At 72.1% G+C, this 187,701-nt stretch carries 170 protein-coding genes, 3 pseudogenes and 1 riboswitch; of the genes and pseudogenes, 79 read left to right on the top strand and 94 right to left on the bottom strand.

Translation table 11 applies throughout. The features are described 5' to 3' along the window. Nucleotides 1–283 precede the first annotated feature (283 nt). The 3 genes from ACWEEU_RS21550 to ACWEEU_RS21560 all read left to right on the top strand — a co-directional run bounded on the left by ACWEEU_RS21550 (nucleotide 284) and on the right by ACWEEU_RS21560 (nucleotide 3,632). The gene (locus tag ACWEEU_RS21550) at nucleotides 284–475 is read left to right on the top strand and encodes an antitoxin (RefSeq protein ID WP_385740969.1); all 192 of its coding nucleotides are present in this window, start codon (nucleotides 284–286) and stop codon (nucleotides 473–475) included. 139 nt (nucleotides 476–614) lie between these two features. Continuing rightward, nucleotides 615–3,260 (top strand): excinuclease ABC subunit UvrA, encoded by a 2,646-nt coding sequence (locus tag ACWEEU_RS21555; RefSeq protein WP_385746947.1) that lies wholly within the window; start codon nucleotides 615–617, stop codon nucleotides 3,258–3,260. Nucleotides 3,261–3,386: 126 nt separating this feature from the next. After that, nucleotides 3,387–3,632 (top strand): hypothetical protein, encoded by a 246-nt coding sequence (locus ACWEEU_RS21560; RefSeq protein WP_385746949.1) that lies wholly within the window; start codon nucleotides 3,387–3,389, stop codon nucleotides 3,630–3,632. A 93-nt stretch (nucleotides 3,633–3,725) separates the two neighbouring features. On the opposite strand, the gene ACWEEU_RS21565 is transcribed toward ACWEEU_RS21560, so the two are convergent. The 4 genes from ACWEEU_RS21565 to ACWEEU_RS21580 all read right to left on the bottom strand — a co-directional run bounded on the left by ACWEEU_RS21565 (nucleotide 3,726) and on the right by ACWEEU_RS21580 (nucleotide 8,239). Further along, nucleotides 3,726–4,745, bottom strand: coding sequence for a hypothetical protein (locus ACWEEU_RS21565; protein WP_385746951.1), 1,020 nt, complete (start codon nucleotides 4,743–4,745; stop codon nucleotides 3,726–3,728). Between the two features lie 130 nt (nucleotides 4,746–4,875). Beyond that, nucleotides 4,876–5,622 (bottom strand): succinate dehydrogenase/fumarate reductase iron-sulfur subunit, encoded by a 747-nt coding sequence (locus ACWEEU_RS21570; RefSeq protein ID WP_385746953.1) that lies wholly within the window; start codon nucleotides 5,620–5,622, stop codon nucleotides 4,876–4,878. Further along, nucleotides 5,619–7,565 (bottom strand): fumarate reductase/succinate dehydrogenase flavoprotein subunit, encoded by a 1,947-nt coding sequence (locus tag ACWEEU_RS21575; protein WP_451734305.1) that lies wholly within the window; start codon nucleotides 7,563–7,565, stop codon nucleotides 5,619–5,621. The genes ACWEEU_RS21570 and ACWEEU_RS21575 overlap by 4 nt, the downstream gene beginning before the upstream one ends. 2 nt (nucleotides 7,566–7,567) lie before the next feature. Beyond that, a complete protein-coding gene (locus tag ACWEEU_RS21580; RefSeq protein WP_385747005.1) occupies nucleotides 7,568–8,239 on the bottom strand; it encodes a succinate dehydrogenase in 672 nt (223 codons plus the stop codon). A 119-nt stretch (nucleotides 8,240–8,358) separates the two neighbouring features. Between ACWEEU_RS21580 and ACWEEU_RS21585 the strand changes: the two genes are divergently transcribed. Together ACWEEU_RS21585 and ACWEEU_RS21590 are read left to right on the top strand one after the other, a co-directional pair. Then, nucleotides 8,359–9,243 carry a LysR family transcriptional regulator gene (locus ACWEEU_RS21585; protein WP_385746957.1) on the top strand — a complete coding sequence of 295 codons (885 nt, stop codon included), beginning with the start codon at nucleotides 8,359–8,361 and terminating at the stop codon, nucleotides 9,241–9,243. 22 nt (nucleotides 9,244–9,265) lie between these two features. After that, complete coding sequence (locus ACWEEU_RS21590; RefSeq protein WP_451734307.1) at nucleotides 9,266–10,564, top strand: hypothetical protein; 1,299 nt, start codon at nucleotides 9,266–9,268, stop codon at nucleotides 10,562–10,564. Nucleotides 10,565–10,645: 81 nt separating this feature from the next. On the opposite strand, the gene ACWEEU_RS21595 is transcribed toward ACWEEU_RS21590, so the two are convergent. The 4 genes from ACWEEU_RS21595 to ACWEEU_RS21610 form a co-directional block, all read right to left on the bottom strand. Further along, on the bottom strand, nucleotides 10,646–12,784 hold the full coding sequence (locus ACWEEU_RS21595; RefSeq protein ID WP_385746961.1) for a putative bifunctional diguanylate cyclase/phosphodiesterase: 2,139 nt from the start codon (nucleotides 12,782–12,784) through the stop codon (nucleotides 10,646–10,648). Further along, a complete protein-coding gene (locus tag ACWEEU_RS21600) occupies nucleotides 12,781–13,593 on the bottom strand; it encodes an SAM-dependent methyltransferase (protein WP_385746963.1) in 813 nt (270 codons plus the stop codon). Before ACWEEU_RS21600 ends, ACWEEU_RS21595 begins: the two co-directional genes overlap by 4 nt. Nucleotides 13,594–13,850: 257 nt before the next feature. Then, nucleotides 13,851–14,807 (bottom strand): SCO0930 family lipoprotein, encoded by a 957-nt coding sequence (locus ACWEEU_RS21605; protein WP_385746965.1) that lies wholly within the window; start codon nucleotides 14,805–14,807, stop codon nucleotides 13,851–13,853. A 626-nt stretch (nucleotides 14,808–15,433) separates the two neighbouring features. Next, nucleotides 15,434–15,580, bottom strand: a complete 147-nt coding sequence (locus ACWEEU_RS21610; protein WP_451734310.1) for a hypothetical protein — start codon at nucleotides 15,578–15,580, stop codon at nucleotides 15,434–15,436. A 229-nt stretch (nucleotides 15,581–15,809) separates the two neighbouring features. On the opposite strand from ACWEEU_RS21610, the gene ACWEEU_RS21615 reads away from it, so the two are divergent. The 3 genes from ACWEEU_RS21615 to ACWEEU_RS21625 all read left to right on the top strand — a co-directional run bounded on the left by ACWEEU_RS21615 (nucleotide 15,810) and on the right by ACWEEU_RS21625 (nucleotide 17,717). After that, a complete protein-coding gene (locus ACWEEU_RS21615) occupies nucleotides 15,810–15,938 on the top strand; it encodes a hypothetical protein (protein ID WP_385746969.1) in 129 nt (42 codons plus the stop codon). 31 nt (nucleotides 15,939–15,969) lie between these two features. After that, nucleotides 15,970–16,734 (top strand): bestrophin-like domain, encoded by a 765-nt coding sequence (locus tag ACWEEU_RS21620; protein ID WP_385746971.1) that lies wholly within the window; start codon nucleotides 15,970–15,972, stop codon nucleotides 16,732–16,734. A 296-nt stretch (nucleotides 16,735–17,030) separates the two neighbouring features. After that, nucleotides 17,031–17,717: a class F sortase gene (locus ACWEEU_RS21625; protein ID WP_451734313.1), complete on the top strand. Its 687-nt coding sequence runs from the start codon at nucleotides 17,031–17,033 to the stop codon at nucleotides 17,715–17,717. A 31-nt stretch (nucleotides 17,718–17,748) separates the two neighbouring features. Here the strand turns inward: ACWEEU_RS21625 and ACWEEU_RS21630 are convergent, their stop codons facing one another. Beyond that, a complete protein-coding gene (locus tag ACWEEU_RS21630) occupies nucleotides 17,749–18,582 on the bottom strand; it encodes a polysaccharide deacetylase family protein (protein ID WP_451734315.1) in 834 nt (277 codons plus the stop codon). Nucleotides 18,583–18,755: 173 nt separating this feature from the next. On the opposite strand from ACWEEU_RS21630, the gene ACWEEU_RS21635 reads away from it, so the two are divergent. Next, a complete protein-coding gene (locus ACWEEU_RS21635) occupies nucleotides 18,756–19,226 on the top strand; it encodes a universal stress protein (RefSeq protein ID WP_385746977.1) in 471 nt (156 codons plus the stop codon). A 139-nt stretch (nucleotides 19,227–19,365) separates the two neighbouring features. Further along, the gene (locus tag ACWEEU_RS21640; protein WP_385746979.1) at nucleotides 19,366–20,799 is read left to right on the top strand and encodes an amino acid permease; all 1,434 of its coding nucleotides are present in this window, start codon (nucleotides 19,366–19,368) and stop codon (nucleotides 20,797–20,799) included. Between the two features lie 7 nt (nucleotides 20,800–20,806). Here ACWEEU_RS21640 and ACWEEU_RS21645 read toward each other — a convergent pair whose 3' ends face one another. Beyond that, nucleotides 20,807–21,994, bottom strand: a complete 1,188-nt coding sequence (locus ACWEEU_RS21645; RefSeq protein WP_451734318.1) for a CapA family protein — start codon at nucleotides 21,992–21,994, stop codon at nucleotides 20,807–20,809. Nucleotides 21,995–22,257: 263 nt separating this feature from the next. Here ACWEEU_RS21645 and ACWEEU_RS21650 point away from each other — a divergent pair, with 263 nt between their 5' ends. The 5 genes from ACWEEU_RS21650 to ACWEEU_RS21670 all read left to right on the top strand — a co-directional run bounded on the left by ACWEEU_RS21650 (nucleotide 22,258) and on the right by ACWEEU_RS21670 (nucleotide 25,376). After that, nucleotides 22,258–22,806, top strand: a complete 549-nt coding sequence (locus ACWEEU_RS21650) for a sigma-70 family RNA polymerase sigma factor (RefSeq protein WP_385746983.1) — start codon at nucleotides 22,258–22,260, stop codon at nucleotides 22,804–22,806. Between the two features lie 138 nt (nucleotides 22,807–22,944). Then, on the top strand, nucleotides 22,945–23,451 hold the full coding sequence (locus ACWEEU_RS21655; RefSeq protein ID WP_385746985.1) for a hypothetical protein: 507 nt from the start codon (nucleotides 22,945–22,947) through the stop codon (nucleotides 23,449–23,451). A gap of 72 nt (nucleotides 23,452–23,523) precedes the next feature. Continuing rightward, a complete protein-coding gene (locus ACWEEU_RS21660; protein ID WP_451734321.1) occupies nucleotides 23,524–23,838 on the top strand; it encodes a GNAT family N-acetyltransferase in 315 nt (104 codons plus the stop codon). Nucleotides 23,839–23,934: 96 nt separating this feature from the next. Beyond that, nucleotides 23,935–24,294, top strand: coding sequence for an antibiotic biosynthesis monooxygenase family protein (locus ACWEEU_RS21665; RefSeq protein ID WP_385746987.1), 360 nt, complete (start codon nucleotides 23,935–23,937; stop codon nucleotides 24,292–24,294). A gap of 425 nt (nucleotides 24,295–24,719) precedes the next feature. Next, nucleotides 24,720–25,376, top strand: coding sequence for an anti-sigma factor family protein (locus ACWEEU_RS21670; RefSeq protein WP_451734323.1), 657 nt, complete (start codon nucleotides 24,720–24,722; stop codon nucleotides 25,374–25,376). A gap of 42 nt (nucleotides 25,377–25,418) precedes the next feature. On the opposite strand, the gene ACWEEU_RS21675 is transcribed toward ACWEEU_RS21670, so the two are convergent. Both ACWEEU_RS21675 and ACWEEU_RS21680 read right to left on the bottom strand, forming a co-directional pair. Continuing rightward, a complete protein-coding gene (locus ACWEEU_RS21675; RefSeq protein WP_451734325.1) occupies nucleotides 25,419–26,282 on the bottom strand; it encodes an Fpg/Nei family DNA glycosylase in 864 nt (287 codons plus the stop codon). Between the two features lie 74 nt (nucleotides 26,283–26,356). Then, entirely contained in the window at nucleotides 26,357–28,447 is a 2,091-nt protein-coding gene (locus ACWEEU_RS21680; protein WP_451734327.1) for a SpoIIE family protein phosphatase, read from the bottom strand. A gap of 139 nt (nucleotides 28,448–28,586) precedes the next feature. On the opposite strand from ACWEEU_RS21680, the gene ACWEEU_RS21685 reads away from it, so the two are divergent. Both ACWEEU_RS21685 and ACWEEU_RS21690 read left to right on the top strand, forming a co-directional pair. Next, nucleotides 28,587–29,999 carry a lipase maturation factor family protein gene (locus ACWEEU_RS21685; RefSeq protein WP_451734329.1) on the top strand — a complete coding sequence of 471 codons (1,413 nt, stop codon included), beginning with the start codon at nucleotides 28,587–28,589 and terminating at the stop codon, nucleotides 29,997–29,999. A 107-nt stretch (nucleotides 30,000–30,106) separates the two neighbouring features. Further along, complete coding sequence (locus ACWEEU_RS21690; RefSeq protein ID WP_451734331.1) at nucleotides 30,107–31,456, top strand: amidase; 1,350 nt, start codon at nucleotides 30,107–30,109, stop codon at nucleotides 31,454–31,456. Nucleotides 31,457–31,464: 8 nt separating this feature from the next. Here the strand turns inward: ACWEEU_RS21690 and ACWEEU_RS21695 are convergent, their stop codons facing one another. From ACWEEU_RS21695 to ACWEEU_RS21730, 8 genes are all read right to left on the bottom strand, one after another. Further along, on the bottom strand, nucleotides 31,465–31,884 hold the full coding sequence (locus ACWEEU_RS21695) for an N-acetyltransferase family protein (protein ID WP_451734514.1): 420 nt from the start codon (nucleotides 31,882–31,884) through the stop codon (nucleotides 31,465–31,467). Between the two features lie 47 nt (nucleotides 31,885–31,931). Further along, complete coding sequence (locus ACWEEU_RS21700; RefSeq protein WP_356094114.1) at nucleotides 31,932–32,105, bottom strand: hypothetical protein; 174 nt, start codon at nucleotides 32,103–32,105, stop codon at nucleotides 31,932–31,934. A gap of 218 nt (nucleotides 32,106–32,323) precedes the next feature. Continuing rightward, nucleotides 32,324–33,841 (bottom strand): SDR family NAD(P)-dependent oxidoreductase, encoded by a 1,518-nt coding sequence (locus tag ACWEEU_RS21705; RefSeq protein WP_385746999.1) that lies wholly within the window; start codon nucleotides 33,839–33,841, stop codon nucleotides 32,324–32,326. Between the two features lie 134 nt (nucleotides 33,842–33,975). Further along, nucleotides 33,976–35,310, bottom strand: a complete 1,335-nt coding sequence (locus tag ACWEEU_RS21710; protein WP_385747001.1) for a wax ester/triacylglycerol synthase family O-acyltransferase — start codon at nucleotides 35,308–35,310, stop codon at nucleotides 33,976–33,978. 145 nt (nucleotides 35,311–35,455) lie between these two features. Next, nucleotides 35,456–37,801, bottom strand: a complete 2,346-nt coding sequence (locus ACWEEU_RS21715) for a GH92 family glycosyl hydrolase (RefSeq protein WP_451734334.1) — start codon at nucleotides 37,799–37,801, stop codon at nucleotides 35,456–35,458. Between the two features lie 132 nt (nucleotides 37,802–37,933). Beyond that, nucleotides 37,934–39,154, bottom strand: coding sequence for a glucose-1-phosphate adenylyltransferase (gene glgC / locus ACWEEU_RS21720; protein ID WP_385751038.1), 1,221 nt, complete (start codon nucleotides 39,152–39,154; stop codon nucleotides 37,934–37,936). 52 nt (nucleotides 39,155–39,206) lie between these two features. Further along, nucleotides 39,207–40,358 (bottom strand): glycogen synthase, encoded by a 1,152-nt coding sequence (gene glgA, locus ACWEEU_RS21725; RefSeq protein WP_451734336.1) that lies wholly within the window; start codon nucleotides 40,356–40,358, stop codon nucleotides 39,207–39,209. Nucleotides 40,359–40,397: 39 nt separating this feature from the next. Then, nucleotides 40,398–41,132 carry a (2Fe-2S)-binding protein gene (locus tag ACWEEU_RS21730; RefSeq protein WP_451734338.1) on the bottom strand — a complete coding sequence of 245 codons (735 nt, stop codon included), beginning with the start codon at nucleotides 41,130–41,132 and terminating at the stop codon, nucleotides 40,398–40,400. 237 nt (nucleotides 41,133–41,369) lie between these two features. On the opposite strand from ACWEEU_RS21730, the gene ACWEEU_RS21735 reads away from it, so the two are divergent. Further along, a complete protein-coding gene (locus ACWEEU_RS21735; RefSeq protein ID WP_451734340.1) occupies nucleotides 41,370–42,368 on the top strand; it encodes a DMT family transporter in 999 nt (332 codons plus the stop codon). 56 nt (nucleotides 42,369–42,424) lie between these two features. Here the strand turns inward: ACWEEU_RS21735 and ACWEEU_RS21740 are convergent, their stop codons facing one another. Continuing rightward, nucleotides 42,425–43,669: a transglycosylase family protein gene (locus tag ACWEEU_RS21740; protein WP_451734342.1), complete on the bottom strand. Its 1,245-nt coding sequence runs from the start codon at nucleotides 43,667–43,669 to the stop codon at nucleotides 42,425–42,427. Nucleotides 43,670–44,002: 333 nt separating this feature from the next. Between ACWEEU_RS21740 and gndA the strand changes: the two genes are divergently transcribed. Beyond that, a complete protein-coding gene (gene gndA, locus ACWEEU_RS21745; protein WP_451734344.1) occupies nucleotides 44,003–45,442 on the top strand; it encodes an NADP-dependent phosphogluconate dehydrogenase in 1,440 nt (479 codons plus the stop codon). A 209-nt stretch (nucleotides 45,443–45,651) separates the two neighbouring features. Here gndA and ACWEEU_RS21750 read toward each other — a convergent pair whose 3' ends face one another. Continuing rightward, the gene (locus ACWEEU_RS21750; protein ID WP_385740948.1) at nucleotides 45,652–46,101 is read right to left on the bottom strand and encodes a DUF1931 family protein; all 450 of its coding nucleotides are present in this window, start codon (nucleotides 46,099–46,101) and stop codon (nucleotides 45,652–45,654) included. Between the two features lie 350 nt (nucleotides 46,102–46,451). Here ACWEEU_RS21750 and ACWEEU_RS21755 point away from each other — a divergent pair, with 350 nt between their 5' ends. Together ACWEEU_RS21755 and ACWEEU_RS21760 are read left to right on the top strand one after the other, a co-directional pair. Then, nucleotides 46,452–46,829: a DUF2267 domain-containing protein gene (locus tag ACWEEU_RS21755; RefSeq protein WP_385740946.1), complete on the top strand. Its 378-nt coding sequence runs from the start codon at nucleotides 46,452–46,454 to the stop codon at nucleotides 46,827–46,829. A gap of 263 nt (nucleotides 46,830–47,092) precedes the next feature. Beyond that, the gene (locus ACWEEU_RS21760) at nucleotides 47,093–48,112 is read left to right on the top strand and encodes an LLM class oxidoreductase (protein WP_385740943.1); all 1,020 of its coding nucleotides are present in this window, start codon (nucleotides 47,093–47,095) and stop codon (nucleotides 48,110–48,112) included. A gap of 44 nt (nucleotides 48,113–48,156) precedes the next feature. On the opposite strand, the gene ACWEEU_RS21765 is transcribed toward ACWEEU_RS21760, so the two are convergent. The 3 genes from ACWEEU_RS21765 to ACWEEU_RS21775 form a co-directional block, all read right to left on the bottom strand. Beyond that, entirely contained in the window at nucleotides 48,157–48,768 is a 612-nt protein-coding gene (locus ACWEEU_RS21765) for an NADPH-dependent FMN reductase (protein ID WP_385740940.1), read from the bottom strand. Nucleotides 48,769–48,782: 14 nt separating this feature from the next. Further along, nucleotides 48,783–49,628: an aldo/keto reductase gene (locus ACWEEU_RS21770; RefSeq protein ID WP_451734347.1), complete on the bottom strand. Its 846-nt coding sequence runs from the start codon at nucleotides 49,626–49,628 to the stop codon at nucleotides 48,783–48,785. 100 nt (nucleotides 49,629–49,728) lie between these two features. Next, nucleotides 49,729–50,916, bottom strand: a complete 1,188-nt coding sequence (locus ACWEEU_RS21775; RefSeq protein ID WP_451734349.1) for an MFS transporter — start codon at nucleotides 50,914–50,916, stop codon at nucleotides 49,729–49,731. 266 nt (nucleotides 50,917–51,182) lie between these two features. On the opposite strand from ACWEEU_RS21775, the gene ACWEEU_RS21780 reads away from it, so the two are divergent. Both ACWEEU_RS21780 and ACWEEU_RS21785 read left to right on the top strand, forming a co-directional pair. After that, the gene (locus ACWEEU_RS21780; protein ID WP_451734351.1) at nucleotides 51,183–52,073 is read left to right on the top strand and encodes a LysR family transcriptional regulator; all 891 of its coding nucleotides are present in this window, start codon (nucleotides 51,183–51,185) and stop codon (nucleotides 52,071–52,073) included. 108 nt (nucleotides 52,074–52,181) lie between these two features. Further along, nucleotides 52,182–53,606, top strand: a complete 1,425-nt coding sequence (locus ACWEEU_RS21785) for an NAD-dependent succinate-semialdehyde dehydrogenase (protein ID WP_451734353.1) — start codon at nucleotides 52,182–52,184, stop codon at nucleotides 53,604–53,606. A gap of 20 nt (nucleotides 53,607–53,626) precedes the next feature. Here the strand turns inward: ACWEEU_RS21785 and ACWEEU_RS21790 are convergent, their stop codons facing one another. Then, nucleotides 53,627–55,420, bottom strand: coding sequence for a PucR family transcriptional regulator (locus ACWEEU_RS21790; RefSeq protein WP_451734355.1), 1,794 nt, complete (start codon nucleotides 55,418–55,420; stop codon nucleotides 53,627–53,629). Nucleotides 55,421–55,703: 283 nt separating this feature from the next. Between ACWEEU_RS21790 and dnaK the strand changes: the two genes are divergently transcribed. From dnaK to ACWEEU_RS21830, 8 genes are read left to right on the top strand one after another with little or no spacing between them, the layout of a single operon-like run. Beyond that, entirely contained in the window at nucleotides 55,704–57,605 is a 1,902-nt protein-coding gene (dnaK, locus tag ACWEEU_RS21795) for a molecular chaperone DnaK (protein ID WP_385740922.1), read from the top strand. A 10-nt stretch (nucleotides 57,606–57,615) separates the two neighbouring features. Continuing rightward, nucleotides 57,616–58,197 carry a nucleotide exchange factor GrpE gene (locus ACWEEU_RS21800; protein WP_451734357.1) on the top strand — a complete coding sequence of 194 codons (582 nt, stop codon included), beginning with the start codon at nucleotides 57,616–57,618 and terminating at the stop codon, nucleotides 58,195–58,197. 6 nt (nucleotides 58,198–58,203) lie between these two features. Beyond that, nucleotides 58,204–59,139, top strand: a complete 936-nt coding sequence (locus tag ACWEEU_RS21805; protein ID WP_385740916.1) for a DnaJ C-terminal domain-containing protein — start codon at nucleotides 58,204–58,206, stop codon at nucleotides 59,137–59,139. Continuing rightward, nucleotides 59,136–59,510, top strand: coding sequence for a chaperone modulator CbpM (locus ACWEEU_RS21810; protein ID WP_385740913.1), 375 nt, complete (start codon nucleotides 59,136–59,138; stop codon nucleotides 59,508–59,510). The genes ACWEEU_RS21805 and ACWEEU_RS21810 overlap by 4 nt, the downstream gene beginning before the upstream one ends. Then, nucleotides 59,501–62,140 carry an ATP-dependent chaperone ClpB gene (clpB, locus tag ACWEEU_RS21815; protein WP_451734360.1) on the top strand — a complete coding sequence of 880 codons (2,640 nt, stop codon included), beginning with the start codon at nucleotides 59,501–59,503 and terminating at the stop codon, nucleotides 62,138–62,140. Before ACWEEU_RS21810 ends, clpB begins: the two co-directional genes overlap by 10 nt. Next, nucleotides 62,137–62,583 (top strand): thioredoxin, encoded by a 447-nt coding sequence (trxA, locus tag ACWEEU_RS21820; RefSeq protein ID WP_451734362.1) that lies wholly within the window; start codon nucleotides 62,137–62,139, stop codon nucleotides 62,581–62,583. Before clpB ends, trxA begins: the two co-directional genes overlap by 4 nt. A 5-nt stretch (nucleotides 62,584–62,588) precedes the next feature. Then, on the top strand, nucleotides 62,589–62,852 hold the full coding sequence (locus ACWEEU_RS21825; protein WP_385740905.1) for a UBP-type zinc finger domain-containing protein: 264 nt from the start codon (nucleotides 62,589–62,591) through the stop codon (nucleotides 62,850–62,852). Next, the gene (locus ACWEEU_RS21830) at nucleotides 62,849–64,666 is read left to right on the top strand and encodes an FAD-dependent oxidoreductase (RefSeq protein ID WP_451734364.1); all 1,818 of its coding nucleotides are present in this window, start codon (nucleotides 62,849–62,851) and stop codon (nucleotides 64,664–64,666) included. The genes ACWEEU_RS21825 and ACWEEU_RS21830 overlap by 4 nt, the downstream gene beginning before the upstream one ends. A gap of 693 nt (nucleotides 64,667–65,359) precedes the next feature. Here ACWEEU_RS21830 and panD read toward each other — a convergent pair. After that, entirely contained in the window at nucleotides 65,360–65,779 is a 420-nt protein-coding gene (panD, locus tag ACWEEU_RS21835) for an aspartate 1-decarboxylase (RefSeq protein ID WP_385740899.1), read from the bottom strand. Nucleotides 65,780–66,118: 339 nt separating this feature from the next. Then, on the bottom strand, nucleotides 66,119–67,105 hold the full coding sequence (locus ACWEEU_RS21840; protein WP_451734367.1) for an alpha/beta fold hydrolase: 987 nt from the start codon (nucleotides 67,103–67,105) through the stop codon (nucleotides 66,119–66,121). A 145-nt stretch (nucleotides 67,106–67,250) separates the two neighbouring features. Here ACWEEU_RS21840 and ACWEEU_RS21845 point away from each other — a divergent pair, with 145 nt between their 5' ends. Next, entirely contained in the window at nucleotides 67,251–67,880 is a 630-nt protein-coding gene (locus ACWEEU_RS21845) for a helix-turn-helix domain-containing protein (protein WP_451734369.1), read from the top strand. 555 nt (nucleotides 67,881–68,435) lie between these two features. Further along, nucleotides 68,436–69,287: an SCO6745 family protein gene (locus tag ACWEEU_RS21850; RefSeq protein ID WP_451734371.1), complete on the top strand. Its 852-nt coding sequence runs from the start codon at nucleotides 68,436–68,438 to the stop codon at nucleotides 69,285–69,287. 248 nt (nucleotides 69,288–69,535) lie between these two features. Here ACWEEU_RS21850 and ACWEEU_RS21855 read toward each other — a convergent pair whose 3' ends face one another. Together ACWEEU_RS21855 and ACWEEU_RS21860 are read right to left on the bottom strand one after the other, a co-directional pair. After that, nucleotides 69,536–70,090, bottom strand: coding sequence for a hypothetical protein (locus ACWEEU_RS21855; protein ID WP_451734373.1), 555 nt, complete (start codon nucleotides 70,088–70,090; stop codon nucleotides 69,536–69,538). Between the two features lie 310 nt (nucleotides 70,091–70,400). Next, nucleotides 70,401–71,126, bottom strand: a complete 726-nt coding sequence (locus tag ACWEEU_RS21860) for a dienelactone hydrolase family protein (RefSeq protein WP_451734375.1) — start codon at nucleotides 71,124–71,126, stop codon at nucleotides 70,401–70,403. A 444-nt stretch (nucleotides 71,127–71,570) separates the two neighbouring features. On the opposite strand from ACWEEU_RS21860, the gene ACWEEU_RS21865 reads away from it, so the two are divergent. The 6 genes from ACWEEU_RS21865 to ACWEEU_RS21890 all read left to right on the top strand — a co-directional run bounded on the left by ACWEEU_RS21865 (nucleotide 71,571) and on the right by ACWEEU_RS21890 (nucleotide 77,247). Further along, nucleotides 71,571–71,873 carry a UBP-type zinc finger domain-containing protein gene (locus ACWEEU_RS21865; protein ID WP_385740879.1) on the top strand — a complete coding sequence of 101 codons (303 nt, stop codon included), beginning with the start codon at nucleotides 71,571–71,573 and terminating at the stop codon, nucleotides 71,871–71,873. Nucleotides 71,874–72,128: 255 nt separating this feature from the next. Further along, entirely contained in the window at nucleotides 72,129–73,247 is a 1,119-nt protein-coding gene (locus ACWEEU_RS21870; RefSeq protein ID WP_451734377.1) for a hypothetical protein, read from the top strand. Between the two features lie 309 nt (nucleotides 73,248–73,556). Beyond that, entirely contained in the window at nucleotides 73,557–74,720 is a 1,164-nt protein-coding gene (locus ACWEEU_RS21875; RefSeq protein ID WP_385740873.1) for a glutathione-independent formaldehyde dehydrogenase, read from the top strand. A gap of 183 nt (nucleotides 74,721–74,903) precedes the next feature. After that, the gene (locus tag ACWEEU_RS21880) at nucleotides 74,904–75,470 is read left to right on the top strand and encodes a type 1 glutamine amidotransferase domain-containing protein (protein ID WP_451734380.1); all 567 of its coding nucleotides are present in this window, start codon (nucleotides 74,904–74,906) and stop codon (nucleotides 75,468–75,470) included. A gap of 252 nt (nucleotides 75,471–75,722) precedes the next feature. Then, on the top strand, nucleotides 75,723–76,043 hold the full coding sequence (locus ACWEEU_RS21885; RefSeq protein ID WP_451734382.1) for a hypothetical protein: 321 nt from the start codon (nucleotides 75,723–75,725) through the stop codon (nucleotides 76,041–76,043). Between the two features lie 28 nt (nucleotides 76,044–76,071). Then, complete coding sequence (locus ACWEEU_RS21890) at nucleotides 76,072–77,247, top strand: zinc-dependent alcohol dehydrogenase (RefSeq protein ID WP_385740864.1); 1,176 nt, start codon at nucleotides 76,072–76,074, stop codon at nucleotides 77,245–77,247. A gap of 137 nt (nucleotides 77,248–77,384) precedes the next feature. Here the strand turns inward: ACWEEU_RS21890 and ACWEEU_RS21895 are convergent, their stop codons facing one another. From ACWEEU_RS21895 to ACWEEU_RS21925, 7 genes are all read right to left on the bottom strand, one after another. Next, the gene (locus tag ACWEEU_RS21895; protein WP_451734384.1) at nucleotides 77,385–78,485 is read right to left on the bottom strand and encodes an NAD(P)/FAD-dependent oxidoreductase; all 1,101 of its coding nucleotides are present in this window, start codon (nucleotides 78,483–78,485) and stop codon (nucleotides 77,385–77,387) included. Between the two features lie 249 nt (nucleotides 78,486–78,734). Continuing rightward, nucleotides 78,735–79,943, bottom strand: coding sequence for a phospholipase D-like domain-containing protein (locus tag ACWEEU_RS21900; protein WP_385740858.1), 1,209 nt, complete (start codon nucleotides 79,941–79,943; stop codon nucleotides 78,735–78,737). A 165-nt stretch (nucleotides 79,944–80,108) separates the two neighbouring features. Further along, a complete protein-coding gene (locus tag ACWEEU_RS21905; protein WP_451734386.1) occupies nucleotides 80,109–80,540 on the bottom strand; it encodes a hypothetical protein in 432 nt (143 codons plus the stop codon). Continuing rightward, complete coding sequence (locus tag ACWEEU_RS21910; protein WP_451734388.1) at nucleotides 80,537–80,926, bottom strand: protease inhibitor I42 family protein; 390 nt, start codon at nucleotides 80,924–80,926, stop codon at nucleotides 80,537–80,539. Before ACWEEU_RS21910 ends, ACWEEU_RS21905 begins: the two co-directional genes overlap by 4 nt. A 130-nt stretch (nucleotides 80,927–81,056) precedes the next feature. Next, nucleotides 81,057–82,640, bottom strand: a complete 1,584-nt coding sequence (locus tag ACWEEU_RS21915; protein WP_385740850.1) for a peptidoglycan-binding protein — start codon at nucleotides 82,638–82,640, stop codon at nucleotides 81,057–81,059. 11 nt (nucleotides 82,641–82,651) lie between these two features. Next, nucleotides 82,652–83,014 carry a hypothetical protein gene (locus ACWEEU_RS21920; protein WP_385740963.1) on the bottom strand — a complete coding sequence of 121 codons (363 nt, stop codon included), beginning with the start codon at nucleotides 83,012–83,014 and terminating at the stop codon, nucleotides 82,652–82,654. 119 nt (nucleotides 83,015–83,133) lie between these two features. Beyond that, complete coding sequence (locus ACWEEU_RS21925; protein ID WP_451734390.1) at nucleotides 83,134–84,804, bottom strand: tannase/feruloyl esterase family alpha/beta hydrolase; 1,671 nt, start codon at nucleotides 84,802–84,804, stop codon at nucleotides 83,134–83,136. Nucleotides 84,805–85,085: 281 nt separating this feature from the next. On the opposite strand from ACWEEU_RS21925, the gene ACWEEU_RS21930 reads away from it, so the two are divergent. Beyond that, nucleotides 85,086–86,885 (top strand): helix-turn-helix domain-containing protein, encoded by a 1,800-nt coding sequence (locus ACWEEU_RS21930; protein ID WP_451734392.1) that lies wholly within the window; start codon nucleotides 85,086–85,088, stop codon nucleotides 86,883–86,885. Between the two features lie 30 nt (nucleotides 86,886–86,915). On the opposite strand, the gene ACWEEU_RS21935 is transcribed toward ACWEEU_RS21930, so the two are convergent. Beyond that, on the bottom strand, nucleotides 86,916–88,529 hold the full coding sequence (locus tag ACWEEU_RS21935; protein ID WP_451734394.1) for a long-chain fatty acid--CoA ligase: 1,614 nt from the start codon (nucleotides 88,527–88,529) through the stop codon (nucleotides 86,916–86,918). 300 nt (nucleotides 88,530–88,829) lie between these two features. Here ACWEEU_RS21935 and ACWEEU_RS21940 point away from each other — a divergent pair, with 300 nt between their 5' ends. From ACWEEU_RS21940 to fdh, 5 genes are all read left to right on the top strand, one after another. Next, on the top strand, nucleotides 88,830–90,386 hold the full coding sequence (locus ACWEEU_RS21940; protein WP_451734396.1) for an FAD-dependent monooxygenase: 1,557 nt from the start codon (nucleotides 88,830–88,832) through the stop codon (nucleotides 90,384–90,386). Between the two features lie 49 nt (nucleotides 90,387–90,435). Next, nucleotides 90,436–90,822, top strand: a complete 387-nt coding sequence (locus ACWEEU_RS21945; RefSeq protein ID WP_451734398.1) for a nuclear transport factor 2 family protein — start codon at nucleotides 90,436–90,438, stop codon at nucleotides 90,820–90,822. Between the two features lie 66 nt (nucleotides 90,823–90,888). Next, complete coding sequence (locus tag ACWEEU_RS21950) at nucleotides 90,889–91,644, top strand: hypothetical protein (protein WP_451734400.1); 756 nt, start codon at nucleotides 90,889–90,891, stop codon at nucleotides 91,642–91,644. A 203-nt stretch (nucleotides 91,645–91,847) separates the two neighbouring features. Then, on the top strand, nucleotides 91,848–91,976 hold the full coding sequence (locus ACWEEU_RS21955) for a hypothetical protein (RefSeq protein WP_385740834.1): 129 nt from the start codon (nucleotides 91,848–91,850) through the stop codon (nucleotides 91,974–91,976). 67 nt (nucleotides 91,977–92,043) lie between these two features. Then, nucleotides 92,044–95,352: a formate dehydrogenase gene (fdh, locus tag ACWEEU_RS21960; RefSeq protein WP_451734402.1), complete on the top strand. Its 3,309-nt coding sequence runs from the start codon at nucleotides 92,044–92,046 to the stop codon at nucleotides 95,350–95,352. A gap of 4 nt (nucleotides 95,353–95,356) precedes the next feature. Here the strand turns inward: fdh and ACWEEU_RS21965 are convergent, their stop codons facing one another. Further along, the gene (locus ACWEEU_RS21965) at nucleotides 95,357–95,935 is read right to left on the bottom strand and encodes a rhodanese-like domain-containing protein (RefSeq protein WP_451734404.1); all 579 of its coding nucleotides are present in this window, start codon (nucleotides 95,933–95,935) and stop codon (nucleotides 95,357–95,359) included. A 90-nt stretch (nucleotides 95,936–96,025) separates the two neighbouring features. Here ACWEEU_RS21965 and ACWEEU_RS21970 point away from each other — a divergent pair, with 90 nt between their 5' ends. Further along, nucleotides 96,026–96,313, top strand: coding sequence for a metal-sensitive transcriptional regulator (locus tag ACWEEU_RS21970; RefSeq protein ID WP_018549369.1), 288 nt, complete (start codon nucleotides 96,026–96,028; stop codon nucleotides 96,311–96,313). Between the two features lie 74 nt (nucleotides 96,314–96,387). Here ACWEEU_RS21970 and ACWEEU_RS21975 read toward each other — a convergent pair whose 3' ends face one another. The 3 genes and pseudogenes from ACWEEU_RS21975 to ACWEEU_RS21985 form a co-directional block, all read right to left on the bottom strand. Next, entirely contained in the window at nucleotides 96,388–97,143 is a 756-nt protein-coding gene (locus ACWEEU_RS21975; protein ID WP_385740824.1) for a sulfite exporter TauE/SafE family protein, read from the bottom strand. Continuing rightward, nucleotides 97,140–98,585, bottom strand: a complete 1,446-nt coding sequence (locus tag ACWEEU_RS21980; RefSeq protein ID WP_451734406.1) for a rhodanese-like domain-containing protein — start codon at nucleotides 98,583–98,585, stop codon at nucleotides 97,140–97,142. Before ACWEEU_RS21980 ends, ACWEEU_RS21975 begins: the two co-directional genes overlap by 4 nt. A 315-nt stretch (nucleotides 98,586–98,900) precedes the next feature. Beyond that, nucleotides 98,901–99,478 (bottom strand): annotated as a pseudogene (locus ACWEEU_RS21985) (replication initiator); the annotation flags it as partial. Between ACWEEU_RS21985 and ACWEEU_RS21990 the strand changes: the two are divergent. From ACWEEU_RS21990 to ACWEEU_RS22005, 4 genes and pseudogenes are all read left to right on the top strand, one after another. Beyond that, nucleotides 99,452–99,763 carry a hypothetical protein gene (locus ACWEEU_RS21990; protein ID WP_451734408.1) on the top strand — a complete coding sequence of 104 codons (312 nt, stop codon included), beginning with the start codon at nucleotides 99,452–99,454 and terminating at the stop codon, nucleotides 99,761–99,763. The pseudogene ACWEEU_RS21985 and the gene ACWEEU_RS21990 sit on opposite strands and share 27 nt — an antisense overlap. Before the next feature lie 216 nt (nucleotides 99,764–99,979). Beyond that, the gene (locus tag ACWEEU_RS21995; protein ID WP_155057999.1) at nucleotides 99,980–100,177 is read left to right on the top strand and encodes a hypothetical protein; all 198 of its coding nucleotides are present in this window, start codon (nucleotides 99,980–99,982) and stop codon (nucleotides 100,175–100,177) included. Nucleotides 100,178–100,186: 9 nt separating this feature from the next. Then, the gene (locus ACWEEU_RS22000) at nucleotides 100,187–100,591 is read left to right on the top strand and encodes a type II toxin-antitoxin system VapC family toxin (protein WP_385740816.1); all 405 of its coding nucleotides are present in this window, start codon (nucleotides 100,187–100,189) and stop codon (nucleotides 100,589–100,591) included. Between the two features lie 494 nt (nucleotides 100,592–101,085). Then, nucleotides 101,086–101,337 (top strand): annotated as a pseudogene (locus tag ACWEEU_RS22005) (SCO4402 family protein); the annotation flags it as partial. A 19-nt stretch (nucleotides 101,338–101,356) separates the two neighbouring features. On the opposite strand, the gene ACWEEU_RS22010 reads toward ACWEEU_RS22005, so the two are convergent. After that, nucleotides 101,357–102,148 (bottom strand): TetR/AcrR family transcriptional regulator, encoded by a 792-nt coding sequence (locus tag ACWEEU_RS22010; RefSeq protein WP_385740811.1) that lies wholly within the window; start codon nucleotides 102,146–102,148, stop codon nucleotides 101,357–101,359. 282 nt (nucleotides 102,149–102,430) lie between these two features. On the opposite strand from ACWEEU_RS22010, the gene ACWEEU_RS22015 reads away from it, so the two are divergent. Further along, a complete protein-coding gene (locus ACWEEU_RS22015; RefSeq protein ID WP_451734411.1) occupies nucleotides 102,431–104,143 on the top strand; it encodes an MFS transporter in 1,713 nt (570 codons plus the stop codon). Nucleotides 104,144–104,334: 191 nt separating this feature from the next. Then, nucleotides 104,335–105,450 (top strand): aminotransferase class V-fold PLP-dependent enzyme, encoded by a 1,116-nt coding sequence (locus ACWEEU_RS22020; protein WP_451734413.1) that lies wholly within the window; start codon nucleotides 104,335–104,337, stop codon nucleotides 105,448–105,450. A gap of 247 nt (nucleotides 105,451–105,697) precedes the next feature. On the opposite strand, the gene asnB is transcribed toward ACWEEU_RS22020, so the two are convergent. Continuing rightward, nucleotides 105,698–107,539: an asparagine synthase (glutamine-hydrolyzing) gene (asnB, locus tag ACWEEU_RS22025; RefSeq protein ID WP_451734415.1), complete on the bottom strand. Its 1,842-nt coding sequence runs from the start codon at nucleotides 107,537–107,539 to the stop codon at nucleotides 105,698–105,700. Nucleotides 107,540–107,918: 379 nt separating this feature from the next. Beyond that, nucleotides 107,919–109,409, bottom strand: coding sequence for a MocR-like transcription factor YczR (gene yczR, locus ACWEEU_RS22030; protein ID WP_451734417.1), 1,491 nt, complete (start codon nucleotides 109,407–109,409; stop codon nucleotides 107,919–107,921). A 180-nt stretch (nucleotides 109,410–109,589) separates the two neighbouring features. Between yczR and yczE the strand changes: the two genes are divergently transcribed. Together yczE and ACWEEU_RS22040 are read left to right on the top strand one after the other, a co-directional pair. Further along, nucleotides 109,590–110,276, top strand: coding sequence for a membrane protein YczE (gene yczE / locus ACWEEU_RS22035; protein ID WP_451734419.1), 687 nt, complete (start codon nucleotides 109,590–109,592; stop codon nucleotides 110,274–110,276). Between the two features lie 242 nt (nucleotides 110,277–110,518). Then, entirely contained in the window at nucleotides 110,519–111,580 is a 1,062-nt protein-coding gene (locus ACWEEU_RS22040) for a PucR family transcriptional regulator (protein ID WP_385740794.1), read from the top strand. Between the two features lie 290 nt (nucleotides 111,581–111,870). Here the strand turns inward: ACWEEU_RS22040 and ACWEEU_RS22045 are convergent, their stop codons facing one another. The 13 genes and pseudogenes from ACWEEU_RS22045 to ACWEEU_RS22105 all read right to left on the bottom strand — a co-directional run bounded on the left by ACWEEU_RS22045 (nucleotide 111,871) and on the right by ACWEEU_RS22105 (nucleotide 130,830). Beyond that, nucleotides 111,871–112,431, bottom strand: a complete 561-nt coding sequence (locus tag ACWEEU_RS22045) for a type 1 glutamine amidotransferase domain-containing protein (protein WP_451734421.1) — start codon at nucleotides 112,429–112,431, stop codon at nucleotides 111,871–111,873. 138 nt (nucleotides 112,432–112,569) lie between these two features. Next, nucleotides 112,570–113,079: a hypothetical protein gene (locus ACWEEU_RS22050; RefSeq protein WP_451734423.1), complete on the bottom strand. Its 510-nt coding sequence runs from the start codon at nucleotides 113,077–113,079 to the stop codon at nucleotides 112,570–112,572. 312 nt (nucleotides 113,080–113,391) lie between these two features. Continuing rightward, a complete protein-coding gene (gene fxsT, locus ACWEEU_RS22055) occupies nucleotides 113,392–116,364 on the bottom strand; it encodes an FxSxx-COOH system tetratricopeptide repeat protein (protein WP_451734425.1) in 2,973 nt (990 codons plus the stop codon). A gap of 121 nt (nucleotides 116,365–116,485) precedes the next feature. Next, nucleotides 116,486–119,467 (bottom strand): FxSxx-COOH system tetratricopeptide repeat protein, encoded by a 2,982-nt coding sequence (gene fxsT, locus ACWEEU_RS22060; RefSeq protein ID WP_451734427.1) that lies wholly within the window; start codon nucleotides 119,465–119,467, stop codon nucleotides 116,486–116,488. 39 nt (nucleotides 119,468–119,506) lie between these two features. Next, nucleotides 119,507–123,418 carry an FxSxx-COOH system tetratricopeptide repeat protein gene (gene fxsT / locus ACWEEU_RS22065; RefSeq protein ID WP_451734429.1) on the bottom strand — a complete coding sequence of 1,304 codons (3,912 nt, stop codon included), beginning with the start codon at nucleotides 123,416–123,418 and terminating at the stop codon, nucleotides 119,507–119,509. Continuing rightward, nucleotides 123,415–124,392 (bottom strand): hypothetical protein, encoded by a 978-nt coding sequence (locus ACWEEU_RS22070; RefSeq protein WP_451734431.1) that lies wholly within the window; start codon nucleotides 124,390–124,392, stop codon nucleotides 123,415–123,417. Before ACWEEU_RS22070 ends, fxsT (ACWEEU_RS22065) begins: the two co-directional genes overlap by 4 nt. Then, complete coding sequence (locus ACWEEU_RS22075; protein ID WP_385740773.1) at nucleotides 124,389–125,432, bottom strand: AAA family ATPase; 1,044 nt, start codon at nucleotides 125,430–125,432, stop codon at nucleotides 124,389–124,391. The genes ACWEEU_RS22070 and ACWEEU_RS22075 overlap by 4 nt, the downstream gene beginning before the upstream one ends. A 962-nt stretch (nucleotides 125,433–126,394) precedes the next feature. Beyond that, nucleotides 126,395–126,685, bottom strand: a pseudogene (locus ACWEEU_RS22080) (toll/interleukin-1 receptor domain-containing protein); the annotation flags it as partial. A gap of 13 nt (nucleotides 126,686–126,698) precedes the next feature. Then, nucleotides 126,699–127,589: a DUF4231 domain-containing protein gene (locus ACWEEU_RS22085; protein WP_451734433.1), complete on the bottom strand. Its 891-nt coding sequence runs from the start codon at nucleotides 127,587–127,589 to the stop codon at nucleotides 126,699–126,701. 46 nt (nucleotides 127,590–127,635) lie between these two features. After that, complete coding sequence (locus ACWEEU_RS22090; protein WP_451734435.1) at nucleotides 127,636–128,892, bottom strand: FxsB family cyclophane-forming radical SAM/SPASM peptide maturase; 1,257 nt, start codon at nucleotides 128,890–128,892, stop codon at nucleotides 127,636–127,638. Nucleotide 128,893: 1 nt separating this feature from the next. After that, a complete protein-coding gene (locus ACWEEU_RS22095; RefSeq protein WP_451734437.1) occupies nucleotides 128,894–129,097 on the bottom strand; it encodes a hypothetical protein in 204 nt (67 codons plus the stop codon). 236 nt (nucleotides 129,098–129,333) lie between these two features. Next, nucleotides 129,334–129,756 carry an SRPBCC family protein gene (locus ACWEEU_RS22100; protein WP_385740758.1) on the bottom strand — a complete coding sequence of 141 codons (423 nt, stop codon included), beginning with the start codon at nucleotides 129,754–129,756 and terminating at the stop codon, nucleotides 129,334–129,336. Between the two features lie 63 nt (nucleotides 129,757–129,819). Then, a complete protein-coding gene (locus ACWEEU_RS22105; RefSeq protein ID WP_385740755.1) occupies nucleotides 129,820–130,830 on the bottom strand; it encodes an aldo/keto reductase in 1,011 nt (336 codons plus the stop codon). Nucleotides 130,831–130,993: 163 nt separating this feature from the next. On the opposite strand from ACWEEU_RS22105, the gene ACWEEU_RS22110 reads away from it, so the two are divergent. Beyond that, nucleotides 130,994–131,941, top strand: coding sequence for a LysR family transcriptional regulator (locus ACWEEU_RS22110; protein ID WP_451734439.1), 948 nt, complete (start codon nucleotides 130,994–130,996; stop codon nucleotides 131,939–131,941). A gap of 54 nt (nucleotides 131,942–131,995) precedes the next feature. On the opposite strand, the gene ACWEEU_RS22115 is transcribed toward ACWEEU_RS22110, so the two are convergent. Beyond that, nucleotides 131,996–133,177: a baeRF3 domain-containing protein gene (locus ACWEEU_RS22115; protein ID WP_451734441.1), complete on the bottom strand. Its 1,182-nt coding sequence runs from the start codon at nucleotides 133,175–133,177 to the stop codon at nucleotides 131,996–131,998. A 154-nt stretch (nucleotides 133,178–133,331) separates the two neighbouring features. Between ACWEEU_RS22115 and ACWEEU_RS22120 the strand changes: the two genes are divergently transcribed. Beyond that, nucleotides 133,332–133,508, top strand: coding sequence for a hypothetical protein (locus tag ACWEEU_RS22120; RefSeq protein ID WP_385740746.1), 177 nt, complete (start codon nucleotides 133,332–133,334; stop codon nucleotides 133,506–133,508). Nucleotides 133,509–133,527: 19 nt separating this feature from the next. On the opposite strand, the gene ACWEEU_RS22125 is transcribed toward ACWEEU_RS22120, so the two are convergent. From ACWEEU_RS22125 to ACWEEU_RS22145, 5 genes are all read right to left on the bottom strand, one after another. Further along, nucleotides 133,528–134,724: a GAF domain-containing sensor histidine kinase gene (locus ACWEEU_RS22125; protein WP_451734443.1), complete on the bottom strand. Its 1,197-nt coding sequence runs from the start codon at nucleotides 134,722–134,724 to the stop codon at nucleotides 133,528–133,530. A gap of 37 nt (nucleotides 134,725–134,761) precedes the next feature. Further along, nucleotides 134,762–136,483 carry a sodium/solute symporter gene (locus tag ACWEEU_RS22130; RefSeq protein WP_451734445.1) on the bottom strand — a complete coding sequence of 574 codons (1,722 nt, stop codon included), beginning with the start codon at nucleotides 136,481–136,483 and terminating at the stop codon, nucleotides 134,762–134,764. Further along, a complete protein-coding gene (locus ACWEEU_RS22135) occupies nucleotides 136,480–136,818 on the bottom strand; it encodes a hypothetical protein (RefSeq protein WP_451734447.1) in 339 nt (112 codons plus the stop codon). Before ACWEEU_RS22135 ends, ACWEEU_RS22130 begins: the two co-directional genes overlap by 4 nt. Before the next feature lie 116 nt (nucleotides 136,819–136,934). Then, entirely contained in the window at nucleotides 136,935–137,792 is an 858-nt protein-coding gene (locus ACWEEU_RS22140) for a LytR/AlgR family response regulator transcription factor (RefSeq protein ID WP_451734449.1), read from the bottom strand. A gap of 137 nt (nucleotides 137,793–137,929) precedes the next feature. Next, the gene (locus ACWEEU_RS22145) at nucleotides 137,930–139,810 is read right to left on the bottom strand and encodes an ABC transporter ATP-binding protein (protein WP_451734517.1); all 1,881 of its coding nucleotides are present in this window, start codon (nucleotides 139,808–139,810) and stop codon (nucleotides 137,930–137,932) included. A gap of 212 nt (nucleotides 139,811–140,022) precedes the next feature. Between ACWEEU_RS22145 and ACWEEU_RS22150 the strand changes: the two genes are divergently transcribed. Both ACWEEU_RS22150 and ACWEEU_RS22155 read left to right on the top strand, forming a co-directional pair. Beyond that, nucleotides 140,023–141,024: a lysylphosphatidylglycerol synthase domain-containing protein gene (locus ACWEEU_RS22150; RefSeq protein ID WP_451734519.1), complete on the top strand. Its 1,002-nt coding sequence runs from the start codon at nucleotides 140,023–140,025 to the stop codon at nucleotides 141,022–141,024. 68 nt (nucleotides 141,025–141,092) lie between these two features. After that, the gene (locus ACWEEU_RS22155; RefSeq protein WP_451734451.1) at nucleotides 141,093–141,857 is read left to right on the top strand and encodes a crotonase/enoyl-CoA hydratase family protein; all 765 of its coding nucleotides are present in this window, start codon (nucleotides 141,093–141,095) and stop codon (nucleotides 141,855–141,857) included. 40 nt (nucleotides 141,858–141,897) lie between these two features. On the opposite strand, the gene ACWEEU_RS22160 is transcribed toward ACWEEU_RS22155, so the two are convergent. Further along, nucleotides 141,898–142,239: a hypothetical protein gene (locus ACWEEU_RS22160; protein WP_451734453.1), complete on the bottom strand. Its 342-nt coding sequence runs from the start codon at nucleotides 142,237–142,239 to the stop codon at nucleotides 141,898–141,900. Nucleotides 142,240–142,252: 13 nt separating this feature from the next. Then, the gene (locus tag ACWEEU_RS22165; RefSeq protein ID WP_385740725.1) at nucleotides 142,253–142,576 is read right to left on the bottom strand and encodes a hypothetical protein; all 324 of its coding nucleotides are present in this window, start codon (nucleotides 142,574–142,576) and stop codon (nucleotides 142,253–142,255) included. Between the two features lie 270 nt (nucleotides 142,577–142,846). Here ACWEEU_RS22165 and ACWEEU_RS22170 point away from each other — a divergent pair, with 270 nt between their 5' ends. The 6 genes from ACWEEU_RS22170 to ACWEEU_RS22195 all read left to right on the top strand — a co-directional run bounded on the left by ACWEEU_RS22170 (nucleotide 142,847) and on the right by ACWEEU_RS22195 (nucleotide 150,364). Beyond that, the gene (locus ACWEEU_RS22170; RefSeq protein WP_385740722.1) at nucleotides 142,847–143,932 is read left to right on the top strand and encodes a mechanosensitive ion channel family protein; all 1,086 of its coding nucleotides are present in this window, start codon (nucleotides 142,847–142,849) and stop codon (nucleotides 143,930–143,932) included. A gap of 81 nt (nucleotides 143,933–144,013) precedes the next feature. Then, nucleotides 144,014–144,460, top strand: a complete 447-nt coding sequence (locus ACWEEU_RS22175; RefSeq protein WP_385740719.1) for a DUF4186 domain-containing protein — start codon at nucleotides 144,014–144,016, stop codon at nucleotides 144,458–144,460. Nucleotides 144,461–144,549: 89 nt separating this feature from the next. Then, a complete protein-coding gene (locus tag ACWEEU_RS22180) occupies nucleotides 144,550–146,769 on the top strand; it encodes an NADP-dependent isocitrate dehydrogenase (RefSeq protein WP_451734455.1) in 2,220 nt (739 codons plus the stop codon). Nucleotides 146,770–146,999: 230 nt separating this feature from the next. Then, nucleotides 147,000–148,367: a bifunctional o-acetylhomoserine/o-acetylserine sulfhydrylase gene (locus tag ACWEEU_RS22185; protein WP_385740713.1), complete on the top strand. Its 1,368-nt coding sequence runs from the start codon at nucleotides 147,000–147,002 to the stop codon at nucleotides 148,365–148,367. After that, entirely contained in the window at nucleotides 148,364–149,563 is a 1,200-nt protein-coding gene (metX, locus tag ACWEEU_RS22190) for a homoserine O-acetyltransferase MetX (RefSeq protein WP_451734521.1), read from the top strand. Before ACWEEU_RS22185 ends, metX begins: the two co-directional genes overlap by 4 nt. A 3-nt stretch (nucleotides 149,564–149,566) precedes the next feature. Next, nucleotides 149,567–150,364 (top strand): N-formylglutamate amidohydrolase, encoded by a 798-nt coding sequence (locus ACWEEU_RS22195; protein ID WP_451734458.1) that lies wholly within the window; start codon nucleotides 149,567–149,569, stop codon nucleotides 150,362–150,364. Between the two features lie 43 nt (nucleotides 150,365–150,407). On the opposite strand, the gene ACWEEU_RS22200 is transcribed toward ACWEEU_RS22195, so the two are convergent. From ACWEEU_RS22200 to ACWEEU_RS22240, 9 genes are all read right to left on the bottom strand, one after another. Continuing rightward, a complete protein-coding gene (locus ACWEEU_RS22200) occupies nucleotides 150,408–151,784 on the bottom strand; it encodes an NtaA/DmoA family FMN-dependent monooxygenase (protein WP_451734459.1) in 1,377 nt (458 codons plus the stop codon). A gap of 25 nt (nucleotides 151,785–151,809) precedes the next feature. Then, nucleotides 151,810–153,018 (bottom strand): LLM class flavin-dependent oxidoreductase, encoded by a 1,209-nt coding sequence (locus ACWEEU_RS22205; protein WP_451734461.1) that lies wholly within the window; start codon nucleotides 153,016–153,018, stop codon nucleotides 151,810–151,812. A 116-nt stretch (nucleotides 153,019–153,134) separates the two neighbouring features. After that, nucleotides 153,135–153,347 (bottom strand): putative leader peptide, encoded by a 213-nt coding sequence (locus ACWEEU_RS22210; RefSeq protein WP_451734463.1) that lies wholly within the window; start codon nucleotides 153,345–153,347, stop codon nucleotides 153,135–153,137. Nucleotides 153,348–153,383: 36 nt separating this feature from the next. Next, on the bottom strand, nucleotides 153,384–154,406 hold the full coding sequence (locus ACWEEU_RS22215) for an ABC transporter substrate-binding protein (protein WP_451734465.1): 1,023 nt from the start codon (nucleotides 154,404–154,406) through the stop codon (nucleotides 153,384–153,386). A 109-nt stretch (nucleotides 154,407–154,515) separates the two neighbouring features. Beyond that, a complete protein-coding gene (locus ACWEEU_RS22220; RefSeq protein ID WP_385740699.1) occupies nucleotides 154,516–155,304 on the bottom strand; it encodes an amino acid ABC transporter ATP-binding protein in 789 nt (262 codons plus the stop codon). Further along, nucleotides 155,301–156,275, bottom strand: a complete 975-nt coding sequence (locus ACWEEU_RS22225) for an amino acid ABC transporter permease (RefSeq protein WP_451734467.1) — start codon at nucleotides 156,273–156,275, stop codon at nucleotides 155,301–155,303. Before ACWEEU_RS22225 ends, ACWEEU_RS22220 begins: the two co-directional genes overlap by 4 nt. A 144-nt stretch (nucleotides 156,276–156,419) precedes the next feature. Then, nucleotides 156,420–156,566: a hypothetical protein gene (locus ACWEEU_RS22230; protein ID WP_385740695.1), complete on the bottom strand. Its 147-nt coding sequence runs from the start codon at nucleotides 156,564–156,566 to the stop codon at nucleotides 156,420–156,422. A 35-nt stretch (nucleotides 156,567–156,601) separates the two neighbouring features. After that, nucleotides 156,602–156,711, bottom strand: a riboswitch (SAM riboswitch). A 77-nt stretch (nucleotides 156,712–156,788) separates the two neighbouring features. Further along, on the bottom strand, nucleotides 156,789–157,691 hold the full coding sequence (locus ACWEEU_RS22235) for a glutathione S-transferase C-terminal domain-containing protein (protein WP_451734470.1): 903 nt from the start codon (nucleotides 157,689–157,691) through the stop codon (nucleotides 156,789–156,791). 113 nt (nucleotides 157,692–157,804) lie between these two features. After that, nucleotides 157,805–157,894 carry a putative leader peptide gene (locus ACWEEU_RS22240; protein WP_385740689.1) on the bottom strand — a complete coding sequence of 30 codons (90 nt, stop codon included), beginning with the start codon at nucleotides 157,892–157,894 and terminating at the stop codon, nucleotides 157,805–157,807. Between the two features lie 303 nt (nucleotides 157,895–158,197). On the opposite strand from ACWEEU_RS22240, the gene ACWEEU_RS22245 reads away from it, so the two are divergent. Together ACWEEU_RS22245 and ACWEEU_RS22250 are read left to right on the top strand one after the other, a co-directional pair. Beyond that, nucleotides 158,198–158,743: a nucleotidyltransferase family protein gene (locus ACWEEU_RS22245; RefSeq protein WP_451734523.1), complete on the top strand. Its 546-nt coding sequence runs from the start codon at nucleotides 158,198–158,200 to the stop codon at nucleotides 158,741–158,743. A gap of 9 nt (nucleotides 158,744–158,752) precedes the next feature. Further along, the gene (locus ACWEEU_RS22250; protein WP_451734472.1) at nucleotides 158,753–159,607 is read left to right on the top strand and encodes an alpha/beta fold hydrolase; all 855 of its coding nucleotides are present in this window, start codon (nucleotides 158,753–158,755) and stop codon (nucleotides 159,605–159,607) included. Between the two features lie 4 nt (nucleotides 159,608–159,611). Here ACWEEU_RS22250 and ACWEEU_RS22255 read toward each other — a convergent pair whose 3' ends face one another. The 9 genes from ACWEEU_RS22255 to ACWEEU_RS22295 all read right to left on the bottom strand — a co-directional run bounded on the left by ACWEEU_RS22255 (nucleotide 159,612) and on the right by ACWEEU_RS22295 (nucleotide 164,733). Further along, nucleotides 159,612–160,625, bottom strand: coding sequence for an SDR family NAD(P)-dependent oxidoreductase (locus ACWEEU_RS22255; protein ID WP_451734474.1), 1,014 nt, complete (start codon nucleotides 160,623–160,625; stop codon nucleotides 159,612–159,614). 90 nt (nucleotides 160,626–160,715) lie between these two features. Further along, the gene (locus ACWEEU_RS22260; protein WP_451734476.1) at nucleotides 160,716–161,159 is read right to left on the bottom strand and encodes a gas vesicle protein K; all 444 of its coding nucleotides are present in this window, start codon (nucleotides 161,157–161,159) and stop codon (nucleotides 160,716–160,718) included. After that, nucleotides 161,149–161,388 (bottom strand): gas vesicle protein, encoded by a 240-nt coding sequence (locus tag ACWEEU_RS22265; RefSeq protein ID WP_385740677.1) that lies wholly within the window; start codon nucleotides 161,386–161,388, stop codon nucleotides 161,149–161,151. The genes ACWEEU_RS22260 and ACWEEU_RS22265 overlap by 11 nt, the downstream gene beginning before the upstream one ends. Further along, entirely contained in the window at nucleotides 161,385–162,200 is an 816-nt protein-coding gene (locus tag ACWEEU_RS22270; protein ID WP_451734478.1) for a GvpL/GvpF family gas vesicle protein, read from the bottom strand. The genes ACWEEU_RS22265 and ACWEEU_RS22270 overlap by 4 nt, the downstream gene beginning before the upstream one ends. Then, nucleotides 162,193–162,882 (bottom strand): gas vesicle protein, encoded by a 690-nt coding sequence (locus ACWEEU_RS22275; protein WP_451734480.1) that lies wholly within the window; start codon nucleotides 162,880–162,882, stop codon nucleotides 162,193–162,195. The genes ACWEEU_RS22270 and ACWEEU_RS22275 overlap by 8 nt, the downstream gene beginning before the upstream one ends. Before the next feature lie 48 nt (nucleotides 162,883–162,930). After that, nucleotides 162,931–163,182 carry a gas vesicle protein GvpG gene (locus ACWEEU_RS22280; RefSeq protein WP_385740671.1) on the bottom strand — a complete coding sequence of 84 codons (252 nt, stop codon included), beginning with the start codon at nucleotides 163,180–163,182 and terminating at the stop codon, nucleotides 162,931–162,933. A gap of 10 nt (nucleotides 163,183–163,192) precedes the next feature. Continuing rightward, complete coding sequence (locus tag ACWEEU_RS22285) at nucleotides 163,193–163,906, bottom strand: GvpL/GvpF family gas vesicle protein (RefSeq protein ID WP_385740668.1); 714 nt, start codon at nucleotides 163,904–163,906, stop codon at nucleotides 163,193–163,195. A gap of 3 nt (nucleotides 163,907–163,909) precedes the next feature. Further along, nucleotides 163,910–164,377 (bottom strand): gas vesicle structural protein GvpA, encoded by a 468-nt coding sequence (locus ACWEEU_RS22290; protein WP_451734482.1) that lies wholly within the window; start codon nucleotides 164,375–164,377, stop codon nucleotides 163,910–163,912. Between the two features lie 38 nt (nucleotides 164,378–164,415). Further along, nucleotides 164,416–164,733, bottom strand: a complete 318-nt coding sequence (locus ACWEEU_RS22295; protein WP_451734483.1) for a gas vesicle protein GvpO — start codon at nucleotides 164,731–164,733, stop codon at nucleotides 164,416–164,418. A gap of 286 nt (nucleotides 164,734–165,019) precedes the next feature. Between ACWEEU_RS22295 and ACWEEU_RS22300 the strand changes: the two genes are divergently transcribed. Then, nucleotides 165,020–165,892 carry a histone protein gene (locus ACWEEU_RS22300; RefSeq protein ID WP_451734485.1) on the top strand — a complete coding sequence of 291 codons (873 nt, stop codon included), beginning with the start codon at nucleotides 165,020–165,022 and terminating at the stop codon, nucleotides 165,890–165,892. 3 nt (nucleotides 165,893–165,895) lie between these two features. Next, nucleotides 165,896–166,885 (top strand): SRPBCC family protein, encoded by a 990-nt coding sequence (locus tag ACWEEU_RS22305; protein WP_385740656.1) that lies wholly within the window; start codon nucleotides 165,896–165,898, stop codon nucleotides 166,883–166,885. A 164-nt stretch (nucleotides 166,886–167,049) separates the two neighbouring features. On the opposite strand, the gene ACWEEU_RS22310 is transcribed toward ACWEEU_RS22305, so the two are convergent. Both ACWEEU_RS22310 and ACWEEU_RS22315 read right to left on the bottom strand, forming a co-directional pair. Continuing rightward, the gene (locus ACWEEU_RS22310; RefSeq protein ID WP_451734487.1) at nucleotides 167,050–167,967 is read right to left on the bottom strand and encodes an aminoglycoside phosphotransferase family protein; all 918 of its coding nucleotides are present in this window, start codon (nucleotides 167,965–167,967) and stop codon (nucleotides 167,050–167,052) included. Nucleotides 167,968–168,002: 35 nt separating this feature from the next. Then, nucleotides 168,003–168,596, bottom strand: a complete 594-nt coding sequence (locus tag ACWEEU_RS22315; protein ID WP_385740650.1) for a TetR/AcrR family transcriptional regulator — start codon at nucleotides 168,594–168,596, stop codon at nucleotides 168,003–168,005. A 41-nt stretch (nucleotides 168,597–168,637) separates the two neighbouring features. Here ACWEEU_RS22315 and ACWEEU_RS22320 point away from each other — a divergent pair, with 41 nt between their 5' ends. Both ACWEEU_RS22320 and ACWEEU_RS22325 read left to right on the top strand, forming a co-directional pair. After that, complete coding sequence (locus ACWEEU_RS22320) at nucleotides 168,638–169,231, top strand: GNAT family N-acetyltransferase (protein WP_385740647.1); 594 nt, start codon at nucleotides 168,638–168,640, stop codon at nucleotides 169,229–169,231. Further along, on the top strand, nucleotides 169,224–169,715 hold the full coding sequence (locus ACWEEU_RS22325; protein ID WP_451734490.1) for a YbaK/EbsC family protein: 492 nt from the start codon (nucleotides 169,224–169,226) through the stop codon (nucleotides 169,713–169,715). Before ACWEEU_RS22320 ends, ACWEEU_RS22325 begins: the two co-directional genes overlap by 8 nt. 4 nt (nucleotides 169,716–169,719) lie before the next feature. Here ACWEEU_RS22325 and ACWEEU_RS22330 read toward each other — a convergent pair whose 3' ends face one another. Beyond that, nucleotides 169,720–170,952 carry an MFS transporter gene (locus ACWEEU_RS22330; RefSeq protein WP_451734492.1) on the bottom strand — a complete coding sequence of 411 codons (1,233 nt, stop codon included), beginning with the start codon at nucleotides 170,950–170,952 and terminating at the stop codon, nucleotides 169,720–169,722. A gap of 110 nt (nucleotides 170,953–171,062) precedes the next feature. On the opposite strand from ACWEEU_RS22330, the gene ACWEEU_RS22335 reads away from it, so the two are divergent. After that, complete coding sequence (locus ACWEEU_RS22335) at nucleotides 171,063–171,476, top strand: cytidine deaminase family protein (RefSeq protein ID WP_451734494.1); 414 nt, start codon at nucleotides 171,063–171,065, stop codon at nucleotides 171,474–171,476. Between the two features lie 104 nt (nucleotides 171,477–171,580). Here ACWEEU_RS22335 and ACWEEU_RS22340 read toward each other — a convergent pair whose 3' ends face one another. Beyond that, entirely contained in the window at nucleotides 171,581–172,078 is a 498-nt protein-coding gene (locus ACWEEU_RS22340) for an inorganic diphosphatase (protein WP_451734496.1), read from the bottom strand. 436 nt (nucleotides 172,079–172,514) lie between these two features. On the opposite strand from ACWEEU_RS22340, the gene ACWEEU_RS22345 reads away from it, so the two are divergent. From ACWEEU_RS22345 to ACWEEU_RS22355, 3 genes are all read left to right on the top strand, one after another. Continuing rightward, entirely contained in the window at nucleotides 172,515–173,006 is a 492-nt protein-coding gene (locus ACWEEU_RS22345; protein ID WP_385740632.1) for an inorganic diphosphatase, read from the top strand. 506 nt (nucleotides 173,007–173,512) lie between these two features. Next, nucleotides 173,513–174,829, top strand: a complete 1,317-nt coding sequence (locus ACWEEU_RS22350) for a PP2C family protein-serine/threonine phosphatase (protein WP_451734498.1) — start codon at nucleotides 173,513–173,515, stop codon at nucleotides 174,827–174,829. A gap of 348 nt (nucleotides 174,830–175,177) precedes the next feature. Continuing rightward, on the top strand, nucleotides 175,178–176,101 hold the full coding sequence (locus tag ACWEEU_RS22355; protein WP_385740626.1) for an LLM class F420-dependent oxidoreductase: 924 nt from the start codon (nucleotides 175,178–175,180) through the stop codon (nucleotides 176,099–176,101). Nucleotides 176,102–176,181: 80 nt separating this feature from the next. Here the strand turns inward: ACWEEU_RS22355 and ACWEEU_RS22360 are convergent, their stop codons facing one another. After that, entirely contained in the window at nucleotides 176,182–176,511 is a 330-nt protein-coding gene (locus tag ACWEEU_RS22360) for a hypothetical protein (protein WP_385740623.1), read from the bottom strand. Between the two features lie 128 nt (nucleotides 176,512–176,639). On the opposite strand from ACWEEU_RS22360, the gene ACWEEU_RS22365 reads away from it, so the two are divergent. Both ACWEEU_RS22365 and ACWEEU_RS22370 read left to right on the top strand, forming a co-directional pair. Beyond that, complete coding sequence (locus ACWEEU_RS22365) at nucleotides 176,640–177,464, top strand: DUF1684 domain-containing protein (protein ID WP_451734500.1); 825 nt, start codon at nucleotides 176,640–176,642, stop codon at nucleotides 177,462–177,464. A 125-nt stretch (nucleotides 177,465–177,589) separates the two neighbouring features. Beyond that, nucleotides 177,590–178,045, top strand: a complete 456-nt coding sequence (locus tag ACWEEU_RS22370; protein ID WP_451734502.1) for a hypothetical protein — start codon at nucleotides 177,590–177,592, stop codon at nucleotides 178,043–178,045. Between the two features lie 54 nt (nucleotides 178,046–178,099). Here ACWEEU_RS22370 and ACWEEU_RS22375 read toward each other — a convergent pair whose 3' ends face one another. The 4 genes from ACWEEU_RS22375 to ACWEEU_RS22390 form a co-directional block, all read right to left on the bottom strand. After that, a complete protein-coding gene (locus ACWEEU_RS22375) occupies nucleotides 178,100–179,716 on the bottom strand; it encodes a sodium/solute symporter (protein WP_385740614.1) in 1,617 nt (538 codons plus the stop codon). Then, on the bottom strand, nucleotides 179,713–179,955 hold the full coding sequence (locus ACWEEU_RS22380; RefSeq protein WP_385740611.1) for a DUF485 domain-containing protein: 243 nt from the start codon (nucleotides 179,953–179,955) through the stop codon (nucleotides 179,713–179,715). Before ACWEEU_RS22380 ends, ACWEEU_RS22375 begins: the two co-directional genes overlap by 4 nt. Before the next feature lie 420 nt (nucleotides 179,956–180,375). Then, nucleotides 180,376–182,103 (bottom strand): thiamine pyrophosphate-dependent enzyme, encoded by a 1,728-nt coding sequence (locus tag ACWEEU_RS22385; protein WP_451734505.1) that lies wholly within the window; start codon nucleotides 182,101–182,103, stop codon nucleotides 180,376–180,378. Nucleotides 182,104–182,195: 92 nt separating this feature from the next. Beyond that, entirely contained in the window at nucleotides 182,196–183,782 is a 1,587-nt protein-coding gene (locus ACWEEU_RS22390; protein ID WP_451734507.1) for an FMN-binding glutamate synthase family protein, read from the bottom strand. 153 nt (nucleotides 183,783–183,935) lie between these two features. Here ACWEEU_RS22390 and ACWEEU_RS22395 point away from each other — a divergent pair, with 153 nt between their 5' ends. Next, on the top strand, nucleotides 183,936–184,703 hold the full coding sequence (locus tag ACWEEU_RS22395; RefSeq protein WP_451734525.1) for an ArsR/SmtB family transcription factor: 768 nt from the start codon (nucleotides 183,936–183,938) through the stop codon (nucleotides 184,701–184,703). An 85-nt stretch (nucleotides 184,704–184,788) separates the two neighbouring features. Here the strand turns inward: ACWEEU_RS22395 and ACWEEU_RS22400 are convergent, their stop codons facing one another. Beyond that, the gene (locus ACWEEU_RS22400; RefSeq protein ID WP_451734509.1) at nucleotides 184,789–185,325 is read right to left on the bottom strand and encodes a hypothetical protein; all 537 of its coding nucleotides are present in this window, start codon (nucleotides 185,323–185,325) and stop codon (nucleotides 184,789–184,791) included. 556 nt (nucleotides 185,326–185,881) lie between these two features. Here ACWEEU_RS22400 and ACWEEU_RS22405 point away from each other — a divergent pair. Both ACWEEU_RS22405 and ACWEEU_RS22410 read left to right on the top strand, forming a co-directional pair. Next, nucleotides 185,882–186,631: a methyltransferase domain-containing protein gene (locus tag ACWEEU_RS22405; RefSeq protein ID WP_451734510.1), complete on the top strand. Its 750-nt coding sequence runs from the start codon at nucleotides 185,882–185,884 to the stop codon at nucleotides 186,629–186,631. 241 nt (nucleotides 186,632–186,872) lie between these two features. Continuing rightward, entirely contained in the window at nucleotides 186,873–187,412 is a 540-nt protein-coding gene (locus ACWEEU_RS22410; RefSeq protein WP_451734512.1) for a hypothetical protein, read from the top strand. The last annotated feature ends 289 nt before the right edge of the window (nucleotides 187,413–187,701 follow it).

Here is a 187,701-nt window from a genome sequence, read left to right on the forward strand (position 1 = left end):
CTTGGGCCTGTCTGACGATTCTCGTCTGCCGCGCGACGCCATGCACGCACTCTCGCCGCGCCGGCCCCAGACCCCGGTACGTCCAGTACGGGGGTCTGGGGCCGACACGCCGAGAGCACGCACCTGACGCCGCGCGGCCGCCCTCCGGGCGACGACGGGAATTGTCAGACAGGCCCTGGCCGCGGCACGTGCCGGGGAGCGTTCGGCCTGGGTCTCGAGATGCGAGGGCGGCCGGGGCCGGTGACCCTGGGAGTGGAAGCCTCAAACGACGAGGAGGGCTGCCATGTCCTTCATGGACAAGATCAAGGGAATGCTCAAAGGCCATGAGGACATGGCCGACAAGGGCATCGACAAGGGCGGGGACTACATCGACCAGCGGACCGGCAACAAGCACCAGTCCCAGGTCGACACCGGGCAGGACAAGCTGAGGGACCAGTTCGGCACCCAGCACCGCGACAACCCGCCGCATTCCTGACCACGCGGCCCGCCACACACAGCGTTCCGGAGGCCCCGCCGCCCGCAGACGGGCGGCGGGTCCTCCCTGTGCCCGCATCACCCGATCGCCCCCCCCCCGCCCGCGACCCCGTCCACCAGGGCGGGCTAGGTTGGTGACCATGGCACCACGGACCCGACCGACGTCCGCACCGTCGCACGAGGGGGCGTCGCACAGCGGGCCGCCGGACGCCGGTCACGACGGACTCATCAGGGTCCGGGGCGCCACCGAGCACAATCTGCGCCACGTCGACGTGGACGTCCCCCGCGATCAGGTGGTGGCCTTCACCGGGGTGTCGGGGTCCGGCAAGTCCTCGCTGGCGTTCGCGACCATCTACGCCGAGGCCCAGCAGCGCTACCTCGAGTCCGTCGCGCCGTACGCCCGCAGGCTGATCGACCAGGGCTCGGCGCCGAGGGTCGGCGCGATCACCGGACTGCCGCCCGCCGTCGCGCTCCGCCAGCAGCACAGCGGCGGCAGCACCCGCTCGACGGTGGGCACGGTGAGCCGGGTCTCGAACGTCCTGCGCATGTTGTACTCCCGCGCCGGTACCTACCCGGCCGGGCAGACCCCCGAGGACCTGGCCGGGACCTTCCCCCGGGACGCCGCGCCACTGGACTCGGACAGCTTCTCCCCGAACACCGCGGTGGGCGCGTGCCGCACCTGTTCCGGGCTGGGACGGCTGCACACCGTGGACGAGAGCACACTGGTCGGCGACGACTCCCTGAGCATCCGGGAGGGCGCCATCGCCGCGTGGCCCGGCGCCTGGCAGGGCAAGAACTACCGCGACATCCTCGCGGAGCTGGGCATCGACATCGACGTACCGTTCCGTACGCTGCCCGCCGCGCGCCGCGAATGGCTGCTGACCACCGACGAGCAGCCGACGGTCACGGTGCACCCGGTCCGCGACGCCCACCGCGTCGCCCGCTCCTACCAGGGCACCTACATGAGCCCCCGCCGGTGGGTGCTGCACACCTTCGCCACCTCCAAGGCCGCGCATCTGCGGGCGAAGGCCGCCTCGTTCATGACCGAGGAGGTCTGCCCGACCTGCCACGGGAAGCGGCTCAACCCGGAGGCGCTGGCGGTGACCGTCGCCGGACAGGACATCTCGGTCGCCACCTCCATGCCCCTGACCCAGCTCTCGGCCTTCCTGGAGAGCGCCCGCGAGCACCCCGACACCCTGGCCCTGCCCGCCGAGCGCCGACAGGCCGCGCAGGCCCTGATCTCGGGCCTCCAGGACCAGCTCGCCACCCTGATCGACCTCGGCCTCGGCTACCTCGCGACGGCGCGCGCGACCTCCACCCTCTCCAGCGGCGAACTCCAGCGGCTGCACATGGCCACCCAGCTCCGCAGCGGCCTGTTCGGCGTGCTGTACGTCCTGGACGAGCCCTCGGCGGGGCTGCATGCCGCCGACACGGAGCTGCTGCTGACCGCCCTGCGACGGCTCAAGGGCGCCGGGAACAGCGTCTTCGTGGTGGAACACAACGCCCAGGTGCTCGCCTCGGCCGACTGGATCGTGGACATGGGCCCCGGCGCGGGCCGTCACGGCGGGCGGATCCTCTACGACGGTCCGGCCGGGCGGCTCGGCCAGGCGGAAGGGTCGGTGACCGCCCGCTATCTCACCGCGAGCGCGCCCACCGTGCCCGGCCCCGAGCAGCCCCGCCATCCGGAGGGCTGGCTCCGCCTGTCCGGCGTCACCGGCCACAACCTCCGCGATCTGGACGCGAGTTTCCCGCTCGGCACCCTCACGGCGGTCACCGGCGTATCCGGCTCCGGGAAGTCGACCCTCGTACGACGCGCCCTCGCGGACACCGTGCGCGACCATCTGCACGCCGACGAGTCCGCGGCGGACCTCGCCCGCGGCCCCGCCTCGGTGGAGACCGCCGACGAGGAGGAGGACGGGGTGCCGCCGTGGGCCCTCACGGAGGACCGTGTGACGGTGCGCTCCGCCGAGGGGCTCGGGAACATCGACCGGCTGGTGGTCGTGGACCAGAAGCCCATCGGGCGCACCCCGCGCTCCAACCTCGCCACCTACACGGGCCTGTTCGACAGCGTCCGCAAGCTGTTCGCGTCCCAGCCCGCCGCCCGCGAACTCGGGTACACCGCGAGCCGCTTCTCCTTCAACGTTCCCCAGGGGCGCTGCCCGCACTGCCTGGGCGACGGCGTCGTCAGCATCGAGCTGCTCTTCCTGCCCACGGAGACCTCACCGTGCCCGGTCTGCGCGGGCGCGCGCTACAACCCCGGGACGCTCATGGTGCGTTACCGCGACAAAACCATCGCGGACGTGCTGGCCATGAGCGTGGAGGAGGCTCTGGAGTTCCTCCGCGACGTGCAACCCGCCGCCCGTATCCTCCAGTTGCTCTCCGACATCGGCCTCGGCTATCTCTCGCTCGGCCAGAGCGCCACGACACTGTCCGGCGGGGAGGCGCAGCGCATCAAGCTGGTGAGCGAACTGCACCGTGCTCCGCGCGGCCACAGCCTCTACCTCCTGGACGAGCCCACCAGCGGACTGCATCCCGCCGACATCGACCTGCTCGTCGGGCAGTTGCAGCGCCTGGTGGACGCCGGGAACACGGTCGTCGTGGTGGAGCACGACCTGCGCACGATCGCCGCCGCGGACTGGGTTGTCGACCTCGGTCCGGGCGCGGGCGACGACGGCGGCCGGATCGTCGCCCAGGGCCGCCCCGAGGAGGTCGCACGGGAGGGCGGCACCCCCACCGCCGAGCACCTGGGCCGCCATCTCTCGCTGCGCGAGACCCAAGACGCCTGATTTGTCGGCATATCTGATGAATGTCGGTAGCATGGAACTGGCCGTGCGCTGGCCCCCGCGGAGTGTGCGCGGCCGCTGACCGAGGGGTGCGGGCAGGACGCTCCCCGACACGGAAGGTGAGCGATCATGACGGGCAAGATGGACGCCTCAGAGGCCGCACGCATCATGGCCGACCCGAACGCCACGCCGGAAGAGCGCTCCGTGGCCGCCAGCGCCCTGTCCGACGCCGAACGTGGCCACCACACGAGCAAGCGGGTCGCCTCCGAGGCCGGCCAGTTGCTGGACGACATGAACATCACGGAGGACGACCGCTCCGTGGCCGGGAGCGACCTGTCGCAGGACCGCAAGCGCGGCCGCAAGGGCGACTCCTGAGAAACCGGACACCCGCCGGGTGGACGCCGCGCCGGCGCGGTGTCCACCCGGTCCGCCGTTCCCGGCCCCGAGCCGGTCAGGGCTCCTTCACGGTCAGGGCTCCTTCGTCACGCAGGAGGCGAGCAGCCGCCGGGCCTCCTCCGCGCCGAGCACCCGGTCCAGGACCAGGTCGCCGGTCATGTGCGGGAAGAAGCGGCCCGCAGGCCAGCTCCGCCGGTACGGCGCCGGATCCAGCACGAGCAGACGCACGCCGTCCACGACGGGGATGTCGGACGGCGTCCCCTCGTTCCACACCCACTCCCCACCGGGGGTGACGAGGTTGAAGGCGCCGGTGGTGGGCACCTGGCCCGGCTGGTCGCGGCAGACGGCGGCCTCCTGGGCCGAGGGGGCCTCGCCGGGGACGTGACCGCCACCGATCAGGACGTCGGCGAGGAGGGTGTGCAGCTGGAAGTTGTCGCCGATGCCGCTCATCCGCAGCGCGTAGCCGGTCCCGGTGGGGCGGTGGAGCACCACCAGGGGCTCGTCGAGGACCAGGAGAGCGTAGGTGAGGCACTTGAAGTCGTGCCCGGACGCCTCCTCGACCGAGCGCAGTGCGGTGAGGAGGGCGTCGCGCCGCTCGGCGGTCAACGCGGTACGCACGCCGGGGTGGTTGAGCATCGCCACGGACGCCATCTCCCACTGGGGCAGCGCGATCCAGGACAGCGTCTCCTCCGCGCCCACCCGGTCGAGCACGTCGGCGCCGGTCTCCTCGGGGTCGGGGAAGTCCCCGCCGCCGGTGGTCTGCCAGCGCTCGCAGAACCGCTGGACCCCGGCGAGATTCTCGGCCAGGCCCTCGAACACGTGCGGCGCGCACCCGGTGGCGTCGGCCCCGCGCTCGACACAGGCGCCGACGACCACGGCGACCCTCCCCCGGGCGCCGGTCGGCACCTCGGGCAGGAGGCCGGCGAGGCGGGGCGCCGTCTGTGCCAGCTCCTGGGCGGAGGCGTCGGCGAAGTGCCGGTACATCTGCTGGAAGGCGTTCTCCGCACGGTCGCCGTCGCGCTCCCGCACAGCGGTCTCGAAGCCGGTGACGGCCTCGGAGAACCGCTCCCTCCCCTTTTTTCCGAAGATCATGCCGGGAGCCTACCGAGGAGCACTGACATGCCAGACGGGGCCGGGATGAGCACCGATCCCGGCCCCGCCCGTCCGCGCTGTCGGCGAACGTGTGTGACAACCATGTGTGACGACCAGGGGCCGTCTCCCCCTAGCGCCGTGCCTTGCGGGTGGCGCGCAGCCACTCCTTGTTCATGCGGGTGATGGAGACCAGCGGGATGCCCTTGGGGCAGGCGGTGGCGCACTCGCCCGCGAGGGTGCAGCCGCCGAAGCCCTCCTCGTCCATCTGCGTCACCATGTCCAGCACCCGGGTCTCGCGCTCGGGCGCGCCCTGCGGGAGCACGTTGAGGTGGTTGACCTTGGCGGAGGTGAACAGCATCGCCGCGCCGTTGGGACACGCCGCCACGCAGGCGCCGCAGCCGATGCACTCGGCGTGCTCGAAGGCGAGGTCGGCGTCCGGCTTGGGCACCGGCGTGGAGTGGGCCTCGGGGGCGGCGCCGGTGGGGGCGGTGATGTAGCCGCCGGCCTGGATGATCCGGTCGAAGGCCGAGCGGTCCACCACCAGGTCCTTGATCACCGGGAAGGCGGCGGCCCGCCACGGCTCGACGTCGATGGTGTCGCCGTCACGGAAGGACCGCATGTGCAACTGACAGGTGGTGGTGCGCTCGGGCCCGTGGGCGTCGCCGTTGATGACGAGGCTGCACGCGCCGCAGATGCCCTCGCGACAGTCGTGGTCGAAGGCGACGGGGTCCTCGCCCTCCAGGATGAGCCGCTCGTTGAGCTGGTCCAGCATCTCCAGGAAGGACATGTCGGGCGAGACGCCGTCCACCTCGTAGGTGGACATCGCGCCGTCGGCGCCGGCGTTCTTCTGCCGCCAGACGCGCAGGGTGAGCCTCATGCGTAGCTCCGCTGGGTGGGGTGGACGTACTCGAAGACCAGGTCTTCCTTGTGCAGGACGGGTGCCTCGCCGGTGGCGGTGAACTCCCAGGCGGCCGCGTAGCCGAACTCCTCGTCCCGGCGGGCCGCCTCGCCGTCGGGGGTCTGGGACTCCTCGCGGAAGTGGCCGCCGCAGGACTCGGCGCGGTGCAGCGCGTCCAGGCACATCAGCTCGGCCAGTTCGAGGTAGTCGACGATGCGATTGGCCTTCTCCAGCGACTGGTTGAACTCCTCGCCGGTACCGGGGACCTTGATCCGGCGCCAGAACTCCTCGCGGATGCGCGGGATTTCCTCAAGCGCCTTGCGCAGTCCGGCGTCCGTGCGGGCCATGCCGCAGAACTCCCACATCAGTTCGCCGAGTTCGCGGTGGAAGGAGTCGGGGGTGCGGTCGCCGTCCACGGCGAGGAGCAGGTTGACCCGGTCCTCGGTCTCGGCCAGCACCTCCTGCACGGCGGGGTGTTCGGCACTGACCTCGCCCTGGCGCGGGTTGCGGGCCAGGTAGTCGTTGATGGTGGCGGGCAGGACGAAGTAGCCGTCCGCCAGGCCCTGCATCAGCGCGGAGGCACCGAGCCGGTTGGCGCCGTGGTCGGAGAAGTTGGCCTCACCGATCGCGAACAGGCCGGGGATCGTGGTCTGGAGGTCGTAGTCGACCCACAGTCCGCCCATCGTGTAGTGCACGGCGGGGTAGATCCGCATCGGCACCTCGTAGGGGTCCTCGTCGGTGATCCGCTGGTACATGTCGAAGAGGTTGCCGTACTTGGCCTCGACGGCCTCGCGCCCCATGCGCCGGATGGCGTCGGCGAAGTCCAGGTAGACGCCCTGGCCGCCGGGTCCGACGCCCCGGCCCTCGTCGCAGACGTTCTTAGCGGCGCGGGAGGCGATGTCGCGCGGGACCAGGTTGCCGAAGGAGGGGTAGATCCGCTCAAGGTAGTAGTCGCGCTCGCCCTCGGGGATCTCGTTGGGCGGGCGGGTGTCGCCCTTGGCCTTGGGCACCCAGATCCGGCCGTCGTTGCGCAGCGACTCGCTCATCAGGGTCAGCTTGGACTGGTGGTCGCCGGTGCGCGGGATGCAGGTGGGGTGGATCTGGGTGAAGCAGGGGTTGGCGAACAGCGCGCCCCGCCGGTGCGCCCGCCAGATGGCGGTGGCGTTGGAGTTCATGGCGTTGGTCGACAGATAGAAGACGTTGCCGTAGCCGCCGCTCGCCAGGACCACCGCGTCCGCGAAGTACGTGTCGATCTTCCCGGTGATCAGGTCGCGGGCCACGATCCCGCGCGCCCGGCCGTCGACCACGATCAGGTCGAGCATCTCGGTGCGCGGGTGCAGTTCCACGTTCCCGGCGGCGATCTGCCGGGACAGCGCCTGGTAGGCGCCGAGGAGGAGCTGCTGGCCTGTCTGGCCGCGGGCGTAGAAGGTGCGGGAGACCTGGACGCCGCCGAAGGAGCGGGTGTCGAGCAGTCCGCCGTACTCGCGGGCGAACGGCACGCCCTGGGCGACGCACTGGTCGATGATCTCGACCGAGATCTGCGCGAGGCGGTGGACGTTGGACTCACGGGCGCGGAAGTCACCGCCCTTGACGGTGTCGTAGAACAGCCGATGCACGGAGTCGCCGTCGTTGCGGTAGTTCTTCGCCGCGTTGATGCCGCCCTGCGCCGCGATGGAGTGGGCGCGGCGCGGGGAGTCCTGGTAGCAGAACTGGACGACGTGGTAGCCCTGTTCGGCGAGTGTGGCTCCGGCGGAGCCGCCCGCGAGGCCGGTGCCGACGACGATGACGGTGTGCTTGCGCCGGTTGGCCGGGTTGACCAGTTTCGCCTCGAAGCGGCGGGTGTCCCAGCGCTCCTGGATCGGCCCGCTCGGGGCCTTGGCGTCGGCGACCGGGGCGCCGGTCGGGTAGTCGGTGTAGGTCATGGTCAGCTCACCACTCCGGTCATGACACCCACGGGTACGGCGATGAACCCGGCCGTGAGCAGCAGTGCGAGGACGTTCGCGACGGTCTTCAGGACCCGGTCGCGGGTGCGGCCGCCGGCGCCGAGGGTCTGGGCGGCGCTCCAGAAGCCGTGCCGGATGTGCAGGCCGAGCGCGAGCATCGCGACGATGTAGATCACGTTGCCGTACCAGGTGGAGAAGGTGTCCACCACGTTCTGGTACGGGTGACCCGCCTGGAAGCCGCCGGAGTGCACGGTGCCGGTGGTCAGGTCCAGGATGTGCCAGACGATGAAGAGGCCGAGGATGATCCCGCCCCAGCGCATCGTGCGGGTCGCGTAGCTCGAACGCGCCTTCTTGTGCGCGTACTTGACGGGACGCGCCTTGATGTCGCGGCGGCTGAGCCGGTAGGCGGCGGTCGCGTGCGCGACCACGGCGACCACCAGGACGATCCGGACGAGCCAGAGAGTCCACTCGTCGTGCATGAAGGGTTCGCCGACCGTGCGCAGCCAGTGGGCGTAGTGGTTGTACTCGGCGGCCCCGAAGTAGATCTTCAGATTGCCGATCATGTGCACGATCAGGTAGAGCAGCATGATCAGCCCGCTGACGGCCATCACCGTCTTCTTGCCGACGGAGCTGTCCCACATCGCGCGCGCCATGGACGGACGACGGTCCGTCCGCGTTGCCAGAGCCATGAACAGGACGCTAGAGCCGGGAACACCGATCGGTCCAAGACATGGTTCGGCTGATCTCCATAGGCTGCGACTATGCTGGAAGGGTGCAGTTCCAACAGCTCCAGTACTTCGTGGCCGTCGCCGAGACCCGCCACTTCACCCGGGCCGCCGAGCGGGTCCATGTCGCCCAGCCCTCGCTGTCCCAGCAGATCCGCGCGCTGGAGCGGGAACTGGGCGCCGACCTGTTCGTGCGGGCGCGCGGCAACATCGCGCTGACCGACGCGGGCGAGACCCTGCTGCCGCTGGCCCGCCGCATCCTCGCGGACGCGGACACCGCCCGGCAGGAGGTCCAGGAGCTGGTGCAGCTGCGGCGCGGCCGGGTCCGGCTCGGCGCGACCCCCAGCCTCTGCACCGGTCTGCTCCCGGATGTGCTGCGCGCCTTCCACGACCGCTACCCCGGCATCCAGCTCCTCATCGAGGAGGGCGGCTCCCGCGACCTGGTCCGCGAGCTGGCCCGCGGCGCCCTGGACCTCGCCCTGATCGTGCTCCCCCTGCCGGCGCCGGCGCCCGCGCTGACCACGGTGGAGCTGCTGCGGGAGGACCTGGTGGTGGTGTCCTCACCGGACGAGCCCGCGCCCGGGCGGGGGCGGCGGACGGTGGAGATCGCGGACCTCGCGGACGAGCGGCTGGTGATGTTCCGGCACGGATACGACCTGCGCGAGCTGACCGTCGCGGCGTGCCGTGCCGCCGGGTTCGAGCCGGAGTTCGCCGTCGAGGGGGGCGAGATGGACGCGGTGCTGGGGTTCGTGCGGGCGGGGTTGGGCGTTGCCGTGGTGCCGCGGATGGTCGCCACCCGGGCGGGGCGGGGGCTTCGGGTCACTCCGCTCGCGCGGCCCGGGTTGCAGCGGGCGATCGCACTGGCGCACCGGAGCGATGTGGCTCCGCCTCGGGGGGCTCGGGAGTTGCAGCGGATGCTGCTCGAACGGTGATCAACGCCGCTACACTCGGCCGATGTTACTCATGAGAAAGCTGCGCCGGGCGTGGTCCGGCAAGACCTCACTGGCCTGCGCGTCGGTGTGCGGAGCGCTGACCCTGCTGCTCGCCAACCCCCAGCCGGCCGCCGCCGCGACACCGTTGGCGCCGATGAACGCGTCGGTGATGAAGCTGACGGCGGGTGACTTCCAGAGCCGCTGGAACGCGATCGACGCCATCGAGGCCGGCGGCGCCGTCACCAGCTACTACGACCCCGACCAGGACGCGCTGGGCCCCCTGCTGACCGGCAACGGGCACACGGGCAGCCGGGGCCTGTGCCACCCGACCAACCTCGACCCGGCCTATTCCCCTGACGGCTTCTGCTGGGACACCGCCGACGACACCTCCAGCGAGTGGACGCCCCAGGGCCTCACCGGCTCGCACGACGCCTCGCCGTCCGGCACCTGGCGCGGGCACTACGTCTACATCGCCTCGTGGCACTACTCGGACAACAGCTTCGCCCGCATCACGGTGGTGGACAACAGCCCCGGCGCCCCCACCACGTACAACCACATCATGCTGGTCGACCCGTACGGCAGCGGCGGTTCGGCCAACTTCCGGGCGGTCGGCGCCGCTTCGCCCGCGTCCCCCGCCCCCGGCGGTCACGCGGACGGCATCTCCTGGTACGGCAACAAGCTGTTCCTCGCGACCGGGCACCAGATCCAGGTCTACGACCTGCGGCATCTGTGGAAAATGAGCGGCAACACCTCGGCATCGGTCGGCATCCAGAACGGCGCGTCGTCCGCGCGGTACTTCAACTACGCGCTGCCGATGATCGGCCTGTACTACAACGGCATGCCGGGGGACGCGTGCACGGACACCAATCCCTGTCTGACCTCGCTGAGCCTGGACCGCACCGGTGCGGACGGCCTGGTCACCTCCGAGTTCAACGCCACCGGCGGCCGGCCGGTCGTCCGCTGGCCGCTGTCCTCCAACGGCTTGCTGGAGACGGACACGGCCGGCAACAGCACCGGTACCGTGACGGCCACCGCCGCCTACCGGGTTCCGGTCTGGAAGGTCCAGGGCGCCGCGACGGACGGCACGTACTACTACTTCAGCGGCGAGTGTCCGCAGTACGCGGGCGGCACCGACGCCGACGTGCCGTACTGCGTCCACCGGGCGAAGCCCGGGGAGGAGCCGCACGTGCTGACGGAGGCGCCGCCCCTGACGCAGAACCTGTCGTGGTCCCCCTTGGCGGGCAGGTTGTGGGGCATCAACGAGCGGGCGAACACCACCTCGGGCAAGCGTGTGGTCTTCTCCATCCACACCCCGAGCTGACGGACGCCCGGGCGGGAGCCGGTGTGCCGCTCACCCCGGCTCCGCTTCCGCCCCAGGCCCGTCAGCCCGTCGAGGACCCCCTCAGCCCGTCGAGTCCACCAGCGCCAGGGCGTGGAGCCGCTCCGGCGGGCCCGGTCTCGCGTAGTACCAGCCCTGCGCCGTGTCGCAGCCCAGGAGGCGGAGTTGTTCGGCCTGGGCGCTGGTCTCGACGCCCTCGACCGTGACCGCGAGGTCGAGGCTGTGGGCCAGGGAGACTATGCCTTCGACGATCTTCAGGTCGACCGGGTCGGCGGGGAACTGCTGCATTCCCCGGGTGAAGGAACGATCCAGCTTGAGGATGCTCACCGGGAGGCGGCGCAGGTTGGCGAGATTGGAGTAGCCGGTGCCGAAGTCGTCCAGGGCTATGTCGACGCCCATCTCCGCCAGGCGGCGCAGGGGCTTCAGGAGGCCGTCGTCGGCGCCGATCAGGGCGGACTCGGTGACCTCCAGGCAGAGCGCGTCCGGGGTGACTCCGGTGCGCTCCAGGATGTCGACGGTGTCCTGGACCAGCCCGGGGTGGGTGAGCTGGCAGGGTGAGAGGTTGACGTTGATGCGCAGGGGCTGCCCCTTGTCACCGTCGGCCTCCTGCCAGGCGCGCGCCTGCCGCACGGACTGCTCCAGGACCCAGCGGCCCAGCGGCACGATCAGCCCGGTGTGCTCGGCGAGCGGGATGAAGCGGTCCGGGCCGAGCACCCCGTGCTGCGGATGCAGCCAGCGCACCAGCGCCTCGGCGCCCCGGACGGTGCCGTCGCCGAGGTGCACCAGGGGCTGGTACTCGATGAAGAACTCGCCGCGCTCCAGAGCGGTGGGCAGCGCGGTGGTCAGGCCGTGCCGGGTGATGGCGCGGGCGTCGGCCTCCGGGTCCGCGAGTTCCGCGCGGTTGCCGCCCGCCGACTTGGCCCGGTACATCGTGATGTCCGCGCTGCGCAGCACCTCAGCCGCCGTCCGCTCCCCCGCCGGGCCCTCCACGATGCCGAGACTGCCGCGCACCAGCAGGTCGCGGCCGTCGATGCTCACCGGGGTGACCAGCGCGTTCATGATGCGGTCGGCCAGTTCGTCCACGCCCTGCTCGGTGCCGGGGCCGGTGGTGAGGGCCACGAACTCGTCGCCGCCGAGCCGGGCGACCATCTCGCCGGGCGCGGCCGTGCAGGACTGGAGGCGGTCCGCGACCTCCACCAGGAGCCGGTCGCCCGCCGCGTGGCCGAGGCTGTCGTTGATGGCCTTGAAGCCGTCGAGGTCGAGGTAGCACAGCCCGAAGCGCTGGCCCTTGCCCGCCGCGAGGGCCTTCTCCAGGCGCTCGAAGAACAGGGTGCGGTTGGGCAGTCCGGTGAGGGCGTCGTGGGTGGCCTCGTAGCGCAGCCGGAGATGGAGCAGGCGGCGCTCGGTGGTGTCCTCCATGAGCGCGAGCTGGTACTGCGGGCTGCCGTCGGCGTCACGCAGCAGGGAGACCGTGAGGTTGGTCCACAGCACGGTGCCGTCGGGACGGTTGAACGCCTTCTCGACGTGGAAGTGCTCGCGCTCGCCCCGCACGAGTTCGTCGTAGAGCCGCCAGGTCTGGGGCGCGTCCTCGGGGTGCTTCCAGTCCCGCACCCGCAGTCCGCCCATGGCCGACGAGGACAGGCCGAACATGCGCAGCAGGGCGCCGTTGACCTGGAGCACGTTGCCGTCGAGGTCCGCGATGCCGATGCCGATGGCGGCGCCCTCGAAGACGGCGCGGAAGCGGGCCTCGCTGGTGTGCAGCGCCTCGGCGACCACCCCCTGGGCGCGCAGCGCGGCCTGGGCGACGGCCTCCTGCTCGGCGAGTGTGCGGTCGCGCAGCGCCTGCGCGTAACCGGCGGCCATCGCGTGCTGCAACCGCGAGGAACGCAGGCGCAGTTCGTCCTGCGGGCCGTCCTCGCCGCAGTACAGGACGAGGTAGGCGTCCACGCAGTCCAGGGTGCGGGTGAGGACCTCGGGGTCGGTGCCGTGCGCCTCGACGAGGGCGGCGCCGACGGCCTTGGCCTCTCCGGGGTCGAAGCTGCGGGCGCGCAGGGCGCGGCTCAGCCGGGCCGCGAGGGGCAGCAGTTGCGCCTCGAACTCGGCTCGGGTCAGCGAGGTGGCGGTGACCGGGTACACCGCGCGGCTCCAGATCGTCGTCAGGCGGCGCAGTCTGCCCTCCGGCCCGTCCGGTGCCGCGCTCAACGCTTGCGCCCCACGCCCGCGAACCCGGAGAACGCGTACGCGTCCTCGTCCTCCGGTGCCGATTCCGGCCGCCACTCGGGCATCGTGACCAGCCCGGGCTCCACCATGTCGTATCCCTCGAAGAACCGCGCGATCTCGTCGCGCGAGCGCATGATCAGCGGGCTGCGGATGTCCTTGTACACATCCACCGCCCCCTCGGCCCGCTCCGGGGCCACGGGTATGCCCTCGTAGGCGGCGTGGGTGAGGACCAGCAGGCTGCCGGGGGCGAGCGCGTCGTGCAGCTCGGCCAGCGCGGTGTGCACTTCGTCGGTGTCCTCGACGAAGTGCAGGACGGCCACGAGCAGCAGGGCGACGGGGCGTTCGAGGTCGAGCAGCCGCTCCACCTGGGGACTGGCCAGGATCTCCTGCGGCTTGCGCAGATCGGCGGCGACCACCTCGGCGCCGGGGTTGCCCGCGAGGACCGCCTCGCTGTGCGCGACGGCCACCGGGTCGTGGTCCACGTAGACGACGCGGGCGCCGGGTACGGCGGACTGGGCGATCTCGTGGACGTTGCCGTAGGTGGGGATGCCGGAGCCGATGTCCAGGAACTGGGTCAGGCCCTGGTCGGTGGCGAAGCGCACCGCTCTGCGCAGGAAGGCCCGGTTCGCCTGCATGATCTTCGGCAGGCCCGGGATGAACTCCATCGCGCTGCGGGCCGCTTCCCGGTCGACCTCGAAGTTGTGCGAACCGCCCAGGTAGTAGTCGTACATGCGCGAGACGCTCGGCACCGAGATGTCGATGCTCCGGGGGGCCCAGGCGGGGCGCTCCATGTATCACTCCAAGGCGTAGGGGACGGGGGCAGACGATCCGGTGTTCGAGCTGAGGCTACTGATCGCTTGCCAATGGAGCGACCCGAAACGGAAATTGACCATCCGTTCCCGGTCACTGCCTGCGGGAAGTACGCGCCCGACCCCGCTGAGTGACGTCCGGCGGGCATGACGGCGGCCCGCCTCCCTCCGTGCGGTACGGAGGAAGACGGGCGCCGGTGGGGGGAGTTCGGGTTCCCGGGAGTCGCCTCGGGGCTGCCCTAGGCGGCGGGGGCGCCGATCGGCTTGCCGTCGGGCGAGACGGCGTACCAGGTGCCGCCCACGCCCTGGCCGTTGGTGTCGCCGGGGGCCTTGTCACCGGAGAAGGTGTAGATCGGCCAGCAGTTGACCGTCATCTGCTTCACACCGTCGGGCCGGGTGAACGGCATCAGGCCCTTCTTGAGCACACCCTTGGTGTCGCTCTCCTCGACCGGGCCGACCGCCGGCCACTTCTCCAGGCACGCTCCGGTGCAGTTGGAGACGGACTTCGGCCACGCCTTGTCCTTGAGGAAGCGGTAGACCGTGTGGCCGTTCTTGTCGACGATGATGTCGCCGAGCTTCGCGTCCTTGTGCACGGACAGACCGGGCAGGGAGGCGAGGGACGCCTTCTTGCCGTTGGGGGCGAGCGCGAACCAGGTCTTGCCGACGCCCTGGCCCTTGGTGTCACCGGCCTGCTTGTCCTTGGCGAACCGGTAGGCGGGCCAGCCGTCGATGGTGAGCTGCTTGCTGCCGTCGGGGCGGGTCACCTCGCCCAGGGCCGACTTCGCGACACCGGCACCGGCCGAGGCGTCGTCAGCGGGCACCGGCGGCCAGGCGGTGGCGCAGTCGCCCTCGCACGTGGACGCCGGCGGCTTGGCGGTGTCCTTGTCGAACCGGTACAGCGTCATGCCGGCCTCGTCGGTGAGCACGTTGCCGAGCTTGGCGTCCTTGGCCACGGTCAGCTTGCCCGCCGGGACGCCGGCGTTCGGGGAGGCGGAGGCGTTGCTGCCGTCGGCGCCGTAGCCGTTGCCCGCGCCGGGGTCGCCGTAGCCGCCGGCCGAGGGCGAGGCCGCCGCGCCCGCCGCACCGACGTTCTGGGCCGCCGGTGTCGTGGCGTTTTCCTGACCGCACGCCGTGGTCAGCGCCAGCACCGAGGCTGCCGTGGCCATCAGTGAGGCGGTCCGCCAGGAGGTCTTCATCCTCAACTCCCCATTTTTCGCCTGGATATCGCTATCGGAGCGCCTGCCGCGCCGCCGCACGGCCATGGGTACGGGGGGCGGCCGGCCGGTGTTCAACGGCACGGCGAAAAACTTTCGGTCGGCTGTGTGGGCGGGCGCTGCGCGGGGTCACCGGGCCGGGGTGTTGTGGCCGAGAGTCGGAGCCGGGGCGTCGTGGCCGGGACGCCCGGGCGGGGCGCGGATGCCGGGGACCGGGCCGCGAGCCCAAGCCGGGGGCGATGGCCGGGACACACCGGTCGGATACCGGGCCCGGCCCACGGCACGGGGGCGGCGCGCGGCGGTCGGGGTGTCGGATGCGCGGCAGGGTGCGAGCGCCGGGGGCGGATGCCGGGGGCGCCCACCGCACGGGTGTTCCCCTACGGGTCGTCGGGTGCGATGCCGTGTCAAACCGCTTGTGGGGGATCTCCCTCTTTCGGATCAATCCCCTCAAGGCGGGGCGTGGGAGCGGCTCGTGCGCCTCATGATCTCGTCGTGCAAGGACCCGAAGGAACCCGAGTCACGGCCGCCGTAAGAGCGTTGGCCGTGCTGGCGGTGGCCTGGGCGGTGGTGGGGTGTCCGGCCGGCACCGCGTCGGCGGACGTCTGCGCCTACGCCTCGACGGGGCCGGACGGCACGGTGGCGATCGCGGTGGTCGGGGACGGTCCCTGGCCCCCGCCGTGCCAGGAGCCGCCTCCGCCGCCCTGCCCGCCGACACCCACCCCGACACCGACACCCACCCCGACACCGACACCCACCCCCACTCCGGCGCCGCCTCCGCCCCCTCCTCCACCACCGAAACCGAAGCCGACTCCCACACCGACCCCGCCCCCACCACCGAAACCGGCCCCCGAACCGAGGCCGCCCGCCCGGCCCGCACCCCCACCGCCACCCGCACCGGTCCGGCCCCCGGCGCCGCCCCCACCGGCGCCCGCACCCGCACCGCCACCGAAGCCGAAGCCCACCCCGCGCCCCACCGCGACCCCCGTGAGCTACCCGGCGTACCACCCCAAGCCCGCCAGGCGGACCGCGCCCTCCCCCACCTCGCCGGTCACCTACGTGCTGCTCATCACCGTCCCCCCGATCGTCGCCGTCGCCGCCCTGCGCCCGCGCTGACGCGGCCGTACCTCACCCCTGGAGGAACCACTTGTCCGATTGGCTTGTCCTGCTCCTGGCGATGCTGGGCGCGTGCGCGGTGGTGGTCGTCATCACCCTCGTACGGCACAAGCGAGCCCCGGAGGACGAGGACCCCAGCGAGACCCCGGACGTCATCGAGTACATGACGATGTGGATCGGCGTCGTCTACGCCATCGTCCTCGGCCTCGCGATCGCGGGCGTGTGGGAGGCCCGCAGCGCAGCGCAGGACCAGGTGCAGAGCGAGGCCCAGGCGCTGCACGAGATCTCCGAGCGCGTCCGCGTCTATCCGCCGGACGTGCGCGACCGCATCCGGAACGACATCGACATCTACGTCTCGCACGTCGTGACCACCGAGTGGAAGGCGATGACCGACAAGGGCGAAGTGACGGACAAGGGCGCCCGGTTGCTGGCCCAGGTCCGGCACGACGTCACGGACTACCGACCGAAGAACGACTTCGAGGCCCAGGCGTACCAGCCGGTCCTGGACCAGTTGGCCGCCGCCGACCAGGCGCGCAACGCCCGGGCCGACTCCACCGGGGACACCATGCCGCCGGTGGTGTGGTGGGGGCTGCTCGCCGGTGCGGTGATCACCGTCGGTATGGTCTTCGCGCTTCAGATCCGGCGCACGACAAGGGAGTTGGTCCTGGCCGGGCTCTTCTCCGCGACCATCGCCTTCATGCTCTTCCTGATCTGGGACTTCGACGCACCCTTCAGCCGGGGCATCGCGGCGACGGCGGAGCCGTTCCTCAGCCTGTTCCCGGGCGCCAGGGGATAGCACCCGCCGCGCATCGGGCACACGAAGATGCCGCCGCGTCCCACGACGGTCGCCGGCGGCATCCGGGGGGGCGGTGCAGTAGGGCCCTCAGACCCGTTTCCCGCCCCGGCGGCGCAACCAGAACACCGCAGGTCACGTGCCGTCAGAAGTCTCTCGTGAACCGCAACTCGGATGGCGCACCGGGCTGACGGGCCACCCGTTCGCCCCTCGCCCCGTCGCCGTCTTCTGTGCGTGGGACTTAGTTTCTTCCCATGGGCTGTGGACATGGCCGCGACCACGTGACGAAGGGATGGCGGATGTCTGCCTCCGAGCCTGCGGAGTGGGAGGAGCGGCCGAGGATGCGCGCCCCCTGGGGTGTCGTGGCGCTCGTCCTGCTGACCGGTCTGGCCCTCGTCCGCAGCGGCTCCGGCGAGTTCGACGCGGGTCCGCCCCAGCCGGCCGCCGCGGCGGCCCCGGACACCCGCACCCCGGTGTCCGCCCCCGCCGCGGCGGCCCCGGACTCCACCGTCCCCGCGGCCGCCTCGCTCGCGTTCTCCGCGCCCGGCCGGGTCCGCATCCCCGCGATCCGGGTCGACGCGCCCCTCACCCCGGTCGGCACGAACGCCGACGGCTCGGTGGGCGCGCCGCCGCCTGAGGACACGGATCTGGCGGGCTGGTTCACGGGCGCGGTCTCCCCGGGCGAGAAGGGCACCGCCGTGATCGTCGGCCATGTCGACAACCGGCGCGGTCCGGCCGTGTTCTACGGGCTCGGCGCGCTGAAGAAGGGCGACCGGGTCGAGGTGGACCGCGAGGACGGGCGGGCGGCGGTCTTCGCGGTCTACGGCGTCGAGGTCTTCGAGAAGAGCAAGTTCCCCGGCGACCTGGTCTACGGCTCGAAGGGCGCGCCGGAGCTGCGGGTGATCACCTGCGGCGGCGGCTTCACCGAGCAGAACGGCTACGACGGCAACGTGGTCGTCTTCGCCCGCCTGGCCACGTCCGGCTGAACCGGTGACGGCCGGGCGGGCGCGGGTCCGCTCAGGCCGTACGGCGGGGCGGGACGGTGAGGTGGTAGCCGTGGTCCAGCAGATAGGGCAGGTACTCGCGGATCGCCTGGACACTCTGCGTCCGGTCGCCCCCGGCGTCGTGGGAGAGGATCACGACGCCGGGTCCCGCGTTCTTCTCCACGCGGTTGATCACGGTCCGGGTGCCGGGGGTCATCCAGTCGGTGGTGTCGTGGGTCCAGGCCATGGGCTCCATGCCCAGCTCGGCCTCGAGCTGGAAGGTGGCGCGGTTCCAGGCACCGTAGGGGGCGCGGAACCACTGCGGGCGATCGCCGTAGGCGTCCTGGATCACGTCGCAGGTGCGCTCCATCTCGTCGCGGATGTCCGCGCGGCGCAATTGGGTGAGGAGCGGATGGGTCCAGGTGTGGTTGCCGACCACATGTCCCGCCTCGGCCATGCGGGCGAGGAGTTCCTTGTTCTGGACGGCCATCTCGCCGCACACGAAGAACATGGCGCGCACGTCGTACTTGGCGAGGGTGTCCAGGATGTGCGGGGTGTAGTCGGGGTGGGGTCCGTCGTCGAAGGTCAGCATCATCTCCCGGCCCCGGGTGGAGATGCGTACGAACGGCTGGTGGCGGACCCGCGTCACGCCGGGCGCGGTGCGCGGGGCGCCGTAGCCCGCCAGGGGCTGGAGCCGGAAGGCGGAGGGCCCCAGGGCTTGGCGCGCCTGGGGTCCGGCGAGAGCGGCGGGGGCGGCGGGCTTGTCGCCTCCGCCCGCCAGGAGGAGACCCCCGGTCCCGGCGGCCCCGAGCGCGGCGGCCGAGCCGAGCAGCAGCCGACGCCGTGTGAACAATCGATACTTCTGCATGACCCATCAGTCGCCCCGCCCGGCGTGTGGCCCCCACATCGACACCGTCAGGCCCGGCGATTCCACCCGCTCGGCGGACGCAACCGCGTCCGGCGGTATGACGAATACGACGAGTCGGCCGTGGCGTGGACGTGCCGCTTGTGCTCGGCAGTGGTTTCGATAGCCTCGCCCGCGTGAGGGAACAGCACGCGGAGAACGCGCATCAGTTCGAGCGGGGTACCGACGGACCCAAGGTCATCCTGGTCGGGGTGGACGGCTCCGAGTCCTCGCTGCGCGCCGCGGCGTACGCCGGCGGCCTCGCGCGGCGCCAGGGCGCGCTGCTGGCGGTGGTGTACGTGCAGCCGGTGCTCGCGGCCGGGGCCGCGCTCGGGGCGCCGGTGGCGGAGACGACCGACGAGATCGCCGAGGACCTGATCGGTCAGATCCGGGCGGCGGCGGAGCGCGTGAAGGGGATATTCGAGGTGCGCTGGGAGTTCCACACCTTCCGCGGCGACCCGTACAACGGCCTGGTGCGCGCCGCGGACGAACTGAAGGCGGACGCGGTCGTGGTGGGCGCCTCGGAGCAGGCCGGTCATCGCATCATCGGCTCGGTGGCGGTACGGCTGGTCAAGGCGGGGCGCTGGCCGGTGACGGTCGTGCCGTAGCGGTCGGGCGGACGGAGCCGCGGCGGGCGCCCGGGCGGGCCCGGACCGGCGGCCCGTGCGTGGCGTCTTCCCTCCCCGGCGGGGCTGGGTCATCATGATCCGCCGTCAGCCGTTTGCCGTCGGGGAAGAGGTGAGGCGCGTGGCCAAGATCCGTGCGGGTGAGGGGATTCTCCGTCGCAAACCCATTGAGCACATCGACGAGTCCGAGGCGAGCGAGAGCGGCGGTCTCGAACGCTCGCTCGGGCTGTGGCAGCTCACCGCCATCGGCGTGGGCGGCATCATCGGCGCCGGCATCTTCACGCTGGCGGGGACGGTGGCCAACGGCAAGGCCGGTCCCGCCGTGGTGGTCTCCTTCCTGATCGCCGGTGTCGCGAGCGCCTGCGCGGCGCTGTCGTACGCCGAGTTCGCGGGGCTCATCCCGAAGGCGGGCTCGGCGTACACCTACGGCTACGCGGTGCTCGGCGAGTTCGCGGGCTGGTTCATCGGCTGGGACCTGCTGCTCGAGTACACCGCGATCGTGGCGGTGGTCGCCATCGGCATCTCCGGCTACTTCAGCTTCCTCGTGGAGCGACTGGGCGCCGACCTGCCCGCCTGGATGCTGGGCGCGCCCGGCACGGGGGCGGGACACCGGGTGGACCTGTTCGCCGCGCTGCTGTGTCTGCTGATCGCCTGGCTGCTCACGCTCGGCATCCGCAGCGCCGCCCGGTTCGAGACCGTCGTGGTGGTGCTCAAGGTGCTGGTGGTGCTGCTGGTGATCGGCGTGGGCGTGTTCCACATCAACACCGCGAACTACCACCCGTTCTTCCCGTTCGGCATCAGCGGCGCGTTCACGGGAGCCGCGACCGTCTTCTTCGCGGTGTTCGGCTACGACGCGATGTCCACGGCCGCCGAGGAGTCCAAGGACGCGCAGCGGCACATGCCGAAGGCGATCATCTACTCACTGATCATCTCCATGGTGCTGTACGTGGCCGCGTGCCTGGTGCTGACCGGGATGCAGAACTACAAGGACATCGACCCGGAGAGCGGTTTCTCCTCGGCGTTCGAGTCGGTCGGGCTGAGCGGGCTCGCGGACGTGATCGCGGTGGGCGCGATCATCGGCATCCTCACCGTGATGTTCACGTTCATGCTGGGCGTGACCCGGGTGTGGTTCTCGATGTCCCGCGACGGACTGCTCCCCCGCTGGTTCGCCAAGACCCACCCCACCCGGCACGTGCCGACCCGGGTGACCTGGATCGTCGGGGCCGGCTCCGCGCTCATCGCCGGGTTCGTGCCGATCGGCGAGGCCGCCGAGCTGACCAACATCGGCATCCTCCTGGCGTTCGTGGTGGTGTGCGTGGCGGTGATCGTGCTGCGCTACAAGCGCCCGGAGCTGCCGCGCGCCTTCCGCACGCCGTGGATGCCGTTCGTGCCCGCGCTGGGCGTCGTCTTCTCCATCTGGCTGATCACGTTCCTCGCGTGGCAGACCTGGGTGCGGTTCGCCGTCTGGTTCCTCATCGGCTGCGTGATCTACTTCGGCTACTCCTACCGCCGCTCGACGCTGGCCGGGCAGCCCGCGCCGGAGCGGCAGGTCTGAGTCCGTCTCAGGGCGCCATGGTCAAACCCGCCTCGGCGCCCCCGCCGCCGAGTGCCGCGTCCTTGATCCGGTCGCGCACTCCGGCGAGGTCGGCGCCCTGGGCGATCGCCCTGTTGACCTCCAGCAGGCGGCCGGAGTACTGGTCGTAGAACTGGGGCAGGAACTCGGCGCGGCTCACCTCCCAGCGGCCGCCCTTCTTGGCGGGCGGTACGAACGTGAAGCGGGCGGTGGTGGACTCGCCGCCGCGCCAGTCCTGCGCCCCCTGGGCGCCGGTGGTGCCGGGGCCGATCTGGTCGCCGGTGCCGTAGACCACCCAGGTGCCGTTGACCTTGCCGTACGCCTGCGGGAGATGGCCGTCGGCGCCGAGGATCAGGTCGACGTCCGGGCGGCCGCCGGTCCGGGAGGCGGTCAGCCGCTTGGCGAGGGCGGTCACCGTGTCGTTGGGAGCGTCCCGCCAGCCGTCGCCCCAGTCCAGGGACAGCACGACCACGTCGGCACCTGCCTTGCGCGCGGCGCGGGCACCGGCGATCACGCGCTGCTCGTTGAGCGCGGCGACGGTCCACCCGGGGCTGTGGCCGGCCCGCAGCCCGAGGTCGTAGGTGTACGACAGGTGCGCCACCTTGGCGGGGCCCGCCTGGAGCAGCGGGGTCCGGCCCGCCTCGGCCCGCGTGCGCGCGGTTCCGGCGTGCCGGAGTCCGGCGGCGTCCAGGGCCTTGAGGGTGCGCGGGACACCCGAGGGGTCGACGAGGGCGTCGGCGGCGGCGGTCGCGCAACTGTCGTAGCCGGTGGCGGCGAGCGCGCGGGCGAGCTGCGGCAGGGATGCGGCGGCGGGCTCGGTGTCGTCGCCGGTCACCGGGTCGAGGCCGCAGAGCGCGATGTCGGCGGCGGAGACGACGGGCTCCACGGCGGCGAGCATGGGGCCGAAGTCGTAGCCGCCGCTGCCGCCCTTGCCCTTGCCCTTGCCCTTGTTGTCGCCGCCGTTGCCCTTTTTGTCGCCGCTCGCGTCGACGTACGCCCGGTCCGCGACGGTGGCGTGCGGCATGACGGTGCCCGAGGCGACGAGGGTGAAGCCCTTGCCCGCGGACGGCGCCTGCTGTCCGGCTGCGGGTCCGCCGCGCTCCTGGTTCTGACAGGCGGCCGCCGCCGCGAGGACGGCGGTGAGCGCCAGGGCCACCTGATGCTTGCGTCTGATCATCGACTCACCCCTGCGTGGTCTCGTAGCCGGAATTGTCGTATTGACAGATGAAGCCATGGGGGTGGGTGAGGACGAAGGGGACTCCCCGGGCTGGTGGGCCGGGAGGCCCGATCGGCCCATCGGGGGCGGGGGCGAGCCCACCCGGGGGCCGGGGGCGCCAGGAGCTACCACTCGTCCGACCGTTCACCGACGGAATCGACCGCCCGCCGCACAACCCTGCGCGCGCCCTGTCCCCGACCGGCGCCCTGCGCTGCCATACGGCCATGACGGCCGTGACCTTCACCGCACCCGGGACGACGACCGCCGAGCACGAACTGGCCGCGCTCCAGCGCGAGCACGGCCGCCCCCTGTTCGCTCTGCTCCTCCGGCTCAGCGACGGGGACCGCCAGCGTGCCGAGGATCTCGTACAGGAGACGCTGGTACGGGCGTGGCAGCACCCCGAGGCGCTGCACGCCGCCGGGTTCGAGTCGGTGCGGCCCTGGCTGCTGACGGTCGCGCGACGGCTGGCCATCGACGCCCGGCGAGCGCGCCGGGCCCGGCCCGCGGAGATCGTGGACGAGGTCCCGGAGAACGCGCGCGTCACCGCTGACCACGCGGAGCGGGCCGCCGCCGCGCTCGACGTGCGGCAGGCCGTGAAGACTCTCACACCCGAGCACCGTGACGTCCTGATACTCGTGTACTTCCGCGGTGCGAGCGTGGCGGAGGCAGCCGAGATCCTGGGCATACCGGCCGGTACCGTGAAGTCCCGCGCCTATTACGCGCTCCGCGCCCTGCGCCGTGTGCTGCCCGGATACGCGACCGAAGCGCGCTGAAACCGGATGCCGGGTCAAGTCTCGGCAAAGCGCCTTGCCGTGACCGGTGCCGGGGCCATGAGCTGTCCTCATCCGTGTTCCGGGCGGGGGCCGGGTTCGGGCGACACGTACGCACGCACCGGAGGAAGGCAGGCAGGGATGCTCCACAGAGGTCACGAGAGCACGGGCGGCACCGGCGGCGGCGAACTCACCGTCCCCATGGCCTGGTTGTACGCCGAGTACATCGCCGACGAGCTGCTGCGCACCGGCGATCTGATGCCCCCCACGTCCTTCGAGTTCCGCGCGGGCCGCGATGCCCTCGCCCTCACCGTCTTCCTCTCCGACACCGACGGCGAGCTGTCCTGCGTCCGCGTGGTCTCCCACCTGGAGCACTGGCTCTCCCTGACGGCCTACGACCACCTCTGGCAGGACTGGGTCCACGACCGCCTGACGGCCCTGACGGCGGAGTCCCCCGGCAACTCCCCCGACCTGGCCCTGGCCACCTCCGCCTGGCGCTGGCTGGAAGAAACGGAACTCCTGGCGCCGGACCTGGACGCGGTCCCCGGCGGCGCGGGTTCCCTCGGTGAGGACGACGGGCCGAAGGTGTGGACACCGGCGTGGCGGCTGGGACTGCCGCTCGGGCACCTGGCGATCCATCTGTTCTGACCGACCGCGCCCGGGGCCGAGTCGGCCATTGCGGGCACCCCCGACTGGCCAGGGAACGGCGGGCGGGACCCCTTGACGACCGGTGCCATCGGCATCGGCGGCGTGGCCGTCGCCTTCGACGTACGCGGCCAGGGTCTCGCCCGCCGCGTCCTCGCCAGCGCCCTCACCCACGCCCGCACCCTCGGTCCCCACCACGCCCTCCTCTTCTGCCGCCCCCCCCTCGTCCCCTTCTACGAACACCTCGGCCGGCACGCCCTGACGGTGGACGTCCACGTCGAACAACCCGAGGGAACTGTTCTCATACCGCTCCGCACGGTGTGGACGCCGCCGCGCGAGGGTGCGGAGTGGCCGGACGGGGAGGTGCGGGTGTTGTCGTATCCGCTGTGAGCCGGTCGGCGTCCTTGGTCAAGAACTCGATCCCGTAGGGCTCCCGTTCGGGAAAGACGCTGGTTCTCCCGGCGCGTGCCGCCCTACGGTGACGCCATGAGCGATCACCCGGAAGCGCCTGTCGCGCCCGTCGCCGCCTACGAACCCCCTTACTACGCCGCCGTCTTCACCGCCGTACGCACCGCGAACCAGAGCGGCTACAGCGAGACCGGCGCCCGCATGGAAGACCTGGTGCGGTCCCTCCCGGGCTTCCTCGGCATGGACCACGCCCAGACCCCCGGCGGACTCTCCATCACCGTCGGCTACTTCCGCGACGCCGACGCCCTCACGCGGTGGCGCACCAACACCGAACACCGCACGGCCCAGCAACGCGGACGGGACGACTGGTACCAGAGCTACACGCTGCACGTGGCGAAGGTGGAACGAAGCCACGGCTTCACACGACCACAGGACTGAACACCGGACGGACAGTGGCTCGCCCGGGCCGAGGGGTTCGTCCTCCCCGAGATGGCCGGCTTCGGCGGGTCCCGCAGGTGGAGCAGTGTCTCCACCTGCGGTACCCGCGCTCCGTGCTCCTCCGCTGAGGGCCGTCCGGGCGGGCAACCCGCTTCCGTCGCCGTCGAGACCAGAATGTAACCAGCCATTTCCAGCAGACCAATCACCCGTGACAGACCCCCGCGACACCCTCTTCACGCCCCCTGACCAGCCCCTTCCCCCGCCCCTCGAAACGGGCCGGAAATCACACCAATCCACGTCCCCGACCGCTCCGAATCTCTTCGCCGTGATTCGTGGGTGAGGCTTGAGTGATTCGGCCGTGCTCTGCGTACGGATGGGTGCAACGAGTAACCCCCCACCCGCACCCACCGGCACGAGGTTTCGGCATGAGGTCCCTGGAAAGGCATCGCGACGTCGGCGCTTATGCGCTCGGCGTGCTGGACGAGGCGGATGCCTTCCGCTTCGAGGACCATCTCGTGGAGTGTCCCCAGTGCACGGCACAGGCGACCGAATTCGGCCCCACCGCACGGCAGTTGATGCTGTTCCGGCAGGCTACACCGCAGTTCGTGCCGCCACTCGCGCAGCCCGGACCCCGGATGCTGGAGCGGCTGCTCGGGGAGATCGGCGTACGGCGCAGAGCGCACCGTCGGCGGTTTCTGTACGGGCTCGCCGCCTCCGTCGTGCTGGCGGTCGCCGGTTCGGCGCTGGCGCTGCAGGTGGGGTCGAGTGCCGCGCCGGAAGCGAGAGTCACGGCGGCCACCGACCCCGGCACGGGCGTGTGGGCGCAGGTCACGGCCGAGGGGGCGGACTGGGGCAGCGGGCTGAGCGTGAAGGTGCGCGACTCCTCGGGACCGCACTCGTGCCGTCTGTTCGTCGTGGGGCGGGACGGTACGGAACAGGCGGTCGGCGGCTGGAACGTCGCGGCGCACGAGAGCGGGACGACCTCCACGACCGTCGGTTCCTCGATGAGCCCGGACGACATCGACCACTACGACGTACGCACCTCGGACGGACGCCGCCTGGTGACCCTCCCGGCCCGCTGAACGCCGCTGAGCCCCGCGAACCCCCGTACAGGAAGCCTCCGTTCACTTCAGCAGCCGCGACAGCCTCCGGTCCGCCAGCGGCTTCCCGCCCGTCTGGCACGTCGGGCAGTACTGCAGCGAGGAGTCGCTGAAGGAGACCTCGCGGATCGTGTCCCCGCACACCGGACACGGTTCGCCGGTCCGGCCGTGGACGCGCAGCCCGCTCTTCTTCTCCGCCTTCAGCCGCCCCGCGGCCAGGCCCCGCGACCGCTCCACCGCCTCCGTGAGGGTCGTGCGCAGCGCCTCGTGCAGCCGGGAGGTCTCCTCGGACGTCAGCGAGGCCGCCAGCTTGAACGGGGACATCTTCGCGGCGTGCAGGATCTCGTCGCTGTAGGCGTTGCCGACCCCGGCGATCAGCGACTGGTCCCGCAGCGCGCCCTTGAGCTGCCTGCGCTCGCCCTGGAGCAAGGAGGCGAGGCGCTCCTCGTCGAAGTCGTCGGCCAGCGGGTCGGGGCCGAGACGGGCGATGCCGGGCACCTCGGCCGGGTCGCGCACGACGTACACCGCGAGCCGCTTCTGCGTCCCCGCCTCGGTCAGGTCGAAGCCCTCGCCGGTGTCCAGGGCGACGCGCAGCGCCAGCGGCCCTTTGCCGGGGCGGGGCGGGCCGTCCGGAAGCCGGTCGCGCCACTGGAGCCAGCCCGCACGGGCCAGATGGGTGATCAGGTGGAGGCCGCTGCCGGTCTCCAGGTCGAGGAACTTGCCGTACCGGCGCACGGCGGTGATCTCCGCGCCCTCCAGGGCGGTGACCGGCGGGTCGTAGGTCTTCAGGACGCTGACGGCCACCGGCAGGACGCGCACCACCCGGCGTCCCGCCAGGCTCTCGGCGAGGAAGTCTCTGAGCGCTTCCACCTCGGGCAGTTCCGGCATACGTCCAGGGTGCCATCCGCCACCGACGGCGCCAGGCGGACACGTGCGGGAAACGGCGAGCGGGGGGGCGGACGTCAGCCCGTCCCGCCGCCCCGCTCCTCCCGCACCTCGAACTCGCACCACACGGCCTTCCCGCCGCCCCGCGACTCCACCCCCCACCGGTCCGCCAGCAGCTCGACCAGCAGCAGCCCCCGCCCGGACACCCCCTCCGCCTCCGCCTCCCGCCGCCGGGGCAGGGCACTGGAGGAGTCCTCGACCTCGACGCGGAGCCTGCGCTCAGGCCCGTCGAGCACCCGCAGGGTCACCGCTGCCGAGCCCTCCGTGTGCATCAGGACGTTGGTGACCAGTTCGTCGGTGACCAGCTCGATGTCGTCGGCGCGCTCGCGGGCGCCCCAGGCGCGTACGGCGGTACGGATCATGTGGCGGGCGCGGGAGAGTGCCTCGGGGTCACCGGGGGCGACATGGCGGCGCAGCCTGCCGCCCGCGAGCGGGGCGTCGGGGACGCGGCGCCGGAGCAGGAGCAGGGCCACGTCGTCCTCGCCGCCGCGTTCCTCGGCCATGCCGATCAGCCGCCCGGCGAGTTCGCGGACGTCGTGGGGTCCGGCGGCGACGGCGGAGGCGAGGGCGCGCATCCCCTCGTCCAGGTCCACGCCGGGCTGTTCGACCAGGCCGTCGGTGCACAGGACCAGGGTGCGGCCGGGGTCGAGTTCGAGCGTGGTGATCGGGTACTCCAGACGGCCGAACTCGGCGGAGAGGCCGAGCGGCAGCCCGCCCTCGACGCAGATGCGGCGGCAGGTCCCGTCGGAGTAGCGGAGCAACGGATCGAGATGGCCCGCGCGGACCATCTGGACGACGCCGGTGGAGAGGTCGGCCTGGGCGTAGAGGCAGGTCGCGAACCGGTCGGTGTCGAGTTCGTGCAGGAAGACGGAGGCGCGGGCCATCACCGCGGCCGGGGTGTGCCCCTCGGCGGCGTACGCGCGCAGCACGATCCTGAGCTGGCCCATGACGGCGGCAGCATGGGTGTCGTGGCCCTGGACGTCGCCGATGACCGCGCCGACCCGGCCCCCGGGCAGCGGGATGAGGTCGTACCAGTCGCCGCCGATGTCACGGCCGAGGGCCGCCGAGCGGTAGCGGACGGCGACCTCGGCGCCGCGCACACTGGGGATGGTGCGGGGCAGCATCGCCTGCTGGAGGTTCTGCGCGAGGTCCTTGTCCTGCTCGTAGAGCATGGCGCGCTGGAGGCTCTGCGCGATGCTGCTGCCGAGCGCGACGAGGACGGCGCGTTCCTCGGCGGAGAAGCCGCGCCGGTCGCTGTAGAGCAGGCCGAGGGCGCCGATGGGGCGGCCCTGGGCGATGAGCGGGAGGTAGGCGGCGGAGGTGATGTGCAGTCCGGTGAGGTGCGGCCAGAGGATGGGGTAGCCGTCGGCGAACTCCTCCGGGGACTCGATGAAGCGGGGGGCGAGGGTGCGGACGACCTCGCTCATCGGGTACTGCTCGTCGACCCGGGTGATCCGGGTGCCGGGCACGAAGCTCCCCGCCAGTCCCTCGGCGACCAGCCGGATGCGCCCGGCCTCCACCAGGCCCATGACCACGCTGGCCACGCCGAGGTGGCGGATGCCGTGGGTCTCCTTGAGCACGTCGATCACGTCGTGGACGCTGCGGGCGTGGGCGAGGGCCGCGGTGATGACCTGCACGACGTTGGTCTGGCGGCGGAACGCCTCGTCCCGCAGGGTGCGCGGCCCGTGCGCGGGGCTCTCGGCGAGTTCCCGGGTGGCGTCGCGGACGATGCCGACGACCCGGTGGGGGCGGCCCGTGCCGTCGCGGCGGATGGCGCCCTGGCTGTGGGTCCAGCGGTAGCTGCCGTCGCGGCGGCGGATGCGGAAGTAGGTGCCGTAGTGCTCGCTGCCGTCCTTGATGGCACGGGCGACGACGGCGTCGAGATGGGCGGCCTCGGGCGAGGGCACCCGGGCGGCCAGGGACTCCAGGCGGCCGTCGTACTCCTCGGGGAGCAGGTCGAAGACCTCGTGGGCGTGGGCATCCAGGTGGAAGAGACCCGCGTCCAGGTCCCAGTCGAAGGTGCCCATGCCGTTGAGCGCCAGGATCGTGTCCGGGTGGGCGGGCGAGTCCTCCGGGAGTGACAGGGCACTCGCTCCCCGTTCAGCCATGGAGCCACCTTGCCAGCAATCGGCGGATTCTTCGAGTGCGGCACAGGTGTCCGGTTAGCCGGGCCGGGGCGCGCGGTACATGGAGTGGCGGGCGTCGAGCGGCCGTGTCCGGAGCGGCCGCGCGGGAGGCGGGAGCGTCGTGGACTGGTTCACCGCACCGGGGTACTGGCTGAGCCGGCTGGTGTTCCAGCGGGCGCTGGCCGGGCTGTACCTCGTCGCCTTCCTGACCGCCGCCCTCCAGTTCCGGGCGCTGCTGGGCGAGCGCGGGATGACGCCGATCCCCCGGTATCTGGCGCGTACGCGCTTCCGCCGTTCCCCCAGCCTGTTCCATCTGCGCTACTCGGACCGCTTCTTCGCCGGGTGCGCGTGGGCGGGCTGCGCGGTGTCGGGGGCGCTGGTCGCGGGCGTGGACTCGCTGCTGCCGCTGTGGGCCGGGGTGCTGCTCTGGCTGGTGCCGTGGGCGCTGTATCTGTCGATCGTGAACGTCGGCCAGACCTGGTACGCGTTCGGCTGGGAGTCGCTGCTCCTGGAGGTCGGCTTCCTCGCGGCGTTTCTCGGCAACGACGAGGTGGCGCCCCCGATCGTGGTGCTGTTCCTGCTGCGCTGGGTGCTGTTCCGGGTGGAGTTCGGCGCCGGGTTGATCAAGATCCGCGGTGATCAGTGCTGGCGGGACCTGACCTGCCTGTACTACCACCACGAGACCCAGCCGATGCCGGGGCCGCTGAGCTGGTTCTTCCACCATCTGCCGAAACCGCTGCACCGGGTGGAGGTGGCCGCGAACCACTTCACCCAACTCGTCGTGCCCTTCCTGCTGTTCACCCCGCAGCCGATCGCCTCGGCCGCCGCCGCGCTGATGATCGTGACCCAGCTCTGGCTGGTGCTGTCCGGGAACTTCGCCTGGCTCAACTGGATCACCATCGTGCTCGCGTTCTCCGCGCTGCTCCTCCCCGCGGACGCGCCCTCGGTGCCGCCGGCGCCTCTCTGGTACGAGGTCCTGGTGCTGGCGGTCGGCGCGGGACTGCTCTTCCTGAGCCACCGCCCGGTGCTGAACATGGTCTCCCGCCGCCAGGTGATGAACCGCTCCTACGACCCGCTGCACCTGGTCAACACCTACGGCGCCTTCGGCGGCGTGGGCCGGGTGCGGTACGAGGTGATCGTCGAGGGCACCTACGACGATCCGCCCCGCGAGGACTCGGACTGGCGGGCGTACGAGTTCCGGGGCAAGCCGGGCGATCCAAGGCACTGGCCGCGTCAGTTCGCGCCCTACCATCTGCGCCTGGACTGGCTGATGTGGTTCGCCGCGCTGTCGCCGGGCTACGCCGGGGAGTGGTTCGGCGGTCTGGTGGAACGGCTCCTGGAGGGCGACCGGGCGACCCTGCGTCTGCTGCGCCGCTCCCCTTTCCCGCCCGAGGCGCCGCCCCGGCACGTCCGCGCGCGGCTCTTCCGCTACCGGTTCACCGACCGGCGGGAGCTGCGGGAGACGGGCGCGTGCTGGGAGCGCGCGTACGTGCGGGACTACCTGCCGCCGACCCGGCTCACGGGCAGCCGGTGACGTAGCGCCGGTGAAGAACCGCCGGGCTCTCGACGCGGGGCACCCGAGCGGGCAGAGTGACCCCGCGTACCCGGTGTCGGGTGCGCGGGACACGACGAGGAGCGTCCGTGAACGACTGGGCCGGCCGGAGCGCCGCCGAGATCGCCGCCGCAGTGCGCGAGAAGCGCGCCACCCCGCGCGAGGTGGTAGCCGACCATCTGGCGCGGATCGAACGGCTCGACGGGCGGGTGGGCGCCTTCCGCGCGGTGCGGGCCGAGGCCGCGCTCGCGGAGGCCGACGAGGTCGCGGCCCGGGGCGATCTGGACCGGCTCCCGCTGGCGGGCGTGCCGGTGGCGGTCAAGGACAATCTGTCGGTGCGCGGCGAGTCGGTGCGCAACGGCTCCGCCGCGACGCCGGACACCCCGGCCGCAGAGGACCATGTGACGGTGGCCCGGCTGCGGGCGGCGGGCGCGGTGGTCGTCGGTCTGACGAACGTGCCGGAGCTGTGCGTCTTCGGCACCTCCGAGAGCGTGTACGGCACCGCCCGCAACCCGTGGGACCTCACCCGCACGGCGGGCGGCTCCTCCGGGGGCAGCGCGGCCGCGGTGGCGGCGGGCATGGTGCCGCTCGCGGTGGGCAACGACGGCATGGGCTCGCTGCGCATCCCGGCCGCGCACTGCGGTCTGGTGACGCTGAAGCCGGGGCACGGGGTCGTCCCGGCCGGGATCGGCAACGGTGACTGGTTCGGGATGTCCGAGAACGGCCCCCTGGCCACCACGACCGAGGATCTGCGGCTGATGCTGTCGGTGCTCGCGGACACGGAGTTCACCGGCCCGGCCGAGCCCGGGCCGCGCCGCGTCGCGGTGGCGCTGCGCAGCCCGCTGGCCGGGATCCCCGTGAACGGTGCGTACACCGCCGCGGTGCGCCGCGCGGCTGAGCTGCTGGCCGGGGCGGGCCACACGGTCCGGCAGGACGAGCCGCCCTATCCGCTCGATCTCGGCGTGACCGCGATGCGCACCTGGACGGCGGGTACGGCGGTGGACGCGGCGGAGCTGGACCCGGCGCTGCTCGCCCCGCGCACCCGGGCACACGCCGCCGTCGGCCGCCGCTTCGTCGACTCGGCGCGGAAGGGGGACGCGCGGGAGCGGCTGCGGGCCCGCCTGGAGCCGTTCTTCGCGCGGCACGACGTGCTGCTGACCCCGGCGCTGGCCCGGCGCGGTCCGCAGGCCGCGCCCTGGCACGAGCGCGGTTGGGCGGCCAACCTTCTCGTGAACAGCGCCTGTTCACCCTTCACGCCGACCTGGAACCTGACCGGCTGGCCCGCGATGTCGGTGCCCTTCGGCAGGCTGTCCTCCTCGGGCGCCCCGTGCGCGGTGCAGTTGGTGGGGCGTCCGGGCAGCGAGCCCGTACTGCTGGCGGTGGCCGAGGAGTTGGAGCGGCTGCTGCCGTGGCCGCGTACGGCACCGCTGGAGTCGTAGGGCCCCTCTCAGAGCGGCCGGTACACGACGTGCGGGCCGACCCGGCCGTGCCGGGGGCGTGCGAAGGCTTCCGGGACCGTGCCGAGGACGGTGTGGCCGAGGGCGGTCCGGCGGCGGACGGCGGGGTCCCGGGCAGCGGCTGGGGGCTGTCCGCCGCGTCCGGTGGGGTCGGGGTCGACCCCGAAAGCGGCGTTGGCGATGTCCGCGGCGGGGCCGCCGTGGTTCGGGGCGCGGCAGGCGGAGCCGGTCACGGTTCCGTACGCGTACTCGGCGACGTGGACCCGGCGGGGCGGGGCGGTCCACAGTCGCCGGGCCGCTTCCTGGGTGGTGTCGGGGGCCCAGGTGGGGGTCTCCCCGGCGGCGACGATCCGGTGCCGGAACGGCCAGATCCGCGGCCGGTCGGCGGCCACGGCTTCTCTGATCCGCAGGGGCGCGGGTGTGTCACGCCCCTGCGGTCGCGACGGTCTGCCCGGGGTCAGTCCACGCTGGGCAGGATGTGCGGCTCGGCGAGGTCCTCCTCGTAGCCGGCCAGGCGGATCGGGGCGGAGCGGGCCCACACGTCGAGGCTGCCGAGTTCTCCGGGCCTGCGGCGGGTGCGCTCCGGTCGTTCGTCGGGGCCCTGTTCGCGATTCGTCTTCTCCGGTGTCACCGCGCACTCCTTGTGTGTCGAGTCGCCCCTCTCCGTTCAGGTTAACCAAATGAGCGGGGCTCCGCTCGACAGTGAGTGCAAACAAGACGTAAGCATTGTGGGTCGCCCGGACCTCAATACCCCACGATGTGTTGCGATTTCATGACACGCGCACCGCGTGACCGTCCGCCGGGTTCACCCACTCGGCCTACGGACCGTCACGCGGTGCCCGCGTGGTTTCACCACTTGCCGGGCGCGTAGTCCTTCATGAAGACGCCGTAGAGGTCGTCGCCCTGCTCGCCGCGCACGATCGGGTCGTATACACGCGCGGCGCCGTCGACCAGGTCGAGCGGGGCGTGGAAACCCTCCTCGGCGAGGCGCAGCTTGTCGAAGTGGGGGCGCTCGTCGGTGATCCAGCCGGTGTCGACCGAGGTCATCAGGATGCGGTCGGTGTCGAACATCTCCTGGCCGCTGGTGCGCGTCACCATGTTCATCGCGGCCTTGGCGGCGTTGGTGTTGGGGTGGCCCGCGCCCTTGTAGCCGCGGGCGAAGACGCCCTCCATGGCGGAGACGTTCACGACGTACGCCCGTCCGCTCGCCGCCTTCTTCGCGGCCTCGGCCATGCTCGGACGGAGCTTGCTGATCAGGATGAACGGCGCCGTGTAGTTGCACAACTGGGTCTCGAGCAGTTCCACCGGGGAGATCTGCTCGATGGTCTGCACCCAGGTGTTGGTGTCGACCACGTCGGGGAGCAGACCGCCCGCGTCGATGGCGGTGCCGTCGAGGTGCCGGGCGACGCTCGCGTTGCCCGCGACCAGCGCGAGGTCGGCGACCTTCTGGGCCTCGATGCCGCTGGTGCCCAGGGGCAGCGCGGCCAGACCGTCCACCGCGCCGGAGTTGAAGGCGCCGATGACGTGGTGGGCGGGCAGCTCGCCGGCGGGCAGCGGCGCGCTCTCGCCGTCGACCAGGGCGGCGTAGGCGGAGGGCAGCCGGCGCACGGTCTGGGTGGCGTTGTTGACGAGGATGTCCAGCGGGCCCGCGTCGGCGACCTGGTCGGCGAGGGCCACGGCCTGGGCGGGGTCGCGCAGGTCGATGCCGACGACCTCCAGGCGGTGCATCCAGTCCGCCGAGTCCTCCATCGCCTTGAAGCGGCGGATGGCGTCCTTGGGGAAGCGCGTGGTGATCGTGGTGTGCGCGCCGTCGCGCAGCAGGCGCAGCGCGATGTACATGCCGATCTTGGCGCGGCCGCCGGTGAGCAGGGCGCGCTTGCCGGTGAGGTCGGCGCGGGCGTCGCGCTTGCCGTGGTTCAGCCGCGCGCAGTCGGGACAGAGCTGGTGGTAGAAGTAGTCGACCTCGACGTAGCGGGTCTTGCAGGTGTAGCAGGAGCGCGGGCGCTGGAGTATGCCCGCGATGCGGCCCGCCTCGACCTTGGAGCTGGGCAGGATGCCCTCGGTCTCGTCGTCGATGCGCTCGGCGGAGCCGGTGGCGGTGGCCTCGGTGACGGCGCGGTCGTGCGCGGTCTTGGCGGCGCGGCGCTCCTGGCGGCGGCGCTGCTTGACCGTGCGGTAGATGTGCGAGGTGGCCCGGCGCACCGCGATCGCGTCGGGGTGGTCCACGTCGATGCGGTCCAGTTCCTCCAGCACGCTCAGGCAGACGGCCAGGCGCTCCGGGTCGATCCCCGGTCCGTGGACCACCTCGTCGACGGCCTCCGTGGACACCGAGCCCACGGACGCCGCGCCGTCCTCTGTCACCGTCATCGCGCTGCCGCTTTCCCTGATCACCCGAGCGGCACCGGACTGGCGCACGCTGTCGAACGGGGAATTTTACGGAGCGCCCGGCCCCGGAACCAAACCCGTGGCCGGACCGGTGACCCATATCTCCCGGGCCGTGCTCAGCAGACCTCGCAGGCGGCGATCAGCGCGGCCGTCTCGTCCGTGAGCGAGCGGGCGAGAAGGTCCAGGTCGGGCACCGCGCGGGCGTCCGCGACCAGGCCGTAGTGGACGCGTCCCCGGTAGGTCGAGATGGCGACGGCGAGGGACTGGCCCGGAGCGAGCGGGGCGAGCGGATAGACCTCCGCCAGCTGGTGGCCGCCGAGCTTCAGTCCGATGCCGGGCAACGGCACGCTGGTGACGAGGATGTCGAACCAGAGCCGGGCGGCCTGGCCGACCAGCGGGCCGCCGATCCGGTGCCCCAGCGCGGGCACGTGGTCCGCGAGCAGGGCGACGGCTCCGGCGCCCCGGTGGGGGCCCGCGTCCTTGTTGCGCAGCATCGCGGTGCGCACGGAGTCCAGGCGGCCCAGCGGATCGGGGTCGCCGACCGGAAGCGGCATCAGGTACCCGGAGAGCCGGTTGCCCTGCGGGTGGGCGGTGCGCGGACGGCGCCGGGAGACGGGGATGAGCGCGCGCGGCGCGACGCCCTCGCTGCCGTCGCCACGCTCGTCCAGCCAGCGGCGCAGCGCACCGGCGACGACGGCGATCAGCACGTCGTTGACGGTGCCGCCGACGCTCTTGCGGATGCGGTGCACGTCGTCGATGTCGAGGACGGTTCCGGAGATCCGGCGGGTGCCGCTGGGCGCGGAGGTCAGCGCGGGGGTGGGCCGCATCCCGAGGGTGGAGCGGGCCAGGGATGCGCCGATGTCCAGGGCCCGGCCCACGTCGGACAGGGTGTCCTTGACCAGCCCCGGGACGCGTCCGGGCAGCGCGCGCATCTCGGAGAGCAGCCCGCGCGGCGGCTCGGCGGGGCGCGGGGCGCGCTCGGGCAGCTCGACGGGGTCGAGGAGACCGGCCGCGAGCTTCAGCGCGCGCAGACCGTCGGCGAGGGCGTGGTGGAACTTGAACAGTACGGCGAAGGACACGCCGTCCTCGCCGGGCAGCACGTGCGCCTCCCACGGCGGCCGGCCGCGCCCGAGCGGGCGCTGCATGAGCCGTCCCGCCATGGCGTGGAAGTCGGCGGTCGGCGCGTGCAGCCGTACGTGGTCGAGGGGGTCGAAGTCCGGGACCTCCTCGCGGGTGGCGCCGCCGAAGGCGAGGGGCTGCCACACGTCGCGGATCCGCATCCGCAGCCCGGGCACGGCGGCGGCGCGCGCTGCGAGCAGGTCGGCGGCGTGCGCGCCCGCGGTCGGCGAGTGCGTGGCGAAGATCCCGAGGGCGCCCAGGTGCATCGGGTGCCGGTCGGACTCCATGTTCCAGAAGGCGAGGTCGAGTGGAGCGAGCAGGTCGGAAGTCAAGGGTGTGCCTCGCGTCGTCGACGGGTGGTTGTGTGCAGTCAATCCCCGAACCCTGATTACGGTCAAGTGCGATCACGTTACGCTCAGTTAACAGCAGATAAAGTCTCGCCCCCGGTGAGGGGGCGGGACTCCTCAGACCGCGAGGTCACCTCAGTACCGGGGGCGCCGCGCCGGGCTTCGTGCCCCACCCGGACGGGCGCGGGCCGACAGTGAACGCCAGCGTGCGCAGGGAGCGCAGGGAGCGCGTCGACAGCCAGGTCCGCTGGTGCGCGGTGCCGTCCGTGCGGACGCCCTGGACGTAGCGGGCGTCGGCCGTGGTGCCCGGCGCGGTGACGGTCAGGGCGCCCTTCGGCCAGTAGCGGCGGTCCAGGGTGAGGTCGACCCGGTCGAAGACGGGGGTGGACAGGCCCCAGGTGTCGTAGCCGGGCTGGACCGGGAAGATCCCGATCGAGGAGAGCACCATCCAGGCGGACATCGTGCCGAGGTCGTCGTTGCCGGTCATGCCGGTCGGGGTGTCGGTGAAGAGGGTCAGCGCGGCGTGCACCACGTCGGTGGTCTTCCAGGGCTGCCCGGTGGAGAGATAGGTGTAGGGGGCGATCAGGTCGGTCTCGTTCTGCGGGTTGTAGGTCGCGGCGTTGTAGTAGTCGTACGGATCGCCGTGCACCCACACCGTGCGGGCGGTGCCCTCGGGGTCGGCGAGCAGCCGGTCGTAGGCGAAGAAGGAGTCCAGACGCTTCCCGGCCGCCTGCGGGCCGCCGATCAGGTCGATCACGCCGGGCAGGTCCTGCGGCACGAGCCACTGGTACTGCCAGGCGGTGCCCTCGTGGAAGCCGGTGCCCCGGGCCGGGTCGGCCGGTCCGGTGAAGGCGCCGGAGGCGTCACGGGCGCGGAAGAAGCCGGTCGACGGGTCGAAGACGTTGCGGTAGTTGCGGGCGCGGACGGCGTAGCGCGCCGCGTCCTCCGGGTGGCCGAGGCCGCGCGCCATCTGGGCCAGCATGGCGTCCGCGAGGGCGTACTCCAGGGTCGCGGAGGCGCCGAAGTGGTAGTCGGAGTCGCCCATCTTGGCGTAGGGGCGCCCCTGGACGTACGGCGCGAAGCCCTGGGCCAGGTACTCCCTGTTGGCCTCGCGTCCGACGCCCGGATAGGCGGCCGGGGGCACGCCGTCGGCGTTCTTCCTCAGCGCCCTGTACGCCCGCTCCTCGAAGCCCTTGAGCAGGCCCATCCGGTAGGCGGTGGTGAGGAACGGGGTCACCGGGTCGCCGGTCATGATGTTCGTCTCGACCGTGCCGTAGCCCCACTTGGGCAGCCAGCCGCCGTCCTCGTCGATCCGCACCACCGAGCGCGCCATGTCGCGGGCCTCGCGCGGGGCGAGCAGGGCGAGGAGCTGGGCCTGGGTGCGGTACGTGTCCCACAGGGACCAGTTCTGGTAGTAGGTGAAGCCGTCGGCGTGGTGGGGCCTTTGATCCCAGCCGGTGTAGCGGCCGTCGGCGTCGTCGCCGATGTTGGGCGCCAGGAACGAGCGGTAGAGCGAGGAGTAGAAGGTACGGCGCAGGGTCTCCTCGCCGCCGCCGACGTGGACGGTGCCGAGCCGCCGTTCCCAGTCCGCGCGGGCCCGGCGCCGCACGTCGTCGAAGGACCGGCCGCCCTCCGCGCGCAGGTTGACGGCCGCGCCGCGTGCGTCCACGTAGGAGAGCGCGGTGGTCGCCTCGACGGTGCGGTCCTCGGTGGTGTCGAAGCGGACGTACGCCCCGCCCGTCCCGGTCTTCGCGCCGTCGCTGACCGTGGAGCCGGTCCAGGTGCCGTGGGCGGTGAAGGGGCGGCTGAAGCGGGTGATCGTGTAGACGGCGTACGGCCCGGTGTCGCGGCAGAAGCCGTGACCGCCGATCCGGGTGCGGACGGTGCGGTCGTCCAGGATCTCGACCTCGCTGCCGCCGGGCTTGTGCAGCGACTGGGCCGCGTTGAGCAGGACGTTGGCCTTGGTGGTGGCCGGGAAGGTGTAGCGCTGGACGCCGGTGCGGGCGGTCGCGGTCAGCTCGGCCTCGATGCCGGAGTCGAGGCCGACGCGGTAGTAGCCGGGGCTCGCCTCCTCGTCGGCGTGGCGGAACCCGGCGGCGTAGCGGGCGTAGTCGGTGGTGGTGACGTCACCGGTGGTGGGCAGCACGGGCAGGTCGCCGCCGATCTTGCAGCCGACGCCGGAGAGATGGACCAGGGAGAAGCCCCGGACGCGGCTTTGCCCGTAGTCGTAGCCGGTGCTGTGGCCGGTGTCCGGGGAGAGCTGGACCATGCCGAAGGGCACGGTGGCGCCGGGGAACGTGTTGCCCTCGTTGCGGCTCCCGATGAAGGGGTTGACGAGGTCGGTGAGGGGGCCGTCGGCCCGCGCCGCGTTGTCCGTGGCGGCGTCCGCGACGGGGCTCGCGGTGGGGTTGGCGGCCAGCGCGGACGCTGCCAGCACTGCGGCCAGGCACAGGCGGGTGCGCCGGGTCCGTCTCATGGATGGCCTTTCGGGGTTCGACGTCGTTGCCTGCATCGTGCGGGTCGGACGACGTGAACCCGGGCATCCCGGGCGGAACGTGTCGGCGCGTCGCGAAGCCGCTCACGGGAACGGCCTCGCCCGGAGCGCCGGTCAGGACACGAGCTGTCCCTTCCCCAGCGCGATGACCCCGCCCTTGGAGACCGTGTACAGCTCGGCGTCCCGGTCCGGGTTGACCCCGATGGTCGCGCCCGGCGGAACCTCCACGTTCTTGTCGAGCACGGCGCCCCGCACCACCGCGCCCCGGCCGACGCGCACGTTGTCGTGCAGCACCGAGCCCTGGACGACCGCGCCCGGGTCGATCCGCACTCCCGGCGAGAGCACCGAGCGGGTGACCTGGCCCCGGATCAGGCAGCCCGCGCTGATGATGGACTCGCTCGCGATGCCGCCCGCGTTGAAGCGGGCCGGGGAGAGCTGGCCGGAGTGGGTGTAGATGGGCCACTGCCGGTTGTAGAGGTTGAACGCCGGGCGCTCGGCGATCAGGTCCATGTGGGCGTCGTAGTAGGCGTCGAGGGTGCCCACGTCCCGCCAGTAGCCCTGGTCGCGGCTGGTCTCGCCGGGCACGTGGTTGTCACCGAAGTCGTAGAGCTGGGCCTCGCCCCGGCCGGTGAGCTGGGGCAGGATCGAGCCGCCCATGTCGTGCACGGACTCCTCGTCCTCCGCGTCCCGCTGGAGCGCCTCGATGAGGACCTTGGTGGTGAAGATGTAGTTGCCCATGGAGGCGAACACCGAGGTGGGGTCGTCGGCCAGGCCCGGCGGGTCGGCGGGCTTCTCCAGGAAGCGCTGGACCGTACGGCCGTCCGAGCCCGGGGTGATCACGCCGAAGGACGAGGACTCCGCCCGGGGCACCCGGATGCCGGCCACCGTGACGCCCGCGCCGCCCTCGATGTGCTGGCGCAGCATCTGGCGCGGGTCCATGCGGTAGACGTGGTCGGCACCGAACACCGCGACGTACTCGGGCTGTTCGTCGTGGACCAGGTTCAGCGACTGCAGGAGCGCGTCGGCGCTGCCCAGGTACCAGCGCGGGCCGAGCCGCTGCTGCGCGGGGACCGGGGTGACGTAGTTGCCGAGCAGGCTGGACATCCGCCAGGTGGTCGTGACGTGCCGGTCCAGTGAGTGCGACTTGTACTGGGTGAGCACGCAGATGCGCAGCACGTCGGCGTTGACCAGGTTGGACAGCACGAAGTCGACCAGCCGGTAGGTGCCGCCGAAGGTGACCGCCGGTTTGGCGCGGTCCGTGGTCAGCGGCATCAGCCGCTTGCCCTCCCCGCCCGCCAGGACGATCCCGAGTACCGAAGGTCCCCCTCGCCGCATGGCCACTCCCCTCACCGTGGATGAACCCATGGATGCCCCCGACCCCGGGGGACTAAGCCTGCGCGAGGATCTCCTCGTACAGCGCCACCGTGCGCCGGGCCACCGCGTCCCAGCCGAACTCCGTCGTCGCACGCAGCCGTCCGGCCTCCCCCATGCGGGCGCCCGCCGCCGGATCGGCGAGCACGGCGTCCAGGGCGCGGGCGAGGTTCGTCTCGAACTCCCCGTCCACGTCGACCAGTAGACCCGTGCGCCCGTCGTCCACGACCTCCGGGATGCCGCCGGTCCGGGAGGCGACCACGGGCGTGCCGCAGGCCATGGCCTCCAGGTTGACGATACCGAGGGGCTCGTAGACGGACGGGCAGACGAACACGGCCGCGCGGGTGAGGAGTTGGATGACGTCGGTGCGCGGCAGCATCTGCGGGATCCACAGCACGCCCGCGCGCTCCGCGCTCACCTCCTGGTACAGCTCGCGGAACTCCCGGTCGATCTCGGGGGTGTCGGGCGCCCCCGCGCAGAGCACCACCTGCACACCGGGGTCGATCCGCTTCACCGCGCGCAGCAGTTGGGGCACGCCCTTCTGACGGGTGATCCGGCCGACGAAGAGGACGTAGGGCCGCTCGGGGTCGACTCCGTTGCGCAGCAGGGCTTCTGTGCCCGTGTCGGGGCGGTACAGGGCGGTGTCGATGCCGTTGTGGATCACGTGGACGCGGGCCGGGTCGAGCGCCGGATAGCAGGCGAGGATGTCGTCGCGCATGGCGCCGGAGACGGCGATGACGGCGTCCGCAGCCTCGATCGCGGTGCGCTCGGCCCAGCCCGACAGGGCGTATCCGCCGCCGAGTTGCTCTGCCTTCCAGGGGCGCAGCGGCTCCAGCGAGTGGGCGGTCACCACGTGCGGAACGCCGTAGAGCAGCTTGGCGAGGTGACCTGCGAGGTTGGCGTACCAGGTGTGCGAGTGGACCAGGTCGCGGCCCTCCAGGGCGGCGGTCATGGAGAGGTCCACGGAGAAGGTGCGCAGCGCGTCGTTGGCGCCGTCCAGGGCGGGACAGGGGCGGTGGCGTACGACCCCGGTGCTGCGGCCCTCGCCCCAGCAGTGCGTCTCCAGGTCCACCAGGCGGGACAACTCCCGTGCCAGGAACTCGACATGGACGCCCGCGCCGCCGTACACGTCCGGGGGGAACTCCCGGGTCAGCAGTCCCACTCGCACCGGACAACCCCCTGGACTCGGCGGCAGGTTCCCTCATGGTCACCCAGAAGCGGCGCGCGGGGAAGAGCCCGGGGCCCGTGTGAAGCAGCAGTCTCCGCAGACCCCGCCACCGGGGACGCGGTAGTAGAGGCAGCAGCTACGGCGCCGGAAGGCCGTACCGGCGCGCACTCCGGTGGCGTGCAGCGGAGGCCGGGCGAACAGGGCGTCCGTGAGGGCGGCGGTGCGCTCGGCCACGTCGCCACGGCCGTTCGCCCGTGCCCACCGCCCGAGTTGGCGCGCGGCTCCCACGAGCGCCGAGGCCGCGTTGCCCCAGAGCAGCCCGGCCGCGATCCCGTACCGGTCCCTCAGGGTGTCCCCCAGGGGAACGAGGTGAACGCGCAGGACGGCGTCCGCGAGCGTGTCCGCGTCCCCGGGCAGCGGGCGTACGGCGGTGAGCCACAGGTCGTCCGGGGCGCTCGCCGTGGGGTCCCAGCGGAGCGGTCCCAGGTCGGGGACCTCGCCGTACAGCGCGGCGCAGGCCAGCGCGGGCGACCACAGCCGGGCGGCGAGACCCTGCTGGGCGATGGAGGCGCGGACACGGGGCTCGGTGACGCGGAGGCGGTCGCCTACGAGGGTCACGCGGGCGTCCAGGGCGTCGAGTTGAACGCCGGGGACGGCCGTTCCGTACACCTCCGTGAGGAGCTGCCCGGGCGCGCGGGCACCGTCCGGGGGCGTGCGCAGGGCGAAGAAGCCGCCGAGCGGGCGCAGTGCGGTGAGTTCGGGATCGAGGGCCACGTCCGCACTTGTATCAGGGCCGGATCGGGGTCGGACATCAGGGCGGAGTCAGGGCGGGGCGGACGAAGTCACCCGCCTCGGGGATGATCGGGAGGCTTTCGTACTCCATCGGCAGTAGGACGCATCGCGTGCTCAGGGACGACGACTTGGGGCGCGCGGGGCGGGCAGAGTTACGCCCATGGAAGCCGACCGCGCACCGCGCCGGGCCCAGGGGGCCCTTTTTCGAGGGAGCCGTAGATGAGCGCCCTCGCGCTGTCCGTCCTGCTGTCGTTCGTGTCCGCCGTGGCGTACGCGGGCGGCGCCCTCGCGCAGGAGCGGGTCGCGGTGTCCTGCCCGGACGCCCGGTTCCTGCCGCTGCGCCGGGCCGGCTGGTGGGCGGCGATCGGGCTGAACGGGCTCGGCGCCGTGCTGCACGTCGTCGCGCTCGCCTACGGCCCGCTGAGCCTGGTCCAGCCGCTGGGCGCGCTGACCATCGTTTTCGCGCTGCCGATGGCGGTGCTGCTCGTGGGCCGTCCGACAGGGGCGGCCGCCTGGCGCGGCGCGGTGATGGCGACGGCGGGGCTCGCGGGGCTGCTCGCCCTGGTCGGCTCGGCCGAGGCGCACAACCTGGACCCCGCCCGCCGTACGGCCGTCGCGCTGGTCGCGGGCGGAGTGGTCGTGGCGCTCATGGTGGCGGGCCGGGCCGCGCACCGCAGTCCGGCGGTGCGCGGGGTGTTCCTCGCGGCGGGCGCCGGTACGGCCTTCGGCATGGGGTCGGTGTTCACGAAGACGGTCGCCGCCGACTGGAGCGACGGGCCCGGTCTCGGGGACCTGTCCTCGCTGACGCTGATCGGCGTGTTCTCGGCGGCGGGCGTGCTGCTCTCGCAGGCGGCCTACCGGGGCGGCGGCCTGGCCGCGCCGCTGGCCACGCTGACCGTGATCAACCCGGTGCTGGCGGCGGTCGTCGGCATCCTGATGTTCGGCGAGACGTTCCGCCACGGCACGACGGGCACGGTGCTCGCGCTGGCCTGCGGGGCGGTGACGGCGGGCGGACTGATCCTGCTGACGACGGAGCGGCCGGAGGCTGACGCGGAGGTGCCCGCGGCGCGCGCCGGACTGTCCGACGCGCGCGCCGAGGGGCTGCCTCCGGTGGATGCTGCGCTGGACGCGGTGAAGGTGCTGCCCGGACCCCGGCGCGCCGAGGCGCTCGTACCGGACGTGCAGGCCGTACGCGGACCTGAGGGGCGCGCCGCCTGAACGTCGTACGACGGGCAGGGTGACCGTCGGGCCCGGCCGCAACGGCCGGGCCGCGCTCAGGGCTTGACGCCGTGTGCCCTGAGGAAGGCGAGCGGGTCGACGTCCGAGCCGAAGCCGGGGCCGGTCCGCACCTCGAAGTGCAGATGCGGGCCCGTCACGTTGCCGGTCGCGCCGGAGCGGCCGACGCGCTGCCCCATGGCCACGTTCTGCCCGGCCCGCACGGAGATCGCGGAGAGGTGGGCGTACTGCGTGTAGCGGCCGTCGGCGTGCCGGATGACCACCTGGTAGCCGTACGATCCGCCCCAGCCCGCCGACACCACGTGCCCGGCGCCCGCCGCCTTGACCGAGGTGCCGGTGGGCACCAGGAAGTCGACGCCCGTGTGGTAGCCCTTCGACCAGTAGGAGCCGCCCGCCCGGTACCCGGTGCCGATGGGGGCGCTGACCGGGGCCATGAACCCGCTCGCGGAGGCGGGGTGGGCGGCGGTCTTGTGGGTGGGGGCCTGGCGCGTGGGCGCCTTGTGCGCGGGGGTCTTGTGCGCGGGGGTCTTGTGTTCCGGCGCGGTCTTCTCGCGGGCGGGCTTGGTCTCGGGGGTCGACGCGTGGGCGGCCGTACCCGCGCCGGGCCGCAGGCTGAGCCGCTGCCCCGGCAGGATCAGGTCGGGATCGGAGCCGATGACCGACCGGTTGCCCGAGTACAGCCCGCGCCAGCCGCCGCGCACCTCGTGCTCGTCGGCGATGCCGGAGAGGGTGTCGCCGTGCACGACCGTGTACATCTCGGCGCGTCCGGCGCGGGACTGGGGGATGGTCTGCGGGCTCACGTCGTGCGCCTTCTCGCTCCGCGCGGGGCGGGTGGCGGCGCTGTCGGCGTGGGACGCGGCGGTGCGGGACGTGGCCGCCTCGGTGTGGTCCGGTGCCGGGGCTCCGCCCCTGGTGAGCCCCGCCCGTACCGAACAGACCGGCCACGCGCCCGGACCCTGCCCGTCGAGGACCTTCTCGGCGACGGCGATCTGCTGCTCGCGGGCGGCCAGGTCGGCGCGGGGTGCGTAGCGGGTGCCGCCGTACGCCTCCCAGGTGGAGCGGGTGAACTGGAGACCGCCGTAGAAGCCGTTGCCCGTGTTGATGCTCCAGTTGCCGCTGGACTCGCAGGCGGCGACCTTGTTCCAGGTGGAGGGCGCGGCCGCGTCGGCGGTGCCGGCGGCGACCAGCGGGATCGCGAGTCCGGCGCCTCCCGCCGTGACGGTGAGCGAGGCCCGGTTGATCCTGCTGGGCTGATACCGGCGATGCCGGCCGCGTACGGCCATCTCCGCAATCCCCTCGACATGTGTCAGGAGGGGCAAAAGTAAGGGCGGGGCACAGGCCGTCACAAGAGGGGAATCCGGCCGAAGTCGGAGGACGATTCGCCCCTTAGGTTTGGATTCCTGATGGGGTGAAAGAAGCCGCCTGTCAGGGCACGGCGAGGCTGTCGGCAGCGGATTTCGCCCTACGCTCCCGTGAAGTGAGCCGAGGAGCGCCTCCCGTCCGTAAACATGCGTGGCGGGCCGGATGTGCGCTCGCCGGGGCGGCGCGACAGGATGGGCCGCGAGGCCCGCACCGACGGAGCCGCACACGACGATGGCAGCTAGGGAGCAGGCGGTATGAGCAGTTCAGCGCAGATCGGCGTCACCGGCCTCGCGGTCATGGGCCGCAACCTCGCACGGAACTTCGCGCGCAACGGCTACACGGTCGCCGTGCACAACCGCACGGCGTCGAAGACGCGCGAGCTGGTGGAGGAGTTCGGCGGCGAGGGCGAGTTCGTCCCGGCCGAGACCGCGAAGGAGTTCGTGGAGGCCCTTGAGCGCCCGCGCCGCCTGGTCGTCATGGTGAAGGCCGGTGCGCCCACGGACGCGGTGATCGAGGAGTTCGCGCCGCTCCTGGAGCCCGGCGACATGATCATCGACGGTGGCAACGCGCACTTCGCGGACACCCGGCGCCGGGAGCGGGAACTGCGCGAGCAGGGCATCCACTTCGTCGGCACGGGCATCTCCGGCGGCGAGGAGGGCGCGCTCCACGGCCCGAGCATCATGCCGGGCGGTTCGGTGGAGTCGTACGCCTCGCTGGGCCCGATGCTGGAGAAGATCTCCGCGAAGGCGCACGACGGCGCGCCCTGTGTGACGCACGTGGGCCCCGACGGCGCCGGGCACTTCGTGAAGATGGTGCACAACGGCATCGAGTACGCCGACATGCAGCTCATCGGTGAGGCGTACCAGTTGCTGCGCGACGTCGCCGGGTACTCCCCCGCCGAGATCGCGGACATCTTCCGCACCTGGAACACCGGCCGCCTGGACTCCTACCTGATCGAGATCACCGCCGAGGTGCTGTCCCACGTGGACGCGGAGACCGGCAAGCCCTTCGTGGACGTGGTGGTCGACCAGGCCGAGCAGAAGGGCACCGGCCGCTGGACCGTGCAGATCGCCCTCGACCTCGGCGTGCCGGTCTCCGCCATCGCCGAGGCCGTCTTCGCCCGCTCCGTCTCCGGCCACGCGGAGCTGCGCGAGGCCTCCCGGCACCTCGCCGGCCCCTCCCCCCGCACCCTCGGCAAGGACGAGGCGGCGGCCTTCGCCGACCAGGTCGAACAGGCGCTCTACGCCTCCAAGATCGTCTCCTACACCCAGGGCTTCCACGAGATCGCCGCCGGCAGCGCGGAGTACGACTGGGACATCGACCTCGGCAAGGTCGCCGCCATCTGGCGCGGCGGCTGCATCATCCGCGCCGCCTTCCTCGACCGCATCACCCAGGCCTACGAAGCCCAGCCTCAGCTCCCCAGCCTCCTGGCCGACAAGGGCTTCGCCGACGAGATCGCCGCCGCCCAGGACGACTGGCGCAGCGTCATCGCCACCGCCGTCACCCAGGGCGTCCCCACCCCCGCCTTCGCCGCCACCCTCGCCTACTACGACTCCCTGCGCGCCCCCCGCCTCCCCGCCGCCCTCACCCAGGGCCAGCGCGACTACTTCGGCGCCCACACCTACCACCGCACCGACCGCGACGGCACCTTCCACACCCTCTGGGGCGGCGACCGCACCGAAATCACCGCCTGACAGCCACGAGCACACCCCAAAACGGACCCTCACGAGCTCCACTCGCCGAACGACACGAAGGCTCGGGACGGACAGCCTCCACCCCGAGCCTTCGTCGCACGGACCTCGTGGCCGGGGCTGGACACCTCGCGGCCGGGTACGGGAAAGCCGCGCGCGGCCGGGGACCATCACCTCGGGCGGCGGCCCGCGCGCGGCGTCGGCGTCCGCCGCTACAGCAGCAGGTCGAACACCGCGGTCACGCCCTCCCAGTGGCTGGTCTGCGGATTCTTGACGTCCGGATACATGATTTTGAACGTCTCGGCGAGGGCGACGCTGAGACCGCCGATGATCTCCGGGTAGCGTTCTTCGGTCTCCTGAGTGGGTGTCCTGTCGAGTGGAGGGTGCGAGGCGAGCTGTTCCAGGATCGGCTTCAGCTCGACCTCCTCGTCGAGCCGCCGGAACCGGTGGATGCTCTCCTGGAGTCCCTTCGTGATCGGAAGGTCCCACGGTTCGACGGTGTCCCTGCCGTTGGCCTTGGCCGACGCCTGGGCGACGACCAGGAGGTCGTAGAGCTTGGCGTCGACGAAGTCGCCGTAGCGCTTCAGGTCGTTCTTGTCGACGTCGAGGCTTGCGGCGGCGCGGAAGAACCTCTCGAACCTCGACACACCCATCACGGTCATGCCTCTCGCCTCCTCACCGGGAACGGACGGCGTGGTTCGCTCCCGCCCGCGCCGCCAACGGCTGTTACCCGGTCGAGATTCGCAGAGCTCCCCGCCGAGCACCTCCGCACCCCAGGCCGAAAAGGAGCAGCCCCTCCCACCCTGGCAGAGCAGCACGAACAGGCGTCTTCCGCCGTACCGCCGCCCCTCCGCGGGAAGGCACACGGCTTCGCGGCGGCTCGGACGAGAGACCCGCACTTGTGCTCGGAGGGGTATCGAGCCCGCCCCCTTTCCTCCCGCGGGGAGCAGGCAGGGCGCGGTCCACTTCCGGAGCATGGAGATGTCCGATTTCACTTGAGAAGGGACGGCTCATGGACTACAACACCTTCCTCGACACCGTCACCCGCCGCGCGCCCGTCCCCCCGGAGAAGGTGGAGCCCCTCACCCGCGCCACCCTGGAAACCCTGGCCGAGCGGCTCACCAGAGGCGAGGCGAAGGACCTGGCGTCCGAACTCCCCAAGCCGCTGAAGGAATCGCTGGTCTCGCCCACTCCGGAGGCCCAGCGTTTCGCCTTCGACGAGTTCGTCAATCGGGTGAGCAGCCGAGCAGGGCTGAGCCCGCACGAGGCCCGCGAGGGCATACGGGCGGAGCTGACCACCCTGCGGGACGCCGTCAGCGAGGGCGAGTTCCGCCAGGTGATGTCCCAGCTGCCCAGCGAGTTCGAGGCTCTCGTCGGCGTGCCGGGCTAGGGCCTGTCTGACAAGGCTCGTCTGCCGCGCGACGCCGTGCACGCACGCTCGTCGCGCCGCCCCCGGACCCCGGTACGTCCAGTACGGGGGCCTGGGGCCGACACGCCGAGAGCACGCACCTGACGCCGCGCGGCCGCCCTCCGGGCGACGACGGGAATGGTCAGACAGGCCCCAGCGGGAGACACGACCGACTCGGAGCCGGACACGGCATATCGCCGGAGGATCGCATGACAGAACCGACAGTTCCCCCAGCCGGCGCACCCATGGACATCGAAGGCGAGGCGCAGCGGCCGTTCTCCGAGCACCCGGCCATGGCCAGGGCGTATCCCGGCGGCAGGATGACCGTCGGCGCCATCACGCCCCTGGAGGGCTTCGACGGGCCCGTGCCGTCCCTGGCCGGGCACATGGAGCGGATCCAGCAGGCCGAGCGGGCCGGCTTCGCCTCGGTGTGGGTCCGGGACGTGCCGCTGCTGGACCCCGGCTTCGGGGACACAGGGCAGGTCTTCGATCCGTGGGTGTACCTCGGGCAGCTCACCGCCCGCACCACCTCGATCACCCTGGGCACCGCCAGCATCGTCATGCCGCTGCGGCATCCGTTGCACACCGCGAAGGCGGCCGCCTCGGTGGACCAGTTGTCCGGCGGACGGCTCCTGCTGGGGGTGGCCACCGGTGACCGGCCCGTGGAGTTCCCGGCCTTCGGTCAGGATCTGGACGGCCGGGCCGCGAGATTCCGGCAGTCGCTGGCGTACTTCCGTGCCGTCCTGGAACACCGCTTCCCGCGCGTGGACTCGCCGCTCGGCCGGATGGCGGGCACCGATCTCCTGCCCAAGCCGGTGTACCAGCGGATTCCCGTGCTGATGACGGGACACGGCAGGCAGGACGTCCGGTGGATCGCCGACCACACGGACGGCTGGCTGTACTACACCCCTCCGCTGCGGCAGCAGGCCGCCAACATCGCGCGGTGGCGGGAGCTGACCCAGGGCGACGGCGGTGCGTTCAAGCCGTACGCGCAGGCCACCTATCTGGACCTGACCGAGGACCCGCTGGCCCTGCCCCGGCCCATCCACCAGGGGTTCTCGGTGGGCCGGGTGTCGCTCCTGGGGATGATGCGGACCTGGCAGGAGATCGGCGTCGACCAGCTGATGATCAACTTCAAGCACAGCCGCCGCCCGGTCGCCGACGTGATCGACGAACTGGCCGAGCACGTGCTGCCGCACTTCCCGCCCGGCCGCTTCGAGGCACGCGGCGAGCAGCTGCGGCCCGTGGGGCGGACCGGGCCCTGAGGGAGGACGGCTCCGAGGCCGCCCCTGCCATGGCAGGGGCGGCCTCAGTCCAGCGCGGCGCCGGACCGCCGCTCCTGCGCGTAGTCGCACGTGCCTTCCGCCCGGAACTGCAGGGCCGCCCTGGTCACCTCCGCGCCGAGGCCGCGCAGTTGGTCCGCGACCGCCTGGTCGGTGAGGCGTCCGTCGGCGGCGAAGACCCGTGAGGACCGCGGGACCGCGAACACCAGCGGCACCGCCCAGCCGCGCAGCGACCGGACGATGAACTCCATCGCGTTGATCGCCTGCAGACCCTGCACTCCACCGGCGGTCGTCAGCATCCCCACGGGTTTGTCGCTCAGGTAGGGCGGGTCGTGGTCGGCCAGGAGAGCGAGCCAGTCCACGGCGTTCTTGAACGCGCCGCTGACCGACCCGTGGTAGGTCGGGCTGCTCCACAGCAGGGCGTCGGCGGCCTGAGCGGTGTCCGCGAGCAGGCGGGCGGACGGCGGGACCGCGCCCTCTGAGGTGTAGAACGGCAGATCCAGCCGCTTCAGGTCGAGCACCTGGGTGTCGGCGCCCGCCTCGGCCGCTCCCTCGACCGCCACGCAGAGCGCGGTGAGACTGGTCGACGGGGTGCGCAGCGAACCTCCCATTCCGACGACGAGCGGGGGGCGCGCCATTTCTGTCGACTCCTTCAGAGCATCTCCAGGGGCGTGGGCCCGTTGGGCGGCGGAAACGTCTGGTCGAGGATGTCGAGTGCCTCGGAGGGGAGGTGGAGGTCCGCCGCGCCGTGGTTCTCCCGAACGTGGTCGGGTGATCCGGAACGCGGAATCGCGGCCACCCCCTGCTGCAGCACCCAGGCGAGTGCCACCTGGGTCGGCGTGGCTCCGAGGGCCCGGGCCACGGCTTCCAGTGCCTCGGCGCCCAGCAGCCGTCCCTGCTCGATCGGGGAATAGGCCATGACCGCCACGTCGGCCTCGCGGCACCAGGGGAGCAGGTCCCACTCGATGCCGCGCCTGGAGAGGTTGTACAGCACCTGGTCCACCGCCACGGCGTCCCCGCCGGGAAGTGCGGTCAGCTCGGTCATGTCGGCGACGTCCAGATTGCTCACGCCCCAATAACGGATCTTCCCCGCCTCCATCAGGTCGGTGAAGCCCGCAAGGGTCTCCTCCAGCGGCCACCGTCCCCGCCAGTGCAGCAGGTAGAGGTCCAGCCGTTCCGCGCCCAGGCGCCGCAGGCTGCCCTCGCAGGCGCCGACGGTGCCCTTCCGGTCGGCGTGGCGGGGCAGCACCTTGCTGACGAGGAAGACCTCTTCCCGCCGTCCCCGCAGGGCTTCCCCGACGAGCTCCTCGGCGGCGCCGTCCCCGTACATCTCCGCCGTGTCGACGACGGTCATGCCCAGGTCCACGCCCAGCCGCAGCGCGGCGATCTCCTGTTCACGCCGGGCCGGGTCCTCACCCAGATACCAGGTGCCCTGTCCGAGCGCCGCGATCTCCTCGCCTGAGGGGAGCGCGATCGTTCCGGCCGATTCCGCACACATTCCGGGCCTCCGTCCGTCGCGGATCCGTGACACGAACCCGCCCCGAGTGCCCAGGTACGCGCCTCCCAGACAACCGGTGCCGGACGACGCCGCGGAGAGGTCACGAGGGGCGGGAGGACCGCGCCGTGACCGCGCCGGAACCGGGCACGCGGTCGCGCAGCGCGACGGCGACCGACACGACGGCGCCGCAGGAGAGGACCGCCGCGAAGCCGATCATCGCGCTCTGCACGGCGAAATACCGCAGGGCGATGCTGAACAGGACGGACGGCAGGCCCATTCCCAGGTACGCGACGACGAAGAACACGGCGAGGACCCCGGCGCGGGAAGCGGGCGCGGCCACGGAGACGGCACGTTCGACGCCTCCCTTGAACAGCAGCCCGGAGCCCGCTCCCGACAGGGACACGGCGACCAGGTAGAGCCAGAGCGCCGGGTGGTAGAGGGCGACGGCGCACAGGACCAGGCCGACCGGGAAGACCACCGCCCCCACGGTCAGGACCCGGGGCAGCGGGCGGCGGCCCAGCACCAGTTGGGCCGCCGCCGCGGAACCGAACATGAGGAAGGCCGACAGGCCGGCCACCAGGTGCGAGTCGGTGTGCAGGGTGCCGTGGAGCACGCTCGCCCCGAGGGAGGAGATCAGGCCGAGGATGGCGAAGGCGAAGGCGCCCACGGCGCCGGCCGCGCCGAACGTCCGCCGGCCGCCGGGGCGCAGGGCGAACCTGCGGGGTGGTTCGGCCGCGGGCAGCTCCAGGTCCACGGTCTCCGGGGTGGACAGGACCAGCGCCAGGCACACCGCCATGGCGAGCGTGAAGATCGCCTGAGCGGTGATCAGGGGCGCGGGAAGCCACTCGGCGGCGGCGCCGGCGATCAAGGGCCCTGAGGCCAGGCCGCCGAGGTTGGCGGCGGTGGCCACGATGCCGGGCAGCACCGAACCCGCCCGGTCCGGACGGGCCTCGTGGTGGAGGTCGTGCAGGTACGTCGTCGCGGTCGAGGCCATCAGCCCCAGTCCGACACCGTTCAGAATCCTGCCCGCGATCAGTCCCGGCAGGTCCCGCCACATGATCAGTACGAGCGATGCGGCGATGCCGACCAACAGCGCCGGGACGATGATGCGCCGCCGGCCGAGCCGGTCCGACAGGTGCCCCAGTCCGAGGAAGGCGGCCGCCGCGCCCACGACCATCGAGGCGTACGCCACCGTGACCGTGGTCGCGCCGAAGTGGTCCCGGGCCTCGTACAGCGGCCACAGCGGGGTCGGCGCGGTGCCGAAGGCCATCAGCACGGTGAAGGCCACCGCCACGAACCAGAAGCCGGTCGTGTGCGAGGCACGGCGTCCGGCCGGGGCGCGGGGCGGCAGGCCGGCGGGGGCGAGTGCGGGGACGTGGTGGGTCGGGTCGCCGGGAGCGTCGGCTGTGGGACGGCTCAGCGGCGTCGGTGCGGCAGGCAGGGGTACCCCTCCTCAGGCTGAAGTGGATGGCGTCTTCCATCCTCCTCACCAGCCACGATCAATGCCAACGAATGTTTTTGCTGGGTTCGAGCAATACGAGTGATACTTCCCCTGTGGAGCTACGTCAGCTGGAGCACTTCATCGCGGTCGCCGAGGAGCTGAGCTTCACGCGTGCCGCCCGTCGGCTGCACGTGGTGCAGTCGGGGGTGTCCGCCGCGATCCGCTCCCTGGAGCGCGAGCTCGGCTGCGCGCTGTTCGAGCGCACGTCGCAGCAGGTCAGGCTCACCGGTGCGGGCGCGGCACTGCTGCCCGAGGCCCGGGCCACCCTGCATGCCGCCCAGGCTGCCCAGGACGCCGTGCGCGCAGCCCAGGACACGCTGCGCGGCACGGTGAACGTGGGCGCCATGGCCTCGGTCGAGGTGGTGGACCTGCCCGCGCTCCTCGGGCAGCTGCACGCGCGGCATCCGGCGATCGACGTCCGGCTGCGGCTGGCGACGACCGGCTCGGCGGGACTGGCGCACGCGCTGCTGAGCGGGGACCTGGACGTGGCCTTCCTGTCGCTGCCCGAGCGCAAGCCCGCCGGGATCGACGCGACGGAGCTGGCCACCGTGCCGCTCGTCCTGGCGGTGAGCGCCGCTCATCCGCTCGCGCGGCGGGGGGAGTTGACCCTCGCGGACCTCGCGGGGGAGCCCTTCGTGGACTTTCCGCCGGGCTACGGCAACCGCGAGGTGGTGGACCGGGCGTTCGCGGCGGCGGGCGTCGTACGCCGGGTGGCCCTGGAAGTGCCCGACATCGACATGGGGGCGGCACTGGTCCGGCACGGTCTGGGTATCGCCTTCCTGCCCGCGTTCGCCGTCGCCCGCACCCCCGGCCTGCACGTCCTGGCCGTCGACGGCACCAGGCTCCGCTGGAGCATGCATCTCGGCACGTCGTCGACCCGGCGGCCCAGCTCCGCCCTGCGGGCGCTGCTCGACCTGGTAGACCTCCACGTCGTCGCCCTGTGACGGCCGGGCCGCGGTCCGGCTGTCAATCACCGTCCACGGCGGGGACATCGGCAGGTGTGAGCGGTCGGGGCGTGGAAACCCGAGGGGCCTCGACTTCAGGGAGGCGTCATGAACGCCCATGCGACTGCCCAGAAAAGTCCCATCGCCACCGTCAATCCGTACACCGGTGAACGGGTTCGGGAGTTCCCGGCGCTGAGCGCGGAGGACGTGGAGCGCGCGATCGACGCGGCGCACCGTGGCTTCCAGGACTGGCGTGCCCGGTCCAGGGCCGACCGGGGAGCCGTCGTGCGACGCGCCGGCCGGCTGGTGAGGGAGCGCAAGGAGGAACTGGCGCGGCTGCTGACCCTGGAGGTCGGCAAGCTGATCGACTCCAGCCGTGCCGAGGCCGATCTCGCGTCCGACATCCTCACCTACTACGGCGAGCACGGTCCCGAACTGCTGGAAGAGCAACCGCTGCCCGTCCCCGAGGGCACGGCCGTGCTGGTGAACGAGCCGCTCGGCGTCCTTCTCGGTGTGATGCCCTGGAACTTCCCGCTGTACCAGGTGGTCCGGTTCGCGGGTCCGAACCTCGTCCTGGGAAACACGATCCTCCTCAAGCACGCGAGCAGTTGCCCCCAGTCCGCACTGGCGATCGAGCAGTTGTTCACGGACGCGGGTGTGCCGGCCGGGGTCTACACCAATCTCTTCGTACGGGGCAGGGACGTCGGGGGGATCATCGACGACTCCCGTGTGCAGGGAGCGTCCCTGACCGGAAGCGAGCGAGCGGGCGTGAGCGTGGGCGAGATCGCCGGCCGCAACGTCAAGAAGTCCGTCCTCGAACTGGGCGGCAGTGATCCCTTCGTCGTGCTGGACGGACACAACCTGGAGCGCACCGTCCACGCGGCGTTCCTCGGCCGGATGGGCAACACCGGGCAGTGCTGCGTGGCGGCCAAACGCTTCATCGCCCTTGCCGACGTCTACGACGCCTTCCTCACCGGACTGCGCGACCGGATGAGCGAGGTCCAGCCGGGAGATCCGGCCGACCCCGCCACCACGCTCGGCCCGCTGTCCTCCGAGGCCGCGGCCGAACTCCTGATGGAACAGGTCCGTGACGCGGTGGACAAGGGAGCCACGGTGGTGCTGGGCGGTGGGCGGCCCGATCTGCCGGGGGCGTTCGTCGAGCCGACCGTCCTCACCGACGTCACACCGGACATGCGGGCCTACCGGGAAGAGCTCTTCGGCCCCGTCGCCGTCGTCTACCGGGTCGCCGACGAGGACGAGGCCGTGGCGCTGGCCAACAACTCCCCCTACGGTCTGGGAAGCGCGGTCTTCGCCGCCGACCCGGAACGCGCTCGCGAGGTCGCGGACCGGCTGGAGGCGGGCATGGTGTGGATCAACCACCCGACGGCGTCCCGGCCGGAGCTGCCCTTCGGCGGCATCAAGCGTTCCGGCTACGGGCGCGAACTCGGCGACGTGGGCATCGTGGAATTCGCGAACCGCAAGCTCGTGCGTTACGTGGACGCCGACGCCCCGATCGCGGAAGTACTGGGCTGACCCTCGAACCGGTCGGCCGGTCAGCCCGGTCCGCCCAGCACGATCCGCCACACGCGGGTCGCCACCTGGAGGTTGAGCCGGTCCTCGACGTTCGCGAGGTCGTTGCCGCTGATGTCGCGGATGCGCTGGAGCCGGTAGCGCAGGGTGCTGCGGTGGATCGCGAGGGATTCCGCGGTCTCGTCGTAGTTGCCGCCGCAGTCGAAGTAACGCGCCAGGGTCTCCACCATCGTCGCGTGGTGCCGGGTGTCGTAGTCGATGAGCTGCCCGAGCCACTCCCGGACGAAAGTCTCCAGTTCCCGGTAGTCGTTGCCGGGGCCCAGGATGCGGTAGAGACCGAGCTCGTCGAAGAACGTCGCGCCGTAGCGTTCGCGGGAGTGGCGGCGCACGTCCAGGGCGCGCTGCGCCTCCTGGTAGTGGTGGGGGATGCCGTCCGGGGAGTCGCAGGGGGCGCTCACCCCGATGGTCCCGGACCGGGTCCCGGTCTCCCGGGCGAGCGCCTCGTACAACGCGCGGGCCGGCGGCCTGTCGTCGGCGACGAGGACGACGTGCCCGGGACGGCGGGTCAGCAGCGAGCGCATGCCCACGGCGGAGGCCGCCCGCGCCACGGCCTGCGCGAAGGAATCGTCCGCCGTCCGGTTCGACCACCGCACCACGACGATGTAGTGGCTGCGGTGCAGGTCGTGTCCGACTGCCTCGGACCGCGCGTAGGCACCCGCCCCGGCCGTCCCCGCCAGGAGGTCGTCGACCAGCTCCCGGTGCAGCCTCCGCTCCACATCGGCCAGGTCGCGCAGGTGCGCCAGCTCCAGGGAGAGCGACTTGGCGGCGTGTCCGAGCGCGAAGACGGTGTGCTCGTCGGCCTCGTCCCGGACATCGACCAGAGCGAGCACGCCCAGGATCTCGCCGTGCAGACGGACCAGGGCGACCAGCCGGTCCTCCCTCCGCACCGGCCCCGCCTCCCTGGCCACGGCGTGCAGCATCTCGTCCCGGCGCACGGGGTCGGGTTCGGGATAGGGGTCGGGGCGGCCGGGGCCGGTCCAGGACCTCAGCCGGCCGAAGCGGTCCTCGACCAGCGCGGGAAGCCCGGTGAGCCTGTGCAGTGCGCGGGTGACGGCTTCCTCCCCGCCTCCGTCTCCGGAGGCGGCGACGCCGGCCATGAGATTGTGCACGGCCCGCTCGTAGGCGAGCTCAGCGACCACGGAGATCAGCTTCCGCTGGAGGGCTGTGCGTTCCTCCCGCAGCCGGCACAGCTCCAGCGCGTCCTCGCGTCGGCGGCGGTGCGCGAAGACGACCGACAGCGCGGCGGCGGTGTGCCCGACGAGCGTGGTGAGCAGGGATCGCTCGGCCTCGGTGGGCCGGGAGCGGGACGTCACCACGAGGTAGCCGTGTAGTCCGTCGAGTCCGCGCAGGCCCATGGCCCGGCCCCAGGCCCTGCCGGGTACGGCCACGGGGCCGTCCCGCCCGGCCAGTTCCCGCACCCTCCGGCCGACGGCCGAGGCGTGCGTCCGCTCGTTCCGCGGGCTGGGGACCAGGTCGCCGCCCACCGTGAGATAGCCGGCCTCGGCGCTGTACGGCCCGGCGGCGGCTATGTGGTCCATGGCCAGGCGCAGGATCTCGCCCTCGTCCGGGGCGTCGAACTGGGCCTGGGAGAGGACCATCAGGTCCTGGAGCGCATGGTCGGCCGGCGTGCGGGCGGGCGGGCGGGGCGCTGAGCGCGCCGCGGTGGGCCCAGCGCCCCGCCCGGCGCCGCCCCGTGGAAGGCCGCCCTTCCGGCCGGAGTAGCGGCGGTGAGCGCTGTGCGCCCGACTGCCGGCCATGGGATCACTCCGTTCTCCCCGTGCCTCCGGGGACGAGTGCGGTAGTACGCGTACCCCTCCCGGGTCGGCTCACCCGACGGCGCGGACTCTTTCTCGTACTCGTGGGGCGACCGGACCCGTGCATTCCTGACTCGCCAGGCGCAGGCGTGGAGAGACCCGGTTCGCCACCCTGGGAAGCGCACGGGTTTCTCCGTGCGCACCGGAATGAACCCCGGCGGAGACCACCCCCAGCCGAACAACGTGATCCGGAGAGCCGGCGCAGGCGCACCGGGAGGAGTTCCTCATGGCCAAGGCAGTGGGCATCGACCTGGGCACCACCAACTCGGTGATCGCCGTGTGGGAGGGCGGCGAGCCGGTCGTCGTGCCCAACAGCGAGGGCAACCGCACGACACCGTCCGTGGTGGCCTTCACCGACACCGGTGAACGCCTGGTGGGCCAGTTGGCCCGGCGCCAGGCGATCCTCAATCCCAAGGGCACCATCTACTCGGCCAAGCGGTTCATCGGCCGGCACTTCGACGAGGTCGCCGACGAGGCCAAGGCCGTCGCCTACGACGTCGTCCCGGGCGAGAACGGCGAGGCCCGCTTCAAGGTGCGCGACAAGCTGTACGCACCCGAGGAGATCAGCGCGCAGGTGCTGCGCAAGCTCGCCGACGACGCCTCCAAACAACTGGGAGAGCGGGTCACGGAGGCGGTCATCACCGTGCCCGCCTACTTCAACGACGCCCAGCGCACCGCGACCCGTGACGCCGGCCGGATAGCGGGCCTGGAAGTACTGCGGATCATCAACGAGCCGACGGCGGCCGCCGTCGCCTACGGCATGGACAAGAAGGAGCACGAGACGGTGCTCGTCTTCGACCTGGGCGGCGGCACGTTCGACGTGAGCATCCTCGACGTCGGCGACGGCGTCGTGGAGGTGCGTTCCACGGCGGGTGACAGCCATCTGGGCGGCGACGACTTCGACCGGCGCCTGGTGGACTACCTCGCGGACGACTTCCAGAAGGAGAACGGCATCGACCTGCGCAAGGACCCGCAGGCGCTGCAACGTCTGTTCGAGGCCGCGGAGAAGGCCAAGACCGAGCTCAGCTCCGTCACCCAGACCCAGGTGAGCCTGCCGTTCATCACCGCCGACGCCTCCGGGCCCAAACATCTCACCGACTCGATCATGCGGTCCACCTTCGAGCAGATCACCGCCGACCTGGTGGAGCGCTGCCTGGGGCCGGTCCAGCAGGCGATGGCCGACGCCAAGGTCGGCGAGAACGACATCGACGAGGTCATACTCGTCGGCGGCTCCACCCGCATCCCCGCCGTCCAGGCGCTGGTGCGACGGCTGACCGGCGGCAAGGACCCCAACATGAGCGTCAACCCCGACGAGGTCGTGGCGCTGGGCGCCGCGATCCAGGCCGGGGTCCTCAAGGGCGAGGTCAAGGATGTCCTGCTGCTCGACGTCACCCCGCTGTCGCTGGGCGTGGAGACGCGTGGCGGAGTGATGACGAAGATCGTCGATCGGAACACCACCATCCCGGTCCGCCGCAGCGAGACCTTCTCCACCGCCGAGGACAACCAGCCGGCCGTCGACGTGGTGGTCCTCCAGGGCGAGCGGGAGCGTGCCGCCGACAACCGGGTGCTCGGCCGGTTCCAGCTGACCGACATCCGGCCGGCGCCGCGGGGCGAACCACAGGTCGACGTCACGTTCGACGTCGACGCCAACGGCATCCTCAACGTCAGCGCGCGGGACAAGGACACCGGCAAGGAACAGGGCATCACCATCAGCGAGAGCTCCAACCTCGACCGGAGCGAGGTGGACCGCATGGTCGAGGAGGCCGAACGCAACCAGGGCCAGGACCAGGCCCTGCGCGAGGCCGTCGACGCCCGCAACGAGCTGGACGCGATCGCCTACCAGGTCGAAAAGCGCCTCGCCGAACTGGGCGACGCCGCGCCCGCGCACGAGAAGGCCCGTGCCGAGATGCTGGTGGCCGAGGCCCGCGACGCGGTCAAGAACGAGGCCGGAGTGGACAAGGTCAGGCCGCTGATCTCCGAACTCCAGCAGATCCACGCCGGGCTCGCCGCCCACCAGGCGCAAACGACGGCAACCGGTCCGTCGGACACCACAGGGCCGGACGGCTCCGGTCAGGGCGGCACCGGCGCCGACGACGACGTGATCGACGCCGAGTTCGACAAGGGCTGAGGTGCCCGCCATGCCGATCCCGCCCCAGGACCGATCGTCCGACCTGCCGCCGGAAGCCGCCGCACCACCGCAGGGCGGCCTGCCCGAGCCCGCGCCGCCGAGCACGGAGTCCGGACCGGGGCCCGACGCGGCCACCGGTCCGGCCGGGACCGAGGACGAGTACGCGGCCGCGCTGGCAGAGGTCGAGGACCGATGGCGGCGCGCCCTCGCCGACCTCGACAACCTGCGCAAGCGGCACGCCAGGGAACTGGACCGGGAGCGCGGGGCCGAACGCGCCCGCACGGCCGCGGCCTTCCTGCCCGTCATCGACAACCTCGAACTGGCCCTGGGCCACGCGGCCTCCGACTCCGGGGCGATCGTCGAGGGGATTCGCGCCGTGCGCGACCAGGCCGTGTCCGTCCTCGAACGCCTCGGCTACGAACGTCACGCCGAGACCGGCGTCCCGTTCGACCCCTCCCTGCACGAGGTCGTCGGCGTGGTCCAGGACCCCGACGCCGAACCGAACACCGTGGCACAGGTGCTGCGCCCCGGCTACGGCGCGGCGGAGCGGCAGTTGAGGCCGGCCGCCGTGACCGTCGCGAAGCGGGAGTGAGCGGCCGTGGCACGCGACTTCTACGAGGTGCTCGGGGTCCCGCGCGACGCCGACAGGGACGAGATCCAGCGGGCGTATCGCAAGCTGGCGCGCAAGTACCATCCCGACGTCAACAAGGACCCCGCCGCGGAGGAGCGGTTCAAGGAGGTCAACGAGGCTTTCAGTGTCCTGTCCGACCCCGGCCAGCGGGCCCGTTACGACCGCTTCGGCGAGGACTTCCGCAAGGTTCCCGAGGACTGGGAGGAGCGGGTCGGTGCCGGCGCGGGACCCGGTGGCGGCTTCCGCTGGTCCACCGGGGGCGGCCCCCGCGCCCAGTACGCCACCGGTGGCTTCGGCGCGGAGGGCGTCGACGTCGACGACCTGTTCAGCTCGTTCTTCGGCGGCGGCGGGCGGATGCGCGTCCCGGGCGCGGACCAGGAGGCCGAACTGCCGCTCACCGTCGAGGAGGCCTACCGCGGAGGCCGCCGCACCGTCACCCTCACCGGGCCCTCCGGACAGCGGCGCTACGAGGTGGACGTCCCGCCCGGCGTCACCGACGGGCAGCGCATCCGGCTGGCGGGCGAGGGCGGCCGCGGCAGCGGCGACGGCCCCGCGGGCGACCTGTACCTGCGGGTGCGGATCCAGCCCCATCCCCGGTTCCGCCTCGACGGCCGGGACGTGTACGTACAGCTTCCGGTCACCCCATGGGAGGCCGCGCTCGGCGCCACGGTTCCGGTGTCCACGCCCAGCGGGGCGACGGCCAAGGTGACCGTCCCCGGCGGGTCCTCCAGCGGCCGGCGGCTGCGGCTGCGCGGCGAGGGTATGCCGGGACCGCGCGGCGCCAACGGCGACCTGTACGCCGAGCTCCGGATCATGGTGCCGCCCAAGCTCGGCGACCGGGAGCGCGAACTGTTCGAGGAGCTCGCCGCGGTCTCCTCGTTCGACCCCAGGAGGACACGATGAGCGACCGACCGGTCGAGGCACGCCGGGCGTCAGCGCCGGCCGCTCCCGCATCCGCGCGCGTCCAGTACGCGATCGTGCCGGTACCCAGGCTCTCCCTGCAGACCGTGGCCCGCCGCGCCGGTGTCCATCCCGATCTCATCCGCCGGTTCGTCGCGCTCGGCCTGGTCGAGGCCGAACGCGACGCCGCCGGACGGCTGGTGTTCGAACCCACGGCCCCGGCCGCCCTTGCCCGCGTCCAGCGGCTGCGCACCGGGCTGTGCCTCAACTACGCATCCATCGGCCTGGTGCTCGACCTGCTGGACCGCATCAGCCTGCTCGAAGCCGCCCTGCGCCGCGCCGGTACGAGGAGTGACATACCGCCATGGACATGAACCGTCTCACGCAGAAGTCCCAGGAAGCACTCCAGGAAGCCCAGTCGGTGGCCGTCGGCATGGGGCACACCGAGGTCGACGGGGAACACCTGCTGCTCGCCCTCCTCGATCAGGAGAACGGCATCGTCCCGCGGTTGCTGGAACAGGCGGGCACCGAGCCGAGGGAACTGCGGGCGGCCGTGCGCGAGGAACTGGCCCGGCGCCCCAAGGTCACCGGCCCCGGCGCGGCACCCGGGCAGGTCTTCGTCACCCAGCGTCTGTCCCGCCTGCTGGACGCGGCCGAGCGGGAGGCCAAACGCCTCAAGGACGAGTACGTGTCGGTGGAGCACCTGGTGCTCGCCCTGGCCGAGGAGGGCTCGGCGACCGCCGCCGGACGCCTGCTCAAGGAGCACGGTGTGACCCGGGAGTCGTTCCTGAGCGCGCTCACCCAGATCCGCGGCAACCAGCGAGTCACCTCCGCCAACCCCGAGGTGGCCTACGAGGCTCTGGAGAAGTACGGCCGCGACCTGGTCCTCGAGGCCCGGTCCGGGCGGCTGGACCCGGTCATCGGCCGTGACGCGGAGATCCGCCGCGTCACCCAGATCCTCAGCCGCAAGACCAAGAACAATCCCGTCCTCATCGGCGATCCGGGCGTCGGCAAGACCGCCATCGTCGAAGGTCTGGCCCAGCGCATCGTCCGCGGTGACGTGCCCGAGGGCCTGCGCGACAAGACGGTGTTCGCCCTCGACATGGGCTCCCTCGTCGCCGGCGCCAAGTACCGCGGTGAGTTCGAGGAACGCCTCAAGGCCGTACTGGCCGAGGTGAAGGCGGCCCAGGGACACATCCTGCTCTTCGTCGACGAACTCCACACCGTCGTGGGAGCGGGCGCCGCCGAAGGGGCCATGGACGCGGGCAACATGCTCAAGCCCATGCTCGCCCGCGGCGAACTCCACATGATCGGCGCCACCACCCTCGACGAGTACCGCAAGTACATCGAGAAGGACGCCGCCCTCGAACGCCGCTTCCAGCAGGTCCTGGTCGACGAGCCGAGCGTGGAGGACACCATCTCCATCCTGCGCGGACTGCGCGAGCGCCTGGAGGTCTTCCACGGCGTGAAGATCCAGGACACCGCGCTGGTCTCCGCGGCCACCCTCAGCCACCGCTACATCACCGACCGGTTCCTCCCCGACAAGGCCATCGACCTCGTCGACGAGGCGTGCGCCCGGCTGCGTACCGAGATCGACTCGATGCCCGCCGAACTCGACGAGATCACCCGCCGCGTCACCCGCCTGGAGATCGAGGAGGCGGCACTGTCCAAGGAGACCGACCCCGCCAGCAAGGCCCGCCTCGAGGAACTCCGCAAGGAACTGGCCGACCTGCGCGGCGAGGCCGACGCCAAACGCGCCCAGTGGGAGGCCGAACGGCAGGCCATCCGCCGCGTGCAGGAACTGCGCCAGGAACTGGAGCAGGTCCGCCACGAGGCGGAGGAGGCCGAACGCGCCTACGACCTCAACCGCGCCGCCGAACTCCGCTACGGCCGCTTGCGGGACCTGGAGCGCCGGCTCGCCGCGGAGGAGGAGCAACTGGCCGCCAAGCAGGGGCAGAACCGGCTGCTGCGCGAGGTCGTCACCGAGGAGGAGATCGCCGAGATCGTCGCCGCCTGGACCGGCGTCCCCGTCGCCCGCCTCCAGGAGGGCGAACGCGAGAAGCTGCTGCGCCTCGACGAGATCCTGCGCGAGCGCGTCATCGGCCAGGACGAGGCGGTCAAGCTCGTCGCCGACGCCATCATCCGCGCCCGCTCCGGCATCCGCGACCCCCGTCGCCCCATCGGCTCGTTCATCTTCCTCGGCCCCACCGGCGTAGGGAAGACCGAGCTGGCCAAGACCCTCGCGGCGGCGCTGTTCGACTCCGAGGAGAACATGGTCCGCCTCGACATGAGCGAGTACCAGGAGCGCCACACCGTCAGCCGGCTCATGGGCGCACCACCCGGATACGTCGGCTACGAGGAAGGCGGCCAGCTCACCGAGGCCGTGCGCCGCAAGCCGTACTCGGTCGTGCTGTTCGACGAGATCGAGAAGGCGCACACCGATGTCTTCAACACCCTGCTCCAGGTCCTCGACGACGGCCGCATCACCGACTCCCAGGGCCGCACCGTCGACTTCCGCAACACCGTGATCATCATGACGTCCAACATCGGCTCCGAGTACCTCCTCGACGGCGCCACCGCCGAGGGCGAGATCAAGCCGGACGCCCGCGCCCTGGTGATGGGCGAGCTGCGCGGGCACTTCCGCCCGGAGTTCCTCAACCGCGTCGACGACATCGTGCTGTTCAAGCCGCTCGGTGAGCGGCAGATCGAGCGGATCGTGGAGCTGCAGTTCGACGAGCTGCGCCGCCGCCTTGCCGAACGCCGCATCACGGTCGAACTCACCGACACGGCCCGGGAGTTGATCGCCCACCAGGGCTACGACCCCGTGTACGGGGCCCGGCCGCTGCGCCGCTACATCTCCCACGAGGTCGAGACGATGGTCGGGCGCGCCCTGCTGCGCGGTGACGTCCAGGACGGCGCGACGGTCCGCGTCGACGCCGAACACGGAGAGCTGGTGGTCACCTACGACCAGCCCGAGGACGTGAAGGGAGCGCGGGCCGCATGAGCACAACGCAGGCGACGACCGTCAGTTGTCCGAACTGCGGGCGCACCAACCGGGTGCCCGCGGCCGCGGAGGGCCGCCCCAAGTGCGGCCACTGCAAGCACCCCCTACCGTGGATGGTGGACGCGGGCGACGACGACTTCACCGAGGTCGCCGAGCGGGCCGACGTCCCCGTCGTGGTCGACCTGTGGGCCACCTGGTGCGGCCCCTGCCGCATGGTCAGCCCCGCGCTGGAGAAGGTGGCCACCGATCTCGCCGGCCGGATCAAGCTCGTCAAGGTCGACGTCGACAAGAACCCGCGACTGTCGCGGCGTTTCGAGGTTCAGGCGGTGCCGACACTGCTCGTCCTGGACAAGGGGGAGACCGTCGCCCGGCAGGCGGGGGCGGCGCCCGCCCCCGCTCTGCGCCAGTGGGTGGAACAGTCGATCAGCGCCCGGAAAGGGTGATCCGGATGACCCTGCACGCAGACCCACATCTCGCGCTGGTCCGGCCGGTCCAGCCCCTGACCCCGCAAGGGTGTCAGGAGTGTCTGCTGACCGGCTCCCCGTGGGTCCACCTGAGACTGTGCCTGACCTGCGGGCACGTCGGATGCTGCGACTCCTCGCCGAACAGGCACGCGCGCAAGCACGCCGCTGCCGACGCCCACCCGATCGTGCGGTCGTTCGAACCTGGCGAGGACTGGCGCTGGTGCTTCGTCCACGAGGCGTTGGTATGACGTCCGCCGACCAGCCGCGACCGGGCGGAGAGCCGGTACGGAACGAGACCGACGAGGGCGCCTTCTGGGAGAGCCCGGACGTCTACGGCGCGTACCCGCGCCTCACACAGGAGCAGATAGCACGTCTGGCGGAACACGGCGAGCGCCGGACCACGTCGGCGAACGACGTGTTGATCCGGGAGGGCGAGCGCTGTGAATCGTTCCTCGTCGTCCTCGAGGGCAGCGTCGCCGTCGTCGAGGACTACGGCACGCCCGAGGAGCACCTGCTGCGGGTGCACGGTCCCGGTCGCTTCATCGGCGAACTCGGGCTGCTGCACGACCAGGTGGCCTTCTACACCGCTGTCGTCAGGGAGCCGGGAGAGGTCCTGGTCGTCTCCCTTGACCAGTTGCGCCGCCTGGTGTCCCAGGACTCCGCCCTCGCGGACGTCGTGCTGCGCGCATGCCTGGGCCGTCGGGCGCTGCTCGTCGGGCAGGGCGCCGGCTTCCGCATCATCGGCTCACGTTACTCGCCCGACACCAGACGGCTGCGCGAGTTCGCGATCCGCAACCGTCTGCCGCACCGCTGGATCGACCTGGAGACCGACGAGGAGGCCGAGGAGCTGCTGAGGCGCTTCGGTGTCAGCCCGGAGGAGACACCCATCGTCATCTGGCGGGACACCACCCTGCTGCGCAACCCCAGCAACGCGGAACTGGCCCGGCTCATCGGTCTGCCGACCCTGCCCGACGGAGACCGTCACGGTGATGTCGTCATCGTCGGCTCCGGACCCGGCGGCCTCGCCGCCGCGGTGTACGCCGCCTCCGAGGGTCTGAGCACGACCGTCATGGAGGCGATGGCCACCGGGGGCCAGGCCGGCACGTCGTCCCGCATCGAGAACCTGCTCGGCTTCCCCGCCGGCATCTCCGGCGCCGAGCTCACCGAACGCGCCGTGCTCCAGGCCGACAAGTTCGGTGCCAGATTCAGCATTCCGATGGAGGCGACCGGTCTCCACCGCAAGGACGAGGACCACTTCGTGGTGACGTTCGCCGACGGCAGCGAGATCACCGCCCGCGCCGTCGTCCTGGCCACGGGCGCCCGCTACCGCCGGCTCCGGGTACCCGGAATCGAACGCCTGGAGGGAACGAGCGTCCACTACTCGGCGACCGTCTACGAGGCCCAGCAGTGCGGCGCCGACCCGGTGGCCGTCGTCGGCGGGGGCAACTCGGCCGGCCAGGCGGTGCTGTTCCTCGCCGCGTACGCGCCCAAGGTGTACCTGCTGGTCCGGGGACCCAGCCTCGACGCCAGCATGTCCCGCTACCTGGTCGACCAGGTGGAACGGCACCCCCGGGTGGAGGTCATGCTGCACACGGAGGTCACCGAGGTCATCGGCGAGGAGGTCCTGGAGGAGCTCGACGTGGTCGACAACCGTACGGGCGAACACCGTCGGCTCGCGGCACGGGCCCTGTTCGTCTTCACCGGCGCCGAACCCCACACCCAGTGGCTGGCCGACAGCCTCGCCCTCGACTCCCGCGGTTTCGTCCTCACCGGCCCCGAGGCGCGGGAGGCCTGCGCCAACCCCGAGGTGTGGCACAGCCTCGGGCGCTCGTGCATGACCCTGGAGACCAGCCTGCCCGGAGTCTTCGCGGTGGGGGACGTGCGGAGCGGCTCGGTGAAGCGAGTGGCCTCGGCGGCCGGCGAGGGCGCGATGGCCATCCACTTCGTGCACCGGCACCTGGGACACGCGGCCGCGCCGGGCACGACGGGCTCGCCCGCGGCAGCGGGCAGCACGGATGCCACCCCGCACACGCGTCACAAGGAGTCCCCGTGGCTCGCGTGACCCCTGGCGAGTTCACGGCCGCCGAGGTCGGCGCCCATGCTCCCGCGGGGCAGCGTCTGGGGCGAAGTGGTCGCGGCGGCCCGCGCGTCCTACGACGCGCTGCGCGCCGACCGCCTGCCCGGCGACGCCGACGCGGTGCCCCTCCGGGGTGCGGAACACCGAGGTCGGGCTTGCCCCCTGAGGTGCTGGGGGCAGGGAGCCGGAGGTGACCCTCGGACCCTCCAGGGCGCCGGGAACCGGGCCGGGCGGGCCCCGCACTCCCCCGGCCGGTCCTACGACGTGAGCGGAGGACCCGGCTCCGGGCTGGGTACGGGCTCCGGCCCCGGCGGAATAGGAGAGGGCGACGGTCCCGGCGGCACAGGCGACGGCGGCGGGACCGGCTCGGGCCCCGGCGGGACGGGCGGAGTCGGCGACGGGCCGGGCGGCACCGGGGACGGCGGGGTCGGCACAGGACCTGGCGGTACCGGAGGCGGTGTCGGCCCCGGTCCCGGCGGCGTCGGCCCGGGACCCGGCTCCGGGGGCGGTACCGGGCTCGGGTACGGATCCGGCGGCTCAGGCCCCGGACCGGGCGCCGGCGCGGGGGGTACGGGATCGGGATTCGGCTGGGTCATGACTGTCCTCCGGACGGTCCCCGGACCTGGTGACCCGGGACCACCACCCGACTACCCGACCGCTCCGCGCTCACTCACGCACTCACGCCGACACGGCCTGCGGGCTCCGCTCCTGATCCGACCCCGGCACCGGCTCGGACGGATCGGCCCCGAGCGCGACGATCCGGTTCTCCGCGTCGACATGCACGACCTTCGGCTTCAGCGCCCGCGCCTCGGCGTCGTCGACCTGGGCGTAACTGATCAGGATCACCAGATCCCCGGGGTGCACGAGGTGCGCCGCGGCCCCGTTGATCCCGATGACCCCGGACCCCCGCTCCCCCTCGATGACGTACGTCTCCAGCCGCGCCCCGTTGGTGATGTCCACGATGTGCACGAGCTCACCGGGCAGCAGATCGGCGGCGTCCAGCAGCTCCGCGTCGATCGTCACGGATCCCACGTAGTGCAGGTCGGCCTGGGTGACGGTGGCGCGGTGGATCTTGGACTTGAACATGGTGCGTATCATCGAGGTACTCCTGGACATAGGCTCCCTGCCTGCGTTTTTGCAGGTCAAGGGCTGTTTCCACAGCCTACAACGAGTCGCAGGTTCGGGCAGCTGTCCCGAGGTTTCCCAGGACTCTTGCTGACCACTTGCTGACCACTTGCCGACTTTGCTGACGCGTCATCAGGCGACTGGAGGGGGGCGCGCGCTCTCCCGTCCCCCACCGTGACGACGACACAAGCCTACGCAGCGCCCGCTCAGGAGCATTCGTGACGACCGTCACACGAGTGGTCGGGAGGGCGGCCAGACGCGGTGCTTGATCGGGAGCCGGGCCACGCACCGCCGTGAGTCAGCCGAACGAAGTCAGCCCTCGATGGTGGCGAGCCAGTCGGTCAGCAGGCTGTTGACCTCGTCGGGGCGTTCCTGCTGGATCCAGTGGCCGCAGCCGTCCAGGAGGTGCGAGGCGGACAAGGCGGGAAGGGTGGTGGGGTAGGCATCGATGGCGTCGGCCATCCAGGTGGTGGAGGCGTCCAGGGCACCGCCGACGAACAGGGCGGGCTGTTTGATCGGGGCTCCGCGGTGGGGGGCGAGGTCTTCCCAGTCGCGGTCCATGTTGCGGTAGCGATTGAGGGCGCCGGTCAGGCCGGTGCGCTCGAACTCGCCCGCGTAGACGTCGAGGTCCTCCTCGCTCAACCAGGCCGGGAGGGGGCCGACGGGGAAACGGTCGCGCAGCTGACAGCCCGGCGCGACGAAGTACGGGGCGGGCTCGCCCTCGGCCGGCATGGTGTCGGCGGACAGGGCCGCGTAGAAGCCTGCGAGCCAGCCCCGGACGTCGGGCTCGATCTCCGCCTCGGCGCGACCGGGCTCCTGGAAGTAGGAGACGTAGAACTCCTGCTCGGGGCCGCCGATCCGACCGAAGATGTCGGTGGGGCGCGGGCCGCCGGGCGGCGTGTACGGGACGCTCAGCAAGCCGACCGCGCGGAAGACTTCGGGGTGGAGCAGGGCGGAGGCGGCGGCGATGTTCGAGCCCCAGTCGTGGCCGACGACCACCGCGCTTTCCTCGCCGAGGGCGCGCACGACGGCGACGTTGTCCTCCACCAGGTCGAGCATTCGGTAGGCGTCGGTAGCGGCGGGCTTGGAGGAGCGGCCGTAACCGCGTACGTCGATCGCCACCGCCCGGTACCCGGCCGCGGCGAGGGCCGGGAGTTGGCGGCGCCAGGAGTACCAGGACTCGGGGAAGCCGTGCACGAGCAGGACCAACGGGCCGGTGCCCTGCTCGGCCAGGTGCAGGCGCCCGGCAGGGGCCTCGACGGTGCGGAGGCGGAGTGCGGCGGTCGGCTCGGACTGCATGGGGACTTCTCCTCGAATCGCGGGCGGGCGGCGGGTCCCCACCGATCATGCGGCTCGGCGGCCACTCCACGCGATCAGCGTTGCCATTCTGGCAAGCTTGCAGAACAGGGCGGTGAAGCGGCACGGCGGGAAGGAACCAGGGGCGGTGGCAGAGGACGACGTGGCCCAGACGCTGGCGGCGATGGGGCCCCGACTGCGGGTCGTGCGAGAGCGCCGTGGCGTCACACTCGCCGATGTCAGTCGCGCGACCGGCATCTCGCCCAGCACCCTGTCGCGGATCGAGACCGGCAGGCGCAAACCCACCCTGGAGGTGGTGCTGCGGCTGGCGAAGGAATACGGAGTCTCCCTGGACGAGCTGGTCGGCACCGCACCCGCCCCTGCGGCCGAGCCCCGTAGCACGGCGCCGCCCACCTTCGGCGACGACAAGACGGTGTTCCCGCTGACCCGGTACGTCGGCGGCCTGCACGCCCACAAGCATGTCCTGCCTGCCGTCGCGGAGCCGCCTGGGCGGCCCCGTCAGGTGTCCCACGAGGGCTACGAGTGGCTGTGCGTCATGTACGGGCGGCTGTGGCTCGCACTCGGCCGCCAGGACCTCATCCTGGCGGCCGGGGACGTCGTCGAGTTCGACACCCGCGTCCTCCACGGAGTCGCGAACGCCGGATCCGACGGACCGGTCGAGTATCTGATCATGTTCGGGCCTCAGGGAGAACGTCTACGGCCGCGCACCCCTCCAGCCGCTGGTCGCGGAACAGGTGACGGAAAGCCTGCTGAATGAGCAGTGTGACAAGCGGCGTGCCTCGTCGGTGACAACCACGCTGCTCCGCTCGGTCTCGTTCGCCACGTCATCCGGCTCTGCCGGTGACAACTACTGGGCTTCGGCTCGATCCTTGAGCTCGTGCGCGGGGCGAATGCCGCCTGACCTGCAACGTCGTCTGGCAGTGTCACCACAGATACAGGTTGGCTGCGGACATCGTCGTAGCCGTCCTGAGCCCGCCCGTCGACGTCCGACAGGTCCGCCTCGGCTCGTGCGCGCAGCTGCGCGAGCAAGTCGGCCGGCGCTCCCGGCGCGAGGGCGTAGTTGTCACCGGCGGCACCGGCTGCGCCGGCGGATGGGGACGATCGAGGCAGCCCGGGTGTCACATACGAGGCAGCCGACTTGTCATAGACGCTGATTCAGCAGTCATTCCGTCACCAGATTGGACCTGCACCCGCTCTCGCATACACAGCTCCGCAGACGCCAACCCATCCCCGCACTGCTTCCCATCGGCCGCCGATGAGTTTCGGTGTGCCGGACGGTCCAAGCCGGCACACCTCACAAAGGGAGAACCCGATGGGCAAGACGCGCTTGCATCCGATCACTCACATCGCCCGTCGCATGTTCGAGCTCCTGGAGCCGATCTGCCTGGTCACGTTCCTCGCCGACGAGTGCAACGAGGAACTGGCCGCACTCGGCCACCGCACCTACTGGGACGGCTACTTCGCCAGCCGCGCCGCACCACTGGGACGGGTGCCGGCCCAAGTCGTGCACGCAGCCTTCTACAGCTTCGCCGAAGGGGAGGCCGCACGGCACATCCCCAGCTCCTGGGAGACGATCTCGCCCGAGGCGTCCGTCGCCGCGCGGGAGCGGGGCAGCGCGGCCTCCCTACGGCGAATCCTCGGCGACGAGCTGGCCGAGTCCCCGGGCCTGGTACGCGCCGCGGACCTGACCACCAAGGCCGCGACGAGCGCCCCTACCGAAGGCCGGGTGATGTACGCCGGTATGCGCACCCTTGAGGTGCCCAGCGACCCCGTCGCCCGACTGTGGCATTCCGCGACCATGCTGCGCGAGCACCGCGGCGACGGGCACGTCGCCGCTCTCGTCGGCGCGGGCATCGGCGGCACGGAGGCCCACGTGCTCTGCGCTCTGGAGCAGGGCATCCACCCCCCGGAGTCGTTCGGACGCATCCATCACCTACCGAAAGAACGCCTGGCCGCAGTCATGGAAGGCATGCGCGAACGCGGACTCATCGACTTCGACGGCCACTTCACCGACGCAGGCCGCGCGCTCAAGCACCGCATCGAAACCCTCACCGACGAACTCGCCATCCCGCCCTACGACGCCTTGTCCTCCGCTGAACTCGACGAACTCTTCACCAACCTCGAACCCATCACCGCGGCCCTGGTGGCCACAGGCTCCCAGTGACACGCGGAAATCGCTACAGACCGTGAATCTTTCGGCGGAAATTCCGGAGGAGGTTGTCGCCTCTCTGACTCGAAGGCTCCCTGCCCGCGTATACGGGCAAGGCAGCCTGCTGCGGAGCCGCAGGTCAAGCGCCGGTTCGGACAGCCACTGCGGAATGTGCGGCAACTGACGCCGACTTGGCTGATGACATCCGGGAGTTCAGACCCCGGAGAGCCATCTCGCCGGACTTCACCTGCGCGGCTCGATGATCAGCGCCGTCGGCGGTGTCCGCCCTGCCGTCCGCCCTTGTTCCTGCTGGGTCGTCTGCCCTTGGCCTTGCCCGCTTGCCTGCCGGGAGCCTGCACGGGGCGCCCCCGCCAGTCGATGCTGTCGTCCTCCGACAGGCTCGCCGCGTACGAGAGGGCATGTTGGATCTGCCGCGACAACAGGCGTTGGGACTCCTCCGAGGGAAGCTCACTCTGCCAGGGGCGGAGCGAGTACCAACCCTGGCCCGGATCCGTCAGGGGCGGGCAGGGCTCTGCGCGTTCCAGGGGCTCGGCCGGCACTCCGGGAAGGCGTACCAGCAGGCTGCTCGTGCCCAGGGCGACGACCGCGGCAATGCCCTTGGCCGCAAGCACCGGCACCCCGAACGTGGCCAGGACGGGCCACCGGGGAGCGAGGTCCTCCAGTCTCTCCACCAGATCGGGGTGGGTATGGAGCTCCCACCCCTCGTAGGCGTAGGCGCCGCGCTCCTGTGGAGTGCCCTGCTGCCGCAACAGGGCGAGCAGCGCCGTGTTCTGAGGCAGGTCCGGCAGCGGCGTCATGACTCGACACGCTACGCGCCGTTTGGCGATGGGGGCAGTCGGTGCTCCTCCCCAGCAGGCTCACCGGGCTGCACCATTCGGCAGCACTGGTACGGCCGGTGGTGTCGGGCCGCTCCCGCCCTCCACCCGCCGCGGGGGCGAATCCGCAGTGCTCGACACCCTCGTGCTCGGGGCGAGGAAGTACTTCGGCGCCGCCTTCATCCAACGTCGCCCCGCAAGCCACGAGTTCCGGGGCGAGGAGACCGCCCGGCTTTCCCCGCTCGGGCACCGCGGCGGGCGAGAGCGAGAGTGAGTACCAGAGGCCGTCGGATCAATCCGTGACAGGCAGGCACTCGGTGAGCAGGGCGACGATGTCCCGCCATGCTCGCTGCGCGTGCCGCGGGTGGTGGCCGACGCCGGGAGGTGCGGGGTGGTCGACCGGTGGGTGGTGGAAGGCGTGAAGGGCTCCTCCGTAGACCACGAGGCGCCAGTCGACGCCCGCGTCCTGCATCTCCGCGGCGAACGCATCCCGTTGCGCGGGCGGCATGATCGGGTCCTCCGACCCGACCCCGGCCCACACCGGGCAGCGAATGCGCGCCGCCTCGCCCGGTCGGCCCGTGGTCAGTGCGTTGACTGTTCCGATCGCACGCAGGTCGACGCCATCGCGACCGAGTTCCAGCGCGACCGCGCCCCCGGTGCCGTATCCGATGGCTGCGGTCCGGTCGGGGTCGGTCCGCGGTTCGGCGCGCAGCACGTCGAGCGCGGCGTGACCGATTCCCCGCATACGGTCGGGATCGGCGAGCAGCGGCAGGCAGCGGTCCAGCATGTCCTCCGGGTCTTCCAGATAGCGTCCGCCGTGGAGGTCGAAGGCCAGCGCCACGTACCCCAGCTCGGCCAGAGCCTCGGCCCGCCGGCGTTCGACGTCGCTGAGCCCCATCCCCTCGGGTCCGATCAGGACTCCCGGCCGGCGCCCGGTACCGGCCGGGAGCGCGAGGTGTCCGATCATCGTCAGGTTGTCGGCCGGGTATGCGACCGTCCGGGTTGTCACCGTCGTCATGCGACGGGACGGTAACGACCGTTGCGCCCGCCCGGGGTGGCGTTCACCGGTGGCAGACAGCGGTCCGTCCCGACCACGTCACCCCGACGCGTCCAACGAACCCGTGCAATCCGGGGCTTCGCGGCGGCGCCAGGTCGTGCCGGCCGGCTGCCGTCGGCTCCCCCGCCGTTGTGAACGCACGGCCGCACACTGCCTCGCCTTCGTCGGCACAGCCGCAGCCCTCGTCGGCCACCGCCGGCTCGCCCGTCCGGGTGCGCCGGGGCATTCACGTCCCCGTCATGCTGTTCCTGGGCACCGAGGGCTGGTGGATCAACGGGCAGACCATCTTCGCCAACGGGGGCTCCACCGTTCGCTGAGCCGAACCCCTCTCGGGTGTCTGAGGCCCGTCCTCCGGACGGTGCAGGGACGGCGCAGCCAGGGAGCGTCTCCCCTTAGGCTTGGGCCATGACCATCTGGGTGCCGCGAACGGACGGCGGCCGACCCGAGGGCCGGTACTGCGCGCACGGCGATCAGCCCGAGCCGCCCCGGACGGCCGACGGCTGCCACGAGTGCACGGCCGCGGGCAGGCGGTGGGTCCACCTGCTGACGTGCCTCACGTGCGGACACCTCGGATGCTGCGACAGCTCTCCCGGCGCCCACGCCACCTCGCACCACGAGGAGAGTGGACATCCCGTGGCCAAGTCGGCCGAGCCGGGGGAGGAATGGGCGTGGTGCTACGTCGACGAGGTCTACCTGCGGCGGCGGTGACCGACGCATCCTCTTCGGCAGTGACTTCCCCCCCCTACGGGGTCCCGCCCCTCGCAGCAGTCTTCGACCGGCCTCCGGACGCGCACGGCGGGGCCGCGGACGAGCGGGGACCGCCTTCGGCCACGGCAACGCCGAGAAGGTCCGGCGCACGCCGCGCCCGGCGGGCGTGAGCCAGCGTGTCACGCGGTGTCGTCGTCGCCCGGGGGCCATCCTGGGGGCACGTGAGAGCGCGGGGTCAGCCGACGTGAAGGAGTCATGCGGGTGTCGTCTCAGGGCGTTACGACCGTGACCCTCCTGGCGGATCCGGACACGCCGACGGAGATCGCACGGCGTCTGGCCCGGGTGCTTCCCGCCCGGCTCGCCGGGAAGTCGGGCCGGGGGCGGCGCTTCGACGTACAGGTCGTCAGTGAGCCCTTCACGGCGGGGACCGAGGATCCGCCCACCTTGATGCGCCGGATCATCGACCGCAGAAACGAGGAGGGCTGGGACATCGTCGTGGCCCTCACCGACCTTCCGCTGCACTCGCACGGACGCAAACTCGTGGTGGATCTGAGTCACGAGCATCGCGTGGCGCTGCTGTCCCTTCCTCCGCTCGGCGGCCTGCGGCTGCGGACGAGAGCCCGGCAGGCGGTGGAGGAGGCCGTGCTGAGCCTCGCGGAGCCGCGGGGCGCCGAAGCCGGGGAACGGCGGTCCAGCCCGCCGCTGGGACGCTTCGCCGGTGGACTCGCGCCCATTCACCGGGACCATGTCGGTGAGGACGAGGCCGCCGATCTCCGGTACGTCGCCGGCGGGGCGCGCGGCTACCTGAGGGTGCTCGGCGGTATGGTCCGCGCCAACCGGCCGTGGCGGTTGGTGCCCGGGCTGTCGAAAGCCCTGGCGGCCGCGCTCGCCACGGGAGCCATCGCCACCGTGAACTCCACCGTCTGGAGCCTGGCCGGCTCCCTGAGCACACCGCGCCTCGTGATCGCCATGGTCGGATCCGTCGCGCTCATGATCGGCTGGCTGATCGTGGACGCGAGCCTGTGGCATCGGTCCAAGGACGCCTCGCCGGAGGAGAAGAAGAGGACGAGCCTGTACAACGCCTCGACGGTCCTGACCGTGGGGATCGGGGTGCTCGTCTGCTACGTGGGTCTGATGGCCGTCAATCTGCTGTGGGCGCTGTTCATCCTCAACGACCGTGTGTTCGCCGCCTTGACACGAAGTCCGCTGGAGGCCACGGACTACTGGACCCTGGCCTGGTTCGTCGCCTCGGTCGCCACGGTGGGCGGCGCGCTGGGGTCGGGCCTGGAGAGCGACGAGGCGATCCGGGCGGCCGCCTTCTCCAAGCGCGAACAGGAACGCCGCGACGCGCTGCGGGACCACGACGACGAGTAGGCGGTTTCCACAGCCCACTTCGTGTCGTCGGTTCAGCGACGTCACGGCCGAAAAATTCCGCTGATCCGTCAGTGCGCGGCGGTTTCGCACGCAAGCCGACGGGGACCCGTGCGGCACGCCACCACGGCGCCGGCACTCCGGCCGGCGGGTCGGCGGTGGCGTCACCGTTCCGCCCGTTCCGGGTGGACGGTCCGCACGGACATGCCGGAGTCAGCACCCCTGTGCGGTAGCGACGTTCGGGAGTCGGCTCTGTGCTCTGTCTCCTCACACCCGTGCTGCGGCCATGCCGGGGCACCGAGGGAAGTCATCATGAAAGCAGCGGTATACGACGGACCGCGAACGGTCACCGTGAAGGACGTACCGGACGCGAAGATCGAGCACCCCTGCGACATCATCGTCAAAATCACCACCACCAACATCTGCGGTTCGGACCTGCACATGTACGAAGGCCGTACCTCGTTCGAGTCCGGCCGCACCCTGGGCCACGAGAACATGGGCCAGGTCGTGGAAGTCGGCCCGGCCGTCCGCAAGGTCCAGGTCGGCGAGTACGTGGTGCTGCCCTTCAACATCGCCTGCGGCTTCTGCAAACAGTGCGAGAAGGGCCTGACCAACTACTGCCTGACCATGCAGCCGGAACCGGCCCTCGCGGGAGCCGCCTACGGATTCGCCGACATGGGCCCCTACCAGGGCGGCCAGGCGGAGCTGTTGCGCGTCCCCTACGGCGACTTCAACGCTCTGCGCCTGGGCGAGGACGCCGCCGAGCGGCAGACCGACTACGTGATGCTCGCCGACATCTTCCCCACCGGCTATCACGCCACCGAGATGGCCGACGTCAAACCGGGCGACCAGACCATCGTCTTCGGCGCCGGTCCCGTCGGGCTGATGGCGACCTACTCCGCCCTCCTCAAGGGCGCGGGCCGCGTCTGGACGGCCGACCATCACCCCGACCGGTTGCGCAAGGCGGAGGAGATCGGCGCCATCCCGATCAACACCGCCGAGCAGAACCCGGCGGAGGTCGTCAAGGAGGCCACCCTGGGGCTGGGCGCGGACAACGGCTGTGAGTGCGTCGGTTACCAGGCCCACGACCCGCAGGGGCACGAGGACGCCAGCCTCACCCTCAACGAACTGATCGACTCGGTCAGGTTCACGGGCGACATCGGCGTGGTGGGCGTGTTCCTCCCCGAAGACCCCGGCGGTGCCGAGGCCCAGGGGGAGCTGGAGGCGCACGGCAAGGTCCCGCTCGACTTCGGGATGATGTGGTTCAAGGGCCAGCAGATGGGGACCGGACAGGCACCGGTGAAGAGGTACAACCGCGCGCTGCGGGACCTGATCGCCGGCGGCAAGGCGAAGCCGAGCTTCGTCGTGTCCCATGAACTCGACCTGGACGAGGCCCCCACCGCCTACGAGCACTTCGACGCCCGTGACGAGGGCTGGACCAAGGTGGTCCTGCATCCCGACGGCCACCAGCAGTAACGACCCCGGGCCGCCGTCCGTCCGCTTCCCCGGCATGGCCGGACGACGAGCGGCGTCCGGCCCCGGCTCCGTCCGGGGGTGGACGAGCCGTCCTTTCCCGCGCTCCGGTCCTGCCGGAGCGGCGGCGCTCGCCCGCGTCCGGGCGGTAACCCTCACCAGCCTCGCACTCGAGGAGCGAACACCATGACACACGAACTCCGCGATCTGAAGGTCGCGATCCTGGCGGCCGACGGCGTCGAGCGTGTCGAGCTCGAACAGCCGCGTGGCGCTCTGTACGGCGCCGGCGCGACGACCGAGATCCTCTCCATCCATCCCGGCGAGATCCAGGCGCGGCAATGGGATCTGAACGCCGCGGGGACCTTCTCGGTCGACCGGCTCGTCTCCGACGCCTCCCCAGAGGAGTACGACGCCCTGCTGCTGCCGGGCGGCACCATGAACCCCGACCAGCTCCGGATGAACGAAGACGCCGTCGGGTTCGTCAAGGCCTTCGTGGCGACGGGGAAGCCCGTGGCCACGATCTGCCACGGCCCCTGGACCCTGGCGGAAGCCGATGTCGTACGCGGACGCCGGCTCACCTCATGGCCGAGCATCCGCACGGATCTGCGCAATGCGGGAGCCGAGGTCGTCGACGAGGAGGTCGTGATCGACGGCCAGTTCATCTCGAGCCGGTCGCCCGCGGACCTGCCTGCCTTCTGCGCCGCCGTGGTCGAGCGGTTCGCCCAGGCCGAGGCGCCGGTCTCCGGCGGCTAGCCGGGCGACGAGAGCAGCGCGCCAGGGGCTCGCGGGGCGTTCCACGGCTCGTGCGGCTACGGGGGCCTGGTGCGTCGCCTTCCAGAGAGGAACGACATCGTGAAAACGTCCACAGCGAACGGCGCGGTCTCCACCGTGGTCGGCATGGGAACCGACGCCCTGAATGCCGCGGTCTCAGCGGCCCGCCGCGCCGGCGAAGCCATCCGGTCAGGGGTTTCCCCCACCCGGGAGACCAGGCCCCGGTGGCACGTGATGACAGTGTGCGCGTCCGCGGAGGAGGTGGCGCCCGGCGGGAGACTGCCGGAGCCGCTCGCCCGGCTCGGCGACGCCGTAGACACCAAGTTGCGTCCCGCCCCGGGGGACCGGGGCACGGAACTGGCCTGCCGGTCGCACGACCGGGAACACGGCGGGCTGCGCGGGGCAGCCGAACGGGTGACCGGACACGACGCGGCCCTGGAACTGCGGACCGCGCTGCGGGAGGCCAAGTCGCTGGTCGAGACGGGGGAGATCCTCCTCCCCGCCCGCCGTCGACCAACCGGCCCACGATCACCGGGCGCCCGCTGGACAAGCTGATCGAACGGGGCCGGGGGGAGGGACGGCTGTGAAGGCACTGACCTGGCAGGGGACCAACGACCTGTCCGTCGAGCAGACGCCCGACCCCGCGATGCGCAACGAGCAGGACGCGATCGTGAAGGTGTCGCAGACCGTGACCTGCGGCTCGGACCTGCACCTGCTCGGCGGGTACATCCCGTTCATGAGGGCCGGCGACATCCTCGGCCACGAGTTCATCGGCGAGATCGTCGAAACCGGGCCCCAGGTGAAGCGGCACAAGGAGGGCGACCGCGTGGTGGTCTGCTCCTTCATCTCCTGCGGCCGCTGCTGGTACTGCAAGGAGGGTCTCTTCTCCCTGTGCGACAACGGCAACACCAATCCCGCCATCACCGAGCACCTCTGGGGTTCCGCCCCGGGCGGCTGCTACGGCTACTCCCACGCTCTGGGCGGCTTCGCCGGCAGCCATGCCGAGTACATCCGCGTTCCCTACGCCGACCAGGGTGCCTTCCCCGTGCCGGACTCGCTGGACGACACCACGGCGCTGTTCGCCTCCGACTCCGCGCCCACCGGGTGGATGGGGGCCGACCTCGGCGGGGTGAAGCCGGGCGACGTGGTCGCCGTATGGGGGTGCGGAGCGGTGGGCCAGATGGCCGCGCGGGCCGCGATACTGCTCGGCGCCGACCGGGTCATCGCCATCGACCGCCTCGACTACCGCCTGGAGATGACCCGTCGGCACATCGGCGCGGAGACTCTCGACTACGAGAAGACCGACGTCGACGCCGAACTGCGCGAGCGGAGCGGCGGTCGCGGCCCGGACGTGTGCATCGAGGCCGTCGGTATGGAAGCCCACAGCTCGGGAGCCCAGCAGCTCTACGACCAGACCAAGCAGCAGTTGCGCCTGCAGACCGACCGGTCCGCGGCCGTACGCCAGGCCGTCCAGTCGTGCCGCAAGGGCGGCAGCGTGTTCGTCCTCGGCGTCTTCGCTGGCTTCGTCGACAAATTCCCGCTCGGCGCGGTGATGAACAAGGGGCTGACCCTGCGCGGGGCCCAGCAGCACGGTCACCGCTACATCCCCATGCTCCTGGAGCGCATGGAAAGGGGCGAGCTGGAGACGGCCCACCTGGCCACCCACGTCATGTCCCTCGACGACGGGCCGGAGGGATATCACCTCTTCAAGGAGAAGCTCGACGGATGCGTACGCGCCGTCTTCCGGCCCGGCGGCTGACGAGGTGCCGGTCCCGGCTCGCGCCGCGGGGGTTCGGGGGTGGGCTGCTCGGCGGCGGGTGCGCCGGGCTCACCGAGTATCCCCCGGTCCGTGCCGGGCGTCCGGTGCGAAGGTGACCGTGTCCGCTGTCGGGGCGTTCAGCCGGGCCGGCCGAGTTCCGCCGCTGGACGGAGGTCGTCCTCCAGTCCTTCGGCCAGGGCTGCCCCGGCCAGTGCCCGTCCCAGCCGGGGCGCCTGTTTGAACAGGTTGTGCCCGGCGGCGAAGAAGATCCCGTCGGCTTCCCAGACCGCCATGCCGTCTTCGCTCCACGGCAGGCTCGTCACCCAGCAGTGCAGGTACTCGACGGGCTCGGGGTCGAGGCCGGGCAACGCGCGGGCGACGTAGTCGCGGGCGCGGTCGTTGAGCGCCGCCAGTGCTTCGGGGTCCGCGAAGCTGCCGTCCTCGCGGATTTCGACGGTCTGGCTGAGGCCCACCGCGTAGCGGCTGTTGCCGGGGTAGGGGGCCGCGTAGACGCCCACCTCGCCGAAGTCGCCGCTGCTGTCCTGCAGGCAGGCGACCCGTTCGGGGGGTGCTCCCCTGACCTGGAAGGTGAGGCGGACGTGGGCGGCCGGCTGCACGGGGAGCGAAAGCCCCACGTCGCGCGCGAGCCGCGCCGTGCCCAGGCCCGCGCACACGACGACCGTCGCGTACTCCTCGCGGCCCGCGGTGCTGCGCACCTCCACCGTTCCGTGGCCCGTGGGACGCAGCGAGATGACCTCCTCGGTGACCACGGAGTCACCCAGCGCGGCGGCCAGGCGCTCGACCGCGACCCGGGTGCGGATCGCACCGCCGTCCTCGTCGAGCATCGCTGGACCGCTGTAGTCGGCGAGCAGCGGCATGTGGGCGTGAACCTCGGCGCTGTCCAGGCTCCGGACCGTCATGCCGCCGACATCCCGCAGGGTGCGCAGCCTCCCGGGAACGGTGCCGCCCAGGGCGACCACCCCGTCCTGGGAGATCAGTTCGGCGCCCAGCCGGTCGGCCCACTCGTCCCAGACCGCGCGGCCCTGCCGGGTGAATTCGACCAGGCGGGCGTCGTCGTGCGCGTGGCGGAAGATGCGGGACTGACCGCTGGACTGTCCGTGACCCGGAAGCCCGCGTTCGTAGACCCTCGCCGTCGTTCCGCGTTCGGCCAGTGCGTAGGCGGTGCACAGGCCGACGATGCCTGCTCCGATCACGGCCACCTCGGGAACCCGGTCCATTCGATCGCCTCACTTCGCGTCCCGGAGCCGTCCCCCTGCGGACCGGGGGTCGGATGCGTCTGTCGCCGCCGCGAACTGGTGGGTGACTGGACACGGTGGGCGGCGTTGCCATGCTCTGCGTGAGGTGAGGGCGGAAACCGTGTCTTCTTCAGCCTCACACCGCCTGGCGATATGTCAACCGGCCGCCCCGGACGGCGGCCGGGCGCCGGCGCCGGAGACCCACGAACCGGTGCGGCCGCGGGCCGGGCGTCACAGGAAGCGCCTCACCGGCGTGACGGCGGCCTCCTTCAGCCGCTGGAGGGCGGCTCTGCGCCGCCATCTGGCGAGGTCGATGGCCACGCTGTTCTCCAGGTCGGCGTCGTAGTCGCGGTCGAGGGCTGCGGTGAAGTCCTCGTCCAGTACGGCGAGCATGACCTCCTCGTCGTGGTCCATGGAGCGGCGGTTGAAGTTGGTGGAGCCGATCAGGGACGCCACCGAGTCCACGGTGATGATCTTGGCGTGCATCATCGTCGGCTGGTACTGGCGGATGTCGACGCCCGCGCGCAGCAGCTTGGAGTAGTGGTGCTGTCCGGCGAGCTGGCAGGCCCGCTGGTCGGTGTACGGGCCGGGCAGCAGGATCTCCACCTTGACGCCCCGGCGGGCGGTGCGGCACAGCAGGTCGATGAAGTAGTCGTCGGGGGCGAAGTAGGCCGTGGCCAGGCGGAACCGCTCCTCGGCGGAGGTGAGCATGACCCGGATCAGGGTCTGCATGTCCTGCCAGCCGATGCTGGCCGATCCGCGCACGACCTGGACGACGGAGCCGCCGATCTGCTCGTGCCCGGTGAATCGGTCGCGGTCGTCGAAGAGTTCGTCGTGGCACTCGGCCCAGTTCTGGGCGAAGGCGGCGGCGATCCCGTCGACCGCCGGTCCCCGCACCTGGACGTGGGTGTCGCGCCACTCGCCGGGGTTGCGGGCGTCGCCGCACCACTCCTCCGCGATGCCGACGCCGCCGGTGAAGGCGGTGTGCTCGTCCACGATCAGGGCCTTGCGGTGGCAGCGGTGGTTCTGCTTGAAGGGCGAGAGCCAGACGGGCTTGCGGAACCAGGCGACCTGGACCCCGGCCTCGTCCATGAGGTCCAGCAGCCCTCGCTCGATCCGCTGGGCGCCGAACCCGTCGAGCAGCAGCCGTACCCGGACGCCGTCCCGTGCCCGTGTGGCGAGGGCTTCGGCGAAGTCACGGGCGATCTGGCCGCGCCAGTACACGAAGGTCATCATGTCGATGGTGTGCCGTGCGGAGCTGATGGCCTTGAGCATGGCGGGGAAGATGGCACGGCCGTTGCGCAGTGGGACCAGTTCGTTCCCCTCGGTCGCGGCCACCCCGATCAGCCGCTCCAGGCGGCGGCGCAGGCGCTGTTTGCGGGCTTCGACGCCCGAAGAGTCGCCGGGTGCGAGACCTACCGGTATGCCGTCGAGGGTCACAGCGAATTCTCCAGTTGTGCCGTGGGGCGGATCGGATCGGGACGGCCGGTGGTGACCCCCCGACGACCCTCATGCCCGGTACGCGGCCCGTCATCCCGCGCCCGTGCGCATCCTGCCCGTCGGGCGGGCCGAGGGTCGCGTACCTGATTCCGCTCGCACCGGGGGCTATGGCCGGCTGTGCGCGCTGCGGGCCCGCTGCTTCAGTTCGATGACGGTCGCCACGGCGTGCAGCCATGTCGCCGCCGTGTCGTCGGCGGTGAGGCCGCCCCCGAGTTCGGTGGCGGCGCGCAGCCACTGTCGTACGAGGGCGGCGGCGTCCAGGCGGGGCAACAGCTCGGGCAGGTCCGCGGCGCGGGCGACTCCGCCGGCGTGGACCGTCTGCGCGAGGAAGGCGACCGAGCGGGGTTCGGTGCCGAGGCGGTCGAGGAGGACGGCGGCCGCTGCCGCGCCGTCACCGAACAAGGCGGTGCGGCGGGGTCCGGGGGCGGCGGTGAGGCCGTGGCGCAGGAGGTCGGTGATGTCGAGCCGGGCCAGCTCGTCGTCCGTGCGGTTCGGCGGATGCGGGGTGTCGGCGTTCACGGCGGTGCCTCGGGTCATCGGACGGTGACGGTGTAGGTGATGCGCTCGGGGGCCGTGGCCGGGCCGGCGGAGGCGCCGGTGGTCGCGGCGGGGCTGCCGGAAACTCCCGTCGTCGCGGGGGGCTTGGTGGAGGTGTTGCCCTGGCAGGTGGTGAACGTGCAGTGCAGCAGCGTGAAGTGGGTCGTCCCCCTGCCCTTCGCCTCGAAGGTGAAGGTGAGCCGGCGGGCGGCACCGGCCGTCGTCCCGTCGCCGGAGTCCGGCGCGGCGGCCCCGCCCCGGCTGACCAGCACCGAGCTGTCCGGCTCGGGGGCGACCAGGTACCAGTACTCGCGGGTGGAGGCGTTCTGGTCGACGGTGAGCGTGAAGCGCTCGCCCGGTGCGGCGCTGATGCTGGTGTCCCGCACCGAGTGGCTCGTCGACCGGCTCGGGGCGCCCGCCGTGCTCGTGGGCCCACCGGCCCGGTCGCCGCCCGAGCCGCAGCCCGTGGCGAGAGCGAGGAGCGCGGCCGTCGCGAAGACCGCGGCACCGCCCCGGTTACTGCGGAAGGTAGACGCTGTACGCGTTGGGGAGATCACTGTTGGAAGCCTTGCCCATGTGGCCGTTGATGAAGTCGTCCTCGCTGACCCAGGTGGTCTCGCCCCAGGGGTTGTACACCTGAAGCATGTCACCCTCCTGGGCGATGATGGTCATCGCGTGGGCGCCCTCCTTGCCCGAGACGTCGACCGGCACCGGCCGCCCCTGCGCCACCGACTTCTCCACGTCGGTGAGGACGGCCCTGCGGTCGGCGGCGCTGTCCAGGTCCTGGCGTGAGTAGTCGGTGCCGGTGGCGCTGCCGACGTGGGTGTCGTTGATGCGTTCCTGGCCCTCGGGCCCCATGCCGCCCCAGTTCTTGCCGCCCTCGCCCTCGGTGTGCAGCCGGTGCTGTTCGGCCACCAGGCGCTGCCGGAAGGCGTCGGGGTCGTCCTGCTGTCCGTCGGGGCCGCCGGTGAGGCCGAGCGCGTACACGGGGTCGACCATCGCGCGGGACGTGACGGTGGAGGAGGCCACGCAGGTGCCCTCGGAGCCGTCGCCGCCCTGGATCCAGCGCTGGCCGTCGAACGTGACGTAGTCCTTGTTGTTGTTCGAGCCGTCCGGCGCCAGGCCCTCGTCCTTCATGCCGTCCTTGGCGGTGACCACCGGAGTGAGGTGGCGGCGCAGCCAGGCGGGGTCCTTGCCGTGGATCTTGGCCTGGAACTGTTCGATCTCGGTGACGCTGTGCCCCGCGGCCAGGGCCTTCATCAGATAGGCCCGTTCCTGCGGGCTGTCCGACTTCGCCAGCATCCGCTCCATGGCCGTCTCGTCGTCCAGGCTCAGCAGGTCCATGCGCGCCGACGCCCGGGAGAGGTCCCCCGCCGTGAGGATCTCGTTCAGGTCGGTGTCGGCGCCCGCGACGCCGGTGTCGGCGAGCATCAGCTTGTCCACGGCGGTGAGTTCGCTGGTCTCCATCGTGCCGACGCGCGCTTCGGAGGCCCACTTGTTCAGGTCCCGGGCCGCGACGCGGGTGGCCTCCTGGGCGTCGGCCACGGCGGCGTGCATCAGGTCGACAGCCGAGGAACCGAAGTGGGCCGCGTTCTTGCGGTCCCACTCCTCCTCGTCGTTCTCGTGGAGGTCGTCGAAGAAGCCGTCCTTGCCGCCCAGCATCTTCTTCTGTTCCAGCAGTTGTCCGCGCCCCTGCTCGTCCTTGAGCTGTGCGGCGCCGATCGCGTCGGCCAGCGTCAGCAGCACGGTCGCGCAGCCCTGGAACGCCTCGCCCATCCGGGTCACCGACCGCCCGGCGGCGTTCACCACGTCGGAGGCGAGGACGCTCGTGTCGCCGACCCACACCTCCGGAAGCCCCTTGCGGCCCACCCGGTCGACCTGGTCGAAGACGCCGCCGACCGGGTCGACCTGGCCGCGGTAGAGCGCGGCGAGACCCTCCAACACGCCCTGGTCGCCGCCCGGTCGGGGTACCGAGAGCGCTTCGTCGATGAGGTCGAGGACCTCGTTCTTGGTCCCGGCGCCGAGCAGCTTCTTGGACAGCCCCGCGAGCCATTCGAGGCGGAGGGAGGGCGAGTCGAAAGGAGAGGAGAAGAAGGACATCGACCCGTCGCTCAGTAGCTCGCGAGGACCGACGTGCGGCCGCTCGTGTCGGTGGGACCGCTCGCGCCGCCCGCGGGAACGCTGTCGACGTTCGCCCGCACCAGGCCGTCGGTGCCGTGGTACGTCTTCTTGGTCGACTGCACCTTGTCGCCCAGCTCGTGCAACGCCGACGCCAGCGCCTTGGCCTCCGCCTCCCACGCCGTGACGAAGGCGTTGAGCGCGGCAGCCGCGTCATGGCCGCCGGTGTCGTCGTAGGAGTGGCTGGTGCGGGACCGGACGGCCGAGCCGACCCCGTCCATGTCCGTGCCCGCGTCGTCGAGTTGCCTGGCCTGGCCGGTCATGCCGGCCTTGACCCGATAGCCGTCCGAACCCATCGTCACTCCCCCGAATGTATGACCATGGACACGCTAACACTCGCGGTCCGTACGGCTGTGCGGCCTCGACGGCGCGGACGTGGCGGGCGTGGACCCGCCGGACGGCATCTCCGTCCGGCTCAGTCCGCGCACACGAAGCTGGACGCGCTGTCCGGATCACCGGCCCGGTACCTGGGCCAGCCCGGGTACTCGCACAGGGGACGCGTGCGGTCGTGGAGGGTGTCGGACACGACCTCGTCGGCCGGCGGCTCGTCCTTTTCGACCCAGTGTTCGAGCGCGGAGAGCGAGTCCGTGGCGGCGGCGAACGCGGGGGCGCCGAAGTTGGCGTGGTTCGCGCCCGGCACGACGTAGTACCGCAGGAACGAGTGGGTCGGTCCGGCGCCCAGGGTGGCGCGGACCCGCTGGTAGTAGTCGGTCGTCGAGTACGGGGAGACGAGTTCGTCCGCGGCACCGTGGAGGAGGATCAACTTGCCTCCGGCGTGGGCGAATGCGCCGAGATCGGTGACGTTGCGGTCCTGGATCGTGGACAGTTGGCTGATCCGGGCGAGCCACTTGCCCGGGCGCTGCGGATCGACGGCAAGGGAGTTGTGCCCGGGGTCGCGGGTGAGGAAGTATTTGACCCATTGATCCCAGAACTGCATGCCGTAACCGCTCGTCACCGGCATGGGGTTGGCGGGCGCGGTGGTGCCGAAGCCGAGGAACGGGGTCCGCATGTCCGCCCCCGAGAGGAACGGGAAGCCGGGATACCCGGTCTCGCCGCTGGCGATCCGGTACGGCCATCTGAACGGCGACGACATGGCGGTCACGGCCTCGATCTGCGCGTCGGACAGGCAGTTCGGTCCTGTGCCGGTGCCCTTCGGACAGCGCAGCCTGTGGGGATCGAAGTGACAACCGCCCGGATTCGAGACGACGCCGTCCTTGACGCCGTCCAGCCCGTCACACGCCTGGACGACCCCGTCGTGGAGGAGCTTCTGCTGATCGACTCCGGGGAACGCGCCGGGGCGGGACAGGACGTGGACCAGGTGTCCCAGGTACAGCATCTCGCTGAGGTTGTTCCAGGCGGGGAAGGCGGAGATCACGCCGTCGAACGCGGTCGGCCACCGCTGGGCCACGACGAGCGCTTCCCGGCCGCCTGTCGAGCCTCCCGAGAAGTAGATCTCGGCCGGGTCCGCCCCGTAGGCGTGGCGGACGAGGAACAGGCTGGCGTCGCGTGTCTTCTTGAGCGCGTCACCGGCGGCGAAGTTGTTCAGGGCCTCGTCGTTCACGCCGAAGGAGCCGTCCAGCGACGGAGGGGCCGTCGGGCTCTGCTGGTGCCCCGAGTCACTGGCGAACGTCACGTACCGCCGGGCCAGCGGCGCCGGTTGACCGGTGGGACCGAACGGCACGTTGGCCGTGAGGTCGGGGATGGTGCCGTTGTAGCCGCCCCCGCCGAACATCAGCGCCTTGCCGTTCCAGTCGTACGGCAGGGCGACGCGCATCTTGATGGCGGGCGCGGCCGGATCGACGGGAAGGATGTCGGCGTCGGCCTGGCAGTACGTGATCGTCTCGCCGCTGACGAGGCTGGTTTCGACCGCGGCGGAGGTGACGTGGCCGCCGGTGGTCGGCAGGCTCATGGCCGACGCCGGGATCTCCATGCCGTCCAGCCCGTCGCACGCGGGTGCCGTCGCCGTACGACCGGCGCCGGGTGGGCTCGTCGCCGTCGCCGCCCCGGCCCCGAGGACCTGACTCGTGCCCACCAGCACAACCATGGACGCCAGCACGCCGAACCGGCGAACCGTCGTGCCGCTCAAGGATGTTCTCCTCACGATGACCTCTTCCTCGAAGTCGAGCGCGCGCAGAGATACGGGACCGGGACGGCACGGGAAGCCGCCGTAGGCGCGGGCGGGGTTGGTCCCGGTCGGACGCCGCGCCGGCGAGAGGCGTTGCCGTGCGTGCCGCCGTCGCCGAAAGCGCGCAGCGGTGATGACGGTGAGATTAAGGCGCCGTTACGCTGTGGTTGAGGTGTGGGTCACCCACACCTCGCACCGTTCCGGTGGGAGTTTCTCCCACCCGCCCGCAGGGGGACGACACTGTGGTCAGCGAACCCGGCAGCGAGACGGAGACGTTCTCGCTCGTGCGCCGACAGCGCGAACTGGCGTCGTTGTACGCGACGGCCAAGTCCCTCACCGCGCTGGGCGAGTTGGACGAGGTGCTGCGCTCGATCGTCCACCACGCCCACGAACTGATCGGCACCGACTTCACCTATCTCTCCCTGGTCGGCGCGGACGGCAGGCTGTCGGCCAGGGCGTCGGAGGGAACGGTCTCCGCCTCGTTCCTCGCGGCGGGCATTCCGGCCGGAGCGGGGCTCGGGGGCAAGGTGCTCGCCTCCCGGAGCCCGCACTGGGTGAGCAACTACGCCGCCGCGACGCTGATCGAGCACGACCCCGAGTTCGACCGCCTGGTCGCGGCCGAGGAGCTGGTCGCGCTCCTCGGTGTGCCCCTGGTCATCCGGGGTGAGGCGGTGGGCGCCCTGTTCGCCGCGGACCGCTCCGAGCGGTCGTTCCAGGCCGACGAGGCCGCCCTGCTGAGCGCGTTCGCCGACCACGCCGCCGTCGCTCTCGACAACGCCCGTCTCTACGAGGCGAGCCGGACCGCCCTGCGGGAGCTGCGCGTGGCGTACGGGCGGATCGAGCGGCACATGGCCGTGATGCAGCGGGCGCAGGAGATCCACGAAGCCCTGACCGGTGTGGTGCTGGAGGGCGGCGCCCCGGACGATGTCGCCCAACTCCTCGCGGACCGGCTCGGCGGCAGCGTCACCCTGCTGGACCGGTCCGGCACCGTCCTCGTCCACCGGGACTCGGCGTCGAGTCCGTGCCGGACTCCCGCGGGGACGGCGCTGGCGGATGCCGTCGAGGAGGCGTGCCGTACGGGTCGCTGCGCGATCTCGGCCGACGCCGACGGCACCACCGTCCACAGTGTGGCCTCCGTCCAGGCGGGCGACCACCGGCTCGGCGCGCTGGCATGGAGCCGGACCACGGCCGCCGGCGACGACGGGCCGGACGACACGGATCTGCGGACCCTGGAACGGGCCACCCACATCCTCGGCCTGCTGACGCTCAAGGAGCGGGCCGTGGCCGAGGCGGGCGAGCGGCTGAGCGGAGAGCTGCTGACCGAGCTCATGACGGGAAGCCCCGGGATCAGCCCCGCCCAGCGCGCCCGTGCGCGGGCCCGCGGCATCGACCCGGACCGTCTGGACCTGGTCCTCGTCGCGGACTCCCCCGCGGTGGCGTCGGCCGACCTCCTGCGTCACCTGCACGACATCGCCCGGGACCGCTCCGGACTGGCCGGCGAGCATCTGGGCAAGGCGACGGTGATCCTCCACAGCACGGAGGACGACCGGACCGTCGAGGACGTCCACCGCCGTCTGCGTCGCGCGCTCGGCGCCCCCGTCCTCGTCGTCGGCGAACGGGTGTCCCGCCACGACTGGTCACGCGCCTTCTCGCTGGCCGGCCGCTGCGCCGCCGTGGTGCGGGCGCTGGACCACACCGACCTGGGCACCACCACGGGCAGGTACGCCCTCTACGCCATGGTCTTCGACCCCGACCGGGTCCACGAACTGGACCGGTTCGTCTCCGGCTCCATAGGTCCGCTCCTCGACTACGACCGCCGCCGCGGCACCGAACTCGTCGAGACGCTCGGCACGTACTACGAACACCGTGCCAACGTGGCGGCGACCGCCCGCGCGTTGTACGTGCACGTCAATACGCTGGTCAAGCGACTGGACCGGGCCGGCAGCGTCCTCGGTCTCGACTGGCGCCACGGGAACGACCTCGAACTGCGGCTCGGGCTGCGGCTGCACCGGCTCAGAACGCTCGCGCACACGCCCGCGTGATCCCCGCGCCGCTCGTGTGCGGCCCGCCGCTCAGACGCCTCCGGTCGACTCCCGCAGCGCGCTCTTGGAGAGCTTGCCGGTGCCGGTCCTCGGCAAGCTGTCCATGAAGACGAACTCGTCGGGCAGCCACCATTTGGCGACCATGGGCGTGATGTGCCGCCGCAGGGCTTCGGCGGTGGCGGCACCGCCGTCACGCAGGACGACGTAGGCGACGGGACGCTCCGTCCACCGCAGGTCCGGGCGGGCGATCACGGCGACTTCGACGACGTCGGGGTGCGAGGCGATGGCGGCTTCGAGTTCGACCGACGAGATCCACTCCCCTCCGGACTTGATCAGGTCCTTCATCCGGTCCACGAGCCGCAGATAGCCGTCGGTGTCGACGGTGGCCAGATCGCCGGTGCGCAGCCAGCCGTCGTCGGTGAAGCTGTCACCCCCTTCCACCCGGAAGTAGCCGCCCGCGACCCAGGGGCCCGCCACCTCCAGCTCCCCCACCGCCCGTCCGTCGCGCGGCAGTTCGCGCCGTGTCTCGACATCGACGATCCGCAGGTTCACGAGGGGCAACGGCTGGCCCTGGGCGGCGCGCACGGCCACCTTCTCCTCCTCGGTCGCCTCCTCGTGCTGGGTGCGCGTGCCTCCTATGGCCCCGATGGGGCTGACCTCGGTCATCCCCCAGGAGTGGGTGATGGGTACGCCGATGGCGGCGCGGTACGTCTCGGACAGGGACGGGGGGACGGCGGATCCGCCGCCGAGCAGGAACCGGGTGGCGCTCAGGTCGAAGGCGCGCAGCTCGGGGGCCAGGCTGGTCCACACCGTGGGGACCGCACCGGCGACGGTCACCCTCTCGGCTTCCATCAGCTGCAGCAGGTGGACCGGTTCCGCGGAGCCGCCGGGAAGGACCAGGGAGGCGCCCGTCAGCATGGCGCTGTACGGAAGTCCCCAGGCGTTGGCGTGGAAGAACGGCACGATGGGCATCACGACGTCGCTCTCGCTCAGGCCGACGAAACCGGCGGCGAGCGTCCCGAGGCAGTGCAGCATCGTCGAACGGTGGCTGTAGAGCACGCCCTTGGGCGGTCCGGTCGTGCCGGAGGTGTAGCACAGCCCGGAGGCGAGGTGCTCGTCCGCGAGCGTGAAGGTCTCCTCGAACGAACCCTTGAACGGCTCGGCGCCCAGGACCAGTTCGTCGTAGTCCAGGACCCGCGGGTCCGCCGGGACGGGCGTGTCGGTGCCGTCGGGCAGCACCACCCAGTACCGCACCCGGGGCAGCCGGCCGGCGCTCGGCCAGATCCGCGGGAGCAGCCCGCGCTCGACGAACACCACGTCGTCCTCCGCGTGGTCGACGATGTACTCGAGATGGGGCGCCGCGAGCCGGATGTTGATGGTGTGCAGCACCCGCTTGGTGGCCGGCACCGCGAGATACAGCTCCAGGTGCCGTCGGCTGTTGCTCGCGAACGTACCGACACGGGCGCCGACCGGGACGTCGAGCGCCGCCAGCGCTGTCGCGAGGCGCCGGGCGCGATCGGTCACCTCGGCGTACGTGAGCAACTCGGTGCCGGCCGTGGCGACCTGCTTGTGCGCGTAGAGCCGTTCGGCTCGTTCGAGGACGTGGGCGAGGGTGAGCGGCCGGGGCTGCATCAGTCCGTCCATGTCGTCTCCGGGGAGGGGGTGGCCATCGTGAAGCGCGGTGGGTGCCAAGGGAGGTGATCCCAATCCATGAGTGTCTTCTCGACGCAGGGTCCGTCGCGTGCCGCAGGTCACTTTAGGAACGGCGGTGGAGCGAAAAGAGGTGAGACTCCCACACTCCTTCCGCGGCGTCGGCAGCGGTTCCCCACACCTTGCGGTGGCCGTCGGCATCCGGCACGACTTGACGCGAACACTGTTCGTAAGTAGAACACTGTTCGTATCGAGTGTTCGTATCGAGACGGCGTAAGGGATGTGGACCAGAGCATGGGGACAAGCGTGGACGTGACCGTGGTCGGAGCCGGGCCGGTGGGACTCGTGCTGGCCGCCGAGCTGGCGCTCGCCGGGGCCACCGTGGAGGTGCTCGAACGCCGGGAGCGGCCCGACGAGGCGATGAAGGCGCAGTCGGTCAACGTGCCGACGGCCGAGGCGCTCGACCGGCGGGGACTGCTGCCTGCCGCCCGGCGGATACAGCGGAAGGTCCTCGAACGGATGGGTTCGTATGCCGGTGTGGCCGGGGAACGACGGCCCGGGGCCCGCTTCACCGGACACTTCGCGGGCATCGTCCTCGACCCCGGCCTCGTCGACTGGTCCGACCCCGACCTCGCCGCGCACACCGCCGCCGACGCGCGGATGGTGCCGCAGCGCGAACTGGAGGCGCTGCTGACCGAGCACGTCACACGGCTCGGCGTGCCGGTGCGGCGCGGGGTGGAGGTCACCGGGCTCGAAGACACCGGAGAGGGCGTGCTCGTCGGCACCAACTCCGGCGTTCTGCACACCGGTTGGCTGGCCGGGTGCGACGGCGGGCACAGCACCGTACGCCGCCTCGCGGGGATCGGTTTCCCCGGCACCGACCCCGAACTCACCGGGTACCAGGCGGTCGTCGACGTCGCGGACCCCGGGAAGCTCGCGAGCGGATGGACGTGGTCCGCGCGCGGGGCGTACCGCTACGGTCCTCAACCCGGCCGCGTGGCCACCGTGGAGTTCGACGCGCCTCCCGCCGACCGCTCGACGCCGGTCACCCTGGAGGACGTGCAGAGCAGCCTGCGGCGGATCTCGGGCACCGACGTCACGCTGACCGCGCTGCGCGCCACGCCGACCCGCTGGACCGACAACACCCGCCAGGCCGCCGCCTACCGCTCGGGGCGCGTCCTGCTCGCCGGTGACGCCGCCCATGTGCACCCGCCCTTCGGCGGCCAGGGCCTCAACCTCGGGGTCGGTGACGCGATGAACCTCGGCTGGAAACTCGGCGCCGTGATCGCCGGCCGGGCCCCCGCCGGACTCCTCGACACCTACGACACCGAGCGCCGTCCCCTCGGCGCCTGGGTGCTGGACTGGACGCGGGCGCAGATCGGCGTCCTCCGCGGCGACCCCAAGTCGGCCGCCCTCCGCTCGGTCGTCACCGACCTGCTCGGCACGCGCGACGGCACGACCCACGCCGTCAAGCAGATCTCCGGCGTCACGCAACGCACCGCTCTCCCCGGCGACCACCCCCTGACCGGCCGCTATTCCCCCGACCTCCACCTGACCGACGGCTCCCGCCTGGCCGACCATGCCCACGACGGCGGCTTCCTGCTGCTGGACCGCTCGCCGGACGGCACCTTCGCCCGCCTCGCGGCGGGGTGGGCGGACCGGGTGCACCGCGTGACCGACACCGGCGCGGCGCCGACGCCGGCTCCGATGCCGACGCCCACCGGGGTGCTGGTGCGTCCCGACGGCGTGATCGCCTGGGCCTCCGACACGGCGGACACCGCTGAACTCACGTCAATGGAGGGTGCGTTGCTCCGGTGGGCGGGTGAGCCGTCGCCCCGCCGCGCGCCGTGATCGGGAAATCGGCTGGGAAAGACCAGGTCACCTGGGCCAGGATGCCCGCATGAGCGAAGAGACGGACGGGGTACGGGAAGCGATCGCGGGCGAGCTGCGGCTCATGGACCCCGGCGTGCGCGCATCGCCCTCACTCTCCCGGCAGTTGCTGGACCCGGAGTTCGTGGAGGTCGGCTCCTCGGGGCGGCGCTGGACGTACGAGGAAATGGTCACCGAGATGCCCGGCATGGACGGCGCGACGGACAGCGGCCCGCGCTACGAACCCTCGCACTTCACCGGCGTCCTGCTGGCCCCCGGCCTGGTGCACCTCACCTACGAGACCACCTTGAACGGCAAGCGCTCCCGCCGCAGTTCACTCTGGCGCAAGCAGTCCCCGACCACCCCGTGGCGAATGTACTACCACCAGGCCACACCGGTGCCGCCCGATCGCACGTGACCGCATGACCGCCCGTCCGGGCCAAGGCTGTCGCACCGCCACCCGACGGCCTTGTAACCTCCGCCGGTGACCAACCATCCCGCACCCGCCCAGCCGCCCCACCACCAAGCCCTCCTGGACGACACGGACTGGGCATCGCTCGCCACCGCGTGCGGGACTGCCGAGGCCGTGCCGTCGGCGCTGGTCCGGCTGCTGGATCCCGACCCGGACGTCAGGTCGGCCGCCATCGGTGACGCACTCGGCGAAGTGAGCCACCAGAACACGATCTACGAAGCCACCCTGCCCGTGGCGCTCTACCTCGCCGCCATCCTCAACCACCCTGCCGTCGAAGGTGACTTGCACCTCGATACCGGCCGATCCCCGGACCGTCCGACCCTGGTGCGCCTTCTCGAGTGGCTCGGCGACACCGCCTATGACGCCGACGACGGATGCGTCGCGGTAGGGACACACTATTTCGGCGAGGGGTTTCTCGCCGGGCACGAACCACTGCGCGCGTTCCGCGATGCGCGGCCGGCGATCTTCTCCGCCGTCCGCCCTCTCCTCGGCCACGACAACGCCGCCGCGCGCGAGACGGCCCTGATCGCCGCGGTCCCTCTCGCGGAGCACCCCGCCCTCATCGCGCATCGAGCCGAACTGGAGGGCCACGCCCTTCGCCTGCTCGCCACCAGCACCGACCGCCGCCGCCGGGACCGCGCCCTGGACGCGATGAAGTCCTGGGGCCACGACACCACCGTTCTGGAGAACGCGGACGACATCGCGGCCCGCGAACGCTACGCCCGCCTCAGGGCCGAACGCGATTCCTGGGCAGGTGGCCACACCTAGGACCCGCCCTTCTGAACGCCGAGCCACCCCGACCCCACCTCGGCGTCCCCCTGAGCCCGTGACCGGCGGGATTCCGTCGCGGGGCCGTCGGCGTCCCCGGTGGGCGGCGGACGATCGGCGATTCGGGTGGGGGCGCACAGGAAAGCGCTCGCTGTGGGTACTGCGGTAAGGAGCGACCGCGACGACAGCGAGGTGAGCCGGACATGGCGAACGACGGCGGCGGGGTGCGGGAGAACCTGCTCTACGGGCCGCAGCCCGATGCGGCCGGAGCCTCCGGTTACCCCGACGCCCTACCGCGCGCTGGCGGCTTCAGGCGCGGCACCGAGGCATGAAGGGCGGCGGCACGGGCACTCGTGGGGGACCCGACCGGCACTTTGCGCGAAAGGACGGGTGAGGCGCGTGCGTACCTGGATCGGCCGCTGGCCGGCCTACCGCCAGCTCAAGGGCGACGACCCGCTGGGCCGGGGTGCCGCCGCCAAGAGCGCCAGGAGCGGGCGGCTCGGTCCCCGGGTGGCCTCCGCCGAGCGGGTGGTGAAGTCGGTCTGTCCGTACTGCGCGGTGGGCTGCGGCCAGAACGTGTACGTGGAGGACGACCGCGTCATCCAGATCGAGGGCGACCCCGACTCCCCCGTCTCGCGCGGCCGCCTGTGTCCCAAGGGTTCCGCCAGTCTCCAGCTCACCACCGGGAGCGCCCGCGAGCACGAGGTGCTGTACCGGCGCCCGTACGGCACGGAGTGGGAGCGGCTGGACCTGGACACGGCGATGGACATGATCACCGACCGGGTGATCGAGTCACGTCGCGCGGGCTGGCAGTGGGAGGCCGACGGGGCGCGCACCCGCCGTACGCTCGGCGTCGCGAGCCTCGGCGGAGCGACCCTGGACAACGAGGAGAACTATCTGATCAAGAAGTTGTTCACGGCGCTCGGCGCGATCCAGATCGAGAACCAGGCCCGTATTTGACACTCCTCCACGGTTCCCGGTCTGGGAACCTCGTTCGGGCGCGGCGGCGCGACCACCTTCCAGCAGGATCTCCAGCACTCCGACTGCATCCTCATCCAGGGCTCGAACATGGCCGAGTGCCATCCGGTCGGTTTCCAGTGGGTGATGGAGGCCAAGGCACGCGGCGCGAAGGTGATCCATGTCGACCCGCGCTTCACCCGCACCAGTGCGCTGGCGGATCTTCATGTGCCGCTGCGCGCGGGTACGGACATCGCCTTCCTCGGCGCGATCGTCAACTACGTGCTCCAGCATGACAAGTACTTCCGTGACTATGTGGTCGCGTACACCAACGCGCCCGTGATCCTGCGCGAGGACTTCCGCGACACCGAGGACCTGGACGGCGTCTTCTCCGGTCTCGACGTGGAGGGGCGCCGGTACGACAACGCGAGCTGGCAGTACGAGGGGGTGGAGGTCCCGGCGCCGTCGGGCGAGCAGGACCGGCCGGAGGACGAGGGGCGCGGGGACGACGACCAGGCGGACCAGGCGGACCAGGCGGACCAGGGCCGTACGGACGAGGGCGGTGCCGTCGCGGGCGCCGCGCGCGGCGAGTCGCACGGCTCCGGCGGTGCCTCGATCCCCGAGGGTGAGCCCGAGCAGGACGAGACGCTGACCCACCCCCGTTGTGTGTTCCAGGTGCTCAAGCGGCACTACGCCCGGTACACCCCGGAGCTGGTCGAGCGGGTCTGCGGGGTGCCGAGGGACGTCTTCCGCCAGGTGTGCGAGCTGGTCACGGAGAACTCGGGGCGCAGCCGGACCACGGCGTTCGCCTACGCGGTGGGCTGGACCCAGCACACGGTCGGGGTGCAGTACATCCGCACGGCCGCCGTGCTCCAGACCCTGCTCGGCAACATCGGCCGTCCGGGCGGCGGCATCCTCGCCCTGCGCGGACACGCCTCCATCCAGGGCTCGACGGACATCCCCACCCTGTTCAACCTCCTCCCGGGCTACATCCCCATGCGCCACGCGCACCGGCAGGAGGAGGACCTGGACGCCTTCGTGGAGGCCGAGTCCGCGCACAAGGGCTACTGGGGCAACATGCGCGCGTACGTGGTGAGCCTGCTCAAGGCGTACTGGGGCGAGGCCGCCACCGAGGACGACGACTTCTGCTTCGACTACCTGCCGAGGCTCACCGGCTCGCACTCCACCTACGAGACGGTGATGGCCCAACTGGAGGGCACCTGCAAGGGCTACTTCCTCATGGGCGAGAACCCCGCCGTCGGTTCGGCCGACGCCAGGATGCAGCGCCTGGGGATGGCCAACCTGGACTGGCTGGTCGTACGGGACTTCTCGCTGATCGAGTCGGCCACCTGGTGGAAGGACGGCCCGGAGATCGAGACGGGCGAGCTGCGCACCGAGGACATCGGCACCGAGGTGTTCTTCCTGCCCGCCGCCGCGCACACGGAGAAGGACGGCAGCTTCACCAACACCCAGCGGCTCCTGCAATGGCACCACCAGGCGGTCGAGCCGCCCGGCGACGCCCGCAGCGACCTGTGGTTCACGTACCACCTCGGGCGGCGCGTGCGGGAGAGGCTGGCCGGTTCGGCCGACGAGATGGACCGGCCGGTACTCGATCTGGCCTGGGACTACCCGACCAGGGGCGAACGCTCCGAGCCGGACGCGGAAGCCGTCCTCGCGGAGATCAACGGCTGTGACGCGCGAGGCAATCCGCTCACGTCCTACGAGCAACTGAGGGACGACGGCTCGACCGCCTGCGGCTGCTGGATCTACTGCGGGGTCCGCGCCGACGGTGTCAACCAGGCCGCCCGCCGCAAGCCCGGCAGGGAGCAGGACTGGGTGGCCGCCGAATGGGGCTGGGCCTGGCCCGCCAACCGCCGCATCCTCTACAACCGTGCCTCCGCCGACCCGGACGGCAGACCCTGGAGCGAGCGCAAGGCGCTGGTGTGGTGGGACGCCGGGAGCGGCTCGTGGACCGGCCACGACACCCCGGACTTCAAGGCCGACAAGCCTCCGGACTTCCGCCCGTCCCCGGGCGCGACCGGCCCGGACGCCCTGTCGGGCACCGACGCGTTCGTCATGCAGGCGGACGGCAAGGCGTGGCTGTACGCCCCGGCCGGCCTGACCGACGGCCCGCTGCCGACCCATTACGAGCCCCAGGACTCGCCGTACCCGAACCTGCTCTACCCGCAACAGCGCAATCCTGTAAGGCACTTGATGCCCTCGGTGCCGGACAACCGCTACCAGCCGAGCGGCCGTGAACCCGGTGCGGACGTCTTCCCCTACGTCGCCACCACGTACCGTCTCACCGAGCACCACACGGCGGGCGGCATGTCGCGCTGGCAGCCGTATCTGGCGGAACTGCAGCCGGCGTTCTTCTGCGAGGTCTCGCCCGAACTCGCCGCCGAACGCGACTTGGAGCACCTGGGCTGGGCGACGATCGTGAGCGCGCGGGGGGTGGTCGAGGCGCGGGTCCTGGTCACCGACCGCATGACCCCGCTCACCGTGCACGGTCGCCGGTCGCACCAGGTCGGGCTGCCGTACCACTGGGGGCCGAACGGCTGCACCACCGGCGACGCCGCCAACGAGCTGCTCCATCTCTCCCTCGACCCCAACACGCACATACAGGAGGCGAAGGCGTTCGCGGTCGACATCCGCCCGGGGCGCAGACCACGCGGCAGGGACCGGCTGGCCCTCGTGCGGGATTACCGGGCGCAGGCGGGCATCGACGGCCACACCGGCATGGAGATGTGAGCGGTCAGCGGCGGCGCAGGGCGGCGAGTGTCGTGGCGAGATCCGCCTGGCGGGGGCGGTTGTGAGGCAGCCTGGCCAGCAGGAGGGCCATGCCGCAGGTATCGGTGAGCGCGGACACGACGAGCCCGCCCGCGACTCCGGCGGAGAGGATCTCGAAGGCGGGGTGCACGAGGAGGCCGAGGAGGAGGCCCAGGAGGACCAGTGCTCCCGCGGTGAAGCGGACCTGTCGCTCCATGCTCCAGCCGGTGCGGGCGCCGGTGGCGGCGGGCCGGTGCAGGTCGTGCCCGGCGACTGCCCACGCGGTGGTGCCGCCCGTGAGGGTGGCCGCCGCGATGCCCTGCTCCGCGAGGGTCCGGCAGGCGTTCGCGGAGCGGTTGCCGGAGGCGCACACGATGAGCAGGTCGCCCCGCTCGGCTGCGTGACGAAGCTCGGGCAGGGCGTTCCGGAGGCGGTCGAGCGGGATGTTGAGGGCGCCGGGGAGGTGGCCGCCGGCGTACTCGGCGGGGGTGCGGACGTCGATGACGGTGAGGTCCTGGAGGCGGGCGCGGGCCTGGTCGGTGTCGAGGGTGCGGAGTGTGGTCATGGCGGATGTGATCCTTGGTTGCCTGCGGGGTCGTCGCCGTCCCGAAGCGGGACGTACAGTACCCCTAGGGGTATTTATCGAGGAGTGAGCGTGGAACTGGAGCTTGAAGGCGCGAACTTGAAGTCCGTGCTGAACCGGCTGCGGCGGGCGCAGGGTCAGATCTCCGGCGTGATCCGGATGATCGAGGAGGGTCGCGACTGCGAGGAGGTCGTCACCCAACTCGCCGCCGCCTCAAGGGCGTTGGACCGCGCCGGTTTCGCGATCATCGCGACGGGACTGCAGCAGTGCCTCACCGACGTCGAGGAGGGGCGGAAGAGCGGGGAGGACACGGCGGCGATGCGGGCGCGGCTGGAGAAGCTGTTCTTGTCGCTGGCCTAGGGGTCGTCGGCGTAGCGGGATGGAGCCGGGTGCAACGGGGTACGGTCGCCGCCGCGTCAGGTCATGTGAACCGCTCATCCCGCCACCGTGCCGACCAGCATGAAGCACGCAAGACCGAGCAACGCGACGGCGAAGAGCCGCTGGAGAGTGCGCCCCGACAGCTTGGCGGCCAGCCGCTTGCCGTCCCAGGCGCCGAGCACAGCCGCCGCGGTGAACGGTCCTACTACGGCCCAGTCCAGACCGTCGGCCGTCCCCGCGCGCAGGGCGAGGGCGGCCAGCGAGTTAACCGTGATGACCAGCAGGCTGGTGCCCACGGCCACGCGCATCCGCATCCCGAGGACGCCGACCAGCGCGGGTACGGCGAGGAAGCCGCCGCCCACCCCGAGCACGCCGGTGACCAGCCCGAGACCGGCCCCGGCGGCCGCCGCCCGGCCCGGCCGTACCGTCTGGACAGCGCCCTCGGACCCGGCGACCCGGGGCCTGAGCATCCGGAGCGCGGTGGTGCCCGCGACGAGCGCGAAGGCCACGGTCAGCACCGCTCCCGGCAGACGTCCGGCGAGCGCGCCGCCCAGCATGGCGGGTCCGATCCCGGCCGCCGCGAACAGCAGTCCGGTGCGCCAGCGGACGTGCCCGTCCCTGGCGTGGACGGACAGCCCGGCGGCTGAGGTGAACGCGACGATGACGAGGCTCGCGGTGGTCGCCGCGACCGGAGTGAAGCCGAGCAGGTAGATCAGCGCGGGTACGGCGAGCACGCTGCCTCCGCCCCCGAGGCCGCCGAGCGCCAGTCCGACGACGGCTCCGGCGACCAGGGCGAGTATGAGCGCGCTCATCCGTGGGTGCGGGTGGCCGGTGCGGCCTGTTCGGTGACTTCGTCGCGCGCGTGGGTGCGTACGACCAGTCCGGCGCGCTCGGCGGCGTCGAAACCGTCGTCGATCGCGACAACCTCGCGGCCGACGGCGTGCAGCAGGGAGGCGGCGATGGCGGCGCGCATGCCTCCGGCGCAGTGGACCCAGACCCGGCCCTCGGGAACCTCGCGGAGGCGGCGGGGCAAAGTGTGGAGAGGGATGTGGACGGAGCCGTCGATGAAGGCAGCGGCACGCTCGGAGTCCCGGCGGACGTCGAGGACGACGGGGCGGGGTCCCGGGTGCCGGGAAGGGTCGGCGTCGGAGTGCGCGTCTGGCCTTGCCGCCAGGTCGGCGAAGGTGGCGCGCGGGAACGACACGAGTCCGTCCGTCACCCACCCCTCCGGCTCCCCCGTGGCCGCTGCGGCGGGCCGGTCGATCCCGACCCGAACCAACTCGCGCTGTGCGGTCGCGAGTTGTTCTGGGGACGCGGCGAGCAGGGTCACCGGCTTACCCCACGGGATCAGCCAGGCGAGATAGGTCGCGAGCTGCCCCTCGGCCTCGAAGTTGAGCGAACCGGCGACATGTCCTTCGGCGAAGGCGACCCGGTTCCGCAGGTCGATCACCCATTCCCCCGCGGCGAGCCGGGCGGCTATCTCCTCGGCGTCGGCCGCGGCGGGCGGGGTCAGGTCGACGGGCGCCGGTCCCGTGGCGTTGGCCGGACCCATGTGCGTGTAGTACGCGGGGACGTCGTCCAGTCCGGCGAGCAGGTCGGCGACGAAGGTGTCGACATCCCGGAGCAGCACCTCGTTGCAGACCTTCTCCTCCCCGATCGTACTGACCTCACCGTCGGCCCGTCCTGACGAACAGAAGCTGCCGAACCCGTGCGTGGGCAACACCGCGGTCTCGTCCGGCAGTTCCCTGGCCAGCCGGTGTGCGGACGCGTACTGATCCCGGGCGAGCCGCCCGGTGAGCCTCGGTTCGACCAGGTCGGGCCGGCCGACGGTGCCGGTCAGCAGTGAGCCCCCGGTGAACGCGGCGACGACCGCGCCATTCTCCTCCAGGACGTACGCGGTGTGGTGCGGGGTGTGCCCGGGGGTGGCCAGCGCCCGCACCACCAGCCCGGCGCCGCTGTCGACCTCCACCCGGTCCCCGTCCCACACGGCCACCCGCTCGTACGAGACCCGGGCCCCGGCGGGGACGAGATAGGCGGCACCGGTGACGCGCGCCAGCTCCAGCCCGCCGGTGACGTAGTCGTTGTGCACGTGCGTCTCCGCGACGTACGCGATCCGCACGCCGCGCCGCGCAGCCGCCGCGATCACCTGGTCGATGTCACGCGGCGGGTCGACGACGAGGGCGGAGCGCTCGCCGCCGGCCAGGTAACTCCGGTTGCCGAGACCGGCGATGTCGAGGGTGTCGATGAAGAACATAGGGGGACTCCCTTCCTGTGATATTACCCCCGGGGGTATACATGGACGGTACCACGGGTACCCCCGGGGGTATTTTTGGGAGCGGGGAGTTACCGTGAGGCGATGACGCCGACCAGGGAATTGACACCCTTGCGCCAGGGAGAGCCGAGCACGCATGGCCGGCGACTGATCACGGCATCGCGCTTCCCGAGTTCCGGCTCAGATGACCAGCGTCGTGTCCGAGCCGCCGGGCTCCGCGGCGGACGCGCAGTGATCGACACCGTGACCGGCGGTCAGGTCGGTGGGGTGACCGGCCCGGTCATCGACTGGATGCCCATCGGTGTGGCGGTCAGCGGTAGCCCAGGCGGGCGGGGTGCTGGTGGGGCCGGTGGGTCCGTCAAGTCGGATGACGGCATGGAAGTGGACCTGACCCCGTTTCTGGTACTCGGCGACCTTCACGTACGAGAGCGTGGCGTGGTCCCGCAGGGCCCGCTGTGTCAGCCCCGCGGTCTTGGCGATCTCCCGCCGTAGGTGGGTGGTGAAGCGTGCCCACAGGGCGGGGGCGTGCGCGTTCCACAGGACCGCGCCGGTGTAGTCGTACCGCTCGGGGTCGAGCGGCGTGCCCAGCAGCGGGTCGTCGTCACCGTGGAGCTGGCCACAGTGGCAGCGACCGGTGTCGGGCTGATTGTGGACGGGGCCGAAGCCGGGCGCGGTGAGGGTGGCGAACACGCGCGGGTGCACGGCGACGCTGGTGGGGACGGTCTTGCCGCCGCGCAGGCCGGCGGCAATGAGCGTTCGTCCGCCGGGAGCCGTCCGGAGTCGAAGTGGTCGAGGATCTCACCGGTCGCGCCGTTCACGCGGGTGCGGTGGCCGGTGAGGCGGATCGGGTGCGCACAGCCACCGAGACTGGCTATCTGGCGTTACGCCGCGCCGGGCTCACCGCCAAACTGGCGAAGCTCGCCGCCACCGGCCAACTCGTACCCCTCGCTCACGCACCCGCCGGTGATCATCACCGCGCCCCGCAGACCAGCCCCTACATGCACTCGGCCATTCGCTGCGGCCAGCTCCCGACGCGGCCCACGGAGGCGCGTCGGGCCTTGAGCGAGGACCGACTCAGGATGCGTCGACGGCTGGTGACCGAGCTGACCAGAAGCTGGCTTCCGGCGCAGCAAGCCGTCCCGGCGGACGCGCTGATGTAGCAGGACCAAGTGCCTGCCCCGTTCGCTGGCCCGGCGTACAGCCCCGTGCCCGTACCCGACCCCAGGCAGGCCACCGGCCCAAGATCCCGCCAGCACCTGCGAGGACCAGCGCACGCACGTTCGGAGATCGGCTCCGTGGGGTGAAGCCCGGTGTCAGCGCAGGGCAGCGCCCGTATGCTGGCCTCGGCAGCCACATCCCGTCCAGTGGAGGTCCCGATGAGCACACCCGACGCGGAGTACTCCGGCTACCCACCGCTTCGGCCCCGCGTTTCGGTCGAGGAGCTGCTGGCCGCGAAGAACACCCAGCCGATCCGGTCCCTGGACGACCTCGCCGCCGACACCTTCGAGTCGGACGAGGAACTGGAGGAGTTCCTGGCCTTCACGTACGCCGAGCGCCACCGCGACGTCGCCTGAGCCGCCGCCATGCAACCCGTCATCCTCGACACCGACGTCGCCTCGCTGTCCCACAAGCGCAAGCTCACCGGCCCGCTCGCCACCAGGCTGATCGGCCGCAAGCCGCTGATCACCTTCGTGACCTTCGGCGAACTGATCAAGTGGACCGAGATCCGCCACTGGGGCACCCGCAGCCGCCAGGAACTCGCCGACTGGCTCTCCGGCATCCCGATCCTGCCCGGCGACGAAGCCGTCGCCGCAACCTGGGGCCGCCTGTCAGCCGCGGGCATCCAGCGCGGACGCCCACGCCCGATCAACGACATGTGGATCGCGGCCTGTGCCCTCACCTATGACCTGCCGCTGACCACGCTCAACCTCAAGGACTACGAGGACTTCCGAGCCCACCACGGTCTGCGCATCCTCGGCGCGGAGTAGCCGCTCGCCGTTGGCGCAGCCGGACCCGGCTCCCAGACGAGGCAGCGGCCCGTGACCAAGCTGACCAATAACTGGCTGCTGGCGCGTCGTTGTCCCGTTGGATATCCCAACGGGCTATCCAGGGGAACAGGGCCGACCAGGGGGCCAGCTCTCCGCGCGAATCGCCAGCTTGTCGTCGAGCGGTGGCTGGCGTCGCCTCCGACGGGGAGCGAAGCTTCCAGCTCCTCCGAGCGGCGAACCCGTCCCGCCCCGGTCCCCGCACTGCCAGACTGGCGGACGCACGAACCTTGCCGTGCGCGGACCGAGGGCCGCCTCGGAGGCCCACCGCCGAGCCGCTGCGAGGCCCCAGCCCTGCGTGAGTGGTCTAGATCCTTGACGGCAGTAGTGACGGCAACAATCACGAACAACCCCGGCCGAATCCGTACCTCAGCGGATCATCGAACGCCGCTTGACCTGCGAAAACACAGGTAGAGCGGGGGCGCGTAGCACACGTACTTTTCGACGACTGCTGCGAGGCGGACAACCCGGCGCCTTGGCTGGGGCGGTCTCTTCGCACGACGGAGGAGGTACGACTGATGGCCGGCCTGGGCGCCGCCTACGGCGCGGTGCAGGACTCGGTCGGCGCCGATGCCCCGGACCAGGTCTGCCTGGACTCACCTGGCTGGCCCGCCGTGGTCACCGCGGCGCGCCGACTGGCTCGGGTGCTGAAGTCCAACGAACAGGCGGCGTCGAACCGAACCCGATGACGCCGACGGCCGACCGCGTTCAGCCCTCGGCCGGAGCCGCCGCGTCCTCGTCCGGCAGGTAGCTCGCGAGGCCCCGCAGGATGATCTCCAGGCCGATGTCGAAGCGGTCGTCGGAGGAGTCGACCACCATCAGGCCGGAGAGGGCGCGGAGGTGGGGGAACTCGCCCTCGGGGAGGGACGCGAAGTAGTTCTGCATCTCGTCGGCCATCTCGCGCCAGTCCGGGCGGGCGAGGGAGTCGCCGCTCTTCTCGCCGTGGGCTGCGCGGTCCCGCCACATGCCCTCTTCGAGGACGAAGCCGTCGATGTAGGTGGAGATGAGGTCACCCGCTTCCGCCGCGATGCGGTCCGGCAGCCCGGCGGTGCGGAATATGGCGAGCAATCCCTCGACGTGCGGCAGCAGTTCGGCCGTGAAGGGCACGTGGGCCATGGAGATGCGGGCCACGTCGCGATGGGACAGCAGACGGCGCCGTCCCGCGCGGGCGTAGTCGCGGACCTGGTCCTGCCAGTGCTCGGGATCGGGTTCCGGCATCCGGAAGCCGTCGAAGAGCCGGGTGTACATCAGCTCCAGGAGGTCGTCCTTCGAGCTGACGTAGGCGTAGAGGGCGGAGACGGTGACGCCCAGTTCGGCCGCCACCTGCCGCATCGACAGCCCGTCGAGCCCCTGGCGGTCCAGTACGACGAAGGCGGCCTCCACGATTCTGTCCCGCGAGAGCGGCGCCCGGGCGGGGGCGGCCTGCGCCCGGCCGGAGCGTCGGCGCTCCCAGGGGGACGGCGGAGGGGTGGCGGGGGTACCGGCGGCCGCATCGGTCATGGGGACAGTCTAGGCACGCGGGAGAACAGTGTTCTCGTCGGTGAACAGGCGATTTCCACAGCCGGACGCGATATATCTTGTCCTGGCTCGGCGGTTGCGCTATATCTTAATGAACAGCGTTCTCCGGGTGAGCAGTGTTCTGTTACTGTGAACACCGTTCACCCGGCGTCGGGCCGCATCGGCTCACCGGGCCGTACCGGCGAGCCGGGCAGTCGCGTCCATCCACCAGCCGCCGTACCCGTGAGCACGATCGCGGGCACGGCCCTTCCGCCAGGAGTCCCGATGTCCACCACCGGTGTCGCGTCCAGCGAGGCGCCCGCCGACTCCCCAGCGCCCTACCGGTGGCGCTGGGCCGCACTCTTCGTGATCCTCGCGGCCGAGGTGATGGACCTCCTCGACGCCGTCGTCACGAACATCGCCGGCCCCTCCATGCGGGCCGACCTCGGCGGCGGCGCGTCCACGCTCCAGTGGCTCGCCGCCGCCTACACGCTCTCCATGGCCGTGGGCCTCGTGACCGGCGGTCGGCTCGGCGACATCCACGGACGCCGCCGGATGTTCATGGTCGGCGCCGCGGGCTTCACCGTGGGCTCGCTGCTGTGCGCCATAGCGGGCTCACCCGAGATACTCATCGCAGCGCGGGTCGTCCAGGGCCTCTTCGGCGCGGTGATGCTGCCGCAGGGCCTCGGCATGATCAAGGAGATGTTCCCGCCGAAGGAGTCGCAGAAGGCGTTCGGCATGTTCGGCCCGGTCATGGGTCTGTCCGCGGTGTGCGGGCCGATCCTGGCGGGCTGGCTCGTGGACGCCGACTACTTCGGCACCGGCTGGCGCATGATCTTCCTGATCAACCTGCCGCTGGGCATCGCCGCGCTCCTGGGCGCCGCGCGCTATCTGCCGAAGGGCCGCTCCGAGACCAAGCCGCGCCTCGACATACCCGGAATGCTGCTGGTCTCGGTGGGCGCGATGCTCATCATCTTCCCGCTGGTCCAGGGCCGTGAGTACGACTGGCCGGTGTGGACCTTCGCGATGATGGCCGCCTCGGTCGTCGTGTTCGCCGTCTTCGCCCGCTACGAGTCGAGCCGCAGCCGGGCCGGCCAGGACCCGCTGGTCGTCCCGAGCCTCTTCCGCAAGCGCGGCTTCAGCGGCGGCATGGTCCTCGGCCTGGTCTTCTTCTCGACCATGCAGGGCTTCATGCTGGTCTTCAACCTCTACACCCAGATCGGCCTCGGCTACTCACCGCTCAAGGCGGGTCTGGTCATGGTGCCCTGGTCCGGCGGCATGATCGTCGGCTTCGGCATCGCGCAGGGCGTCGCCCGGTTCGGCCGCGCCGTGCTCCAGGCGGGCACCGTCATCATGGCGCTCGGCGTGTTCGGCGTGTGGCTGACCCTGGACATGGTGGGCGCGGGCGTCGGCCCCTGGCAGCTCCTGCCCGCGCTGCTCGTCACCGGCATCGGCATGGGCCTGCTGATGGCGCCGTTCTTCGACATCGTCCTCGCCAGCGTCGAGCAGCACGAGACGGGTTCGGCGTCGGGCACCATGACCGCGATGCAGCAGCTCGGCGGCGCCTTCGGCGTGGCCCTCCTCGGCACCGTCTTCTTCGGCCTGCTGGGCGGCGGCATCGCCACCGCCGTCGACCACCGGGCGGACGATCTGCGCGGCCGGCTGGCCGCCGCGCACGTCACCCCGGCCGCCCAGGACCGTGTGGTCGCGGACCTGCGCCACTGCGCCTCCGACCGTGCCGTCGCCAAGGACCCGGAGGCCACCCCGCCGTCCTGCGCCCGCCTGGAGAAGGACACCCGCGCGGCCGTCACCTCCCCGCAGGCCGCGAAGCAGATACCCGGCGCCCTGAAGGCCACCGCGTCGTCCGCCTTCGAGAGCGGCTTCGGCTCCGTCATGAAGACGGTGCTGTGGATCGTGGACGGGATGCTCGTCCTGACGTTCCTGCTCTCCTTCCTCCTGCCGCGCCACGCGCGTCCCGGGGAGTCCGCCGGGCACTGACGCGCTCGGCAGCGGGACGGGACGGCCGGGCGGCTCCTTCGACAGGGCTGCCCGGCCGTCCCGTGCCGTACGAGGCGTCGGCGTACGACGGAAGTCGCGTACCGTAACGCCACGCGGGCGGGACGGCGGATACCACCGCTCCCGGCAGCCCGCGCGCACCACTCTCGACACCGTTCCGGAAGGACGGCCTCGTGCTCACGTCGTACGCAGCGCACTTCGACACACCCGCGGGGTATCTGGACTTCGCCCGGTTCGGTCCGCCGTCGCGGGACGCCGTGGCCGCCATCGCGCACGCCATGCAGGACTCGGCGCGCGCCGACCACACCACCGTGGACGGCCTGATGCGCGCGGAGGACACCGCCCGGAACACCGCTGCCCGCCTCGCGGGCACCGACGCCGCCCACACGGTGCTCCTGCCGAACGCGTCGACCGGCGTGTTCCACGCCGCGCTCGGCGTCCGGGAGGGCGTGGTCCTCGTCCCCCGCAGCGACTTCCCCGCCAATCACTACCCCTGGCGCCGCAGTGCTCACCTGGGCCGGGCCACACCGCGCTGGCTCGACCCGGCGCCCGGTGGCGGTGTCACCCCGGAGCTGGTCCGTGCCGCCCTGACCGACGACGTGGTGGCGCTCTCCGTCAGCGCGGTGGACTTCCGTACGGGCTTCCGCGCCGACCTGGCGGCACTGCGCGAGGCGATCGGACCGGACCGGCTGCTGATCGTGGACGCCATCCAGGCGTTCGGCGTGGCCGAGCTGCCCTGGGGTGCGGCCGACGTGGTGATCGCGGGCGGGCAGAAGTGGCTGCGCGCGGGCTGGGCCACGGGCTTCGCCACGCTCTCCGACCGAGCACTGGAACACCTGGAACCGGTACTCACCGGCTGGACGGGCGTCGAGGACGTCGCTCTCTTCGACGGCGCCGAACACCCTCCCGCCCCCGGCGCCGGCCGCTGGTCGATGACCAACCTCAGCCCGGTGACGGCCGCCGCGTTCGCCGCCGCGCTGGAACTGGTCGAACGACACACCGTCGCGGCCATCGAAGCGGCGATCGAGACACGTGTCGCCGAACTCACCGAGGCCATGACGGCCCAGGGCGCTCGCATCCTCTCCCCCACCACCCCGTCCCATCGCGCGGGCATCCTCTCCTTCACCCTCCCCCGTCGCGACCCCGGGCTCGTGGCGAAGGCCCTCCACGCGGAGGGCGTCACCCCGACGGTCCGCCCCGACTCGCTCCGCCTGTCCCCCCACGCGTCGACTCCCCCGGAGGCGACGGAGCGGGTGACGGCGGCACTTGCGTCCCTGCGGAACCACTGAGGACGGGGGCCCGCGCGCCCGGCACTCGGCGCCCGGCACTCGGCACTCGGCACTCGGCACTCGCCCAACATCAGGCCGGCGCCTGGAGCCGGCCGTTCACAGCCGCCCGTGCCGGCGGGAAGCCTGCGGCAACCGGCGATCCGGCCCGCACCCGCACCCGCACCCGCACCCGCACCCGCACCCGCCGACAGCCCAGCCGAACCGCCACCGAACCGCCCCGCCCCGATCCGACCCCGGACGGGACGCCTCAGCCCAGGTCCAGTTCCGGGCCGTACATGTCCAGCCACAGCGCCAGGTCCAGCGTGCGTTCCATGCCGCGGCGCGCGGACTGGGTGACGACGGGGCCGGTCGTCTGGGTGGTACGGCGGACCTTGTCGCGGTCGAGGAGGTCGAAGACGGGGTGGGAGGGGCGGGAGAGGAGGTCGTGGACCTGGGACTGGAGGGCGAGGCCGTAGCCGGGGTCCTGGGTGGAGGGGTAGGGGCTCTTGACGCGGTCGTAGACCGAGCGCGGGAGGAGGTCGGCGGTGGCTTCGCGCAGCAGGCTCTTCTCGCGGCCGTCGAAGGACTTGAGGGACCAGGGGGTGTTGTAGACGTACTCGACGAGCCGGTGGTCGCAGAACGGTACCCGGACCTCCAGGCCGACGGCCATGCTCATGCGGTCCTTGCGGTCGAGCAGGGCGCGGACGAAGCGGGTGAGGTGGAGGTTGCACATGCGTCGCATGAGGTACTCGAAGTCGCTCTCGCCGTCGAGGCGTTCGACGCCGGCGACGGCCGTGCGGTATCCGTCCGCGATGTAGCCCTCCAGGTCGAGGGACTTGGCGAGGTCGGCACGCAGGACACCCGTGTCGTCGCCGAAGTGGCGGCCGAAACTGACGAGCCAGGGGAAGGTCTCGGCGTGCCGGGCCTCCTCGTCGAAGAACTGGAGGTAGCCGCCGAAGACCTCGTCGGCGGACTCGCCCGAGAGCGCCACCGTGGACTGGTCGCGGATGGCGCGGAACAGCAGCAGCAGCGAGGCGTCCATGTCACCGAACCCGGCCGGCAGGTCGCGCGCGCGGATGACCTTCTCGCGGGCGGCGGGGTCGGCCAGGGACTGCGCGTCCAGGACGATGTCCTGGTGGTCGGTCCGCGCGAGCCGGGCCACGTCGTGGACGAAGGGCGTGTCGGGCGTGCCGCGCAGCTCGTCCGCGACGAAGTTGTCCGCCTGACCGGCGAAGTCTACGGCGAAGCTGCGTACCTTCTCCCCCTGCTCACCGAGCTGCCGTGCGGCCAGCGCGGTCATGGCGGAGGAGTCGAGGCCGCCGGAGAGCAGGGTGCAGCGGGGCACGTCGGCGACGAGCTGGCGGCGCACGATGTCGTCGAGGAGGGAGCGGACGGTGGCGATGGTGGTGTCGCGGTCGTCGGTGTGCGGGCGGGTCTCCAGCCGCCAGTAGACGCGGGTGCGGAGACCGGAGCGGTCGACGGTGACAACCGTGCCGGGCTCGACCTCGCGGATGCCGTCCCAGACGGCGTGCCCGGGCGTCTTGATCAGGGTGAGCAGCTCGCGCAGGCCGTCCAGGGTCACGCGGGGGCGGACCAGCGGGTTGGCCAGGATGGCCTTGGGTTCGGAGCCGAAGAGGACGCCGTCGGACGTGGGGTGGAAGTAGAACGGCTTGATGCCCATGCGGTCGCGGATCATCACGAGCTTGTCGTGGCGGCCGTCCCACACCGCGAAGGCGTACATGCCGTTCAGCCGCTCGGCCACCCTGTCGCCCCATTCGAGGTAGCCGCGCAGGACGACCTCGGTGTCGGAGTCGGTGGTGAACCGGTGGCCGCGGTCGAGGAGTTCGCGGCGCAGCTCGGTGAAGTTGTACGCCTCGCCGGAGTAGACGAGGGCGACGGTGCCCTCGGGTGTGCGGACGGTCATGGGCTGCCGGCCGCCGGGGAGGTCGATGATGGCGAGTCGCCGGTGTCCCAGCGCGGCGGGGCCCTCGGCCCACGTGCCGCGGTCGTCCGGTCCACGGCAGGACATCGTCTCGGTCATCGCATCCAATGCGGAGTCGTCGGCCGCGAGGTCACGGTCGAAGGAGACCCATCCGGTGATGCCGCACATGCGCTGCCTCCTGCCTCCTGGCGGCAGCCGCCCTCGCGCTCACCTGCACTTTCCGGGTGGCGTGGGAGAGACCGCCGAACCAGTTGTATCGAGCACCTATATGACGAGCGTCCGCCTCCGGGCCGCCGGGGTCAACGCGTCCGTAACACCCACGACCCATCTCCCTCACACCCCGGACACGATTTCAGCCGCCCTTTGCCAAGGCGAAAGCACGCGAGCGGGGCGAGTTCTGCCCGAGCGCCCCTCGGGCACCCCGGATCAGGCCACGGGCAAAAACTTCCCCAAGCGCCCGGGGAAACGCGCCTTCGCGAAGAGAAACGGGGCGGCCGCCTCGTGCGAGGACTCCGGGGCGTCCGCAGAAGGCGCGGACGGACCCGTGTCAGACGATCCAGCGAGGTCCGCCACGCGCCCGCGCCGAGGGCGACACGCCGTCGGCGCGGGCGGCGGCCATACGGCGTACGGCCTCGCGCAGGGTCTCGGGCGGCAGGGTGTAGGGGATCCGGAGGCGCTGCTCGAAGACGCCCGGGTCGGCGGCGAAGCAGGAACCGCTCTCGATCCGCACCCCGTGGTCCAGGGCACGCTCGGCCAGCATCGGGGCGATGGGCTCGCCCAGGTCGACCCACAGGGACAGACCGCCGGGCGGCAGTCGCCAGGTCCACTGCGGAAGATGCTCGGACAGCGCGGCGGCCAGCGCGGACCGCTGCTCCCGCAGCTCCCCCAGCCGGTGTGCCACCGGACCCGCGCCCCGCGCCAGGAGGGCGACGGCCAGGAGCTGGTCCATGACCGAGCCGCCTACGTCGGTGGCGATCCGCCGGGCCACGAGTTCCGTGACCAGCTGCGCCCCGGCACGTACCCACCCGATGCGCAGACCGCCCCAGTGGCTCTTGCTCATCGAGCCGATGGTGACGACCCGCCCGCCGCCGCCCCTCGGGGCCCGGGCGGCGAAGGGCGGCGGGGCGGGCACGTCGAGGGCGAGGTCGCTCAGCGTCTCGTCGACGACCACCCAGGTGCCGGACCGGTGAGCGGCACGCAGCAGGCGGACGCGCTCCGCCTCCGGCATGAGGACTCCGGTGGGATTGTGGAAGTCGGGGATCAGACAGGCCAGCCGGGGCACCGCCTGGTGGAGGGTCGACTCGGCGATCCCGATGTCCCAGCCGTCGTCGGTCACCGGCACCGACACGGGCCGCAGCCGGGCGTGGCGCATGGCCTCCAGCGCGTTCGGATAGGAGGGGCTCTCGACCATGACCCGGTCACCCGGGCCGCACAAGAGTCCCAGCACCAGTGTGAGCGCGTGCTGGGCGCCGGAGGTCACCAGGATCTGCTCCGGCACCGTGGCCAGGCCCCGCTCGGTGAAGCGCCCGGCGATGGCGGCGCGCAGCTCGGGCAGGCCGTAGGGGTGGTAGCCGGGGGTGTGCGCATGCGCGGTGAGCTGGGGGGTGATCTCGGCCAGAGCGTCGGCGAGCGTGTGTTCCGGAAGGCCGGGGGACGCCCTGGCCAGGTCGATCACGGCGTCCGCCGGTGCGAGGAGCCTGGTGACACCGCTGGGGGTACGTCCCCGCGGCAACGCGGTCCAGGTGCCGGAGCCCTGACGGCTGTGCGCGTAGCCGCTCTCGCGGAGCAGGTCGTAGACCGCGGTGACGGTGGGGCGGCTGGTGTGCAGCGCGGCGGCCAGCTCCCGCTCGGCGGGGAGCCTGACATGCGGCGCGATCCTGCCGTCCAGGATCAGCGTGCCGATCGCCCGCGCCAGGTGCCGGTACGCGGGTCTCGCCCCGGCCGGGTCGGGCAGCATCGCGGCGAGCTGCCGGCCGCCGAGCCTCCGCTCGACGCGACGTGACTGGTCCCCGGGCCGGTACGGAGTCGAGGAGGCCATACCACTCTCCCGCAATTGGCCATGCTGTCGAAGCCGCTCAGCGTACAGACTCCCGTGCCATTGGCCTGAACAGCCTGTACCAACGGAGGCATTGGCATGGAACGTCCCGAACTCGACCGCCCGCGCCCTCGCGATGAGGGTCCCCCGTCCGGACGACGATCCGCCACCCCCGGCGAGCGTATGCCGACAAGCCCGCCGCCCGCCGCGCACCCGCTGACATACGTGCCCCTCACCGAGCGGCCGCTCCGGCGCGTTCCCCAACTCTTCATCGGCCTGGCCCTGTACGGCTTCAGCCTTTCGCTGCTGGTCCGCGCCTCCCTCGGGGTCAATCCCTGGAGCGTGCTGTACGAGGGCCTGGAACTGCACACCTCCCTCAGCTTCGGAACGATCAGCGCCGTCGTCGGGGCTGCCGTCCTCCTGCTGTGGATCCCGCTCCGGCAGCGGCCGAGGTTCGGGACCTTCGCCAACATCGTCGTGCTGGCCTGCTCCTCGGACCTCGGCCTGTCGCTCATCCCTCACCATCTCGGTCTTCCGGTCCGATGGGCGTTGCTGGCCGGAGGCGTCCTGCTCAACGGCTTCTCGGTCGCGGTCTACGTGGGTGCCCGTCTCGGGCCGGGTCCCCGGGACGGTCTGATGACGGGAGGCTCCGCCGCGACCGGGCGTTCCATCCGGTTCGTCCGCACGCTGATGGAGATCGCCGTACTCGTCCTGGGCTGGCTCCTCGGAGGCGGCGTGGGGGCGGGCACGGTGCTCTACGCCCTCGCCGTCGGCCCGGTCACCCAGTTCTTCGTGCCATGGTTCGCCTACCGAGGAGCCGAGGCAGAGGTCGCGGACGACGCGCCGCCCGCGGTTCACTCCACCTCCTGATCAGCCTCCGGAACGTCCGTCTCCACCTCCACCGCCACCTCCACCGCCGAGCACGGCCGCCCCACGCACGTCAGGGCAGACCGGCCACGTCGCGATGCGCAAAGGCTCGGCGCTCACGACGATGTGACCGGTCGAAGGGCCGGATTCTCACGCGTTGCCGGTTCCGGGCAATGCTGGCTACGCTCCGGTTGATCAACACCGGCAGGAACACGTCAACGGTGTGCGCAACGAATGGGGGCACGGTGTCTGAGCCGGACACGGCCGGATTCCTGGGCGGGTACGCCCGCACGCTGGCCGAGGTGTCCGCCACCGGGCGCAGGCTCACCCGGGAGGAGCTGGAGGAGCGGCGGGCGCTCGGGAAGCGGGCCGCCGAAGCCGGACACAGTCTGCGCGCTCTGGTGCGCGGGCATCTCGCGGCGGCCCGCGCGTCCTGGCCGGCCGGGACGCCGGGGAGCGCGGTCGGCGGGGTGCTGGCCGCCGTCGAGCAGGCGGTGGACGCCTTCGCGGAGGGGTACGAGCGGGCGCAGCGCCTGGCGGTACGTCAAGAAGAGGCGGCTCGGCGGGAGTTCATCGACGACCTGCTGTACGGCCGCAGTGATCTCGGGCGGCTGGCGGAGCGGGCCGAGCGGTTCGGGCTCGTTCTCTCCCACGCTCACGCGGTCGCGGTGGCCGAGGGGACGGACGCGTACGACGACACCTCCCCCGCCACGCGCCGGGTGGAGGCCGCGCTGATGGCGCGGTTCGACCGGCGGCACATCCTGCTCACGACGAAGAACGGCAAGCTCATCTGCATCGCCCCCGGCGACGAGGGCGAGATCCTGGACCGTTTCGCGGAGCAGGCGCGGTGGGGGACCGACTGCGTACGAGTGGCGATCGGGCGGCCCCGGCCGGGTCCCGGCGGCGTCGTGCAGTCGTACGAGGAGGCGCTGAACACACTCGATCTCACCGAGCGGCTGGGGCTGGCCGCTCCGGTGGTGCGTGCCGCGGATCTGCTGGTGTATCCCGTCCTGGCGCGGGACCGGCAGGCGATGGCGGACCTCGTGCTCAGCGCGCTGGGGCCGCTGCGGGAGGCCCGGGGCGGTGCGGAGCCGTTACTGCGCACGCTGGAGGCGTACTTCGAGTCGGGGTGCACGTCCGCGGCGGCGGCCCGCCGGCTCGCGCTGAGCGTGCGCGCGCTGACGTACCGGCTGGACCGCATACACCAGTTGACCGGCGCCAACCCGGCCGATCCCGTGCACCGGTACACCCTGCAGACCGCCGTCATCGGGGCGCGGCTGCTGGGCTGGCCCGGGGAAGAGCTGTAGGGAGGCGGAGCTGCGAGGAGACGGACGGGCTCGTCGGAGCCGGTCGTCGCAAGGACCCCCGCGACGACCGTCGAAGACCGGCGACAGGACGAGCGGCACGACCCCCGTGTTGCCCGGTCCGAGAAACCGGGCCCTGCGTGCCGTCCCCCTCTCGCCCCGTCGCCGGTCTCCGGCTCGGCCGAATCCTGGCACAGGGGCGGAGGGCTTCTCATTGCCTGGTTCCGGCAGTTTTCACGCTTCTTTCGTGCCGCCCTCCGGCCGCCGTCGCGGGGCTCGCCCGTCGGGGGTGTTCAGCCTTCGCCGCCGCCCAGGCTGCGGATGATCGCGGCCGAGAAGGCGTCCAGGTCACCGGGGTTGCGGGAGGTGATCAGCGTGCTGCCGCCGGTGGTGTCGACGACTACCTCCTTGTCGTGCCAGGTCGCGCCCGCGTTGGTGAGGTCGGAGCGCAGCGAGGGGTACGAGGTCAGCTCGCGCCCCTCGGCCAGCTCGCTGTCCACCAGCAGCCAGGGACCGTGGCAGATCGCGGCGATGGGCTTGCCGTCGCGGGCGAACTCGGCGACGAGCCGGCGCGCGGTCTCGTCGGTGCGCAGTTGGTCGGCGTTGAGGGTGCCGCCGGGGACGATCACCGCGTCGTAGTCCGCCGCCGACACCTCGTCGAGGGTGGTGTCGGGGGTGACCCGCTGTCCGGGGTCGTGGTCGGAGACCAGGGTCTGCACCGGTTCCGCGCTCTGTGCCGCGACGACGACGTGGGCGCCCGCGTCCAGCAGGGCGGACACCGGCTTGACCAGCTCGTCCTGCTCGGTGCCGTAGTTCGTGGTGAGCACGAGGACGTTCGTGTCTTGGATCGCCATGGTCCGGCCTCCTCCAGGGGGGTGCGTGTTCTCGCCCCTCCGGCTGCCCCTGTGGAGACGGTTCATTCGGATACGGAAGGATTCCGGGACGCACGCGGGTGGGGCCGCGGTGCGCGTCCCGGCCCCACCCGCGTCCGGTCAGCGGCTCGCGCGGTAGTAGGTCACGTCCCAGTGGGAGCCCTCACGGGCGTAGACGTTGCCGTTGGGCGACCGGTACTGCTTGGCGTGGTCGCCCTTGCGTTCGCCGATGTAGCGGAACTTGTGGGTGATGTACGAGTTCACGCACGGGGTGAGCTTGATGTCGACCTTGTAGCCGTTCCAGTGGCTGTACGTGCCGGAGGCGTGCCCCTTCTCCGTGCCCGCCGTGAGGGTGACGGCACACTTGGCGGCCCTCTTGAAGTCGATCACGCCCGCGACCGTGCTCCTGTTGATCTTCTCGAACGAGGTGCACCTGCGGTTGGTGCGGTCGGTGCAGCGACCGGACGACGTCCAGGCGACCCCGGCCCGCTTGAACTGCTGCGCGGCGGCGGCCTGGGAGTACTTGGCGGGTGCGGCGGCGGCGTCCGGCACGGTCGCCGCCAGCAGACCTCCGGCCAGCAGCGCGGCCGATGCGGTGAATGCGACGGGACGGGCCATACGTCGGCTCATGGGAAGTTGCTCCTGTCCTGGGCGTTTTCCGTTACGCCCGAGTCACTTCCCACCGGCCACGGCCGCGACTCCGGCCCCAGGGGGCGCACCGGGGTGCGACGGGGCGCCCTTTTCCGCTCAACCTCTTCTTTCACCGGTGCGGGTGTGCCAGCGCGGATCCTCGGCCGCTCTTCCGGGGATCCGCGCTGGAGAATGTGTGGCCGGTTTTCGTTGTCCGTGGCCGAGATCCACCTTCCACCCGGGCGTCGGGGAAAGTCAAAGAGGGATTTCCGAAGACGCGATAGGGGGTGTTTATCGGTGCTGAGCGGGCCGCTAGATCGGCTGCGGCTCGAAGTCCCAGTACGGCCGCGCCCGCGAGCGCATATAGCGGGTCTGGTCGTGGTCGGGGCCGTGGCTGGCGGCGAGGGTCATGAGGGCGACGCGTTCCAGCGCGGCCGCCTCCTCCGCGCGGCCCAGGGCGCGCAGGTCGAGGGCGAGACCGGCGCGCAGGTTGGCGGAGAGGACGTGGTGAGCGCCCATGGCGGGAATGGCGCGGCCGAGCGCGTCGCGGCCGAGGCGTTCGGCGCCCTCCACGTCACCCAGCGCGGCCAGCGCGGCCGCGCTGTTCATGGCGCAGCCCAGCGACCAGACGTGGCCGCGTCCGATGGCCGCCTCCAGTTGCCGCGTCGACTCGTCGGCGAGACGGGCGGCGGCCTCCGTCTCCCCGTCGTCCAGCATGAGCAGGGCGAGGTTGTTGCGGGCGCCGATGGCGTACGGGTGCAGGGTGCCGAGCCGGGCGGCGTACGCGCGGGCGGTGGACTCGGCCAGTCCGCGCGCCTTGGTCCGCTCGCCGAGGACGCGCAGCAGCATCGCGTAGTCGAGGTTGACCATGAGCACGTCGGGGTGGTCGGCGCCGCTCAGCACGATGAGCCGTTTGCGGGACTCGCGCATGATGGCGCGGGCCCGCTCGAACTCGGCGTCGCGCCTGAGGCACAGGGCCAGGTTGTGCTCGGCCAGCAGGGTCTGGCGGTGGGCCTCGTCGAGGGTCCTGCGCAGTTGGCGCACGTTGTAGTCCTGGAGGCTTCTGGCCTCGGGGAGTCTGCCGAGCAGGCGGAGCATACGGGCGGTGTAGTAGCCGGACTGGAGGGTGCGCCGGGCCCGGCCGCCGAGAAGGCCGACCCGGCGGTCGTAGACCTCGCGGTGCAGGGCGCAGGACTCCTCGTAGTGACCCTGGAGACCGAGGGCGAGCGCGAGGTTGGTGCGGAACTGCAGGGTCTGCGGTATGTAGCGGTCGCCGAGCCAGTCGGTGGCGTTCTGCGCGGCCTCCTCGTACAGGGCGCGGGCCTCGTCGTAGCGGCCGCGCGCCATGAGGGTGGCGCCGAGGCCGTCCTTGGCGCGCAGCAGTTCCAGGCCGCTGTCGGTGCCGGCGTCGCCGAGGATGCCGAGGATGCTCCGGTCGGTGCGCTCGGCCTCCTCGTAGCGGCCGAGGCCGCGCAGCATCCTGGCCTCCTGGTGGGCGGCGGCGAGGACCCGGCTGTCGGTGGGTGCGGAGGTGTCGCGCCAGCGGTCGAGGATCCGGTGGGCCAGGTCCCAGCCGTCCTGGTACTCCCCGCGCACGCGGAGGTAGTCGAGGCAGTTCAGCAGGAGCTGGCGTACGTCGCCGTCGTCGGAGTCGAGGGCGCCGGAGGGTTCGAGGTGGGGCAGGATCTCGGCGTAGCGGTGCCAGTTGCGTGGGGCGCCCGGCTCGCCGGGGTCGGAGGCGACCAGGACGCGGGCGGCGGTCGCGGCGTACTCGCGTTCCGTCTCGGGGGTGAGGCTCGCGCGGATGAAGCGGCGGAAGCTGCGGTGCATCCGCAGGGAGACGATGCTGGTGCTGTCCTGCCGGGACTCGGTGGCGAACTCCACACGCATGGAGGCGAGTTCGGAGATGGTGAGCAGGGCCGCGTCCCAGTTGCCGGGTTCGGCGACGGATCCGGCGAGATGGGCGGGCAGATCGCTGGGGCGGGCGGCGCGCAACAGCGGGACGGGCAGCATGTCGGGCGAGAAGAAGGTGAGCAGGAGCAGCAGTTCGTGCACGGCCGGGGAGCGCGCGGCCAGGGAGGCGAGGGTGTTCGCCCATACCTGGCGGTGGGCCGGGGGCGCGGCCACGGGGGTCTCGGGGCCGGGTTCCGCGGGTTCGCCCGCCCTGATCGAGGTCAGATAGTGGGGGATGTCGGCGGCGGGATGGGCGTCGATCCAGGCCGCGCTCTGGTCGATCACGAGGGGGAGGTCCCCGAGGGCGGCGGCGAGTTCACCGGCCTGGGCCTCGGTCATCCGGGGTGCGCGGCGGCAGGCGAAGGCGACGCTCTCGTCCCGGTCGAAGGGCGGCAGTTCGCGCGGCCGGGCGCCGTGCCGGGACCAGGCGGTGTTCTGCGCGGTGAGCAGGATCTGGCCGCGGCCCTCGGGGAGCAGCGGGGCGATGCCGTCGATGTCCTCGGCGCCGTCGAAGATGACGAGCCAGCGGCCCTTCTCGTCCTTCTTCAGGGCGTCCTGCACCGCCTCGATCTGCCCGGTGAGCTGGTCGCCCTCGCTCAGCCCGACCTCGCGGGCGAGCGCGGCGAACCCTTCCCGGGCGGCGGCCTTGGTCGCGGAGGGCACCCACCAGATGAGGTCGTACTCGCTGGCGAACCGGCGGGCGTACTCCCCCGCCGCCTGGCTCTTGCCGACGCCGGGCGGTCCGTGCAGCAGGACGCGGCGGCCGTGTCCGGCGTTGAGGGTGTCGTGCACGTCGTTGAGCAGGACCTCGCGGCCGGTGAAACGGGGGTTGCGGCGGGGGCTGTTGGTGACGTCCGGCGGGTCCTCGGGGTAGCGGGGGCCCTCGTCCTGGCGGCTGTAGGGGGTGCTGGGCCGCAGGCCGACCTCGGCGAGGACCCGGCGCCTGGCCTCCTCGGGGCCGATGCCGCGCAGGGTGACGGCGCCGAGGCTGACGGCCTCGTCGGGCAGGGCGCGGGTGGTCACGGTGACGGCGCCGACCCGGTCGTGCAGCCGGGGCATGACCCGGCGCAGCACCTGGGCCCACTGCTGGTTGCGTCCGGTGTCGAAGCGCAGGTACCAGTCGTCCAGGACGAGCAGGACGCGTCCGGGGCGGGCGAAGAAGTCCTCCAGGTCCGCCATGCCGGGCAGGGGGCTGAGCGGGGACCAGCGCACATGGGTGACCGGGCAGTCCTCCTGCCCGAGCACCCAGGCGATCCACTGCGCCCAGCCGTTGCTCACCCCGGCGTAGACCAGGGAGACGGGCGGCGGGGTGGTCAAGCGCCCTGCGTTCATGGGCAGACTCCCGGGAGGCGGTGGCGGAAGGCGGCGGCTCGCTTCCGATCGAGCAACAAATACCCTGATTTGTCAACGAGTTGGCATACGAGTTGACGCGCCGGGGGTTTTGGAGGCGCGCTCACAGCGGCTGCGGTTCGAAGTCCCAGTACGGGCGCAGCCGTCGCTGGGCGTCGCGGGTGTGCGGGTGCTGGGGTCCGAGCGTGTCGCCGAGGGTGCGTACGGCCTCCCGTTCGTGGGTCGCGGCCTCCTGCGCGCGGCCGAGGGCGCGCAGGTCGTCGGCGAGCGCGGTGCGGGCCGACAGGGTGAGCGGGTGGGCGGCCCCGAGGGTACGGGCGGCGCCGCGCACGGTGTCGCGGCTGAGTTCCCAGGCGCCGTCCACCTCGTAGGCGAGGCTGCGGGCGCCGCTCAGGTTGAGCGCGCAGCCGAGGGTCCAGGGGTGGTCGCGGCCGACCGCCTCGGCCATGTCGTGGTGGACCCGCTCGGTGAGGTGCAGGGCGAGCCGGTGGTCCCCGGTGTGCACGACGGCCAGCGCGAGATTGCCGAGGGCGCCGATGGTGTACGGGTGCCGGGGCCCGAGCAGTTCCTCGTACCGCCGGGCGACCGACTCGGCGGCGCGCAGGGCACCGCTCAGCTCACCGTGCTCTCTCAGGAAGGTGGACTGGTCGGCCTCCACCACGAGGGTGTCAGGGTGCAGCGGGCCGAGCACCTGGGCGGCGCGCCGGACGGCTCCGGCCAGCCGCTCCCCCGCCTCGGAGATGTCCCCGGCCCGGCGCCGGGAGACGCCCAGCTGGTGGTCGGCCATGATCGACTGCGGATGGCGTTCGTCGGAGGTCTGGCGCAGGGTGCGGACGATCTGTTCGAGGCGGGAGACGGACTCGGGGTAGTCGCCGAGCAGCCGGATGAGCCGGGCGTAGACGGTGCCGGAGTGCAGGGTGAGGTGGTGGCGGGAGCGCAGGCGGCGCTGCCGTATCTGGAGGACGTCGCGGTGGATGGCGCGGGCCTCGCCGTAGCGGCCGAGCAGAAGCAGGGCGAGGCCCTGGTTGTGGCGGGCGGCGAGGGTCTGCGGGGCCTCGGTGCCGAACTGGTCGGCGAAGCGGGCGGCTGCCTCCGTGAACAGCTCGCGGGCCTGCGGGAAGCGGCCGAGGGCGAGCAGGGTGCTGCCGAGTCCGTCCTTGGCGCGCAGCAGTTCGGGGTGGTCGTCGGGGCGTACGGCGGTGAGCTGGGCCACGACCGAGCGGCCGAGTTGTTCGGCCTCGGTGTAGCGGCCGGCCAGCCGGAGCAGTCCGCCGAGTTTGTTGCGCAGGGCGAGCAGGGCGCCGTGCGCGGGGTCGAGGGCGCTTTCCCAGTGGGCGAGGACCTCGTCGCAGAGCCGGAGCGCGGTGCGGTACTCGCCGCGCAGGCGCAGGTATTCGACGCAGTTGAGGACGAGTTCCTGCACGGCCTGGCGCGGGGAGTCGAACGCCCCGGCGAAGCCGAGGTGCGGGATGAGCAGGGCGTAGCGTTCCCAGTCGCGGGTGTCGGAGGGGCGCCGGGGATCGGCGCCGACCAGCACCTGGCAGGCGGTGTCGGCGTGGGCCCGGCGTTCCTCCTCGGTCAGCGACTCGCGCAGGAAGCGCTGGTAGAGGCGGTGCATACGGACCTGTTCGACGGCCGGGTTCTCGGCCAGCTCCTGTTCGTAGTCGAGGCGTACGGCGGTGTACTCGGAGAGCCTGCGCAGCGCGAGGTGCCAGGAGCGGGGGTCGCGGACGAGGGCGTCCAGGGCCGGGGGCAGGTCGCCGTAGCGGACCTCGGTGAGCAGGCGGACGGGGATCTCGCCGGGGGCGAAGAAGGCGAGCAGGTTGAGGAGTTCGGCGGCTTCGGGGTTGCGGGCGCGCAGGGTGCCGAGGGTGGTGGACCAGGCGGTGCGGAAGCCGGGCGGGTAGGCGGTGTCGTCCGGGTTGTCCGGGCCGGGTTCGGGGGTGGCGCGCAGGGTGCCGAGGTAGTCGGCGGCGGGTACGTCGTTGGCGGCGAGCCAGGCGGCGGTCTGGGCGAGCAGCAGCGGGAGGTCGAGGACGGCGTCGGCGAGTTCGTCGGCCTCCTCGGTGGTGAGCCGGGGGACGCGGCGGCGCACGTAGGCGACGCTCTCGGCGCGGGTGAAGGCGGCGATGTCCGTGACGCGGGTGCCGGGCACGTCCGTCCACTCGCGGGTCCCGGCGGTGAGCAGGACGTGGGCGCGGTGGTCCGGGAGCAGGTCGGCGAGCAGGGCGGGGTCCTCGGCGCCGTCGAAGACCAGCAGCCAGCGGCCCGGGGCCACGGAGCGGGCGGCCTCGTGCACGGCGCGGATGCGCTCCCCGATGCGTTCGCCGACGGGCAGGCCGAGGCGGGGCGCGAGCGCGGCGAGGCGTTCGCGGGCCTTGGCACGGTGGGTGGCGTCGATCCACCAGACGACGTCGTACTCGCTGCCGAAGCGATGGGTGTACTCGACGGCGATCTGGGTCTTGCCGGTGCCGCTGACGCCGTGCAGCACGATCCGGGTGCCCGCGTCGGCGTGGTCGGCGTCCCTCGCGGTGAACGCGGCGCGCAGGCGCTCCAGTTCGGGGTCGCGGCCGGTGAAGCGGCCGTTGCGGCGGGGGGTGTCGAAGACATCGGGGGGTTCGTTGGGGAAGCGGGGCGCGGTGGGACTGCGGGGCAAGGGGGCGGTGTCGATGGACAGTTCGCGCAGCACCCGGCGCGCCGCCTCCTGTTCGTCCAGGTCGTGCAGGTCGGCGGGTTGCAGCAGGGCGACGGCGCGGGGCACCGGACGGGTGGCGACGGTGACGGCGGCGAGCCGGTCGGCGTGGCGGGGCACGGTGCGGCGCAGGACGCGGTCCCAGTCGTGGGCGGCGATAGGGCCGAGGCCGAAGTACCAGTTGTCCAGGACGAGAAGAAGCCGTCCGGGGGTGTCGAGCAGGGTGGCGAACTCGTCCTCGAAGGGCACGTCCACGCGAGGGTCGAAGCGGTCCAGGGTGACGTCGAGGCCGCGCGCGGTCAACTGGTGGGCGATCCAGGCGGCCCACGGCCGGTTGTACCCGGCGTAACTGATCGTGATGTGACCCATGTCGGGCCCGCTCCGGCTGTCCATGCGCCTGCTCCCCTCGTGGACGCTGTGCTTGATGGGACGTCAGATGGGCTGGGGCTCGAAGTCCCAGTGGGGGCGGCGTAGTTCCTCGGCGGACTTGGTGTGGGGGTGCTGGGGGCCGAGGGTCTCGCGCAGCCGGGTCACCGTGTCCCGGCGGATCTCCTCGGCGTCCTCGGGGCGGGACAGCGCGCGCAGGTCGCAGGCGCGGGCGGTGGCGGCGGCCAGGGTGAGGGGGTGGCTCTCCCCCAGGCGGCTCGCGGCGGCGGCGTGCAGGTCGGTGTCGTGGGCCAGGGCGGCCGGGATCTGGTCGGACTGGGCGAGGCGGGCGGCGAGGTTGAGCCGGGTGCCGAGGGTCCAGGGGTGGTCGTCGCCGACGGCGCGGGCCATGAGCTGCCAGGCGGTGTGGGCGGAGCCCTCGGCCTCGCCGTGTTCGTCGCCGTCGGCCCACTGGGCGAGGGCGAGGTTGCCGAGCGCTCCGGCGGTGTAGGGGTGGTCGGGGCCGAGGAGGTGCAGATAGCGGTCGTAGAGGGTGCGGGCGAGGTCGTGGGCCTCACGGGGGGAGTTGTCGCGCAGCAGGGTGGCGCGGTCGGAGGTCATCATCAGGGTGTCGGGGTGGAGTTCGCCCTGGAGTTGCCGGCAGCGTACGACGACGCTGGTGAACAGGGCGGTGGCCTCCTCCAGTCGGCCGTCGCGACGCAGGCACTGGGCGAGGTTGTGCTCGGCGCGCAGGGTCTGGGGGTGGTCGGGACCGAGGACGCGGCTGTGCAGGGTGGCGTTGCGCTGCTGGAGGGCGAGGGCCTGGCGGTAGCCGCCGAGGAGCCGGGTCATCCAGGCCAGGCAGAGGCCGGAGTAGAGGGTGTCGTAGTGGTCGGGGCCGAGTTCGCGGCCGCGTCGCTCGTACAACTCCTGGTGTATGTCCAGGGATTCGGTGTAGTGGCCGAGGAGTCCGAGGGTGAGGGCCATGTTGCTCCGGGCCATGAGGGCACGTGGTCCCTCGCCGCCGGGGCGGCTGGTGTGGCCGCGCCAGACCTCCTCGAAGAGTTCGCGGGAGCGCTCGAACCGGCCGAGAGCCATCAGCGTGCCGCCGAGGCCGTCCTTGGCGCGCAGCAGTTCGGGGTCGTCGGGGGCGCGGGTGACGGTGAGGGCGTCGAGGATCTCACGGCCGACCGCTTCGGCGGCGCGGTAACGGCCCACCCGGCGCAGGAGGTTGGCGTGCTGATGGATCAGGACGAGCATGTCGGCGTCGTCCTGGTCGTGCCGGGGGCGCCAGCGGGTGACCGCCTTCTGGCAGAGCCCGAGCCCGGTGTCGTACTCGCCGCGCAGCCGCAGGGTGTCGACGCAGTCGAGGACCAGGCGGCGTACGCCGGGTTCGTCGCGGTCGAGGGTGCCCGCGTAGTCGAGGTGGGGGATGAGCGCGGAGTAGGTGCTCCACTCGCGCCGGTCCCCCGGGCGGCCGGGGTTGGCGGCGGCGAGGACTCCGTTGGCGGCGGCGGAGAGTTCGCCGCGGCGGGCGCGGCTGAGCCCCGCGTGGACGAAGCGGTGGTAGAGGCGGTGCATCTGGGCGGACTCGACGCCGTACTCCAGGGACGGGTCCTGGGTGTAGCTGAGGTGGATGGCGGTGAGGTCGGCGAGGGCGGCCAGCGCGCTCTGCCAGCGGGTGGCGTCGGTGACGGTGCGGGCGAGGCTGCCGGGCGGGAAGACGGCGGCCGGGGCGGCGGCGATGAGGCGCAGGGGAATGGCGTCCGGCGAGAACAGCACCATCAGCTCGATGAGTTCGGCCGCCTCGGGGTTGCGCTCGCGCAGCAGGTTGAGCAGCAGGCCCCAGGAGCGGACGAACCCGACCGGGTAGTCGTCCTCGGTGCGCACCTCCAGCTCCTGCGGGGTCTGGCCCTGGAGCGCGTCGAGGTAGGCGTCGACGGGTTCGGCGGGGTTGGCGATGAGCCAGGCGGTGGTCTGGGCCAGGACCAGGGGCAGGTCCTGGGCGGCCTCGGCGAGGGCGCGCGCCTGGGCCTCGGTGGCCCTCGGGACACGACGGCGGATGAAGGCGGCGCTCTCGTTCCGGGTGAACGGGCGGACGGTGTACTCCTGGAAGCCGAGCATCCCGGACCAGTCCCGGCTGAGGCTGGTGATCAGCACGTCGCCGGGTCCGTCGGGCAGGAGGTCGCGTATCGCGCCCACGTCGTCGGCGCCGTCGAAGATCAGCAGCCAGCGCCTGCGGGGGCCGGTGCGGGCGCGCAGGGCGGCGTGCAGGGCGCGGACGCGCTCCCCCGCGTCGCGGGCCACCGGCAGTTCCAGATGGGCGGCTAGAGCGGCGAACTCCTCGCGTGCGGTGGCACGTTCGCCGGCGGTGACCCACCACACCACGTCGTATCCGTCGCCGTAGCGGTGGGCGTACTCGGTGGCCAGGTGGGTCTTGCCGACACCGGAGATGCCGTGCAGGACGACGCGGGCGCCGGTGCCGGCCGGTCCTGGTTCGGCGAGGAGTTCGGAGAGTTCCTCCAGGTCGTCCTTGCGGCCGGTGAAGTAACCGTTGCGCCGGGGGGCCTCGCGGACCTGGGGCGGGTCGTTGGGGAAGCGGGGGCCGTCCCAGGCGGGGTCCTCGCCGGGGTCGATGCCCAGCCGCCGGAGGATCTTGTGGCGGGCCTCGCTCTCGTCGAGTCCGGCCACGTCGACGGGGCGCAGCACCTCCATGGCGGGCAGCGGCTCGTACGACAGGGCGAGGGCGGCGAAGCGTTCGCGGTGGGGGCGGACGACCTGGCGGAACGCCTCGGACCAGGCGGCCTCGTCGTGCAGGTCGGGGCGGAGCGCGCGTTCGTTGAGGAGGAGCAGGACGCGGCCCGGGGCGGCGAGCAGGGCGCCGAGGGAGTCGAGCGGGGTGCGCGGGGCGGTGTCCCAGTGCAGCAGGCTGATGGTGCAGCCCGCGCGTTCGAGCTGGTGGGCGGTCCAGCGGGCCCAGGGGCGGCTCTCGCCCGCGTAGCAGATGCTGATGTGCCCGGTGCCGGCACGCCGCCCGGCGGGGTCCGCTGCGGGGTCGTCGGTGAGGGCGGGGTCCGTGGTGAAGGCGGGGTCGAGGTCGGGCAACGGTGTGGTCTCGGGCTGGAGGACGGCCGGGGCGGGCAGCCGGTAGGTGGCGCCGTCGGCGGTGTGCAGCCGGCCTCCGGCGGGCCCGACCCACTCCTCGACGGTGGCGTTCCGGCCGACGAGGATGGTCCGTACGGAGTTCGCGGTGACCAGTTCCACCACCCGGGGGTCGGTGTCCGGCACGGTGATCGCGAACTGCCCGGTGTCGAAGGGGCTGTCGCTGAGCGTCAGCACGGGTCCGTTCCAGCCGAGGTGGAGCGCCGCCGTCGGCAGCCCGCGCGCGATGACGGCGACGTCGGCGAGGGCCAGCCGGTCGGGGCGGGCGCCCTCGGGGGGCTCGGCGGAGAGACGGACGGCGGAGAGGGTGAGCAACTGCCAGGCGGTGGTGGACCGTCGGACCCGCTCGGGCAGGGTCTCCCAGGCTTCGGTGAACCAGCGGGCGACGCCGTCGCGCTCCTCCTCCACCAGCGCGCGCAGCGCGGGCCGCAGCGCCTCCTCGATCAGCGGCGCGGCGTCGGGGCGCCCGCTCACCGCCTGCCAGGTCGCCGCCTCCTGGGCGCGCATGGCAGGAGAGGCGCCCGCGCGGACCCGCTGGAAGGTGGGCCACAGCCGGTGGACGGGGTCGTCCTCGCCCGCCCGCTCCAGGCGTTCGGTGAGTTCGGCGCGCAGTTCGTCCAGGAGGCCGGGGTTCAGCACGACGTAGCCGAATCCCGGGTGGGTGACCAGGTCGCCGAACCAGAGGTCCACCTCCGCCGACACGTCGAGACCGGGCGCCACGCGCAGCCGTACGGCCCGCATCAGCTCCGGTTCGATCCGGGCGGCGATGCTGAGCAGCACCGCGAGGGTGCGTCCCGGCCGCTCGGCGGCGCTCAACGCCGGACCTCCAGCGCCTTGCCGACGGTGGTGCCGCGGTCCCAGCTCAGCAGGGGCAGCAGCGAGCGCGCCCAGCGCGGCCAGTACCGCTCGGGCAGCGGGACGAGCGCCACGGGCTCGCAGCCGCGCTGGCGGATGGTGGTGACGGTGGCCCGCCACTCGCGTTCGGTGGCCCGCCAGGGGTTGAGCGGGGGCCCGCCCGCGCCGAGGTCCGACAGGATCAGCACCCGCACCCCGGGCCGGGGCGGGCGGTACGGCCGCTGCCAGGTGGACCTCGCTCCGGGGCCCGCGCCGCGCGAAGGCACGTCGGCGAAGCGGAGGACCTGGGTGCCCGCGACGCCGGCGAGCGCGCGGACGTGGCCGATCACGTCCTCCACGTCGCGGGCGAAGGGCTCCATGGCGCGGGAGGTGTCCGCGAGGATCTGCACGCCGTGCCGCAGGGTGGACAGCGGCAGCCGGGGTATCGCGGTCAGCGGGCGGGCGCGGGCGAGTTCCTCGGTGGCGCGTTCCACGTCGAGTTCCCCCTCGGGGCTGACCCGGGAGAGGACCATGGTGAGCAGTGCGGCGGTGGAGCGGGGGGCGAGCAGCGGCAGGTGCGGGGGGCGCGGGGCGGGGTCGGCGCGGCCCCGGGGCGGGGGCAGGGCGGGGGTGGTCCAGTGGGGGGCGGGCGGGGTGCTCTCGTCGACGGGGACGAGGAAGGTGACGGTGCCGGTGCGGCCGCCCTGTTCGTCGCGTCCGAAGGGCGGCGGGTCGTCGTCCTCGCGGGGCCGGTCGGCGTCGTCGTCCTCGCGGGCGGGTGCCTGCCAGCCGGGGGTGTCCTCGGGCGGTTCCACGTCCACCGGGGGCCTGGCCGGTTCCGGCGGGGGTCCGCCGAGGCCGAGGAGGGCGGCGATGCGGGCACAGTCCTCGGGGTCGCGGGTGCCGAGGGCCCGGGCGGCGCGGGCCACGTCGCCGAGCCACGCCTCCCCGGTCATGCCGGGTCACCGGCCAGTTGCTGCGGCTTGACCAGGACGTTCCGGGTGAGCATCCGCCATTCCTCGGTGCCGGGGCGGATGCCGAGCGAGCGGCAGGCGCGCAGCGCGTCCAGGTACTCGGCGGTGCTCGGGCGGCGCACGTCCTGCTTGTCGACCTGCTCGCGGACCTCCATCAGCTTGTCCGCGACGGCCTCGGCCAGCTCCTCGTCGGCGGAGGTGACCTCGCCGGGCCAGTCGGCCATGTGCCGTCCGGCGATCCGCACGAGCATGTCCCGGTCGTGCTCGGGCAGGCGGTGGACCACGCAGCGGCGCAGCAGGGCCTGGGGCAGTTCGCGTTCCTCGTTGGTGGTCAGCACCACCAGGTGGCGCGACCACTGGGCGTGCTCGTCGGCGGCGCCGGGACCGCCGGAGGGAGTGCCGGCGGGCTGCTCGGTGTGGATCTCCTCGCCGATCTCGGAGACGACGAAACGGTGCGAACCCAACGGGACCAGAAGGCTGTTGGGCACGTCCGGGTCGGCCTTGTCGATCTCGTCGATGAGGACGACCGCGTGATCGCGTTTGCGCCCGGCGTTGACCTTCTCGAAGGGGTCGGGGCACGGGTCGGTGATCTCGGCGCCCTCGGGCCTGCCGCGCCTTCGGGCCGACTCGGGGGCGAGCGCCCACCACAGGACGCCGGGCTGGACGTAGCTCGCGTCGTCCGGGGTGCCGCCCCGGCGAGCCGCGACCTGCGCGTCACCGAGCCTGCGGACGCTGTCGAAGCTCCACAGCAGCTCGCGGGGCTGGGTGCGGTAGGTGACGACGTGCTCGTAGTACCGCCATCCCAACTGCCGCGCGATGTACGGCGCGAGGGAGGACTTGCCGGAGCCGGGGCTGCCGCGCAGCAGCAGCGGGCGCCCGGTGGCGCGGGCGACCCTGACGGCGAAGTCCAGTTCGGGCGGCATCACATAGACGCGGCCGTCGCCCCGGTCGGGGGTGTCGAGCCATTCGGCGCCGCCGGGTGTCCCGGACGGCTCTCGCGCGGCGGTCTGTTCCTGGCTCATCAGGCCCCCCAGCCGATCGAACCCACGTGCTTGCTCACCCGACGGATGACGGCATTGACCAGAGTCTCATGTCCGGGTCCGAACGGCGGGTCGAGAACCAGCACTTCGTCGGGACTTCCCGGCCAGCTCCCGCGCACGTCCACACCCCGCCCGGTGATGACGAGGACGTGCATCCACGGGATGCTCTCGTGCAGCCGGGAGATCACCCGGTGCACCACGGCCAGGTCGCAGCGCTTGGCGTCGAGCAGCAGATAGAAGCGGCCGAAGCTCTCCGGCTCCTCGGGGGTGCCGAGTTCGTCGTACGGCTCCAGGCCGATGGCCTGCTTGACCGCCTGCTCGCACTGGTCGAGCAGATAGTCCTCGGGGTCGTCGTCGCCGGGCGGGTGGCCCGCGGCCTCGGCGATGTAGTAGCTGCGGATGTCGACGCAGAACGCGCGGTCCAGGTAGTGCTTGCCGACGACCGTGCTGTCCACGTTGAGGATGACGACGCGGCGCACCACACCGTCGGTGTCGCGGACGATGCGCCGGGCGTCGTCGCGGTCCACCCACACCGGCAGGATCATCTTGGCCAGGTCGCCCGCGCGGCCGCGTTCCAGGCCGCCCATCAGGGCGGCGAGGACGGTGTTGTGCAACTGCACGATGTCGTGGGAGTCGAGCATCTGCGAGGCGATGAGCAGCGGGGCGAAGCCGGGGATCAGTTCACCGAACTCGTCGTCGGGGACCTCCAGTTCGCGGGCGAGCCGGGCGAAGACGGAGTGCTCGCCTATCTCGCGGAGCTGGATGCAGATGCTCTCCAGCCAGACGCTCATGGAGTCGTCCCAGACCTGGCGGACGTCGGGGAAGCGTCCGACGAGCCGGGCGACCTCCTCCGTGCTGCCGGTGACGATCCGCTCCACGTCGTCGGTGGCGAGGTAGCCGAGGTCGGACTCCTTCAGCTTCCCTGCGCTGATGCCGTCGACCAGGACGGTGACCAGGACCATGTCCGGGTACAGCGTCTTGCGCCAGTGCAGGATGTTGGTCTCGCGGCGCACCCAGGTCGAGCGCAGGGCAGCCTCGTTGACGAGGACGAGGGCGGCGTCGCACTCGCCGAGGAACCGGGCGAGCTTCAACTGCCAGGGGCGCCCGGGTTCCTGGATGCGCACGTCGAGCAGGACGGTGTGCTTGGCCTTGTCGAGGCCGGTGGCGAGGGCGTCGCGCAACTGGGCGGCCGGTTCATCCGTGTTGGTGCTGTGGCTGATGAACACCCTGACCACCCTCGCCCCGCCTTCAGTCCGCGATCCACTTGGCCATCCAGCCCTCGTTCTGCACCGAGACGACGTGTTCGGTGCGCTCGGCCAGCCGGTCGGCGTCCGCGTCGGTGGCCGGATCGCGCTCGTTCCACCAGCGCAGCAGCCCGTCCAGCTCGCGCGCGGTCCGGCTGAACTCGATCTCCTGGGAGACGAAGCGCGCCGACGCGCCGTAGGACACGACACTGGCGGAGACCGCGGCGACGACGGGGATCCAGGCGGCCGCCTCCTCCGCCGCGAAGGCACCGGCGACGGCGCCGAGCACGACGGAGATCCCGGCGAGCACCTGGCCCCAGCGTTCGACGAGCCGGGCCCTGGCGGCCATCTTTCGGGCCTTGGGGCGGTAGTACTGCTCCAGCTGCCTGCGCAGGCGCTGCTCGGCGTAGTCCGCGATGCCGGTGACCGGGGGCAGTGGCCGGACGGCGGGCTCGAGGTCCCCGAGGGCGCGGTCGAGGGTGCCGACGTCGGCGAGGACGGCGTTCGTGCGGGCGCGCAGCTCCGCGTCGCGGGTCTCGGGGCTGCGGTACTGCGCGGCTCCGGCGAGATAGACGTAGACCTGGCTCTTGAGTTCCTCGGAGACCGAGCGCAGAGCCGTCCACCGGCGCACCCGGTCGGGGGAGGCACCGGCGGCGGTGAGCGGGGCGGTGCCCGCGGCGAGCAGGGCGAGGAAGGCGAGGACACGGCCGGCGACCGGGGCGAGCGGCAGCACCTGGGAGGCGGCGGCGCCGAGCACGGCGGCGGTGACCACCGCGCAGAGGGTGGCCGTGCGGGACCGTTCGATCGCCGCCTTGGCGCGGTTGGCCGCCCGCGACCAGACGCTCTGGGCCCGCCAGATCTCCTCGGCCGCGGCCGCTCCCCCGAGTGTGCTCACGACAGAATTCTGACGCGGCTTCAACTCCGGTGCAATGCAAACGGGTTCAATCGGGCAGGAGGGGACCGGAGCGGAGAACCGGTTCGATTCTCCGCGCGATGTGCCGGATGAGCAGGGCCAGATCGGCGCAGTAGACGGAAGGGTGGCGGAATCCGCTGCCCGCGCGGTAGCGGTGGGCGTAGTGGCCACCGCCGCAGACCCGCAGCAACGGGCAGCGCAGACAGTCCTCGGAGAGCGCCCCCTCCCCCAACTGCCTCGCCACGATGCCCGGATGCTCCAGCACGTCGTCGAAGCTGTCGTCGAAGACGCTCAGGCCCGTGGAAGGCGCCCTGGAATAGGCGGCCTTGAGGGAGTCCACCTGCTCGATGGCGCCGTCGGTCTCCACCAGGACGGCGGCGACCGGGGAGAGTCCGACGGCCTCGGCGCTGCTGGGGAAGCCGACCAGCAGCCCGATGATCTCGGTGAAGATCCTGATCCCGGTGCGGTGGCGGCCGCCGTCGAACCAGCGGTCGAAGACCCGGGCGAGCCACTGCCCGTAGGGCGCGGTACCGGCGCTGGAGGGACCCTTGCCGGGCGGCGGGTGGGCCCAGTTGGCGTGCGGCAGAAGCAGGTCGAGGGCGGCGGGCCGGAACTCCAGCAGGGAGTCGTAGATCTCCTCGGGGTCCTGGTCCAGGTCGATGGTGCACAGGATGCCCGCGTACGCCTCGGGGCGCCTGGCGAGCAGGTCGAGGCCACGGGTGGCGGCGGGCCAGGCGGGACGGCCCGCGTGGTCGACGCGCCGTTTGTTGTGTTCGGGGCGGCCGCCGTCGAGGCTGACGCCGACACGGACTCCGGCGTCCGCGAGGCGCCGTACGGTGTCGGCGGTCAGCAGGGTGCCGTTGGTCTGCACGCCGACCCGGACCTCGCAGTCGCCCTCGGCGGCGGCGCGGACGGCGGACCGCACCTCGGCGACCTGCCGGAGCGCGGTGTCGACCCCGCCCAGCAGGGGTTCGCCGCCGTGCAGTTCGACCCGGATGTCGCGCAGCCCGTGGGCGGCGACGTGCTCGCCGATCCGCTCGGCGCTGCGGGAGAGCACCTCGGGGGTGACCCTCGGGGGGCGTCCGCGCCATGAGGCGTCGGCGGCGTTGTAGACGTAGCAGTACGAACAGAGCAGATTGCAGCGGCTGTTGAGCTTCAGGACGAACTGGCGCAGCGGGACCGGGGCGGTTCCGGCACGGCGGAGGGCGGGCACGTCCAGCAGACGGTGCGGCCAGGGCGCCGAGGCGTGCGGGTCCGCCGTCTCCCCCTCCGGGTGACGGGCCACCTCAGGGACTGTCCTCGTAGTACGCGATCGGCCGGCCCGCCGTCCTGCGGTCGCGCTCCAGCAACTGGCGCAGCACCTCGGTCAGCACCGGATGGTCCACGCCGTGCGGCAGGGTGCCGTGACCGCCGCCCGCGCCGGAGGAGAACCGGACGGCCCGGTCGGGTCCGTCGGCCACCGGATGGTCGGCCGGCCGGTGATTCGACACTGCGCTCCCTCCACGCGAGGCCACGCGGACGTGGCGGTGCCGTGGCGCGCCTCGGGCGACACGGCGACGGGCCAATCGTAGAGCCCGACCGCCCGCCTTGGACCCTGCAACGGGCCTTCCGCCGCAGGCGAGTCGGGGCTCCGGCCCGGGCGACGCACGCGTGTGCGGGGTCGGTACGGCACCGGGGTGCGGGCAGGACGCCCGCCCGGTGCCGTACCGCCCGGCGTCGGGCGGGCTCAGACGGCGGTGCGCAGCGTCTGCTCCAGCGCGGCCAGGCCCTCGCGGTAGATGTCCTGGAACAGGGCTTCCGCCTCGGCCGGGGCGACTCCGTCGGGGGTGAAGGTGCCCGACCATTCGACACGCGCGGTGTGAGGGTCGGCCGTGGGATGGACGGTCAGGGTGGAGAGGTAGCCGGTGACCGGGAAGGGGGCGTCGAGGATCGCGTAGCTGTAGCTGCGGGCCTCGTCGTCGAAGGTGTGCAGGCGTTCGACGATGGTCTCGCCGTCGGCGTTGGTCAGCCTGCGGACGCGGCCGCCCTCGGTCAGCTCGCTGTGCGCGATGTAGGGGAGCCAGTCGGGCAGGGAGCCGAAGCCGCCGATGAGCCGCCAGACGTGGTCGGGGGTGTGGGGGAGGTCGATGGACGCGGAGGTGCTTGTCATGGCGCTTTCCGGTTGGGGGTGGGTGGATGGTGGGGCCGGGCCCGGGCCGTGGTCGGGGGTGGCTCAGGCGGTGGGCACGGGGGCGTCGGCGGAGATCAGCTTCTCCGCGCGCAGGTCGGACCAGAAGGCGGCCGGGACCTGCTCGCGCAGGGCGGCGGTGTCCTCGGCGATGCGGCTGGGCCGGGTGGCGCCGGGGACGACGGCGGCGGTCGCCGGGTGGGCCAGGGCGAAGCCGAGCGCGGCCGCCTTGACGCTGACGCCGTGGCGCGCGGCGAGGGCCTTGATCCGCTCGACCTTGTCGATGATCGCCTGCGGGGCCCGCTGGTACTCGAAGTGGGTGCCGCCCGCGAGGATGCCGGAGCTGTACGGGCCGCCGACGACCATGTCCACGCCCTGCTCGACGGCGGCCGGGAGCAGCCGCTGCAGGGCGCGGTCGTGGTCGAGCAGGGTGTAGCGGCCGGCGAGCAGGAAGGCGTCGGGGCGGGGCTCGTCGAGGTCGAGGGTCAGCTCGATCGGCTCGACCTTGTTGACCCCGAGGCCCCACGCCTTGATGACGCCCTCCTCACGGAGCTTCCGCAGAACGCGGAAGGCGCCGGTGCGGGCGGTCTCGAAGCGGGCGAGCCACTCGTCTCCGTGGAAGTCCTGGGCGATGTCGTGCACCCAGACGATGTCGAGGCGGTCGGTGCGCAGCCGCTTCAGGCTGTCCTCGATGGAGCGCAGGGTGGCGTCCGCGGTGTAGTCGTCGGTCATCCGGTTGGGGCGGCCGTGCTCGAAGAGGCCGCCCTTCTCGCCCAGCTCGCGCGCGGCCGGATCCTCCACATCGTCGTGGATCACGCGGCCGACCTTGGTGCTCAGCACGTACGCGTCGCGCGGGCGGTCGGCGAGGGCCTCGCCGAGGCGCAGTTCGGAGAGTCCGGCGCCGTAGAAGGGGGCGGTGTCGAAGTAGCGGATGCCGTGGTCCCAGGCGGCGGCGACGGTGGCCGCGGCCTCCTCGTCGGGGATGGCGCGGAACATGTTGCCCAGCGGGGCGGTGCCGAAGCCGAGCGAGCCGGGGAGGAGGGACTTGATACCCATGAGAAACGTCGATCCTTGTCGCGAGGTTCAGGCAGGTTTCAACCCGTATGGCGATTTTCGCCGGTCTTGCGGGTTCTGCCGTTCTTGCTCTGCCGAGGTTAGGATCGGTAATTGAGACTGTCCAAGACTTGCTTGGACACACTTGAGTCCCCCGAGGTCTTACATGCTCGATCTGCGCCAGCTCCGGTACTTCGTGACCGTCGCGGAGACGGAACACGTCGGCCGCGCCGCCGAACGCCTGCACATCTCCCAGTCACCGCTGAGCCGGCAGATCGCCCAGTTGGAGAAGGGCCTCGGCCTGACCCTGTTCGAGCGCAGCCAGCAGCGCATCCGGCTCACCGCCGACGGCCGGGTCTTCCTCTCCGAGGCGCGGGCGCTGCTGCTGCACGCCGACCGACTGGAGAACCTCGGCCGCAGGCTCGGGCGCGGCGAGGAGGGCGGCCTGTGCATCGGGTACGCCCCCGACGCCATGCACACCGGGGTGCTGCCCCGGGCGCTCCGGGAACTGCACGACGAGCGCCCCGGCATCCACGTCGCGCTCTACAACCATCCGGCGGCCGAGCAGTTCGAGGGGCTGCGCCGCCGCAGCCTGGACATCGCCCTGGTGTCCGAGCCTCCCGCCGAGGACGACCCCGATCTGCGCGCCGCGCTGCTGCTCGACGATCCCCTGCTCCTCGCGGTGCCGAGCGGGCACTCGGCGGCGGACCTGGCGGAGATCACGCCCACCGACCTGGAGGGGCTGCCCTGGATCGCGGTGGAGAACAGTCGCCGGCCCGCCTGGCGGGACGAGTTCATCGCCGCGTGCGCCGCGTCCGGGTTCGCCCCGGACATCCGCCTGGAGGCGGCCGAACCGCTCACCGCGCTCGGTCTGGTGGCCTCCGGGCTCGGTCTCGCACTGGTCCAGCGGAGCATGGTGCGCGGCGAGGCGCCGGCCGGGGTGACGGTGCGCGAACTGCCCTGGCTGGACATGTCCGTTCGGCTGTGGGCGGCGTGGCACCGGGTCGATCTGCGGCCGGTGGTCACGTCGTTCCGCGAGACGGTGCTCGCCGCCCGCGAGGAGGCGGGCGGCGAGCGGGGCGTGAAGGCGGAGCGGGGGAACACGTCCGGCTGAGACGCGCGCCCCGCTCAGCAGGGGGGACACCTCAGGCAGGGACGTGCGCCGCGCTCAGTACCGCAGCAGCGCCGCCACCCCGCCCGCCCCGGCGAGCGTGCCGTCGGGCACGAACAGCACCTGGGAGTCGGCGGCGATCGCCCGGTCCACGAGCTGTTCCACGATGTCGGTGGCCACACCCATGGTGTGCGGCGGGGGCGTCACGTCGGGCTTGGGCTCCGGCAGGGTGACCGGCTTCGGCACCTCGGCCAGCTCGAGGACCCGGCCGTCCTCGGTGACCCGCCCCGCGAGGTAGAGCCCCTCCTCCACGATCAGCCGCTGCACCCGCTTGTCCGCGACGGCGGTCCACACCTCCAGCGGGCCGCCCGCGTACTTGCCCAGTCCCCGCGCCTCGTTCAGCGCGCCCATCGCCTCGGCGACCTGCCTGTCGCGGAACTCGTCGAGGAGCGGCTCCACGCGTTTCATCAGGTCCTGCGGCCGGTCCTTGTCCATGCCGGTGAGCTGGAGCGTGCCCGAGACCGCGGTGCCGTGCGTGGTCACGTCGCGGAACGCGGAGAGGACCTTGTCGCCGCCGATGACGAACAGCGGCAGGTCGGTGTACTCCTCCAGGGCCTCACCCAGCTTGCGGTCGACCCGGCGCATGTACTGCTCGACCCGCTCACGGTGCCCCTCGTAGGGCGCGGAGTGCGGGATCGCGCCGGGCAACGCGTCCTCGGGCGAGGGGATCTCCGGCGGACAGGGGAAGCCGTGGTGCTCGACCTGCGTCAGGCGCCGGACCGCGCCGTGGTACAGGCGGCACATCTCCTGGTCGAGGACCAGGACGAGGAAGGGGCGCGAGCGCTGTTCGGCCGCGTCCAGATAGCGCGTCAGGAACGACTCCGCGAACTCGACGCGCGGCTGCACGGGCGCCAGCGAGGTCATCTGCCAGACCTGGACCGGCTCGTCGGCGGCCACGAAGACGACCATGGCGTCGTCCGGGTGGAAGGGATCGGCGACGCGTTCGATCACCGCGGGCTCCAGCAGGTGGTCCCGCAACTCCAGTCGCGTGTCCCGCGCCACCTCCGGGTCCTCCGCCAGCCGGCGCCTGGCCTCGGTCACCAGGTCACGCAGGAGGATGCGGTCCTTCTCGCTGAAGGGGAAGTCCGGGTCGGTCGGCATCACCATCGTGATGGCGGGGTACGCACGGCGCTCGCTCAGAGCGGCACGGATCTCGGGAGTCAGCTCAGAGGTATGCACCAAGTCAGCGTCGCACCGCACTCCGGTACCCGCACCTCGAAACCCGCCCGCGCCCGTCACCACCCGAACGGTCGCCCGCTCGCCACCCGTACGGGTGCGGCGTAGCGTGGATCCAACGAAATCCGGGTGCCGTCACCCCGAGGAGTCGAGTCACATGCGTAAGAACTCTCCGGTCAAGGGACACCACGGCCTCGGCGCGCGTGGCCAGGGCAAGCTGCTGTACTACCACACGCAGATCCCCGAGGCGGCCGCCAAGCAGTCGAAGGGCCAGCCGCACGACAGCCAACGTCAGCAGCAGGAGCGCCGCCGCTCCGACGGCCGCTGGACCTGAACCGCCCGCCGCGCCACGCTCAGCTCCGGCGCGGCGCGGGGCGGAACTTGGGAAGCCGTACGGTGATCTTCGTACCGGCGCCGACGCCGGTCTCGACGACCAGGCCGTACGGGTCTCCGTACACCTGGCGCAGTCTGCGGTCCACGTTGCTCAGGCCGATGCCGGTTCCGGGACCCGCGGTGCCGCGCAGGACGGCGCGGGCCCGGTCGGGTTCCATGCCGACGCCGTCGTCCTCGATGACGACGCGCGCCTGCGTGCCCTCGTCCTCCGCGATGATCGTGATGCGGGCGCGCTCCGCGGACTCCGCGAGCCCGTGCTTGAGCGCGTTCTCCACGAGCGGCTGGAGGCACAGGAACGGCAGGGTGACCGGCAGCACCTCCGGGGCGATGCGCAGGGTCACCGCGAGACGGCGCCCGAAGCGGGCGCGGGCCAGCTCCAGATACTGCTCGATGGAGCGCAACTCCTCGGCGAGCGTGGTGAAGTCGCCGTCCCTGCGGAACGAGTAGCGCGTGAAGTCCGCGAATTCCAGCAGGAGCTCACGGGCGCGCTCGGGGTCGGTGCGGACGAACGAGGCGATGGACGCGAGCGAGTTGTAGATGAAGTGCGGGGAGATCTGGGCGCGCAGGGCGCGGATCTCGGCCTCGATGGCGCTGGAGCGGGCCCGGTCCAGGTCGACCAGTTCGAGCTGCACCGACACCCAGCGCGCCACCTCCCGCGCCGCGCGCACCGGTACGGCGTCCTCCCGGTCCGCGAACGCCGCGAGTACGCCGGTCACCCGGCCGTCGACGGTCAGCGGCACGAGGGCGCCCCGGCGCACCGGGCATCCGGGGTGCGCGCAGGAGAGGTCGACGCTCTGTTCGCGGCCGGTGCGCACGACCTGCGCGATCAGCATCGCGGTCGCCTCGCGGTGATGGTCGCCCGCGCCGTCCCAGGCCAGCACGGTGCCCTCGTCGGCGAGGGCGAGGGCGACGGTGCCGAGCAGCGGGCGCAGCCGCCGGGCGGCCTTGCGGGCGGTGTCGGCGGTGAGCCCGGCGCGCAGGGGCGGCGCGGCGAGCGAGGCGGTGTGCAGGGTGTGGAAGGTGGCCTGTTCGACGGGGGTGCCGGGGCCCGCCGGGTTCTCCTGCTGGCGGCGGACGGCGACATGGCCGAGGGCGGCGCCGAGCACGAACAGGGCGAGTCCGGCGACGGCGAGCAGCAGGAATCCGAGGGCGCTCATCGACGCCTCCGGGCCGGGTGCGGTGTGCTCATGCGCCTCACCCGCCCATGCCGGACTTCTCCGGCAGATGGAGGCGGGCCATGGTGGCGGCGGTGCCGGCCGGGACCCGGTCGCGGGTGGCCAGGGAGATCAGCACCATCGCGGCGAACCCGACCGGCACCGACCAGACGGCGGGCCAGGCCAGCAGGGTGTGCGGCCAGCCCGAGCGGGCGCCCCCGGCGATGGTCGCGGTGACGGCGGTGAGCGCGGAGCCGCCGCCGAGGAGCAGCCCGGCGATCGCCCCGGGCGGGGTGAGGCCGTGCCACCAGATGCCGAGCACGAGCAGCGGACAGAAGGAGGACGCGGACACGGCGAAGGCGAGACCCACCGCGTCGGCCACGGGCAGCTCCCCGACGAAGGCGCCCGCCGCCGCGGGTACCGCGATGGCGGGGACGACGGCGGCCCGGAAGTGCCGGAGCCCCAGGGCGGGCAGTACGTCCTGCGCGAGTACCCCGGCGACCGACATGGTGAGTCCGGAGGCCGTGGAGAGGAAGGCCGCGCAGGCGCCGCCCGCGAGCAGCGCCCCCAGCAGGTCGCCGCCCACCCCGCCGACCAGCCGCTGGGGCAGGACGAGCACGGCGAGGTCGGTGTCGCCGGTGAGCAGCAGATCGGGGGCGTAGAGCCGGGCGAGCGCGCCGTAGAGGGGCATCGGCAGATAGAAGGCGCCGAGCAGGCCGAGCACGATCAGGGTGGTGCGGCGGGCGGCGCGGCCGTCGGGGTTGGTGTAGAAGCGCACGACGACATGGGGCAGGCCCATGGTGCCGAGGAAGGTCGCGAGGATCAGTCCGTAGGTGGCGTACAGGCCGTGCTGTTCGCGGTGCGGGGACCGTGGTTGCGCCCAGCTCGACGGGGCCGCGCCCGCCGTGTCCCGGTCGGGCAGCGGGACGCGGGCACCGGCCGGGAAGCGCAGGCTGGTGTGCGCGCCGATCCGGTGGCGTCCCTCGGTGAGCCGGAGCGTGCCGTCCTTCAGGGTGCGGCCGTCCACGGTCCCGGAGACGGCGCTCACGCGGACCGGTTCGCGGACGGTCACGGTCAGCGCGTGGTCCACGCGGACCTCGGTGGAGCGGTGGAAGACCGGCCGGTCGTCCCACACGGGCGCGGGGGCGTGGTCCGAGCGCCAGGCGAGCAGCAGGAACACCACCGGCACCAGCAGCGCGGTGAGCTTGAGCCAGTACTGGAAGGCCTGCACGAAGGTGATGCTGCGCATTCCTCCGGCGGCCACCGCGGCGGTCACCACGGCGGCGACGACCAGCCCGCCGAGCCAGCCGGGCGCCCCGGTGAGCAGCCGCAACGTCAGTCCCGCGCCACGCAGTTGGGGCAGCAGGTACAGCCAGCCGATGCCGACGACGAGAACTCCGGCGATCCGGCGCACGGCCCGCGACTCCAGCCGCGCCTCGGCGAAGTCGGGCAGTGTGTACGCCCCGGAACGGCGCAGCGGCGCGGCGACGAAGGCCAGCAGGACGAGGAACCCGGCCGTGTAGCCGATCGGGAACCAGAGCATGTCCACGCCCTGCGCGAGGACCAGTCCCGCGATGCCGAGGAAGGAGGCGGCGGAGAGGTATTCGCCGCTCACCGCGAAGGCGTTGAGCCGTGGCGCGACGGTGCGCGAGGCGACGTAGAAGTCCGAGGTGGTCCGGGAGATGCGCAGCCCCAGCGCGCCGACGAGGGCCGTGGCGAGCACCACGGCCGACACTCCGGCGATTCCGTACGTCTGGTTCAACGCCCGGTCACGTCACCCTCGTTGTGCTCGGCGCGGTGGACGTACCAGGCGCCGATGGCCAGCAGGGCGGGATACGGCGCGACGCCGAGGGCGAGCCAGACGGCGAGGGGGACACCGGCGCTACCGGTGTCGGGCAGGAGGTGGAGGAGGACGGGGAGCAGTCCGAGGAGGAGGGCGAGCAGGACGGTGACGGTGAGCGCGGCACGTATCTGACGGCTCATCAGTTCGCGTACGGCAGGCTCGTTCTCGACGCCGCTCGCGGCTGCGGTGAGGGTGTGCGTGGCCGGCTTCCCCGTGATCACCTCGCGGCGCGGCGGGCGGGGCTCCGCACCCATGACGCACCCCCCGAGGTCCCGGTGATCGGCTAGTTGCGGCGAGTGTACGCAGCACGTCAGCGGTGAGGTAGCCACCTGACGCGGTTCGGCACACGGTCGCCACAGGGGGTGTCCGCTCAGCGGGGGCGGTCGGCGGCGCGGGTGGCGCGGCGGGCCAGCAGGTCGCGCAGTTCGCGGGCGTTGCGGCGGCTGACGGCGAGGACACGGTCACCGACCCGGACGGTCAGGTTGCCGCCGTCCAGGCGCAGTTCCTCGATGCGGCCGAGGGCCACGAGATGGCTGCGGTGTATGCGCACGAACCCGTGCGGGCGCCACTGTTCCTCCAGGGCGGACAGCGGGATGCGGACGAGGTGACTGCCGTACGGAGTGTGCAGCCGGGCGTAGTCGCCCTGCGCCTCGGCGTGGACGATGTCGGCGACGGGCACGAAGCGGGTCACCCCGCCCAGTTCCACGGGGACTTGGTCGGTTCCGCCGCCGGGCGGTGCGGCGGGGGCGGCGGGCCTCGGGCCCTGTCCGGCGCGGGTCAGCTCGGCCACCCGACGGACCGCCTCCGCGAACCGCTCGGCGCGCAGCGGCTTGAGGAGATAGTCGACGGCCTTGAGGTCGAAGGCGCGCAGCGCGAAGTCCTCGTGCGCGGTGACGAACACGATGAGCGGCGGGGCGGCGAATCCGCCAAGCAGCCGGGCGAGTTCGAGTCCGCTGAGGCCGGGCATGTGGATGTCGAGGAAGACGACGTCGATGGCGCCGGTGCCGTCGGGCCCGGTTTCCACGGCCCGGCCGAGCAGGCGCAGCGCCTCGGTGGCGTCGAGGGCGGGGAGCACGTCACCGACGCGCGGGTCCTCGCCCAGGAGGTACAGCAGCTCTTCGAGGGCGGGTTCCTCGTCGTCCACGGCGAGCACGCGCAACGGTGCCGCGTTCGCCGCGAGTCGGGCCGTGGTGGCATCGGTCCGTCTCGCCCGTTCCGTAGAACTCATCACCGTTGCTCTCTGCCCCGACGCGCCCGGTGCACCGGGCCTTGCCGGAGGAATGGTGGTCCAGGGCGACCGCCGCCGTCGAGACCTGCGACGACGGCGGTCGTACGGGACGGGCGGGGTCGCTCGGGCGCCGCCGGTCAGGCCACCGTCTCCGCCACCCCGTCCCGCCGCGCCGCGAACTGCGTTCGGTACAGCTCGGCGTACCGGCCGCCCGCCGCGAGCAGTTCGTCGTGCGTCCCCCGCTCCACGATCCGCCCCGCCTCCACCACCAGGATCTGGTCGGCGGCGCGCACGGTGGAGAGCCGGTGGGCGATCACCACGGCGGTGCGGTCCCGCAGTGCCTCGGTCAGCGCCTCCTGGACGGCCGCCTCGGCGGTGTTGTCCAGGTGGGCGGTGGCCTCGTCCAGGATGACGACGCGCTGGCGGGCGAGCAGCAGCCGGGCGATGGTCAGGCGCTGGCGTTCGCCGCCGGAGAGGCGGTAGCCGCGTTCGCCGACCACGGTGTCCAGGCCGTCGGGCAGCGAGCTCACGACCTCCGCCAGGCGGGCCCGGCCGAGCGCGTCCCACAGGTCGGCGTCGGTGGCGTCCGGCGCCGCGAGGAGCAGGTTGGCACGGACGGTGTCGTGGAAGAGGTGACCGTCCTGGGTGACCATGCCGACGGTGGCCCGCAGCGAGGCGCCGGTCAGGTCGCGCACGTCCACGCCGCCGACACGCACGGCCCCGGCGTCCACGTCGTACAGCCGCGGCAGCAGTTGGGCGATGGTGGACTTGCCCGCGCCGGAGGAGCCGACGAGGGCGACCGTCTCGCCGGGTGCGGCGCGGAAGGAGATGCCGTGCAGTACCTCGGCGCCGCCGCGCCGGTCGAGCGCGGCGACCTCCTCCAGGGAGGCGAGGGAGACCTGGTCGGCGGCCGGGTAGGCGAAGTTCACGTCGTCGAACTCCACCGCGACCGGGCCCTCGGGCACCGCCACCGCGTCCGGTTTCTCGGCGATGAGCGGCTTCAGGTCCAGCACCTCGAAGACGCGCTCGAAGCTGACCAGCGCGCTCATCACCTCGACGCGGGCTCCGGCGAGCGCGGTCAGCGGGGCGTACAGCCGGGTGATCAGCAGGGCGAGGGAGACGACGGCGCCCGCCTCCAGGGTGCCGTGCAGCGCGAACCAGCCGCCGAGCCCGTAGACCAGCGCGAGGGCGAGGGCGGAGACGAGGGTGAGGGCGGTGATGAACACCGACTGCGCGGTGGCGGTGCGCACCCCGATGTCCCGGACGCGTCGGGCACGCGCCGCGAACTGGTCGGACTCCTCCTCCGGCCGTCCGAACAGCTTGACCAGGGTGGCGCCGGGCGCCGAGAAACGCTCGGTCATCCGGGTGCCCATGGCCGCGTTGAGCGTCGCGGCCTCGCGCTGCATCAGGGCCATGCGGCGGCCCATGCGGCGGGCGGGCAGCACGAACACCGGGAGCAGGGCGAGTGCGAGCAGGGTGATCTGCCAGGACAGGCCGAGCATGACCGCGAGCGTGAGCAGCAGGGTGACCAGGTTGGTGACCACGCCGGACAGGGTGCCGGCGAAGGCGCGCTGGGCGCCGATCACGTCGTTGTTGAGTCGGCTGACGAGCGCTCCCGTACGCGTACGTGTGAAGAAGGCGACGGGCATCCGCTGCACATGATCGAAGACGGCGGTGCGCAGATCGAGGATGAGGCCCTCCCCCAGGGTCGCCGACAGCCGTCGGACCAGGATGCCGAGTCCCGCCTCCGCGACGGCGACCAGCGCGATCAGCAGGGCGAGCCGTACCACCCTGCCGGAGTCGTGACCCGCCACGATGGCGTCGACGACGTGCCCGGCGAGCACCGGTGTGGCCACCGCGAGCAGCGCCGAGCCGATCCCGAGCAGCACGAAACGGGCGATGCCCGCGCGGTGCGGGCGGGCGAAGGCGGCGACGCGGCGCAGGGTGGCGCGGGCGAGGGGGCGGTGCTCCTGGGCGTTCAGCACGCTGTGGAGCTGTGTCCACGCGGTGGTCTCCATGCTCATGAACAGCACCGTAGAACCTCAAGCGTCGTTGAGGTCAAGGTACGCGCCGTCCCACCCGTTCCACCGTCCCCGGAAGACCCTCCACCCCGCTCCCCGCTCCCCGCTCCCCGCTCCCCGCGAAGGCTGCCGCCATGAACGCTCCCGCTCCCGCCCGCCCGCTGCCCACGGGTAAGCGGCTGTCCGCCCCGCCGCCATCCGCCGTTGGGATGCCGGGGGAAGCCTCCCCGGGTGTGACGGCGTCGGCTTCTCCTTCTCCACGGCCGCCGCGGCGGGTCCGTGTGCGTGTGCGGGTCCGCCGGGTGCTGTGCCTGGTGCCGCTCGTGCTGGTCGCCGTGGTCGCGGTGCGCCACCGCTCGGTGCTGGCCGAGGGGTTCGGGCAGGTGCGTACCGCGTCCTGGCCGTGGCTGCTGGTGGCGGCGGGGGCGACCTGCCTGACCTGGGTCGCGGCCGCGTTCACCCGGCAGGGCGCGGTGCTGCTGCCGCTGCCGAAACGGCGGCTGCTCGCAACCCAGTTCGCGGCGGGCGCGGCCAACCATCTCCTGCCGACCGGGCTCGGCGCGAGCGCGGTGAACCTGCGCTTCCTGACCGTGTGCGGGGTGCCGCTCGCCCGTTCGTCGGCGGCGCTCGCGCTGTATCTGCTGGCGGAGTGCGTGGGACGGCTCGGTCTGCTGGCCGCGCTGCTGATCGCGTTCCCGGACGCGCTGCGCCTGCGCCCCGTGCTGCCCGACGGCTCGGCCCTCCCGCTGCTGCTGGGCGGTGCGGCCCTGGTGACGGCGGCGGGGGCCGCCCTGTTCCTGGTGCGGCGGCTGCGCGCGGCCGTCGTCCGGTTTCTGCGGGAGGCGCTGGGCGAGGCGCGCTCGGTGCACCGGCGTCCGGCGCGGGCGCTGGCCCTTTGGGGTGGCGCGCTGGCCTTCCCTGCGCTCCAGGCGGCGGGGCTGGTGGCGGTGGGGCGGGCGCTGGAGCTGCCGGTAGCGGCGCCGCACGCGGCGCTGGCGTACCTCGCGGCGACCACGGCGGTGGCCCTCGTGCCCACCCCGGGCGGCATCGGTTCGGTGGAGGCCGCGCTGGTGGTGGCCCTGGTCGCCGCGGGCGGCCCGGCGGCCGTGGCGACGGCGGTGGTCCTGGCCTACCGGATGATCACCGTGTGGCTCCCGCTGGTGCCGGGGGCGCTGACGCTGGGGGCGCTGGTGCGGCTGCGGGTGATCTGAGACGTTCCGTACCGCCGGGGGCCTGGGGCACAGTGGCCCTCCCAGTCCCCGCGAGGAGGAGAGCCGTCGTGTCGGTCCGTGTGGAGCGCAAGGGTTTCGTCACCACCGTCGTCCTGTCCCGGCCGGAGGTCCGCAACGCCGTGGACGGTCCGACCGCCGCCGAACTGGCCGACGCCTTCCGTGCGTTCGAGGCGGACGACGGTGCGCGGGTGGCGGTGCTGTGGGGTGAGGGCGGGACGTTCTGCGCGGGCGCGGACCTGAAGGCGATGGGCACGCCGCGGGGCAACCGGGTCGAGGAGGACGGCGACGGGCCGATGGGCCCGACCCGGCTGCGGCTGTCCAAGCCGGTCGTCGCGGCCGTCGCCGGTCACGCCGTGGCGGGAGGTCTGGAGCTGGCGCTGTGGTGTGACCTGCGAGTCGCCGAGGAGGACGCGGTGTTCGGGGTGTTCTGCCGCCGCTGGGGCGTCCCGCTGATCGACGGGGGCACGGTACGGCTGCCCCGGCTGATCGGCACCGGGCGGGCGCTGGACATGATCCTGACCGGGCGTCCGGTGGCGGCCGCCGAGGCGCACGCCATCGGGCTCGCGGACCGCGTCGTCCCGCCGGGCCGCGCCCGCGCCGGGGCCGAGGAACTGGCTGCGGCCATCGCCCGCTTCCCCCAGGACTGCCTGCGCTCCGACCGCGCCTCGGTTCTCGACCAGGAGGGGTTGTCCGAGGAGGAGGCGATGCGTCGTGAACTCCGGCACGGAACGGCGCAATTGGCGGGAGCGAGGGAGGGGGCGGCCCGGTTCGCCGGGGGTGCGGGGCGGCACGGGACGTTCGGCGAGGCGTGAACCGACGGGGAGGCCACGCCCCACGCCGTCGGCACGGACTTCAGTTGTAGGTGATGACCCGTCCGTCCCTGCCGTCGCGCCCCGGTCGTCCCCGGGAGCCTCGGCGGCCGTCGTCGCCGTCCTCGCCGTGCGCTCCCGGCCGGCCCGTGGGCCCGGTGGGGCCGGGCGCACCGGACGGGCCGGAGGGGCCGGGCGGCCCGGGCGGACCCTGGTGGGTGCCGGTGCCGCCGTCCTCGAGGCTGACGCGCTCCATCCGCATCGCGTCGAGCTGCTGTTGGTGGGCGACGAGCAGGACCGCCTGCGCCGCCAGTACGACGGTCACCGCCGCGCCGGCCGCCATGCGGCGCGGCGAACCGCGCAACACCTCTTTCACTCTTCTCACGTCGAACCTCACGCTAGCTCGCCGGCGGGGCGACGGCGTCCTTGCCGTCCTTTCCGTCCTTGCCGTCCTTGCCGGACGGCCCGTCCTTGCCCTCCTTGCCGTCCTTGCCGTCCTTTCCGGGCGGCCCGATGGGGCCGGCGGGGCCGGTGGGACCGGGAGGACCGGAGGGACCGGGAGGGCCCGGCTCCAGGCTCTCCTGGAAGTCGACGGACTGCGTCTGCAGCCCCTGGATCTGGAGGTGTTGCTCGACGATGACGGCCGACTGCACGACGAGCGCGACGGTCAGCGCGGCACCGAGCACGAAGGGACGCCGCGGGCTGCGCAGCGCTTGAGTCACGCTTCTCATAGTCATCCTCACGCTGAGTGATGGGCGCAAGTGTAAATGACGACAAGTCAGAAAAAGTCAGCTCCCGCACCGAGTGTCTGCACGGCATTTCAGGACCTCGCACATGCGGCAGGATGACGGCACGTGCCCTTCGCCGGACCTTCGTACCGCGGGCACGTTCGCACTCCCCGGACAGCGAACAGGTGACAGCGTGACGCAACTTCACATCCTGCCGACCCCGGCGTCCTCGGGCGCCGCCGCACGTCCCGGTGGAGGTGACCGATGAACCACACGCCCACCCTGGACGACCTGGTGGTCGCCGGCATCGCTCTGGCCGCCGGCCTGGTGCTGGCCTTTCTGTCCCGGACGGTGCTGCGCTGGCTGGCCAAGCACGCCAAGCGGACGCGCTGGAGCGGTGACGACGTCATCGTGGACGCGCTGCGTTCGGTCGTGCCGTGGGCCGCGATAGCGGCCGGTATCGCGGTGGGCGCGGCCGTGCTGCCGCTGACCCGTACCGTGCAGCACCACGTCAACCAGTCGCTCCAGGTGTGGCTGATCTTCGTGGTGACCCTGTCGGCGGCACGTGTGATCGCTGGTCTGGTGCAGAGCGTCACCCAGTCCCGCTCGGGCGTGGCGGGCTCGGCGACCATCTTCGTCAACATCACCCGGGTGCTGGTCCTCGCCATCGGCTTCCTGGTGGTGCTCCAGACGCTCGGCATCTCCATCGCGCCCCTGCTCACCGCCCTGGGCGTCGGCGGTCTGGCCGTCGCGCTGGCCCTCCAGGACACACTGGCCAACCTCTTCGCGGGCATCCACATCCTCGCCTCCAAGACCGTCCAGCCGGGCGACTACATCCGTCTGAGCAGCGGCGAGGAGGGCTACGTCGTCGACATCAACTGGCGCCAGACGACCGTCCGCCAGCTCTCCAACAACCTCGTGGTCATCCCCAACGGCCAGTTGGCCAAGACCAACATGACCAACTTCACCCGCCCCGAACAGCAGCTCACGATGCTGGTCCAGGCGGGCGTGGGCTACGACTCCGACCTCGAACACGTCGAGCGCGTGACCGCCGAGGTCGTCGACGAGGTCATGACCGAGATCACCGGCGCCCTCCCCGAGCACGAGGCCGCCATCCGCTTCCACACCTTCGGCGAGTCCCGCATCGACTTCACCGTCATCCTCGGCGTCGGTGAATTCAGCGACCAGTTCCGCATCAAGCACGAGTTCATCAAGCGCCTCCACCGCCGCTACCGCGAAGAGGGCATCGCGATCCCGGCCCCCACCCGCACCGTGACCCTCCACCAGGGCACCCCCCTGATCCCGCACCAGCGGGGCAACGCGGGAGTGCCCGCGGGGCTCGGCGAGTAGGACCCGCCGTCCGGCGCCGGGACGGACCCGGCGCCGGACCACAAGCCGCGTCCCGGGCACAGAGCTACCCTCGAAGACGGTATGACTTCCAAGCCCGGCCCCCAGTCCCCCGCCCACCGGTCCGCCGCGTCCGAGACCCCCGCCCCCTTCACCCCGCCCGCCCCCGCCGCCCTCGACGCCCGGCTCGACTCCATCACCCGGCAGCCGTTCCGCGCCAAGTTCCACCTTCGGGGACGGGACAGGGCGACCGCCGAGCTGAAGGGGCCGGCCACGATGAGGTGGCACGCGTACGACCTGATCGCGAAGCGGCTCGCGCCCGCGGAGCCGTACAAGGACGGGAAGCAGACGCCGTACAAGGGGCACCCCGTGTTCGTGGCGCAGCACGCGACCGGGACGTGCTGCCGGAGCTGTCTGCTGCGGTGCCACGGGATCGGGAAGGGGCGGGAGCTGAGCCGCGCCGAGCACGTGTACGTCGTGGACGTGATCTGTCGCTGGATCGAGCGGGAGATGACCGGGAGCGGCCGCTGAGCGGTCGGCGGTGGACCCCTGTCGAAGCCGGTGCGGTCACGAGATATCTTGATGTCGAGCAATGTTGCAGACGTGGAGCGGAGCACCCGGTGACTGACTCGACCATCATCTACACCTACACGGACGAAGCGCCGGCCCTGGCGACCCATTCGTTCCTGCCGGTGATCCAGGCGTACGCCGCCCAGGCCGGTGTGCCCGTGGACACCCGCGACATCTCGCTGGCCGGGCGCATCATCGCCGTCTTCCCGGAGTACCTGACCGAGGACCAGCGCATCCCGGACGCGCTCGCCGAGCTGGGCGACCTGGCCAAGACGCCGGCCGCCAACATCGTCAAGCTGCCGAACATCTCGGCGTCCATCCCGCAGCTCAAGGCCGCCGTCGCCGAGCTGCAGGGCAAGGGCTACGCCCTCCCGGACTACCCCGAGGACCCGAAGACCGACGAGGAGCGCGAGGTCCGCGCCCGCTACGACAAGATCAAGGGTTCCGCCGTTAACCCGGTCCTGCGTGAGGGCAACTCCGACCGCCGCGCCCCCGCCTCGGTGAAGAACTACGCCAAGACCCACCCGCACCGCATGGGCGCCTGGACCCCCGAGTCCAGGACCAACGTCGCCACCATGGGTGAGAACGACTTCCGCTCCACCGAGAAGTCCGTGGTGATCGCCGAGGACGGCACGCTCCGTATCGAGCTGGTCGCCGAGGACGGCACCACCACCGTGCTGCGCGAGTCGGTACCGGTCCGCAAGGACGAGGTCGTCGACGCCTCGGTCATGCACGTCGCCGAGCTGGAGCAGTTCCTCGCCGCGCAGGTCGCCCGCGCGAAGGAGGAGGGCGTCCTGTTCTCCGTGCACCTGAAGGCCACGATGATGAAGGTCTCCGACCCGATCGTCTTCGGCCACGTGGTGCGCGCCTTCTTCCCGAAGACGTTCGCCAAGTACGGCCAGACCCTGAAGTCGGCCGGCCTGTCCCCCAACGACGGCCTCGGCGGCATCTACAAGGGCCTGGAGAGCCTGCCCGAGGGCGCCGAGATCAAGGCGTCCTTCGACGCCGAGCTGGCCGAGGGCCCCGCGCTCGCCATGGTCGACTCGGACAAGGGCATCACCAACCTGCACGTCCCCTCGGACGTGATCGTGGACGCCTCCATGCCCGCGATGATGCGTACCTCCGGCCACATGTGGGGCCCGGACGGCGAGGAGCACGACACCCTCGCGGTGATCCCGGACTCCTCCTACGCCGGCGTCTACCAGGCCGTCATCGACGACTGCCGCGCCAACGGCGCCTACGACCCCTCCACCATGGGCACGGTCCCGAACGTCGGCCTGATGGCGCAGAAGGCCGAGGAGTACGGCTCCCACGACAAGACCTTCGAGGTCGCCGCCGCGGGCACCGTCCGCGTGACCGACGCCGACGGCAATGTGCTGATCGAGCAGCCGGTCGCCGCGGGCGACATCTTCCGCGCCTGCCAGACCAAGGACGACCCGATCCGCGACTGGGTCAAGCTGGCCGTCACCCGCGCCCGCGCCACCGGCGACCCGGCCGTGTTCTGGCTGGACGAGACCCGCGCGCACGACGCCAACCTGATCGCCAAGGTCAACCAGTACCTCCCGGAGCACGACACCGAGGGCCTGGACATCCGCGTCCTGCCGCCGGTCGAGGCCGCCAAGCTGTCGGTGGAGCGCATCCGCCGCGGCGAGAACACCATCTCGGTGACCGGCAACGTGCTGCGCGACTACCTGACCGACCTCTTCCCGATCCTGGAGCTGGGCACCAGCGCCAAGATGCTGTCGGTCGTCCCGCTGATGGCGGGCGGCGGCCTGTTCGAGACGGGCGCGGGCGGCTCCGCCCCGAAGCACGTCCAGCAGCTCGTCAAGGAGAACTACCTGCGCTGGGACTCCCTCGGCGAGTTCTTCGCCCTGGTCCCCGCCTTCGAGCAGTACGCCGGGACCACCGGCAACACCCGCGCCAAGGTCCTCGCCGACACCCTCGACCGCGCCACGGCGACCTTCCTCAACGAGGACAAGTCCCCGACCCGTCGCGTCGGCGGCATCGACAACCGCGGCAGCCACTTCTACCTGTCCCTGTACTGGGCGCAGGAGCTGGCCCAGCAGACCGACGACGCCGACCTGGCGAAGGCGTTCGCCCCGTTCGCCGAGGCCCTCGCGGCCGACGAGCAGAAGATCGTCGAGGAGCTGCTCGCCGTACAGGGCTCCCCGGCCGACATCGGCGGCTACTACAAGCCGGACACCGCCAAGGCGGACGCGGTCATGCGCCCGTCGGCCACCTGGAACGCGGCGCTCGCGTCCCTGAGCTGATCCAGGCGCACGTCCTCTCGTGCCCCGGCCGGTGCTCACCGGCCGGGGCACGGTCGTACCTGTCGGCAGTGCTGTCGTACCTGTCGGCAGTGCTTCGGCGGCATTGCCCCGTGTTGCGGCGCTGTGCCGAACATGAAGTCCTCGTGTCACGCTTCACGCCGGACTGTCCGTCGCCGGCCACCCGTGTTTTTCTCGTCGCGAGTCCGCGCCCGACCCGCACGAGGAGCACCATGAGCAGCCAGCCCATCGACTCGGTCACCGCAGGCCACACCCCCGACGAGTCCCCCGCGGGACCCGACACCTCGGCCTGGTCCTTCGAGACCCGGCAGATCCACGCCGGGGCGGCGCCCGACCCGGCTACCGGGGCGCGGGCCACGCCGATCTACCAGACGACGTCCTTCGTCTTCGAGGACACGCGCCACGCGGCCGACCTGTTCTCGCTCGCGGAGCCCGGCAACATCTACACCCGCATCCACAACCCCACCCAGGACGTCTTCGAGCAGCGCGTCGCGGCCCTGGAGGGCGGGGTCGCGGCCGTCGCGCTGGCGTCGGGGCAGGCCGCCGAGACGCTGGCGATCCTCACGCTGGCGGCCTCGGGCGACCACATCGTCTCCAGCACCTCGCTGTACGGCGGCACCTACAACCTCTTCCGGCACACCCTGCCGAGGCTCGGCATCGAGGTGTCCTTCGTGGACGACCCCGATGACCTGGACGCCTGGCGCGCGGCGGTCCGGCCGAACACGAAGGCGCTGTTCGCGGAGACCCTGGGCAATCCGCGCGGCAACGTGCTCGACGTACGGGGCGTCGCGGACGTGGCGCACGACGCGGGCGTGCCGCTGATCGTGGACAACACGGTGCCGACCCCCTATCTGCTGCGCCCCATCGAGCACGGCGCGGACATCGTGGTGCACTCCGCGACCAAGTTCCTCGGCGGACACGGCACGACCATCGCGGGTGTGGTGGTGGACGGCGGGACCTTCGACTTCGGCGCGCACCCGGAGCGGTTCCCGGACTTCACCGAGCCCGACCCGAGCTACCACGGGCTGCGCTACTGGCCCGCGCTCGGACCCGGCGCCTTCGCGGTCAAGCTGCGGGTGCAGCTGCTGCGCGACCTCGGTCCCGCGCTCTCCCCGCACTCGGCGTTCCTCCTGCTCCAGGGCGTGGAGACGCTGAGCCTGCGCCTGGAGCGGCACTCGGCGAACGCGCTCGCGCTGGCCGAGTGGCTTCAGGGACGTGACGAGGTGGCCGCCGTCCACTATCCGGGGCTGGAGTCCAGCCAGTGGTACGAGGCGGGGCGGAAGTATCTGCCGCGCGGCTCCGGTGCCGTCGTCTCCTTCGAGCTGCGGGACGGAGTGGAGGCGGGCAAGCGGTTCGTGGACGCGGTGGAACTGTTCAGCCATCTCGCCAACATCGGTGACGTGCGCAGTCTGATCATCCACCCCGCCTCCACCACGCACAGCCAGCTCGACGAGGAGCAGTTGGCGGCGACGGGCACCTCGCCGGGTCTGGTGCGCCTGTCGGTGGGACTGGAGAGCGTGGCCGACCTGAAGGCGGACCTGGAGGCCGGGTTCCGCGCGGCCAAGGGAGCCGCCTCCTGAGCACGGTCCCGGCCACGCCGGAACACGCCCTCCCGCCGCCCGCCGCGACCGGCGCGTGGCGGGAGGGCGATCCCGTGGGGCGGCGGCGGTGGTACCCGGCGAGCACGCCGCTGCCGCTGGAGGCGGGCGGTGAACTGCCCGGTGTGCGGCTGGCGTTCGAGACCTGGGGGCGGCTCTCCCCGGACCGGTCCAACGCGGTGCTGGTGCTGCACGCGCTGACCGGCGACAGCCATGTGGCGGGCCCGGTGGAGCCCGGGCACCCCTCCCCCGGCTGGTGGGACGCGCTGGTCGGCCCCGGCCGGGCGCTGGACACCGACCGCTGGTTCGTCGTGGCGCCGAACGTGCTCGGCGGCTGCCAGGGCAGCACCGGCCCGGTCTCCGCCCGGCCCGGCAGCGGACGGCCGTGGGGCGGCGCGTTCCCGTTCCTGACCCAGCGGGACCAGGTGGCGGCGGAAGCCGGCCTCGCGGACGCCCTCGGGATCGACCGGTGGGCGCTGGTCGTCGGCGGCTCGATGGGCGGGATGCGGGCCGTGGAGTGGGCGGTGTCGTACCCGGAGCGCACGGGGGCGCTTCTGCTTCTCGCCACCTCGGCGGAGGCGAGCGCGGAGCACATAGCCTGGGCGGACATCCAGCTCAGGGCCATCCGCGACGACCCCCACTGGCAGGGCGGCGACTACCACGACACCGGGCGCGGGCCGCTCGCAGGACTCGGCCTGGCCCGCCGCGTCGCCCATGTCACCTACCGCGCCGAACCCGAACTCCAGGCCCGCTTCGGACGGCTCCCGCAGGGCGCGGACGACCCCTGGCACGGCGGCCGCTACCGCGTGGCGTCCTACCTCGACCACCACGCCGACAAACTCAACCGCCGCTTCGACGCGGCCAGTTACGTGGTGCTGACCGAGGCGATGAACGCCCACGACGTGGGCCGGGGTCGTGGCGGCACGCGGGCCGCCCTCGCCCGGGTGACCGCGCCCACCCTGGTGGCCGGAGTGGACTCCGACCGGCTCTACCCCCTCGCCCAGCAGGAACGACTGGCCGCGCTGATCCCCTCGGCGGACCGGGTCCGGGTGGTCGAGTCGGCGTACGGGCACGACGGCTTCCTGATCGAGACGGAGCAAGTCGGCACAATGGTGCGTGAGTTGCTCGCACCGTCCGCACCGTCCACACCGTCCACACCGACCCGTTACCGGGAGTGATCCGTGACCCCACGCTCGTTCGACCTGCTGCCCGGCGCCGCCGCCTCGCCCGTGCTGCTGCACGTCCCGCACGCGGCGCGGGCGATACCGGACGAGGTGCGCGCGGGTCTCGTCCTCGACGACCCGGCACTGGCACGCGAGCTGGACCACATCACCGACGCGCACACCGACACGCTCGCCGAGCGGGCCGCCACCCTGGCCTCCTCCCGACCCTGGCGGTTCGTCAACCGGCTCTCCCGGCTGGTCGTGGACCCGGAGCGGTTCCCCGACGAGCGCGAGGAGATGCTCGCCGTGGGCATGGGCGCGGTCTACACGCGGACCACGCACCGCGAGCCGCTGCGCCCCAAGCCCGCCGATTCCGGCCCGCTGGTCGAGCGGTACTTCCGGCCGTACGCCGAGGCGATGACCCGCGCGGTGGCCGGACGCCTCGCCGCGACGGGCCGGGCCGTCGTGATCGACGTGCACTCCTATCCGACGAAGCCGCTCCCCTACGAGCTGCACCAGGACGGCCCGCGCCCCGCCGTCTGCCTCGGCACCGACCCCTTCCACACCCCGCCGGAGCTGACCGAGGCGGCCCGGTCCGCGTTCGCACGCCACGGCGACGTCGGCCTGGACAGCCCGTTCGCCGGGACGTACGTGCCGCTCGCCCACTACGGCGTGGACCGGCGGGTGAGCGCCCTCATGATCGAGGTCCGCCGGGACACCTACATGACCGAACCGGGCGGCCCGGCCGGAGCGGACCTGGAGCGTCTGGCCGCCGCGCTCGCGGACCTGGTGGACGCGGTGGGCGGTGCCGCCTGACACCCGGAGGCCGCCGGGCGGCACCGCCGTGGACGGCCACCGTTCAGGACGCGGCGCGCTCCGCCCCGGTACCCGCGTCCGGGTGGGCCAGCCCCAGGTGCTCGCGCAGGGTCGTGCCCTCGTACTCGGTGCGGAACACGCCCCGCTCCTGGAGCAGCGGGACCACCCGGTCGGCGAACGGGTCGAGCCCGCCCGGGGTGATGTGCGGGACGAGGATGAAGCCGTCGGAGGCGTCCGCCTGCACGAACTCGTCGATGGTGCGGGCGACGGTGGCCGGGGAGCCCACGAAGGTCTGCCGGTTGCCGGTGTTGATCACCAGGTCGCGGATGGACCAGCCGTTGCTCTCGGCAAGCTCGCGCCACTCGCGGGCGATGGCCAGCGGGTCGCGGTACATCCGCACCTGGGCCCGCCCCCGGGATATGTGCTCCTCGCTCACCACCGGGTCCACGTCGGGCAGCGGGCCCTCGGGGTCGTAGGCCGACAGGTCACGGTTCCAGACGAACTCCAGGTGCTTGAGGGCGGTGGCCCCGCTGACCTGCTGCCGGCGCACCTCGCGGGCCAGCTCGACGGCCTCCTCGTCGGTGTCGCCGAGGACGAAGGTCGCGGCGGGCAGGATGAGCAGCTGGTCCGGCGTGCGGCCGTACTTGGCGAGGCGGCCCTTGACGTCGGCGTAGAAGCGGCGGCCCTCCTCCAGGGTGGCGTACCGGCTGAAGATGGCGTCGGCGTCCGAGGCGGCGAACTCGCGGCCCTCGTCGGAGTCGCCCGCCTGGAAGATCACCGGGCGGCCCTGCGGGGAGCGCGGGACGTTGAAGCGGCCGTGGATGTCGAAGTGCTGCCCCTGGTGGGTGAAGGCACCGGCCTTGGCTTCCCGGAGGAAGGCGCCGGTGGCCTGGTCGGCGAGGATCTCGTCGCCGTGCCAGGAGTCGAAGAGTTCGTTCGCGGTGGTCAGGAACTCCTTGGCGCGCGAGTACCGCTCCTGCTGCGGCAGGAAACCGCCCCGGCGGAAGTTCTCGCCGGTGAACGCGTCCCAGGAGGTCACCACGTTCCAGGCGGCGCGCCCGCCGGAGAGGTGGTCGAGGGAGGCGAACTGGCGGGCCACCTCGTACGGCTCGTTGAAGGTGGAGTTGATCGTGCCGGTCAGGCCGAGCCGGTCGGTGACGGCGGCGAGCGCGGCGAGAACGGTGAAGGTGTCGGGGCGGCCCACCACGTCCAGGTCGTATATCTCGCCGCCCTGTTCGCGCAGCCGCAGCCCCTCCGCGAGGAACAGGAAGTCGAACTTGGCGCGTTCGGCGGTGCGGGCGAAGTGCGCGAAGGAGCTGAACTCGATGTGGCTGCCGGCCTCCGGGTCGCTCCACACGGTGGTGTTGTTGACCCCCGGGAAGTGCGCGGCCAGGTGCACCTGCTTCTTGGGCTTGCTCATGGCGTCGGGTCTCCTCTCCGGTGACTCAGGCGGCGTAACGGCTGGCGGGACGGTCGAGACCGAGGAGACCGCGCAGGGTGCGGGCCTCGTAGGCCGTGCGGAAGCGGTCCCGGAGTTGCAGCTCGGGCACGAGGTCGCGGCTGATCCGGGGCAGGTCGTGCCCGGTGACGGCGGGCCGCAGCCGGAATCCGGTGAGCCCGCTTTCGGCCAGCTCCTCCAGCAGGTCGGCCAGTTCGGCTGCCGTCCCGGTGAAGGCGCGGGCGTCGCTGGTGTACGGCTCGCCCGCCAGCTCGTCCAGGCGCCCGCGCCGCTCCTGCGCCCCGGCCGTCGTGTCGTCCAGGAAGACCACGAGGTCGCCGAAGACGTGCAGCGGCTGCTCGGCCCGGCCCGCCGCGTCCTGTTCGGCGCGGACCTCGGCGACTGTGGCGCGGGCGTCGGCCGCGTCGTACGGCGTGACGTAGCCGACGTCGGCCTGGCGGGCGACGAGCCGGTAGGGCACGGTCTGGTGGGCCAGGGCCGTGACCAGGGGCTGTCCCTGGGGCGGGCGCGGGGTGATGGAGGGGCCCTTGACGTCGAAGTGGCGGCCCTCGAAGTCGATGTAGTGCAGCTTCCCGCGGTCGATGAAGCGGCCGGTCGCCGCGTCCCGGATCTCGGCGTCGTCCTCCCAGCTGTCCCAGAGCCTGCGGATCACCTCCACGTAGTCGGCGGCCTCGTCGAACAGGGGAGTCACCGCCTTCTGGGCGGCGGGGGTGTCGTAGGCGTCGAGGGGGTCGAAGACCCGGCGGCCGAAGTGGGCGGCCTCGTCGGGGCGGGCGCTGATCCGCACGCGGACGCCCGCGCGGCCGTTGCTGACGTAGTCGAGGGTGGCGATCGCCTTGGAGATGTGGAACGGCTCCGTGTGCGTGACCACCACCGTCGGGACCAGACCTATGTGCTGGGTGAGCGGGGCGACACGCGCGGCGATCAGGACGGCGTCGAGCCTGCCGCGCACCTGGTCGGTGCGGTCGTCGGGTCGGAGGGGGTGCGCGGACTGCGGGGCGAGGCCGTCCTCGATGGTGACGAAGTCGAGGAGTCCGGCCTCGGCCTCGGCGACCTGGTCGGCCCAGTACGCGGCGGTGAACAGCTCGTGGGGGCGGGCGGCCGGGTCGCGCCAGGAGGCGGGATGCCAGCCGGTGCCGTCCAGGGCGACGGCGAGATGCAGTCGGGAAACGGGGGATGCGGAAGCAGAGGGCACGAGGAACGCCTTCCTTGAGGGTCCTTGCGTGGGCGACGTGAGCGGTGCGGGCGAGCGGTGGACGCACTGGCCCCGCACACAGGGGTGCGCGGTGGAGCGGCGGTCGAAGACGCGGGTCAGGCGCGACAGAGCGCGCCGGCCACCCTCTGGAGGTCTATGTGCGGCCGGGAGTGCAGCAGGACCGAGCGAGCGGTCCTCAGGAGGCGCGGGCACGGCACGCGGTCGAGTCCCTGCGGCATGTCCCCCACCCCCTCCGGCTGTGGCTCTTCACGTCTCGTCATGAGGGCCAACGCCCGGCTGCCGGGAGGTGTTCCCGACACGCCGGACATCACCCGTTCGCTTTTCCGCAGCAGGTCGGCGGCGGGTCAGGAATTGTCCAGCGGCAGTCCGGGCGGGTTGATCTCCGCCTTGGTGACAGCCTCGTTGGTCAGGTTGTAGGCGGCGAGCCACTTGGCGTACCGACCCGAGTCGATCAGGTGGTTCAGGGCGTCCGCGAGGGGCTTCACGAGCCCGCTGTCCTTCTTCGTGGTGGCCGCGATCAGCCCCTGGAGCCGGGCGCCCGCGCCGGAGTAGGTGCCCGCGCTGCGGGTCGGGGACGGCGACCCTGCGGACCTCTTCACGTGGTAGGCGAGGCCGGGATTGGTCCCGAAGTAGGCGTCGATCCGGCCGCCGGTCAGCGCCAGGTAGGTGGCGTTCTTGCTGGCGAAGTTCTTGACGGTGAGCGTCTTGCCCTCCTTCTTCAGCTTGTCGCACCATTCGAGGAGGATCTTCTCCTGGTTGGTGCCGTTGTCCACGGCGACCGTCTTCCCGGCGAGTTTGCGGTACTGGCCGTCGAAATTCCAGGTGCTCTTCTTCAGTACCTCGAAGCCGAGGTTGTCCTTGCGGTAGGAGGCGAAGTCGTACTTCCGCTTGCGTTCCTCGGTGTCGGTGATGTTGGCGAAACCGACGTCGGCCTTGCCGCTGTCGATGCCGACGAACATGTTCTCCCAGGTGTAGTTGCGGATCTCGGGCCGCAGCCCGAGCACCGCGGCGACCAGCCGGGCAAGGTCGGGCTCGGCACCGGTGAGCGTCTTCTGGTCGGAGCCGACGAAGGCGAGCGGCGGGAAGCCGTCGGGCAGCGCGCCCACCGCGATCTTCAGGGTGCCGTTCTTCCTCACGGCGGCGGGGAGTTCGGCGCGGATCGACTTCACCTCTCCGACCTTCAGCCGGGTCTCGGTGCCGGCGCCGTTGGACACCTTCCCCACGGTGACCGTGCCCCGGGCGTCGGTCGTGGTCGCGGCGTCGCTCTCCCCGCCGCAGGCGGCGAGCAGGGTCGCGAGGAGGGCGGCGCCGGTCGCGGCGACGGTGCCGCGCACCGCACGGCGCCGGGTGATGGAGTCACGGGGCATGGCTGTCCTTGTCGTTCGTACGGGAGGGAGGGTGTGGGGGCGGGAAGGCGTGGGGGCGGGAAGGCGTGGGGAGGCGTGCGGACGGAAGAGCCCGCGGAAACGGGAGGGTTCAGAGGACCTTGCTCAGGAAGTCGCGCGTGCGCTCGTGCCGAGGCTTGTCCAACACCTGTGAAGGCGGTCCTTGTTCGACGATCCGGCCGTCGTCGATGAACACGATCCGGTCGGCGACCTCGCGGGCGAAGCCGATCTCGTGGGTGACGATGACGAGCGTGGTGCCACCCGAGGCGAGGTCCTTGATGACGGCGAGGACCTCACCGACGAGTTCGGGGTCGAGCGCGGAGGTCGGCTCGTCGAAGAGGATGATGCCGGGCCGCAGGGCGAGGGCGCGGGCGATGGCCACGCGCTGCTGCTGCCCGCCGGACAGCTGGCGCGGGTAGGCGCCGCTGCGGTCCGCGAGCCCGACCCGGCCGAGGAGTTCGCGGGCGAGTTCCCTCGCCTCGGTCTTGCCGAGGCGGCCGGTGGCGACGGGCGCGGCGGCGACGTTGTCGAGGGCGGTCAGATGCGGGAAGAGGTTGAAGTTCTGGAAGACGAACCCGATCCGGCCGCGCTGCGCGAGGATCGCCCGCTCGCTCAACTCCTTGAGCCGACCCCGGCTTCCGCGCCGTACGCCGATCAGCTCGCCGCCGACGCTGACGTGGCCGATCTCGGGCTTCTCCAGGTGGTTGACGACCCGCAGCAGGGTGGACTTGCCGGAGCCGGAGGGGCCGAGGATGACGGTGACCTCGCCGGGCCGCACGGTCAGGTCGATGCCGTCGAGCACGCGTTGCGCCCCGTACCACTTGTGCACGCCGTGGATCTCCAGCGCGGCGGGGGCGGACTCCTGGGCGGCGGCGGTCATACGGCGCTCTCCTCACCCAGCTTGGCGCGGAGTCCGGCGAGGGCGGTGCGGGCCCTGCGCAGCGGGGTCGGGGGCAGGGCGCGGGTGGCGCCGCGGGCGAAGTACCGCTCGACGTAGTACTGCACGACGGAGACCGCGCTGGTCAGGATGAGGTACCAGACGGTGGCGACGAGCAGCAGCGGCACGATGTCGCCGGGATAGGTGCTGCCCATGCTCTGCACCGTGCCGAAGAGGTCGAGCAGGGAGACGTAGAAGACCAGGGAGGTGCTCTTGACCAGGCCGATGAGCTGGTTGACGTAGTTCGGCACGATGGAGCGGAGGGCCTGCGGGAGGACGATCCGGATGAACTGGTAGCGCCGGGGCAGGCCGAGGGCGGCGGCCGCCTCGTGCTGGCCCTGGTCGACGGAGAGCAGTCCGCCGCGGACGACCTCGGCGGCGTAGGCGGCCTCGTTGAGGGCGAGGCCGATCACGGCGACCGTCATGTCGGTGGCGAGCCGGGACTCGTCGAAGGTGACGAACGCGGGCCCGAAGGGGACGCCGAGGCTCACCGTGCGGTACAGCGCGCTGAAGTTGTAGAGGAAGATCAGGACGACGATCAGCGGCACCGAGCGGAACAGCCAGACGTACGTCCAGCTCACCACCCGCAGCACCGGGCTCCCGGAGAGCCGTCCGAGGGCGAGGACGATGCCGCCCAACAGCCCGAGCACGGCGGCCAGTGCGGTCACTTCGAGGGTGACGAGGAGTCCGTCGAGGACGGCGGGCCGCAGGAACCAGTAGCGGAAACGGTCCCATTGGTAGAAGGGGTTGGTGGCGAGCCCGTGCCCGATCTGGGCGACCAGCACGAGCACGACGGCGGTGGCGATCCAGCGCCCGGGCCTGCGCAGTGGCTGAACTCGCTGCGCTCGCAGTTGCTTTGATTGAGCGTCAGATATGGGCGCGGCGGTGACGACGACGCCTGGTGGTTCGCTCATGGGAGGGCGGCTCCGGCGGATTCGGGTGTCCCGGGGATGCGCGGGGCCGTACGGCGGTCACGACGGCGTACGGCACACGGCGCGGCGGACGGCACACCGCTGGGCGGGGTGCGTCGCGAACGAGGTGGGGAGAGAAGGGGGCTGTCAGCCCTGACAGCGGCCCGGCGCCGTACACAGCGCGCTGCTGACCCGGAGCAGATCGACGGCGCGGTCGGCAACGAGGAGCCCGGCGTACGCCGGTACGCGACGGCCGTGGGAGCGGCCTTCGGCCGTCCTGGGGGTCGCGTTCATGGCGTCACCTGTTCACTGTCCAGGCCCCGCGGGGCCCCTCGCGCTTACCGAAGTCGTCGTCGGTCCGGTCGTCACCTGGGGCACCCCACCGCGATGCGAGGGTTGCCGGTCAGCGAGCCAGGGCTTGGCGCTGACGCTCATGACCGTTCTGTGCGGCAAGTAAGGCATTCGACCGCTCGAATGTCAACGGTTGTCCGGCAGTTGGACGCTGCCGGACCGCTCTCACCTGCGCGGAGTGCGTGGGAGACCGGTGGCGTGCGCGGCCCAGTCCAGGATCTGGACGGCCGCGCCGGCGGCTTCGAGACCCTGGCAGTGGCCGTGGTGCCTGCGGGCGATGCCGTCGAGGTCGAGGTGGGTGCCGAAGGCGGGGTGGGCGGCGAGCCGGCGGGCGTACGACCAGAGGGCCGGGTGGTCGGCGATGCGGTGGACGGCGGAGGCGTCGAGGTGGCAGCGGTGCACGGTGTCGAGCTGGACCAGGCAGACCCAGAGGTGGACGTCGGCGGCCGTGATCCTGCCGTCGACCAGGTACTCCTCGCCGGTCAGCCAGCGCTCCAGGCGGCCCAGGGCATCCAGCAGTGCGTCGAGCGCGGCGGCGCGTGCGGCGGGACCGGTGTCGGCGGCGCCCGCGTACTGCGCGCTCTGCTCGATCTCCTCGGCGCAGAGACGTTCGACGGCCTCGATGGTGGACTCCCAGCCCGCGGGATGGAGAGGGTCGCCGTGGTGCGGGAGGTGGTCCAGGTCGCGCAGGATGTCGGGGGCGTGGGCGCTGACGATGCGGCCGGACCAGTCGTCGCTGAGCACCGGGGCGTGGGCGGGGCCGGTGTAGTGGTGCGCACTGGCCTCGTACAGCGGTCGCAGCGCCGCGTGGCCGCCTCCGGGACAGTCGGGGACGGCGGGCAGCAGGGTGACCGGACAGGTGTCGCCCAGGCCGAGGAGGCTGTGCCCGATGGCGAGCCGGAGGCCGTCGGCGCAGGCGGTGGAGAGGTGGAGCCGGTAGCGGTGCGCGACGGCGTAGTGGCCGCTGCGCGCGTCCCGGCCGATACGGCCCCGGAAGGGCGCGGCGGCGGTGCGGCGCGCCGAGGTGACGGCGGCGAACGGGGTGGAGGACAGCGGAGTGATGGACATACGTCTCCCCTGGGCGTATGGGCACGCGGGAAATGCGCGCGACGGCGGAAACGGCGTCGGTGGGGGCGTCGTCGCCCCGGCTGGAACCGGCTGAAATCGGCTGGAAAGGAGCGTCAGACCAGGCTGATCGCGCTGGAGACGCGCAGAAGGTCGATGTGCCGGCGGGAGGTGAGCAGGGGGGAGTTGGCGATCCGAAGCGGCACGCACGACGCCCCACGACCCCTCGGGCCGGAGACCGTCACCAGGCGCACCATGTTTCCCTACCTGTTCACTAGGCTTCCCTATGGGGAGTGTCGGGGCGCTCCGGCGCGCCGTCAAGGGGGCGTTCACCCCCGATGACCTCTTCCCGCTCTGTTCAGAGCGGTGCCGGGTGGTGTTGGGTGACCCCGGGGTTCTCGGGAAAGGGCGGCACCTCTGTGGACCACGGGCTTTCCGACGGCACGAGCGCGACGCGGTGGACGCCGAGCCGGCTTCCGCTGGACGAGCAACTGCACGCCCTGCGCGCGATGTTGTCGCGCAACGAGGTCCTGACGGAGGTGCTGGGGCGGGCCGCGCGGCTGGACCTGCCCGGCTGGTACGTCACGGCCGGGTGCCTCTTCCAGACCGTGTGGAACGTCGTCACGGACCGGCCGCCGACCGAGGGCATCAAGGACTACGACCTCTTCTACTTCGACGCCGGTGATCTGTCATGGGAGGCCGAGGACACGGTGATCCGGGCCGGACGCGGTCTCTTCGCGGGCCTGCCCGCAGAGGTGGAGATCCGCAACGAGGCGCGCGTCCACCTCTGGTACGAGGAGAAGTTCGGCGTGCCCTGCCCGGCATACGAATCCACCGAGGCCGCCATCGACAGCTTCGCCGCGACGACGTGCTGCCTCGGGGTGCGGATGGAGGCCGGAGGGCGGTGGCGCGTGTACGCCCCGCACGGCTTGTCGGACGTGTTCGGCCTGATCGTCCGGCCGAACCCGGTGCTCGCCCCGCGATCGGTATACGAGGCGAAGACCGCCCGGTGGCGGGAGCAGTGGCCCGAGCTGACGGTCCTGGACTGGCCGTAGCATCGCCCCATGAGCCAAGTCCTCACCATCGTCCGTCCGCCCGGGGTCCGGGGGGTCCGGCTGGAGACGGAGCGGGGCGTCTTCGCGGCGCTCGCCGCCGTGCCGAGCGGGTCCGCGCGGCGGGGTACCGCGCTGCTCGTGCCGGGGTTCAACGGGAGCAAGGAGGACTTTCTGCCGGTGCTCCCGGGGTTGAGGGAGGCGGGGTACGCGGTGTACGCCGTGGATCAGCGCGGGCAGTACGAGACCGGTGCGGCGTCGGCCGCCCCGGCTTATGACGGCGTCGCCGCCGCCGCGGACGCGCGAGCACTCGCCGAAGCGCTCGGCGCCGGTCCGGTGCATCTGGTGGGACATTCCTACGGCGGGCTGGTGTCGCGCCTCGCCGTGCTCAACAGCCGCAGCCCCGAAGAGACTTGGGCCTCCCTCACGCTGATGAACTTCGGCCCGGCCGAGGTCGGGACGCCCACGCGGGAGCGGCTGGGGCTGCTGCTCGACGCCCTCGACAGCGTGGCCGTACCCGACCTGTGGCCGTATCTCCGCCCGGCCGAGGACGGTGTCCCGGCGGACGTCCTGGCGTTTCTCTCCGACCGCTGGGCGCGCAACGAACCCGAGGCGCTGCGGCTCGCGGCACGGCAGTTGCTGACCGAGCCCGACCGCACGACCGACCTCAAGGACAAGGGAGTTCCCCTCTCCGTCGTCTTCGGCACCCCGGACGACACCTGGTCGGAGCAGGAGGCGGAGGCGATGGCGAAGGCTCTCGGCGCGCCGTTCACGAAGATCCCGGAGGGCGGCCACTCCCCCAACGTGCAGCGCCCGGCCGCGGTGGTCGAGGCGCTGACGGGCTTCTGGTCCTCCCTCGCGCCGTAACCGGTCACGAACTCGTCGGCGGCCCCGGACGCCTCTGGTTGTACCTCCGCGCCGCCCTGTCGTTCAACGCGCTCCCCGCGGCCCGCGCCGCACGCGCCCACACCGGACCGCGCCGGACGCGCAGCGCGTGCCCCTGCCGCATCGCCCCGCGCGCAGCGGCACCCGCGCCCACCGGTGCCGCGGGCAGCACGCGGGCCGCGAGTCCGCTCGCCCGGGTCGTGAGGTCGGGCGCCACGCCATGCGCGACGGAGGCCAGCCGGGCGGCCGGGGTGAGCACAAGGCGGGGACGGCGGCGCTCGACGGCACGGACGATCCGCCGCGCCGCCCGCTCCGCGTCCATGGACAGCAGGGGCGCGCCCGCGAGGGCGGAGAACCAGGCGTATTCCGCCTCCGCCCGCCCGCCGAACTCCGCCTGGAGATGCGAGCCGGTGCGCATCAGCCCGGGGTGCACGGTGGTCACGCTCACCGCGCTGCCCGCCGTCTCCGCGCGCAACCCCTCACCCAGCGCGCGCACCGCCGCCTTGGCGCACGAGTACGGCACCATGTGCGGCACCGACAGCAGCCCGCCGACCGAGCCGACGAGCCCGAGCCGGCCGCCGACCGGGCTGCGGCGCAGATAGGGAAGGGCGGCCAGGGCGGTGTTCAGGGTGCCCTCGAAGATGGTGGCCGAGGCGTCGCGGAAGGCCCGGTTCCCGGCGGTCTCGGCGGGGGCGACCTGGATGACACCGGCGTTGGCGATCACCACGTCGAGCCCGCCGGACGCCTCGGCCGTACGCCGCACCGCCTCCGCCACCGCCTCCGGGTCCCGTACGTCGCACGGCACGAGCCCCACCCGGCTCCCGGTCCGCTCCCGCATCCAGTGCGCGGCCCGCACCAGTTCGTCGGTGTCCCGGGCGAGCAGGGTCACCCGGCAGCCCCGCCGGACAAGGCACTCGGCCATGAGCAGCCCGAGCCCCCGGGACGAGCCGGTCACCAGCGCCGACAGGCCGTGGGGCATGGTGTGCCGGGGAACCGCCATGTCCTCACCTCTTCCCGCGCCGCACACGCCGGGATCTCCCGGGCACGGCACGCCCGCCGAGTACCCGTACGCCGGGACATCAAGAGGAAGTCAGTCGGCCGGTGGCAGCAGCGTCCCCAGCGGGCCGAGGTCGAGGTTGAGGTCGTCCATGGTGAGCCCGTACCGCGCGCACAGGCCCTTCATCCGGTCGTGCAGGATCATCAGCGTGGCCCCGAGCCGCTCCTCCTGCTCCTCGGTGAGGTCCCCCTGGTCGACGCGGTGCAGCGCCTGCCGTTCCATGAGCTGACGCAGGAGTTCCACCAGGGTGAGGACCAGCCGGACGAGGTCCCGCTCGACGGTGTCGGGGTCGGAGCTGATCCGGCGCGCCGGTGAGCGGTCGCGTCTGTCGGAGGGCGGCAGATCGCCGGGCGCGGCGGGCAGCAGCCGGAAGGCGCGCTCGGCGGCCTCGGCCACCTCCGCGAACCGGTCCTGGGCGGCCTCGGCGGAACGGCTCTCGGCCCGCTCCGCGGAGCGGTCCCTCTCCTCAGCCGCCATGCTCGTCCCCCGGCCCCGCCGGCAGCGCGAACGGCGACGGGCTGGCCTCCCCGATCGACACGATCAGCGCCCGCAACGACACGCGCACCAGGTCGATGTCGGCGATGGACAGCACGACGTCGCCGGTCAGGACGACCCCGCCGCTCAGCAGCCGGTCCAGCAGGTCGATGAGCGCGACCTGCCGCTGCGGCAGCGGCTCGTCCGACGGCGAGGGGACGTGCGTGTTCACGGCGCCGCGCCCGTCGGCGCGCCCTCGTGACCTGTGGCCGGTGTGGCGAAGGAGTACGGCACCCAGGGCCCCGTGACCTCCACCCGGACACCCGGCAGCCCCTCGGCGGCGCGGCCCGCCTCGGCCCGGAACGCCTCGGAGTCCTCGCCGGCCACGAGATAGGCGTCGTTGACGACGTTCTCACCCGCCCCGCCCGCGAGCGCCCCCTGCTGCACGCGGTGCCGGGCCCGTTCGACGGCGTAGCGCCGCCCGGCCTCCTCGACCGCGGCGGCGGCCTGCTGCGCGGCCCGGTGGACGCTGTCGCGGTGGGTCTGCTGCCGCCTGCGTCCGCGCAGGTAGGAGCGGCCGGGGGTCAGCCCCGCCGCGGACCCGGCGTCGGGTTCCGGCGCGGCCGACGCGGGGTCGGCGTAGATCTTCACGCCCCACTCGACGTGTCCGGCCAGCCGGTCGAGCCGGGCCGCGAACAGCTCCCGCCCCTCGTCCAGCACGTCCCGCGCCCGCGCGTCGTCCAGGTACACGGTCGCGAGGCGCAGGGGCAGTACGGTCGTCCGGGCGCCCAGGGTCTCGATCACCTGGTGGTGGGCGCGGGCGACGGCCTCCAGCCAGTCCAGGTCCTCCAGATGCCGGGCGAGGGCGTCCTCGCGGAAGTCCTCGGCGGGGACCTGTCCGGTCACGAGCAGCAGCGTGTCGTCGCGGGCGGAGGGCAGCAGCCGGACCGGGGCTCCGGCCACGCCGTCGAGCGCCGCGGCGGCCGCGTCCAGGCCGTCGGCGGCGCGGGCGACGGCGTACGCGTAGGTGAGGAGGTCACTCATCGCGGGTCCGTCGACGGGTGCGCGCGGTACGCGGCCGCTCGGTGCGCGCACGTCCCGTACGCGAGCGTTCAGTACCCGAGCGTTCCGTACGCGGACGTGTCCTCCTGGTACGTGGTTTCTCCTCGGGTTCGGCCGGCTCGTCGACCTCTTCCGGCTCTTCTTCCTCCAGCTCCACTTCTTCCGGCTCCTCTTCCTCCAGCTCCTCTTCTTCGGGCTCCTCTTCTTCCGGTTCTTCGATGTCGGCCAGTTCCTCCTCTTCCTCGGCCTCTTCGTCGTCGGCCGGTTCGTCGCTCTCGACCAGTTCACCGACCTCTACGGCCTCTCCCGGCTCGGCGAGCTCCCGTTCCTGCCGCAGCGTCTCGATCTCCTCGCGCAGCCGCTGGTTCTCCTCGGCGAGCGACCGCTGCCCCTCGCCGCGGCTGCGCGAGGACAGCGCGGGATCGTGCTCCCACCAGTCGATGCCCATCTCCTTCGCCTTGTCGACGGAGGCGACGAGCAGCCGGAGTTTGATGGTGAGCAGCTCGATGTCGAGCAGGTTGATCTGGATGTCGCCCGCGATGACGATGCCCTTGTCGAGCACCCGCTCCAGGATGTCGGCGAGGTTGGCGGAGGAGCCCTGTCCGTACGGCGGCGCCGCCCGCGAGGGGGTGGAGCCGAGCCGGCTGGCCATGGGTTCGGTCACGGTGATGCCTCGTGTTCCGTCGGTGCCGGGTGCGTGCCGGGTGCCGGGTCAGGTCTGTCCGCCCTGTCGGCGGGCCCGGATCTCCTCCAGCCGGTCGAGCAGTTCGTCCTCGCGCCGGTCGAAGGTCTCCTCGTCGATCTCCCCGGCGACCAGCCGCCGTTCCAGTTCGGCGAGTTCACGCTTGACGGGGGCCGGGTCGTAGTACTCGTTCTCGGCCGCCTCCAGGACGCGCTGCATCACCCAGCCGACGCCGCGCACCGGTGCGAGCGGCAGGGTCACGAGCTGTGTGAAGAGACCCATGGGACTGTCCTCAGACGAAGCTGTAGGGAGGAAGTGGGCCGTGCAGGCGCAGGTCGAGGTCGTCGCCCAGTTGGTGCGCGACGCTCAACTCGGTGGTCAGGAAGGGCTCTTCCTGATCTTCGGGCACCAGGAAGGACACGCTGAGGAAGTCCTCGCCGGTCGGCTGGGTGGAGTCCACGTCCCGTGCGAACGGGCGCAGCGCCTCGACCACTCCGGTGGCCAGCGCCTCCTGCCGGGCCTGCACCTCCCGTGCGACCATCTCGCCCAGGCGCACGGGCGCGCCCGCATCTGCGGTACCGGCGCGGATCGCGTCGTTCAGCTCCCGTGCGGCGCTGGACTCCTCAAGGATCTGCCGCAGCAGGCTGTCCTCGTCCTGCCTGGCCTTCAGGTGGTACTCGGCGCATCCTTCGAGTGCCCGGAGCCGCTCGGTGTACTCGTCGGCGCGCTCCTCCAGGGCGGCCCGTACGGCGTCGTCGTCCTCCGCGACGAGCCCGAAGCGCAGCGGCAGGATGGTGCCATCGGCCATGAGCCGTTCCTGCACCTCCTGGTGCGCGCCGATGTCGCGGCGCTTGGGGCGCAGGTTGTCGGGCGCGTCGCTGACGACGGCGCTCAGCTCGCCCGCGGTCACCGCGCGCAGGCCGGACGGGTTCTCGCCGACGCCGCGCAGACCGTCGAGACGCAGCGGGTGCTGTTTTCCGGTGACGGAGTAGATGTATACGGCCATGGCTCATTCCTTCTCGCGGGCCGAACTCCGCTCCCGCCGGGAGGACCGCCGGGCCGGACGCCGCTTCCTCTCCACGGGCTCCTCCTCTTCCTCCTCTTCCTGGTCACCGCCGGTCGCGCCCTTGAGCGAGTCGGTGACCGCCTCGACGGCGCCGGTGATGGCGCCCTTGGACTTGCCCTGGGCGCCGCTCTCCATCGAGTCGCCGACGATGTCGGTGAGCTGGGCGGGAGCCTTCCGGCCGGATTCGAGGTCGAGCCGGTTGCACGCCTCCGCGAACCGCAGATACGTGTCGACGCTGGCCACGACGACGCGGGCGTCGATCTTCAGGATCTCGATCCCGACCAGGGACACCCGCACGAACACGTCGATGACGAGCCCTCGGTCGAGGATGAGCTCCAGGACGTCGTAGAGGCTTCCGCTCCCGCCGCCGCCCTGGGCGACCGGTCCTCCGCCTTGTGGCACCAGGCTCATGGCGCCTCTCCCTTCACCGGCCGCCCGGGCGCCTCGCCTCAGCCTCGCCGGTCGATCTGTCCTCGGGTGTAGCGACGGGTCCTCTCGTACGCCACGAGATCGCCCTCCTTGTCGAGGGTGACCCGGTAGGTGGCCATCACGCTGGTGGTCTCGGGGACTCGCTCCAGTTCGAGTACCTCGACATCGGCTTCCCACCCGTCTTCGGTGGGTTTCAATGCGGAGACCGATTCGGGGGACCGCCCGAGCAGCTCGCTCAGCTGCTCGGCCGCGGTGCGCATGGCCCACGCGGCGTTGCCCTTGCGGGTGCCGCGGCTGCCGTCTGCGCGGCGCTTGGCGGGTTCTTCTGCTGCGGCCATGGTCTCTCCGGTGATCGGATCTCTCCGCTGGTTCGGAGCGGGCGCCAGAATCCACGCGCGAACATACAATTTCATCATAACGGCGTATATGCCGCATGAAGGTTCGCCGGTGCCGCATCAGCGCATCGCGGTGGACGGGGGTGGGGCGTGTGCGTATCCGTCTGCGCCGTTCGCTGTCCGTCTGTACATCTACGTCTGTAGTCCACGTCTCATGATCGCGGGCTGGGCCCGGGGCTGTCGCCGGGAGAGCGGGCACCCGTCCTGCCGCTCGTGGAGGGACCGTTTCATGAACGACACGACCAAAGTCGCTCTCGCCGCTGCCGTCGCGGGTGGCTACGTACTGGGGCGCACCAAGAAGGCGCGGCTCGCCTTCGGCCTGGCGACGTATCTCGCCGGGCGGCGCTTCGGACTCAACCCCCAGCAGTTGCTGAGCGAAGGGCTGGGACGCCTGGGTGAGGTGCCGGGCGTCTCCGAGCTGAACGAGCAGGTGCGCGGGGAGCTGCTGAGCGCGGGCCGCAAGGCCCTGGCCGCCACCGCCGACCGCAGGCTGGCCGACCTCGCCGAATCCCTGCACGAGCGCACGCGGCGCATCGGGGAGAAGGACGAGGAAGAGGAGGAAGAGGAGTACGACGAGGAGGAGCCCGGCGAGGAAGAGCCGGAAGAGGAGGTCGAGGAGGCGGAGTTCGAGGAGGAGGAGGAGGAGGAGGAGCCCGAGGAGCCCGAGGACGAGGAGGAGGAACCCGGGGAGGAGGAAGAAGAAGAGGAGGAGGAACCGGAGGAGCCCGAGGCCGAGGAAGAGGAGCCCGGCGAGGAGGAAGAGGAGGAAGAAGAAGAGGAAGAGGAGCCGGAACCGCCGCGTCGGCGCCGTCCGCCCGAGAAGAAGCAGGCCGCGCCGTCCCGCAAGGCGGCCCCAGCCAAGAAGACACCTGCCAAGAAGACACCCGCCGCGAAGAAGACTCCGGCGAAGAAGGCACCGGCCAAGAAGACGGCGCAGAAGCAGGCGGCGAAGAAGTCCGCGCCCGCCGCGAAGAAGCAGCCCCCGAAGAAGGCGGCGGCCAAGAAGGCGCCCGCCAAGAAGGCACCGGCGAAGAAGGCACCCGCGAAGAAGAGCGCGGCGAAGAAGACGGCCGCCAAGAAGACAGCCGGGCGGGGGAGGTAAGCCATGGCTGGCAAGGACAGCGTCAAGGACAAGGCGCCCGGCTCCGGCCTGGACATGCTGCGCGACGAACTCGTCGACTACCTCGGCGCACAGGCGGAGCACCTGGTCGAGAAGGCCGGCGACCGGATGTCCGGCCTGACGGAGCAACTGCTCGACACCGCCGACAACGGCGGCTTCCTCACCGGCGTCGGCAGCCGCGTCCTCGGGGGTCAGTCCCCACTGAAGGCGATCGTCAGCGAGAAGGCCGGGAACATCAAGGACAACCTGGTCGGCAAGGCGAAGGACGTCTTCGGCAAGGGCAAGGGCAAAGGCGGCGCGGGGACCACCAAGGTCACGAACATCATCGAGGTCCTCGATGTGGGCGTGCCGATCCGCAAGGCGTACGACCACTGGACGCAGTACGACAAGTTCAGCGGCTTCACCAAGGGCGTCCGCAACGTCAACCGGCACGACGAGATCGGCAGCGACTGGAAGGCCAAGGTCGGTCCCTCGACCCGCGGCTGGAAGGCCACCGTGAAGGAGCAGATCCCCGACGACCGCATCGTCTGGACCTCCGAGGGCGCCAAGGGCACCACCAACGGCTGCGTCAGCTTCCACGAACTCGCGCCCAACCTGACCCGCATCGTCCTGGTGGTCGAGTACTACCCCTCCGGCTTCTTCGAGAAGACCGGCAACCTCTGGCGCGCCCAAGGCCGCCGCCTGCGCCTGGACTTCAAGCACTTCCAGCGCTACGTGACCCTCACCAAGGACGACGTCGAAGGCTGGCGCGGCGAAATCCGCGACGGCGAGGTGGTCCGCACCCACGAGGAAGCGATGGAGGAGGAAGAGCAGGAAGAGCAGGAAGAACAGGAGGAGCCGGAAGAGGGCGAGGAAGAAGAGGGCTACGAGGACGAGGAGTCCCCGGACGAAGACGAGGACGAGGACGACGGCGAATACGAGGATGAGGACGAGGAGTTCGAGGACGAGGAGGATGAGGAGGACGAGGAGGAGTGAACGCTAGGGGCGCCACTTCTGGCGGTAGTCAGGGTGCTCGGCGTCACGACTGCGCGAGCACCTTGAGCGCCCCTTCCGGCAGGCACGGGTCGCCGTAGGCGGCGAGCAGCGCGCGCCAGGCCGCTTCGACTGAACTCGTCCTCCGACTCCCCCTCGATTGCTGGTCAATGAGACATCGCCGCCGTGAGGCGTTCCAGCGACGCCCGGCCCGGAGGGCCCCAGCTCGGCTTGCCTCCGGGGCGGCCCTCGTCGCCCGCGTGGCCGATGTGGAGGCCGGCCAGGGCGCGCAGCACCGCCCAGCCCCGGGCGCGGCGGAGGGTCGCGGGGTCGGGGGTGGGGCGGTACGCCGCGTGGAAGAGGTCGACGGCGCTGTCCGGCAGGAGGATCCACGCGGCGGCGAGGTCGAAGGCCGGGTCGCCGGCGAAGAGGTCGCCGAAGTCGATGACGCCGCAGAAGGTGCCGTCGGCGGTGAGGACGTTGGCGGGGTGGAGGTCACCGTGGAGCCAGAGACGGGGGCCGGTCCAGGCGGGCGCGGCGGCGGCGTCCTCCCACACGTCCCGGACGGCGTCCGGGTCGGGGACCAGACCGAGGTCGGCGGCGGAGGCGAGCGCCCGGGTGAGATGTTCGGCGCTGTCGGCCAGTACGCCACCCCGGTCGCGGCCGGAGGGGGCGTCGTCGGGGGCGGGGCGGTGGAGTGCGGTCAGGAAGGCGGCCAGGGTGGTCGCCGCTTCCGTGGGGTGCGTCGCGGGGGCACGGTCGGCGGGCTCGCCCGGCACCCAGGTGGTGACGAGCCAGGGACGCGGAAACCGCTCCGAGGGCTCACCGAGCCGCTGCGGGACGGGAATCGGCAGCGGAAGGTGTGGCGCGAGCCCCGGCAGCAGGGCGTGTTCCTTGCGCAGCAGCGCGTCCGCGGAGTCCGTCGCCCACGGCATCCGGACCGCGAGGTCGTCGCCGAGCCGCCACACCTGGTTGTCCCAGCCCAGTGCCCCGAGCTTCAGGGGGCGGTCCGCGAGATCGGGGTACTGCTCGCGCAGCAAATCCCGGATCAGGTCCTCGGTGATGTCCGTCTGGGCAGCCGTCATGCGGAGCAACGGTAGCGGGACGGCGACCGATCCGGTCAGTGCGTCGCGAGTGAGGCGAGGAAGCCGTCGAGCATCGCGGTCTGGACGTCCTCCGGGAACCGGCCGGGGTCGAAGAGCGCCTGCACGACGAGACCATGGGTGAACGCGACGGCCGCGGCGGCGAGTTGGTCCGGGTCGGCGTCGGCTGTGAGTTCTCCCGCGTCACGGGCGACCGAGAGGTGCGGGCTCAGGGTCGCGCGCAACCGCGTGTAGCGGTCGGCCTGTTCGGCGGCGAGGGCGTCGTCGGCCAGGGACAGGTCCCAGGAGCTGACCCAGATGCGGTTGCGGGCGGTGTCGTCGGGGGTCAGCGGCAGGATGTCGAGGAGCATGGCCCGGACGGTGGCGAGGCCGGGGGCGGGGTGCTCGCGGCGCGGCCGCCCTGCCGTGTTGCTCTCCAGCAGGCTCAGGGCGTGCGCGATCAGGGCGCGCTTGGCCGGGAAGTAGTGCATGAGCATCCCGGTGGAGACGCCCATCGCGGCGGCGACGGCGCGCAGGGTCAGCCCGCCGAACCCCTTCTCGGCGAGCACCTGCCACACGGCACGGCTCACGTCCTCACGGCGGGATGCATGGTCGACAGGCGCGGGCGGCATACTGCTACCTTACGTACCGAACGCTTGTTACGTACCCGGAGGTGCCCGTGTTCGCCCTGCCGCTCACCGACGACGCCCAGCTCCGCCCGCTGGAGCCCTGGCAGGCCCAGGAGTTCCTGGAGCACATCGACCGCGCCCGGCCCACGGTGGACCCGTGGATACCGTGGGCGACCTTCAGCACGGACCTCGAAACCGCCACCGCCACGCTCCAGCGGTACGCCGACCGCCAGGCCGGGGACTCCGGCCGGATCTACGGCATCTGGCTGGAGGGCACCCTGGTCGGCGGTGTCATGTTCACCCACTTCGACAGCGCCTCCGGGGTGTGCGAGATCGGCTGCTGGCTGGAGGCCGCGGGCGAGGGGCGCGGCCTGGTGAACCGGGCCTGCCGGATCCTGATCGACTGGGCCTTCCGCGAGCGCGGGATGCACCGCGTCGAGTGGATGGCCGCCTCGGGCAACACGCGCAGCACCGAGGCCGCGCGCCGCCTCGGCCTGACCCGCGAGGGCGTGCTGCGGCAGCGCTATCCGTACCGCGGGGTGCGGCTCGACAAGGAGGTATGGTCGGTCCTCGCCGAGGAGTGGCCCGCCGTCGCGGCCGGAACATCCGGAGAACGAGAGGAAGCCGCCCGTGCATGAGCGAGTGGAACGCGTCCGCGCGGTCCTGCGCGCCTACGGCAGCACCGCCGACGTGGTCGAACTTCCGGCCCCCGCGCCGACGGCGGCGACCGCGGCCGCCCAACTCGGCTGCCCGGTGGGCGCCATCGCCAACAGCCTGGTCTTCACCGCCGACGGCGCACCCCTGCTCGTCCTCACCAGCGGCGCCCACCGCGTGGACACCCGTCTCCTGGCCCGCCTCCTCGGCGTGGGCCGGAAGAAGATCCGCCACGCCGATCCCGCGTACGTCCTCACCGTGACCGGCCAGGAAGTGGGCGGCGTGGCCCCGGTGGGTCACCCCGCCCCCGTACGGACGCTGATCGACACCACGCTGGCCGAGTACGACCACGTGTGGGCGAGCGCCGGTCTGGCGCACACGGTGTTCCGTACATCGTTCAGGGAACTGGTGGGCCTGACGGGCGGTGAGCCCGCCGTGGTCGCGGACGAACGGAACGCGTCGGCCTGATCGTTCAGGCGGCGCGGGCCACCTCGACGTCCCGGTCGGAGCGGAGGTCGCGTACGCCCGGGACGAGGGCGGTACCGGCGCAGACGACGGCGACCAGGACGGCCGAGGCGGCGAACGGCACGCGGGCGCCCCAGAGGCGCAGGGCGAGGGGGGCGAGGAACACGCCGAGCGGCTGTGCGGCGAGCGATACCAGCCAGTCGTAGGAGGCGACCCGGGCGAGCACGTGTGGCGGGATGGCGGTCTGGACGGTGGTCTGCCAGGTGGGGCTGAGGAAGCCGAGGCCCGCCATGGCGATGCCGTAACCGCCAACCAGCATAGGGAGAGGGGCACTTGTGGCGAAGAGGGCCAGCGGCAGGGCGTAGGTCGCCAGGACGAGGTTGCCGGCGAGGACCGGACGCCGGGGACGGGCACGCCCGGCCAGCAGTGACCCGGCGAGCATACCGATGCCGCCCGCCTGGGTCAGGGCGATCCAGGCGCCCTGACCGCCGAGCCGGGTGACCGCGACGAGCGGGCCGAGGGTGAGCAGGACGTTGGCCGCGAAGTTCCAGGCGGCGTGGGCGAGGAGGCTGGTCCAGTACCAGTCCCGCGCCGTCACCTCGGCCCAGCCCTCGACCAGCCCGGCGCGGAGGGGGCGGCGGGCGGGCGCCGGCCCCGCCTTCGGGCGCAGCCGGACGAACGGCATGAGAGCCGCGCTGACGGCGAACGCGGCGGAGTCGAGCACGAAGACCCAGCCGATGCCGACCGCCCAGATCAGCAGGCCGGCGAGGGCGGGACCGCCGAGCAGGGCGACGCTCTTGGCCACGCCCATCAGGGAGTTGGCCTTCTGCCGCGCCGGGCCGGAGACCGGGGCCACCCGGGTGAGCAGCGGAGAGAGGTTGGCGAGGCTGACGGCCGAGGCCGCGCCCGCCACCGCCTGGGCCGTGGCGATCACCGTGATCGAGGCGTGCCCGGTGAGGAGTTGAAGGGCCACGACCGCCTGGGTGAGCACACGGGTCGCGTCGGCGCCGAGGGCGACCCGGCGTGGGTCGCCGTGGTCCGCCGGCACCCCGGCCACGGGCAGCAGAAGCAGCCGGGTACCGAGCGCGCACCCGAGCACGACCGCGAGAGCGGTCGCCGACCCGGTGAGCCGTACGACGGCGAGACTCAGGGCAGTCGGCACCAGGGCGTCACTGAGCGTGGACAGTGTGCGGCCGGCGAAGAGCAGGCGGAAGTCCCGGAGACGTAAGGGGTGCGTCACGCCCGCATAGTATGCGGGCGTGATCAAGGAGGAGGCGCCGCCGGAGGTCCCCCGGAGACCAGGCACCGCCACACTCCCCGACCGATCAATCCGGCTCCCGAGGTGAAGAGTTGAGCACACAGGCCCCCGGCGTCGACCACGAACTCGTCCAGGCCGCCACGCACATCGCCCGCACCCGCACCCATGGCGACAACCACACCGTCGCCGCCGCGGGCCGCGCCCCGGACGGCCGGATCGTCACCGCGGTCAACGCCTACCACTTCACCGGCGGCCCCTGCGCCGAACTCGTCCTGATCGGCACGGCCGCCGCCCAGGGCATCCACACCCTGGACACCATCGTCGCGGTGGGCGACCGCGACCGAGGCGTCATTCCCCCCTGCGGCCGCTGCCGCCAGGTCCTCCTCGACTACTTCCCCGCCTCCCACGTCATCCTCGGCCCCACCGACCATCTCCACACTCTCCCGATCACCGCCCTGCTCCCCGAGAGCTACGTCTGGTCGGACCACCAACTCGACTCCGACTGACGCCCGGAGCCGTTGCCGCGAGCGCCCCGCTTGGCGCACCGAGCCTGCCCGAGGCGGGACTGGCGGGCGCCGAGGTGTACGCCCGCCTCAGGTCCCGCCCCGTTTCAGGCTCCCTGGCGCGCCGGTTCGGCGGTGCGGGCGCGGGAGGCGGCGATCTCAGCGTACGCCTGCTCGCGCCCCTCCCAGTGGGAGCCCTCGACGGACTTGCCGGGCTCCAGGTCCTTGTAGACCTCGAAGAAGTGGGTGATCTCCATCCGGTCGAAGCCGGGGATGTCGTCGATGTCCTGCACATCCGCGTAGCGCGGGTCGTGCGCGGGGACGCAGAGGATCTTCTCGTCGGGACCGTGCTCGTCCCGCATGACGAACATGCCGACCGCCCGGCACTCCACGACACAGCCGGGGAACGTCGGGTCGCCGGTCAGCACGAGCGCGTCCAGCGGGTCGCCGTCACCGCCGAGGGTGCCGTCGATGTAGCCGTAGTCGGCCGGGTACTGCGTGGAGGTGAACAGCATCCTGTCGAGGCGGATGCGGTGCAGTTCGTGATCCATCTCGTACTTGTTGCGCGACCCCTGGGGGATCTCCACGATCACGTCGAGTTCCATCGGCTCCTCCTGGTGGCGGGACTGGTGACAGGGCTGGTGACGGGGGTGCCGGCCGGCACGTGCGCGCGGCCGGGCGCGACGACGGGCTGCGCGCCAGGTCGGGGTCCCCGATCGCCTACCTCCCCGCCGGCCACGTCGACACCGTGCCCGGCGCGCTCCGCCGGGCGAACGTACCCGCTCACTCCTCCCCCGCACCGTGAGCCGCTGAACCTCGCCGGACGGCCACCGGGATGTACCGCACCCCGCCGAGTGCGGTCCGGCAATCCGCCGGAATCGACCCGTCGGACCCCCTCCACGGTTGCCCCTCACCCCCGCGCGGGAAGAATGGTGGTGCCGGGGGCGATGGGGCTCGCCCTGTGACCGCGCGGCCGACCGTGCCACGGCCGTGCTGATGGCCTCTGCGTGGATGGTGTGCGCATCACGGGAGGTGGCTGCGATGGAGTTCCTGGTCACGGTGGACGCGACGATCGGCTCGCCGTTCGCCCCGCCCGACGGCTCGGACGGGTACGACCTCGTGAGCGCGGGCTCGACCCGGGTGACCGGGTATCCGGTCGGCTCGGGACGGATCGGCGACACCCTCACCGGGCAGGGCGGTACGGTCCCCGTCCTGCTGCTCATGGAGGAACCCGCGCTGCCGGACCGTACCGTACGGGCCCGGCCCGTGGCCCTGCTGCACGCGCTGGTGGACGGCCGCCCGGAGACCCGCGTGCTGTGCGTGCCCGCGCACGACGCGAACTTCGCCTCCCTCGCCGATGTGAGCACCCTGCGCACCTGGCACGCCGACGAGGACACCCTCGCGACCGTGCTGCGCCGCTTCGACCGCTCCCACCGCTGGCGCGTCATGGACTTCGAGGGGGCCACGGCGGCGGAGGAGTTCCTGACGGAGGCGCGGCTGGCGTACGAGCGGCTGACGGGGTGCGTGGAGTGAGAGCCCGCCGACCCGTCGCCCGTAGCCCCTGGGCGCCTCGCGTGATGTGCGGCCACGACCCGGACCCACGTCCCCCGTACCGGCGGTAGGTTCAACCGCCTCGGGGCGCGCATGAGATACGCGCGCCGGTCGGCGCAGTCGGCGACGAAGACCGCGAACGCGGCGGTCGTGAGCGCGGCCGACGTCACCCGAACCGCCTTTCTGGGTCACCCAGTCGGCCCGTCATCGCGAGCTGGGTCCGTTCTCGCGCGATGGAAGCGGCGATGAGGCTCGCCCTTGACGCACTCCCGTGCCGATGGCCTCTGCCGAACGGCGACGGACAGCGGCGCACCCGCTGCCGAGGACATGGCGCCAAAGACCGACGAGGGCAGGGCGGCAGCAGCCGGGCCCGCCGGACCACCGCACGCCTCCAACCCGGCCCGCCGAACCGCCGGAGGCCAACACGCTGAGGTTTCCGAACCCCGAGCGACAAAGGTTACAAAGGAGACACAAGGAGAGGGAGTGCGATGAAGCGGGACGACGACCCACCACAGCCGGAAGCCGAGTCCGACGCGTCCGCTCCGGCGGCCTCGGCGGCGCGGCTGCGTCTGCTGGCCGAGGCGAGCCGCGCGCTGGCGTCCAGCCTGGACGCCGGAGAGGCGCTGCGCCGGCTCGCCCGGGTGGTGGTGCCCAACCTGGCCGACGCCTGTGTGATCGACGTGATCGAGGGCGACGGCCTGCGCCGGCTGACGGTCACGGACCGTGACCCGGAGCGGGCGGTACGGGTCCTGCCGGGCGCGTCCCTGCCCGCGCCGGGCGAGTCGGCGGCCGTGCTGGCCAAGGTGCTGCGCGGCGCGGGTCCCCTGGTGATCGACGCCTTCTCCACGGCGGAGCCGGAGGACCCGCTGAACGCAGCGCAGTGGCGGCTGTACCGGAGCCTGGGCGCGGAGACCGCGCTGATCGTGCCGCTGCGCGCCCGGCGGCAGGCGCTCGGCGCGCTGACTCTCGTCCGGCGCGCTCCGGCGACCCCCTTCGACGAGCAGGAACAGGCGCTGGCCGCCGACCTCGGACACCGGGCGGGCCTCGCGCTGGACAACGCCCGGCTCTACGCGCTCCAGCAGCACACCGCCGAGCAGTTGCAGCTCTCCCTGCTGCCGGACCTGTCCGGCGTCGGGGACGTCCAGTTGGCCGCGCGCTATGTGGCCGCGCGGGAGCGGGCAGAGGTGGGCGGCGACTGGTACGACGCGTTCCGGCTGCCCGACGGCTCGCTGATCCTGGCCATCGGTGACGTGGTCGGCCACGATCTGACCGCCGCCGTCCGCATGGGGCAGTTGCGCAACATGCTGCGCGCCCTCGCCTACGACAGCGGGGACGACCCGGCGGGCACGATGGGCCGCCTCGACCGGGTGATGCAGGGCCTGACCGCCGTCGAACTCGTCACGGCGGTCATCGCCCGGGTGGAGACGCCCCCGGACGCGCCCTGGCGGCTGCACTGGACGAACGCCGGGCATCTGCCGCCCCTGCTGGTCTGCCCCGACGGCCGCGGCGACCTCCTGGAGGAGGGGCACGCCCCCGTCCTCGGTGTGGACCCCGACCTCGACCGCGACACCGCGCACCTCGTCCTGCCGCCCGGCTGCACGTTCCTCCTCTACACCGACGGGCTCGTGGAACGCCCCGGCGAGGACATCGGACGCGGTCTGACCCGGCTGCGCCAGTACGCGACGGCGTTCGCGAGCGAGCCGCTGGAGGTCTTCCTCGACGAGCTGCTCGCCCGGATGGGTGACGACCGACAGGACGACATCGCCGTCCTGGCCATGCGAGTTCCCCCAGGTTCGCCCGGCTGACCGACCGCCGCCGCGCGGGGCGGCTCACCTCGCCGTTCCTCGTCACGGAACGCGCTCTCGCACTCTCGTCCAACTCCTCCAGCCCGTAGGTGATTTGCCGGAACGGATCCACCGGGCGGCCGGCACGGGCACCTCAAGCAGACGCCAGGCGACCTGCCGCCTGCCGCGCGCGACACGCACGGCACCCGAACGCTGATCCACCCGTGAAGCCCTCGGGCCATAGCACCGCACACATATGTAACCCGCACATATGCGACTCGCACATATGTGCGGCCTGTACATGTGACTGACAAGAAGCTGTCACAGAAGAACCGGAATGCGGTCCCGCCCACGCCCGTTTTCCCTGACATGACTGTGGGAGTAGCACTCAACGCGGCCGAAGCGCCCAATCAGGTGGACGCCACCGTGCGGCTTGCCCAGGAGGCGGCGGACGCCGGGCTGCGGTCGGCGTGGTTCGGGCAGACCTTCGGCGCGGACTCGCCGCAGCTCGCGGCGATCGTCGGGCGGGAGGTGCCCGGGTTGCAGGTGGGCACCTCCGCGATCCCCGTCTTCGGCCGCCATCCGCTGCTCGTGTCCAGCCAGGCGCTGACCGCCCAGGCGGCCACGCACGGCCGGTACCACCTCGGTCTGGCGCTCGGCACCAAGCTCCTGACCGAGACCGGCTTCGGGCTGCCCTTCGAACGACCCATCGCCCGGCTGCGCGAATTCCTCACGGCGCTACGGCAGTTGACGCAGACCGGCACGGCCGACTTCCACGGTGAGCTGCTGACCGCCACCACTCCGGTCCCCGCGCGCGTACCGGGTGCCGAGGACGGCGTACCGATCCTGGTCGCCGCGATGGGACCGCAGGCGTTGCGGGTCAGCGGCGAACTGGCGGACGGCATCCTGCCCTACCTTGCCGGACCGCGTGCCCTCGCGGACCACATCGTCCCCGCCCTGACCGCCGCGGCCGAGGCCGCCGGCCGTCCCGCGCCCCGCGTCGTCGCCCTCGTGCCCGGCGTGGTCACGGACGACGTGGAGGCGGTGCGGCGGAAGGCCACCGACCACCTCGCCTTCTACGAACAGATCCCGTCCTACGCCCGCGTCCTCGAACTCTCCGGCGCCCGCCGCGCCTCCGACGTGGCCGTGATCGGCGACGAGAAGACGGTCGCGGCGGAGGTACGGCGCTACCGCGACGCCGGTGCGACCGAGGTCGTCTTCTCCGGCACGGAGATCGCGGGCGACGAGGACCGGCGCCGCACCTGGGACCTGCTCGGCGAGCTGGCCGCCTGATGCTCTTGCCGGCGCGCCGGGTGGGGCGGCTTTCCGCGGCGTCGACTCGGAGGTGGCCGGTGGCTCACGGCACGCGGAAGTCAGCAGTGGTCCTCGATATAGACCATGCGCCGCCCCGGCTCGGCGCGGAACTCGTGGGCCAGGTAGCGGCCGGTCGGGGACGTTCCGCCCGGTCCCATGTACGCGTCCTTGATCCGCTCCCAGGCCACCGACCGTTCGGCCGCCGACGTGAGCCGGGGGCTCGTGCCGCCCATGTCCCCCCAGACCAGAGGTGTGCCGGCGTCCTTGACGAGCCGACGCACCACGCGCAGGTCGAGCCGCTTGCGGTACAGGACCCAGCCCGTCCCCTGGTCGTCGAGGAGCGTCACGGGTCCCTTGACGCTGTCGGGGTTCGTCAAAAACGGCTGCATTCGCACGAGTCTCCCAGACGCCTTGTCAGTGACGGTCCGTGGCCGACGCGCACGCCGACCGCGTCACGTCGTCGCGGCCGTCCCTTCCCGCATCCCCCCGTACCACCCCACGCAATGAAGGAGCTCGCATGACCACCGAAGCGACCACGACGGACCTCCGGGCGTTCACCGAGGACTGGCTGGAGTGGTACCGCGCCCACGAGGCACGGCTTTCCGCCCCGCACGGCTTCCTGGCGATCACCGGCCTGCACTGGCTGGACGACCGCCCGCAGCGCTTCCCCGACGCGCCGGGCGCCTGGCACACCGGCGCCGAGGGCGTCGTGGTGGACCTGGACGAGGGCGAAGAGGTGCTGGTGGACGGCGTGCCGGTCCGGGGCGAGCACCACTTCGGCGTCCTCCCCGAACGCGGCGGGGTCGACGCCGTCTGGGGCGACGCCGTCATCGAGGTCGCCAAGCGCGGCGGCCACGACATCGTCCGCCCCCGCCACCCGGACGCCCCCCTGCGGACGGCCTTCACCGGCACCCCCGCCTACGCCCCCGACCCCCGCTGGGCCGTCACCGGCCGCTACGTCCCCTTCGACACCCCCCGCCCCACCACGGTCGGCGCGGCGGTCGAGGGCCTTGAGCACGTGTACGACGCTCCGGGCCGGATCGAGTTCGAACTCGACGGCCAGGCGCTCTCGTTGACCGTGTTCCCGGGCGCGGGCGAGGGCCGCCTGATGGTCCTGTTCACCGACGCCACCTCCGGTGTCACCACCTACGCCGCCAACCGCGCCCTCACCATCGACCCGCCCGCCGTCGACGGCACGGTCGTCCTGGACTTCAACCGCGCCGCCAACCTCCCGTGCGCGTACACGGACCTCGCCACCTGCCCGCTCCCCCCGGCAGAGAACCGGCTGCCGGTGGCGATCGAGGCGGGGGAGAAGATCCCGCGGGAGCGCGGGGGGTCGTGAGCGGGGTGCCCGTCGGCTGAGGCGAGCCGTGGGGGCGTGAGGCGAGGTGCCCGGGGAGGTCGACAGCCGCCTTCGTCGGAGGGTGCCCCAGCCTCACGCCGCCGACGACAGGACACAATGCGGCTGTGGACCTGAGACCGGAACTGTCGCCCCCGCCCGTGAGCGCGCAGCGGCTGGAGGAGCTCTCCCGCGACATCGAGCGGATCGCCGAGCTGGTGCGCGGCGGAGCCGGCGAGGCGGGCGACGAGATCAGCGCCTTCAACTCGAAGACGGGCCACGCCTACGAGGCACCGGACTTCACCGAGTACGACGGCAGCCGAAGCCTGAGCGCGTTGGCGTCGGAGGCCGCCCGCCCAGCCCGGCCCAGGGTCGCGGACGTCACCGCGGACGAACTCACCGAGCTGGTCCGCAGGGTCCTCTCCGGCAGCCCGGAGTCCGACTACTGCCTGCGGCTCCTCCGGGCCAACGTGCCCCACCCCCGGATCAGCGACCTAATCTTCCACCCACCGGCCGGGCTACGCGATGCCTCGCCCGAGCGGATCGTCGCCGAGGCTCTCGCATACCGGCCCATGGCTCTCTGAACGGCTCCGCTCACCGCGCCGCCGGCTCCGGGCGCCTTTCACGCACCGCCTTCTTCACGGCATCCGGTCCCGTGACGGCGGCCCCGTCAGCAGGCGGTGCTCGGCGGATTCGTAGCGGCTGCGTTCCCGGTCGGCTGCGGACTTGCCGGAGAGCAGGCTGGTGAGCCAGCCGGCGAGGAAGCCCGCGGGGATGGAGGCGAGGGCGGCGGTGTTGTAAGGGAACCAGTCGAAGTCGGCCTCGGGGAAGGCGGCCAGGGGTGATCCCGAGACGAGCGTCGTGCCCGGGGTCAGGGCCAGGACCGTGAGGGAGCCGACGACGAGCGTGGCGAGCAGGCCCGCGCGGGTGTAGCGGCGCCAGAAGAGGGTGTAGAGGAGCGCGGGCGCGATGGCCGAGGCGCCGAGGGTGAAGGAGAGGGTCGCCAGGGGCTGGAGGCTGCGGTGCTGGGCGAGGGCCGCCACCAGGATGACGGGGATGCCGACGAGCAGGGCGCACGAGCGGGCGAGCGTGAGTTCGCGCGCCGGGGGCAGCGGGGTGGGCCGGGAGGCGGTCAGGTCGTGCGCGAGGGCGTTGGCGCAGGCGAGCGTCATGCTGGCCACGGAGGCGAGCAGGGTGAGGAAGACGGCGGTGGTGACGGTGGCGAAGAGCAGGCTCTCGGGCCGGGAGAGGCCGTTGCCGAAGGCGGCGCGGGCGCCGAGCAGGTAGGCGGTGGTGCCATGGGGGTCGGCACCGGTGATGCGCGCGCGCCCGAGGAGGGCGGTGGCGCCGGTGCAGATCAGCACGAGCATCAGGATGAACAGGGTGACCGAGGAGACCGCCCAGGACATGGCCCGGCGCACCTGACGCGGCGTTCCCGCGGTGTACATGCGCATGGTGACGTGCGGCAGGCAGGCGGCGCCCAGCACGATGGCGCACTGGGTGCTCGCCATGTCGAGGGCGGGGTGCGGGCTGACGGAGTACTGCAGCCCCCAGCGCAGATAGGCGGGACCGGCTCCGCTCTTGTGCGCCGCGGTGCGGAACAGGGTCTCGGTGCTCCAGCCGAAGGTGTGCAGGATCAGTCCGCTGACGACGAGACCGGAGGCGAGGAGCATCACCGTCTTGAAGATCTGGACGAGCGCGGTGCCCCGCATCCCGCCGAGAGCGGCGTAGCTGATCATGAGTATCCCGGCGCCGGCCACACAGCCGTTCTTCATGGCCGGTTCCGTGAACCCCAGGACGTAGGCGAGGAGTTCACCGACACCGGCGAGCTGGACGATCATCATCGGGACGAGCGCGAGCAGGGTGACCGCGCACGCCGCGATGCGCACGGACCGGGCCGGATGGCGGTGGCCGAGGACGTCGCCCATGGTGTAGCGGCCGGTGTTGTGGAGCGGCTCGGCGAGCAGGAACATCAGCAGGAGCAGGGAGAGTACGGCGCTCAGGGCGAGGACGACTCCGTCGTAGCCGCACAGCGCGATGATGCCGCCGATGGTGAGGACGGTGGCGGCGGAGATGTAGTCCCCGGCGATGGCGAGTCCGTTGCGCAGGGGCGAGAGGGACTTGTAGCCGGTGTAGAACTCGGCCAGGTCGTCGGCGTCCGGGCCGGTGAGGACGCAGAGCAGCAGGGTCAGTGCGACGACGGAGCAGAAGGCGGCCAGGGACCAGGACTGCGCGGGACCGCTGAACTCCGTCACCGGGCTCCTTCCCGGTGCGCCGGGTGCGACTGGCGGACGCGGTGGATCAGCGGGTCGACGACGGAGCGTGCGGAGGCTTCGTAGAGCAGGACGGCCAGCCAGGTGACGGGGATCTGCGCGAGGGCCAGCACGAGACCGGTGGGCAGTCCGCCGGGCCCCGGACGGGTCATGAGCCCCGGGGCCTTGACCGTCAGGGCGAGGAACCCGGCGAAGTAGCCCAGCGCGGTGAGGGACGGCACGCGCCGCTGCCAGCGGTAGGCGCGGCGTAACAGGCGAAGGGTGCGGTGCGGTCCGGAGCGCCGGCCAGGCGACTCAGGGCGGCCCGATCCGTCTCGCTGCGACCAACTGGGTGTGTGCGGGGGTGTGCCGGTGGGGTGGGGGTGGTCGGACGGCGGTGGGCCGGAGGGAAACTCGGAGCTGTCGTCGGACATGGCGAATCTCCTGGCGGGGACTGGGCCCTGGACGGCGCGGATCAGGTCGTAGGCCCATCGCACATAGTGCGGGTCGAGGTCATGGAGTGCGCGAATATGTCGGCCGACAGGGACAGTTACCCATGACCTTATGTCGACATGTTTCCAGTCGACGGTCGTTATCGGCCAAAGAGCACGGCGCGGCCGGCCACCCCGGTCCGGCCGCGCCGTGCTCTTCGGCGGCGCCGTTCAGCCGCCCGAACTCGACAGGTTCTCCCGCACCTTGGCGATGGCGAATCCCCAGCCCTGCTGGACCGTCGCCTTACCGGGTACGGCGATCTCGTCGGGGTTGGTGAGCACGTCCAGCAGGACGGGTCCCGGTTCCGCGAACGCCCGCTTCACCGCGTCGGGCAGTTCCTCGGGGTGGGTGACGCGGATGCCGGGGATGCCGAGGGCCTGGGCGACGGCCGCGAAGTCCGGGTTGTCGAGGACGGTGCCGAACTCCGGGAGCCCGGCTTGTTCCTGCTCCAGCTTGACCATGCCGAGGCGCTGGTTGTCGAAGACGACGAGCTTGACCGGCAGCCCTTCGGTGCGGATGGTCATCAGGTCGCCGAGCAGCATGGACAGGCCGCCGTCGCCGCAGAAGGCGACCACCTGCCGGTCGCGGTCGAGCAGTTGGGCGCCGATCGCCTGGGGCATGGCGTTGGCCATCGAGCCGAGGTTGTAGGAGCCGAGCAGGCGGCGGTCGCGGCGCATCTCCACGAAGCGGGAGAGCCACACCGTGGCCATGCCGGTGTCGGAGGTGAACACCGCGTCGTCGCTCGCGGCGGCGTCCACGGCCAGGGCCAGCGCCTCGGGGCGTACGAGGTGGGAGCGGTTGTCGAACGCCGAGCGGACCCGGCCGAGCAGACCCCGGTCGTGGCCGGGCGAGGCGAGGTCCCGCTGTCCCTCCTGCCACTTGGTGAACTTCGCCCGCGCCGCGTCGAGATGCCCCCGGTCCGAACGCGGCCGCACGCGCTCGAGGAGCCCGCGCAGGGTCGGGCCCACGTCCGCGGCGAGCCCGACGTCCACGGGCACGCGGCGTCCGATGTGCTCCGCGACCCGGTCGATCTGGATCACCTTCTTGCCCTCGGGATACCAGTCCCGGTACGGGAAGTCGGTGCCCAGCAGCACCAGGGTGTCGGCGTGGTCCATGGCGCGGGCGGCGGCCGGATTGCCGATGAGCCCGGTCTGGCCGACCTGGTACGGGTTGTCGCCCTCGAAGCCCTCCTTGGCCTTGAGGGTGAGCACCATCGGCGCGGCCAGCCGCTCGGCCAGGGCGAGGACCTCCTCGCGGCAGCCGCGCGCTCCCCGGCCGACGAGCAGCGTGACCTTGCCGCCGTCGTCGATCACGGAGGCGGCCTCGTCGAGCGCGGGGTCGTCGGGCCGGTTGGCGGAGCCGATCAGCGACAGCCGGACCGGCCGGTCGTCGGGCACCTCCAGGTCACCGATGTCGCCGGGCACGGTGAGCACGGCGACCCCGCGCCGCCCGACGGCGGTGCGCACCGCGACCTCCAGCAGCGCCGGGAGCTGGGCGGGCGAGGTGACGGTGGCGCGGAAGACGGCGACGTCCTTGAAGAGCAGGTCGTTGTCGACCTCCTGGAAGTAGTCGGTGCCCAGCTCCGCCTGCGGGACCTGTCCGGCGATGGCGAGCACCGGCGTGCCGCTCTTCGCGGCGTCGTAGAGACCGTTCAGGAGGTGGACCGAGCCGGGGCCGACCGTGCCCATGCACACCCCGAGCGTGTCGGTGAGCTGGGACTGGGCACCTGCCGCGAACGCCGCCGCCTCCTCGTGACGGCAGCCGACCCAGGACACGGCCTCGGAGGCGCGGATGGCGTCGGTGAACGGGTTGAGCGCGTCGCCGACGACACCGAAGACGTGACGTACCCCCAGTTCCTCCAGCGTGTCCACGACGAGACGGGCGACGGTACGAGCCATGGGATCGTCCTCTCCGCGGGCCCTGCGGCCCACTGGTGTCACACGGCGGGCGCGGTGCCGCCGCACGGGTTTCAGGTACGGGTATGGGTGGGTCAGCCGGCGAAGCGGTCGGCGTCGGCGGCCTTCCAGTCGGCCGCCCACGCGGCCGGGGGCTGGGCTGTCAGCTCACCAGGGGCGAGCCAGTCGTAGAGCCCGGCGTAGGAGCTGAAGTCGCCGTGGGGCGTGTCGCGGCGGCGCAGCATCTCCGGGCGCAGGTCCCGGGGGTCGCTCACGCCCATCGCGGCCATGATCTGCTGGGCGCTGCGGACGGTCGCCTCCTGGTAGCGGCGGACCCGCTCGGACTTGTCGGCGACGTCCAGGGCGCGGGCACGGCGCGGGTCCTGCGTGGTGACGCCGGTGGGGCAGCGGTTGGTGTGGCAGCGCTGGGCCTGGATGCAGCCGACGGCGAACATCATGCTGCGTGCCGCGTTGGTGTAGTCGGCGCCCATGAGGAGCCGCTTGACGATGTCCGATCCGGTGGCGACCTTTCCGCTGGCGCCGACCCGGACGCGGTCGCGCAGCCCGGCGCCGGTCAGGGCGTTGTGGACGGTGATCAGCCCCTCGGTGAGCGGCATCCCGAGATGGTCGGCGAACTCGAGCGGCGCCGCGCCCGTGCCTCCCTCGGCGCCGTCCACCACGATGAAGTCGGGGGTGATGCCCTCGGCCAGCATCGCCTTGCACACGGCGAGGAACTGGGCTCGCGAGCCCGGGCAGAGCTTGAATCCGACCGGCTTGCCGCCCGCGAGGTCACGCATCCTGGCCAGGAAGCCGACCAGCTCGCGCGGGGTGTGGAACTCCCGGTGGTACGGCGGTGAGATCACCGTCTCACCCCGCGGAACCCCGCGCACCTTCGCTATCTCGGCGTTGACCTTGCCGCCGGGCAGGACGCCGCCGATGCCCGGCTTGGCGCCCTGGGACAGCTTGAGCGAGACGCACTTGACGGAGGGGTGGGCGGCCTTCTCCCGGAACTGCTCGGCGTCGAAGCCGCCGTCCTCGGTACGGCAGCCGAAGTAGCCGGTGCCGATCTCCCACACGAGGTCGCCGCCGGGGCGCAGGTGGTACTCGGAGAGGCCGCCCTCGCCGGTGTCGTGCGCGAAACCCCCGCGTGCTGCCCCGGTGTTGAGGGCGAGGACCGCGTTGGCGGAGAGGGAGCCGAAGCTCATCGCGGAGACGTTGAGCAGCGCCATGTCGTACGGCTGGGCGCAGTCGGGGCCGCCGATCCTGACCCTGGGCGGCGTGTCCGGGATGTCGACGGGCGCCATCGACGGCACGAGGAACTCGTAGCCCCGCGCGTACATGTCCCGTTCGCTGCCGAAGGGTTCCTCGGCGTCGATGCCCTTCGCCCGCTCGTACACGATGTTGCGGGTGTCGCGGTCGTAGGGACGGCCGTCGAAGTTCCGCTCGACGAAGTACTGCTGGAGTTCCGGGCGGATCGCTTCGAGGAGATAGCGGGCGTGGCCGATGACGGGGTAGTTGCGCGGGACCGTGTGGCGGCGCTGGAGGAGGTCGTGACCGCCCAGCAGGCCGACGGCCCCCAGAACGCCCGCCCCCAGCCACCACCAGGGGGACCCGAGCACGGCAGCGGACGCCGCTGCCGCGGCACCGATCAGAAGGAGACCCACGGCTCCGAAACGCACCATGCTCTCCCCGATAACCCCTATCGGGGCTCTCATGCCGCCACCGGGCAGAACGCCGGTCTCCGGCCGTCTCCGACCGGCCCTCGACCGGTCCCGGACCGGCCCCCGATTGACATGCAGGTAAATGCCTGCATGATTGGGGGTGTGAGCAGCGAGATGGACCGGGTCTTCAAGGCCCTGGCCGATCCGACCAGGCGGTTCGTGCTGGACACGCTGCGCGAGAACAACGGCCGGACGCTGGGCGAGCTGTGCGAGAGCGTGCAGATGACCCGGCAGTCACTGACCCAGCACCTCGGGGTGCTGGAGGCCGCCCGTCTCGTCAGCACCGTCCGCAAGGGCCGCGAGAAGTTGCACTACCTCAACCCCGTGCCGCTCCACGAGATCCAGGAGCGGTGGATCAGCGCGTTCGACCGGCCACGGCTGGACGCGCTGAGCGCACTGAAACAGAAAGCGGAGTCCGCCATGAGCGCCGAGAACGAGCCGCGCCCCGAGTACGTCCACACCACCTACATCGCCGCCACCCCGGAAAAGGTCTGGGAGTGCCTCATGGACCCCGAGGCGACGGCGGCGTACTGGTACCACCGCAACGTCTCCGACTGGCAGCCCGGCTCCCCCTGGGCGCACCGCCGCCTGGACGAGTCCGGCGTCGACGACGTCGTCGGCACCGTGGTGGAGATCGAGGCGCCGCGCCGCCTGGTGCTGACCTGGGCGGGCCCCGACGAGGAGCGCCCCGGCGGTCCGTCCCGGGTGACGTTCGAGCTCAAGCCGTACGGCGACACCGTGCGGCTCACCGTGACGCACGTCAACCTGCGCGACGAGCAGGAGCTGCGAGAGATCTCGGGCGGCTGGAGCTTCGTCCTGTCCAGCCTCAAGTCGTACGCCGAGACGGGCAAGGCGCTGCCGCTCCCGGCCTGGGGCACCTGATTCCGGCGGGTCCGGCGAATTCACCGCAGCCCCGGCCGTGCGCCCCCGACCCGGCGATCCGTCAGGGTACGGGGACAGGCCCCCGTCAGGCCTGCTCCGCTCCGGCAAGCGCCTCGGCGATCAGGCGGGTGGCGAAGTCGCGGTCGTCGGTGATCCGGTTGATGTGCTCCGCGAGCAGGACGGCCGTCGCCTCCAGGGGGTTCATCTCGGCGTCGGTCCAGCGTCCGTACTGGGCGCGCCACAGGTTGGGGCTCAGTCCGGTACCGGCCGCGATGAGCAGTCCGGCCATGGTGGGGACGACCTCGGGGCGGAAGGTCTTGGGCATCATGCGCATCGTGGCGATCAGCGGGACCACCACGTACTCGTTGACGTCCTTGTCCTCCGCCTCGCACGCCATCCGCAGCCACTTCATGAACGTGTAGATGAGCGTGCACGTGCCCTCGATCAGGGCGTCGAGTCCCGTGGGCCCCAGGGCCGCGGCGAACCGGTCGAGCAGCTCCCGCTGTTCGGGGTCGGTCCCGGTCCCGCCGTCGTAGAGGGCCTGGAGCCGGGAGTCGACCATCATGAGCGCCGCGCCCACATCGCCGACGGGAGCACGTGCCGGATCACAGGGTGAGGACACGGGGTTCCTCCTCGCGGGGCCATGGCGGACAACGCGTCATGCCGCCACGTTAGACCGCCGATCGACCGAGAGGTGGCAGTTGCTCTCGATACCGGGTCCTTTCTTCCCTCCGCCCCTGAGGGCAGCTCGACCGGACCGCGCCGCCCGAAGCCGGCCGAACGACCGACCCCCTCCCAGGCGAGGGCCTCCGCCGTCCGGTGGCGGGAATGGTCCAGCGCCATGGTCGCGGCGTTCACCCCGAGGGGAGGGAGTCCCGGGACCTCGCCGCGGTGGACGGTACAGACGATGATCTCCGCGGCTCGCTGCGGTCTCCGGCCGCACGGGCCGCGCACTGCCGCGCTCTACCGCGCACTGCCGCGTCCGACGGTGCATCTCCCCGACCGTCGTCTCGTACGCCTCCTACGGATGGCGACACCGGCGCCGCGTGGCGGGACGTCCGGACGCGTTCGTCGGCGAGCTTGGGCAGCGATGCCGGAACCGGGGCGCACCGAATCGACGTCGAGCACCAGAACGACGCGAATGCGATGAGCCGAGATGACAAGACGGAGACCGCAGCTTGCCTACCGCCGAAAACCAAGCCCAGCCCGCACCTCCGGCCCGGGTGAACGACTACGACAGCTTCGCCGAGGCGTACTCGGCCCTCAGCGAGACAAGCCTTCTGAACGCCTACTACGAGCGACCCACGATGCTGTCCCTGGCTGGGGGCGTGGCCGACCGCCGGATCCTCGACGCCGGCTGTGGCTCCGGCCTCCTGCTCACTGCCCTGCGCGACCGAGGTGCCCTCGTCACCGGCCTCGACTCCAGCGCCGAGATGGTGGAGCTGGCCCGGCGGCGGCTGGGAGCCGACGCGGACCTTCGTGTGGCCGACCTGTGCGACCCACTGCCGTTCGCCGACGATGCGTTCGACGATGTCCTCGCCTCGCTGGTGCTGCACTACCTGGAGGACTGGGGACCGACGCTGGCCGAGATGCGGCGAGTGCTCGTGCCCGGCGGTCGACTGATCGCATCGGTGCAGCACCCTTTCGTGGACTACGCCATCCAGGACCCTCGGCCCGACTATCACGCGACCACCATCTATACCGCCGACTGGACCGACCTGGTGGGACAGACCGCGCGGATGAGCTTCTGGCGCAGGCCACTGCACGCGATGACCGACGCGTTCACCGCGGCCGGCTTCCGCCTGGCAGTCATCAGCGAGCCGCAGCCCGATCCGGCCGCCCGCGAGCTGTACCCCGACGACTTCGACAGCCTCTCCACCCAGATGTGCTTCCTCTTCTTCGTTCTGGAGGCACCCCCGGCACGGTAGAAGGGCCGCAAGCCCAGCCCCGCCGATGCCTTGACCGGTGAGCACCTGGCCACACCGCGTACCGGCGATCCAAGGAACGACCGGCGCAGTGAGGCTCTCGTGCTTCTCCGCCGGGCCGTTGTGAACTCGGCGCAATCCGAGGGGTTGGCCAGGCGGTGAACGTCCGTGCCGTCCAAGAGGGCCACGGACCGCATCCACGCCGCGAGCGAAAGCCCGGGCGCCGGACGATAGCGTCTGCCAGGTGACCGACGACGCCGTCATCTGGGACCAGCTCGCCGCCTTGCTGCCGAGGGCCGAAGCCCAGGAAGTCAAAGACGCCCGGGACATAGGAGAGCAGGAGGCGGGACTCGGCCTGCTCGTCTCCGGCCTCCTCAGCAACCAGGTGGCGATCAGCCAGACGGTCAGGGCCCGGATCTCCGTGCTCGCAGAGAGCTGGGGCGAGCGGGAAGCCCTCACACCCCAGCTCCTTCAGTGCGGTGAGGAAGGCGGTCCGGGCACCGTGAGGCTGATCGAAGGCGAGGGAAGCACCGTCCCCGAGGTGGCAGGTGAGGTCCACCAGGACCTGGCAGGTCTCATCGTCGTCCCCTGGATCGCCTGCACGAAGTGCGGCCAGGTCCTGATGCGCGCCCATGCCCGAGAGAGCTGGGGAGATCTTTCCTGCCTGGCGCGGCACTACGTCATCACGACGCCGAACGGGTCCACCGTCCTGCGGGTGTTCCCTGCCGACGCCGCCGACGCCGCTTTCGCCGCCCTCCAGCGCGCTTGCTCGGACGCACCATAAGAACGAGCCGCCACGGTGGTCGCTGTGCAGGGGTGCGGAGTTCACGCACGTCACCTCGGAGGGTTCCGGTGCCGATCTCGCCGGGAGTTTCGAGGGCGACCGCGCCCCGCCTCCGTCGTTTCCTGCCCGGCCCCGTCGTCGTGACCCGCTGACCCCGTCAAGGACGCCGGTCCCCAACTGGTCACCAGGAACGACCGAGGGCCGGTTTCGGATCTCTCCGAAACCGGCCCTCGGCTGCGACTCTCACGAGTCGGGACGACAGGATTTGAACCTGCGACCCCTTGACCCC

It is taken from the genome of Streptomyces sp. NPDC005004 (assembly GCF_053600675.1).

Excerpts from the sequence above, each read along its gene's own strand:
- glgC (WP_385751038.1), bottom strand. The coding sequence starts at position 39,154 with ATGCGGCGAGGGGGACCTTCGGTACTCGGGATCGTCCTGGCGGGCGGG.
- ACWEEU_RS22145 (WP_451734517.1), bottom strand. The coding sequence starts at position 139,810 with ATGGAGACCACCGCGTGGACACAGCTCCACAGCGTGCTGAACGCCCAG.
- ACWEEU_RS22315 (WP_385740650.1), bottom strand. The coding sequence starts at position 168,596 with ATGCCGCCCGCGCCTGTCGACCATGCATCCCGCCGTGAGGACGTGAGC.
- ACWEEU_RS21855 (WP_451734373.1), bottom strand. The coding sequence starts at position 70,090 with ATGACGCCGCTGCCGGACCTGCCTCAGAACACGGCGCTGCTCGCCCTG.
- ACWEEU_RS21830 (WP_451734364.1), top strand. The coding sequence starts at position 62,849 with ATGACGTCCGCCGACCAGCCGCGACCGGGCGGAGAGCCGGTACGGAAC.
- ACWEEU_RS21765 (WP_385740940.1), bottom strand. The coding sequence starts at position 48,768 with ATGGCGCGCCCCCCGCTCGTCGTCGGAATGGGAGGTTCGCTGCGCACC.
- ACWEEU_RS22000 (WP_385740816.1), top strand. The coding sequence starts at position 100,187 with ATGCAACCCGTCATCCTCGACACCGACGTCGCCTCGCTGTCCCACAAG.
- ACWEEU_RS21825 (WP_385740905.1), top strand. The coding sequence starts at position 62,589 with ATGACCCTGCACGCAGACCCACATCTCGCGCTGGTCCGGCCGGTCCAG.
- ACWEEU_RS22260 (WP_451734476.1), bottom strand. The coding sequence starts at position 161,159 with ATGGCGGCTGAGGAGAGGGACCGCTCCGCGGAGCGGGCCGAGAGCCGT.
- ACWEEU_RS21565 (WP_385746951.1), bottom strand. The coding sequence starts at position 4,745 with ATGATCTTCGGAAAAAAGGGGAGGGAGCGGTTCTCCGAGGCCGTCACC.
- ACWEEU_RS22200 (WP_451734459.1), bottom strand. The coding sequence starts at position 151,784 with ATGAGCAAGCCCAAGAAGCAGGTGCACCTGGCCGCGCACTTCCCGGGG.
- ACWEEU_RS22270 (WP_451734478.1), bottom strand. The coding sequence starts at position 162,200 with ATGAGTGACCTCCTCACCTACGCGTACGCCGTCGCCCGCGCCGCCGAC.
- ACWEEU_RS21785 (WP_451734353.1), top strand. The coding sequence starts at position 52,182 with ATGAACGCCCATGCGACTGCCCAGAAAAGTCCCATCGCCACCGTCAAT.
- ACWEEU_RS21860 (WP_451734375.1), bottom strand. The coding sequence starts at position 71,126 with ATGACGACGGTGACAACCCGGACGGTCGCATACCCGGCCGACAACCTG.
- ACWEEU_RS22310 (WP_451734487.1), bottom strand. The coding sequence starts at position 167,967 with ATGACGGCTGCCCAGACGGACATCACCGAGGACCTGATCCGGGATTTG.
- ACWEEU_RS22170 (WP_385740722.1), top strand. The coding sequence starts at position 142,847 with ATGAACCACACGCCCACCCTGGACGACCTGGTGGTCGCCGGCATCGCT.
- fxsT (WP_451734425.1), bottom strand. The coding sequence starts at position 116,364 with ATGAACGCAGGGCGCTTGACCACCCCGCCGCCCGTCTCCCTGGTCTAC.
- ACWEEU_RS22120 (WP_385740746.1), top strand. The coding sequence starts at position 133,332 with ATGCGTAAGAACTCTCCGGTCAAGGGACACCACGGCCTCGGCGCGCGT.
- ACWEEU_RS21995 (WP_155057999.1), top strand. The coding sequence starts at position 99,980 with ATGAGCACACCCGACGCGGAGTACTCCGGCTACCCACCGCTTCGGCCC.
- ACWEEU_RS21560 (WP_385746949.1), top strand. The coding sequence starts at position 3,387 with ATGACGGGCAAGATGGACGCCTCAGAGGCCGCACGCATCATGGCCGAC.
- ACWEEU_RS22100 (WP_385740758.1), bottom strand. The coding sequence starts at position 129,756 with ATGACAAGCACCTCCGCGTCCATCGACCTCCCCCACACCCCCGACCAC.
- ACWEEU_RS22045 (WP_451734421.1), bottom strand. The coding sequence starts at position 112,431 with ATGGCGATCCAAGACACGAACGTCCTCGTGCTCACCACGAACTACGGC.
- ACWEEU_RS21705 (WP_385746999.1), bottom strand. The coding sequence starts at position 33,841 with ATGACGGTGACAGAGGACGGCGCGGCGTCCGTGGGCTCGGTGTCCACG.
- ACWEEU_RS21715 (WP_451734334.1), bottom strand. The coding sequence starts at position 37,801 with ATGAGACGGACCCGGCGCACCCGCCTGTGCCTGGCCGCAGTGCTGGCA.
- ACWEEU_RS21865 (WP_385740879.1), top strand. The coding sequence starts at position 71,571 with ATGACCATCTGGGTGCCGCGAACGGACGGCGGCCGACCCGAGGGCCGG.
- ACWEEU_RS21840 (WP_451734367.1), bottom strand. The coding sequence starts at position 67,105 with ATGCAGTCCGAGCCGACCGCCGCACTCCGCCTCCGCACCGTCGAGGCC.
- ACWEEU_RS21870 (WP_451734377.1), top strand. The coding sequence starts at position 72,129 with ATGCGGGTGTCGTCTCAGGGCGTTACGACCGTGACCCTCCTGGCGGAT.
- ACWEEU_RS22395 (WP_451734525.1), top strand. The coding sequence starts at position 183,936 with ATGGACCGGGTCTTCAAGGCCCTGGCCGATCCGACCAGGCGGTTCGTG.
- ACWEEU_RS22110 (WP_451734439.1), top strand. The coding sequence starts at position 130,994 with ATGCTCGATCTGCGCCAGCTCCGGTACTTCGTGACCGTCGCGGAGACG.
- ACWEEU_RS21800 (WP_451734357.1), top strand. The coding sequence starts at position 57,616 with ATGCCGATCCCGCCCCAGGACCGATCGTCCGACCTGCCGCCGGAAGCC.
- ACWEEU_RS21875 (WP_385740873.1), top strand. The coding sequence starts at position 73,557 with ATGAAAGCAGCGGTATACGACGGACCGCGAACGGTCACCGTGAAGGAC.
- ACWEEU_RS21655 (WP_385746985.1), top strand. The coding sequence starts at position 22,945 with ATGCTCCACAGAGGTCACGAGAGCACGGGCGGCACCGGCGGCGGCGAA.
- ACWEEU_RS22175 (WP_385740719.1), top strand. The coding sequence starts at position 144,014 with ATGACTTCCAAGCCCGGCCCCCAGTCCCCCGCCCACCGGTCCGCCGCG.
- yczR (WP_451734417.1), bottom strand. The coding sequence starts at position 109,409 with ATGGCCTCCTCGACTCCGTACCGGCCCGGGGACCAGTCACGTCGCGTC.
- ACWEEU_RS21770 (WP_451734347.1), bottom strand. The coding sequence starts at position 49,628 with ATGTGTGCGGAATCGGCCGGAACGATCGCGCTCCCCTCAGGCGAGGAG.
- trxA (WP_451734362.1), top strand. The coding sequence starts at position 62,137 with ATGAGCACAACGCAGGCGACGACCGTCAGTTGTCCGAACTGCGGGCGC.
- panD (WP_385740899.1), bottom strand. The coding sequence starts at position 65,779 with ATGATACGCACCATGTTCAAGTCCAAGATCCACCGCGCCACCGTCACC.
- ACWEEU_RS21885 (WP_451734382.1), top strand. The coding sequence starts at position 75,723 with ATGACAGTGTGCGCGTCCGCGGAGGAGGTGGCGCCCGGCGGGAGACTG.
- ACWEEU_RS21915 (WP_385740850.1), bottom strand. The coding sequence starts at position 82,640 with ATGTCCTTCTTCTCCTCTCCTTTCGACTCGCCCTCCCTCCGCCTCGAA.
- ACWEEU_RS22135 (WP_451734447.1), bottom strand. The coding sequence starts at position 136,818 with ATGGGTGCGGAGCCCCGCCCGCCGCGCCGCGAGGTGATCACGGGGAAG.
- ACWEEU_RS22345 (WP_385740632.1), top strand. The coding sequence starts at position 172,515 with ATGGAGTTCCTGGTCACGGTGGACGCGACGATCGGCTCGCCGTTCGCC.
- ACWEEU_RS22350 (WP_451734498.1), top strand. The coding sequence starts at position 173,513 with ATGAAGCGGGACGACGACCCACCACAGCCGGAAGCCGAGTCCGACGCG.
- ACWEEU_RS22290 (WP_451734482.1), bottom strand. The coding sequence starts at position 164,377 with ATGAGCCTGGTGCCACAAGGCGGAGGACCGGTCGCCCAGGGCGGCGGC.
- ACWEEU_RS22365 (WP_451734500.1), top strand. The coding sequence starts at position 176,640 with ATGACCACCGAAGCGACCACGACGGACCTCCGGGCGTTCACCGAGGAC.
- ACWEEU_RS22050 (WP_451734423.1), bottom strand. The coding sequence starts at position 113,079 with ATGAGCCGACGTATGGCCCGTCCCGTCGCATTCACCGCATCGGCCGCG.
- ACWEEU_RS21665 (WP_385746987.1), top strand. The coding sequence starts at position 23,935 with ATGAGCGATCACCCGGAAGCGCCTGTCGCGCCCGTCGCCGCCTACGAA.
- ACWEEU_RS22225 (WP_451734467.1), bottom strand. The coding sequence starts at position 156,275 with ATGAGCGAACCACCAGGCGTCGTCGTCACCGCCGCGCCCATATCTGAC.
- ACWEEU_RS22105 (WP_385740755.1), bottom strand. The coding sequence starts at position 130,830 with ATGGGTATCAAGTCCCTCCTCCCCGGCTCGCTCGGCTTCGGCACCGCC.
- ACWEEU_RS22215 (WP_451734465.1), bottom strand. The coding sequence starts at position 154,406 with ATGCCCCGTGACTCCATCACCCGGCGCCGTGCGGTGCGCGGCACCGTC.
- ACWEEU_RS21645 (WP_451734318.1), bottom strand. The coding sequence starts at position 21,994 with ATGATCAGACGCAAGCATCAGGTGGCCCTGGCGCTCACCGCCGTCCTC.
- ACWEEU_RS22385 (WP_451734505.1), bottom strand. The coding sequence starts at position 182,103 with ATGGCTCGTACCGTCGCCCGTCTCGTCGTGGACACGCTGGAGGAACTG.
- asnB (WP_451734415.1), bottom strand. The coding sequence starts at position 107,539 with ATGTGCGGCATCACCGGATGGGTCTCCTTCGACCGTGACCTCGCGGCC.
- ACWEEU_RS21570 (WP_385746953.1), bottom strand. The coding sequence starts at position 5,622 with ATGAGGCTCACCCTGCGCGTCTGGCGGCAGAAGAACGCCGGCGCCGAC.
- ACWEEU_RS21625 (WP_451734313.1), top strand. The coding sequence starts at position 17,031 with ATGTCTGCCTCCGAGCCTGCGGAGTGGGAGGAGCGGCCGAGGATGCGC.
- clpB (WP_451734360.1), top strand. The coding sequence starts at position 59,501 with ATGGACATGAACCGTCTCACGCAGAAGTCCCAGGAAGCACTCCAGGAA.
- ACWEEU_RS22295 (WP_451734483.1), bottom strand. The coding sequence starts at position 164,733 with ATGGCCGCAGCAGAAGAACCCGCCAAGCGCCGCGCAGACGGCAGCCGC.
- ACWEEU_RS21670 (WP_451734323.1), top strand. The coding sequence starts at position 24,720 with ATGAGGTCCCTGGAAAGGCATCGCGACGTCGGCGCTTATGCGCTCGGC.
- ACWEEU_RS21965 (WP_451734404.1), bottom strand. The coding sequence starts at position 95,935 with ATGACCACACTCCGCACCCTCGACACCGACCAGGCCCGCGCCCGCCTC.
- ACWEEU_RS22250 (WP_451734472.1), top strand. The coding sequence starts at position 158,753 with ATGAGCCAAGTCCTCACCATCGTCCGTCCGCCCGGGGTCCGGGGGGTC.
- ACWEEU_RS21675 (WP_451734325.1), bottom strand. The coding sequence starts at position 26,282 with ATGCCGGAACTGCCCGAGGTGGAAGCGCTCAGAGACTTCCTCGCCGAG.
- gndA (WP_451734344.1), top strand. The coding sequence starts at position 44,003 with ATGAGCAGTTCAGCGCAGATCGGCGTCACCGGCCTCGCGGTCATGGGC.
- ACWEEU_RS22390 (WP_451734507.1), bottom strand. The coding sequence starts at position 183,782 with ATGGTGCGTTTCGGAGCCGTGGGTCTCCTTCTGATCGGTGCCGCGGCA.
- ACWEEU_RS22245 (WP_451734523.1), top strand. The coding sequence starts at position 158,198 with ATGTTGTCGCGCAACGAGGTCCTGACGGAGGTGCTGGGGCGGGCCGCG.
- ACWEEU_RS21955 (WP_385740834.1), top strand. The coding sequence starts at position 91,848 with ATGGCGAACGACGGCGGCGGGGTGCGGGAGAACCTGCTCTACGGGCCG.
- dnaK (WP_385740922.1), top strand. The coding sequence starts at position 55,704 with ATGGCCAAGGCAGTGGGCATCGACCTGGGCACCACCAACTCGGTGATC.
- ACWEEU_RS21945 (WP_451734398.1), top strand. The coding sequence starts at position 90,436 with ATGAGCGAAGAGACGGACGGGGTACGGGAAGCGATCGCGGGCGAGCTG.
- ACWEEU_RS21880 (WP_451734380.1), top strand. The coding sequence starts at position 74,904 with ATGACACACGAACTCCGCGATCTGAAGGTCGCGATCCTGGCGGCCGAC.
- ACWEEU_RS21575 (WP_451734305.1), bottom strand. The coding sequence starts at position 7,565 with ATGACCTACACCGACTACCCGACCGGCGCCCCGGTCGCCGACGCCAAG.
- ACWEEU_RS22075 (WP_385740773.1), bottom strand. The coding sequence starts at position 125,432 with ATGAGCCAGGAACAGACCGCCGCGCGAGAGCCGTCCGGGACACCCGGC.
- ACWEEU_RS21630 (WP_451734315.1), bottom strand. The coding sequence starts at position 18,582 with ATGCAGAAGTATCGATTGTTCACACGGCGTCGGCTGCTGCTCGGCTCG.
- ACWEEU_RS22285 (WP_385740668.1), bottom strand. The coding sequence starts at position 163,906 with ATGGCCGTATACATCTACTCCGTCACCGGAAAACAGCACCCGCTGCGT.
- ACWEEU_RS21975 (WP_385740824.1), bottom strand. The coding sequence starts at position 97,143 with ATGAGCGCGCTCATACTCGCCCTGGTCGCCGGAGCCGTCGTCGGACTG.
- ACWEEU_RS21980 (WP_451734406.1), bottom strand. The coding sequence starts at position 98,585 with ATGTTCTTCATCGACACCCTCGACATCGCCGGTCTCGGCAACCGGAGT.
- ACWEEU_RS21895 (WP_451734384.1), bottom strand. The coding sequence starts at position 78,485 with ATGGACCGGGTTCCCGAGGTGGCCGTGATCGGAGCAGGCATCGTCGGC.
- ACWEEU_RS22300 (WP_451734485.1), top strand. The coding sequence starts at position 165,020 with ATGAACGACACGACCAAAGTCGCTCTCGCCGCTGCCGTCGCGGGTGGC.
- ACWEEU_RS21760 (WP_385740943.1), top strand. The coding sequence starts at position 47,093 with ATGGACATCGAAGGCGAGGCGCAGCGGCCGTTCTCCGAGCACCCGGCC.
- ACWEEU_RS22125 (WP_451734443.1), bottom strand. The coding sequence starts at position 134,724 with ATGAGCGCCCTCGGATTCCTGCTGCTCGCCGTCGCCGGACTCGCCCTG.
- ACWEEU_RS21605 (WP_385746965.1), bottom strand. The coding sequence starts at position 14,807 with ATGAAGACCTCCTGGCGGACCGCCTCACTGATGGCCACGGCAGCCTCG.
- ACWEEU_RS22185 (WP_385740713.1), top strand. The coding sequence starts at position 147,000 with ATGAGCAGCCAGCCCATCGACTCGGTCACCGCAGGCCACACCCCCGAC.
- ACWEEU_RS22235 (WP_451734470.1), bottom strand. The coding sequence starts at position 157,691 with ATGTCCATCACTCCGCTGTCCTCCACCCCGTTCGCCGCCGTCACCTCG.
- ACWEEU_RS22140 (WP_451734449.1), bottom strand. The coding sequence starts at position 137,792 with ATGAGTTCTACGGAACGGGCGAGACGGACCGATGCCACCACGGCCCGA.
- ACWEEU_RS21590 (WP_451734307.1), top strand. The coding sequence starts at position 9,266 with ATGTTACTCATGAGAAAGCTGCGCCGGGCGTGGTCCGGCAAGACCTCA.
- ACWEEU_RS22305 (WP_385740656.1), top strand. The coding sequence starts at position 165,896 with ATGGCTGGCAAGGACAGCGTCAAGGACAAGGCGCCCGGCTCCGGCCTG.
- ACWEEU_RS21920 (WP_385740963.1), bottom strand. The coding sequence starts at position 83,014 with ATGGGTTCGGACGGCTATCGGGTCAAGGCCGGCATGACCGGCCAGGCC.
- ACWEEU_RS21735 (WP_451734340.1), top strand. The coding sequence starts at position 41,370 with ATGAGCGCCCTCGCGCTGTCCGTCCTGCTGTCGTTCGTGTCCGCCGTG.
- ACWEEU_RS21550 (WP_385740969.1), top strand. The coding sequence starts at position 284 with ATGTCCTTCATGGACAAGATCAAGGGAATGCTCAAAGGCCATGAGGAC.
- ACWEEU_RS21905 (WP_451734386.1), bottom strand. The coding sequence starts at position 80,540 with ATGACCCGAGGCACCGCCGTGAACGCCGACACCCCGCATCCGCCGAAC.
- ACWEEU_RS21940 (WP_451734396.1), top strand. The coding sequence starts at position 88,830 with ATGGGGACAAGCGTGGACGTGACCGTGGTCGGAGCCGGGCCGGTGGGA.
- ACWEEU_RS21810 (WP_385740913.1), top strand. The coding sequence starts at position 59,136 with ATGAGCGACCGACCGGTCGAGGCACGCCGGGCGTCAGCGCCGGCCGCT.
- ACWEEU_RS22230 (WP_385740695.1), bottom strand. The coding sequence starts at position 156,566 with ATGAACGCGACCCCCAGGACGGCCGAAGGCCGCTCCCACGGCCGTCGC.
- yczE (WP_451734419.1), top strand. The coding sequence starts at position 109,590 with ATGCCGACAAGCCCGCCGCCCGCCGCGCACCCGCTGACATACGTGCCC.
- ACWEEU_RS22355 (WP_385740626.1), top strand. The coding sequence starts at position 175,178 with ATGACTGTGGGAGTAGCACTCAACGCGGCCGAAGCGCCCAATCAGGTG.
- ACWEEU_RS21740 (WP_451734342.1), bottom strand. The coding sequence starts at position 43,669 with ATGGCCGTACGCGGCCGGCATCGCCGGTATCAGCCCAGCAGGATCAAC.
- ACWEEU_RS21680 (WP_451734327.1), bottom strand. The coding sequence starts at position 28,447 with ATGGCTGAACGGGGAGCGAGTGCCCTGTCACTCCCGGAGGACTCGCCC.
- ACWEEU_RS22255 (WP_451734474.1), bottom strand. The coding sequence starts at position 160,625 with ATGGCGGTTCCCCGGCACACCATGCCCCACGGCCTGTCGGCGCTGGTG.
- ACWEEU_RS21790 (WP_451734355.1), bottom strand. The coding sequence starts at position 55,420 with ATGGCCGGCAGTCGGGCGCACAGCGCTCACCGCCGCTACTCCGGCCGG.
- ACWEEU_RS21935 (WP_451734394.1), bottom strand. The coding sequence starts at position 88,529 with ATGGACGGACTGATGCAGCCCCGGCCGCTCACCCTCGCCCACGTCCTC.
- ACWEEU_RS22150 (WP_451734519.1), top strand. The coding sequence starts at position 140,023 with ATGCCGGGGGAAGCCTCCCCGGGTGTGACGGCGTCGGCTTCTCCTTCT.
- ACWEEU_RS22010 (WP_385740811.1), bottom strand. The coding sequence starts at position 102,148 with ATGACCGATGCGGCCGCCGGTACCCCCGCCACCCCTCCGCCGTCCCCC.
- ACWEEU_RS21750 (WP_385740948.1), bottom strand. The coding sequence starts at position 46,101 with ATGACCGTGATGGGTGTGTCGAGGTTCGAGAGGTTCTTCCGCGCCGCC.
- fxsT (WP_451734427.1), bottom strand. The coding sequence starts at position 119,467 with ATGGACAGCCGGAGCGGGCCCGACATGGGTCACATCACGATCAGTTAC.
- ACWEEU_RS21850 (WP_451734371.1), top strand. The coding sequence starts at position 68,436 with ATGGGCAAGACGCGCTTGCATCCGATCACTCACATCGCCCGTCGCATG.
- ACWEEU_RS22340 (WP_451734496.1), bottom strand. The coding sequence starts at position 172,078 with ATGGAACTCGACGTGATCGTGGAGATCCCCCAGGGGTCGCGCAACAAG.
- ACWEEU_RS21555 (WP_385746947.1), top strand. The coding sequence starts at position 615 with ATGGCACCACGGACCCGACCGACGTCCGCACCGTCGCACGAGGGGGCG.
- ACWEEU_RS22280 (WP_385740671.1), bottom strand. The coding sequence starts at position 163,182 with ATGGGTCTCTTCACACAGCTCGTGACCCTGCCGCTCGCACCGGTGCGC.
- ACWEEU_RS21755 (WP_385740946.1), top strand. The coding sequence starts at position 46,452 with ATGGACTACAACACCTTCCTCGACACCGTCACCCGCCGCGCGCCCGTC.
- ACWEEU_RS21650 (WP_385746983.1), top strand. The coding sequence starts at position 22,258 with ATGACGGCCGTGACCTTCACCGCACCCGGGACGACGACCGCCGAGCAC.
- ACWEEU_RS22070 (WP_451734431.1), bottom strand. The coding sequence starts at position 124,392 with ATGACCGGGGAGGCGTGGCTCGGCGACGTGGCCCGCGCCGCCCGGGCC.
- ACWEEU_RS22360 (WP_385740623.1), bottom strand. The coding sequence starts at position 176,511 with ATGCAGCCGTTTTTGACGAACCCCGACAGCGTCAAGGGACCCGTGACG.
- ACWEEU_RS22015 (WP_451734411.1), top strand. The coding sequence starts at position 102,431 with ATGTCCACCACCGGTGTCGCGTCCAGCGAGGCGCCCGCCGACTCCCCA.
- ACWEEU_RS22210 (WP_451734463.1), bottom strand. The coding sequence starts at position 153,347 with ATGTCCGGCGTGTCGGGAACACCTCCCGGCAGCCGGGCGTTGGCCCTC.
- ACWEEU_RS21600 (WP_385746963.1), bottom strand. The coding sequence starts at position 13,593 with ATGGAGCGCCCCGCCTGGGCCCCCCGGAGCATCGACATCTCGGTGCCG.
- ACWEEU_RS21580 (WP_385747005.1), bottom strand. The coding sequence starts at position 8,239 with ATGGCGCGCGCGATGTGGGACAGCTCCGTCGGCAAGAAGACGGTGATG.
- ACWEEU_RS22220 (WP_385740699.1), bottom strand. The coding sequence starts at position 155,304 with ATGACCGCCGCCGCCCAGGAGTCCGCCCCCGCCGCGCTGGAGATCCAC.